The organism is Shewanella sp. GD03713, from assembly GCF_029843705.1.
GTDB lineage: Bacteria > Pseudomonadota > Gammaproteobacteria > Enterobacterales > Shewanellaceae > Shewanella.
In genome coordinates this window covers 1,727,471-1,958,156 of sequence record NZ_JAOCIW010000001.1, presented here as the reverse complement: position 1 = coordinate 1,958,156, position 230,686 = coordinate 1,727,471, and the positions used below count along the sequence as shown (strand labels likewise).

The window sequence follows — 230,686 nt, the reverse complement described above, 5'->3', positions numbered from 1 at the left end:
ATCAGAGTGCAGCACTAATGGCGTATTAAAACATTGTTCGCGTAACATGCAGCGTTGGATTAGCGCGGCGGCGTACTCACCGCATTCTTGTTCGTGAACTTCGTAACCCACTATTTTTCTACTGTAAATATCTTCAAACATGTACAGATAATAAAACTGGCCTTTGACGGTTGAAGCCAAATAAGTGATGTCCCACGACCACACTTGATTCGGCCCATCTGCCCGATAACTTAACGGTTTGCTTCGATTAACAGCAGCCTGAGTGCGACCACGATGGTTAAGTTGACCATGAGCATTTAACACTCTGTAGAAGCTGGATTCCGAAGCGATATAAATCCCGTTATCTAATAATGTTGGCACAATTTGCGACGGGGGTAAGCTGGCGTACTCCGCTTGATTACACACACTTAATATCTGTTGTCGCTCATGTTCTTCGAGTTTATTGGCGGGCTCTGGACGAGCCGCTGTCGGCCTTAAATCAGCTTGTACTTGACCTTCTCGATACCAACGTCGATAGGTACGCTTACTGAGGCCCGTTTCAGCACAAGCCTTATAAAGGCGAGCACCATTGGTATAGGCCTCTTGAATTAAGGCAATCAATGCTATGCGCTCAGGCAAGGGGGTTAGCTCTCCTCGCTGTCGTCCCCCCAGAGCGCATTGAGCTTTTTTCTGAGCACCAGTAATGCGGCAGCTTCTGCCAACGCTTTCTCTTTGTAGCGCAATTCCCGTTGCAGCGATTTGATTTCGGCTTTGTCAGCCTTGGCCTGCTGTTTAATGGTTTTAGTTTGTACTTCTGAGGTTTGAAAACCAGACAAGCACTCCAACTTCCACTGTTGTACTTGTTCGCGGTACAAGCCTTTTTCACGACAATACTGGCTTATTTCTGCTTCTGATAGCGGAGCAGTTTCAATAATCACGGCAAGTTTGGCTTCAGCTGACCAATCATCGGCTGTTAATGTTTTACCTGGCACGGGGCGACCTTCTTTTCTGGCAATATCCCGCCAATGATACAAGGTTTGCACCGCAATGCCTTCTTCCCGAGCAACCTCTGCGACCGTTAAATTGTGAGGCGGTAATAATTTTTTAAGGATCGCCTCTTTACGTTCTGGTGAATACCGAGCCATTTTGTTCTCTTTTGCCGCACCCTGTCTTTAAAAATAATGATTATTTAGGGGTGACAACAATCCTGACACAGGGGGGATGTACCAGATTGCGATTGTGATATTCGATGAATTTACCGATATCGATTTCTTTTTAATGCGCGATATTCTCGGCCGCACAACAACCGATTGGACAGTCAAAGTGCTAGGCACCAAACCTAGCCACAGGTCGAGTTTGGGAATGACGGTAGAAACCCATGGTCATGTCGCGCAAGTCGCCGATGCTGACGTGGTATTATTCAGCAGTGGCTACAAAGGCGTACCTGCCGCACTTGCGGATCCTGAGTTTATGTCGGCCCTTAAATTAGATCCCTCGCGGCAATTACTTGGCAGTATCTGTGCGGGCTCATTCTTCTTTGCCAAGTTAGGCTTACTCGACAATATTTCGGCGACGACGCATCCCGATGCCAAACCCGCATTAGTGGCCATGGGTGTGGAGGTGGAAGACTGCGCTCTGGTGATCAATGGCAATATTGCCACTGCGGGAGGTTGCCTGTCCTCACTCTATTTAACGGGTTGGGTAGCGGAGCGTTTATTTGACAGTACAAAGCGCCGCGAAATTCATCGGCAACTGCTCCCCGCAGGCCAAGCCGATGTGTTTGACGCCTTAATCGAATCCTCGATTGCCTCAGCGATTCGCTAACACAGCTCCTCAGGATAAAAGGCCTTCAATAATGACACTCAAAGCACTACTCAATCAGTTAAAAACCGAGCACAAGCTCACCAGCGCAGCCGAACTGGCAGCCTTATTGGCGCAAGATGAAGCGCTAGTCCAGCAGATAAAACAGGCGGATGCGCAGTATTGGGTCAACTTTAGCAAGCAGACCTTTGATGGTTGGTACTGCATCGCTACGCCATCGAATGCCAGCTACCATGTGTACTATCAAGAGCGTGGGCAACATTGCTGGGAAGAAGAAGAAGTATTTAGCGATCAATACTTGGCCATAGCCACCGCGATATTTGCTTCAGGAGTGTTCCATGCTGAATAAAGGCATCAGTGCTAAGTCTTAATAATATTTGATAAATCTAGCGGCATAACAATTAATGCCAAGGCTATCTACCAAAACCAATTCAGACCACATAATAAAGCCAATCAATCTGCCGCGACTTACAATATTGATGGCTTTTCATCTGAGTAACTTACTGTTAAGGTGATGTTTTTATAAGCAATTGACGTTCAACTTCTACACGTCAATAGCAGCGGAGCATTCACTATGGATTGGTTACTGATCGCCCTCGCAGGCTTACTCGGCGGCATGCTAAATGCGGTGGCGGGCGGTGGCAGCTTTATGACCTTATTTGCCCTTGTGTTTGTTGGCGTACCGCCACTGTTGGCTAACGCGACGGGCACCGCCGCCCTGCTTCCCGGTTACCTTGCCAGTGCTTGGCGTTTTCGAAAAGAGATTGAATATCCTGCAAATCTTAATCTAAAAACCCTGTGCCTGATTGCGATTGCTGGCGGATGCCTAGGCGCGGCGATTCTGCTAAGCACCAGCGAGCAAGTCTTTGCTTATCTCGTTCCTTGGCTGATTTTGCTGGCCACACTCGCCTTTATTGGTGGACCTTGGTTACTGAAAAAACGCTTAGCGAATGCCAGTATCACTCGTATGAATACCGTCAAGCCACTGACTGCAATGATGATTCTGAGTCTTGTCTGTATTTATGGTGGCTATTTTAATGGGGGATTAGGGATTATTTTACTCGCCACCTTTGGGCTACTCGGCCAGACCCAATTACATGGGATGAACGGGCTTAAGAATTTACTCTCCGCCTTACTCACCACCATTGCCGTGGTGATTTACGCCCTAGGTAATCTGATTGACGGGCAATATCTGTTACTGCTTGCCATTATGGCGATTATTGGCGGCTATCTTGGCGCCGCGCTGGCTTATCGCATACCTCAATCCCTGTTGCGGGGTTTTATTGTGCTTGTCGGTTTCGCCATGAGTGTGGGATTTTTTATGCGTTAACCCCTTTGCGTTAGCCTAAAATATCTCAACCTCAAGAGTCATGTATTGGCAGACTACCTGCTTAATAGAAATCTAGGGACTGGGCAAAATAAGGAAGCTTGATGGGCTTTATTGCAATTAGACAAGCACAGATAACAGACCTTAACGCCATGGCTAACTTACTGTTGCAGCTGGGTTACAGTGCCAGCGAGGCACAATTACATCAATATCTCGATGCTCCTAAAAGATCGGATGAAATCTATCTCGCCGAGTCTGAGGGATTTGTGGTTGGGTTGATAAGTATAGGGCGTGTTGGCGTTTCAGGGTTATTTTTGCAGCTATTTGGCTGACGTTTATGCAAGGCAAAGTCCGTGCAGTGTAGTTATTCTACATAAACGGACGATAACGCGGCAGAAACGCCAGCCAAATGCTGCCCGAAGGGTTCGCCTGGCAAGCACTTGCTCTTACTTTCAGTCATAAGAGCCGCTCGTCATTTGAGTAGGATAACTACACATCATTCCTCGTTTCGCGAGCACGAGCTTGCCAGAACCAACAAAATTTAATCTCGAAACGTCAACACGCCCTAATCTTTTTGATTATTTTCCATCACAGCAGCAAATCTGCCGCATTACCGCCTTAGTGGTGGCTGAAGCGAGTCGAGGTTTAGGTGTGGGGACGCAACTGATTGACTTTGCCAAAGACAGAGCAAGTAAGCGGGGTTGTCACCAGCTTGAGGTCACCACCTCTATACGCCGCGAGCAGACCCAAGCCTACTATGAGTCCATTGGCTTTGAGAAAACCTCCTTTCGCTATATTCAAGCCGTTGACGTTAGCACAAAGTGATTTAGCCCAAATAAAATAGGCGCTTAAGTAAACTTAAGCGCCTATTTTGGCTAAGCGTTCGCGTGGGATTAATCCTGCGCCAACTCCTTATCTAATTGTTGGGCAATCGCTTCTGGCGAGCCGCTGTTACGGGCAAAGAGACCGTAGGCGGTTGGGATCACAAAGATAGTGAACAAGGTCGCCAGCATAATACCCGAAAGTACCACCACACCAATCACGAAGCGGGTTTCCGCCCCCGCACCAGCGGCCAATACCAGAGGTACGGCGCCTGCGGCAGTGGTAATCCCCGTCATTAGGATGGGGCGCAAACGCTGACAAGAGGCTTGAATAATGGCGCGGTCGAAATCGACGCCCTTATCCCGTAACTGGTTGGCAAATTCGACGATAAGAATACCGTTTTTCGCCGCAAGGCCCACCAGCATAATAATCCCAATCTGGCTGTAGATATTGAGACTCTGGCCCGTAAACCACAGCCCAATCAAGGCGCCAACTGTGGCAAGCGGTACCGTCAGCATGATCACCATAGGGTGAATATAGCTTTCGAACTGCGCCGCTAATACTAGGAATACAATCCCCAGCGCCAGCAGGAACACAAAGTACATTGAGCTGCCAGACTCTTGATAATCCAAAGATTGTCCCTTGTAGCTGATCACCGCTTCCGCAGGCAGGTAAGCACGCGCCACTTGATTGAGGTAATCCAGCGCCTCACCTAGGCTATAACCATCCGCCAAGCTGGCCTCAATGGTAATCGCCCGCATACGGTTATAACGGTTAAGGGAGCTGGCATCGGCAAACTCTTCGACCGTGACTAAGTTTGATAGCGGGATCAGCTCCTTGGTCCGTTCGGAGCGAACATAGATATTTTGCAGATCGGCCGCAGTATTTTGGTTACTGCGCTCCCCTTCCACAATCACATCATACTCTTCGCCATCACGCATAAAGGTGGTGACTAAACGCGAACCCAGCATCGATTCTAAGGTGCGACCGATATTGGAAATCGATACCCCAAGACTGGCCGCCCTGTCCCTGTCGATCACGACTCTAAGCTGCGGTTTGGTCTCTTTATAATCGTGGTCAAGGCCAAGCAGTTTAGGATTTTCCGCCGCCTTTTCCATCATAATGTCGCGCCAGCGGGCCAACTCTTCATAGCTTGGCCCACCAATCACAAACTGCACAGGTTTACCCACGCCACGGCCAAAGGCTTGACGCATCACAGGGAAAGCTTGCACACCGGCTAAATCCGCGAGGCGCTTGTTAATATCGCCTATCACTTCTTTCATCGGGCGACGTTGTCCCCAATCTTCGAGCACGATAATCGCCATACCATTAGAGAAGTCGGCGGCGCGGCCAAAGCCACGGGGCGCACGGATCAGCAAGCGTTTAATGTCGCCCGAGTCCACCAACGGCATTAAACGGTTTTCCACTTCGTTCATGTAGGATTCGATATATTCATAACTCGCGCCCTGCGGCCCGTTCACCATCAAAAATAACGAACCCCGGTCCTCCTGGGGCGCAAATTCCTGCGGCACTTTTTGGGCGAGCAGCACACTGCTCCCGAGCGCAATCAAGACTAATATCGACATCAGCACAGGTCTTGCCATCGCCTTCTCAAGCGAGTTTTGATAGCCACGGGAAATCCCCGTCATAATGCTATCGACCTTACGCACTAACCACGAATCCTGCGATGCGGGTTTAAGCAGCTTTGAGCACATCATCGGGCTTAAGGTTAAGGCCACGATACTGGAGAAGATCACCGCCGCGCTCATTGCTACCGCAAACTCTTTGAAGAGCTTACCTAAGTCCCCTTCGAGGAAAGTGATCGGCATAAATACCGCCACTAGCACTAAGGTGGTGGCGATAACCGCAAAGGCCACCTCACGGGCGCCCAAGAATGCCGCCTTTAAGGGTGAATCTCCTTCTTCGATACGGCGGTGAATGTTTTCCAGCATCACAATCGCATCGTCTACCACCATACCGATGGCGAGGATCATCGCCAGCAGCGTCAACAGGTTGATTGTGTATCCTAGCGCATAGAGGACGATAAACGTCCCGAGCAAAGACACGGGCACGGTAATCGCGGGGATTAACATGGCGCGCACGCTGCCAAGGAACAGATAAATCACGATAATCACCAGCACCATGGCGGTGAACAGGGTTTGGTACACCTCTTTAATCGAGGCTTCGATAAACACTGAGCTGTCGTAGCTGCGTTTAATCGACATGCCAGCGGGTAAGGTTGGATTGATTTTATCGACTAAGGCGTTAACGGCGCGGGCCACTTCTAAGGTGTTGGCGGTCGACTGTTTCGACACCCCAAGACCAATCATGGCCTCCTTGTTGCCGCGGAACATGATGCGCTCTTCTTCCGAGCCAATTTCCACCTTAGCCACATCGCCAAGTTTGACTAAATAGCCATCTTCGCCTTGGGAAATCACCAAATTGGCAAAGTCCTCGGCGGTGCGATAACTACGCTCTAAACGCACGGTAAAGTGACGCTCCTTGGACTCGAGCGAACCTGCGGGCAACTCAACGTTTTCAGCTCTTAACGCGGCTTCAACATCGGCCACAGTAAGGCTTCTGGATGCTAATGCTTGTCTATCGAGCCACACGCGCATGGCATAAACTTTGCCACCACCGATACGGATCATCGACACCCCGTCCACCACGGACAGACGGTCAGATAAATAGCGACGGGTGTAATCGGTCAGCTCTAATGTGGTCATTTGATCCGACACTAAGTTGAGCCACATAATCACTTCATCGCCACCGTTGGCCTTTTGCACCTCTGGGGGATCGGCTTCTTCGGGTAAGTTATCTAACAGGCCCGAAATTCTGTCGCGCACATCGTTGGCCGCATCTTCAATGTTGCGGCTGATATCGAACTCTAAGGTCACCTGCGAGCGACCATCGCTGCTCGATGAACTCACATGGCGAATACCTTCGACGCCGCTGATCCTATCTTCAATCAGCTGGGTAATACGGCTCTCAACCACGGCGGCACTGGCACCGCGGTAGTTGGTCTCAATCGAGACAATCGGCGGGTCGATGTTAGGGTATTCCCGCAGCGGTAACTTATCGAATGCCACCAAACCAAAGGCCACCAGCAATAGGCTAATAACCGAGGCAAATACCGGTCGTTTAACGGAAAGATCTGTCAGGATCATACACTTGGCTCCGCATTAGCATCGGAAAGATAGCTAAACTTCTCGGCCAATTCGGTTTTGACCACATCGCCTGGGTGCACTTTGAGTAGCCCGCGGATCACCACATTTTCACCAATCTCTAAACCACCGAGGATTTCGACCCAACCACGGGTACGAATACCAATGGTGACTTGCTTACGCTCAATCACATTGTCCTTATTGACGCTGTAAACAAAGTGCTCTTTTTGGATTGGGATAATCGCCGACTCAGGCAACATCAAGGCCTCACGGCTGCGCTTGATGAGTTTCACCTTCATCAGCATGCCAGGCAGTAAACGTAAATCAGGATTTGGGATTTCTGCGCGTACAATCACAGCGCGAGTGGTTGGGTTTACACGGCTATCGATAGAAATCACTTTGCCTTTAAAGATTTCATCGGGGAACGCCACGGCTTTGGTTTCAACTTGCTTGCCGGGCTGCAGGTCTTGAATAAAGCGCTCAGGCACAGAAAAGTCTAATTTAATCTTAGAAATATCATCGAGTGTGGTGATCTCAGTCCCCGGAGTCACTAGGCTACCCACACTCACTTGGCGCAGACCCAAACGGCCATTAAAAGGCGCCACTATGCTGCGATCATTGAGGGATGATTGTGCCTGCTCTAACTCGGCGCGGGTGGTATCGATTAAGGTTTGCAGGCGGTCACGCTCTAGCTCCGCCACAGTGCGGCTAGTAACCAAAGAGCTGATCCGCGCTAATTCGCGCTGGTTGTCGCTCACCTTCACCTGCGCCACTTTCACTTTGGCTATCTGCTCGGCATTTTGCAACTGCACCAATAAGTCGCCCTTCTTGACGATATCTCCATCATCAAACTTGAGTGAGGTGACTACATCGGTGACCTTAGGCGTGATAGTGACTGACTCAAAGGCCTTGTTGGTGCCTATGGCTTCGACTTCGTCACGCACTGGGGCCATGGCGGCCATCGCGATGACCACATTAGGGGTGAGCTTAACTTTTGCTTGCTGAGGTGCTTGGGGTTGCATACTTTGGTATCCAAACCAGCCCGCAGCCAAAATGGCGATGATAATTATGATTTTTTTCATCTGGCTTCCAAATGATGATGACTCGCATTAGTGACGGCTAGTTTACCCACTCGCATCATTGCATCAATACGTTTTACTTTTTCTTACAAATTACGCCAACTGCATAAAATATGTAATAAACGGCGATTCGAGTCAGAAAGGGGAAGATGGATTAAGAATACAGTAGGATAATTGGCATTTTTAGCGAATTACTTCAACAAATATCAAAATTAAAACCAGTTTATCTAAAACCATGCTTTAAATATTGATATACGCCAGAAATATTCTGAAACATCATTCTGTATAGTTAACGCGCAGGGCGAGCACAGCGGTGCTCAAATGGCAGGCACAAAAAAGGGCGATAAATCGCCCTTTTTTGACTGAGATAGAATTAACGCAGTTTGCGCTCTTCTTTCATCAGGCTAGACAATGACTGGTACACATTGGTCACGACGTCATTTGACAGTGGTTGGTCTTCACCGTCGCGCAGCAGGATTTTAGTTTCCTCTGGGCTATCACCGTCTTCCAGCAGTATGCGGTAACTGCCTTCCTTCAGGGCCAATTGCTTGTCGTTCCACAACGAACTCCAGAAACCAGAGTTGTCAGTAAACTTAATGAAGTACAAGCCCTTGGCGCTATCCATATCGGCAATTTCAAAGCCCATTTCTGGCAGCACGATACGCAGACGTTCCCACACTTGCTTGTATGGCGCTTTCGCGGACCAGTAAGCGGCACCTTCTTCAGGCGTCACTAAATCCACATTGATCCCTAAGGTCTGCTTCAGACGGTTCGCTTGAATCGCTTGCTCGCGCTTCACACTCATGTAAGCGATAGAGCTGTTTAGCATGTCGATGGTGTAACGCTGTTTATCTTCGCTGCTTAACAGGACATCTTGCTCTTTACCGTCGTAAAACTCTTGGTGTTCAACCAAGTGAATAACGATATTCGCGGTACGGCCGTGTGGACGGGTTTCGACGTCGAAGCGATAACGTTGACGCAGCAGATACTCTTTATCCGAACCCCAGAGGCTAGACTCCAACACTTCCGTGTTTTCAATCCAATCGGTTTCGATAGTACCTTTATCGAAATCGCGGTTGCGGATGCTAATGCCTTGCTTAGCAAAGAAACCATCTAAGTTAGTGAAGATCTCTTGCTTAAGATCGACGCTGTTATCAATCGATTCAACCACGATCTTAATGTTATCGCTGCCCTCTTCCACGTGCGTACCTTCTGCCATTGGCAATACTTGCAGTGGAGGACGGATATCGAGGTTTTTACCAACCAGCGCGGAATTCGCCTTTGGCCCTAAGTTAGGCACTTCAAATTCTTTATTGTATGGCGGTGCTTTTAATCCCTCGGGGATCTTCAGCATTGGCGCTTGCTCGGCCTGCACATAGTCTTCACCGCCGTTTGCTTGGCGACGCTCTAATGGCGAGCTACAAGCTGCAACGGCAGCAACTAGGAACAGTGGGGTGACTTTCTTTAACATTAATTATTTAACCTCTATCTGGGCGCGAGTCATTGCATCTAACAACAGACCATGACATTGCTCAGAAAGTTCAGTCAAAGGTAAACGAATATGGCCACACTCAATCAGTCCCATACGGTGGGCGGCCCACTTCACAGGAATTGGGTTCGCTTCACAGAACAGTGTGCTATACAGACCACGCAGCGGCTCATCGATGCTCGCCGCTAATTCGGCGTTGCCCGCCAGTGCTGCATCACACATGGCTTTAAATGCTTTTGGCACTATGTTGTTAGCAACCGAAATCACGCCATTACCGCCAAGGAGTAAAAACTCCCTCGCCGTTGCGTCATCGCCGCTGTACAACATAAAGTCATTACCGCAAAGCTCACGTAAACGCTGTACGCGTGATACATCACCCGTGGCTTCTTTAACACCAATAATATTGCTCACAGCGACCAATTCGGCCACGGTTTCGGGCTTCATGTCGACGGCGGTGCGTCCTGGTACGTTATAGAGAATTTGCGGAATATCCGTGCTCGCCGCGACCGCTTTATAGTGCGCGACTAAGCCCTTTGGCGTGGGCTTGTTGTAGTAAGGTGTCACGCCTAACATGGCGGCAACCCCTACTTTAGATAAAGACTTGGTGAGTTCGATAGCTTCAGATGTCGCATTCGCGCCATTGCCACCAATCACAGGAATACGGCCTGCGGCAAACTTAACCGTTTGCGCGACCACAGTAACGTGCTCATTCATTGGCAGAGTCGCTGACTCGCCGGTAGTGCCCACGGCGACGATGGCGTCTGTGCCTTGGTCAATATGGAATTCGACTAACCTTTCAAGACTTGCAAAATCTACTGAGCCATCACTGTTCATTGGCGTGATTAAGGCTACGATGCTTCCGTTTATCATCTGACTTCCCCAAAATTTCAGGATTCGCTATGGTACTGATGCCAACCATTAATGACAAGCACTAACGGGGCTCTCAAATTGAATTAGTTATGGTAGCATTACATCCCGCACAAAAACTCGGCACTCAGTCTCGAGTTTTCGCTCTATGATATCGAAAAAGTGAGGACAATTCATGACCAATTTCCTGGTCGTAACCGCAATGGGCGTAGACCGTCCTGGACTCGTAAGTAAACTAGCTCGGCTTGCCAGCGACTGTGACTGCGATATCGTCGACAGCCGTATGGCATTATTTGGTAACGAATTTACCTTAATCATGATGTTGTCAGGTTCGTGGGCATCCATAACGAAAATTGAAAGCCTGCTCCCGAGTCTCAGTGTTGAATTAGAACTGATGACAGTGATGAAGCGCACCTCTAAACATACGCCGCAAAACTACCTTTCACGCCTTGAAGTGCGCTTTACCGGTAAGGATCAGCGCGGCACCATGAAGCTTATCACCCAGTTCCTCGCCGACCGTTCCTTAGACTTAGCCGCAGTACGCTCTTTCTCTGAAGAACTCGACAACGGTGAGCAAACCCAGACGATTTCGTTGACCATCAATATTCCTGAAAAAGTTGAACTAGAAAAGCTCGAAAAGAGTATCTATCAACTCTCTGAAGAAATGGCACTGGATTGCACCATTAGACGCATGGAAGGCACCACCTCAAGAAGCGATAGAGGATAATTGATGAACACATTAACCGCTGGCGCGAAAGCGCCGCTATTTACCCTTCAAGATCAACAGGGTAATGCTGTTTCTCTACAAGAATGCTTAACGCGCGGCCCGGTTTTAGTCTATTTTTACCCTAAGGCTTCAACCCCAGGCTGCACAGTGCAAGCCTGTGGTTTACGTGACAGCAAAGCTGAACTGGACAGCCACAAAGTGACCGTGCTTGGCATTAGCCCAGATCCCGTGGCTAAATTAGCTAAGTTTGCAGAAAAACAGTCGCTTAACTTTACTCTGCTCAGCGATGAAGACCATAGCGTGGCCGATGCCTTTGGCGTTTGGGGCGAGAAAAAGTTTATGGGCAAAATCTACGACGGTATCCATAGATTGAGCTTCCTCATCAATACAGACGGCACCATTGCCCACGTGTTCGATAAGTTTAAAACCAGCGATCATCACCAAGTCGTGCTGGCGCAAATTGCCGGTTAATTGCGCATTTTAGTGCCGCATTAATGCCTCTCGCCTCAAAACAGCGTACAAAAAATTAGCAGTTGAACGCAAAAAGGCCCTTTATCAGGGCCTTTTTTCATGAAAAATTTTCAGCTTGCGTCTAAAAATCAACCTAATTTGCGGAATAAATTCAAGCGGATGCTGCTTAGTTGCCCAAGATTAGGCCAGATAAGGCCAAATAACTGCCGCGGCAATGCTCCACATGGTCAACCAAATAAAGCGGTCTAAGTATCGCCACGCCGCTGGGCGACTAAATATCGGCGCCAATAAACGCGCACCAAAACTTAGGCTGAAGAACCAAATAAACGAAGCCAGTACCGCGCCCGCACCAAACCAAGGACGATGGGCATCTTCGAACTGAGTACTAATACTCCCCAGCAGCACGACGGTATCTAAATAAAGGTGTGGATTGAGCAGGCTGATCCCAAGCGTGGTCAGCATGGCCTTACGCAAAGTATCGGCATTTTGCGCATTGCCCATCTCCATCCCTTTAGCGACAAACGAGGCCTTAAGTGCATTAGCTCCGTACCAAATCAAAAAAGCGGCGCCACCAAAACTGGCTACATGTTTGATGGTCGGGAAGGCTTCGATAATGTGCCCAAGCCCCGCCACACCCGCAGTGATCATTAAGGCATCGATGATTGAACAAAGCAGCGCAATCGGCAAAGGATACGCTCGCTTAATCCCCTGCTTTAGCACAAAGGCATTTTGCGCCCCTACGGCAATAATCAAACTACCACCAATGCCCATACCTTGTATAAACGCCGTTTGCATAACTACCTCTCATGTCTGAAGAAGGCGCTAGCATAGACAAAACAACAAAATTAATATAACTAATGTTTTTTATGTATCATAAGTAAAATTAATAATTTTAAGGAGGACAAAGATGTTGGAATACGCCAATCTTAAAGCGCTTGCGGTCGTCGTCTCCGAAGGTGGTTTCGAGCGCGCCGCCAAAGTGTTGCATATCACCCAATCGGCGGTGTCACAGCGCGTTAGGCAGTTAGAAGAACGAGTCGGCCAATCCTTACTTATTCGCTCAACGCCCGTGGTGGCTACCCCTACGGGTAAACGTTTATTGCGCCACTATTCACAGGTGCAACTACTCGAGAGCGAGTTGAGAGCCGAGTTAGATGCCGATGACCCAAACCATCCCACGACAGTGCGAATTGCTGTCAATGCCGACAGTTTAGCGACATGGTTTTTGCCCGCCTTGGCCGATATGTTCAGCCGCCATGCTTGGCTGCTGGAATTGATTGTCGATGATGAGTCCTACACCCATCACCTACTGAAAAACGGTGAGGCCGTCGGTTGCGTGACCACAACAGCCAACCCCATGGCCGGTTGTAGCAGCGAGTTTTTAGGAACCATGGAATATATGTGCGTCGCCACCCCGGCATTTGCGGCGCGTTATTTCGAATGGGTAGAAAATAGCGATGATGTCGGCGCTCAAATTACCCAAGCGCAGCTAGCGAAAGCCCCGGCCGTGGTGTTTTCAACTAAAGATAAAATGCATGAAAAGTATCTCGCCCAGTATTTTCAAATGTTGCCAGGCCAATGGTGGCAACACAGCATTCCCTCATCGGAAAGTTTTTTGGAGGCGATTAACTTAAGTCTGGGTTATGGCTTAGTGGGACACTTACAGGCAAAACCTCTGATAGACAAAGGCATATTAATTGAGCTCACCCCAGAAAAACGCATTCGAGTGCCCCTATATTGGCAGCATTGGAATATAAAGGCCAAGCAAACGACCTTGGTGTATCGCGCCCTCGCCGCCACCGCGCAGCATCTATTACAGCAATAATGGGTACATCAAGAGTGAGTAAAACAATTGTTAGTAGAAATAGTTAGCGGACAAAAAACTGAGCACTCAGGCCCAGTTTTTTTCTATTCGTTTTTACCTACTGCCAGCGGCTTAGGCTTCTGCCGAATCCGCCTTCACCTGCGTTATCGCCACGGGTTCAATCTCGGTTTTCGGCCAAGCGTTGATCACCGCTTTCACCAAGGAGGCTAATGGAATAGCAAAGAAAACGCCCCAAACGCCCCATAAACCACCAAACACCAACACGGCGGCGATAATGATGACTGGGTGTAAATCCACCGCATCGGAAAACAAAATAGGCACCAGCACGTTACCATCTAACGCCTGAATAATGCCGTAACCTAACATCAAATAGCCAAACTCGGAGCTAAAGCCCCACTGGAAGAAGGCCACCAACATGATAGGTAAAGTGACTAAGGTCGCGCCTACATAGGGAATGAGCACCGACAAACCAGTCAATACCCCGAGTAAAGCCGAGTATCTCAGCCCCATAAAGGCAAAGAAGATGTAGCTCGCCACCCCGACAATCACAATCTCAATCACTTTGCCGCGGATATAGTTGAAGATCTGCTGGTGCATCTCAAACCATACCTTGCGGGCTAATTGTCGATTAGTAGGGAAAAAACGTTTGCTACCACTGATCAGCTGGTCTTTATCCTTCAGAAAGAAAAACACTAATAAGGGCACTAAAATGGCGTACACCATCAGCACCAATAACGAGGCAGAATAACCAATCAACTGCTTGGCAATATCGAGCAGATGCTGGGTATCGAGCAGTTTTTTAAGCTCGGCGACCATTAAATTGAGCTGCTCAGAGCTGACAAACTGCGGATACTGGGTCGCTAATCCCTGCAAGGTTTGTAAGCCCTTGTCGATCATACTCGGCAAATCTGTCATCAAGCTCACGCCTTGGCGCCACACGCTCGGGATAAGGCCAAAGGTCAGCAGCACCACTATCCCTAAAAACAGCACGAGTACTAAAGAAGCGCCAGTCGTGCGATTAATCCCCAATTTCAGCATTTGCGCCACGGGCCATTCGAGCAAAAAGGCCAGCACTAACGCCACGAGTAACGGCGCTAATAAGCCACCCGCAAAATACAACACTAGGGCAAGGCCGACGAGAATGGCGAGCAACGTCACCGCCTGAGGATCGCTAAAGCGCTCTTGATACCAACGAGAGAAAAAACTAAACATGAATTCGTTCCAATGAGGTGATTGGCTTTCCGAAAACGCAGGAAAGATGCTTATGCTTTGGTGGTTAACCTTATCGCATCCGTTTTACTGTGTATATGCTTGAAAATCAGTTAACTGCTACCTATGACCGACACGCAAAGGCGAAGTTGCAGCTAGCTAACTCGCCATTTTGACTGCGGCATTGAATCATGCTTTGTGTATGATTATCCCTGCGATAAATCAACTTTTGTAATTAATAGGCCTAACTGGCTTGCATCATCGTGTAACGTCACGACCTGATGCCCCTGTTTTTTTAAAAAAGTGGGAACATCTCGGCGGGAACCTGGGTCTGAGAGTAGGATATGTAAGCTGTCACCAGCAGACACAGACTTCAACGCAAGTTTGACCTTAACCAAGGGAACGGGGCAGCGCAATGATGTTAAATCAATAAAAATCATAATTAACTTGCTATGAACGAACTTGGGCTATTATCCTAAGTTGCAATTCAAACTACAAGCTAAGGGCTACCTAAGCCTTAGTTGAGACACTTAAAAGAAATAAAGGATCCACTTGCGTAATTTGACGTTTTTGACCCGATGTAAACCCCTTGCGGCGAGTGTGCTTTCATTAATGTTACTCGGTGGAGCCGCAAAGAGTTTTGCCAACAACGACTTGCCCGATCTGGGTACCGCCGCCGTCAATACCTTCAGCCTAGAAAAAGAAATGGTCTATGGCGATGCCTATATGCGCGTTATTCGCTCATCGGCGCCCATGCTGAACGATCCGGTATTGAGCCAATATTTAACTGAACTGGGCAACAAATTGGTCGCCCACGCCACGGGAGTCAAAACGCCCTTTTATTTCTTCTTGCTGCAAAATGATGAAATCAACGCCTTTGCCTTCTTTGGCGGCCACGTTGCGGTGCACACAGGGCTATTTCTTAATGCTGATAACGAAAGTGAACTGGCCTCAGTATTAGGCCATGAAATCACCCACGTGACCCAGCGTCACTTAGCACGCTCCCTCGAAGCGCAGCAAAAAACCGGACCAGCGACCGTAGCTGGCTTACTCGGCGCCATTTTATTAACGATCGCCGTTCCTCAAGCAGGGATGGCCGCGTTGGCAACCACCCAAGCCATGGCGACACAATCAAAAATCAACTATACCCGCCTGCATGAAAAAGAAGCCGATCGTATCGGCATGCAAATTTTAGTCGATGCGGGATTTGATCCTAATGCCTCCGCCGATTTCTTTGGCAAACTCGCCAGTCGTTACCGTTTTACGACTACGCCACCGCAAATGCTGTTAACCCACCCTTTACCTGAATCACGGATTTCCGAAGCGCGGGATCGTGCCCAGCAATATCCCCACCGTTATGTGCCGGATAATCTGAACTTCCAGCTCGCTAAAGCCCGTATTCAGGTGCGTTTTTCCAGTTATAGCGACGATGCGGTATTGAGCATGTTTGAAAAGCAGCTCAATAAGCAAACCTACAGCTTTAAAGAGGCGGCCCTCTACGGCAAAGCCTTAGCACTGTTTAGATTGAAGAAGTTTGATGAATCCGAAAAAATTGTCGATGATCTATTAAAAATCGATGATAACAACTTGTTTTATCTCGATACTAAGACGGATTTGCTTAACGAACGTAAGGATTATGCCCAGGCAACTAAGTTACTCGAAACTCAGCGGAAGATGAAACCCACTTCGCAGGTGATCAACGCTAACTTAGCCAATATCTATATCGAGGCTGGTGATCCCGCCAAAGCGATTCCGCTGCTCGAAGATATGATTTTCCTCGATAAGCAGAATCAACTGCCCTATCAGTTGCTAAATCTTGCCTACAAGAAACTTGGTAACCAAGGGATGGAGTATTTCTCCAATGCCGAGTTAATGGCACTGGGGGCGAATTATAAAGGCGCAATCGATCAACTGAACTTTGCCTATCGCGCCTCGGAAGGTAATCCATTACAACTGGCGCGAATCGAAGCACGTATCCGTCAATTTAAACAAGCGGATAAAGAGATGGATGCTCTGAAGTAAAATCGGCTCTGTTATTTAATCTATTGCTAATCCCTGATAATCGCGCCCCGAACACCCTGACGGGGCGCTGTTTTTTCTGCTATCATCCGCGCCATTGTTTTAGCCGATTGAGCATGAGAACTATGACCCAAGCAACGATTTACCATAACCCACGTTGTTCAAAGAGCCGCGAAACCTTAGCCCTACTCGAGCAACAAGGCTGCGATATCACAATAGTGGAATACCTTAAAAATCCTCCAAGCGCCGCTGATATTCGTGGAATTTTAGCCACGCTCAAACTCAGCGCCCGTGAGTTAATGCGCACTAAGGAAGACGAGTATCAAGCACTAGGTCTTGCCAATCCGGCTTTAACCGAAGAACAACTTATCGACGCCATGGTCAAAACGCCAAAATTGATTGAACGCCCAATCGTACTGGCTAATCAACAGGCAGCCGTTGGTCGTCCACCGGAAAATGTACTGAATATTCTCTAAGTTGTTCAGGCTATTTCACCACTGTTCCAAGATGTTTAGATTAGGAAAATCATGACCTCAAGCACTCTGCTGACACTGAGCCGTTTAGGCTACCTTGCCCTCGTTCTCCTGCTGGGCGGTTGGTTTATTGGTCAGGGCATCAATGGGGAATACACCTTATTATTCAGCCTGCTTTGGCTAGTGCCTTTATTGTTGCCTGTAAGAGGCATTTTAAAGGGCAACCCGTACACCTACGCTTGGGCCAGCTTTATTTTATGCTTATATATGCTGCACGCCCTCACCTTGTTGTACGTCACAACCGATGCATTGGCCTTTGCTATTATTGAAGTCCTGCTGATTGGCGCGTTGTTAGTCGCGTTCCCGTTTTATGCTCGTATCCGTGGACGTGAACTAGGCTTGGGCCTTAAGAAAAAGTCCGACAAGCAAGACTGATTGTGAGATCCAATCAATCTCATCGCTGGCAGCGAACAACAAGTCACGATTAGCCAGTGCCGATGAGCAAGTTCCGATGAGTAAGCGCGGTTCGGTTTTAATACCGCTCCGCGCTCTTGGATTCGAGAAGTCGTGATTCAAAACATCATGACGCTATAAATTCTAACCCCGCTTTATAACCTTCACTCACAGCCAAACATGCTGCTGTATTAATCCCTTTTCGGTACGACTCCAACTCTGCAAATTGACAACATTTAACCTACCTTTCATCACTTTTTGTAACCAAAAGAGCGTGCTATAGTCGGCTGATATGCCAAGGAATGACAGTCAATCAAGCCTGTCATACTACAAAAACAATAACATAGCGTTAATTGGAGTGAGTCATGATGGGAATATGGGTTCCAATGCGTCGATTGAGTATTATCGCGGCGACCGTCGCTCTCAGTGCCTGTGGAGGCGGTGGTGGGGATAATAATGATGGTGGTACTGTCACCCCACCAACCACTAACGTGCCACGATGCACTACAGTGACTCCGCTCATCACCACAGACTCAGGCGCCATCCGCTTTAAAACTGAACCCCAATATGTGGCGGGACAATCCAGTGCCATTATTGCCAGTCTAGGGAGTCGCGATTCACAGGATCTCTCCTTCCGCTGGCAACAGTTAGAAGGCCCCAGCATTGAACTCGTGAGTCAAAATAGCCCAGTATTAGCCTTCGATATCCCCGCAGCAGGCAGCTATCGTTTTAACTTACATATCAGCGGCAGCAATATCGATGAAACGGCTGAAATAGCGATCAATGCCGACAGCAGCGCGGGGGCTATGCTAAACATTCGTCAAGATCATCAAGCCGTTGAGGGTAACGATGTCAGCCTACGCATCGCTCAACAAGCCGGCCTTAGTGCATCAAGCATCAATTGGTGTATCGCCGAGGGCCCCAGTGTCAGTCTCGATATCAGCGATCCCTTTAGACCCCTGTTTACTGCAGCCACTGTTAGTCAAGATACCTTAACCCGCCTTAGGGCATCGGCCACGATTAACGGTAATACAGTGACAGATGAAGCCTATGTGCTCACCACGGCGGCGCCCACGATAAGCTCAACCTACTTCGATACCCCTGTGGCACGCACCCACGCTTATCATCCCGCCTCTCCCTATGCTAGCGCCTTAACGAGCTGTGTGTACTCAAATCAGTTAAAAGAAGCTTGTACTATCAATCAATTGCCGCTAATCGGCCAAGTATCAAATACGCTCGATGTCGACACGATTCTCGATCGCGTTTTAGTGTCCCACGATTGGATGGGAGACAATTTCGAAGCATTTTTACGTCAAATGGACCCAAACAGCGATTTTGCCCGCCTGCTACAATCGGTCACCGCCGTGGTGATAAGCTATGATGTACGTCCTTCGTTTTATTGGGTGGTCACGGGAGCGATTTATCTCGACCCGAATGATTTGTGGCTGACACAAACCCAGCGCGACACCATTAACGAAGCGCCAGATTATCGCAGCGACTTTGGCAGTGAACTCAATTTCCTCATGCCGTGGCGTTACGTTAAAAATAACCAATATGCTTCACAGGGATTCCCAATCACTACGCGCGCCACGCGCACGCTCAGCCAGATTAATCCTGATCTCGCCTCACTCTTGTACCATGAGCTCGCCCACGCCAATGACTTCTTCCCAAGAAGCATACACGCCACCCTCACAGGCCCCAGATTGTTGGACGACTATCGCCGTAGAAATGCCAATAAGAGTTTGATCTCTGATCAAGTGAGTCGCAACTATCCCCTCACCAGCACCGAAATGACAGGCCTTGCGTCGGTAAGCTTCTTAGGCGCCAAAGCCACTGCAACCCAAAAAGCCTATCAGCCTTCGGATGTGAGTACGTTTTTCTCCGGTGATATCGCCAATGACTTTTACAACTATTCCAGTACCCGTGAAGACGCGGCGATGTTATTCGAAGAAGCCATGATGAGCTATCGCTATCAAATTCAGCGCGATGTGGCCGTCACTAACCTGCCCGCCGTACTCACAGCAGATACTGTGATTGTTGACTGGGGACAAAGGGGCCGAATTGGCGACGATAGCCTAGCGAACCGCGCAGCCTTAGTGATCGATGGCATGCTACCAGAGCTTGATGGTATCGGCTTGCTCACGAGCCTGCCCGAGCCAATAGCGATGACGCAAGGCCAAAGCTGGCGTCAAACCTTGGGGATTTCGCCCAATACCACGGTGAAAGGACTACAAGGAGTTGCGGCAAGTAGCGAAACGCTTACCGAGCCAGAGCTACGCTTCAGTGGCGATCGTCACCGCCATCCACAACAGTGATTTGAACAGTGATTTGGATTGCTAAATCGGCAGATACGCTAAGCTCGAGCCTCTTAGCAGACCTAAGCTAACGATAGATGTGAGATCAATAGAGATAAAAAAGCCCGTCGTGATACGAGGGGCTTTTTGTTAACATTGAATGTTTATTAACACAGGCTTTAGATTAACAGTCAGAACGATTACAGATGCAGCATTTCTTTGGCAAAAGGAATCGTGAGCTTGCGCTGATGTACGAGGGATGCCTTATCCAGTTTATCTAACACATCAAATAAGGTACGTAGATCCCTTGCCATACGATTAAGCAAAAAACGGCCAACGTCTTCTGGCAACTGTAATCCGCGCATTGCCGCGCGGCGCTGCAGTGCCGCTAGCTTTTCATCATCGGCCATAGGTTGCAGCTGATAATTGAGTCCCCACTGCATCCGAGAGACTAAGTCAGGTAACAAGAAGCCTGCATCCGCGGGCGCCGAGCGGCCGCTAACCACCAGCGCACAACGCTTGTTCTCAGCGACACGATTGTACAAATCGAATATGGCCTCTTCCCAAATCGGGTGACCCGCAATGTCATCCACATCGTCGATGCAGATCAAATCGAGCTGCTCCAAGCCCTCCAACAGCGCTGTCGAGATACTAGCATGAATACCAAGGGGAAGGTAAAAACTGCGGCGGTCGAGTTCATTGGCATGGGCACAGGCGGCGTGCATTAAGTGAGTCCGCCCCGATTTCACCGGTCCCCACACATAAATTGCGGCTTCACCTTGGCCTTCTGCATTGGCGCGCAGCTTTTGGATAAGTTCGTCATTACCCGCTGCCGGATAATAACTGTTAAAGGTTTCATCATCCGGTAAGTAAACCGGTAACGACAATTGTAGCGGTGAGTTTAATGGCACTCGTACGTCTCAATATCAATAAATTATCGACTCCCCCACATGACTGAGCAGAGCATGCTCAGTCACAACGAGGGAAGTTTAAGGTAACCGCCATTGATAGACAGTTTTACCCGCAGGGCTGGCACCGGCAGAAAACTCCCCTGGCGCCACCACCGAAATTCGCGGCTCTAGACTCAGTAAACGCTCAAAGTCGGTCTGAGAACCAAACAAATCCAAGGAAAAGGTTGCGGTATTACCTTGGATGCGCGACAGCGTCGCATTCTTCACGGCGCTGAGTTGCTTTAAGTATTTTTCAACTTCAACTAGCTGCGCCATTTTATCAATGTTCACGAAGGTCACACTGGCACCAACTTGTTCGCCGGAATCGGCAATGGCGTACTTAGTAAAATAATAATCCCCGAGGGCGGCCATCATAGCGGTGATCGCCTGCGCGCTATTTTCTGCCGAGCCATTAAAACTAAACAGTGGCGGCGTTAACGAGTCGATCGTGGCCTTGGTGTACAAATTCAAGCGGTAACGCACTTGGTTTCCAGCTGGTTCAATAGCGACCAGGGCTAAGAAGTCGGCTTGATAACGTCCAGAGACGCTAGACACTATATCGGCAAACATGCCTTTAACATCATTCGGATTGATGCCCATTAACTCATCGAGGTCGAGGATAGGCAGCAAGACGGGAATGCCGCGCTCATCGGAGAAGGTATTGAATGCCTGACGCTCGGCTAAGGTCGATGAATCACTCAGTAAAATCGTGTCGCCTTCACTTGGCATGGCAACCCAAAAGAGTGTCAGTGGACGTTGAATGCCCCACACGGGTAATTGGGCCTGACGTAACAGGGTAATAATGCGGCGATGCTCAAAGTTGGCTTTTAACAGCAGTTGGCCATTTTGCTCCACATAACCATATTGGCTCAGCAGTGCATCGGGATTGGCCAGTTGTGATTGGATAACGCCGTTATCCAAAGAACGTGCTGTCCCGGTATTTTTAATGATCACTTTTTCCAGCGCGGCTTTAAGGGCTTTATTCCGCTCAGGCACGGCGCGGGAAGCCACGGGCACATCGGCTTCATCTAATTTACTCACTTCAACAGCTTGCAGGCTATTAACGGTAAACAGGCAGTATAAAAACGCGAGTAAGCTTGGCTTTAATAGGAATTTCAGCATCTTTGAGTAGTTGAAGTAACGTCAGATAGTGCAAATTGTACCATAGTTAGCGCCTTTAGCGAGTCTTGGGGAGATTTCGACCACGGATTAAGTGCTGTCACTCGCTTTAGCAATAAAACAGTGATCCTTACCTACAATCGGGGCATTTTATAAGGAACATATAGCAACAAACTGTTATCATCTCGCGGTTTACCCTAAATTTACGAGAACAATAAATGAAACGACTCGCTATACCACTTCAGGGCGCGCAAATGCTGTTTGTTGCATTTGGCGCCCTAGTGCTAATGCCACTACTCACAGGGCTTGATACCAGTGTCGCCCTGTTTACTGCGGGTATTGGTACCCTGCTGTTTCAGTTAATCACGAAACGCCAAGTGCCAATCTTCCTAGCCTCCTCCTTTGCGTTTATTGCCCCCATTCTCTACGGGGTGCAAACCTGGGGGATCCCATCAACCATGGGCGGCATCATTGCCGCGGGTTTTGTGTATATCCTCCTCGGCGCGTTAGTGAAAGTGCGCGGCACCGACTTTATCCATCGACTGCTTCCACCTGTGGTGGTTGGCCCAGTGATTATTATCATTGGTCTAGGTTTAGCGCCTGTGGCGGTGAATATGGCGCTGGGTAAAAGTGGAGACGGCAGCTTAACACTCGTTCCCACAAATACCGCTTTGATTATTTCCCTCGCCTCACTCTGTACCACCATAGCGGTGGCTATTTTTGCCAAAGGCTTACTTAAGGTTATGCCTATTCTGGCGGGGATTGTGGTGGGTTATGGTCTAAGCCTTGCCTTTGGGATCGTGGATTTTGCGGTGGTTACAGCGGCAAGCTGGATTGCTATTCCGAAATTTGTTGCGCCCGAATTTAACTGGCATGCCATCGCCTTTATGATCCCTGTCGCGATTGCGCCTGCGGTTGAACATATTGGTGATATCCTCGCGATTTCCAATGTCACGGGTAAAGACTTTATGAAAAAACCCGGCCTGCATCGCACCTTGACCGGCGACGGCGTTGCGACAATTGCTGCAGCGGCCTTCGGTGGCCCCCCAAATACCACCTATTCGGAAGTGACTGGCGCGGTGACCTTAACCCGTAACTTCGACCCAAGGATCATGACTTGGACGGCGATCACCGCCATTACCTTAGCCTTCGTCGGTAAGTTAGGTGCCCTGATGCAAACGATTCCAGTCCCAGTGATGGGTGGCATTATGTGTTTGCTATTCGGTTCTATCGCCGCAGTGGGCTTAAATACCCTCATCCGTAATCACGTGGATTTATCCGAGCCCCGTAACTTAAGTATTGTCGGCGTGACACTGGTTTTCGGTATTGGTGGTATGGCCTTTGGCATTGGCTCCTTCAGCCTCACGGGCATCAGCCTCTGTGGTATTGTGGCCATCACCATGAATCTGCTGTTACCTGCAAGCAAACACCATGAGCGTGATGCTGCATCACACTAAACGCGGTGAATAAGCGCTACAGATCATCACTCATCGCCGAATCCTTGTGTTAGGATTCGGCAACAAAAAAGCCGCTAAGTTATTCACTTAGCGGCTTTTTATTATTCTTTCATCACATTTACGCGTGATTACTCTGCAGTTTTGTATTTATCCGCAGTCGCTTTGATTAAAGGCTGTAATTCGCCTTTTTGGTACATATCAACCACGATATCACAACCACCAATCAGCTCGCCTTCAATCCACAATTGTGGGAAAGTTGGCCAGTTTGCATACTTAGGTAATTCAGCACGAATATCTGGGTGCTGGAGAATATCCACAAATGCAAACTGCTCACCGCAGTTAATCATGATTTGTGCTACCTGAGATGAAAAACCACAGCTTGGTAATTTAGGAGAACCCTTCATGTATACGATGATTGGGTTTTCAGCGATCTGCTGTTTAATTTTCTCTACTGTTTCCATTTTAATTCCTAAGTACGATGACATTGACTCAATGCCGCTATTGTACGACAGCTAGGCACAGAACAAAATCCCACAGTTTGTAAGGTTATGCCCTACAATTAGTTTTTCGATGACGCCTATCTAATCAATTAGCCAAACAATGATTCACATCACAAATATTATCGGTACAATAGAGCGCAGTGAGCACGTTTAAAAAACGATAACCTAAGACCATGGAGAGATACTAATGGCTTTCGAATTACCCGCATTACCATATGCAAAGAACGCACTAGAACCACACATTTCTCAAGAAACCATTGAATACCACTACGGCAAGCATCACAACACCTACGTTGTTAAGCTAAACGGTTTGATCGAAGGAACCGATTTCGCAGGTAAATCTTTAGAAGAAATCATCAAGACTTCTACTGGTGGCGTATTTAACAACGCAGCTCAAGTTTGGAACCACACTTTCTACTGGAACTGCTTAGCGCCTAACGCTGGCGGTGAGCCAACAGGTCCTGTGGCTGATGCAATCAATGCTGCATTCGGTTCATTCGACGCATTCAAAGCACAATTTACCGATTCTGCGGTAAACAACTTTGGTAGCGCTTGGACTTGGTTAGTGAAAAAAGCCGATGGCACTGTTGCTATTGTTAACACTAGCAATGCTGCAACCCCTCTGACTGACAGCACTGTAACACCAATCCTGACTGTTGACGTGTGGGAACACGCTTACTACATCGATTACCGCAACGTACGTCCTGACTACTTAGCCCACTTCTGGCAATTAGTTAACTGGGACTTCGTGAACCAAAACTTCGCTGGTTAATCGCTGCTAAATCATTTCGAAAAAGAGCCCAAGTGGCTCTTTTTTTATGACCTCACAAATCACTCACCTCGCACCTTTTGCCTAACACCGCCCAATCGCTACAAGTGCAATAATTGCAATTGCAATCATTTGTTATTGTTTTTATTTGATATTTTTTTGACACAGCTGGCAAGTTTGTGTCTAAGATTAGTGTAGGAAGCTGAAAAATCAGTTCTCCATCCATGACATCACTGGCGTTTCAGGGGGTTTATATGGGCATTTTCGAGCATTACCAAAAGCGCTACGAACAAAAACTCGATGAAGAATACACTTTGCAAGAATACCTCGATATCTGCAAAGAAGATCGCAGTGCTTATATGTCAGCGTCCGAGCGATTACTGCTTGCCATCGGCGAAGCCGAAATTATTGATACCGCGAAAAATCCAACCCTAAGCCGTATCTTTTCGAATCGTCTCATCTCACGCTATCCCGCCTTTAAAGACTTTTACGGTATGGAAGATGCGATTGAACAAATCGTTGCCTACCTAAAACACTCGGCCCAAGGCTTAGAGGAATCGAAGCAAATTTTGTACTTACTCGGCCCTGTGGGTGGTGGTAAGTCATCATTGGCGGAAAAACTCAAAGCTTTGATGCAAAAAGTGCCAATTTACATTCTAAGTGCTAATGGCGTGAGAAGCCCGGTGAATGATCACCCCTTCTGTCTCTTCGATGTCGAAGAAGACGGCCAGCTACTGCGGGATGAGTTTAATATTCCCACTCGTTATTTAAAAACCATTATGTCGCCTTGGGCGGTGAAACGCCTGCACGAGTTTGGCGGCGATATTTCAAAATTCCGTGTGGTCAAGGTCTACCCCTCTATCCTCGATCAATTGGCGATTGCCAAAACCGAGCCTGGAGATGAGAACAACCAAGATATTTCTTCCTTGGTGGGTAAGGTCGATATTCGTCAGCTAGAACATTTCTCGCAAGACGATGCCGATGCCTATGCCTATTCGGGTGCACTCTGCCGGGCAAACCAAGGGATGATGGAGTTCGTGGAAATGTTCAAGGCGCCCATTAAGGTGCTACACCCACTGCTCACCGCTACCCAAGAAGGTAACTATAACGGCACCGAAGGCTTATCCGCCCTGCCCTATAGCGGTATCATTTTAGCGCACTCTAACGAGTCAGAATGGTCAACCTTCAAAAACAACAAGAACAACGAAGCATTTCTCGACAGGGTTTATATCGTCAAAGTGCCCTATTGCCTGCGGGTATCGGAAGAATTGCAGATTTACAAAAAATTACTGCAAAACTCCGAGCTGTCCCAAGCACCTTGCGCACCTGGCACCTTAGAAACCCTAGCGCAATTTAGTGTGCTCTCGAGGATCAAAACACCTGAAAACTCCTCCATCTACTCTAAGATGCGGGTCTACGATGGTGAAAGCCTTAAAGATACCGATCCAAAGGCCAAATCCTACCAAGAGTACCGCGACTACGCCGGTGTTGATGAAGGCATGAACGGTCTTTCTACCCGTTTCGCGTTCAAGATCCTGTCGCGGGTATTTAACTTTGACCACTCAGAGATTGCCGCTAACCCTGTACATTTGTTCTATGTACTCGAGCGCCAAATCGAGCAGGAACAATTCCCCGGCGATACCGCCGAACGTTATCTGGAGTTCTTAAAAGGCTATTTAATCCCTAAATACGTCGAATTTATCGGTAAGGAAATCCAAACCGCGTACTTAGAGTCCTACTCTGAATACGGCCAAAATATCTTCGACCGTTATGTCACCTACGCCGATTTCTGGATCCAAGATCAGGAATACCGTGACCCCGAAACCGGTCAATTGTTTGACCGTTCTGCACTCAATGCCGAACTGGAGAAAATCGAAAAACCTGCGGGGATCAGCAACCCTAAAGATTTCCGTAATGAGATCGTTAACTTTGTCCTGCGCGCCCGCGCAAGCCATGAGGGCAACAATCCACTCTGGACCAGCTACGAAAAACTACGCACTGTGATTGAGAAGAAAATGTTCTCAAATACAGAGGATCTACTCCCGGTGATTTCCTTTAACGCCAAAACCTCGACTGACGATCAACGTAAACACGATGATTTTGTCAATCGAATGATGGAGAAAGGCTATACCAAAAAACAAGTCAGACTCCTGTCTGAGTGGTATTTACGGGTTCGTAAATCCTCTTAACTTGCGCTCACTAAAAACGAGGCTTTGGTGTTGCCAAAGCCTTCGCTGGGGTTTGGGAGGTGCGTATGGCGAACTTTATCGATAGACGGTTGAATGCGAAAGGAAAAAGCACAGTCAACCGCCAACGCTTTATCAACCGATATAAGCAACAAATCAAAAAAGCCGTCAGCGATGCCGTCACGCGTCGCAGTGTAACGGATGTAGATAAAGGCGAAAAAATCAGTATTCCCACACGGGATATCAGTGAACCTATGTTCCATCAGGGCAAAGGAGGCGTAAGAGACAGAGTCCACCCAGGCAATGATCAATTCACCCGTGGCGATAAAATCGACAGACCCCAAGGTGGCGCTGGCGGCGGTGCGGGTAAAGGCGATGCCTCGGATTCGGGCGAAGGGAATGACGACTTTGTGTTTGAAATCTCAAAGGATGAATACCTAGAGCTGCTCTTTGAGGATTTAGAACTGCCGAATCTGCAGAAGAATCGCTTAAACAAGCTCGTCGAGTATCAAATCTACCGTGCGGGTTTCACCAATGATGGTGTACCAGCCAATATCAATATTGTGCGCTCACTGCGTTCCTCCTTGGCGCGCCGCATTGCCATGTCGGCAAGTAAAAAGAAATTGCTCAAAGAGTTAGAGCTGGAACTGGCAGAGCTTGAAAATATTCCAGGCACTAAAGCCGAGCTGATTTTGGATTTGAAAGCCCAAATCGAGGCGCTCAAGCAGAAGATTGCTAAAGTTCCCTTTATCGATACCTTTGACTTACGTTTCAACAACTTTGCAAGGCGCGAGGTGCCCTCAAGCCAAGCGGTCATGTTCTGCTTAATGGACGTCTCAGGCTCGATGGACCAAGCAACAAAAGATATGGCGAAACGTTTCTATATCTTGCTGTACTTGTTTCTCACCCGTACCTACAAAAACCTCGAGGTGGTCTATATCCGCCACCATACCCAAGCGAAGGAAGTGGACGAACATGAGTTCTTCTACTCCCAAGAAACCGGCGGCACGATTGTCTCAAGTGCATTGAAATTAATGCACGAAATTCAGCAGGCTCGCTACCCTGCCGATGAGTGGAATATCTATGCTGCACAAGCCTCTGACGGTGATAACTGGGCCGATGACTCTCCCACCTGTCGACAATTATTGGAGCAAAAAATCCTGCCGCTAGTGCGCTATTTTAGCTATATCGAAATCACCAATCGTGCGCACCAAACCCTGTGGCGCGAATACGAATCCCTACAACAACACTACGACAACATAGCGGTGCAACATATTCGTCAAGCCGAAGATATCTACCCTGTATTTAGAGAATTATTTAAAAAGCAGGCGGTTTAAGGGGGCTCTATGGGGATAAAAGAAGCAAAAACACGTACAGCCTTGAGTGACGGTCCCGACTGGAGCTTTGAGCTGTTACAAAGTTATCTAAAAGAGATTGAGCGGGTGGCGGCCATTTACAAATTGAACGCCTATCCCAATCAAATCGAAATCATCACCGCCGAACAGATGATGGATGCCTATGCCGGCATTGGTATGCCCATTGGCTATACCCATTGGTCCTTCGGCAAACGTTTTATCGAAACCGAACAGGGCTACAAGCGTGGGCAAATGGGGCTCGCCTACGAAATTGTGATTAACTCCAACCCTTGTATCGCTTATTTAATGGAAGAAAACACCATCACCATGCAGGCATTGGTGATGGCCCATGCCTGTTTTGGCCATAATAGTTTCTTTAAAAATAATTACTTATTTAAGACATGGACGGATGCAAGTTCGATTATCGATTACTTAGTGTTTGCCAAAAACTACATCAGTGATTGCGAGCAAAAATACGGTGTCGAGCAAGTTGAAAGCATCATCGACTCTTGCCACGCTCTGATGAATTATGGTGTCGACCGCTATAAACGCCCATCGGAAATCTCCTTTAGGGAAGAACAGGCGAGGCAAAAAGATCGCGAGGCCTACCTGCAAAGCCAAGTGAACGATTTGTGGCGCACTATTCCCACCCATCAACAGCAGCAACCGTCGACCACTAAGCGCCGTTTCCCCGCCGAGCCGCAGGAAAATATTCTGTATTTTATTGAAAAAAATGCGCCATTGCTGGAGTCATGGCAGCGGGAAATTATCCGTATCGTGCGTAAGATGGCGCAGTATTTTTATCCGCAAAAACAAACACAAGTGATGAATGAAGGCTGGGCAACCTTCTGGCATTACACCATTTTGAATCATCTATATGATGATGGCGTGGTCACTGACCGCTTTATGATGGAGTTTTTGCAGAGCCATACTGGCGTTGTCGCCCAACCCGAATATAACAGCCGTTACTACAGCGGTATCAACCCTTATGCCCTCGGGTTTGCGATGTTTACCGATATTCGGCGCATGTGTGAGAATCCAACTGAGGAAGACAAAGTCTGGTTTCCGGACATAGCGGGCAGTAATTGGCTCGATACCTTACATTTTGCGATGCAAAACTTTAAGGATGAAAGTTTTATCAGCCAATATCTGTCGCCGAGGGTGATCCGTCAGTTCAAACTGTTTGGCATCCACGATGATGAGAAACGTAATTATCTGTCCGTGTCGGCCATTCACGATGAGCAGGGTTATCAAGACATTCGCAATCTACTCTCGCAGCAGTACAATTTGTCAAATATTGAGCCTAATATTCAAGTACATAACGTTGAGATAAACGGCGACCGCTCCTTAACTTTAAGGTATGTCCCCAGTAATGATATCCCGCTCGCCAGCACCTATAAGGAAGTGTTAAAGCATCTGCATCGACTCTGGGGCTTTACCGTCAGCCTTGAGCAGTTAAATGCCGATACCAGCGTGACCTTGTTAGCGTCCTGCCCTGAGCAACCCAAGGCCGACTAAATATCAGTTTGATCAAAAAACAAAAAAGCCGTTTCTCAATGAAACGGCTTTTTATTTAACCCGTGACCCGTCCTAAATAGCGTTGACACTTTTCAAACTCATTTTGGAGAGTGTAATGACTTCAACAATTAAACGAACTCAACGTGATTATTCCCTCGCTTTTAAATTGGCGGTTGTCGACCAAGTGGAAAAAGGCGAACTGACCTATAAACAGGCGCAAGACAAGTACGGTATTCAAGGTTGCTCCACCGTGTTAGTGTGGTTACGCAAGCACGGCAAACTGGATTGGTCCCAAGGGACACCGTCTACATCAATGCGAGGACAGTTGATGACTGAACCCACCGAGCTCACCCCCGAGCAAAAGATAAAAGCCCTCGAAGCCGAACTGGAAGATACCCGCATGAAAGCGGCGTTCTTCGAAGCCATTGTCGAAAAACTCAGAACTGACTACGGGATATCCGTCGTAAAAAAGCCACACGCGAAACGCTCCAGGAAAAAACGGCCATAGGTTATCGCGTCACCCAATGCTGTCGCTATCTTGGCATCAGTCGTCAGGCGTATTATCAGCAATGTCAGCGGCAAACAGAATGGGAGCAAAGGGAACGACAGGTGGTGCAAACGGTGCAGTATGAGCGGTTATTTCAACCGCGAGTCGGTACGCGTAAAATGCAGTATTTATTGAACAAAATGCATCAAATAGTGATAGGACGAGACCGGTTATTTCGCTGTCTTAGGGCGCATCGTTTGTTGGTTACGCCGAAACGGGCGTACCATAAAACGACCAACAGCCATCATCGATTTAGGTGTCATCCCAACTTGCTTAAGCCCAGCGAGCAGCAAGTGGACATCAGCCGCTCAGAGCAAGTCTGGGTGGCTGATATTACCTATCTGCCACTGCAAGATAATGAAGCCTATTTAAGCTTGGTGACCGATGCCTGGTCACGAAAAATTGTGGGTTATCATGTTGATGATAATCTAAAAACAGACGGGGTGCTAACGGCCTACAAACGGGCGCTGAAGCAGCGACAAGATAAAAGTAAACCGCTGATACACCACTCAGACCGAGGGATACAGTACTGCTCAAACGCGTATCAAGCGGTTCACGCACATCATGGCGTGACATGCTCAATGACCGATGGATATGACTGCTATCAAAATGCCTTAGCAGAGCGAGTGAATGGCATCTTGAAGCAGGAGTTTTTAACACATAAGCCCGCAACGCTGGAGGAGGCGCGACAAATGGTGACAGAAGCGGTTGCCATCTATAATCAACGGCGGCCACATTTGGCCTTAAAATACAAAACGCCCGATGAGGTTCATCGAGCGTTTTAGGTGGAAATAAGTGTCAACTTATTTCAGGACGAGACACCGACTTAAAACAGACCACTTGCCACATGTAAGCTTCGAATCAAAGCTTAAGCATTGCCGTCCTGCTGGGCAATCGAGGTTGGCATATCGTCACGCAACTGCAACCACATTTTGCCGCTGTTAATACCGTAGGTACGCATTAATGCGGGCACATCGATATAGTTTTTAGCTTTGGCTAATATTTCGAGTTCTTTATAGAAGTTTAGCGCTAACTGGCGCGCTTCAGGGCTACTGAAATAGTAACGACCGACTCGACTATACAAACCTTTAAAGCCATTTAAGATCAACACGTACAGCGGATTGCCTGAAGAAAAGGCTAAGGTGTGGTGCAACAGGTAGTCATACTCGGCGAAGGATTCGGCCGTATCTTCTAATTGGTGAATTTGTCCGAGGACTTCCACCGCTGTATCTGGGCTGTTACGCAGTGCACCGCGAAAATAAATCGCGCTCACATTGGTGCGAGCCGACAGCAATTGGTCCACCAGCACAGGGAAGCCTTCTGGGTTGAGATCCGCTATGGTCTCAAGAATGTTAAGGCCCGAGGTTTCCCAAAAATTGTTCACCCGAGTCGGTTTGCCATGTTGAATTTTTAACCAACCATCACGGGCTAAGCGTTGCAGCACTTCACGCAGGGTGGTGCGTGTTACGCCAATTAATTCAGAAAGCTCACGTTCAGCCGGTAAAATGGACCCTGGGGGAAACTTATTTTCCCAAATCGATCTTACAATATACTTCTCTGCAAAACTTGCAGGTCCTTTGGCATTGATAATCATCAGCCCACTTTTCCAGTTGTTGTGCTTTATAATGGTCACTGATCATACCAGAGCGGTAAAAAATGGAAACCATTGACTGAGGCTCACCTTAAAATCACCGTACAATTGTCACAGAAATGTTCAAAAAAACGACATTAATCAACAGCAATTGTGCCAATTTTGCCGATTAGCTCCGCTTTTTGAAATCTGGGTTTCAGTATCTCGTTACATTAGCATTCTCTTTAGGCTAGACTGATTTTCTAAAACAAATGCCAGAAACAATAACCTGTGCAATTTTAAAAGATAATTAGAAGAGAGGATGCCATGCCGATGACAATGAGTCAGGCGTTTATTGGGAACTTCTTAGGGAATTCTCCTAAGTGGTACAAGATCGCAATACTGTCGTTTTTAATAATCAATCCAATACTCTTTTTCTATGTCAGCCCCTTTGTGGCTGGTTGGGTATTAGTGCTTGAGTTTATTTTTACCTTGGCAATGGCGCTGAAATGCTACCCATTACAACCCGGTGGTTTATTAGCGATTGAAGCTGTCGCCATCGGGATGACCTCTGCCAGCCAAGTACTGCACGAAATTGAAGCGAACCTTGAAGTATTGTTACTGCTGGTGTTTATGGTGGCCGGTATTTACTTCATGAAACAGCTGCTGCTGTTCGTGTTCACTAAGATGATCACTAAAGTGCGCTCGAAAATCTTAGTGTCTTTGCTGTTCTGTCTGGCTTCTGCCTTCTTATCCGCCTTCTTAGATGCTTTAACCGTTATCGCCGTGATTATTACCGTGGCAGTCGGTTTTTACTCTATCTATCACAAAGTTGCTTCAGGTAAAGATTTCTCGGCCGATCATGACCATACCTCCGAAGGCAAAAATGACGATGGTGAAAACCAACTCAATGAAGACGAGCTCGAGTCTTTCCGTGGTTTCCTACGTAACCTATTGATGCACGCTGGTGTCGGTACCGCATTAGGCGGCGTGTGTACTATGGTGGGGGAACCACAAAACTTAATCATTGCTGCCCAAGCAAACTGGCAATTTGGCGAATTTGCGATCCGCATGTCACCTGTGACTGTGCCCGTGTTGTTCGCGGGTATCCTCACCTGTTTTGTGGTCGAAAAATTCCGTTGGTTTGGTTATGGTGCTCAGCTACCTGATGCGGTACATAAAATCCTGTGTGATTACGCCGCCTATGAAGATGCCCGTCGTACCAATAAAGACAAGATGAAGCTGGTTATCCAAGCCTTTGTCGGTGTTTGGTTGATTGCGGGTCTGGCGCTGCACTTAGCGTCTGTGGGCTTGATTGGTCTGTCTGTGATCATCTTAACCACAGCCTTTAACGGTATTACCGATGAGCATGCGCTGGGTAAAGCCTTCGAAGAAGCCCTGCCCTTTACGGCGTTGTTAGCGGTGTTCTTTGCAGTTGTGGCCGTGATTATCGACCAACAACTTTTTGGCCCAGTGATCCAATGGGCACTGAACCATGAAGGTAACACCCAATTAGTGATCTTCTATATCGCTAACGGGTTGCTCTCTATGGTCAGTGATAACGTGTTTGTGGGCACGGTTTACATTAACGAAGTCAAAGCCGCATTGATTAACGGTCAAATTACCCGCGATCAATTCGACCTGTTAGCGGTTGCGATTAACACTGGTACTAACTTACCTTCGGTGGCGACACCAAACGGTCAAGCCGCGTTCCTGTTCTTATTGACCTCAGCCCTTGCCCCGTTGATCCGTTTATCCTACGGCAGAATGGTGTGGATGGCATTGCCTTACACTATCGTGTTATCGATTGTGGGTGTGATGGCAATCGAATCGGGCTTCTTAGAGCAGATGACCCAGTACTTCTACGACTCCCATGCGATACTGCATCACAGTGTTAAAGAAGCGTTAGCGCCTGCGACAGGTCACTAACATAAATATCGGAGTTGACTGAACTTTATGAGTTAAGTACAGTCAAAAAAACGCCCTACTTTCGAGGGCGTTTTTTTGTTGATATGGAGTTCACTTTTGACAGCACTCACTCGCTTTGCCCATTCCCGCGCATCTTGGTTCATTCTCACCGGCTCTGCGATTGCCCTCGAAGCGGCCGCCTTGTATTTCCAATACGTGATGAAGTTAGATCCCTGCGTCATGTGTATTTACCAGCGACTGGCCGTATTTGGCATTTTGGCGGCAGGACTGATAGGTATGACAGCGCCTAAGTACCGCATCGTTCGCATTTTAGGCGCCCTTGGCTGGGCCGTCAGCGCAACCTGGGGACTAAAACTGGCGTTAGCCTTAGTCGATATGCAGAATAACCCTTCGCCCTTCTCGACTTGCTCATTTTTACCCGAATTTCCAGCTTGGATGCCACTCCATGAATGGTTCCCATCCGTGATGTTGCCAACGGGAATGTGTACCGATGTGCCATGGCAGTTTATGGGCGTCACCATGGCCGAGTGGATGGTGGTAGCCTTTAGTGGTTATCTGGTCGCACTGTTACTGTTTATTGTGCCCATCTTGAGCGGCTCGAATAAACCATCGCTCTACAAATAATCTTCCTAAGGCAGACTAAGGTCTGCCTTATTTTTAGCTATAGCTGTCAATCTTTCTCGCCGAAAACACTCAGTGAACTTTGATTTAAGCCAATGGCAAATAGACCAAAAAACGCTAAACTGGCTCCATGATAACGGCATTTGGAACGCGTAGAACATGGATAAACGGCCTCTCATTGAGCCTCAAGCACCGTTAACCCACTGGCAAAAGAGCCTGCCGTTTAAACTCAGCCTGATCCAACTGCTGATCGCCAGCATACTGATCTTCAGTACGGCGTGGGTCATTCTGAACATTCAGACCCAACAGATCAGCGAGCAGCAAACCCTGCTCAATCAAAACCATGGCCAAATCATCATTGCTAAATTGCAGGAAATGACCTCCCAAGTGGAGAATCAGGTCAATGCCATCAGTCAAATCGCCATGCTATACCGTTACGAACCCGAGCAGCTCAGTAAGAGCATTCCGGTATTACTCTCGATTGAAAATCAAAAGGCGATTATTTCTGGTGGCGGGATTTGGCCCGAGCCAGGGGCATTTGACCGGCAAAAGTTTCGTGACAGCTTATTTTGGTCGCACAATATTCACGGCGAATTAGTCGCCATCAATAGCTATAACGATGATAGTTTTCCAAGCTACCACACCGAAGAATGGTATCGGCCGACCCGCTATTTTCCCGTAGGGAAAATATTTTGGTCTAAATCCTATGTCGACCCTACCACCCATGAGCCTATGGTGACCGCATCGGGTGCCATGTGGATGGATCATCAGTTTATTGGAGCCGCCACTACCGACATCAGCCTTGAAAAACTCAATCAGCTCCTACGCAATACCATGCTCGATGTCAGTGGCTACGTGATAGCCCTAGACCATCAAAACCAAATCTTGGCCTCGCCGAATAGTGACAATCTGCCACAATCTTCACACAATTCCCCCCATGCCCTACAAGACTTCGATGAGTTGGCAAAAACCGAGACGGCCTTTAGCCCCATTGCCTCGGCACTGCACTTAGCCGACCGCAGTTTTATCGAACAAGCCGTGGCTGAGCGCGTATTTACCCAAGAGCAAATGGATAACCTCACCCGTCTAAGCAACGATGGGGAACGGCAGATGCTCTCCGCCATCGTCAATGACAATGCCAAAAACCAGTTCTTAACACCTAGGCGAATCGCCTCGGTCTCCTTGACTATGGACCCTATCCTCAAGGGGCCCTCACTGGTGTCGGTGTTTTTAATGCCCCACACCTACTGGAAAATTCTGGTCGTCACGCCCATCGCCCCATTACAGGACACGGCCAAAAAACTGATCGAAAAAGTCGGCCTCTCCCTAGTGTTAATTCAGATGCTCGACCTTATCCTGCTGTTTTTATTGCAACATAGATTAATTATTGCCCCCATTATGGAGATGGTGCAGGCACTCAAACGCAATGATTCAGCCTCTATCGAATTAAAAGCCAAGGAGCGGCACGATGAGGTCGGCCTACTGGCGAAAAGCTTTTTATCCCGCACCCAACAACTTGAAGTCGCCATGGCCAGTCTAGATGCCAGTAATCTCGCCCTTGAGCAGCAATTATTGACTCAACAGCATTTTCAGCAGGAGTTAAATCAGCGCAAGGAACAATTAAGATCCTTACTCGATTTCTCATCCATCATCATTTACATCAAAGACTTAAATGGCAGATATACCTTAGTGAACAACAAATACTGCGAGGTTTTAGGGATTGAGCGGCGCAAGATCATCGGCGCCACCGACTTTGATCTGTTCCAAAACTCACTCGCCCAACAGTATCAACAGAACGACCAAAGGGTCACCCATAGCCACGATGCCCTGCATTTCGAAGAAGCCATTCCCTCCCTTCGCGGCGAGGTTATTTATCAAATGAGTAAATTCGATATTCGCGACGATGAGGATAATTCCATGGGCGTCGGCGCCATTGGCTTTAATGTGGACTTGAAAAAACGCCAAGAAAAAGAACAAGAAAAGTTGCTGCAATCACAATTAGCCCAGCTAAAAGATGAGCAGCGCAAGACCCAACTCACACAGCAAGAAAATAGCCAGCTCAGGGAACAACTCGCGGCGATTCAAGCTGAGATCAATCAGCAAATCCAACTCAACCTGAGCAAACAACAAAGTCAGAAACTGATGCAGAATTTCCTGGCCGACGTCATGAGCCAAATGATGCAAGAGCAGGACAAACTCCTCGCACAGATCTGCCAAGTGCGCACCAAGGAGGATGACAGCCACCAAGCCCAAGTTGTGCAATTGATGAGCCAACAAGCGGCCAGACTCAGGCACATATCGCAGCTGTTTACCGATCAGCATAGTGAGATACGCCCGCTGCATTTAGCTCAGTTTATCAATCAATTATTGAGCTTATTGCAGCCACAACTGTTGAAAACTCAGGTTAAAGTCAAGCTAGAGTGCGACGAGCAATTAGTAGTCGATGGCAATGCTTGGCAATATTTGCAATTTTTCTATCGACTGATTAACAACACCTTGCACCATGCCTTTAAAGAGCATAATCAAAACAGAACCTTAGCATTAACGCTTGAAAAGAAAGACGGCGAATTACAGATGCAGCTTCAGGACAATGGTGTCGGGATATCAGTCGCGCACCTTGAGCAACTAAAACAAGAAATGCAACAAAACCAATGCATTGGCACACTGACTTGCATTAACCTTTGGATAAAAGAAGAGTTACATGGCGAGCTTAAGGTAGAGAGTGAGCTCAATCGTGGCACTCTGATTGAGTGCCACTGGCCATTAGCTGCGGTATAGCCAAGGCTAAGTCAAGCCCATTGGGACAAACTAGTCGCTCGACTTATCAAGTGTCACATCCACCAGATAATGGCCCTGTAGCCAGTTACGGCCAATTAAGAGTTTATTGGACATTTGACTACGATCCTTAAGATTCACTTTGACCGGATACTCATGTACCGGTTCACCTAAGGTCAATTCGACCATATAACGCACTTCACTCCCCTGCGCGTTACGGATAAGCGAAGTATCGACAATCCGTGCCCTTAACCGCTTTTCCTCACCACGCTCATTTTCGGTAGTGAAATTAAGCCACTTGCCGATGTTGTTATCCATATTGGTAGGATCTTCATCGTCAATCTTGAGATCAACCGCATGCAGGGAATTTTCAACCGCCCCCGTATCGATGCGCGTTTTAAAGGTCAACTCGGCTTCTTTCACTTTGATTAACGCTGTCGGACCAATCAGACGTTTCTCGGCCACATCAACAACATAACGGCCCGCTAACCAATTACGGCCGATCAGTAACTTGTAATCCATATGGCTTCGGTCACGTAGGTTAACGGCAACCAGACGGTGTTGCCCCTCAAAACCAATGTCTAACTCGACCAAATAGCGGACTTCACTGCCTTGAGCGTTATTCACTGTGGTGGTCTTTAGGATTTTCGCCGCTAAGCGCCGCTGCTCGCCCGCCTCGTTTTCGGTGGTAAAATGCAATGTCTTACCAATGTTATCCTGCATCTTGTCGGACGCACCGCCTTCAACTTGCAGATCGATGGCATGTAATGAGGTGTTCGCCGCGCCCGTATCAATTCTTGCCTGAAAATCCAGTTGTGCGGCCAATAGGCGCATCTTCTCTGATTGACCAATAATCGCCTTAGTGTCAGTAGATACAGCGCTCTGCGCAGGCGTTTGCACCTCTTCACTGACTTTACCGCAACCTGCAAGGCTCAAACTTGCGATAATGGCGCCTAGCAATAATGTGGTGCAGCGACCGACACTCTGATGTTGTAACATCCTCACTCCTTATCTGAACGATGACGGACAAGCCACTTTGACCCATCACCTAGGTCGATGTAGGGGCTAGTGATAGCACAAAAGCGAAGGAAAAGAGCCGAAAAACACTAAGCAGAGGTCAAATACAGCAATTAAGCCAATGAAAAAATAAGGAATAGTCACAAGTTAACACACAATGGTTACAGCCGTTACACCTCTGCCACTTTCGCTTCGTCCAACCAAGCTTTCGCCAGCGCGCGCTCATGTTCACTAAAAACCTTCACCGGGCAGGGCAACATAAAAGCCAGTGTATTGACCATAGCCCCTAGGCTTTGCATGTCCGCAATCATCACCACCCGCGAGAAATCACTAAAATGAAACACACTGAGTAAAGCATCATCCCAGAGTGCGCCCACGGTAATGCCAATAAAGTCGGGGCTGAACTCGTACCACAAGCGAAGACTCGCATGATCCTGCAACTTGGCCTCAATCGCGGGAAGCAGTAAGGCTTCGATATCCCCATGGGTGACTTGACCCGACACCACAATGGTCAGCATATCTTCGGCATAGCTTGGACGTATGGTTAGCATTATGCATCTCCCTTGATATCGCACGAGAAAATACGGCTATAGAGTAAAGATATACCCTGTAAATGAAGATGCTTGAAAAGTGGGAATTATTTTACTCAAACTTGCGGGAAACTGATGCGATGGCGGGTGATGACGAGATGAGATTGTAAGGTTCGCAAGACTTGCGTAAGCATTGCGCGATAAGACAAGCCCCATTTACTTCACACCTTCAAAACCTACACGAAAAGCATCGACTGGTGCCCAAACAACCCACAGGGCTGGAGTTACACATTAAAAGTGAAGTAATGATGAGGGATAACGAACAAAGTAAGTAACTAGCTAACAAACTAACGGATAGGACTAACCCAAGAGATGAGGTTAATCCTAAGGTTAAGCTTAAGCGAAGGTATTACACATGAACTTGGATTTTCGAGATTTCTTGATCGAATAAATTCTTAATAAGGCCAGAAAACTCGGTGATAAACAGCGTTTGCTCTGGCGTGGCTCTATGATTCGCCACTGAGGCTAAGATTTCCTCAAGATCGTACACAATCGCATCGACCTCACGGATAATAGTGTTTCGTTCGGCAAAAGAGAGGGAAGGATTTTGGCCGCAGACCATAATAATCTGTGCGGATAATTGCTCTTCGAACAACTCCATCACAGTATCGTCGGACACATTTTGGGTATCGGGCGTTTCGAACAAGCCAAGATGCTCAGTCAAATACTGGATCAAATGCATGTAACCGTCTTTATCTGTGACCATTTTTTACCCTTCACACACCAAAATCTATCGCCAAAGGCGACACTGAAAAAACAAAACCCACATCTAAAGTGGTCGATATAAAGATTTACACGTCAGCCACTCGCTAACCATATCGCGAACAGGAGAGCTGACGTATTGATCTAAACCAATCTTATCGCTGTTACTTTGTTAAGGTTAGTACAAACGACACAGGAACGGCTTGGCTAATACTAGATAAACCTGCAATATCACGCAATTTATCCACACCCGAGACCAAATCGAACTCGTTAGCATTGACTATTATCGGCTGAAAACTGCTAACCATCAGTTTATTATCAGATACTTTGGTTAAAATTACCGAAAAAGTTTTCGTTTGTTGCTTTCCATGGAGGGAAATTTTCCCATCGATGTCGGCAACTTTAGTCTCACCAACGGCTAGATCTTTCAACATCTTGGTATCCACCTGCGAGCTTAACTTCAACTCGGGATACAAGGACACTTCAAACAACAGGTTTTGCATACGCTCATCGCGCACATCGATACCGGTCGCCACACTCATCAGGGGAATGGTTAATTCAAATTGACCATTATCCTTAAGGACACCATTGAGTTGCTTAAAGTGATGAACCTCAGCGATATCACCCTTTTTTACCGACACGAAGCTGACTCGAGAGTCCTGCTCCATTACTTGCCACTGGGCCGCACAGCTAAAACTAACCAGCGTCGATAATGCTGCAATTCCTATCCATTTTTTCATCGTATCCATCCTCAATCAGTGAGAGTTAAGGCAAGGCGGTCCCCCTGTGACACAGAAGTCCCCGCCGTATCCTTAGAAAATCTGTGATAAAGATCACCTAAGTCTCGCTAAAGATACTCTTTTTCTTGTTTAGCGACTAGTTAACTATCGTTAAACTCGCACCAGCCACTTATCTAAACTATTAGCAAAAGCCTGTTTATCCGCCGCCGATAAGGCATCAGGGCCACCGGTATGCACGCCCGATGAACGTAAGTCTTCCATAAAATCGCGCATCGTCAGTTTTTGGCGAATATTGTCCGTAGTGTAGAGTTCGCCGCGGGGATTAAGCGCCAGCGCGCCCTTTTCAATCACTTGCGCCGCCAACGGGATATCGGCGGTGATCACTAAATGCGTAGCCTCAACATGGTCGACAATGTATTGATCTGCCACATCAAAACCTGAGCCGACACGCACTTGGCTGATATAAGGCGATGGTGGCACCCGCAGCATTTGGTTCGCCACCAGCACTAGCGGCAGCGACTTTCGCTCAGCCGCGCGAAATAAAATCTCTTTAATCGGGTTTGGGCAGGCATCGGCATCGACCCAAATCTTATACTGTCCCACGCTTACGCTCCTAAAGACCATTAAGGTGCTAAACGGTCAATGACCCATTCATCCGCTTGGCGAGTGTAGAGAAAACGATCGTGCAGCCTGTGCTCACCGCCCTGCCAAAACTCGATGCTCGAGGGTTTGACTAAGTAGCCGCCCCAAAAACTCGGTAAGGGCACATCACCCTTGGCAAATTTGGCTTTCATTTCAAAGAACTTACCTTCGAGCACTTGTCGCGCGCTCAGTTTGCTCGACTGCTGTGACACCCAAGCCGCAATCTGGCTATCCTTAGGACGGGTCATAAAGTATTTCAGCACTTCGGCGGTAGAGAGTGGCTGCGCCTCACCAAGAATCGATACTTGGCGTTCAATCGGATGCCAGGGAAAATGCAGACTCACCTTGTTATTGGCTGCGATCTGCTGCGCTTTTCGGCTACCTAGGTTAGTGAAGAACACAAATCCCGAGTCATCGAAGCGCTTTAATAGCACAATTCGCTGATAGGGCTGACCATGCTCATCGACGGTGGCAACACACATCGCCGTGGGATCGCTCAGCTCGGCATCGCGAGCTTGCGTCATCCATAACTCGAATAGCTGCATGGGATTTTGGGGTAAATCGGCGCGTCTTAGACCGCCTTTGGTGTATTCGCGGCGAATATCACTGAGATCTGTCATAGGTTTTCCTTTTACAAGCGCACAATGATTGCCATCGGTGCAATCCGCTGATAATGCAAGTTTACCATGCCTTACTCGCAATTCGCTGCTCTGTTATTAAGCCGTCAATAAAAAAGCCAAGACCGTTAACCTTAGCTTTTTATTGATTATCCAGCGCTTAAGCATGGTACAAGATAGTACTGAAATGGACTCAAGCAGCAATGGCGAGCTCACCAGTGTTTGCCACTACATAAACTCGGGCTGTAATACTTGGGTTTCGAGTTGTTGATAATGACTAAAAGTTATCTCCCCCCCTGATGCTGTGGTGACCATGGCTTGGCCTAGACACAGATGAGCGGGGAATCCTTCGGTAAGAATGTGCTGATCAAAACCAATCAAGTCCCAACTCGTTGGGGAGAATCCATTAACTAATCGCGCCACAACGGGATGGGGGTAAGTCGCTAAATCGAGATTAGTCTCGAAGCTCACATAGGAATGTTCCCCTTGCCCCATAGATGGGGTGATATGCAAGGTAACATAGTCAGTCCCGCGTATCGCATTCAACGAAAAACCAGCAGGCTGAAAACAATGCATATCAAACTGAAAATCGGGAAAGAGTTGCTGAAATTCAAGCCGTTGATAAATCCCCTGCTCAGTTTGTGTTGGCAGCTTGAGATAATCGGCAAGCTCGCCACGGATGTGGTACATCATCAGTTCAAGGCAAGTCTCGGTTGAGGGCATAACTTGGCTGTCTGTACAAAACAGATCGCCAGTACAAAACTGATTGTCACTACAAAACAGATAGTGATGATGTGAGTCTAAATGACCCACTCGAAAGGCTTTGCCGGGGATCAAAGTCCGCAACTTAGCAATATCGTCCGCAAAGCTCGTGCTTTGTAGCTGAGCTTGGTATTCATTCTTGCGCTGATAACAGAGCGCGGCGATGTGCTCCACGCCTACGGCGTTGATAAAATGGCAGGCGGCATCCACTAGGGTGCTATTACCACAGGTGAGCAGCAGAATCTTATCATCCCAAACGAACAGACTGGATTCACTCAGCAGATAGGCATCGCAGGCATGATTACTGATTGTGGACAGGATTTCCGCATTGGCGCAGGCCACTAAGGTTGACCAAAAGCCATACTCTCGTTGGCGTAATGACGCCAACTTGGGAGTGAGTCTGATCTCAAGCTTTTTTTCCGCGCCTTCAAAAAACATCAAACCGTTCGCCTCATCTTATCCCTGTGTGTGGGCATCTATTGGTATATCAGTCATTAATGGTTCGCTGGCAACGCTGACTTAAGTGAACGCACGCATGTTAAGACTGGTAACCCATCAATTTCGCGCGGCTATTTTTACACGACTAACGCCGCAATAAAACCACCGAGCTTGCTTTTACAAGGTGACAGCCTTGCAATCCACTAGCAAAAAAGCAACCGGCTATAAAAAACAAAAGTCAGCCTAAGTGTCCCTAGGCTGACTTTTTTAACACACTCAATATTAAGAAAAATCTTCTAAATAAGTGTAACCTTTTAGGCCCACTTGCAGTTCTTCTAAAATCTGGGCGCGTTCTTCTTCAGCAATGTGCTGATTCACTAACTCTTCGTAAGTACGCATAAAGTCAACGGCATCTAAGTTAACATAGCGCAGTACGTCAGCAACTGTATCACCGGCAAGGACCGACTCAATGTTGGTCATACCGTTCTCTTCGATGCTCACCACCGCAGAGTTGGTATCACCAAACAGGTTGTGCATATCACCTAAAATCTCTTGATAGGCACCAACCATAAAGAAGCCCATCAGATAAGGGCTTTCAGCGCTCCAAGCCGGAACGGGCAGCGTGGTTTCAATTCCTTGGCCATCTACGTATTGGTCAACAATACCGTCAGAGTCACAGGTGATGTCCAGCATCACTGCGCGGCGCTCTGGCGCTTTGTCTAAACCAGACAGTGGCAGCACAGGGAACACCTGATCGATACCCCAAGCATCCGGTAACGATTGGAATAAAGAGAAGTTAACGAAGAACTTATCGGCTAACTTTTCGTTTAACTCATCGATAATCGGTCTGTGGTAACGGTTTTTAGTGCTTAACAAACCTTGAACTTCGTGACATACACGCAGGTTCGCCTGCTCAGCCCACGCACGTTCCGCCAAGCTTAATTGACCTAAAGCAAATAGCGATTGCGCTTCTTGCAGGTCACTTTGGCTATCGTGATAAATCTCAATCAGTGCACGTTGATCAGCGCGGCCGCTGATCTCGGTCCAAGATTGCCACATGTTGTGCAGCAGCTGTGGCGACTCTTCCGCTGGCGGCTGGATTTCTTCTACCTGATAGGCTTCAGTACCAATAACATCGGTGATCAACACGGCATGGTGCGCCGTTAAGTGACGGCCAGATTCTGAAATAATACGTGGCATAGGTTGCTCGTATTCATTACAGATATCGGTAAGCACGTTCACGATGTTGTTCGCGTATTCGCTTAAGCCATAGTTCATTGAGTTGTTACTTTGGCTACGAGTGCCGTCGTAATCCACCGCTAAACCACCGCCAACGTCGAAGCAGTTAATGCTGGCGCCTAACTCACGTAATTCACAGTAGAAACGCGCCGCTTCGCTCACACCTTGACGAATATCGCGGATGTTGGCGATTTGCGAACCTAAGTGGAAATGCAATAACTGCAGCGAATCCAACATGTCGTTTTCTTTTAACTGATCTACCACAGTTAAAATCTGCGCCGCAGATAAACCGAACTTAGACTTTTCGCCACCGCTGGCTTGCCACTTGCCTTTACCTTGGAATGCCAGGCGCGCACGTAGACCTAAGCGAGGTTTTACCCCTAAACGCTTAGACTCGGCCAACACCATCTTCAGCTCAGACAGTTTTTCTAAAACGATGTAGACCTTATGGCCTAACTTTTCACCAATTAAGGCTAAACGAATGTATTCGTTATCTTTGTAACCGTTACACACGATCACTGAACTGGCTTTTTGCGCCATGGCTAATACAGCCATTAATTCTGGCTTACTGCCGGCTTCTAGGCCTAATTGTGGAACTTCTTTTGATGCTTGGCTCGCAAGGATCTCTTCTACCACAGTTTTTTGTTGGTTTACTTTAATGGGGTAAACCAGCAAATAGTCCGCCTGATACTCATATTTTTGTATCGCTTGGTCGAATGCTTGGCACAAACTGTTCACTCTGTGGTGCAGAATTTGCGGGAAACGAACTAATACAGGTAAAGCGACCCCTGCTTTAACCATGTCTTTTGCTAGCTCATTTAAGCCAATCTTGTGATCAGGATTCTTAGGATCCGGCGACACAGTCACCTCACCTTGGTCGCTGATCCCATAAAACCCTTGGCTCCAGTGGGTAACGTTGTACCCAGCACGAGCAGCATCAATAGACCAATCATTCATTTTTATTTAGCCCGTCTATAAAAAAATGGGTTAAACGGCCACGGCATTCTTGCGCGACCGCCCGTTCGACAAACCCAGGTAAAACATATGTTTACCTGACATACAATTAGGATGAATTCACCCTGTTTAATGCAGCAAAATCAACCCAGCAGAGGTGACATTGATGCGTTTTTCCTTAACGCAGCCGGGGTAAACCCCATATTCTTATTACACTGGCGATGGTAGGAGATTGCGTTCATTTCACCTTTTATCGCCAAGGTTTCTCACCAATGGTATTAACCTTAGCGCGCTTTGAGGTTAAAAAACACCCAAAACCCTAACGTTAGGCGTTGCATCACAGCCGAAGACCCCAAATTCATTAAAAAGAGGGCCAAGCATGTCTACAACAACAGGTAACACTAAAGGAACAACATTACATATTAAGCGGCCAGGCAAGACCGAGCGCACCTAATAACAGGCAAGATTATTGTAACAGGGGACTGTTGGCTTCTTCGCGGCCAGAATTGATACGGATTAACGTGAGATGTTTAAGGCTGGTATCGTCATAGGGCACAACGATTGAGCGCTGACATTGTGATGCTTTTAGGCAAAGAGCAAAAAATGGATGCTTGTGCATTAGCTAAACAATTCCTCTTAACCCCATGTAACCATTATAAATTGTACGTTACACGGTTAATGACCTGTGAACCATAAAACCATTACAACTCACGTAATATTTGTCATGTCTGTAACGAGCGAAGTCGTTAAACGGCGCAATTAAACCGCGCAATGTCACAGAATGCAAGCAAGAATCTCATTTAATATTTTTCATTAAAATATAACAAACACCCCATTAACAGGGATGGCATCCCCATGCAGGGTTAATTTCGATAAATTAATAACTTAGTGAATAATCCTACTTTTAATACGTTCAATATTTTTTAATAGCCTTGCAGAATAAATGGCTAACAATCGCAGCGTCGGCATGATTTTTAACGCTCACTAAGCCATTAATCCTAAAGTGCGAACCTAAAAGCCGAACTGGAAGCTGCCGTTTACGGATAAAGCGGTTATAATCACCGCCGAATGACATCTATAGATAGAGAGCTACATGGTACAGATAGGAAAAACCTGCAAACTTGAGGTGGTAAAACAAGTCAGCTTCGGTGTGTATTTAAATGCCCACGAATTTGGCCAAGTGTTACTGCCCAACAAAGCCACCCCAAAAGATTGCCAAGTCGGTGACTGGCTAGAGGTCTTTTTATATCTGGACTCTGAAGATATCGTCATTGCCACTACGCGCAGACCACTTGCGCAAGTCGGTGAGTTTGCCTATCTAAAAGCCGTGGCAACGGGTCCTTACGGGGCATTTTTAGACTGGGGATTAGATAAAGATCTGCTACTGCCCTTTGGTGAGCAGCATAAACCCATCGAAGAGGGTCGCTCTTACCTCGTTTACGTGCATGTTAACCGCGCGGATGAACGTATTGTCGCCTCATCAAAAATTGATAAGTTCCTCGATAAAACTCCAGCTCAGTACGAAGTGGGTCAACAGGTTGACTTATATATCGGTGGCACTACAGATTTAGGCTACAAAGCCATTATTAACCATGCCCACTGGGGCGTGATTTACCAAAATGAAGTGTTCCAAAAGCTGCGTTTTGGCCAAAGAGTGAAAGGTTTTATCAAACAAGTGCGCCGCGATGGCAAAATCGATTTGGTCTTGCAGCAAGGCAGTAAGCAAGAGCTCGATAAGCACGCACACATTATCTTAGTGAAACTTAAGCAAGCGGGTGGATTCTTACCGCTGACCGATAAAACCGATGCCGAAGTGATTTACGAGCAACTCGGCATGAGCAAAAAAGCCTTCAAGAAGAGCATCGGCGGCCTGTTTAAAGCGGGCAAGTTAAGCATCGATGATGATGGCTTACGTCTGACTGAAGCAGACTGATTGGGCAGAATAGTCAACCGAATACGGGACTTAGCACTCTCTTGCCCCCATGTTCGTGCTTTATTTGTACAAATAGTTTGCCTTAAACCTCAGTTTACCGACAAGCGCTAGGATATTAAGCATGGCTCTGTTATAACAAAGCCATGCTTTTTTCTTTGGAGCTTATATGGAACTCACGTTACACGAAGCCAGAGTTATCGGTTGTCTACTTGAAAAAGAAGTCACCACCCCAGAGCAATACCCTCTTTCGCTCAATGCCCTGACCCTCGCCTGTAATCAAAAAACCAGCCGCGATCCCGTATTGGACTTAAGCGAAGCGCAGGTTCAAGACGCCCTCGATTCATTGAATAAAAAGCGACTTATCAGCGAGCAATCCGGCTTTGGTAGCCGAGTCGTCAAATACAAGCACAGATTCTGCAACACCGAATTTAGCGAGTTACAACTTTCCAGCGCGGCGCTAGCTATTGTGTGCTTGCTGCTGCTTCGCGGCCCACAAACGCCGGGCGAGTTGCGAACCCGCAGCAACAGGCTGCATGACTTTAAAGATGTGCTCGAAGTGGAAGCCTGCATTAAGCAATTGATGGAGCGAGATAAACCCGTGCTAGCCCAACTGCCACGGGAACCAGGTAAGCGTGAATGCCGTTACACTGAGTTATTCTCCCAAGGTGCTGAGCAGGTCAGCGCCGCGTCATTCACCAGTGCCACAAATGCAGATGCCCAGCCGCTAAATGAGCAGGATAGACAACAACTGGAAGCGAGAGTTACGCAGCTTGAAGAGCAAGTAGCTGAACTTAAAGATAAGTTAGACTCGCTTATCGCTTCTTTATCCTAACCGCACTGCGGACGACTTTCGCGCATGGTCGCTCTTAATGATGACTAACGTGAAAGTTTGTCCGCCCACTCACTGACGAGACAGCGAATGACACCAAACGCTCCCAGTACATTCAACAACATGCTTTTGATCGCTGGCTTTGAATGTCGCAAATTTCTATTTAACCTTCGCGGGATTATCGCCCTGATCGCCTTTGCATTAGTGTGGGGCATGCTGTTGCTCTACCCCATCCAAGGCGCTTCGACCCTATTAATGCAGCCCAATATCAAAGATCTGATCGACGGTCTCTTAGGCAGCCAAGCACTCAATGTGCTGTTTGACTGGCCCGTGGCGGAAATGGCTATCTTCTGGTGCTTTGCGCTGTATCTGTTTCCCATGTTCAGTATTTTGATTGCCGCCGATCAGTTCTCCTCAGACAAATCCCGCGGCACATTGCGCTTCTATACCCTAAGAACCAGCAAAGACAGCCTACTCTTCGGCCGCTTTTTGGGGCAAATATTGATCCAAGGTCTACTGATCTTATTGACTATCCTCGCCACCATAGCGCTGGCACTCACTCGCGATATCGGCTTGTTATTACCCGCATTAACGTCGGGTGCCTTGGTCGGCATCAACTTGCTTATCGTGATTTTACCCTTTACCGCGGTCATGACCCTATTGTCCCTCTATGCCAACACGGCAAGACAGGCCATGGTGCTCGCCACCATCTTGTGGACTGTAGTCTCGATTGCACTATTGATTTTGGGTAATCAATCCAGCTTATTTGAAGGCTTACAATGGATATTGCCTGGCGCTCAACTGTCGAACATGGTCAACACCAATGGACTCCAGAGCTTTGCCTACGCACCAATCCCCCTATTACAAACCGCATTCGCCCTCTTCCTTGGCCGCGTTTATATCCAAAGGAGTCAACTATGATCCTCATTCAATGCCAAGGACTGTCCAAACACTATGGCAGTAAAAAAGCGCTCAATAACGTTAACTTAACCCTCGAATCGGGAGCGCCCATCGCCTTGGTTGGCCCTAACGGTGCAGGTAAAACCACGCTATTTAGCCTACTTTGTGGTTACCTCACCCCAAGCGCGGGCACGGTGCGTATTCTGGGAGAAGCGCCAAATAGTCCAGCATTATTAGGGCAAATTGCCGCCCTGCCACAGGATGCAACGCTCGATCCCAATTTGACCATTATCAGCCAGTTAAGCTTCTTTGCGCGTCTTCAAGGAATGGATAGCAAGCAGGCAAATCAAGAAGCCCTGCGAGTGCTGAATTTAGTGGACTTAGCCGAGGTGGCGCAGCAAAAGCCACCGAGCCTGAGCCATGGGATGAGTAAACGTGTGGCGATTGCCCAAGCCTTAATCGGCTCGCCTAAACTGGTATTACTCGATGAGCCAACCGCAGGACTCGATCCCGCCAATGCAAAGAAAATCCGTGAACTCGTCAGAACGCTCTCACCCACAACCACTTTTGTGATCAGCTCACACAACTTGGACGAACTCGAGAAGCTCTGTGACCAAGTGCTGTATCTAGATAAAGGTGAGCTGGGCCAATCGATTTCGATGCGCTCATCCAATAGCGGCAGTGATTATCTCACCCTCACCATGGAAAGCTGCGACAGTGAAGCGCTGCTCCAAGCCGTCGGTCAAATAGCCGGTGTAGTGAATATCACCTCAAAACAAGCCCATGTATTTGTTATCCAATTGGATGACACGGCAAATCGCCATTATGAGTTTGAAACCGCCCTAGTCGCCCTGTTTAAGCAGCAGCATTGGCAATATAAGATGCTGCTGAAAGGGCGCACGTTGGAAGAAACGTTATTTTCTTAACTCCGCGATAAGTCCAGCCATTATTCCTACACTTAACTCCACCTCTAACAGCGCCCGCAAGGGCGCTTAGCTAAAAACATTTTATATTTAACCTCCAGAATTTGCGTCTGCCTTATATTTCCATTCCATTAAAAATAAACCCAAAGCCTCAATAAGGTTTGTACTTAAATCATTTAGCAAAATTTATAAGTTATGCTAGGTTATTTTGAGCAATCTGTATTTTTCGCCTTTAAACTGACACAAGATCTATGTTCAGCTGCTATCGATATAATTGGAATATTTCAATCATTAAGGAAACTAATGGCTACTAGAGAAAGCATGAAACAATGGATTGTAGAATATCTTAATTCCTCTGGAGGACGAGGCTCACCTCGTGATGTATCGAAGTATGTCTGGGAGAAATACGAATCTGAGCTAAAATCCTCTGGAGATCTGCTGTACACTTGGCAATATGATATCCGTTGGGCCGCTCAAAAGTTAAGGAATGAGGGTGTTCTGAAATCAGTTAATGGACGACGTGATTTACCTTGGGAGCTAAGCTAAATATAAAACCTTGTTAACTCAAGTAGGCGTCATCACAGCAAGTGAAAAGATTACCGCATAAGGAGCAATACACAGTGAAGTGGGCATTTATTGACTATGAAAACGTCGGTAATTTAGAAAAAATCGACCTTTCTATATACCAAAAAATAATCATATTCCTTGGAGCAAAGCAACCCAAGATAGATTTTGGTGAAAAAAAGTATGACAAGCCACTTGAAATCATCGTTATTCAACTGAAAGCAACCCAGTCAAATAATCTAGACTTTCATCTATCATATTATCTCGGATGTTATGAGAGCACTGCGAGTGAAAACGTAACCTTCGACATCATTTCAAACGATAATGGTTTTGCTCCACTTATCGCACATATAAAATCAAATGGACGTATCTGTAAGCATATTAAGCTTGCAACAGTAGAAAATATCAGCGCAAAATTACTGCATAGTTTAACTTCGAAGCCAAAAGAGAAACGCCCGAAAAAAGTTGACTCCTTACGTAACCATATCGCTTCTCATATGGGGATTAAAGGTAATCAAATCGCAATCCAAGGCTACTTAAATAAATTGATTAATGACAAAGTGATTTCAGTGTCTGGAGATAAGGTAAGTTATCATCGCTAACCAATAAAGCAGCAGTTAAGCCGCTTTGGTAAACCTAGGCTTTCAATCTGATCCCGAGCTTGTTATAACTCCCCTTTCCTGCTCTTTCGCTGAATTCAGAGGTTTCAATGAACAAAGCACAACTTATCCAACGTATCGCCACTTCGCTTGAACAGTCCCAGGCCAGCACTAAACCTGTTGTCGAACAGATCCTACAACAGATCCATATCGCCTTAAGCGAAGGTGAAAAAGTCTTCCTGCCACAATTTGGCACCTTCGAATTACGTTATCATTTACCTAAATTGGGTCGAAACCCGCAAACTGGCGAGACGATTGAGATTGCAGGCTTTAACCAGCCAAGCTTTAAGGCCGCGACAGCACTTAAACAAGCGATAAATGAGTAGTATTGCGGATGTGTAAAATTGCCTCGTGAAAACCACGGGGCTTTTTTATGGGACAAGGTAACGACATCACTTTGGCAATAAGCCTTAGCGTTCAAACGCAGCCTACACGAGCTCAGTTTGATGCTATCAAGCTCAGAGTGGAGAAATAAAGTGGAGAAATAAGTAGGTTATAAGGCAGGACTAATGCCTGTAACAAAAGTGGCAAGCGCGAAACTGTGCCTCAAGAGAAGAAGATAGAAACGGCCCTTTAAACCAAACCCAAAAATCAGAGCCGTAGATGCAAAAAAGCCCCGACTAATGTCGAGGCTTATTTACTATTCACTAAGAATAATGGTACCCGAGGCCAGACTTGAACTGGCACGCTGTTACCAGCGAGGGATTTTAAATCCCTTGTGTCTACCGATTCCACCACTCGGGCAAACTTTGAATATCGCAAGCACTGCTATTGATATTGTTAACTCTTTGCTTCGCTCTTCTACTTATATTTCAATGTATAGGTAACGAAGTTTAACGCTTCAGCTCGCTTTGAGCTGTCACCATTATAATAATGGTACCCGAGGCCAGACTTGAACTGGCACGCTGTTACCAGCGAGGGATTTTAAATCCCTTGTGTCTACCGATTCCACCACTCGGGCAAACTCTTTATATTAACGACGGGAATCGTGTCATTAATATCTTAATTATGGAGGCGCGACCCGGAGTCGAACCGAGATCGACGGATTTGCAATCCGCAGCATAGCCATTCTGCCATCGCGCCATCTTTCCAATCCTTTTAGATTGGAGCGACATATCGGGTTCGAACCGATGACCTATACCTTGGCAAGGTATCGCTCTACCAACTGAGCTAATGTCGCATCATGTAGAGTTAAGATTTTGTTTTCACTTCGTCTCTCGTCTACGGGGAGGCATTCTACCTATTTACCATGCAGTGTCAACCGCTGTTTTATCGATAACTTACTGCTTGCGCACTAAATAATCTCTTTGATCTTTTATTGCGCTATTCGGCCGTTAAATCTTTCCAGGCGGCTAAAATGTAGCTCATCATTGACCAGAAGGTTAACACTGCAGCGATATATAACAACACAAATGCTGCGGTGATCATTAATGGGTTGTATTGCCAGATCAGGCCAATAATCGCCACCATCTGCGCCGCCGTTTTATATTTGCCGATCCAAGAAACCGCAACCGTCCCGCGCTTACCTAATTCAGCCATCCATTCACGCAGGGCTGAAATCACAATTTCGCGACCAATCATAAACAGCGCCGGCAGCGTTAACCAAATATCGGCATATTGCTCCACCAATAACACCAGCGCGGTGATCACCATCAGTTTATCGGCAACGGGATCGAGAAAAGCCCCAAAACGCGTGAGTTGCTTGAGTTTACGGGCGGCATAGCCATCCAAGGCATCGGTAATGGCGGCAAGCCAAAACACAAAAGCAGCAACGAAGGGAGTCCAACTGTAAGGCAGATAAAAGAGCACCACAAAGATGGGCAGTAAAAAAAGCCTAAAAAGGGTTAATGCTATAGGTAAGTTAAACGGCATGATCGAACCAGTTAGTCAAAAGCAGCGCCAATCTTGCCTTAAATTTATCACCCTCGCAATGCATCATGAATGGTTTGTGCCATTTCTATGCTAATACCCGGCACTTTCGCTAACTCGGCCACACTCGCGCCCTTCACTTCCTGTAAACCACCAAGATGTTGCAATAACGCCTTGCGCCGCTTAGGACCAATGCCCGGAATGGATTCGAGCGTCGAGGTGTTACGGGTTTTCTGACGACGATTGCGATGGCCTGTAATCGCAAAGCGGTGCGATTCATCACGAATATGTTGAATAAGGTGCAGCGCTGGCGAGTCATCTTCAAGAGAAAAGCTCGTTTCAGTGTCGCCAAAGATTAAGGTTTCAAGCCCAGGTTTACGGCTTTCTCCCTTTGCCACCCCAATCAGTTGCGGCGCTTTATCTAAATTAACGAATTTCTCATCCACTATTTGCTGCGCGATACGCAGCTGCCCTAGACCACCGTCGATAAATAAGATGTCAGGAATTTTGCCGCTGGCATCGATTTTATCAAATCGACGACTAATGGCTTGTTTCATCGCGGCATAATCATCGCCGGGAGTAATGCCTTCGATATTGTAACGGCGGTATTCGGCCTTATGTGGCCCCTCGCGGTTAAACACCACGCAGGAGGCTACCGTGCTCTCCCCCATGGTATGGCTGATATCGAAACACTCCATCCGCTGGATTGGCGCATTAAGCTCGAGAATCTCCTCAAGCAAGACAAAACGCTGTTCAACGGTGTTTTTATGGGACAGACGCGTCATCACAGCATTAGTGGCATTGGTCAGCGCGAGGCGCAAAAAGCTTGCCCTGTCGGCGCGCACATTGGTTTTGATGCTGAACTTTTTGTTTAACGCCTCAGAGACGGCCGACTCTAGCTCGTGCAATTCTTCAAAGTGATGGCTTATCACCACTTCCTTAGGAATGGTGCGTTGAATATCGGCATTTAAATAAAACTGTAGCAGGAAGGAACGTAAGACTTCTTCGATATCCGTTTGCGCGGGCACCGTTGGATAATAGCTGCGGCTACCAAAAATTTTACCTTCGCGGATAAATAACAGGTGAAAACAAGCGATGCCCGAGGCGTAATGCACGCCGATAACATCCATATCCCCGGTATTGCCCGAGACTTCTTGCTGCTCGGCCACGCGGCGCAGCGCCATAATTTGATCGCGAAAGCGCGCGGCTTGTTCATAGGCTTGCTGCTCGGCGGCCTCTTCCATCTTAGCCACGAGCTCACTGATAACTTGCTTATCTTTTCCCTTTAGGAACAAACTGGCGAGTTTAACCTGCTCATCATACTCCGCATTACTGACCTTACCGACGCAAGGCGCGCTGCAACGGGATAACTGGTATTGCAGGCAGGGACGAGTGCGGGATTTATAATAGAGATCATCACACTGGCGAATAGGAAACAGCTTTTGCATCAAGTGCAAACTTTCGCGCACCGCGCCGCCATTGGGATAAGGCCCAAAGTAATAGCCCTTCTCCCGCTGCGGCCCGCGATGGTATGCAAGGCGTGGATGCTCGTGTTGACTCAAGAAAATATAGGGGTATGACTTATCGTCCCGCAGTAACACATTGTATTTGGGCATGTACTGCTTGATATAGTCATTTTCAAGCAGCAGCGCATCGGTCTCGCTGTGGGTCAGCGTCACATCGATATGATGGATATGGGACACCAGCGCCTGGGTTTTCACATTCCCAAGGTTTTTACGGAAATAGGAGGATAAGCGCTTCTTAAGATCTTTGGCTTTACCCACATAGATGACGTCACCTTTGACGTCATACATGCGATAAACCCCAGCAGAGGATGAAACCGTGCGTAAAAAACTCTGGGCGTTAAAACCTGTCGACATCGTTATACACCCACTCTTTTACTCACCGTCTTCAACACAATTTGATAAATCGTCTTCACACTCACAGCTAACACTTAATTAATGCTAGAACCATTAACACAAACGGCCATTAGAAATGGCCAGCATCTAACATTTTATAGCGGATCGCTAAACGGGTCAGCTCCACATCGCCACTGATCCCAAGCTTGGCAAACAAGCGATAACGGTAACTGTTAACGGTTTTTGGGCTTAAGTTGAGTTGCTCCGAAATATCATTGACCTTTTCACCATTGGTGATCATCAACATAATTTGCAGCTCACGTTCGGACAAGGCTTTAAACGGATTCTCATCGGCAGGGTTGAATTGGCTCAATGCCATTTGTTGGGCAATTTCTGGGGATAGATAGCGCTGCCCACGGGAAACCTGACGTATCGCTTGCAATACTTCGGGAGGAGTTGCCCCTTTGGTTAAATAACCAGACGCGCCCGCCTGCATCACTTTACTGGGGAAAGGATCTTCAGTATGCACAGTTAATACAATAATCTTGGCATGGGGCTGATAACGTAAAATCTTACGTGTGGCTTCGAGCCCGCCCATCCCAGGCATATTCATGTCCATTAAGATGACATCGGCTTCATTTTGTCTCGCCCACTGTACCGCGGTCTCGCCATCTGGCGCTTCTCCCACGACTTTGATCCCACGTTCATCTTCTAAGATGCGGCGGATCCCAGTTCTTACAAGCTCATGGTCGTCAACTAAATATATCGATATCAACTTTTATCCACCTTTAACCAATGTCGACTAACACAGTGTAGTCAAATCAGAATACCGCAACCGGAATATAGGTTATCAGGGTAATTTAGCCCAACAATGGTATTTCGCAAAGCATAAAATGAATATTGTTAACTAGATGATATTTAAAGGAACAACGGACTCATTAACCCAGTTTAAATTCTGCACTTAAGGCGCTACTGGTTTCGGCATTCACGGCAAATAACCAAGAGTGTGCTCAATGCCGCAAGTTTTAAACACAATAGAATGGCAGACTAAAATGTAAAAGACCGAGAATAGTTTAGCGGTCTTTGGATTGCATTTGACGGAGGAGCTGCGCTTAGCATGAGGAACCCTAGGGTTCAACTTACCAAATTGCAAAAACAAAAAAGCCATCATTGCTGATGGCTTTTCCGTAGAATATGGCGGAGGAGCAGGGATTTGAACCCTGGGTGGGCTATAAACCCACGCCGGTTTTCAAGACCGGTGCATTAAACCACTCTGCCACCCCTCCGAACGAGCGAAATAATAGCTATCTCCCCTCAGGTTGTAAACCTAAATTTATTATTAATTGAATTGATTGGCGATTTGATATGCAGTCGTCGATAAAACCATCGAATAACGTCTAATCTTCACCCAAAAGTCCCTGTATTCACACTTAAGGTGGCACTTATGGCTACTTAGGCGCAAACACGCTGCGCTCAATACACACGCCCCTTTTAACTCGCCCCCCATTAAAGTAGCCACTTTATATAGCCGAAATCGGCATCTAATAAAAAGTCGCGCGAATCAAAGCGCTATATGCATTTGAAAGCCAATTGGCGATACGGATGCCTGCACTTATAAGTAGTTAAGAAGGTGGGAAGAAACCCTCAAGGTAAATACGAGTTTGCTTAAGCAAACGGGCGTTAACCTTAGCAAATAGGTATTCGTATCGCCCAAGCGACTCCGCGTGCACCTATCTGCCAAACAACACTGAGTTGGTAGGGCTGGCGCTGCTCAAATGACTCTCAAATGCAGTAAATAAGCTGACAAGCTTCGTATGCAGAACCTAGGTTCGAATTCTGTAAACAAAAAACCATCATCGCTGATGATATTTCGTGGAATATGGCAGAGGAGCTGCACTTAGACTGAGGAACCCAAGGATTCAACTTCCTAAATTGCAGAAACAATAAAGCCATCATTGCTGATGGCATTTCGTAGTATATAGCGGAGGAGCTGCGCTAAGAATGAGGAACCCAAGGGTTCAACTTCCTAAATTGCAAAACAAAAAAGCCATCATTGCTGATGGCTTTTCCGTAAAATATGGCGGAGGAGCAGGGATTTGAACCCTGGGTGGGCTATAAACCCACGCCGGTTTTCAAGACCGGTGCATTAAACCACTCTGCCACCCCTCCGAATGGCGCAAATAATATAAGCATCATCGGTGCTTGTAAACAGCAATTTTTCAATATTGTGTCAAATGCTCATCTTATGTTCACCAAGATGTTTTTTCAGGCAAATAGCCAACAAATTTTCAGCAATATCTGAGTAAACCAACGCAAAAACACCTATACAGTAAGAGACTTGCCGTCTTGGTATGGTAAAATCGCGGTAACTTTTCATGGTAAATGCTTATATGAATTCACTCTTGATACCATCATCCTCACTCGCGCCTGAATTTAACCTTCCTACCCTGCCGCAATCGGCCACAGGGTTAAAAGCCCTGCTTTTAGGGCAAGAACGTGTATTGGATGCTTTTAAGTTACATAACGCCATTGCCGATCAACAGCTGTACCTCGCCGATTTCCCCGGCATCGACCGACAATTAATCATGCAAGCCCTCATGGAAACCATCGAGCCGTTATCCAACGCTTATTTAGTGGCGGCTCGTCCTGTAGAAAAAGCGATTCAATTCCAATGGCAGTATGAAGTGCCGCTCGACAATCAAGGCGCCATTGCCGAAAAAAATGTCAGTTACCGTTACCTAAGTGGCAATATCCGCCGTGCCGATCTTCTCGGCCGCATGGTGCAATCGGCAAATGGCAGCAAATATCAACCCGGTGCCCTCGCCCAGTGCCACTATGTGTTTATCTGCGCCGAATCTCTGTGGAAACGCGAAAGCCTATGGGATCTGATGATGCAAATTCTGACGCAAAAATCCTATCAGATAAGCAGCCACCTGAGCCCTATTCCGCTAAATTGTAAAATCATTCTGATTGGCGCAGGTTTAATCTACAGCCAAGTCCGCTCAGAGGACTGGCAATTTCAGCGCCACTTTAGTTTGCTGGCAGAGCTAGCGAGTGAACTCGATCTGACTCGCTTTAAAGAAGTGCAATATGCCAGTTGGTTACAAGCCGTGGCTCAGAGTGTTGAGGTTGGTTTAGAGCAATCAAGCCTTGCGCCACTGTTTAGACACAGTGCTAGGTTAACCGAACATCAACGCCGTTTAAGCCTGTCGATGCTCGATTTTGCCCAATTAATGGCTCAGGCTAAGGTCTATCGCGGCAAAGCCACTATCAATGCCGCCAGTATTGAACACGCGCTCGAGCAAGCCAACTATCGCCATAACAGCTCTGAAGAGTTTTCAGGGCAAAGTTTTGATGACAATTTCATAAATCTGCCAACTGAAGGCGCTATGGTAGGACAGATTAATGGCCTGACGGTTATCGATGCGATTGACCATAGTTACGGCGAACCCGCGCGGATCACCGCAACCGTGCACTATGGTGATGGCGAAGTGGCAGACATTGAAAGAAAGTCCGAGCTGGGTGGCAATATCCACGCCAAGGGCATGATGATCTTATCCGCCTGCCTATATCGCATTTTTGGACGTGACGCCCCGCTACACCTTAATGCCAACATCGTATTCGAACAGTCCTATCAAGAGATCGATGGTGATAGTGCATCGCTCGCCGAGTATTGCTGTTTGATGTCGGCCATTGCCGAGCAGCCGATTATCCAGTCGCTCGCCATTACCGGCGCCTTGGACCAATTCGGCAATGTGCAAGCCATTGGCGGCATTAATGAGAAGATTGAAGGCTTCTTCAATCTGTGTGAACGACGCGGTCTCACGGGTGAACAGGGCGTCATTATGCCTAAGTCGAACGTACTTCAGCTTAACCTCGCCCCTAAAGTGATAACAGCTGTAGGCAAAGGCCAATTCCATATCTATGCAATTGAGCATATGGACGAAGCAGTGGAGCTACTGATGCAAATGCCAGCAGGGGTTGCCAATGAAGATAATGACTTCCCTGCAGATTCCTTATACGGCCTAGTGCAAGAACGGCTCGATAAGCTGGCGGGAAATGGCGAAGAAGAGATTAGCTTAATGACGAGATTACTCGCAAAACTGGGATTATTTCGCCATTAATTAGCTGATCGGAGTTGTTTAGCTTACACGTGTTCGCTAATCTTGGCGGCTCTTATTGCTGGAGTAGTAAAACAATGAATAAAGCAAACAGTTTCAATAAAGAAGAACTCATCGCCTGTGGCCATGGGAATTTATTTGGTCCAAACTCGCCTCGTTTACCCGTTGATAATATGCTGATGATCGACCGGATCATTACCATTAACGATAACGGCGGTGAATTTGGCAAAGGTGAAATTGTTGCTGAACTCGATATTAATCCAGATCTCTGGTTCTTTGGCTGCCACTTCATCAGCGACCCAGTAATGCCAGGTTGTTTAGGCTTAGACGCTATGTGGCAATTAGTAGGTTTTTACCTTGGTTGGGAAGGCGCCGAGGGTAAAGGCCGCGCACTGGGCGTAGGTGAAGTGAAATTTACCGGACAAGTGTTACCTGGCGCGAAAAAAGTGACTTACAAGCTAAACATCAAACGTACCATTCATCGTAAATTGGTCATGGGTATTGCCGATGCCATTCTTGAAGTCGATGGTCGTCAAATTTATAGTGCGACTGATTTAAAAGTTGGCGTATTTAGCGATACGTCAACCTTCTAATCGCTGCTGTACCCTACACGACTCGATACAAAAATGCCCTCATCTGAGGGCAATTATGCTGCATTACTCTGTCTGTTCTGGGCTATTTAATCCACGAGAAACACTCGTTATTTATTAAATAGCCCATTAACTCGGCCATCCACACCTTCACGCCAACCACCTAACCACTGTGATCGCGAATCAAGATTTGCATAAGGACAAAGCTCTTTAGATCGACCCCCAATACCCGCTTGGAATCCTTTGGAAAAAGCTCTGTCTAAACGATCTCGTTTTTGTCTTTTCATGCAAGCGTCCTCTGTTCTACGTGAAATAGAAGCAACAGCTTCATCCATAGAAATAGTGCTTTTCAGCGCCGAGATCAATCAAAAAATCGTCCATTTTATCGACTATTTATTAAACTATTGAGATCATGGTTAAAAAAAATCGAGGCAATTTGCCTCGATTTTTTGAGTCTGAATTTAAGCTGAAAAATTAGCGAACGCGACGACGTAGCCAGACTAAAGGTAAGGCAAGTAACCAAACGAGAGATGCTGCGCCCTTACGTTCGTAATTGCCCGTATCAGTGCTATCATCCACAGTACAAGCTTCACCATTAGTAGATGGCTTGAGCACCACCATACGCGGAATATAGGCTGTTACTGGGTCACCATTACCACTAAGTTCAAACAGCGGTTCACCATTTTCCCCAACAATAATATTACCCTTCGAGTCTAACTGGAACGAAGGCTTACGAATAAAGGCAGTACCTACGATAGTCCCATCTTCATTAATGCTGGTCGCTTCAACAACGAGAATATCACTATTATAAGTCAGTACTTTTCCTGAACCATCTGTGAATTCAACCTTATGGCGAGCCCAATTACCATCCGAGCCCTTTTCAAAGCCCTTGGATTCACAGGTCAGTAAGTTATTGAGGTTACTGAACTCCCCAGTAGATTTCTCGTAGAGGAAGCCCGCCTTAGGACGTGGTTTTTCCTTATCGTAGGTAGTTTCAATATAACCAACAACTTGGCCTTTATTATTGATATCTTTGGGTTTACTCGAAAGGTCAGTGGTCGTTGATGCAAAATCATTCGGCGTGACATAACCGACTTCGGGCGTATTGATATCAAAGTAGAAAAATTTATCACGTGCATAACCTTGGATATAACTGCGATAGCTACCAACAAGAATACCGTTGTCGTTCACATCGTAAGCAATTGAACTCGAAACAGAATCACCCATTGGGATCCAATGGTATTGATAGTTGCCCTCAGCATCTTTACTCCAATAGGCAGCATCCTGGCGCAATCTATCTGTATTACCGTTACGGTAAACGTGCGAGCGTCCTGCAACTACGCCTTCATTGTTCACACCCAGAGCTTGAGCCGTAAAGGTTAAGGTGTTATCACTCGCAGGGGTTAAGCCTAAAGGTAAAACTGTGCCAGTTGCTACGCCATTATCCAGTTGCCACACATATGCACGGGTTTGGTACTGAATATTGCGCGTACCTTGAGTATTCGGATATTGCTCGCGCTGGATACACACATCTAACGGTAACGTGTTATCTGTGCTTAAACAGTAAGCTACACGATCGCCACCATATTTACTGATATCAGTACTGGCATAACCGACAACTAAATTATTGTTATTAACCGCAGTCGCCGCAGACCAACCGCCTAACTCAACGGTCTTATCGTCTTTAACGTATTGAGTATAAGGTGGGAGTAAGGGAATTTCGCTATCCCCTACTTTGGCAAAACCGCGATATTCATAATCACGGTAATACCAGTAATCCGCAGTATCATCCGTAGTCGCGGTATTTTCCGTTTTCTTTTCAGGTGCGGTCATACTCCCCACTTTCACGCCAGCATCGTTGATGCCATAGTAAAAGGTATCGACTGAATTAACGACCGAAGTATCACTCGGTGGCGTAGTACCATTGATACTGTCAAAGGTTGGCTTCCATGCGCCAAAGGCACCATTTTGCGCGGCGATAAAAGCAAAGTTATTGGCAATAATGGCAGATGTAATAGAGTAGGTAATGGTTTCCTCAGGGGCAATACCATCTTCGACGTCAATAACCCCACCTTCGACATCAGATGTACTGAGTTTTTTCTTACCTTTGATGATACCGACCAACTCATCGTTGGCGTTAACACCTAAGGCATACCCATTACGCGCCCCTTGGAAGCTGTCAGAGAGTGGCAGATCATAATTATCAAGGTTAACAATTTCATAGACGGGTGCAGCATGGGCACTGTGTAATACGCCAAGGACACCTAAGGCAACCAAGGAGAGGGCTTTATCCAACTTTGACTTCATTAATTCTATTCCCATTTTTATTATTGGTTTACTTCAGTGACTCAAGCTCTTCCCATCGCTCGAAGCAAACTTCCAATTGTTTTTCTTTATCTGCCAACAGGTTCAATATTGGATTGATTTTATCCTGTGCTTGACTATAAAAATCTGGGCGCGCCACTGTGGTTTGCAATTCGAGGATTTCAGCCTCTAATTTCTCCATTAACTCAGGCATGGCCTCTAATTCACGCTGTAACTTATAGGACAGTTTTTTCGCGGCTTTGGCGGGCTCAGCCACTTTCACCTCAGCGGTTTTTGCTGTCGCAGGAGCTTCGACCGTGTTTGGCTGACTAGGTTCCTCAGAATAAAACTTTGCCCCTTGGTCAATCGCATCTTGATAACCACCAACATACTCGCTCCAATGCCCATTACCCGCATACCACCAGCTGCTGGTGACAGTGTTATCGATAAAGGCCCTATCATGGCTCACAAGTAACAGTGTGCCTTGATACTCAGTCAGCAGCGACTCTAGCAATTCTAGGGTCTCAATATCAAGATCGTTTGTCGGTTCGTCGAGGATAATCAGGTTAGCGGGGCGAATAAGTAACTTAGCCAGCAGTAATCGGTTTTTCTCACCGCCAGATAATGCCTTCACCGGCGTGCGGGCGCGCATCGGTGAAAACAGGAAATCCTGCAGATAACTTAAGATATGGCGATCTTGACCATTAATAGTGATGGTCTTTTTACCCTCACCCACGTTGTCTTCAACGGTTTGCTCAGGATCCAGCGCCTCACGGTATTGGTCGAAATAAGCAATCTCCAACTTAGTACCGACTTTCACCTCACCCGATTGAGGTTGTAATTTCTCAATCAACAGCTTAATAAGAGTCGATTTACCACAGCCGTTCGGGCCGATAAGCGCAATACGATCCCCGCGAAGTACTGTGGTATTAAAGTTTTTAACCAGATTTTTATCGGGCAGATTATAGTTTAAGTCCTTCACATCGAAGACCAACTTACCCGAACGCTCGGTATCAGCCACCGCCATCTTGGCATTGCCCTGACGATTTAAGCGCTCACTACGTTCTTGACGCAGTGCTTTCAATGCACGCACGCGGCCTTCGTTACGGGTACGACGGGCTTTAACGCCTTGGCGGATCCAGACTTCTTCTTCGGCTAATCGCTTATCGAATAAAGCGTTTTTCTCGGCTTCAACCCTTAACCATTCCTGCTTGCCATCAAGATAAGCTTGATAATTGCCAGGCCATGAGGTCACTACGCCACGGTCTAAATCGACGATACGGGTTGCCATGCGGGCAATAAAGCCCCTGTCGTGGCTGATGAACACAATGGCGCCCTGGAAATCCAAAAGGAATTTTTCCAGCCATTCGATGGTATCGATATCTAAGTGGTTAGTCGGTTCATCGAGCAGCAATAAATCCGGCTCACTCACGAGGGCGCGGGCAAGCGCTACTTTACGCTGCCAACCACCGGATAATTCACTTAAGGATTTATCGGGATCGAGCCCTAATAACTCACAATTTTGTTTGATGCGCGAGTCAAGCTGCCAGCCATTGTGATGATCTAAAGTCTCCTGCAGCTTTTGCATTTGATTGAGCATACGCTCCATCTGCTCAGGCTCGGCAAAGGCCACATCGTGGGACAGTTGATGGTACTGCTCTAACGCTTCACCGACTTCCTTTAAGCCAGCAGCGATATAAGAATAGACCGAGCCCTGCTCCGCCTTCGGTGGATCTTGTTGCAAACGGCTAACGGTGACGCTGTTGTCGATGTTGAATTCCCCTTCATCGAGCAGCACATCGCCGGATAAAATCTTCAATAGACTCGACTTGCCCGCGCCGTTGCGGCCAACAATACACACTCGCTCGCCACGCTCGATGGTGAAATCGGCATTTTGCAGCAGCGGAGTGTAACCATAGGCTAACGAGCCATTATTGATACGAACCAGACTCAAACTAAGCTCCTAAAAATTCTTGTAATTGGGTAGCGTCAAAGGGCCAAAAGAGGCAACGCTCATCCGCGGCCTTCACCACGGGAATACACACGCCATAACGCTCAGCTAAGGCTTCATCATCACAAATATCGATGGCGGTAAAGGGCACCTCGGCGGCATTAAGCAATGCCGCCGCCTGTTCACATAAGTGACACCCTTCGGTGTGGTATAGAATGTAACCCGCTTGCAGTACATTATGCATGGGTGATAAGCCAAGTGTTATGGATATGGGGATTGCGCTTGTAATCCATCGGCAAGGTCAGATCATCGATGTTTTCCACCTTGATTTTCATCTTGGCCAAGGTTTCGGTGTCCATCTTAAACTTGCGTTTGTTGTTGGAGAACACTATCTCCCCATTTGGACTTAACAGCTTGATGAGCATGCCCAGTAAATTCACATGGTCACGCTGCACATCGAAGGAATCTTCCATCCGCTTGGAGTTAGAAAAGGTCGGCGGATCGATAAAAATCAAATCATATTGCGCAGATTTATCGAGCGCACTATCGCGGATCCATTGCAAACAATCGGCCTGCACAAACTCATACTGCTTGCCACTGAGATCGTTTAAGGCAAAGTTTTCCTTTGCCCACGCCAGATAGGTGTTTGACATATCAACCGTTGTGACCGACTTAGCGCCACCTAATGCGGCATGCACAGAGGCAGAACCTGTGTAAGAGAACAGGTTCAATACCCGGCGTCCTTTCGATTTTTGTCCCACTAAACGGCGGGTTAATCTGTGGTCAAGGAACAAGCCAGTATCCAAGTAGCCCGTCAGGTTCAGCTTAAACTTAGCGCCATATTCAGTGGTGATAAGTTCAAGCTTTCGTTCATCCAGCTTTTGATATTGATTGGTGCCCTTTTGACGCTCACGGGTCTTCATAGTGATCTTGTGCGGATCGACACCAATTGCAGCAGGCAGAGCCAGTAGCACATCGCTTAAACGGCGTTTTGTCACGGCCTCTGGAATACTGGCTGGCGCCATATATTCCTGCACCACGATATGGTCTAAATAGCGGTCGACCGCGACGTTATATTCGGGAATGTCGGCATCATATAAACGGTAACTGTCGATACCTTCTTTTTTCGCCCACTTTTCTAATTGCTTAGCGTTTTTCTTAATACGGTTCGCAAACGCTGGTGCGATATCGGCAATGTCCACGCCTTCTGGCAATACGGGCGTATCACGGCGAGTGCTTTGCGCGTGCAAGGTATAAAGGTTAAAGGCACACTCTAGCGCACCGTTAAACATCTTCATCTGCTTATCGGCTTTGAGTTTCAGCGCCGAAATTAGCTCGATATCGCTACAGAGCATGGCCACTTTCCAGCCGCCAAACTCCTTTTTAAACTTGTCGCCTAATTGGTAATACAGCTGCAATAGCTCAGAGACACTGCCTAAACGCTCACCGTAGGGAGGGTTAGTAATGAGGTAACCTTCGCCAGCGGGCGGCTCGACATTGAGCGCATTAGCCACTTTAAAGTCAATCAGTTCAAGTACACCGGCGTTTTGCGCATTGCGTTTTGCCAGTGCCACTAAGCGCGAATCGATATCCGAGCCGTAGAACTTCACGTCACAACGTTTTACACCTAAGGATGCGCGCGCCTTGGCCTCTTCTAAAATCTCATGCCAGGTGGCTTTATCGTGGCGGCGCCAATGTTCAAAACCAAAACGGCCGCGCTGCAATCCTGGGGCAATATCGGCAGCCATTAATGCGGCCTCAATCAGTACAGTACCACTGCCGCAGAAAGGATCGAGTAAGGTCGTTGGCGCGGCTTTCCAGCCACTGCGCACTAGCATGTTGGCGGCGAGGTTTTCTTTTAATGGGGCCTCACCGGTCGTAGAGCGATAACCGCGTTGATGTAAAGAAGGTCCCGAGAAGTTCATCGCAATGGTAATCACCCCATTACGGAAATGGGCGTCGATTTTAATGTCGGCATCGATACGAGCGACGTTTGGACGGGCATCACCGTCATCACGGAAACGGTCAACAATCGCATCTTTAATCTTTAACGCACCAAACTGGGTGTTATTGATAAAGCCGCCAGTGCCGTGAAAATCGATACTAAAAGTGTTGCGATTGGAGAAATGAGCTGACCAATCAATACAATAAGCTGCGTTATATAATTGCTCCGCCGACTCACAGGGGCCCTTATAGATCACCAGCACGATACGGCTGGCCAAACGCGTCCACAGGGTAATACGGTAGGCTAAGGCAAGCGGCGCGGTAAAATAGACACCGGCAACACTCTCTTTAATCTCAGTCGCACCAAATTCTGTCAGTTCTTGGGCTAAGCTATATTCAAAGCCCTTAGGGGCGGCAGCAAAAAAATTAAGCATGGGATAATCAATACGCAGTCAAAATCAAAGCGACATTATACCTGTGAAGCGACATAAAAGATAAACAGTTATTAGCCGAAACTCGATTTAGTCAGACAGTTAGCACTCTTTTTACTGCAGATAAACGGAGCATATCGCCCAGATTGTCCGAAATTCCCCCATTACGATTCATATTTAAGCACTCGCCCACTTTTTTGAAATTCCTCCTTGCAATGCCACAGCGCTGCCGTTATAGTTCGCCCCGCTTTAAAGACGGACGCGGGATGGAGCAGCTTGGTAGCTCGTCGGGCTCATAACCCGAAGGTCGTTGGTTCAAATCCAGCTCCCGCAACCAATTTAAAGTCAAGGTAATGATATTCAAAAGGATATCGAATCTTGTAAATCCTCAATATCGGACGCGGGATGGAGCAGCTTGGTAGCTCGTCGGGCTCATAACCCGAAGGTCGTTGGTTCAAATCCAGCTCCCGCAACCAATTGATGGATAAAAATAAAGTAATAATCGGACGCGGGATGGAGCAGCTTGGTAGCTCGTCGGGCTCATAACCCGAAGGTCGTTGGTTCAAATCCAGCTCCCGCAACCAATTATCAACTTAATATCACTAGGCCAGCATTAAGCTGGTTTTTTTGTATCTAAAATTCACGTCTTGTGCCCCATAGTTGTTTCGATCAGTTGTAACTAGACGCACGTCGGGCTCAGCCCCTTTATAAACAACAGGCGAAGGTCGTTGGTGTAAATTCCACTGAAGTTACAAACCTCAATTCACAGGGCTTACTTGCCTTTCCCCCGCCCCTGTTTGACTTTATATACCTCATTTCCCAAAGCGTCGGCGATTTTCATCAAGCCTAATTAATGCCAGGATTTCAGTCATAAATGCCAACAGAGTCGTTTGCCGCCCAATACGCATTTCTGCTATGATCCATCGCTGACTAATCATAATTCCACAAATTGACAGATAATCAGCACTTAGCCTTTTATCTTGCGATACCAACCCATCGCCTGCAGGTACAAATATGATTAACCACTTTAGTGTGCTCGGTATCAAACCTAGCGCCAAAGAAGACGATATTAAAAAAGCCTATCGCCGGCTCTCAAACAAATACCATCCCGATAAGTTGTTAGGTGCCTCTGATGAAGAAAAAGAGCAAGCATCACAACAACTTGAGCGCGTTAAAAAAGCTTATGAAGTGCTCTCAGATCCCAAGCTTAGAAATGCGTTTATCCGAGACTTCAACAATGTGATCGTGACCGATCCCAATGGCGCGATGCGCGAATTATGGGATCAGTTTTACCCTTAAGCGGGTTATTTCCAGTGCAACGCTGGGAGTGCCAAATTAATGAGCTTAGTTTGCCAAGCCCCTTAATTTGGACCTTTTATTGCAACACGGTTTATTTTGAGAAGCTGTTTGTTTGATAGCTTTTTATTTCGAGACATGCCCATGGCCAAAAAACTGAATATCTCACGCATTAATGAGCTTAAGACCAATGCCTACGACAATATCGAGTCCTATGATGACCCGGATACGCCCAAGGCACTGGAACAATTTACCAGTCAAATCAAAAAAGTATTACAGGCCGATCCTAAAATGCTCGAGTCGGTACCCGAGTACCTGCCTGTGGCACTCTATGGCCGAGTCAAATTTCCAAGTGACGCCAAGCTCAAGTGGGCTCACTGGATTAACACCGCAACGCAACCCGAGTGGGACGAGTTCAAGGTCACTATCGGCTTTAACAATGCCGATGTCCCATTAGTACAGGCGGTGCGCGCCTATTCAGAAGATTTATTGATTGAAAGCTGCGCCGTACTCTATCTACTGGAAAACCAAGGCAAAACTGCACCTGCGCCTAAACGCAGCGCTGACGATGATTTTGAAGACGAAGACAGTGATTACGCCGATTATGCCGATGACGACGATGATGACGGCGAAGAGGAAGATGGCTACTACGATCACTACGATGATGAGGACCGCTAATGAACACTAGTCTCATTGAAATAACCGTTGCCGAGATTAAAGAGCTCGCCGATGTCGAGCCAAAACAGGCCAGTAAACGTTTCGAACTCATCGCCACCACAATGAACGATGAGCAATTAGTCGAAGTCATTGAAAAAATGGATATTGTGACCCTGACGCAAATCAACAGTCACCACGATATCTCCTGCCCGTCAATTATGTCGGAGCTGATGACCCCTGAGCAAATTCGCGACATCGTCTGTCAGCAACCTTTGTATTGGGAAGAAAAAATCAAGAACAATGCCGAAGAACTCATTCAGCATACCTTTGATTTTTTGACCTATTTAATTCGCATCCAAGATAGCGAAGAAAAACAAACCGCTATTTTAGAGTGCATTGCCGAAGATCCCGCCGGCCTCTTCTATCTGTCTATCCCCTTTATCGAGATGATGTTGGGTGAGCGCCACGACGATGAAGACCACTTCAACGATTATTATGACGATGAAGAAGATACCGACACCGTCGGCTATGACAGCCGTGTCGACAGTGAAGAAGCCCATAGCTTAAGCCTAGATGACCCACGTAGTCTGATGGCGTTAATCCATGAGCTGGCACCCGATGTAGAAAAAGCCATTAAAAACCTGCTGCGTAACGAAAGCTCTGGCTGGGAGATGATCATTAATAAGTTCGTCAATGAACTGGTTATCCAAGCCAAAGAGAAAAACCAAGTCACGGATGAATACGCAGAAGTGGATGATATGTTTAGCTTTTTAGATTAAGGATCCCTAGATGCAACTGGTACTGCGTGATTTAGACCAAGGTCCATACCTGAGCAAGGTGTTAGCCAAAGGCCAAGCAGACGACACCCTTAGCGGTGAGCAGCTCGCACAAATCAAATCTAAAGCCATTTTGATGAGCCTCAAATTGGCGGATAAGTTCTACAACAAGTACAAGATGCACTTACTGGAACAGGCGGCGCACGATGTCATTGGCGTCGTCAGTCTCGGATTAATGGAACTGTCTGATCAGGATCAACAGCAAGCGGTGCGTTTATTGCTCACCGCCGATGGTGTGGTCAAATGCTTCCAAAAGGGTTGGAGCATGCTCAGCGTCGTCAGCAAACATAAGCTGGCGAATGGTAAGTCGCTCTATGGTGATGTGGACAAATTCCTGCTGGAACAAGTCTCTACGCCGCCTGATGCCGAAGAGTGGCTGGGCTATGAGGCCTACCAGGATGCATTGGCTGAGCACCAACGTCAGCAATCGATTGCGGCGCTTATGGCGCAATTTTATGCCCAAACCAGCTACGATCCTTTGGATTTCTTAAATCTGGAGAGCGTATTGGCCGAAGCAGTGTTGTATCGGATGTTGTTTGATAATGCCAAAGTCAGACAAGATCTGAAAAAGCGCATTGCCAAAATCAGCTTGCAGGACGAATGGTTTAGCCTCGAGTATATCGAGCAGCAAACCCAAAAAACCTTGGCGGAACTCCCTGCGGAGCTGGCCGAGACTATCGGTAAAGATTTGGGTAAAAACTTTGCGCCAGCATTACTGCGTACATTGAATTTCGCGAAAAGCTACCGCGAACTGCTGCTTAGCGATGCCTCACCTGAGCGTTTAGAAAGATTCGAGCATAAAGAAGGACTCGTCGGTCTACTCGGCTGGCCGCTTTATATCGTGCTTTAATCCTTATCAGGGCGCTAATCAATTAGCGCCCTCTTTTTATCTGCCGTCTGAACTTGCTTACGCTTCCTTTATCGTCTCGCCACCAGGTGCAATACAAAATACTGGCATAGTCGCATCGGGGCGAAGATAGCCCCAAATCCTGAGCCCTTGTGCTTCTTTACTGTAGGGGAGTCGATACTTGTATAGTTGCGCCTCGATATAATCTGTAAAGTCCGTGGTCTTTTCCGGCAGCAATCTGCCGCGGTGTTCTCTTTTGAGCGGGTCAATCTCAAGCCATTCAATCCGCTCGCAAATCGCGAGTAACTCGTCCCACCACACTGGCGTAAAACCTGGATTTGGCCCTTCATCTTCCAGCAACTTATAACGCACATGGGGCACAAACTCTGGCTTTTCATGGAGTGCCAGCTCCAGCTGACGCCATTTAGTGAGGCTCATCACCGAGGTTAATTGATGCTGATTGAGGTACGCCAAGGTGTCTGCATTCATTGCGATGCGCCTGCTCCCTGTGAGTAAAAATCCTTAAGTGGCGTCATCTTAGCGCAAGCGGATAGATACTTAAATCGACTTAGCTTGAATTTAGAGCACGTTATGGTCAGTTGATACAGTCAGTTAAGATAGTCATTAAGTAAGTGAATAAACGTAAAAAAAGCCTGCAATAGCAGGCTTTTGATATTTAAAGAAAGAGGCTAACGCTTAACGGAAGGTCAGTGACGTGGTATCCGTTAATTTATCATTATCTTTCACGGTTAACTCGACCGTATGGAGTCCGCGGCGAGCTTGGCGAAACACCACTGGACCACTTGCACGGCTACCGTTATCAAACTTCCACTTATGCTGCTTGATCACACCGTCTGTGTCATAGCTGGTCGAAATAAACATATCGACTAGCCATAAATTGATGTGCTGAATTTGCGCAACGGGTGGCTTTTTCACGTTCTCAACCACGACAGACACCATTTGTGAGCTGCTATGGCTTAAGCCATCATTATCGGTCACGGTTAACGTCACTAGATAATCACCAGTTTGCGCATAGGTGTGGGATACCGACTCTCCCTTGGCTTGGCTATTATCGCCAAAGTCCCACTCAGTAGAGACGATTTGGCCGTCGCTATCAATGGAGGTTGACGTCAATTGCACACTCGCACCATTCACTACCTGAGTGAAACTGGCCTCAGGAGCCACTTTTTCGGCTTCGAGCAGCAGTGAAATCACCACAGGGTCATGATCCGATGAGCGATAAGCATCACCGGCGTACAGGTCTTGCACCTGCGCAGCCGTCTTAAACTCTTCGTTGTAATCTAACACGCGCGGCTCGTCGGTATTGATATGCCACTCGGTCACATCTAGGACTTTATCCACTAACGCGGCATTGGCCAGCGCATGGTCTAACTGCCCAGATTCACCCGAGAATACATAGGAATAAGGATTCGCTTTTTCGAGTTTTGCAAACAACTCGCTAAAGCCAGCGTTAGCCAATGCGCTTAACGGATCTTCCTTGGCGTAGGAGTTTAAGTCGCCAATCAGCAGTACACCTTGCTCTGGATACTGCGTGGCAATCCACTGCCCTGCCGCCGTTGCTGCGCGGGTACGGGTAATATTGCAGTTACCTTGGCCATCGTTCATATCTGGATCGCCAGCACACTCACTGCCCTTAGATTTCAAGTGATTAACCGCAACGACCACACTCTCCTCACTGCCGTTTAGCGCGAAGGCTTGAGTCAACATAGGGCGGTTTTTGCTGTCGTCGAACAGCGGCTGCCCGGCGTCATCTAAGGGAGAGTTAGCGCTCGATAAAATACGCGCATCACCCTGAGGGCTCACTTTGTCACTGCGATAAATTAAACCAACGGTAATCGCATCCGTACCAATAGCGCTTAAGTTAGTGCCATTGACCTTTGGAATAACATAGGCATAGCGGTTCTCACCTACAGCGGCATTGAGGCCCGCCACGAGATCGGCAATCGCCGAGTTAGCGCCAAAGCCATCGTTCTCGATTTCCATCAGACCAAACACATCGGCACTGATCCCCACCATAGCGCTGACAATCTTCGCTTTTTGACGCTCAAACTCACTCAAGGTATTGGCACCGCGCGCAGTCGGGAAACCACCGCCCAGTCCATCGCCATTAAAGTAGTTCAGTACGTTAAAGCTGGCGACTTTCAGGTTGCCACCTTCGGCAAGCACTGGCGATTGTGGACGAGGATTTTCCGCCACAAGATTAACTGGCTCAGTCGGCATAATGCGATAAAGATTAAAGCCATAGTGCATGACGCCCGTCAGGCTCGTGGCTTTATCACCCACACGCACAGTGTTCGACGCGCTTAAACCTGGCGCAGGGAAAATCACAGGATCAGGATTCTGCGCCGTTAGGCCATCGTCGAGTAAAATACTGTCTTTAAGATTGGCCGCCGTGACGGCTAAGGCATCGGCACCTGGCGCAGCGACTTGTGTCCCAATAAAGTGACGGCTGCTACCGAGTGAAATTTCACCATAGCGGCCCAAGTTGTAGACTTCGTTCACCACCAGATCTTGGCTAAAGCGGACGCGCATGCCTTCAAATGGTTCAAAGTCATCGCTCGAATTCACAGGTAATGTCACCACGGCGGCAGTGGGTAGTGGTTGTCCTGCAGTGCACAGTTTATGATCGGCAACGGTAGTCAGTTCCGTTAAGCCTTGATATTCAGTGACTTTAGCCTTTAAGCGTACACGGTCGCCCGCCACGTAACCCGTAGGCGCATTACCGGTATAAACAAACACCCCTTCCGAGGTTTGAGGATCGTTATCGGCTTCGTTGTCGGCCATTTGCACGAAGATGCCCTTTAGGCCAGCTTCTTGGTTACTCACCACTATGGCTTCTACCACTAAGGTTTGTCCGTTTAACGGACTGACATTGGTCGAACCTTGTAGGGCATGGATAGGCGTTGAGGCTTCGCCACAGGCTAGTGAACTCGGTGGCGGCTCAACAGGATCAGTGGGTGTGCCTGCGCTGAATTTACCCAGATCCGAGATATCGTCTTTGGCAAAACCTAACCATGTATTAAAGGTAACAGCATCATCAATAATGGTATCGGCGATTAGCTGATCGGGATTGCGGCGCAGAGTATTGTCCTGCGTCGATAAATCACCACTGCCCCACTCAGTGCCGGGATCGACACCTACTTGGCCTAAGCTATCAATCACTTGGTCTTGATAGGTCAGCACAATGGCATCGTCACCATTGAAAAAACTCGCGCTGCTTTGTTGATTCGTCACAGCCAGAATATCCGCCGATGCGTCGTTATCAGCAACCACATAAGTCGCACCTGCGGCTAAGGTGCCGTTCAGGGCGATAGTCGTGCCCACATTGGTACTGCCATTAAAATAGAAGCGCAATTGATACTGGCTTAAATCGAGAGTGTTGGCAGTTGGGTTGTACAGCTCAATGGCTTTGTTATTGCTGCTGCCTTCAACATATTCAGAAATAATCAGATTATCGGCAGCATGGGCAAAACCACACACGCTACTGATGGCTAACGCCAACAGTGTTTTGTTATTAAACATAATGACCCCTAATAAGTATCTTTTTTATATTGGTATTGAAGTTAAAGACTTACGATTTCTCGAAGCGCTTAGCCTCGAAAACTGACGATACTATAGGGAATCAAGGTTACAAATTAGTTGCACGCAAGTTGCAACTTAAGATGGATATTTAGGCGACGATTTAGCGGATTGGACTAGGAAAAATAGCGAAGATGGCGAGCATGGCTCACCATCTTGTTAACGATCATCAGGGTTGTCCGTTATAGCGGTTGCAACTGCTCATCCAGCAGATTCACCAACAACAACTCTCCCCGTTTGCTGACTCTGAATTCTCCATACTTGGCTTGGCTGAAGTGGTCTGCTTGGCCCTCTTCGAAGAAGAAACTATTTGAGGCGAGCTTTACTCTATGATTACGCAGACGAAAATCTACCGTGAGTTGCTCAGCCGTTTTTGGTTGGTCACGGTAAATACCGACAAAGTGCGCCACTTTTTGCGAGTCGAGCGTCAACAGCAGTTGCCCCTGCGTCATCCCTTCAGGCAGTGCGGCGCGCACCTCCTGCGCAATGGCATACTCCAAGGCCATGTAATCCCCCTGCATAATCGAGCGAGGATCCACTGGCGCTAAGGCAAAACGTACCACTTGGCCATCTTGTAATAACTGCTCAAACTGGGCTATTCGCCAGTTGATGCTTATCAGCAGTACCGCGGCGGTAAACACTACTAAGACTAAGGCGCGCTTATGGAAACGGCTTAATGCTAAGGTCGCTTTATCCATTATGCTTTCTCCTTATGCTCAACCTGCACTTGTGTGATGGGAAAAAAGCGCCACATCAGTAACCTTGCGATAATCAGCACCCCGCCTAATCCCATTAAATACAGAGACTTAAGCATCAAGGTCGTCTCAAGGGAATAATAATAGCCCGCCGCAAACACTAGCCCAGAGGCGATTCCCATCCCCTTAAGCCACGCCTCATGCCCGTAGTGCCCCAACAATATCAGCAGCACTGCCGTCGATAATCCCTGCATGGGGAAAGACAGTGCAGTAATGAGCACTAATCCTAAAAGCGCAAATAATATGGCGGGATGGGTCAATGGAGTCTGCCATTGTTTACACAGACTCAGGAGTAAAAAGCTGCAGATGGCAAACACGATCAGTAAATGAACCGCGGTAATCCCCGATTGCCAATCTACAGCATACAACTGCGAAAACTCGCTATCCAGACTAAACACATGCATAAGTTGAATGGTGAGCAGATTTGCACTGGTGGCAAAAATCCACATTCTCGCCCGTTGATAGTGGTGCCCAGTGCGGTGAAGATTGAGTAGCATAATGCTCGATAGTAACAGCCACAGCGTCGGCGTTAACGATAAGAGATGCCACTCGGCCAACAGGCCTGTGACGCAGACACTACAGCCAAATGCAAATACCCACTGGGCCACAGCGTGCTTGATAATCCCCCAAAGCAGTAAAAACAGTGCCGCCATGCTCAGATACCAAGCCAGATTGAAGGTGTCGCCGAGTAAATCAAACAGCCCCCAAGCTAGAGCAAGCGCGCCGCTTAAACAGGAGGCAAAGGCAAACTGCTGCAAAAAGTGCTGCTGGCGCCCGCCCCAATATAAGGCAAGCCCTAAGCCTAAATAGCTGCCACCGATAAAAAGTGCCGCGCCCCCTTCGAATCGCCCCCACAGGCTATCGAAAAGTGACACCATAAAACCTAATAAGAACCAAGCGGCTATCCAGGCCGCGCCGGCTTGCATCAAAGCGATATACCAGGGCATGTCTTGGGAATCGGGCAACTCTGGGGTATTCACTGCGCCCTTAGCATATAAACTCTGCCACAGAGCTTGCGGCGCAGTTATCTCGCTTGTTTGCAGCGACTCATTGGGGTGCTTATTCATGGCTTAGCTCCTCATTCTCACTGCGGAGTTGCGTAGGCGAGATGCCCGCTTTAGCTTGCCGATGCAATCGCCTTAACACAGTGCTTAAGCCTGTGCTCGCTAAAATGATATAAAGCCCAATCAACAAAAAGCCGCCAATAGGATCGCTATTGCGAAACAGCAGTTCGGTGAATAACGCCGCGCCGACGCTGATCAAGCTAAAGCCACCCAATGCCAAGGGATAAACCTGCAATCGTTTGTGCCTGAACCACCAGAATCCAAACAATAGATGGCCAAAATAACCAACCCACACCGCAACCAGCAGCGGCTTAGTGTCGCTCGGCTCAAAAATCATCCAACACACCAGTAAGGTAAAGCACCCCATGGCCATCAATGAACTCGCATACTCTACAAATGGCGCATACCAACGTCTGCTGGTACTGCCGAGAAACACAAAACCGTAGTAGATAGTCAGATTAAGGACCACAAAGAGACATAACCACAACTGTTCATCCAGCCAGAGCAAAGTCGTATCGGCATACAGCCCAAGGCTTAAATTAACTAGCCCCACCAGCAGTAACCATAGGCCATCAAAGCCAGCCACCCATGCGAAGGGCAAAATCGCAAGCGCCCAAATGGCGAACAGCTGCCAAGGATCGGCGCCAGTTTGATAAGTTTGCCCAACTAGCGCGAGCAGCCCACCCACTAACATGCTCACCACCAGCAGCGCAGCATTGGCAAGGGTTGCTCCGAACAAACAATGAGAAGGGTCAACGAGCTGCTTCGCTGCGCTGCGATAATACAACCAGACAAAGCTGACAAGGCTAATTAATAGCGCCGCTTCAATCAGCGCAAACTTGCTCATTCGCGCGAGTGACTGCCAGTTATAGGCAAAAAAGAAAATCACCCCGCAGGCAAAGCTTAACGCCCCCGCCCATTGTAAAAGCTGCGCCAATAAGCTGCGCCAACTGGCAGCATTGGGTGGTACGGATAACTGTCGATAGAGTTCATTTGCCTCGATTGGCGTGATATGTCCCTGTTCCAGCCATTCATAGACGTGCGAGGTAAGATGGCGCAATCTGAAATCTCCCTATTATTACCTGAGGTTGACAGCGCAACGATCACTAAGAGCTACCACTAAGTGCGCGACAAACCTGCCAAGCAAATTGCCAAAGATAGTCCCTATTGTATTGATCAATAGAGCAAATAGATAAGTGAATCTTCAGCCTTATCCATAAATCACCCAAAGGGATATAGGTACTGTCTATTGGCAGGGGAAATCCGAGCTCAACGAACGCGTTTATAACTGCAGTGGGCTGAGCACCGCAAGCAAGGCTATCAATAAAAAGACTAAGGATTGCAAACGGAGTCGCAGGCTGGCTTGAGGTGGGGATAACAACGCCACGTAAAACAGCCAAATGGCATACATACCGTAGTTAAGCCCCAAAAACAGCAATAGGCTGTAGCCATACATTTCAGGAAGGAGTTTGAGCGCACACACCAAAAACACCGCGGTAGTGGATACATAGAATACCGATTGGCAATAAAATAGCGCGCTGAACCACTGTTTATCAGGCTCAGATAAAGGCGCACTCATCAGCTTCGGCAGCCGCTTTTGTTTCCCCTCCAGTAAGTGGTAAACGCACACACCTGCACTCAGGATTGTTGCTATCGACAAACTGATCATTGGTTATCTCTCGCCCTTATTCGCGGCCATTAGGCCCATGCTCATCTAGGGAGTAAGACCCGCCAAAGCGGCACTCTATTACAACAGCCTTACTCTTAATGACAAAAGCTGTGCGCTATTACACATAGCATGTGCCATGACACAGGTATCGGCGGAATCACATTCATAAAGACTAAATCATGCTAAACCACAGTAAATCTATAAATAAACTTCAGATAACAAAAAGGAGCCACAGGCTCCTTTGTTTATCACAGGCAAGGCTTACATGGTGGCCATGGTCCAGTAATCGAGGCGCTTTTGCGGATCGGCTAACAGGTTTTTACACTCTTCTTTGTATTTGCCCATTAGTGCACCTAAGTTACTTGAGCCGCCTAGACTCTGGATCTGGCGCGCTTTAGCGTCGGCCACCGCTTGAGTGACTTCAGCTTCTGACTGATACTTCTTCGCCAGATTTTCAGCCTCGACTTTAGAGGTTTTTAAGCGCTCACCCACAGCTTGCATTTGCGGGGCATTCATGGCGCCAATGGCCTCGGAACTGATTTGATAATAAGCAGCACATTCAATGGCTTCTTTACTAAAGGCCTTTTCTGCCTCATCGGCGACTACGCTATGGCTCACAGTTAACATTAAGCCGGCAACGGCAAACGCTTTAAACATCTTGTTGTCCTTTTTATTAGCAATTAAGCATAAACTACTTAAGCAATGAGTGGATCTCAAGCTCGTAAGTTAAAAATTTCTGATCCCGCACAAACCCTAAGGCCTCGTACAATCCCTGCGCGCGGACATTCTCCTTTTGGGTCTCCAGTACTAAGGCGCGAGCGCCCTGGGCTTTGGCATATTCAGCCGCCTGTTGCACCAACGCTCGACCGATGCCAACACAACGCGCATGCTGGGTGACAAACACATCGTTTAGGATAAAAATCGGCGCTAAACGCAGCGATGAAAAACTGGGATACAACTGCACAAACCCCAGCCCCATTCCCTCGGGGGAGCGCGCCATAAACACCACGGACGAGGCATCCTGTAAACGCGCACGAATAAACTGCTCCGCCGCGAGGACATCATCCTTACAGCCGTAAAACTGCCGATACTCATTAAATAACAGGGCAACCTCATGACTATGGGATACGTCAGCGCGAGAAATAATGTTTGCCATCGGCCTTTCCAACCTCAAATCTACATGCGTGTTGCGAGTCCAAATAGCGAATGACCATCGCCATTTGAAGCAGCAATCCACCCTACTCTACTGGTCGCTGTTGTAAGCGAAATGCTAAGTTGTGTTTCACTGTGGCCCATTCGGAATCGATAATGGAATACACCACGGTATCGCGGATCGTGCCATCCTTGAGGATCTTATTGTTGCGCAGCACGCCATCTTGCTTGGCGCCGAGGCGGGCAATGGCTTGGCGAGATGCTTGATTATGCCAATGGGTTCGAAACTCGACGGCAATGGCATCGAGGGTTTCGAATGCAAAGGTCAGCAGTAATAACTTAGATTCGGTATTGATCCCCGTGCGCTGGGCGCGCTTGGCATACCAAGTGTAACCAATCTCCAAATGGCGATGCTCGCTCTCCCAATGGCAGATACGGGTGCAGCCGACAATCTCACCTGAGAGACGGTCGCGCACCGCAAACGGGAAACTCTCGCCGCGCGCTTTCTCATCCAAGGCTTTAGTCACATAGGCTTTCATCTCGCTTGGCTCTGGCACGCTGGTAAACCATAAACGCCACAACTCGCCATCTGTCACGGCTAAACTCAAGGCGGCAACATGGGATAAAGAGAGGGGTTCTAGCACTACATGTTCACCCGTTAAACAACCTAAAAGATCGCGTTCGCCCACAGTATCGCCTCCATTAGCTGACTAAAAAGTGTGTCCTTGCGCACATTTTTTACTAGCCTAACATTAATCTAAAATAAAAAAACCTCTATTTTCAATGTGATTTGATAATTTCATTCTAGGTGCTAACGCTAAGATTTCCTTAAGCTTCGCCTTAGAAAATGACATGTTAATGAATCGAATGAGGCTAGTTCTGATGCCACTAAATAACGCAGGGATCGAAAGAGTTCGGATAGTGATGCCCCCTTTTAGCCTAGCGTCAACGCAAACTAGCAAAAGAGAGCGACTTAGGCATCGATTTGACGGATGTCGATAACGCAGCCCATTAAGATCAAAAAAGCGCAGTGTTTACTTAAAAACACTGCGCCTTGAAATCATATTAAGCATTTCAGCAGCATCAAGCCTTTACGGCCCAATCATTAAAACCCGTGCACGCTATTACTCACCCTAAACCAACCAGCAATACTGTTGCGCTGGGCTAAGGTTCTACTCACCTCATGGGGGAAGCGCTCGCTTAAGAAAATCACAAAGTGACCCATTTTAGGCGCGATGCGTTCTATCTCATTATCGGCTTCATCGTAAATAATCAGCTCGCCGCAATCTGCTGGCGTCCAATCGGGATTTAAGAAAAACACTGTGGTTAAGATACGGTTTTGACTGCCTTTTAGCGCATCCACATGCTTCTTATAAAAGGCGCCGGGTTGATACACGGCATAATGGCTTTCGTAGTCGAATAACCCCATAAATAATCGACGATTTAAGCCATCCTTTAACTGCGTCATCAAGTCTAGATAGAGGCTATCTGGCTCACTCTGCTCCTCAAGCCACTGGATCCTATCTCGACGGATATCGGGATTAAGCTGCTGCTCAGCGCCACGTCCAATCGAGGCCGCTTTGAGCTCATGTATTTCTGTTGCTTGGATTTTTTCCAATAATACTTGGCTAATGGGGTGAGGAATTAACTCGGGTAAAAAAATATAGCCTTTGTCTACCAAGGCGTCAGCGATCACATCCAGCACTGCTTCACTTAATTGCGAAACCATTAATGCTACATCCAATAATAAAAGGCTACGCTTTAGCTGTACTCAAGGGCTCAAAGGAGGGGGAACTGAGCCTGATTTTCGAGGGGCGTCGATACGGGATAAAGAAGCTATCCCACAGTCAAATTTGGCGGGATTTTAGAGTAAAGATTATCGAAAAACAATAGCGTAAAAAAAGGCTTGATAGGTTGCCCTACCAAGCCTTTGGCCCTTTTTACAATGAATCGTTTAATCGACTAAACCACGGCGCTTTAATAAGGCATCTGTCGTGGGTTTTTGCCCGGTAAAGTGGATGTAATCCTGCATCAGATCTTCGCTGTTGCCTTTAGACAATACCGCATCACGGAACTTATCGCCGTTTTCGGCTTTTAAACCACCATGTTGGCCCATATAGGCAAAGGCATCGGCGGCAAACACTTCCGTCCACAGATAAGCGTAATAACCGGCAGAATAGCCACCGGAGAAAGCATGGCTAAAATAGCTCGACTTATAACGGGGTGGAATTGGCGCGAAATCGAGGCCATGTTTGGCTAACACTTGATGCTCAAACTGTTCCACATCCTTGATTTGGGTGTCGGCACCAATCGAGTGCCATTCCATATCCAGTAATGCAGCCGCTAAATACTCAACAGTATCAAAACCTTGACCAAATTTATTCGAGGCTAAGATTTTATCGAGTAAGGCTTTAGGAATAGGCTCGCCAGTTTGATAATGTTTGGCGTAATTGGCAATGACCGCTGGGTCAATGTTCCAATCTTCGTTAACTTGAGATGGAAACTCCACAAAGTCGCGCGCGGTAGAGGTACCTGCCACACTCGGGTATTTCACCTTGGAGAATAAACCGTGCACCGCATGACCAAATTCATGGAACATAGTGGTCACTTCATCGAAGGTCATCAAGGTTGGACCGTCGGCTGGTTTCGGGATATTCAGTGCGTTATACACCACAGGCTTAGTGCCTAGCAGGCCGCTTTGAGTGACAAACTCATCCATCCAAGCGCCGCCGCCCTTACCTTCACGGGCATAAGGGTCAAGATAGAACAGACCAATAGAGCTGTTGTCTTTATCGAAAACCTCAAAGGCGAGGACATCGCTATTCCATACTGGTAAATCGGTGCGCGGTTTAACGCTGATGCCGTAGAGTTTGTGCATCGCGAAGAACAAGCCATCCTTCAGCACAGAGTTAAATTCAAAGTAGGGTTTGATGCTGCTCTCATCGAGGGCGTACTTTTGCTGACGCACTTTCTCGGCGTAATAAGCCCAATCCCAAGGTTGTAATTCAAAATTACCGCCGGCCTTTTTGATTTCAGCTTGGATATCCGCCGCATCGGCCTTAGCGTGAGCCAACGCCTTAGGTGCCAAGTCATCTAAAATTTCATACACGGCGCTTGGCGTTTTAGCCATTTGGTCGGCTACGGCGTAGGCTGCCCAAGTATCAAAGCCGAGTAAATTGGCTTTCTTGGCGCGCAGCTGCGCCATCTTCACGATTAAAGGGCCATTGCTGGCAACGGCGCGGTGAGCCGAGGTTTCCCAGACTTTTTGGCGCAGCTCGCGGTTGTTTAAACTGGCTAAGATAGGCTGACGAGTCGTATTCACTAAGGTAATCAGGTAACCCGTTTTACCCGCCGCCTGCGCTGCGGCCGCTAAGGTCGCGATTTCGCTGTCAGATAAACCGTCCAGTTGTGCCTTGTCGGTCACAACAATCACATCGTCTTTAAATGACTTTAAGCTGTTTTGGGAAAACTCAGTCGCAAGGGTCGCTAACTCAGCGTTAAAGTCGCGCATTTTGGCTTTATCGGCATCGGATAATTTGGCCCCAGCACGTACAAACTGCTCGTAATAAAACTCGACCAAGCGCTTATCTTCGGCATTTAACCCGGCACGTTGTTGATATACGGTTTCAACACGGGCAAATAAACTTGGATCTAAGTAAATGTTATCGCGGTGAGCCGACAGCTTAGGCGCTAAGTCCGCCTCGGTTTTTTGGAAATCATCGTCGGAGATTAACCCCGCCAGATTGAAGAAGGTGCGTGACACTCGAGTTAACAACTCACCCGAGGTTTCCATGACTAAAATCGTATTCTCGAAGGTGGGCGCCTGTTTATTGGCAATAATGGCGGCAATTTCAGCTTCATGTTCTTTTATGCCCTGCGCAAACGCGGGGGCATAATCCGAACTCTTGATCAGATTAAACTGCGGAGCTTGATCCTGCAGTGGACTCTTACTCAATAGCACATTGGTTGCATCAGCTTGAGTCGATGCAGCCGCTTGCGTCGCGACCGCATTGGCGGCCTCGGTGTTGGCTGCCGGTTTTTCTGAGCAAGCGCCCAATAATAATGCCGCGGCCACGGCAGTAGTAATAACAGACTTACGCATAGGAACTCCCTAGAGTGTTACTGCCCTGTCTTTATATTTTGTAAGTGAAAGGTGCGAGTAACGGATTTTGGCTTCTCTTCCAACTGACGCATGCTTTGGGCGCCCGTTTTCGACGCACAACCTTAGCAAGTTAAGCGACCTTCGGCCAAGTTTTCGAAACCAAGGATCGAGGGGAATTTGTATCTCTTTATGTGTGACGGCCGTCAAACTACGCAATCAAGGGCATTTTGTCTGCGATTGAGCGACGAGCAGCCATAGGCAAGGCGTAAAAACAATCAAGGTTTTAAACGATGGAATTTATTTTATAAATAAAAGCTTAGGTGAAAACACTTCATAAAAATCGTCAACATTATCTCAGAGACTCATCGAATATCAGCACAGGCGAAACTCAATCAGCTAACAAATATTAATTATTCTTAATAAATAGCTGGCAACATCGAATTAACCAGCCGATGAATAAAAATACCGCAGCCATGGTGCACAAATTAATCAATCAGGCGCCTAGTCACAATTTGAAACAGCTTTTATCCAATTAATGTCACATTCAGATCATCAAATCTCTTTATAATCCCCGTCCGTTAACTGAATGACGCGACAACCTAACGGTTCTTTCGTTATGAATTAACAGGATGATGGGCATGTTCTCAAAAGAACATGTATTAGGGTCAAATAAATATAAATAGAGAAAACGATGTTAAATAAAAAACTACTCGCAGTGATGATCACTGCCGCCCTAGGCGTAAGCGCCTGTGGCTCGGATGATGAGCAAATCGTTCAAGCGGATTTACGTGTATTAGAAACCACGGATCTGCACACAAATATCATGGATTTCAACTACTACAGTGGTAAAGAAGACCCAACAATTGGTCTAGCTCGTACCGCAAGCCTTATCCATGCCGCCCGTAAAGAAGCCAAAAACAGTGTACTCGTAGATAACGGCGACCTACTTCAAGGTAGTCCTATGGGTGACTACATGGCTAAAGTCGGCCTGCAAATGGGCGATGTTCACCCCGCCTATAAAGCGATGAATCTATTAGATTACGAAGTAGGTAATATCGGTAACCACGAATTTAACTATGGTTTAGATTTTTTAAATAAATCACTTCATGGTGCAGAATTCCCTTATATTAACGCCAACGTCTATTGTGCCGACGATAATGGTTGCTGGAATGATGTGAAAAAAGGTGAACATTTATTCACCCCATATATCATTAAAGAAAAACAAATCGTCGATAGCGAAGGAAATAACCAAACCATTAAGATTGGTTATATTGGTTTTGTGCCACCACAAATCTTATTGTGGGATAAACAAAATCTGACCGGCAAAGTTACGGTTGAAGATATTGTGGCGACTGCCAAGAAATATGTGCCTGAAATGAAAGCAAAAGGCGCTGATTTGATTATCGCAATTCCACACTCTGGTATTGGTTCGACCGAAAATCCTGGCGATCCTATGGCAGAGAACGCAACCTATGCCTTGACCTATGTCGACGGTATTAATGCCATCCTCTTTGGTCACAGCCACTCTATTTTCCCCGATGCCAAATATGCCGACTTACCTAACACAGACGTGACTAAAGGTCTGTTAAATGGTGTACCAGCCATCATGCCTGGACGCTGGGGTGACAACTTAGGTGTGGTCGACTTTAAACTCGAGCGTAAAGACGGTAAGTGGTCTGTGCTCAGTGCTACCACTAAGGCACGTCCTATCTATGATGGCGCAACTAAAACACCATTAGTCGAAGCCGACGCCGCCATCCATGATGCTGTCGCTGCCGAGCACCAAGGAACACTCGCCTTCGTGGACGAGCCAATTGGGGTTGCTGCCGCCGATATGTATAGCTTCTTGACCTTAGTGCAGGACGATCCAACCGTACAAATCGTTTCTGACGCGCAAATTGCTAACGTTAAAGCCAAACTCCCCGAGGCATTAAAAGATCTGCCAGTTTTATCGGCTTCAGCACCATTCAAAGCCGGTGGTCGCCACGGTACAACCAGCGATGCAGACCAATATGTACAAGTGGATAAAGGCGCATTGACCTTTAAAAACGCCGCCGATCTTTACCTCTACCCCAACACTATGGTGGCAGTCAAAGCGACGGGTGCTGAACTGAAAGATTGGCTGGAGTGTTCGGCTAACCAATTCAATCAAATCGATCCAACCAAGACCACGCCGCAGGAATTAATCAACTGGGATGGTCACCCAACCTACAACTTCGACGTGCTCGATGGCTTGACCTACAAGATTGATGTGACTCAACCAAGCAAGTTCGACCGCGACTGCGCCGTCGTTAATGCCAATGCTAACCGTATCGTCGATTTAAGCTACACAGATGCCAACGGTAAAGTCTTTACTGGCGAAGAGTTTGCGGCTAAAGAATTTATCGTGGCCTCAAATAACTACCGCGCCTTTGGTGGCAAGTTTGCCGGTACAGGCAGTGATCATGTTGTACTCGAACTGCCAGATACTAACCGTGAAGCCTTAGCGGCCTACATCACAGCGCAATCTAAGTTCAACGAAACCACAGGCAAGTATGAAGGCATGGTCAACCCAAGTGCTGACTACAACTGGGATTTCAAAACCATCAGCACCAATGTTGCGTTAGATATTCGCTTCCAGACCCAAGATAGCGATAAAGCCGCTACCTTTATCGAAGCCAATAAACAACGCGAAATGACCAAGATTAGTAAAGATGAACTCGGTTTTGCCGTGTACCGCATCAACCTAAGCCAAGATAAAGCGAAGTAATTTGCGTTATTACACTTAGGTTAAGCCAATATCAGGCTAAACTCAGTCTCGTACTTAGACAAGAAAGGGCTCCCTGTGAGCCTTTTCTTTATTCTAGATCCCAACCAAATATCGATGAATGTATAGTGCTTTGGGTGTCCTTTGTGCTCATAGGCTTAGCTCTCCACTTTGTGTTAACGGCTAACTCACTTATCATTAGTGCGTGATATCAACCAAGAGAAAGCCTATGAAATCCCCCTCTATCCTGTGCGCATCCGCCATACTGCTTGCCAGCCTGCAACCCGTTAGTGCCGAAGTTCTCCTGCAGCTACCAAGTGATGTCGAGCTGTTAACCGTGAATGGACAAAAGCCATTAAGCACCTCGCCAGTCACGTTGAGTGATGGATTGAACCAAATCGCGTTTCGCTACAATGCCCAGTACCGCAAACAGGCTAATTCGGTACGCTATCAATCGGACGTACTGATCATCCGCTTTAATGAAACCGACCAAGCATTACAGCTCAAACTGCCCAATATCGACTCGGCTAAAGCCGCAAAGCAGTTCGATGTGTCACCGTCAATCACGCTGTTAGATAAGCACAATCAGGCGATTAGCTTTGACCAAGACAGATTAGTGAAAAACGGACTTCAGATAGGCCGAAACTTCGAGCAGGAAATCTTTCAATACAATCAAGGCCAACATCCCGCCTCGATAACGCTTGCCGCAGTGCAAAGCCAGCCTCAATTATCTGCAGCAACGAGTGCACGAACGCTGCCTGCTACCACTTCTGCACCATCAACAGCCGTAACCACCAGTACTGCCGCATCAACAGCTGCAATAACACAAGGCGCAGAGCCTGACTCGCCGACTCAAACCGAAATCAGCCATATGCTGGATTATTGGTATCACCTAGCCGATGACGCCACTAAAGCAAAATTCAAGGCAAAAATTAACGGGCAATAAGCGTATTCTTTAGTTTTTTGCAGTAACAAGTGAGCAAGACACGCTACCCCATACAGAATAGAGCAACCTAGGTTGCTCTTTTTATTTTTAGCCCAAAACCACCTACTTCAGTAGGTGGTTATCATCATTTGAGGCTTTGCCTGTATACCTACCCATGTTAAATGCATCTTTGATTTTTAGCGAAGTCAAAAGAGGCAAATAACATGAGTAGATACGAGCAAGCATCGCATGTGTTCTGGCGATGTCAATATCATATAGTCTGGACACCAAAGTACCGCTTTCGGATATTGAAAGGTAATGTCGGAAAAGAGGTTTATCGATGCATTCAGGTTTATTGCCATCAAATGGGATGCATAGTCATGGAGCTAAATGTTCAAGTTGACCATGTCCATTTAGTGGTGAAGGTACCTCCGAAGATATCTATATCGAATTTAATGGGGGCGTTAAAAGGTAAGATAGCGTTGAAAATATTCAGTAAATTTCCTTACCTACGTAAGAATAAACGTTGGGGAAATCATTTTTGGCAGAGAGGATACTTCGTCGATTAGATTGGAATTAACGAGGAAATAATCCGTAGATACGTTAGGCATCAAGAGAAAGTAGAGCGGCAAGAGCAGGGTCAACTTGCTCTTGAATAAAGGCCCCCTTTTAGGTAACACCTATCACTTAAGGTGTTTAGAGCGAACAGGGTAGCGAGTTTTATTGATACGAACGGTCCTTGCTTTGGGCCGTTTTCTTTTTTGGGGCAGTATGTAGCGTTTAACTCTCTCCCGCATGGCCCTTAGCTTTCTCGGGATGGAGCCGGGGGAGGCTATCGCACACCACATCAGCTCATCCTGAATATCTCTCAATGCCATCATAAAACTTATACGCAATGGCGATACCTGCGCCTCTCTCGCAATACGACTGATTTCCAGGCGAACCAAATTGTAAGCTATCAATATTCCCCAGATTTCTTGTATTACCCCCTCCACAGACTGACTTCGTAGCAGCACTTCATCTTCGAGCATATTGTGCTTTATCTCTCCGTAGCTGTTCTCTATTTCCCATCGTTCAAAATACACATCCAGTAATGACTGCGTACCATATTCCAGACTCGTTAAGGAGGTGAGAACACCTATGACGTGATTAGGTTGTTCTGGCTTAGGGTACAGGACAAGGCGGGCTTGCCATTTCTCCGGCAAGCTTGGGTCTTGTTTCCGAGCATGGGCTGACACTTTCATTTCCACTAAAAGGTCTCGCCCTTCCTTATCCAGTTGCTCAACCACTTCATATTGCGTGTTGGATTTTATCGGCGTCATCCAGTGACTCGTCGTATGTTGCCGTTGCCAATTAATCATCAACTCGGCACTGAGGTAACAGCGGTCAAAAATCGTCAGGGAGTGAGCGGGGGCTGAAGCGGCCAGCTGTTTGGCATAAGAGACCTCTCCTGTCGAGCTGGGCCCAAAGACAACATCATGTAATAAACGACTTCGCAGCGATGTGAGGGCACATAATCGAACAATCGGGTATTCAGTATGGTGGTTTTCATTGTACTTGATGTATTGGAAGTGCTCTGCAAGACAGGCGGTATCATGGGTGCGGAACTGAGTGCCGTCGACAGAAAGTAAACTCAGTCCAAACCATTTGTCATCGCTATCTTCCTGCTGGGTCCAATGGGCTGCTGTCAGTTTAAAAAGCGCTTCCAAAGGTTGGGCGGTGAGGCGCTTTCTCGCTTGAGGAATAGCACTTGGTGCAACAGAATCCCCTAAGTGGTTGGAAAGCTTGAGGTCTAGTTTATCTAAAACTTCCGTGATGGGTTTATCCCGATACAAGCCAATACCGACAATTAGCCAAACGACAAGTTCGGCGGGTAACTTACGCCGTCTCATGCTGGCTTTATTGGTAGAATCAAGGGCTTGCTCTATCCATTCGAGCGGGAGTTCTTTTTGGAAGAGAGCCAGTGATTCTGGTGCAGCAAACGTATCGACATCAATCAGCCAGTGAGCCAACATAAAAAATACCCTCAGCAATTAGTGTACTGAGGGTATTGTTAACCATCCGTAGGATCGTTCAACTGATCAATGCCTTAACTGATCGGTGTTACCCCAATGGGTGGTTTTTTAGTGGATGAAACTTCCTGAATTTTTCTCAAAAGTATGGGGTTATCATGACAGTACATGCCATGTTATGCTGATTTTCTCATAATCTTGATAAACATTTGGCGCGATAACAACAAGTACGCGCTGTGATCAAAATTGAGTGTTATGTTGGAAAATACGATGTATAGTAAACTTCATATAGGAAAAATCGAAGTTTATACTCTGAAGAAGCGATTATTCTAAAGTTTTCGACCGCTATACACTCTTATCATTCTTTGTTAATCGTTTATTAAGATAATAAATATAAGGACGAAACCATGAACGATGTCATTCGTGACTTTTTCAAAATGGAATCAGCTGGTGGTATTCTTCTCGTGATTGCCGCGGCAATTGCGATGACCATTGCTAACTCACCGCTGGGCGAAACTTATCAATCTGTACTGCATACTTATGTATTTGGTATGTCAGTTTCTCACTGGATTAATGACGGCCTAATGGCTGTTTTCTTCTTACTCATTGGCCTTGAAGTTAAGCGAGAGCTGCTTGAAGGTGCGTTAAAATCAAAAGAAACCGCAATTTTCCCTGCGATTGCAGCGGTTGGCGGTATATTAGCTCCTGCTCTTATTTACGTAGCCTTTAATGCCAACGATCCTGAGGCGATTTCTGGTTGGGCAATTCCAGCGGCGACAGATATCGCTTTTGCTTTAGGTATCATGGCGTTATTAGGTAAGCGTGTACCAGTAAGCCTAAAAGTGTTCTTGCTGGCGGTTGCTATCATCGATGATTTAGGTGTAGTTGTTATTATCGCGCTATTTTACACCGGTGACCTGTCGACCATGGCGTTGCTTGTTGGCTTCATCATGACTGGTGTCCTATTCATGTTGAATGCGAAGGAAGTAACAAAACTTACGCCATACATGATCGTCGGTGCGATCTTATGGTTCGCGGTGCTTAAATCTGGTGTTCACGCAACATTGGCAGGTGTAGTGATTGGTTTTGCTATCCCACTAAAGGGAAAGCAGGGCGAACATTCTCCACTTAAACATATGGAGCACGCGCTTCACCCATACGTGGCATTTGGTATTCTGCCTCTATTCGCATTTGCCAATGCGGGGATTTCGTTAGAAGGCGTATCGATGTCAGGTCTAACTTCAATGCTGCCACTCGGTATTGCTTTGGGTCTACTGGTTGGTAAGCCTCTAGGTATCTTTACCTTTAGCTGGGCAGCGGTAAAAATGGGCGTTGCTAAGTTACCTGAAGGCGTTAACTTCAAGCATATCTTTGCGGTATCTGTGTTGTGTGGTATTGGCTTTACAATGTCTATCTTCATTTCCTCTTTAGCGTTCGGAAATGTAAGTCCTGAATTTGATACCTATGCTCGACTCGGTATCTTAATGGGTTCTACGACAGCAGCATTACTTGGCTATGCCTTACTGCACTTTTCTTTGCCTAAGAAAGCGCAAGCGTAAGATAAAAATGAGCTATTTTGTAAAGCCTCCCAATCGGGATAACACCGATCAGTTAAGGCATTGATCAGTTGAACGATCCTACGGATGGTTAACAATACCCTCAGTACACTAATTGCTGAGGGTATTTTTTATGTTGGCTCACTGGCTGATTGATGTCGATACGTTTGCTGCACCAGAATCACTGGCTCTCTTCCAAAAAGAACTCCCGCTCGAATGGATAGAGCAAGCCCTTGATTCTACCAATAAAGCCAGCATGAGACGGCGTAAGTTACCCGCCGAACTTGTCGTTTGGCTAATTGTCGGTATTGGCTTGTATCGGGATAAACCCATCACGGAAGTTTTAGATAAACTAGACCTCAAGCTTTCCAACCACTTAGGGGATTCTGTTGCACCAAGTGCTATTCCTCAAGCGAGAAAGCGCCTCACCGCCCAACCTTTGGAAGCGCTTTTTAAACTGACAGCAGCCCATTGGACCCAGCAGGAAGATAGCGATGACAAATGGTTTGGACTGAGTTTACTTTCTGTCGACGGCACTCAGTTCCGCACCCATGATACCGCCTGTCTTGCAGAGCACTTCCAATACATCAAGTACAATGAAAACCACCATACTGAATACCCGATTGTTCGATTATGTGCCCTCACATCGCTGCGAAGTCGTTTATTACATGATGTTGTCTTTGGGCCCAGCTCGACAGGAGAGGTCTCTTATGCCAAACAGCTGGCCGCTTCAGCCCCCGCTCACTCCCTGACGATTTTTGACCGCTGTTACCTCAGTGCCGAGTTGATGATTAATTGGCAACGGCAACATACGACGAGTCACTGGATGACGCCGATAAAATCCAACACGCAATATGAAGTGGTTGAGCAACTGGATAAGGAAGGGCGAGACCTTTTAGTGGAAATGAAAGTGTCAGCCCATGCTCGGAAACAAGACCCAAGCTTGCCGGAGAAATGGCAAGCCCGCCTTGTCCTGTACCCTAAGCCAGAACAACCTAATCACGTCATAGGTGTTCTCACCTCCTTAACGAGTCTGGAATATGGTACGCAGTCATTACTGGATGTGTATTTTGAACGATGGGAAATAGAGAACAGCTACGGAGAGATAAAGCACAATATGCTCGAAGATGAAGTGCTGCTACGAAGTAAGCGTCCATTTTAGGACGTATTGACGCCTTATAGATTTCGGCCAAGCATCCTGGCTAGATGTCTTTCATGATCTGCACCAGTCCTGGTGGGATTTTCCACTGGCGGTTATCATCGCTGACCACCATCACTGATTTCTTGTTGATTTTGATAACCACGCCGAACACTTGGCCTTCTTTGGCCTTGAAGTGGACTTTTTGGCCTAAACGTAGCTGGCTTAGAACATTGATGTCGTTTTGCAAACGTAAGTAGTCTATCCGCTTGCAGATTAGCTCGTTCAGGTCATGTAATTCGTCTAAGGTTAGGTCTTCTATGCGCATATCGCCTCCGTCTGGAGGCTATTCTACCGAAGTGGCGGGTAAAGCAAAGAGGTCTGAACGCAGTGGATTATCGGCGAACTGGGTTTTCCAATACCGTGGCGTCAGTTCATGTACCAGGCTGGCAGGGTGTTGGCTGATACGTAGCAGTACATCGGTCAGATAATCGTTTACATTGATATCATGCAATCGACAAGTGACTATCAGGCTTTGGATAACGCCAACATGCTCAGCACCGATTTCTGTCCAACAGAACAACCAATTTTTTCTCCCCATGGGTATGGGCCTGAGCGCCCGCTCCAGATGGTTTGTATCCAGCGGCACATCGGGGTCTTCTAAGAAGACACGCAGTGCCATTTCTTTGCTTTGTACATAGCCAATCGCTTTGTAGAGGGGGTCTTTTGGCAGCAGCGTCAGGTTATGCAGGGTGTCATCACACCACGTAAAGAAGCGGTCAACCACCGGTTTACTGTGCGCAAGCTGGTATTGGCGTTTTTTGTCATCCGTGAGCTTTTGGTTTCGGATAGTCTCTTCTATCTCATACAGCTTGGCGATTAGGCTTATCGCTTCTTTGGCCGGTTGTGGCCAGCTGTTTTCGGCTGCAATAAATTGCCGGCGACTGTGCACCCAGCACTGGGCATGGGTTAAGCCCTCATTCGCTTTTATATAACTGGCATAGGCGCTGTAGCCATCGCTTAATAAAGTCCCTTTAAAGCGATGTTTTAATATCTCTTCTATATGTTGCCGCCCGCGGCTGGTGGAGAAGGTAAAAACAATTTCATCCTTATCACCATACACCGTGAGCTTACGGCAGCGTAGCTCAACTTATTTCAATTAACCTGATTTAATCATTGTAACTAAATCAACCCGGTCACAATGATGCCAGATAAACTCCTTAACACCCTCGCTAACTTTGAACAGTGGCGAAGCAATAAACCTTCTCGAGGTAGTGCAATCCCTGAAAATTTGCGCCAGCAAGCGATCGCCCTTTTACCGCATTATTCAAAAACAACCATTGTTAAAAAGTTGCGTATTAGTCATGAGCAATTCAATACTTGGCTTACCGCCAACTCATCAAGTGATGTATCCAATCACTTTATTTCACTACCCAATGCAACGCCGATAACCGAGTCGCTTTCTATCTCCCTGAAGTTCAACAATGGCAATTCTTTAGCCGTATCTGGCGAAGTCAGCGAAACACGGTTTGCTCAGTTAATTGAGGCCATAAAATCATGATCCATTTAACCCGTCATAGCGACATTTTGATTGCTACCCAGCCCGCTGATTTTCGTCAAGGCATTGATGGGTTAGCTACGCTGTGTAAACAACGCCTTCATTGTGAGCCTCGCTCTGGTACCTTGTTTGTTTTTATTAATCGTAACAAAACCATGGTGCGCGCACTCGCTTATGAAAATAACGGTTTTTGGTTGATGACAAAGCGTTTATCTAAGGGCAAGTTCTCTGGCTGGCCAACCATTAATAGTGCCATGACGTCCGTGGACGCCAAACATTTACGGCAATTGCTCAGCGGGAATTACCACCCATTATAAATAACCGCTTGATTTCATTTTAAATGGGATCATACTCCATCCTCTTTTTTATTCCCGCAGGCAAAAGGCTTATTGTGGCAAAACCTTTTAACGATATCGATGCACAATCTCTCGATGATTTAATCAAGCGAGTGATTGAAGCCAAAGAAAATAATCTTGCGCTTAGCGCTGATGATTATCAGTTATTGCTTGATGCGTTACTGACATTAACAACAACACAAAACAAGCTAGCTGACCACGGTATCACCGTGCATAAATTACGTAAGTTACTTGGGATTGAAAAATCATCAGAAAAACAAAGCGACCTGTGTAAAGCACAGAAAAAAACCAGCAAGAAAAGTAAAAAACCAAAAACACAGGATGAAGACTTTACACAGGTCAAACCGGTTATCATCAAACATGCGTTAAACGAAGTAAATAAAGGGGATAGCTGCCCAGAATGTTTGAAAGGTAAGGCCTATAAAGTCGAGCCTGGCAGTTTGTTGCGCATTACAGGGCAAACGCCTTTTACCCCAGAGCAACATATTATGGAGCGCTTGCGTTGCAATGCGTGTGGTGCCTATTTCACGGCAAACCTGCCCGATGAAGTATTACATGACGGTAATAGTCATCAAAAATATGGTTACTCTGCGCGTGCGTTAATGGCGATTTATAAATACTTTGCAGGGCTACCTTTTTATCGTCAAGGCAACATCCAAAAGCTATTGGGCGTCAACATCACTGCGTCGACGGTGTTTGACCAAGTAGAGCTTGTCTGTGATGCGATTTATCCTGTTTACCAGCACTTGTTTGAGTTGGCTGGCGATGCTAAGCACTATTACTTAGATGACACCACCCACCGTATTCTTGACGCCAAGCCAGTTGAAAAGAAAGTACGTAATAGCGAGAAAACACGCTTGCGCTCAGGTGTTTATACATCAGGAGTGATTGCCAGCTTAAAAACGGGCCATGATATTGTGTTATTTGAAACCAATATTGGGCACGCAGGTGAGTTTATCGACCGCATACTCTACAAACGACAAGTCACTGTCGCACCGATATTAATGAGTGATGCGCTCGCCAGTAATCAGCCAAGTACTTGCGAGGTTGAAACATCACTTTGTAATAGCCATGCAAGGCGCCAGTTTGTCGATGTCATTAATCATTTCCCCGAAGAGGTTGAAAATATACTCACACTCTATGGTGAAGTTTGGCGCAATGAACAGACAACCATTGAACGTGAACTCACCGCACGCGAGCGACTTGAGTACCATCAGCAACATTCATTACCCATACTTGAAGCGATTAAAAGTTGGGGTGAAAAGCACTTTACTAATGAAAGCATTGAAGAAAATAGCGGTCTAGGCAAAGCTATCCGTTATTTTTTAAAACACTATGACGGGCTGAGTTTATTTTGCCATCACGAAGGGGTAAAAATAGATAATAACCGCATAGAATCGATGTTAAAAATAGTGGTGCGAGATAGAAAAAATGCGATGTTTCGTAAAAGCTTACTCGGTGCGAACATTGGCGATGTTATCACGTCGATGATAGCAACAGGCAATGAAGCAGGCATCAATGTATTTGATTACTTTACGCGACTGCAACGAGATGCGGATGATGCAAAAAAGCATCCTGAAAAATACCTACCTTGGAATTATCTCGACCAATACCAATAATAAACCGCTCATAATCAAGCAATGCTTGGGCCAGTGGCCTAAGTATTGCCGTGCCTGAAATTTAAGAAACCAGATTTTTTGCTTTATTACTTATGTCACGCCATGCTGCCGTAAGCTCACCATACACCGGCCAGAAGTAACTTTGCTTCATTTTGCCCGGGCCCGCTTTGCCTGCTTTAATCGGCGTCTCGTCCATTGCCAGCACCTGGCTTTGTAAGATGCTGGTCAGCATCGCATCCACAATCGGATAGAGTAAATCAATACCGCGTGCCACGATGGTGCCCAGTGTGCTGCGGCTTAAAGTAATGCCCGCTGCGGCTAAGCGCTGGTGTTGGCGATACAGCGGCAAGTGGTATTGGAATTTATCCACCAACATGCCGACGATAAAACTCACATCCGCCACGCTTTTATCCAGCACATTAAACGGCGCTGCGCTTGGCAGGATAGTGTCGCTGCCTTTGTGTTTAACGATTTGCCGGTCATAACGCAGCACGTCGAAGCTCTCTGGGCGCTGTGCTAAGCGGAAGGTGCTTTTTACGCCAATCACTTCATACTGGTCGGCATCTTCCCCTTTTAACTCGTCTGGTATCAGCGTAATCACTTTCACCGGTACGTTATCGTTAAATCGCAAACCACTGTCATTAACGCAATCATCCGGGCGCTGTTTGCCTTTTCTGCGGGTGTAGGTGGTATATTCGGTTTCACCTTCGGGTTGGGTCAGCGGTGGCACCATATCGCCCAGTAAGCTTAACTGCATACCCAATTCCAAGGCGCGCTTTTCTGACTTCTGACCAAACAGCTGCTTCTCAAACCAGGCTAAGCGTTGCTGAATGCCTGCGAAGGTTTCGCGCAATGACGCATGCTCAGTTTCCAGCTTGCCGTACTTTTCTGACCAGGCCTGATTCTCTGCAGAAGCCTGTTGCAACAAACTCTGCAGGCGCGCGATTTCACTGGTCAAATTAACCCGTGTCTCGGCGTCCGTTGCCACGTTGGATGAGGATGAAGGCTTGATTTTCATAGCGTCAATTATACAGACTTATCAAGCGATTGACTGCCCATAGCGCTTCGCTTGTTTCTGGCGAAGTACGGTAATTCCGTCAACGATCATTTGCAGGGTGCAACCGGTGAGTGATTGGATCCCACTCGGATGCGGTTTCACCGGAAACTGGCCTTGCTCGAGGCGCTTAGCCCAGACACAATAGCCTGAGCTTTCGAAGTACAACACCTTCATCTGGGTTTTGCGGGCATTGATAAACACAAAGTACTGGCCGCTTTGTGGATTATGGCAAAGTTTATTGCGCACCAGGGCACTTAAACCGTTAAAGGATTTGCGCATATCCACGGGTGTGGTGCACAGCCAGATTTTTTGGTTGGCAGCAGGGATAAACATTATTGCTGGTTAAGCGTGAGTTCAACGCCATTACCCAGTGACAAGACGATATGCCAGCGAGCGTTACCGTGATGTGCAAGCGCGGATAAATCGATAAACTGTGTATCCTGGCGAACAGGCGCTTGTTCAGTTTGCTCAGCCAAGCGTTGCCGCCATTTATAAAATGACATGGTGCTCAGTTGATGGGTTTGGCAAAACTCAGTGATGCTCAGCTCTGATGTGTGCCATAAGTCGATTAATTGCTGCCATTGTGCCGCGTTGCGGTAAGCTCGCTTTGCCATATCACTCTCCTGTTATGATGAGTGCACAGCTTATCGCGCGATCTTAAGTGGGAATAGGACGTCCTAAAATGGACGCTTACGGGTGTTAGTCAAGTTCACCATAATATAGTCATTTTTTAATGCTTCAGTTGCGGTTTACCTGGATTCGCCTATAATAATTTACTGCACCAACCGGTCGGTATTTTTGTGGCTACGGCGGCTTCGATCCGGCCTCGGCACGGGAGCTTATCCTTGAATAAAAAATCTCAACTGACTAACAGTCAAATCATTCAGGCCGCGCTTAGTGTTGCTGCTGAAAATGGCGCCGGTAAAGTGACGCTGGATGCGGTTGCCAAAGTCGCTGGTGTCAGTAAAGGTGGTTTGATTTACCATTTTCCCAGTAAAATAGCGTTAATCAGCGCCATGGTGCAGCATTTGTTAGATGAGGCAGAGTGCCAGCGGACGCAACAAGAGCGCACGGAAAGTTCGACCTTGGCAGCGGTATTGCAAACCCGCGCCCACTTTACCCGGCAGATTGCCGGTAATACCGCGATGGCGATTCTGGCCGCGGCCGCAGAGCAGCCAGCTTTGTTACAGCCGGTGCAGCAACACAATAAGGATGTAATGCAGCAAATTCAGGCTGAACATGGTAATGCACTGCAGGCAACCTTGCTGTTACTGGCCAGTGAAGCCCTGATTTATCACGATTTATTGAATTTATCCCCTTTTACCGCAGCAGAGCGCAGCGCGCTGGAACAACAATTAGTGCAACAGGCACGGGAGCTACAAGTATGAAGATGGCATTTAAATCACCCTGCTGGGTTTTGAGTTTCGTGATTGGTTTAAGCGCCTGCTCAGAAGCACCGCCACCGGCCGCAGTGGCGGTACCGACAGTGAAGCTCTATACCGTGAATGGCGAAGAGCAGGCCAATAGCCGGCATTTTGTCGGCCGTATAGATGCGGTGAGTACTGTTGATTTAGCCTTTCAGGTTGGCGGCCGGGTCACTGAATTACCGGTGCAGCAGGGGCAGGTCGTGCCTGCCGGAGAACTGCTGGCCGCTTTAGATCCCGCAGACTACCAATTAGCCGTGGACCAGGCGGAAGTGCAGCTGGCGCAGGCCAGTCGAGATCTGGAACGTGGCAAGCCGTTGCGTGAACAGGGAGTTTTAACCCCGTCTGCCTTTGATCAGCTGCAAACCAATTTTGAAATTGCCCGGGTTGCGTTGGAAAATGCCCGCCGTAATCTGGACTACACCCAACTTAAAGCGCCCTTTGATGCGCTGGTTACCCGCCGGCTGGTAGAACGTTTTGCCACTGTTGCTGCCGGTACGCCATTGTTACGAGTGCAAAATATTTCCGAATTGCGTGTACATATTAACGTGCCGGAACAGATTATGCGCCAGGTCAGGGATACCAGTGACTATCTGGTTTCAGTGCGGTTATCCGAGGCGGCAACCGAGCGTTATCCGCTGGCATACCGGGAACATGCTACCGAAGTCGACCCGTTAACCCAAACCTATCAGGTGTCTTTTGCGATGCCGCGTTTACCGGAAGTTAATTTATTACCAGGTATGACGGTTAATGTGGTGACTGAGCGGGTAGCAACCGACAGCGCCGTGTTGATTCCGGTATCCGCGCTGGATACCACCACACCGGAACAATTTTATGTCTGGCGCTATCAGCCCGAAACCCAAACTGTGCAGCGCATTGCCGTACAGGTTGGCACGGTGCGTGAGCAACAGATTGAAGTGCTCAGTGGCCTGAACCGGGGCGAGCAGGTGGTTTCTGCCGGGATTTATCAGTTACAGCCCGGGCAGCAGGTGCAGCCCTTTGTGGCCTACTAAGGAGCCTTCTGATGCGGATTGCCAGTTATGCAATTGAAAAGCAGGTTAATACCTGGCTGTTTATTATGCTGTGCTTTTTGGGCGGACTTTGGGCATTGGTCAGTATTGGCCGCTTAGAAGATCCGGCCTTTACCCTGAAAGAGGCGATTATTGTCACCTATTATCCGGGCGCAACGGCATTGGAAGTGGAAGAGGAAGTGACGGAATTGCTGGAATCCGCTATTCAGCAATTATCACAATTAAAGCGTATTACCTCCAAGTCGATGCCGGGTAAATCGGAAATCCGGGTGCAAATTCAGGATAAGTATGACGGCAGTCAGATGCCACAGATTTGGGATGAGCTCAGGCGTAAGGTTAATGATGCCAGTATTCGCCTGCCCACCGGCGTAATGAAGCCGATCGTCAATGATGATTTCGGTGATGTATTTGGTATTTTTTATGCCGTGACAACTGACGGTTTTTCCGATCGCGAAGTACGCGAGCTGGCTACTTTTTTACGCCGTGAGATGCTGACGGTGCCTGGGGTGGCAAAAGTCCAGACCGCCGGCGAACCGGAAGAGCAAATCAGCGTAGAAATTTCGCATGAGCGTTTGCTCGGGATCGGTCTGCCTTTGCAGTTAGTGGTCAATACTCTGCAAACCGAAAATGCAGTAGCACAAGCCGGCTCGGTGCAGGTGGGTGACAAAAGGATTCGCCTGAACAGCAAACCCGGCCTGGATTCAATTGAGGCAATTGAAAATTTACGGATTGGAAAACCGGGCTCAACCGAGCAACTAAGCATTTTTGATGTTGCAACAGTGCGCCGGGATGAAGTTGAAGTGCCATCGCAAATCATTCGCTTTAATGGCAAACCGGCCTTTACGCTGGCGATTTCCGGTCTGACCGATGCCAATATTGTCGATGTAGGTAAAGCGGTTGATCAGCATCTGGCGAAACTGGCAGAGCGTATCCCGCTTGGCGTAACCCTGCATCCGATCTATCAGCAACATGTCGTGGTGGATAACGCCATTAACGACTTTATTGTTAACCTGATCTTGTCCGTGGTCATTGTTATTGCGGTGCTGTGTCTGACCATGGGGTGGCGGGTTGGTTTAGTCGTTGGCGGTACTTTGTTACTTACCGTCTTGGGTACCGTATTCTTTATGAAACTGGCCAATATCGAGATGGAGCGGATTTCGCTTGGCGCGCTGATTATTGCCATGGGCATGTTGGTTGATAACGCCATCGTGGTCGCAGAAACCATGCTGATTAATATGCAGCGTGGCCAGAGTTCACGGCAGGCGGCGGATGAAGCGGCCAGTCGTACCCAGATCCCGCTGTTAGGCGCGACCGTGATTGGCATTATGGCCTTTGCTGGTATTGGCCTGTCGCCGAATAGTACCGGTGAGTTCTTGTTTTCGCTGTTTGCCGTCATCGCGATTTCATTGCTGTTAAGTTGGGTGCTGGCGATTAGTGTCACCCCTTTGCTGGCGCATTATTTGTTTAAAGTCGATGCCAATAGTGCCGCTGCCGATCCCTATGCTGCCGGTTTTTATCAGCGTTATGTCAGGGTATTGCGCTTTGCCTTGCGCCAACGTGCGCTAACTCTGGGCGGTTTGGCGCTGCTAACGCTAATTAGTGTTATCGGTTTCGGGCAAGTAAAGCAGGCATTTTTCCCGGCGTCGAACACGCCAATTTTCTACTTGAATTACTTCTTGCCCCAGGGCTCAGATATTCGCGCTACCTCGCGTGATCTGGCAGAAATTGAAGCCTTTGTAATGGCGCAACCCGAAGTCGAATCAGTCAGTAGTTTCGTTGGCTCGGGTGCCAGTCGCTTTATGTTGACTTACGCACCGGAGCAGCCGAATGCCGCCTATGGCCAATTGATTATCCGTACCGCACACCGTGACCAGATCCCACCGCTGATGCAGCGGCTGCGCACTGAACTGCCGCCGCGCTTACCGCAGGCTGAGATCTACACCCAGCAACTGATGTTTGGGCCGGGCAGTGGCGCTAAGCTGCAAGCCAGGGTATCTGGCCCGGATGAGCGCATCTTACGGCAGCTCGGCCAGCAAATTACTGAATTAATGCGTCAAGAGCCGGCTATCACCGATTTACGGCATAACTGGCGGCAACGGGAGCTGGTGATCGTACCGGACTTTAACCAAGAGCGGGCGCGGGTTGCCGGCATTAACCGCACTGATTTGGCGCAAACACTGGAGTTTGCCAGCACCGGGTTGCGCAGTGGTGTCTACCGCGAACATGATAAGCAAATTCCCATCGTGGTGCGGCCGCCAGCACCCGAGCGGTTTGATATTGACCGGCTGCAGGATCGGATGATTTGGAGTGCTAACGATAATACCTATATTCCGATTACGCAGGTGATTAATGGGCTGCAAACCCAAACTGAAGAAACGATAATTCAGCGCCGCGACCGGTTAAGAACCCTTACCGTTGAAGCTGAACCGGCCTGGGGTTACACGGCCGATCAGGCCCTAAAATTGGTTCGCCCGAAAATTGAGGCGCTGCCATTACCCGCTGGTTATCAACTGAGTTGGGGCGGTGAATATGAAAACTCCGCAGAAGCCCAGCAATCGCTGGCCGCGCAATTACCCTTAAGTTTTATCGTGATGCTGGTGATCAGTATTTTACTGTTTGGTGCGCTGAAGCAGCCGCTGGTGATTTGGTTAATAGTGCCGATGTCTATCTGTGGCGTGACCGCCGGTTTACTGGCCACCGGATTGCCTTTTGGCTTTACGGCCTTACTCGGCTTCCTCAGTTTGTCAGGCATGCTGATGAAGAACGCCATCGTACTGGTAGACGAAATTGATCTGCAAATTCAGCAAAACAGCGATAAGGTTCAGGCGATAGTGCAGGCCAGTGTCAGCCGGATCCGGCCGGTATTACTGGCAGCCTTGACCACGATTCTGGGGATGTTGCCGCTGATTTGGGATGCGTTTTTCAATAGTATGGCAGTAACGATAATGGCCGGCCTAGCCTTTGCCTCGGTATTAACCCTGGTCGCGGTGCCGGTACTGTATGCCATGCTGTTTCGGATAAAACCCGCCTGAGCTGGTTAAAACAGGGCCGGTTTTGCCGGCCCGGTGGCTACTTGGCGCAGCGAATACAAAGCTCAGTAAAGGGGATAGTGGTAAGACGTGCCAATTTAATGGCCTCGCCACACTGGGCACATTTATCGTAAGTGCCGAGTTCCATTCGGCCAAGCGCTCTGTTGATTTGTGCCAGCTCTTGCCGATCTTTTTGTTCGATAGCGCTTAATACTTCATCATTCTCGCGTTCGGTTGCCTGTTCGGCAAAGTCAGCACTGCGACCTTGCGCAAAGTCGCGCTCAATGGCAGCGACCTGGCGCTCCAATTCTAATTTTCGGGCTAGCAGGCGACTTTTAAATTCCTGAAATGGCATTTGCGGCGTAAGCGTCCATTTTAGGACGTATTGACGCCTTATAGATTTCGGCCAAGCATCCTGGCTAGATGTCTTTCATGATCTGCACCAGACCTGGTGGGATTTTCCACTGGCGGTTATCATCGCTGACCACCATCACTGATTTCTTGTTGATTTTGATAACCACGCCGAACACTTGGCCTTCTTTGGCCTTGAAGTGGACTTTTTGGCCTAAACGTAGCTGGCTTAGAACATTGATGTCGTTTTGCAAACGTAAGTAGTCTATCCGCTTGCAGATGAGCTCGTTCAGGTCATGTAATTCGTCTAAGGTTAGGTCTTCTATGCGCATATCGCCTCCGTCTGGAGGCTATTCTACCGAAGTGGCGGGTAAAGCAAAGAGGTCTGAACGCAGTGGATTATCGGCGAACTGGGTTTTCCAATACCGTGGCGTCAGTTCATGTACCAGGCTGGCAGGGTGTTGGCTGATACGTAGCAGTACATCGGTCAGATAATCGTTTACATTGATATCATGCAATCGACAAGTGACTATCAGGCTTTGGATAACGCCAACATGCTCTGCACCGATTTCTGTCCAACAGAACAACCAATTTTTTCTCCCCATGGGTATGGGCCGAAGCGCCCGCTCCAGATGGTTTGTATCCAGCGGCACATCGGGGTCTTCTAAGAAGACACGCAGTGCCATTTCTTTGCTTTGTACATAGCCAATCGCTTTGTAGAGGGGGTCTTTTGGCAGCAGCGTCAGGTTATGCAAGGTGTCATCACACCACGTAAAGAAGCGGTCAACCACCGGTTTGCTGTGGGTAAGCCGGTATTGGCGCTTTTTATCATCGGTCAGTTTTTGGCGTTGGATAGTCTCTTCTATCTCATACAGCTTGGCGATTAGGCTTATCGCTTCTTTGGCCGGTTGTGGCCAGCTGTTTTCGGCTGCAATAAATTGCCGGCGACTGTGCACCCAGCACTGGGCATGGGTTAAGCCCTCATTCGCTTTGATATAACTGGCATAGGCGCTGTAGCCATCGCTTAATAAAGTCCCTTTAAAGCGATGTTTTAATATCTCTTCTATATGTTGCCGCCCGCGGCTGGTGGAGAAGGTAAAAACAATTTCATCCTTATCACCATACACCGGCCAGAAGTAACTTTGCTTCATTTTGCCCGGGCCCGCTTTGCCTGCTTTAATCGGCGTCTCGTCCATTGCCAGCACCTGGCTTTGTAAGATGCTGGTCAGCATCGCATCCACAATCGGATAGAGTAAATCAATACCGCGTGCCACGATGGTGCCCAGTGTGCTGCGGCTTAAAGTAATGCCCGCTGCGGCTAAGCGCTGGTGTTGGCGATACAGCGGCAAGTGGTATTGGAATTTATCCACCAACATGCCGACGATAAAACTCACATCCGCCACGCTTTTATCCAGCACATTAAACGGCGCTGCGCTTGGCAGGATAGTGTCGCTGCCTTTGTGTTTAACGATTTGCCGGTCATAACGCAGCACGTCGAAGCTCTCTGGGCGCTGTGCTAAGCGGAAGGTGCTTTTTACGCCAATCACTTCATACTGGTCGGCATCTTCCCCTTTTAACTCGTCTGGTATCAGCGTAATCACTTTCACCGGTACGTTATCGTTAAATCGCAAACCACTGTCATTAACGCAATCATCCGGGCGCTGTTTGCCTTTTCTGCGGGTGTAGGTGGTATATTCGGTTTCACCTTCGGGTTGGGCCAGTGCTGGCACCATATCGCCCAGTAAGCTTAACTGCATACCCAATTCCAAGGCGCGCTTTTCTGACTTCTGACCAAACAACTGCTTCTCAAACCAGGCTAAGCGCTGCTTAATGCCCGCGAAGGACTGTGTCATTTTGGCATACTGCGCTTGCAGCTCATCCCAGTTTTGCTCAAGTACACTGTGTTTTTGTGATAAGGCAGCATGCTTTTGTGCCAATTCAGCATGGGCTTGCGCTAAGGTGTCTTTTTGCTGTAGCGCTTCAACCAAAGCTTGCAGGCGCGCGATTTCACTGGTTAAATTAACCCGTGTATCGGCATCAGTTGCCACGTTTGATGAGGATGAAGGCTTGATTTTCATGATGCCAATTATACAGGCTTATCAAGCGCTTGACTGCCCATAGCGCTTCGCTTGTTTCTGGCGAAGTACGGTAATTCCGTCAACGATCATTTGCAGGGTGCAACCGGTGAGCGATTGGATCCCACTCGGATGCGGTTTCACCGGAAACTGGCCTTGCTCGAGGCGCTTAGCCCAGACACAATAGCCTGAGCTTTCGAAGTACAACACCTTCATCTGGGTTTTGCGGGCATTGATAAACACAAAGTACTGGCCGCTTTGTGGATTATGGCAAAGTTTATTGCGCACCAGGGCACTTAAACCGTTAAAGGATTTACGCATATCCACGGGTGTGGTGCACAGCCAGATTTTTTGGTTGGCAGCAGGGATAAACATTATTGCTGGTTAAGCGTGAGTTCAACGCCATTACCCAGTGACAAGACGATATGCCAGCGGGTGTTACCGTGATGTGCAAGCGCGGATAAATCGATAAACGGTGTATCCTGGTGCACAGGCGCTTGTTCAGTTTGCTCAGCCAAGCGTTGCCGCCATTTATAAAATGACATGGTACTGAGTTGATGGGTTTGACAAAATTCAGTGATGCTCAGCTCTGATGTGTGCCATAAGTCGATTAATTGCTGCCACTGTGCAGCATTGCGGTAAGCTCGCTTTGCCATATCACTCTCCTGTTATGATGAGTGCACAGCTTATCGCGCGATCTTAAGTGGGAATAGGACGTCCTAAAATGGACGCTTACGCCCCAAAAAAGAAAACGGCCCAAAGCAAGGACCGTTCGTATCAATAAAACTCGCTACCCTGTTCGCTCTAAACACCTTAAGTGATAGGTGTTACCCTTTTAGGGGGTTAAAACAAAGCCACCTTCTTCAGAAGGTGGATTCTTTACTGGCCTGATATTATTTGCCTAAATGGTTAGGGGAAACCAAGCTGAACCGTGAGTGAAGTGGGAATATAAAGAGTTAACAGGTGGAAATTGGAAACAGCAAAAACAAAAAAGCCAGCTTATTCAGCTGGCTTTATCGTTTAATTAGGCGCTTGGCGATGACCTACTCTCACATGGGGAGACCCCACACTACCATCGGCGCGATTGCGTTTCACTTCTGAGTTCGGGATGGGATCAGGTGGGACCACAATGCTATTGTCACCAAGCAAATTTGCTATTTACTTACCCGTCTTATCTCATGCAGGCAGTAAATGAATTCGGAAAGCTGGATTGAGTTGCACTTCTTAAGTGTTTGTATTCGTCTAAGGATTACTTAGTAAAACCCATCTGGGTTGTATGGTTAAGCCTCTCGAGTCATTAGTATCAGTTAGCTCAACACCTCACAACGCTTACACACCTGACCTATCAACGTCCTAGTCTCGAACGGCTCTTTAGTGGACTTAAAGTCCAAGGGATGACTCATCTTGGGGCTCGCTTCCCGCTTAGATGCTTTCAGCGGTTATCGATTCCGAACATAGCTACCGGGCAATGCCATTGGCATGACAACCCGAACACCAGCGGTTCGTTCACTCCGGTCCTCTCGTACTAGGAGCAACTCCCCTCAATCATCCAACGCCCACGGCAGATAGGGACCGAACTGTCTCACGACGTTCTGAACCCAGCTCGCGTACCACTTTAAATGGCGAACAGCCATACCCTTGGGACCGACTTCAGCCCCAGGATGTGATGAGCCGACATCGAGGTGCCAAACACCGCCGTCGATATGAACTCTTGGGCGGTATCAGCCTGTTATCCCCGGAGTACCTTTTATCCGTTGAGCGATGGCCCTTCCATTCAGAACCACCGGATCACTATGACCTACTTTCGTACCTGCTCGACGTGTCTGTCTCGCAGTTAAGCTGGCTTATGCCATTGCACTAACCGTACGATGTCCGACCGTACTTAGCCAACCTTCGTGCTCCTCCGTTACTCTTTGGGAGGAGACCGCCCCAGTCAAACTACCCACCAGGCACTGTCCTTAACCCCGATTAGGGGCCCAAGTTAGAACATCAACACTACAAGGGTGGTATTTCAAGGACGACTCCACGAGAACTAGCGTTCCCGCTTCAAAGTCTCCCACCTATCCTACACATGTAGGGTCAATGTTCAGTGCCAAGCTATAGTAAAGGTTCACGGGGTCTTTCCGTCTAGCCGCGGGTATACGGCATCTTCACCGCAATTTCAACTTCACTGAGTCTCGGCTGGAGACAGCGTGGCCATCATTACGCCATTCGTGCAGGTCGGAACTTACCCGACAAGGAATTTCGCTACCTTAGGACCGTTATAGTTACGGCCGCCGTTTACCGGGGCTTCGATCATGAGCTTCTCTTGCGATAACCCAATCAATTAACCTTCCGGCACCGGGCAGGCGTCACACCGTATACGTCATCTTGCGATTTTGCACAGTGCTGTGTTTTTGATAAACAGTTGCAGCCACCTGGTATCTGCGACTGCCGTCAGCTTAGGGAGCAAGTCCCATCACCAACAGCAGCGTACCTTCTCCCGAAGTTACGGTACCATTTTGCCTAGTTCCTTCAGCCGAGTTCTCTCAAGCGCCTTGGTATTCTCTACCCGACCACCTGTGTCGGTTTGGGGTACGATTCCCGCTAACCTGAAGCTTAGAAGATTTTCCTGGAAGCATGGCATCAACTACTTCATCCCCTTGGGGACTCGTCATCAGCTCTCAGTGTTAAGAACGCCCGGATTTGCCTAAGCGTTCCACCTACCACCTTAAACGCGGACTACCAACGCCGCGCTAGCCTAGCCTTCTCCGTCTCTCCATCGCAGTTAGCGGAAGTACAGAAATATTAATCTGTTTCCCATCGACTACGCCTTTCGGCCTCGCCTTAGGGGTCGACTCACCCTGCCCCGATTAACGTTGGACAGGAACCCTTGGTCTTTCGGCGAGGGGGTTTTTCACCCCCTTTATCGTTACTCATGTCAGCATTCGCACTTCTGATACCTCCAGCGTGGGTTACCCCTTCACCTTCAACGGCTTACAGAACGCTCCTCTACCGCGCAACCCTAATGGATTGCACCCGTAGCTTCGGTGGTATGTTTAGCCCCGTTACATCTTCCGCGCAGGCCGACTCGACTAGTGAGCTATTACGCTTTCTTTAAATGATGGCTGCTTCTAAGCCAACATCCTAGCTGTCTAAGCCTTCCCACATCGTTTCCCACTTAACATACACTTTGGGACCTTAGCTGACGGTCTGGGTTGTTTCCCTTTTGACGACGGACGTTAGCACCCGCCGTCTGTCTCCCGGATAGCACTCTTTGGTATTCGGAGTTTGCAAAGGGTTGGTAAGTCGGGATGACCCCCTAGCCTTAACAGTGCTCTACCCCCAAAGGTGTTCGTCCGAGGCGCTACCTAAATAGCTTTCGAGGAGAACCAGATATCTCCCGGTTTGATTGGCCTTTCACCCCCAGCCACAAGTCATCCGCTAATTTTTCAACATTAGTCGGTTCGGTCCTCCAGTTGATGTTACTCAACCTTCAACCTGCCCATGGCTAGATCACCGGGTTTCGGGTCTACGCCTTGCAACTAAACGCGCAGTTAACACTCGGTTTCCCTACGGCTCCGCTATTCGCTTAACCTCGCTACAAAACGTAAGTCGCTGACCCATTATACAAAAGGTACGCAGTCACGGTCTCAAGAACCGCTCCCACTGCTTGTACGTATACGGTTTCAGGTTCTATTTCACTCCCCTCACAGGGGTTCTTTTCGCCTTTCCCTCACGGTACTGGTTCACTATCGGTCAGTCAGGAGTATTTAGCCTTGGAGGATGGTCCCCCCATATTCAAACAGGATATCACGTGTCCCGCCTTACTCGTTTTCATCAAAGGTTAGTTTTCGTGTACGGGGCTATCACCCTGTGCCGCTGGACTTTCCAGACCATTCCACTAACACCCCTCTGACTTAAGGGCTAATCCCCGTTCGCTCGCCGCTACTAGGGGAATCTCGGTTGATTTCTTTTCCTAAGGGTACTTAGATGTTTCAGTTCCCCTCGTTTGCCTCACTACACTATGTATTCATGTAGTGATAACAGCTTATGCTGCTGGGTTCCCCCATTCGGACATCGTTAGCTCAAATGCTTGTTACTAGCTCGCCAACGCTTTTCGCAAGTTACTACGTCCTTCATCGCCTCTGACTGCCAAGGCATCCACCGTATACGCTTAGTCGCTTAACCATACAACCCAAATGAGTTTCACTTGAGTTGTTGCGACCAGCTGGTTTTACTTGTCTCATCTTCGACCAAGAAGATGGACTCGCCTTAGACTTGAATATTCAAGACACTTAAAAAGTGTTTTAAGAACTCAATTTTTTCGTATTAACACAACGACAGACATCATTGCGTTAATTACTATCAGCTTTCCAAATTGTTAAAGAGCGGGCTTAAAAAAGCCAAAGATAATTTTTCAGTTTATCTTTGGCATCTCTAACCATAATACAGTAAATGGTGGAGCTATGCGGGATCGAACCGCAGACCTCCTGCGTGCAAGGCAGGCGCTCTCCCAGCTGAGCTATAGCCCCATTTACATGCAGTGCGAGTAAATAAGATGTTCCAAACCTCTAAAAGGATTGGTTTGCCAATCATTTCTTATCAAGGCGGACAGTGGCGACGTTTAGTTCACTAAACGAGTCACTTTCCAACGCTGAGAAGGAAGGATTGGTGGGTCAGAGTGGACTTGAACCACCGACCTCACCCTTATCAGGGGTGCGCTCTAACCAGCTGAGCTACAGACCCATCTTTGATAAATCTAAGTTCATCTAGAACCACCGACCTTACCCTACTCTTTATGAAGGGATTGGGGTGCTAACCAGCTGAGCTACAGACCCATCTTTTACTCTATCTTCTATCAAGCAAATCTGTGTGAACACTCAACAAACATCGAGTTAGTCGTATAGGTAAGGAGGTGATCCAGCCCCAGGTTCCCCTAGGGCTACCTTGTTACGACTTCACCCCAGTCATGAACCACAAAGTGGTGAGCGCCCTCCCGAAGGTTAAGCTACCCACTTCTTTTGCAGCCCACTCCCATGGTGTGACGGGCGGTGTGTACAAGGCCCGGGAACGTATTCACCGTGGCATTCTGATCCACGATTACTAGCGATTCCGACTTCATGGAGTCGAGTTGCAGACTCCAATCCGGACTACGACGAGCTTTGTGAGATTAGCTCCACCTCGCGGCTTTGCAACCCTCTGTACTCGCCATTGTAGCACGTGTGTAGCCCTACTCGTAAGGGCCATGATGACTTGACGTCGTCCCCACCTTCCTCCGGTTTATCACCGGCAGTCTCCCTAGAGTTCCCACCATTACGTGCTGGCAAATAAGGATAGGGGTTGCGCTCGTTGCGGGACTTAACCCAACATTTCACAACACGAGCTGACGACAGCCATGCAGCACCTGTCTCAGAGTTCCCGAAGGCACTAAGCTATCTCTAGCGAATTCTCTGGATGTCAAGAGTAGGTAAGGTTCTTCGCGTTGCATCGAATTAAACCACATGCTCCACCGCTTGTGCGGGCCCCCGTCAATTCATTTGAGTTTTAACCTTGCGGCCGTACTCCCCAGGCGGTCTACTTAATGCGTTAGCTTGAGAGCCCAGTGTTCAAGACACCAAACTCCGAGTAGACATCGTTTACGGCGTGGACTACCAGGGTATCTAATCCTGTTTGCTCCCCACGCTTTCGTGCCTGAGCGTCAGTCTTTGTCCAGGGGGCCGCCTTCGCCACCGGTATTCCTCCAGATCTCTACGCATTTCACCGCTACACCTGGAATTCTACCCCCCTCTACAAGACTCTAGTTTGCCAGTTCGAAATGCAATTCCCAGGTTGAGCCCGGGGCTTTCACATCTCGCTTAACAAACCGCCTGCGCACGCTTTACGCCCAGTAATTCCGATTAACGCTTGGACCCTCCGTATTACCGCGGCTGCTGGCACGGAGTTAGCCGGTCCTTCTTCTGTAGGTAACGTCACAGCTGCAAGGTATTAACTTACAACCTTTCCTCCCTACTGAAAGTGCTTTACAACCCGAAGGCCTTCTTCACACACGCGGCATGGCTGCATCAGGGTTTCCCCCATTGTGCAATATTCCCCACTGCTGCCTCCCGTAGGAGTCTGGGCCGTGTCTCAGTCCCAGTGTGGCTGATCATCCTCTCAGAACAGCTAGGGATCGTCGCCTTGGTGAGCCATTACCTCACCAACTAGCTAATCCCACCTAGGTTCATCCAATCGCGAGAGGCCCGAAAGTCCCCCTCTTTCCCCCGTAGGGCGTATGCGGTATTAGCAGTCGTTTCCAACTGTTATCCCCCTCGACTGGGCAGATCCCTAGGCATTACTCACCCGTCCGCCGCTCGCCACCTCAGGAGTAAACTCCCTTGTGCTGCCGCTCGACTTGCATGTGTTAGGCCTGCCGCCAGCGTTCAATCTGAGCCATGATCAAACTCTTCAATTAAAAGTTTTTTGTTTAACTCGCGTTAAACGACTCAATGAATTCTACTGTTTTGATTTGCTTTGCTCACTAAGAAACATCGCGTCTCAATTCATACATTACTGTATGTACATATTGCTATGAACACTCATTCATTGATTTAAATTTTGATTACTCGCCAAACGGCAGAGTAATTTCGATTAACTCAACACCTGTGAGTGTCCACACAGATTTGCTTGATAAATTGTTAAAGAGCATGGTTATTTGCCTTGAGCGTTTAACGCTTTTGGCTTTCACCGTTGACCCCGCTGGGCCAGTGGATGCGCATTATAGGGATGTCAGATTTTACCGCAACCCCTTTCGACAAAATAATGAGAAAAAGCGATGTGAGTGCGCAATTTTTAAACCAAACATCGGTTTTAGCGCCTAATTTGCTGTAACTTCCATCACTTTGGCTATCTCTATCGCCCTAATGACACCATTAGCACCGGTCACACAGCAAAACGATAAAGTAAATACTGCACTTTTTGTTGTTAAACTCTCGGTTCGAGCTCAATCTCACCGTTCAAATCGATTGATACACACTTTAAATAGCAAGATAAGCTACTTCTTTAAAAATCCCGGCACATCGGCAATGCTATCGAGCACTACAGACGCCTCGCTATCATCAGCGATTGCTTTACCAGTACGGACGAGGATACGTGTCGGGACCCCTGCCGCTTTGGCCGCAAGCATATCGTCTGCTTTATCGCCCACCATGACCGACTGCGACAAATCGATTTTCAGGAATTTTGCCGCATCGAGTAACATGCCAGGTTTTGGCTTGCGGCAATCGCAATCGACTTTATATTCACCGAGACCTTTTTCATTATGGTGCGGGCAATAATAGATGCCATCGAGGTCGACACCTTTATCGGCAAAGTTCCAATCCATCCATTCGGTGAGACTGTGGAATTGATCTTCACTATACATACCACGGGCAATCCCCGACTGATTGGTGACCACCACCAATTTGTATCCCATTTGCTTTAAGGCGAGGCAGGCTTCAAACACCCCTTCTATATATTCAAAGTCATCCACCTGATGCACATAACCATGATCTTTGTTGATCACACCATCACGGTCTAAAAATACGGCTCGATTGACTGTACCCACAGTACTACTCCACTCACTAAAAACGGCGCTTAATGCGTAATTTCCCTATTATTCCATCCATTGCAAGAAATTGCACCGCGAAGTTGTCAGCGACATGACGCAGTTTGAACAAGTTCCGGCTTATCTCGACTAACGCGTGCGTAAAACCGTATTAAATCGTACTTATCCCGATGCATTTCGCCGATAAAATCGCCCGATAATGCTTTTTTAGGCCCAAGGGATGCGCTATTCAATCGAGCTTTTCCCTTTATTTGTGCTGTTTTTAACGGTAATCTTGCACGGATAACAATAAAACACCTAAAAATAGACGGTCATAATGAGTCGAACTACGCCTATAGTCCATAAAACCCGCACCCAATTAGTTGTAGAAGTGCTGAGAGAGAAAATTCTTTCGGGTGATATAGCCGCAGGGGAACCACTCAGACAAAGCGCCTTAGCCGAAGCCTTACATGTAAGCCGCATTCCCGTGAGAGAAGCCTTACTACAACTTGAGGCGGAGGGGCTTGTGAAGTTCGAACCCCATAAAGGGGCGACCGCGACCGAATTATCCGTTGAACAAGTGACTGAGCTTTTTGAATTACGCGCCATGATCGAGACCGATCTGCTCGCCAAAGCCATACCACGACTTCAAGAAGACGATTTAATAAAAGCAGAACGCGTATTGGAGCAATTGGAATCGGCCTTTAAACATGAAGATGCCGTCGCCAGTTGGAGCGAGCTAAATACACAGTTTCATACCTGTTTATATCAAGCCGCCAATCGTCCACATACGCTAGAGGTTGTCCACGGCCTCAATACTAACTGCGATAGATATATCCGCTTGCAATTGCTGCTCGCAGGAGGCATTCCCGCAGCAGAGCACGAGCACCGCGAACTGCTCAACTATTGCAAACAAAGAGAAACAGAGAAAGCCACGGCGTTGCTGCGACATCATATTTTGCATGCCGCAATGACAATTCGGGATCTCGTCGCCAAACAGGTGGTCTAGATCACGGACTGTCATTCGTTATACCGATAAGCTTTGTTGTCGATTTGAGGCAGCACTTCAGGTTCTGCCTTTTTTATTTGAGAGAAAACACCATGCAGTACGCCACTATCACTGGCTGGGGAAAATGTGTTCCTCCCGCCACTTTGACTAACGATGATCTTGCCACTTTTATCGAAACTTCCGATGAATGGATTAAAAGCCGTACCGGGATCAGCCAGCGTCATATCAGCCATGTGAATACCTCTGAGTTAGCATCGGTTGCCGCTAAACGCGCCCTTGCAGCGGCGGGCATTGACGGCAGCGAAATTGATATGATCATTTTAGCCAGCGCCAGCCCAGATACCTTGATCCCTAATATTGCCTCCACAGTCCAGGCGAATATTGGTGCAAGTTGCGCAGCCTTCGATATCAACGCGGCATGCAGTGGCTTTTTGTATGGCTTAGGCTTAGCCAGCTCACAGATCAAGAGTGGTCAGTGCAAAAAAGTACTAGTAGTCGGTGCCGAACGTTTATCTTTCTACCTCGATTGGTCACGCCGTGAAACCGCAGTGTTGTTTGGTGATGGCGCGGGCGCTGTTGTCGTGGAAGCGACCGATGTTCCGGGCGGTGTGTTAGGTTATGAGCTGAATAACGATCCTGAAGGTCGCGATATCCTAAAAGCCGGTTTTGGTACTGCGATGGATAGATTCTCCGCCGAGTCCTTAGATTTTTATATTCAATTCGATGGCCAAGAAATCTTTAAACGTGCCATTAATGGTATGAATAAGTTAAGCAATCAAGTGCTGGAGAAATGTGGCGTCGATAAGGATGAAGTCGATTTAGTGATCCCACACCAAGCGAACGAGCGCATTATCGACACCCTCGTTAGCCGCATGAAGATCCCTAAAGAAAAAGCCTTCGTGAACATCGCTAACTATGGCAACACCTCCGCGGCCACTATCCCTATCGCTATCTGCGATGCGTTGGAAAAAGGGTTAATTAAGCCAAACCAAACCATTCTATCTTGTGCTTTCGGTGCGGGGTTAACCTCAGCAGCTCTGTTATTGCAATGGGGCGAACGCGTAACACCGGTTCAAGTGAGTGATGCCCAGCTGCCACCTTGCGAGTTGAGTGGCATTGAGCTGGTTAAACGTGCTGTGGATTATTTCTGTAAGTAATTAATCCCGAACACGGATAAAAGGCCATCTTCGGATGGCCTTTTACATTTTTATCTCTTTAGGTACGCGACGCATTTCATCCCAGTAAATCCCCTGCTTAAAATAGCCCGCGAGTTTTTGATTTAATTCGTTAAAGCTTTTTATGGCAACCTCTTCACCACACAAGCATGACCAGACGAATCGATGGCAGTTGTTGTCGAACAAATCATATTCACGGTATTGATAAATGGCCCGCTCGGCGCGGCTCACCATATCACTGGCAATCAGTGGTTGATGTTGATGATTGCAGGCAATATAGACTTGGCTACCAGTACGCCCCGCTAAAAAGCGCTTTACCGATACCGCCCGTATCAGCCCGGAACCATGTAACTCAACGAGGCAATCATCTGCCAACCAAATGCCCGTATGTTCAATGACCCCAAACACATAGCAGCAGACGATACTGCCAGGCTGCGGCGAGACTTGTTTAAAGCCCTTTTGCCACTGACTTGGCGCAGCAATCATGGCTTGGTTGCCCGTCGTTTGCCGTGGCGCCTTACCTAATAAACGGTCACGCTCAAGCTGCTGGCGCTTTTCACGTTCATCGGCGAGCAATAACGCCCCCATAGCCGCGCTGCCTAGCCAAAGTAACGGTAATGGCATCCTATCCCCTTATGGCATCAGTTACCTGTAAAATCCGTCGTTAATAGATAGTAGGTCACGAAAGTCGGATGGCGTTTGCGCCTCCTTCTGACCCTCACCTTTCTTTAAACCTAGTGTTCGTTAAATCCATCCTAGTGTAAGTACGCCTTAGCCTTTGAATTCTTAATAATAAGAGTGAAGTACAGTTCCACTGAATTGCCAAGTTTCCCGCAAAGGTCCCCAAGCATGACATGGGTAACTTACCTTTTAACGGGGCATTGAGCTTCTAGGACTGCGATGTTGCAGTGTAGTGGGATAAGCGTGAATTAAAGCTGAAATCACTAGCCAGAGCACAAACTCTGTCGGCTTGATTGTGAAAGAAAAAAGAAAACTGAAGCCTTTGTAAAAACAGGCTTCAGCTCAAACGGTGACTTTATTTACGACAGCAATTGCCTTCCGCCGCAGCATCACTTGGCATGACTCACATTTGGCATAGCCCACGACATCAAGGTACATCGGATTGCACCTTGATACTAAGTCGTAAAAGTACTGCAAGATTAGAGTTTAACTAGCATTTTGCCTTTGTTTTTACCTTCGAACAGGCCGATAAACGCCTCTGGTGCTTGCTCTAAACCTTGGTAAACCGTTTCTTGCGATTTCACTTTACCCGCCTGCAGCCACTGCGCCATTTGAGCGATGAATTCTTCAAACTGGTCGAAGTAATCCATCACAATAAAGCCCTGTATGGTTAACTTTTTGGTGATGATGGCTAAGAGATTGCTTGGACCTGGGACTGGCGTCTGCGCGTTATAATCGGCAATCATCCCACATACAGAAATACGACCATATTCGTTCAGCACATTCAATGCAGCTTCAAGGTGAGCGCCGCCGACATTCTCAAAATACACATCAATGCCATCGGGCGCCGCGTCACGCAAAGCCTGAGTTAAATCAGTGACTTTTTTATAGTTAATCACCGCATCCACACCCAGACTTTTCACTAATTCAGCCTTTTCATCCGAGCCAACCGAAGCAATTACTTTACAGCCGTTAAGCTTAGCGATTTGACAGACAACCATGCCCACCGCGCCCGATGCCGCTGAAACAAATACGGTATCTTTAGGGGTTAATTTCGCAATTGTCATTAAACCCACCCAAGCGGTTAATCCGGGCATGCCAAGCACACCTAAAAAGTAGTGCTCAGGAATATTCGCCGCAGGTAATAAGGTGAGATCCTGCCCATCACTGATAAAGGCGCTGCGCCAGCCACTGACATTGCTCACTTTTGACCCCACGGGGAATTTCGGATTGAGTGATTCAATGACTTCACCTATGGCTCCACCGTCCATAACCGCATCAATCTGGAAGGGGGGAATGTAGGAATCCTTGTCCATCATACGGCCACGCATATAGGGATCGACTGACATCCAAGTGTTTTTAACCAGCACTTCTCCAGCTTTTAAGGCGGGCAATGTCACCTCGACCTGTTTAAAATTTGCCAGAGTAGGCATACCAATAGGGCGTGATGCTAAATGAATTTGACTGCTTATCATGTACTTAACCTCTATTACGTCGGACACTCTGCAAACAGGGAGTGATATTTCGACAATGAACTAAACTTATTAGCTTGCAAATAGTTTGTGCACAAACTGTTTGCCAATAAACTACCCACAAGTGACGCACAAATCAACTGTTACGCCTAAAAATATTTTGCACACAAACTATTTTTGCAACATAGAATTTGTTAACATCGACCTTCATTGTTCATCCTGGGTAAGCGGTATGGCTCAAAAATTATCAGACAACGTGTGCTTTGCACTCTATTCGGCGACCAACTCATTAGTGCGAGCCTTTCGTCCTATCCTTGACGAATATGATCTCACCTACCCTCAGTACATAGTTATGCACTCACTCTGGTACGTGAACGATGTCAGTCTCAAAGAGTTATCTAACGACACGCGTTTAGATCCCAGCACCTTGACCCCAATCGTTAAACGCTTGGAATCAAAGGGCTTACTCACCCGTAACTTATCTGAGTTGGATGAACGTAAAAAGGTTATTTCCCTCACAGACAAGGGCAGACAATTACAGGAGGAAGCGACTCAGCTCACCGAGAAATTGGTGGCTCGCTCTAAGATGAATGCCGAGCGTATCGAGGAATTGCGTCGCTTATGTCTTGAATTAGAAGCCGATTTATCGAAAGACTAACCTGCAGAATTAGCGTTCTTTAGCACGCTTTCTAAAGCTACCTTTTGTTAGCACTCAATTCTCACGACATGCATCAAGTTTAGATATTAAGCTCAAGAAAGTCAGACAAAGGGATTTAGGCGCAGAGACAATCATGCTGCAGCGAGGGCGCTAACACATCGTTTAGCGTTAGTAAGCCAGTAATTCACCCACCTTTAACTCCTCTGCGCCCCCCATACTTGCCACCTGTGCCAACAACAGTTCGCCGCAGGCCAGTGCGTCAGTCAGGGCACTGTGGGCGCCATATATCGGCAATCCATATCGTTCACGGCATGCCCCAAGCCTCAAGCTGCCTTCTTTAAGCACTGAGTGTTCGCGTAGCAAACGGTGTTTTTCCAGCAGCAAGGTATCAATCGCAGGCAGTACAATCCCTTGATGATAAATCGACAAGATATCTTGCTGTAAGAAACGGCAATCAAGGGGGGAATGGTGCGCAACCAACACATGACCACGGGTTTGCGCCACAAACCATGCCATCGCCTCTTCAATGGTCACCGCCTCGGTTAAATGATTATCGAGTATCCCATGAATTGTCGCACTCTGCCCCACACTGCCTTGAATTTGCACCAGTTTTTGCTGTGCGCCCATCAGGGGAATCGCCGCATTTTCAATCGGCACCAGCCCAATACTTAAGATTTGGTCCTGTAAGGGATCGAGTCCTGTCATTTCCAAATCCATCGCCATCAAGGGCGCCCGGCTAATGGGTAACTCCAACAGTGGCACTAAGGATTGGTAATAATCCTTAAATAGCTGATGCTGACAGCGTAACGCACGCCAGCGCAGCTTTGCGTTCACCCACCAAGGCCCCATTAAAAGCTCCGCATAAATTTCATCTTCATCCCCGACTGGGCATCATGGACCACTTTAAAAGCATCCCGCAGTTGATGCCTCACCAAAGAAGATAAATGGCCGGGTAACAAATAATTACTGATCTTCAGCCCCTGTGTATGTTGGTAGCCTTGATTCGATAAACGCATATGGGCAATAAATTCATGGGCGTCGGCCAAGTTAAGCGCATCCTTACGATTGAGAATATTGGCGTCCATCAGCGCGCGGATCCGTTTGGCGGTATTCACTTCCTTAATCCCCGCCGACAGCGCATACACGCGGGCGATATCGTTGATTAACGCATTTCCTTTATGTTTTAAATCAATGCCTTTTACCTCACTGCCATCGCGCTCTAACACAAATTTTCGAAAAAAGCCTAAGGGCGGCGACTCGACGAGGGAATTGCCCGTCATCCCCGCAAGGAAAATATCATTGTCTTTGGTTTGTGCCAGCACTTTATCCTGCAGGGCGTCGAACAGCGATTGCGGGCCAAACACGGAGCGCATATCGAAAAAAATACTCGCATGCATCAATGCTTTAGGCTCAGGCGTGACCACCCACTTTTCAAAGACCTGTTGCCATGCTTTGAGCGACATCCGCCACTGGGGGTTTTGCGCCATGATATTACCGGGACAAAAAGCATAACCGCATTGATCCAGCCCCGCGCAAACCGCATGGGTCAAGGCATCAAAATAGCCTTTGGCATAATCATCCATTTCCTCGGCCACCAGCAAGCCGTTATCTTGATCCGAACAGGCGGCTTGGTCTTGTCGTCCTTGTGAGCCAAAGGCTAGCCAGCAAAACGCCATCGGCGCCTCACCGAGAATTTGCTGATTGAGCACAATCAAGCGCCGCGTTAACGCATCGGTGACCGAGGTCAGTACCCGACCGATCTCCTCTGCCCTTGCATCGGCACTGATTAAATTTTGCAATAACAAGGGGATTTGTTTACTGACACTAATGAGGCTGGCGAGATCCCGCTGCCGCTCGATTTCACCAATCAGCAGCAAAGGCTGCGAACCTTGACCGCGCAAAATGTCAGTACTGGTCACCATACCAATGGCTTTTACTTCCTCGGTATTTTGTTCATCAATGATCGGCAAGTGATGAATGTTATGCTCACTCATCAATAACATCGCCTCGAAAATCAACGCATTGGATGAAATCGAAATCGGCGATGTGGTCATGGCTTGATGCACGGCGATGCGACCATCGAGCCCTGCAGCGAGCACCCGATTACGCAGATCTTTATCCGTTAAAATCCCCACCAACTTATGATTGTCCGTGACCAATAAGGACGAAACCCGTGAGTTGCGCATCAAGAGCGCGGCTTGCGTCACACTGGCGTGGGCGTCGATCATAATGGGCGAAGATGACATTAAGGTACTGATTCGACTGGTTGTCGTCAGATCTTTCGCCTTAAACCGCGCCTCGTGACGTAACCGCTTGGCAAAGGCGCGGGTAAAAAATTTATCGAAGTGTCGACTCTCGCTTCGCAGTTGATCGAACAATGCCTGCGGAAGGTGATACACCAAACTGTCTTCGAGAATAGCGACCCGGTTAACCACCTTCTCCCCAGACAACAGCGTCGAAAAGCCAAAAAACTCACCTTCGGCGACCCTGTCCACTAACACTCCTTCGGGATCGCGCACCTCAAAGGCGCCGCTGCGCACCAGATACAATTTCGGCGTATCGGCATCAAATTTCACAAACCCCGAGGCTTTACTGTAATAACCAACGGTCACAGCCTTAGCGCAACGTAAGATAATCTCGTTGGGTAGCGTATCGAAGGGGGCTGTGGATGTTAAAAACTGCACAACGGGTTGTAATTCGCTGGCGTTCATAGCAACACCTTATTTTAGGTGAATTTTATTCCACTATAGCGCGCACAATTGTTGGGCCATATACGACTAAAGTCAGCCTTAAGCTTGCGCTGACGCCATAAAAACAAAAGGACGCCAATGCGTCCTTTTATCTTACTTAGCTAAATCCTGCAGAGATTAATGGCTGCTCGCTTCTCCCGCCCCTTTAGGGAAACGGATAGATTCAACCATATCTTGTACATGGGCAGGTGCCGCGGCGGTTACTTTACAGACGATAGCCGCTACCGCAAAGTTCACCACCATACCAACCATACCGATACCTTCTGGCGAAATACCGAGGAACCAGTTCGCCGACACGTTAGCCGTTGGGTTCACAAACTTGAAGTAGATGATGTAAGCAGCAGTGAACAGTAGACCGATCACCATACCTGCGATTGCACCTTCTTTATTCATCGTCTTAGAGAAAATCCCCATGATGATGGCAGGGAACAGAGAGGATGCCGCCAGACCGAAGGCGAATGCCACTACCGCTGCCACGAATCCTGGAGGGTTAATCCCGAAGTAACCCGCAATCACGATACCAATACCAGCCGCCAGTCGAGCGTACATCAGCTCTTTCTTGTCAGAGATATTTGGCATCAGGTTCTTCTTCAGTAAATCGTGTGACACTGAAGTCGAGATAACCAGTAACAGACCCGCAGAGGTAGATAACGCTGCCGCTAAACCACCCGCTGCCACCAGTGCGATAACCCAAGCTGGCAGATTCGCGATTTCTGGCGTTGCTAATACGATGATATCGTTGTCGATCTTCATTTCGTTAGGGCTAGCAGCATCTTCCATTTTGCCTTTGGCATAGTAGATTTTGCCGTCGCCGTTTTTGTCATCCCATTTGATCAGGCCGGTTTTTTCCCAGTTTTTGATCCAATCTGGCGCAGACTCATAGGCAACACCCTTTTGATCAGGGCCGTTAATGGTCTCAATCATATTAACGCGAGAGAATGCCGCTAATGCAGGAACTGTGGTGTACATGATGGCGATAAATACCAGCGCCCAACCGGCAGATACACGTGCATCTTTCACTTTAGGTACAGTGAAGAAACGCACGATAACGTGGGGTAAGCCCGCAGTACCAACCATCAAAGCACCGGTAATACAGAACACGTCGATCATGCTCTTAGAGCCATCGGTGTAAGGTGCAAAGCCTAGATCCGCAGATAAATTGTTCAGCTTCTCGAGCAGGTAAACCCCAGAATTATTGCCGGCAGCATCGAGTAATTCAGCGCCGAAACCAATTTGAGGAATGATATGACCCGTCATCATCACAGATAAGAAAATCGCAGGCACCATAAATGCGAAGATCAGCACGCAGTATTGGGCAACCTGAGTATAGGTAATCCCTTTCATACCGCCGAGCACAGCGTAGAAGAACACTACGGCCATACCGATATACACGCCAGTGTCCACATCCACTTCGAGGAAGCGCGAGAATACCACGCCCACACCGCGCATTTGACCAGCGATGTATGTAAAGCAGATGAAGATAGCGCAAATAACCGCTACCGTACGCGCCGCTTGGGAGTAATAACGCTCACCCACGAAATCAGGCACAGTGAACTTACCAAACTTACGTAAATACGGCGCCATACACAGGGCTAATAATACATAACCGCCCGTCCAGCCCATCAGGTACACACTGCCGTCATAACCGACGAAAGAAACAATACCCGCTAACGAAATAAAGGATGCCGCGGACATCCAGTCGGCTGCCGTTGCCATACCGTTCACTACAGGGTGAACACCGCCACCCGCGACATAGAACTCTTTAGTCGAACCCGCGCGGGACCAAATCGCGATCCCAATGTAGAGCGCGAACGACAGCCCCACAATCAGATAAGTTAATCCTTGTACACCCATTTCCGTTCTCCTTAGTCTTCTTGTACGTTATATTTTTTATCTAAGGCGTTGGCTTTTGCCGCGTAGACAAAAATAAGCGCAACAAAGACATACATAGATCCCTGTTGGGCAAACCAGAAACCTAACTTGAAGCCCATGAAATGGATTTCATTGAGTACATCAACCAATAGAATGCCACATCCGAACGAGACTGCGGCCCAAATAGCCAATAGGCCTAAAACAAGACGTAAATTCTCATTCCAGTAACCTTTTGCTTTATCGTTGTTTTCAAATGCCATAGCGACTCCCCTGTGCTGTTTTATTTTTAAGTCTTGTTAAATCTAGCAACAGCTGGAGTGACCACAATCAAGACCTTAGTCTAATTTGAGAAGTGCCTCACACCAGAAAAAATTGAATAGTATTTAAAATCATAAAGTTAACAATGATTTTACATTTTAATGCAAAAGTTATTTTTTGAGCAGCTTAGACCAATGTCGAAGATCCTAAGGCTAGAAACGGCACAAATGCCATGCTAGTAGGACGGCAAGATGAGGTAGATGAGTAACAGTAACTGGCTGTGAAATAAATAAAATATCGTACTGCAGAGAGATGAATTGCCGTCAGAAATCTCAGGATTTCCGCTAAGAATTATCAGTAAAAAGGCAAAAAATAACCCAGCATCGCTGGGTTATGGGAAACAAATAAATGAGCGCCAGCATAGACGCAAGTTCAAGCTTATTATTTGGCGGCTAAGAATTTTACTAGCTCGGCTAATTCTTCAGGAGTGTGTACCTTAGAGGTCACTAAATAGCGGCCATTGACTAATAAAGAAGGCACGCCTTTAATGCCCGATAATTCCGCTTGAGAGTCGTAATTCATCACGGAAAACTTCGCATCGACAGAGTTCATCGCCGCATCGACATCATCGGCCTTAGCGCCTTGCGCCACAAAGAAGGCTTTGACCTGTTCAGGGCGAGTAAATTGTTCACCCTTTTCATGGATTTGTTTAAAAATCGCTTCGTGCACTTGCTTGGTCATTTTCAGCTTTTGCGCGACAAAATAGGCTAATTGACTCAGCTCCCATGCCGGACGCCCCGCACCCACCGGCGTACGCTCGAAGGCCACATCTTTGCCTAAGAGTTTTACCGTGGAAGCGATAAAGGGTTCCTGCTTGTAGCAATGTGGGCAGTTATAGGAGAAGAACTCACGCAGCACAGGCTTTTGTGCTTCGCTGATCCCAGCAACAGTGACGTAATCCTTCCCTTCTTCAAAACTCGCCGCCTGCAGCGCAAAGCTAGCACTTAACACCAATCCACAGGCCAGCGCCGCCAAAGGTCGAACAAAATTAGTTAGGCTTTTCATATTTTCTCTTCTTATTAGTGACTGCATCATTGAATTGTAAGTCGTTTGCAACACGCACAGGCCATTAAGATACCTCAAAAGATGGCCAAGGTTCTTAAACATTTGTTAACAATAGGCGCTAAATCACCCACTAACAGGCCACCAGCATCGCAAGGGGTGAAGCAAACTGATACTCAAACCCAAGCTCGCGGACTATCGCATCACCTAGAATGATTTTGCTGGGTTGTAACTGCCCATTAAATTGCGGCGCCGCTAATCCCAACGACTCGGCGGCGGCCACATAAAATTCGCTTCGCGAAGGATGCTCTGGCGCGCAAAGATTATAGACAGCAGCGACCTTTTCCCCCTTTGCCTTTGCATCAATAATCAAGCTCACCGCCGCAACGCAGTCCTGCAAATGCACCAGATTGACCGCAACATTGCCACCCGCCACATCGGTTTTACCGGCAAAGAAGCGCCCTGGATGACGTTTGGGTCCAACCAAGCCAGCAAAACGTACGATGCAGCTATTCGGTTGGCGAGCAAATAAATCTTCGGCATCCAATAACACCTGTGATGAAGCCGATTCAGCCTGTGCGTCAGCTTCGGTCATAGATTGGTCGAGGGAAGGATAAACGCCCGTGGTGCTGATAAACACTATGCCTTGATAGTGCCAGCCTTGGGTTAACGCAATTAACTGCTGTAATTCTTGAAGATAGGCGGTATTGCCATGTTTGAGGCGCGGAGGAATATTGACGACAAGAAAGTCTGTCTGAAAGAAGTCCTTTAAAGCTTGCGCGTCGGGGAGAACGTCAGCGTCATCCCCGAGTTGCAGTTGGAACCCATGGATCCCCGCCTCTGAGAGAGGCGCTAACTCCTCCGTGCGGCGTTTAGCGCCAGTGACTCGGTAACCCGCTTGCACTAAGTGTTTCGCAAGGGCAAAGCCAAACCAACCACAACCGACAACCGCAACACTTTTTTGATCTGCCACACTCAACTCCATTTCCTTTGATCGACACCCCAAGGTATTTCGGCCAATAGCATACGGAACTCAGGTGGCGGGATTCAAGCTTGGAACGAGCTAAAATAAAAACTAATGCCTTTGTCCATTTGCAAGGTGCGGATCGCGCCCTCGGTTAACTCCTCCGCGCGAATGGTTTTTTTTACTGTCACCCCTTCATCACTTAAAAAACGTAATGAGGCCTCGCTACCATCTTCCTTACAGGCCCACACCTGCGGCTGGCTCACCTCTTTGGTGGTCATAATCACCTTAGCGACAGTGTCGTCGGATAGCTTGACGATAGTACCCGGCGGATAGATACCTAAAATCTTAACTAACACAGCAATTAAGGATTCGGCATGTTTACTCGCACGATTTTTAAATAAGTAACCTAATGCCACCTGCGGTGAGGACGCCTGCTGACCACTGAGCTGCTGATCGTAATCGTTCGCCAGACTCACTATTTGCGTGATAATGGGGATTTTGGCCCCGGAGAGCCCATCGGGAAAGCCTGAACCATCAATAAACTCATGGTGGTGCAGCACAATATTCAGCACCTCCTTTGGAAAGAGTCCCGAGCGATTCAGCATGTCATAGCCAAAGTTCGGGTGCATTTGCAGGTAATTGGCCTCATGGGGAGTGAGCGCCCCCCGTTTACGGCGGATCACATCGGGGACTTTGAGTTTACCAATGTCGTGGAATAGGCTCCCCAAGGCAATATCGCGCAAATCCCGCGCCGGTAAATCGAGTGCCTGACCTATCATCATGGCTAATACTGCTACCGAGATGCCGTGCTGAGTCACACTGACCTCTTTTTCATCCATTCCGACCAAAGTGAGGAAAGGTTTCTCGACCTCTTGCAGATGGCTGAGTAAATCCTCCACTAAGGCGGCTGACAAGCGATAAGCGCCTTCGGGATCGCTCACCACTTTGCCATACACATTGCGGCACTGGTTAACGCTCTCTAAGAAACGCTTCTGGCTTAAACGCATCGCCTTACGGGTATCGGCCTTTAAGTCACGCTCCGGTGGCGCTTCTTCAATCTCTTCGACCTCTTCCTCTTCATCCGTCGATTCGAGTTCATCACTATTGCCTGAAATTAGATACACATAGGGCACGCCGAGTCCGCGGATCATCTCAATATGAGCCGGACTACTGATATCCACACGGTTAAATAAAAAAGGGTGATTCGTCCATGACAAAGGCAACTTGACTCTCATGCCAAGTTGAAGTTCTGAAAGTAATAGTTTTCGTTGGGCAACTTTTGTCACGCAATATGACTCCTTTCATGCACGCAAGAAGCATCATCTTTTGGCTTCTTTGGCCGCACATTTAAGCTAAGTACATATAACTATAGATGATTCAACAAAATCAGTAAGCTATAAGTGAAAAAATGCTTATCAAACTGAGGGATAGTACACACAAATTATCCCTCAGTGATTAGATATTTGATAAAAAGCTGAAATTACAACGAGATGACCTTAGTCTGCTTTTACCGATGTCACAGTCTCTTTCGGCCAGTCGGCAAGGTAATAGCTGAGGCGTTTTGACTTGTAAACATACAAACACGACCAGAACAGCACTAAGGCGTCGAGGGCTAAACTCCAATGGAATAAAAATTGCCCGTGGATTAATCGCTGCGCGAGTAAGATTGCATCGAGTAATAATAAAATCCACAATCCCCATTTAAGCTGGACAAACACTGGGCACAGCCATGAGGGCGAGCGGCGCCGCTCCGCCAGTACCACAAAATACAGCGCCACGGCACCCAGCCCCGCTGCGAGTGCGAGTAAAAAGTCAGACTTTTCGGGATAGAAGAGCCGCACTAACTCAGCTCTGTCACTGGCTTGGGTCAGAGAGGCAATAAAAATACACCAGCCACGGGCGAGAAAAGCCAGAATAGCATATAAAAAAATCGGTGGTTTGATATGGCCTTTATCATCGAGCCAAGTGATGTGACTAAAATTCAATCGCAATCCATTTAGTAAAAACTAAAGCAATATAAACAAGATGGTGGCGTAACGGCTAAATTCAATGGCTAACATAAATAATTCAAATGTAGCGCTTAAGACTTAGCCATAAAAAAGCCCCGCAAGGCAGGGCGTTATACACTAAGCGGCAGCGACTTAGCTATTTGCAGCCAGAAGAGCCAATAACTCATCCTCGCCAATCACTTTCACGCCAAGCTCCTGCGCTTTGGCAAGCTTAGACCCCGCCGCTTCGCCCGCGACTAAGCAATCGGTATTTTTCGACACACTACCCGCCACTTTGGCGCCTAAGGCCTGTAGCTGCGCCTTAGCATCGTTACGGTTGAGTTGATTTAAGGTACCGGTTAACACCCAAGTCTGCCCCTTTAATGGCTGCTCATCGGCGCTTGGCGCTGCAATCGCAGGCCAGTTAACGCCAGCCGCAATCAAAGCATCGATCACCTCTAGGTTATGGGGCTGGGCAAAGAAATGCGCCACGTGCTGGGCAACCACTTCACCAATATCTTCAACTTGAATAAGTTGCTCAATGGTAGCCACGCGCAGCGCCTCTAGGCTGCCAAAGTGAGTCGCCAGGTTCGCCGCAGTGGCCTCCCCCACCTCACGAATGCCTAAAGCATAGAGAAAACGTGGCAGAGTCGTGGTTTTAGCCGCTTCAATCGCCAGCGCAAGATTGGTGGCCGACTTCATTCCCATACGGTCGAGCATGGTCATCATAGAGGCGGTGAGTTTAAATAAGTCCGCCGGGCTTTGAACCAGCTCCTTATCAATTAACTGCTCGACTATTTTATCGCCCATGCCGTCGATATCTAATGCCTTGCGGGAGGCAAAATGTTTGATCGCCTCTTTACGCTGAGCCTCACAGAATAAGCCGCCACTGCAACGCGCCACGGCTTCACCTTCTAATCGCTCAACTAAACTGCCGCAAACCGGGCAATGTTGCGGGAAGGCAATCGCCTTAGCATCTTCTGGGCGACGCTCGGGCACTATGGCCACAATTTGCGGGATCACATCGCCAGCGCGGCGGATAATCACAGTATCGCCCACCATAACACCTAAACGAGCGATTTCATCGGCATTGTGCAAAGTCGCGTTCGATACCGTCACGCCGCCGACAAATACAGGTTTTAGGCGCGCAACCGGAGTCACTGCGCCGGTGCGGCCGACCTGAAAATCTACGCCTTCGAGCAGCGTCATTTCTTCCTGCGCGGGAAACTTATAGGCAATCGCCCAACGGGGGGATTTGGCCACAAACCCTAAGGTTTGTTGCTGGGCGATATCGTTCACCTTCATCACCACGCCATCGATCTCAAAGGGTAAGTCGGCGCGGCGAGCCAATATATCTTGATAGTAGGCAAAGACTTGGCTGAGTTCGTCGCAGACTTTGATCTCGCTGCTGACTGGCAGTCCCCAAGATTTAAGTTGCAGCAATTGCTCATAATGCGTCTTAGCTAACTCGTGGGAAGTCGGCTCCACCACACCTAAAGCGTAGGCATAAAAAGACAGCGCCCGTGAGGCGGTAATTTTACTGTCGAGCTGACGTAAGCTGCCCGCCGCCGCATTACGCGGATTCACAAACAGCTTTTCATCCTTTAAGCGCGCACGCTCATTTAGTGCCTCAAACGCCGCCTTGGGCATAAAGGCTTCGCCGCGCACTTCAACTAGTTCGGGATAATCGTTGCCACGCAACCTAAGTGGAATTGATTTAATGGTTTTAACGTTTTCGGTAATATCTTCGCCCACGGTACCATCGCCCCGAGTCGCAGCGCGATCAAGCAGCCCATTGCGATACAAAATACTCACCGCTAGACCATCGAGTTTTGGCTCACAACAAAAACTCACTTGACCCACTCTGTCGCTGACACGCTTATGAAACGCGCTAAAGTCCGCTTCATCGAAGGCATTATCGAGACTTAACATGGGTTTAAGGTGAGTTATTTGTTCAAATTTTTGTAAAGGTTTACCACCAACCCTCCTAGATGGAGAATCCAATCGAACAGTTGTATGAACTCCTTGTTCAACTGCATTTAAATCCAAAATCAAATTCAATGCAGGAAACTGGTTTTCTAGCATTTTTAGCTTTTTCTTTAACCGATCATATTCAGAATCAGTAATTGAGGGTTCATCTAATACATAATATTTGTAATCATGCTCATTGATTTCAGTAATCAACCGTTCAATTTGATCTGATAGTGTTTTTGTTTTTATAAGTTTCATAAGTCCCTCAAAAAGCAAAGGCCGCTATCGCGGCCACACTTAAAAACGAATATATTTAAGCGTTTGCGCGAATGCGGTGTAAATAATCTTGCTTTGTAAATTCGCCCCAAGGTTGACGCTGACCATCGAGCACGACCGCATCGATATCATCCGCCAATTGGCGCGCCGAGTTAAGCATGATGGAGAAATTCATTAGCGCATCACCGTAGCAAGGTAAGGTCATAAAGAACACGACGCCTTGGGTGCTGAATTGTTCCATATTGTCTGGGTCAAAAATCCCAGGTTTTACCATATTCGCAATGGAGAACAACACCTTACCATTACCAGCATTATCCACATGGCGGTGGAAAATATTCATATCGCCATATTTAAAATTAAGGGTTAAGAAGCAAGGTAACAATTCGGCGCCATTAAGCTGCTGACCTTCTTTTGCCACTACGTGCAGCACTAATACGTCGCGTGGCTCACCTAAATCATCATCTGGCTGTTCAACGGCTTGAGGTTGCTCTTCTTCATAGGCCTCTTCCTCATCGAAAAGAGCGGTTTGCGTAGGCATTTGCACCTGCGCACGTTGTTCTTCGGCGGCTTTTTGCGCCACCATGGCCGCATGGGATTGCCCTACATGGGCTTGGGCTAGATTGGCAGAATGTCCTTGTAATACGGGCTCTTGGCGTGATGCTTTAGGACCGCGGTGTTGCTCTTTGGCCGTGGGGGATTGCAGACTAAAATCAGGCTGCGCCATGCTTGGCTCTTGCTTAAACAGTGGCTTAGGTTCAGCTTGCACGGGTTCCACTGGTTGCGGTTGTGTTTTGGCTTCTTGCTTTAAATAAGGGTTAAACGCAGGCGCCTCTGGGGTATGGGCTTCATTTGCTTTACGGACTCTAACGGCACCAATCCCATCGGCGTCGAAACCATCGGCATCGACACGCTTAGGCGCACCCTCGCCACGTTCGGCCTGCTTTTTATAGAAATTGCCCATCGGACTATCTTTCAATGACTTAGGTTGTTGTCTTCTGATAGACCAAAATCCATGCACCAGCACAGCAACTATGGCTATGGCGCCTAAAACGAACAATACTAGTTGCAAATCTTCCATTGGTTACCCTGTCTTTCTTCTAGTTATCAAGCGTCGGCCATTGCCACCGCTTGCTCTAAATCTACTGCGACTATACGGGATACACCCGGCTCATGCATAGTCACACCGATAAGTTGATCAGCCATCTCCATCGTAATTTTGTTATGGCTGATATAGATAAACTGTACGCTCTGCGACATTTCCTTCAATAATCGACAGAATCGTTCTACGTTGGCATCGTCTAAGGGCGCATCCACTTCGTCTAACATACAGAAGGGAGCTGGATTCAACCTGAAAATCGCGAATACCAATGATAAAGCCGTTAGGGCTTTTTCACCACCGGAAAGAAGATGGATGGTACTGTTCTTCTTACCTGGCGGCTGGGCCATGATGGTCACGCCCGTTTCTAATAAATCGTCTTCCGTCAGCGCTAAATACGCGCGTCCGCCACCGAATACCTTAGGGAATAAACGCCCGAGATCTTCGTTTACCGCATCAAATGTGGCCTTAAAGCGAGTGCGGGTCTCCTTATCGATTTTCCGAATGGCTTCCTCTAGGGTGGCCAAGCCGTTATTTAGATCTTCATCTTGATGATCCAAATAGGATTTTCGCTCACTTTGTTGCTCGAATTCTTCGATCGCCGCGAGGTTTATCGCCCCTAAGCGAATAATTTTTTGGCGGATCTGATCCAAATCACGCTGCCACTTGTCGGGATGCCCATCCGCAGGCAGGGAATCGACAATCTGGGCGAGCACAATTTGTTGCTCTGACAGCGCCGCTAATTGGCTATCGGCCTGCCCTTTTAATCCCTCACGACGTAACTTTAACGTGCTGAGGCTTTGAGTCAAGCCCTCAAGCTTACCAAGCTCTTGTTTTTGCTTTAATCCTATACTGTTTAGCGTTTCAGTGAGCGAACTTTGTTGTGACCTAAGGCTTTTAAGTGCCTGTTGCTGACTCTGCTGTTGATTGAGTAACTGCGCCAGTTGTTCGCTGAGCTGCGCCGTTTGCTGATCGCCCTCTTGCGCCGCTACGTTGGCAAGTTGGGCTGACAGTGTTTCCTTTGAGTGGACTAATTCACTGACACGTACACGCTGTAATTCAATTTGTTCTGTGCTCACCGCCATCCGAGTAGCGATCGATTGCAGACTGGCATTGAGGCTCGTTAAGCGCCGCTCGGCATCACCAATTTGTGCTTTAAGGGCTTGATGGCGGGCCATATCCCCTTGCGCATCTTGGCTTTGTTGCTGTTGCTGCTCAAGGCTTACCTCTAGCGCCTCAGCCAGCTCATCCTCTTGCTCCGCAAGCAATATTAACTGCTCGGCAAGTTCGGCTAACTCGGCGTGGGTCCGGGCAAGGGTTTCTGCGAGTTGCCCGCGTTTCGCTTCGCGCTGCTTGGCCTGGGCCTCTGCGTTATTAAGCTGGGTCGATTTGGTGGCTTTATCGAGCTGCAACTGGTGTAAACGTTTAGTGCCTTGGCTTAAGCTGTCACGCACTTGGGTTAATTGCTGCGCTAATTCATCGAGCTTTGCCTGCTGTATGGCTTTTGCCTGCTCGCAATCAGCGATGGCCTCGCTCAGCTCGGTTTGCTCTTTACTCAATTGCACTAACGATTGGCTATTGTCTTGTTTAGCAATCAAAAAACCTTTGCCGAGCAAGTAACCGTCGGCAGTCACAATTCGCTCATCGGCCGCCAAGCTCGGCAGCAGTGCTTGTGCGCTGGCCAGATTATCGGCCCATTTGAGTCCCTTAAGCCAAGGAGCAAGGTTCAATTTGGCACCTAAGATGGGAGAGCCATCGAGATGCGCATCCGCCGCCAAGGCCGCATCGGCATAAAAGCCTATTTCATTGGCGTTAACGCCCACAGGCAGCGTCATCAATCCCTGCAGCGCCAGTTCGGCGGCGGCTTCCCAGCCGTTTTCCACTTGAATGCTTTGCCACAACTGCGGCTTATCACTTAACTCTTCTTGTTTCGCAAGCCATTGTTCAACCAGTTCAAAGCGTGCCCGCATCGAGGTTAAACGCTGTGACAATTGCTCAAACTCACCACGGGCCAAATCTAACGCGTGAGTATCGGCAGCCAGAGTGGATTCAAACTCTTGATTGATTTCAACTTGTTCAGCTAATGCTTGCTCTAACTGGGCAATCTCGTCATTAAGTGATGCACTACTATCTTCGAGGGCATGCGCATTGAGCGAGGCCAGCTCTTGTTGTTGCTCTTGATGTAGCTGGGTTTTGTGAGCATTTAATTGTTGCTGATGAGCCAGTTTGCTGCGGTGTAATTCTAATTGCAGCTTATGCTGAGCGACCGCAGCCGCCAGCACTCTGGCGCTTTCACTTTGCGCCTCACTGCGCGAAACGCTCATTTCCCACTGGGCTTGCAGCTCATCGAGCATTTCTTGCTGCAACTCATGTTGCGGCCCAAGTTGGCTAAGCTCCGCCTCAAGCGCTTGAAAACTGGCTTGGTAAGCGGCTAATTTAGCTTGGTTTTGAATGATTTGCTCACTCAACTGCTCAAGCTGATTATGCAACTGGGCATCGCGCAGCTTTTGGCTCTGTAACTGTTGTTCAAGCTTGGCGATTTCGGTACCGGTCAGGTAATAGGCTTCGACCGCCTGCTGCTCCTGTTCGGCTAACTGCGAAAGAGTGAGTTGCAGCTCGGTGCTTTCTAACTCGCCAGTTTGCGCTAAGGACTGGGCCGCCGCTTGTTGCAGCTCGAGCGAGCTAATCTGCTCCGATAGACTCGCCATTTGGCTCTGCAGCTCTTGATAGCGCATCACCAGCAGCTCGGCGTGGGTTTTACGCTCAGCTTGCTTCAGCTCACGATATTGCTTCGCCGCCTTGGCCTGCTGACTGAGTTTTTCGAGTTGTTTGGCTAACTCGCTGCGAATATCCCCTAAACGCTCCAAGTTTTCGCGGGTATGGCGGATACGGTTTTCCGTTTCACGCCGCCGTTCTTTATAGCGGGAAATCCCCGCCGCTTCTTCAATAAAAGTCCGTAAATCTTGGGGTTTAGATTCGATTAAACGTGAAATCGTGCCCTGTTCGATAATGGCGTAACTGCGCGGCCCAAGCCCGGTGCCCATAAACAGATCAGTGATGTCTTTACGGCGACACTTTTGGCCGTTGAGGAAATACCAAGACTCACCGTCACGGCTCACCTGACGTTTAACCGAGATTTCTTCATAACTGGCGTATTGGCCCGCAAGGCGGCCCTCTTTATTTTCAAACACCAGTTCAACGCCCGCCACAGACACGGGTTTACGGGCGCTGGAGCCGTTAAAAATCACGTCACTCATGGAGTCGCCGCGCAAATGCTTTGCCGAACTTTCGCCCAACACCCAACGCACGGCGTCAATCACGTTAGACTTGCCGCAGCCATTTGGGCCAATAATGGCGCTTAATGCCTGTAAAAACGGAATTTTGGTGGGATCGACAAACGACTTAAAGCCGGCAAGTTTTATTTGTTTTAATCTCATGGTGCCAGTTAGCGCGTCTCAGTATAAAAAGCCATCAGGGCGATGACCAATAGGGATGCAGGCCAATATTAGCCCGAGTCATGTCATAGAATTCTGAGGCCAACTTTAGCAAAGCAGGCAGTATTTTGTAACGCTTTTTATTGAATTCATATGGCTTTTAGCTTGTCATCTCGCGACGAGTTGATCACAATCGCACTTATCTGTATCTCACGCTGTATCTCAACTTTTTTGGAATGACGATATGACACAGAAATCCTCCTACCCTTCGCAGGGTAAAAGTGGTGTGAATTATTTTCTCGATGGCTTTGGTTTAATCAAACGTAAAGGCCTGCGCACCTTTGTATTTATTCCGTTAATGATCAACTTAGTGCTGTTTGCGGCGGTTATCTATGTGGCGATTGGGCAGCTCGATGTGCTCTTCACTTGGATGAATGCCCAGCTCCCCGAATACTTAAGTTGGCTTAACTTTTTGCTCTGGCCGTTAGCGGTGACCACTATGTTGGTGATGCTGGCGTTTGTTTTTAGTTCGGTGATGAACTGGCTGGCCGCGCCCTTTAATGGATTGCTGGCCGAAAAGGTCGAGCAGTTATTGACCGGCAAACCGATGAATACAGGCTCGGGCATGGACATCGTCAAAGACTTACCGCGCATTCTTGGCCGTGAATGGATCAAACTCAAATACTATTTGCCCCGTGCGCTGGTATTTTTGCTGCTGTTTTTAGTGCCCATGGTGGGGCAAACCTTAGCGCCAATTTTGTGGTTTTTATTCAGCGCTTGGATGATGGCGATTCAATACTGCGACTATCCCTTTGATAACCACAAGGTCAGCTTCAAGGATATGCGCTTTGCCCTTAATCAAACCCGCGGCACCAGCTTTACCTTTGGTGCGACTGTGACCCTGTTTTCGATGATCCCTGTGGTCAACTTTATCGTCATGCCAGTCGCGATTTGTGGTGCCACAGCCATGTGGGTCGATAAGTACCGCGAAGCTTACCGTAATCCTGTGGTTTCTCCCGAATAATCCCCCCAAAGCACTGGATGCCCGCCATCCAGTGCCGCCTTAGTTTTCAGCTATTTTTAATACAATTCTTGTAACAATTGCCCACTCTTGTTAACGCGCAATTTCTGGCACACTGCGCGCCATTTTAGAATGATTTGGGCCTTGTTGTTGAAGACGTTTCTCCCCTTAGTGTTATCGACTGCGGTATTTCTCAGTTCGCCAAGCTTGGCGGGCTCTGCCAGCCAATTTCAATTAACGATTCCGACCTTAGAAGATGCCGCCAATATTGATGGCGAATTTGATGAGGCGGTGTGGCAGCACGCGGCGCAGGCCGAGCTACGTTATGAGACTCAACCCGGTGAAAACACGGCGGCGCCCGTTTACACCGAGGCCAGAATCTACGCGACCCAAACCAGCCTATTTGTAGCCTTTATCGCCAAAGACAGTCTGCCACAACATATTCGCGCCACGCTCAAGGACAGGGATAATCTTTGGGGCGACGATCTGGTGGGGATCAAACTCGATACCTTTAACAATGCGCGTTTGGCCTATCAGTTTTTTATCAACCCACTTGGCGTGCAACTAGACTCAATAGAGAATGAGCTCACGGGCGAAGAGAGTGAAGCTTGGGATGGCATTTGGAAAACCGCTGGTAAAATCACCGCCGAGGGTTACCAAGTCGAAGTAGAGTTGCCATTACGGCTATTTAACTTTGACGATAAAAAACCTGTTCAAGAATGGGGATTTGAGCTGATCCGCTACTATCCACGCAATGAAAATCATCGCATCTCTACCCATAGAATCGATCGCAACATCAGTTGCCAGCTCTGCCAGCTCGGCGTCGCCACGGGTTTAGCCTCCGCCAAGCAAGGGCAAGATCTGCAAATTACCCCGTCCTTTGTCGCCAATCGCAATGAACAAAAAAGCGAAGATGGTTGGCAAGCGCAAAGCAATTATGAACCCGGACTCGATTTACGCTGGGGTATCAACTCACGCACCTTGCTAAATGCCACCATAAATCCCGATTTCTCCCAGGTGGAGTCCGATGCTGGCCAGCTCGATATCAACAGCACTTTTGCGCTGTTTTTTGATGAGAAACGCCCCTTCTTCCTCGACAATAAAGACTACTTCGATACCCAAGTGAATCTGCTGCATACCCGCAATATTGTATCGCCGGACTATGGGCTTAAACTCACCAGCCAAACCGAGCAACACACTTGGGCATTGCTGGCCGCTAATGACAGCCAAACCACCTTTTTGATGCCGGGGAATTTAAGCTCTGAGGTCACTTCCTTAGAAGAGGAAAGCCTCAATCTGGCGGCGCGTTACCGCTTCGACATGGATAAAACCTTCTCCTTTGGTGGGCTAATCACGGCCAAGAGCAGTGCCGACAACCAACTGACAAAATTTGCCGAGCAAAATGATTATCACAATTATGTCATGAGCTTAGATGCAAAATACCAACCGACAGCTCAGGATATTTTTACCGCTCAAGTTGCCTATTCCCAGACACGTTACCCTACTGCCCTGTATCAACAGTTTTGCGGCAATGTGGAGGGAGAACTGACAGAAGGGCTACTCTGCGGCCAAACGCCATTAAGCTGTGAGCTCGGCCAATGCCAAGTGAATGAGCAAGTGTTACGTAGCCAATCGGATCGGGATTTCAGTGGCGCCCTGTATCAACTAACCTACGAACACAACGCCCGCGATTGGTTTGCCTACGGCGAGTACCACGATGTGTCCCCCGATTTTCGCGCCGATTTAGGCTTTGTGGAAAAGATTGATTACCGCACCTTTATGGCCGGTGGTGGCTTAATTTGGTATCCCGAAACCGTATTTAACAAGATTAAATTCGGCGGCGACTGGGATATCACCCACAATCAAGCAGGAGAGCAGCTCGAACAAGAGTTTGAAATCTTTTGGGAAATGTATGGCGCGCTGCAGAGTGAGTTATCCTTTGGGATAGAAACCCGGGAACGCGTCGGCCCACGCCATGACAGCGCGCAACTGGCAGTGTTAGGTAACAGCAATCAATACCAAGAAACCCAAGGCTGGCTTTACGGCGCGATTACGCCCACCTCGGCCCTGAGTCTTGAGCTGGAGATCCATTACGGCGATGAGATTGACTTCCTTAACGATCGATTAGGCACAAAAACCTTAATCAATCCGATATTCACATGGAAAATTGCCAACGGCCTGTCGGTGGATGTTTCCCATCAATATCAACATATGGAAGTCGAGCAGGATAAACTCTTTAGCGCAAACCTCTCGGATGTGCGCCTGCACTGGCAATTGAGTCTGCACAGCTTTATTCGCCTATCGAGCATTTACACCCAAATCGAGCGTAATCTTGCGCAGTATTTGTATTCGACACCCGATAGCGAAGAGGCACACTTAGGGAATGAAATCCTCTACGGCTACAAACTCAATCCCCAGAGCGTGTTCTATTTGGGCTATTCCGACAGCTTAACCTCGGATGATGAGCTCACGCGGCTCACTCGGGATGAGAAAACCTATTTTATGAAGCTAAGCTACGCCTGGTTGCTCTAGGCTGAAAGGTTTTGCATAAAGCCCGCAGCAAGGCTTGTGGGCTTTAATCGGAATGCTAACTAAGACTCATGGATACCCAATAAGCTAGGGCTGGGAAGCGCAATCCCTATTGCGGTGAGCTCCACTCCCCAATGCCGCAGCAGCGCAAGATACGCCTGCTCAAAGGGATAACGTGGCTTAGGGAATACCCACGCTGAAGGAAAACACCATTCCTCCTCACTTTCATCAATCGCTAAATAAATGGCGAAATCATGGTTTGTCTCGCTCAGCGCAGCGATTAAATTCGTCGCCATCGCGACCCTGTGGGCAGAGGTAAATCCCAACTGTTCACCAAACTCATCAAACACATAAGCATCGAACAACGCTTGCAGCTGTGCGGGATCTAAAGGATCGTAGCGATTGAGTGTTTCCCCGAGTGTTTCCTCGCGGTCATAACAATTAAAAGCGCCAAGAAACCAGCTAGGATTGGGATGAAACGGAAGATCCGAATCAGGATGAAGAAGCGTCATGGTGACAGGTTCTCGTATTGCAACGGAGGTTTATAGAAAAAGCGTTTTTAGGCCGCTAACTGCCTTGTCTGAGTAAAGGCATTTTCGGCTAAGGTACCGCATCAAGCCGTTTTATCAATGTGCTGATATAAAAGCTAAAGCCCCATTAGTGATAATGGGGCTTTAGTCAATTTAGCGTTTTTGCAGGATCACGCTACCGATGGAGTAACCCGCGCCAAAGGAGCTTAATAGCCCTAAATCGCCCGCCTTAAAGTCAGCGGAATATTTATGGAAGGCAATCACTGAGCCTGCGGAGGCGGTATTGGCATACTCGTCGAGCACTACGGGCGCTTGCTCAGGCGTTACCTCATCCCCTAGCAGCTTTTTCACCACAAATTGGTTCATGTTGATGTTGGCTTGGTGCAACCACAAACGTTTAAAGGACTGTGGCGTAAGGGATTGCTCGGCCAAATGCTCGTCTAAATGTTGGTAGATCATCGGCAACAGTTCTTTAAAGACTTTGCGGCCTTGCTGATGGAATAACTTATCCGCCTGATGCGCCGAGCTTGGATCGCAGCGATTTAAAAACCCGAAATTACTGCGAATATTGTTTGAGTAGTCAGTAAAGCAACGACTTGAAACAATGTTAAAGCCCTTATTGGCGGCCACTAGGCTTTGCTCTTCAAGCACCATAGCGGTCGCCACATCCCCGAAGATAAAATGACTGTCACGGTCACGGTAGTTCACCTGCGCCGAACAAATTTCGGGGTTAATCACTAACACCCGTGACGCCGAGCCCGTTGCAATCGCATTGGCGGCAGCCACAATGGCAAAGGTGGCCGAAGAACAGGCAACCTGCATATCGTAGCCATAGCCACGGGTCCCCAGTGCCCGCTGTATTTCAATCGCCATCGCAGGATAAGCCCTCTGCGTATAAGCACAGGCAACGATCACTAAATCGATTTGCTCGGCCTTCACATCCGCTTGCTTAAGCGCCATCACTGCCGCCTCAACCCCAATTTCGGCCTGCATAGATAACTCGTCACTGCTGCGCTCAGGAATAAGCGGCATCATGATTTCAGGATCGAGAATACCGTCTTTAACCATCACATATCTGTGTTTGATGCCCGAGGCCTTCTCGATAAACTCACTGGAGGAATAAGACAGCGGCTCGACATGACCCTGCTCAATTAATCCTGCATTTTCAAGGTTAAACATATCGACATAGGCGTTGAAGCTCTCCACCAAAGCTTCATTTGAAATACTGTGTGGCGGCGTAAATAAACCGCTGCCAGAAATAACGACCTGTTTCATAGGTGCTCCGAACGGGTGCTTGTTGTAAGGTGAGCAGACGTCGCATTATTCTGTGTTGGCACGGTGGCCAATGCGTGTTCAGCCTGCGCCTGTTGCTGCTCTAATTGTTGCTTTTTATGCATTTGCGCTAAGTCTATCACGACTGTGGAAGATATTTTATCTTGGATCCCCTGCCGATTGGCATCCCAAAATATCTGCATAAAGCCCAGTAAGCCCGTCGTGAAGCCCGCCGCATAACCGCCATAACGGCCAAATGCCCCCCAAAGGCTGATTTTAGCGCCATCGAGTTGGATAACGCGGATGCCTAAGAGTTTCTTACCTAAGGTCTGACCATCAAATTTGGCGGTAAACACAGTGAAGTAAAATGCGGCCCAGCCAAAACCTAAGCCCATATCGCTCATAAAGCCTTTGATCCACGCCAGCACACTGCGGGTGTCACTCTCTTCCTCATCGGCTTCACTGTTGCGGCTTTCGGTTTGATGCAAAGGATTGAGGTTGGCGTCAGGAACTAAGGGAGCGTTTTGCATGGCCGCTCGATTATCGGTTTGAGCGTGGACTAATCCATCGGTTTGCGGTTCAGATACGGGAACGGCATCAAGCTTGCCAGCGAGCGACTGATTTAGCTGTTGCGGCGATGATAATGTGTTTGGATCTTTAGCTAAATCCTTTGCTGAATTTTTCACAGAGCCCTTGGTGGAGTCTAGGGTGACTTCAAACACCTTCACCTCGGGCCAGAGGCTGCCCGCCATCATTTCATCACGTAACAGTGCTTTATCGGCATAGGATAACTCCGTGCTCGCTAAAGTATCTAATACCATATCGCGACGCTCAGCTGCCGACATTCCCTCCATGGGCCCATTTTCGAGCGTCTGCTGCAAAGCACGGATCTGTTCACGGGCACAATCGGTATTTTCACAGAGTCCGAGGGAGACAAGATCTGGAATCGCCTTAACAACAGCGTTAATATCCTGGGGCGCGGAGACCTTTTCGCGGGTGGATTGATTCGATTGATGGAAATTCCACAAATTTCCCGCCGAGCTAAAGAGCATTAATCCCAGCATGGCAGCATAGAGGCCCCATTTGAGTAAGCGGCCAAATTGGCGACTGCGTTTCTCGATATAAATAATCCCCACCACCAGCAGAACAAACAGCCAATCCATTTGTTCGGCTAAAATAGTGATGAATAAACCGTCGATTAACATCGCCAGCGCCCGCCTTAATGGCGTCGCTAGCGGGGTGTAAAGCACAGATTCGGCAATAGTGAATGCCTTAGGGGTGACCATAGTTCTTGGATCTTTGCCCAAGTCCGTTTGTTGTTGCTTCATAGTGTGGCAATCCAGTTCCGATAGCGGTTTTATAAGTGAAACATCAAGTGGTTATTCTTTTATACGCGTAATTTTTTATTGATGTTAGCAAGAGGTTAACACAGTTAAACCCACAGCCAATTGGGCTTTGCGAATAACAGGATTATCTTTAATAACCAAATCGAATAAAGAAGAACAAACAATCACTTCTAAATGCGCCACAGGCGATTATGATTCAATAGTGCAAACATAGGAGCAAGCAATCCATGAGCAAAATTTTCGAAGACAATTCATATACTATTGGCAACACCCCGTTAGTGCGTTTAAACCGCGTAAGCCAAGGTAAAGTGCTGGCAAAGGTCGAAGCACGTAATCCAAGTTTCAGTGTCAAATGCCGTATCGGTGCCAATATGATTTGGGATGCCGAGAAAAAAGGCCTGCTCACCAAAGATCACGAACTGATTGAGCCTACCTCTGGTAATACCGGGATTGCCTTAGCCTATGTGGCGGCCGCCCGTGGTTATAAACTGACGTTAACTATGCCAAATACTATGAGCTTAGAGCGTCGTAAACTGCTTAAAGCCTTAGGTGCAAACCTAGTGCTGACCGAAGGTGCAAAAGGCATGAAAGGTGCTATCGATAAAGCGGAAGAAATCCGTCAATCAGCGCCTGAAAAATACATTATGCTGCAGCAGTTTAATAACCCTGCTAACCCTGAAATCCACGAAAAAACCACAGGTCCAGAGATTTGGAACGATACCGATGGTGCTGTGGATGTGTTTGTTGCAGGTGTAGGTACTGGCGGTACTATCACAGGCGTGAGCCGTTACCTGAAGAAAGTGGCTGGCAAAGCCATTACTTCTGTTGCGGTAGAACCCGCAGATTCACCGGTTATCACTCAAACCCTAGCGGGATTACCAGTGCAACCAGGTCCGCACAAAATTCAAGGTATTGGCGCAGGTTTTATCCCTGGTAACTTAGATCTTGAGTTAATCGACCGCGTTGAAACCGTCACCAACGATGAAGCCATCGACATGGCGCGCCGCTTAATGCAAGAAGAAGGCATTTTAGTCGGTATTTCTTCTGGTGCTGCTGTGGTTGCGGCTAACCGCATCGCGGCTCTGCCTGAATTTGCGGATAAAAACATTGTGGTTATCCTGCCTTCAGCTGCTGAGCGTTACTTATCTTCGGTACTGTTCCAAGGCCAGTTTGGCGACGAAGAGAACATTCAGTAATCAGGCGATTCGGCCTGCAAAAATACCCAGCCTTGTCTGGGTATTTTTATGGCCGAAATTTATCGGTAATCACGATTAACACCACTTAACCGTCCCTCAGATCCGCATTTATCCACTAAGTTGGAGCTAGTTCATAGTTTTCCATCACCGCTCTGACTTTTGCCGTTAACTTCGCTATAAAGGCTGTATTTCTTTGTAAACTCAGCCAATTTATGTCCTTCTATCACACCCCGAAAGCCTTAAGTGCCTTTGATGCCAAATTTGAGGCGCAAAAAATCGCCTTTGGCCCGATCAGTTTTCAGGTTGCCCATTGCCTGCTGAAATTTGAAGTATTAGCCACCATTGACCAAGCAGGCGAACAAGGGATAAGCATTGCCCAACTCGCGCAAACCAGTGTGTTAAACGAGTATGCCCTTGGCGTCTTACTCGATATGGGATTGAGTATGGGGCTGGTATGGCTCAATGGCGATGCCTATGTGCTCGATAAAACAGGCTATTTTTTACTGCACGATGATATGGCGGCCATTAACCTCAATTTTGTACAGGATGTGTGTTATCAGGGACTGTTTCAACTGGATAAGGCACTAGTCGCGGGTAAACCCGCGGGCTTAGCGGTATTTGGCGATTGGCAGACGATTTACCCCGCCCTTAAGGATTTACCTGCTGAGGCTAAAGCCAGCTGGTTTGCCTTCGATCACTATTATTCTGACCACGCTTTTCCGCAGATTTTACCCTTAGTGTTTGCCCATTCGCCCAAGCATTTAGTCGATATTGGCGGAAATACAGGGAAATGGGCGCTAAGCTGCTGCGAGTTTGATCCAGAGGTTGAAGTCACCCTGATGGACTTCCCCGGCCAATTAGCCGTAGCCAAAGACAATGCTGCCAAGCATGGCTTTGCCGAGCGGATCCATACCTTTGCCACCGATTTGCTAGATGAATCACGCCCCTTTGTCGAAGGCGCCGATACCTATTGGATGAGCCAGTTCCTCGACTGCTTCTCTTTAGAGCAAATCCTCAGCATTTTGCAACGCACCGCTCAGGCGATGACGCCAAACAGTCAGTTGTTCATTGTCGAAACCTTCTGGGACAGACAACCCTCCGCCGCCTCAGCCTATTGCGTCAATGCGACTAGCTTGTATTTTACTGCGATGGCTAATGGCAATAGCCGTATGTACCACTCTAAGGACTTGATAACGTTACTACATCAAGCGGGCTTATATGTCGATGAAGACACTGACAACCTTGGTCTGGGGCATACTTTGCTGCGTTGTAAACGAAAACCTTAAGCGTTAGAAAATTTGAATATATGAATAAAATTAATCAATTTTATTTATCAAATCCTCGACCATACACTGACATTAACAGATAGACACATCGAATTAATGTCAGTGTTGAGAGGTAACAAACATGACTTCAAAACGTAAACGCTGGACAGCACAGGCAGCAAAATTACCTAGCCCTATGGGCGGACTCGCCCTCGCGATTGCAAGCTTAGGTTGGACTTGGGAGAGTGTGATGCCCTCACTCAATGGTTGGGGCCAACTGACAGGGGCAGCCATCGCCTCAGTCTTACTCATGCTGCTTGCGGCAAAATTTGTACTGCATCCCCCAGTGCTGAAAAACGAGCTCAGCCATCCGGTCGTCGGTAGTGTGATCCCCACATTCGCCATGGCCTTGATGGTAGTGTCGAACCAACTCGGCCATTATTTTCCCCATGCCGGCTTAACCCTTTGGCTAACCGCCATTGTTATCCATGTTATCTTTTTAGGCGCCTTTATTTACTACCGCGCTATCGACTTCAAACTCGAACATATGGTGCCCAGCTGGTTTGTGCCACCCATTGGCATCATAGTGGCGGCAGTATCCTTCCCAAGTAATGGCGCGCCTTGGTTAGTGAACTTGATCTTGGCCTTCGGCATGCTCGCATATTTAGTCATGTTGCCATTGATGCTCTATCGATTAATCTTCTGTCAGGCCGTGCCCGATGCCGCTAAACCAACGATTGCCATCCTCGCCGCGCCAGCCAGTTTATCCTTAGCGGGCTACTTAACTGTGTGCGATCAACCTTCGATTGCCTTGGTCGCCGTATTGGCCAGTATTGCGGTATTGATGACTGCAGTGATTTATCTCGCTTTTTTTCATCTGCTCAAATTACCCTTTAGCCCTGGCTATGCTGCCTTCACCTTTCCCATGGTGATCGGCGCGACGGCACTGTTTAAAACCGCCCACTGGCTCGCGCAATTTAGTCAAATGAACGAGCTCAGCCAATGGGTAAAATTACTTGCCGACTTCGAACTCGGTGTTGCAACCTTAGTCGTTTGTTATGTGGCAGTAAGATATCTTCTCCATTATCTTCCTCAACCGATCCCCAAAATGAATAAAGTTACTGCGGCCTAAAATAAGTCCTAAGTATTAAAACGGTAAAAAAACTGGACAATAATCATCCAATAAAACTTACTCGTTAGACATTTGTTAAATACAATGCGTGAATTAAAATTCACGCATTGTATTTAATTAAACATCATCTTATAAAAACTAAAATTGACTAAAGTTGTCGCATAAAAATTATAGAGCAAAAAACAAACAAAACAGTACAGCAGTCGCTATTTTAAGGTATTTTTAATAAGTCACCACGCAAAATACAGTATTCAGAACTGTATATTTAGGATGCGCGGAAATAAATTTTAATTATCCAAAAAAAGTATGATTATTTTATTATTACAAATATTTTCAATTTTAACAAAATAAAAACAAACAACAAACCTTTTATTAATTATATCGTTTATTTTATTATCAAAATCCATTAACCCTCGCTAAAAACCATTCTTTAAAACGAATTTGAAGCAGCTAATTAACAACTGAGCAACAATCAACATTTAACTATCGCAACCTTCATAAATTTACACTGTTGCACTTGTTATTTTCTTGTGGTTATATCTTGAGCCTAATTAAATAGGACCCTATTTCTTACAACGTTCCGTATTTAATTAAAATAACAATTAAACAAATAACAAGTGTTAAGGGAGAATGATATGCGCGCTAATTCGACATTAGCCAAAGCGGTTCGCTTTGCGTTAATTGGTGGTGCAACCACAGCAGCTTTATCTAGCACAGCTATTTATGCAGCAGAAGATAATGCTAAGGTAGAACGTATTGAAGTAACGGGTTCTCGTATTCAAAGAACGGATATGGAATCTGCTTTACCTGTTACGGTTTTATCAGCAGAAGATATTGCCAAAACAGGTTTAAGTGATGTTTCTGCTGTTTTAGCACAAATGCCATTTAACACTGCTGGTAGTTTTATTAGTGATGCAGGTAGCTCTGCAAGTAACCATGCCAGTTCTGGTATGCGTGGTTTAGGTTCAAACCGTACGTTAACCCTGATCAACGGTCGCCGTATTGCGCCATCGGCAACCTTTGGTGGCGATTCAACGAACCTCAACTTAATCCCTATGGATGCAATCGAGCGTATTGAAATTTTACGTGACGGTGCATCAGCAATTTACGGTTCAGATGCTATCGGTGGTGTAATTAACATCATCCTGAAGAAAACCTTTGACGGTTTAGCATTCGACGCTAAGTTTGGTAGCCCTACTCAAGGTGGTAGAGATGAGAAATCAGCTTCTGTCACTTTCGGTAATACTAGCGATAAAAGCAGCAGCTTAGTGATCATCGAACACAAGCAATTTGATCCACTACAAGGTGGTCAACGTCCTCACTTAACGGCTAACTGGGATAAGAAATACGGTCGTAGTGGCTTATATGCGCCAGAAGGCACATATCGTCCAGTTGAATCTCGCCCGGTAAAAGGTGCTGATGGTACTTTCGGCACTCCTGTTTATACAGGTTTGCAAGTTCCAGGTAAGGACTGTCCAGCGGATCGTATTGTTACCAGCAAAGACGGTTCAGCTTGTGGTTTTAACCAATTTGATGGCACTGATTATCTACCAGATCAGACAAAAGACTCTGTATTCTCGAATATGACTTATCGCATTACCGATGAATTAGAGTGGTTTGGTCAAGCTATCGTTATGCGTGATAAATCCATCACCTCTTCAACTGCGCTATGGACTCCTAACTTATACATGGCAGCAGATAACCCATTAAACCCAACATTCGGTACTGCTAATGCATCTGAAGTGCAAGCCTATCACCGTTTGAAAGGTGTTGCAGACCGTAAAACAGAATTCGATTCAAACGTAGTTGATATCGTAACGGGTCTAAACCTTGAATTAGATGCAGGCTCTCTGAGTTGGTACGTACAATACTCAGATCAAATCGTGAACATTGAAACTGACTCTTACGTATTCGAAGATAAGTTACAAGAAGCAGTAGATAAAGGCTTGTACAACCCATTCGTTGAGGGGGGTAACGCAACGCAAGACACGTTAGACACCTTCTTACACACAGCTACTCGTAAAGCGACATCTAACACAACAGGTACTGGTTTATCTTGGGCTGCACTGGCTCCAATTTCATTACCTGGTGGTGACTTAGGTTACGCAGTGGGTATGGAATACCAAAAAATCGAATACAAAGATACCCGTGATGCTCAACAAGCAGCAGGTAACGTATTAGGAACTTATGGTGGTGATTCTGCTGGTGATAGAAGCTATAAAGCAGCATTCGTTGAGTTGGAACTGCCAGTATTAGATCACTTAAACGTGAAACTAGCGAGCCGTTACGACCAATATAGCTTGCCAGATGTTGGTCAACTTTCAAGCTCTGTAAACGTACGTTACGAAGCATTAGATAACCTAGTGTTACGTGCATCTTACGGCCAAGGCTTTAGAGCACCATCACTGGATGACTTGTTAGGCAAGCCAGCAACCAGTTATGACAGAATCACTGACACCACTCTGTGTCAAAGTCTGCCTGCTGATCAGAAAGACGGCAACCCAGCTTGTGAAGATAACCAATACCTACGTAAGAGTTCAGGTAACACAGAGCTAGATCCAGAGAAATCTGCTCAGTACTCTTTCGGTGCCGTATGGAATATCACTGAAAACATCGACTTAGTTGTTGATTATTACAACATCGAAATCACAGACCAAGTCAGCTACATCGATGCACAAACAATTGTGGATTTAGAAGCGATTGGTGGCTTAGGTGCTTATGACCCTAACTACATCTACGTCAAACGTAAAGCTGACGGTACCATCGATGAAATTGGCGCTGGCAACATCAACATGGATGGCGTACAAACATCAGGTCTTGACGTGTCATTCACCTCAAACTTCGATTTTGCTGAATTTGGTGCATTTAAGTTTGCGGTTGAAGGAACCTATGCTCTTGAATATACAGAGCAAGCAAGCCCGATTGCAAAACGTTATGACGTATTAGGCACTAAGGGTTATCCACCACTACGTTTCAATACAACATTTAGCTACGCCATTGATGACTTCTCAGCATCTTTGATTGCTAAATACATTGATTCTTATGATGGTGAAACTCCACAACAACAAGAAGTTGGCACAAATAAACAAGACTTCTCATCGTTCACTACGTGGGATCTGACATTGAACTACGACTTCGACAGCTATGGCAAAGTTACTGTTGGTGCTCGTAACTTGTTCGATGCGATGCCAACAGTTAACTACAGCTTAGGTTACCCTGGATACGATACTGACACCCATAACATCGTGGGCCGTGTAGTGTTTGCAGGATATAAAGTGAAATTCTAATTTCCCTATAGGAAGATAGAAAACCACACAAAAACGGCATCCTCGGATGCCGTTTTTTATCTCCTATTTAACCAATTAACTGAGTTACCCCTTAACGCCTATTTACCCGCAGCTTAAGGTGAACCCCAGCGGCAAGCTAAATCCTCGCACCTAGTTAAATCCTCGCACCTAGTTAAATCCAAGATAGTGCGCGCCAATCACCAGCACGCTTGAGACCAACATCAGCAGCAACATAAAACGCCACACAAATTTCAGCCAGTTGCCCCAATCGACGCGGCATACGCCAAGGGTCGCCATCAAAGAAGCTGAAGTGGGCACTATGATATTGGTGAGGCCATCGCCTAGTTGAAAGGCCAATACCGCCACTTGGCGCGTCACACCAACGATATCAGAGAGAGGTGCCATCAATGGCATAGTCAGAGCGGCCTGCCCTGAACCCGAGGTCACGAAAAAGTTGAATACGGATTGAAACAACAACATAAACCACGCCGAGAGCGCATCCGGCAGATGGCCAATCACCCCACCAGCGCTGTTCAGAATCGAATTAAGCACACTCGGTTCAGTCGGAGTACCGCCGCCAAGGAGCAGTAAAATCCCCGAGGCGCATCCCACTAAAAGGGCTGGCTCTAACATGGTTTTAGCGCCATCCTTAAAACTCTGCGCGACCTTGTTAAGCGTTAAGCCATTGAGCTTAAACACGCAGCCAATAACGCCGGCCACCATCCCCATGGTAAAAAACTGGCTGGCGATCTCGGGGATAAACCACGCCTTTCCCACAACGCCCCAAATCACCCACACCATAGTTAACACTAACAACAACAGCACCAACACATCCCCAAGATTAAAGCGGCTCTCGAGCTTTGTATTAGCATGGTGCTCACGGAAATAAGCATCGGACTGATAGCTATGGGAAAGACTTGGTTGCTGCTGAATGCGATGGGCGTAACGCATGGTAAAAACGATGCCAAGCAATGTGAATCCGAGCCACATAGGGAAGCGAAACTCACTGCCAGAAAGAACCGGGATCCCCGCAATACCCTGCGCAATTGCCACACTGAAGGGATTCATCCAAGAACTGGCGAAACCTATTTGGGTCGCCACATAGGTCACCATCACAGTGGTGATACCGTCGTAGCCTAAACGGATCATGAGTGGGCAGATGATAATCGCGAAGGCAATGGCCTCTTCTCCCATGCCAAATACGGCGCCGCCGAGGGAAAACAGCGTAAATATCACCGGAATGAATAACTTTTCATTGCCACGGGTTTTATCGATTAACTTTAAGATGCCGTTATCTATGGTGCCAGTGGCCATCACCACCCCGAAAGAGCCGCCAATCACTAGCATAAACATGATCACGCCAATCGCGCTGCCCCATTTAGACCCCGAGGTTAGGCCCTCAAAGGCGAAGTTAAAAAAGCCTACCCCGCCCTCGCCTTTAAACAGTGCCACGGGTTGTAACTTAGGCTCGCCCGCATCATCCAATTGATAGGCAAAAGAATTAGGGTCGACTACCGTCCGCGCTTTATCGACGCCATCGGCCAGATAATGCACCTCTTGGGTTTGAAACGACCCAATCGGAATAAAGTAAGTCATTAATCCCGCAAGTAATGCCACAAAAAAGATGATCACTAAGGTATCGGGCATTTGAAAGGATGAGGGAGCGTGTGAAGCGGATGGTGCCATAGCAGTCTGAGCTGCTTCTGTTGGCTGAGTCGTCGAGGGTAGAGTCGTCATAGATGCGCCATTTTATGTCAAACGGAAAAGGCCGCACTATAAACTAAAGCGCTATAAATCAGTACATAAAATCTTCATTCGCTTGCATCAATACGCAAAATGCTTACATCTATCACACCCAAGCAATCCACATAAAAATGTCTGCTACGGCAAATACAGAAAAAAGCCCAGTAACACTGGGCATATTTATGAGCCTAAGGCAAACAGTCGCTAAAGGAACAGTTATCAAAAACCTAAGTAACTGACTCTCTTAATTACTGGCTCGCTTAGTGACTAACTCTCTTACTTACTTTCTTTCTTGGCTATTTTTCGCCTGTTCAGTATGCAGAGGCGATGCAAAAAAATGTGCCTGATGGGATTTTTGCGGATCGGGTAAGGCAATTTGGCCTTGCTCAATCCACCAATAACCGAGGCCAACGATCACGCCGCCACCGACAATGTTCCCTAAGGTCACGGGAATTAAGTTATTGAATACAAAGTTTGCCACGGTTAAATCGGCAAATTGCTCTTGGGTCACGCCTAGGGATGCAAAAAACTCAGGGCTGGCTACCGACTGAATGGTGATCCCAAGCGGCACCATAAACAGGTTTGCGATACTGTGCTCAAAGCCACTGCTGACAAACATGGCCACGGGGAGGATCAGTAAAATTGCTTTGGTTAGGGATTCGCGGCTGGCGAAGGTCATCCAAATACCCAGACACACCAACATGTTACATAAAATACCTAAGCTAAATGCCTGCACCCAAGTATGATGCAGCTTATGTTGCGACACTTTTAGCGCGTTTAATCCCCAGTTACCACCATCGAGCTCATATAAGCCCGCCGCCATGATCAAGCCAACCATTAACATGGCGCCGACGAAGTTGCCGATATACACGCGGCTCCAGCATTTGAGCAATTCACTGGTGGTCACCTGTTTTTGCGCCCATGCAACGCTGCTCAGCACCGAACTGGTAAACAGCTCGCCACCACAAATCACCACCAAAATTAAGCCTAAGCTGAAGGCAATCCCGCCCACCAAGCGCACTAAGCCCCAGGCGCTATCACCGGCACCCGTAGTGACTGTCAGGTAAAACACAAAGGCTAAGGCAATAAAAGCGCCTGCAAAGACCGCTAAACCAAAGGATTGCCAAGGCGCCTTAACCACTTTGCTTTTGCCGTAAATTTCGGCTTGGTGATAACAACTAAAGTGTGAAGAAACCTGTATTGGCTCATGGCCAGTCGAGGATGTTTGTGGAGCATTAGCATGTGAGTCTTTCATAACTGTACTCCCAAAACCGATAAACAAACGCGAACTTGCAACATAGGTCTCTCCTACAGCGCCCAAGCGCAGATCAAACCAATCAAAATTTACATTAAGACTTGCTTAAATGATGACTCACTAAAGTCACGCTTTGTAACATACAAATCGCATTGGCCGTGAAGCAGAGTTTGCCAAAGCGTGATGCTATTCACAGGTAAAATGTAAAATTTTTGAAGCCATAAACACAAAAGGTTAATTGGTCATACCAATTTTAGTCAGTTTTCACCTTTTTGCTATGGCGCTTTTAAAGCGCATTTTTAAGTAAGATTAAGCAGATTTAACCTTACAGAAGGCAGAGTTTCCATAATCTAGATGACGACTTGGTGACGAGCTCCTGTTCGCGCGGCATTCATTTAAGTAAAAACAATCATGTTTTCCATCCCCTCAAATGAAACGATTTCATGTCGGCGTATTTTCCATCAAACGCCCTACTACCGCCCTGCATTCCGTATAAATAAGCCTTTTGCGATGGAGGTTTTGTCAGGCTAAAAGCCGCCTAAATCGTAAACAATCAAAATCAATCGATACGGTGATAGCTTTCGTCGGTTAAAAGCGCGACAGTCAATCAAATAAGCGATGACATTGGCCCATAATCGGCCAGCAAAAGCGTGCTTTAAACCTTATTGTGCTAAAAAAATGCTACCTTGCTAGCAAATTTGCGATTAACCGGGCACAAACTCGCCCGTTTAAGATGCGAGAGTATAAGAGCTATGTTAATATGCTCATGGGTAATTGGTCTTACCAATTCACAAAAGAGTTATCGATAACCGATAATCCAAGTTAAACGAATATTTGTCATCTTATCGGGTATCAATAGACAGACACTTGGCGCGATAAACATCCCCAAGTTCCAGTTCCCATCATAGGGCGTCATCTTGAAGGGAGCTTTAATCAGGAAATAGCGATTGGCCTATACTCAACATGGTTTGCCCCATGAGCGCCAATGACCTTTATCTCAACCAAAAGGTATTAGTACGATGACCGACAAAACTGAACTGTTTGCCAACGCATGGGAAGGTTTTACCCCTGGCGATTGGAAATCTGAAGTCAATGTACGTGACTTTATTCAACAAAACTATGCTCCCTATGAAGGTGACGAGTCATTCCTAGCCGGTGCCACCGAAGCCACAACCAAGTTGTGGGACAAAGTAATGGAAGGCATCAAGCAAGAAAACCGCACCCACGCGCCAGTTGATTTCGATACTAAGATGGTCTCTACCATCACTTCCCATGACGCGGGTTATATCAATAAAGATTTAGAAACTATCGTTGGTTTACAAACCGATGCGCCGCTCAAGCGCGCTATGTTACCTAACGGTGGTATTCGCATGGTTGAAGGCTCATGTGCCGCTTATGACCGCGAACTCGACGCCGATGTAAAATACATCTACTCAGAACTGCGTAAAACCCACAACCAAGGCGTATTCGACGTCTACACCCCAGAAATCATGGCATGCCGTAAATCCGGCGTATTAACTGGTTTACCCGATGCCTATGGTCGTGGACGTATTATCGGTGACTATCGCCGCGTAGCGCTGTACGGTATCGACTTCTTAATGAAGGATAAATTTGCTCAATTCAGCTCACTGCAAGCGCAGTTCGAAGCCGGTGAAGATTTATCTAACGTTATCCAACTGCGTGAAGAAATTGCCGAGCAGCACCGCGCTCTCGGTCAAATGAAAAAAATGGCCGCGAAATACGGCTTCGATATTTCTCGCCCAGCGACAAACGCCCAAGAAGCGATCCAATGGACTTACTTCGGTTACTTAGCCGCAGTGAAGAGCCAAAACGGCGCGGCAATGTCTTTAGGCCGTACCTCATCTTTCCTCGATATCTATATCGAGCGCGATCTGAAAAACGGCATAATCACTGAGCAACAAGCTCAAGAAATGATTGACCATTTCGTGATGAAACTGCGTATGGTGCGTTTCCTACGTACTCCTGAATACGATGAGTTATTCTCAGGCGACCCAATTTGGGCTACTGAATCTATCGGCGGTATGGGCTTAGACGGCCGTACACTGGTAACCAAATCCAGCTTCCGTTTCTTAAACACCTTATACACTATGGGCCCAAGCCCTGAGCCAAACATCACTGTGCTCTGGTCTGACAAACTGCCTGTCGGCTTTAAAAAGTACTGCGCGAAAGTGTCTATCGACACCAGCTCTATCCAGTACGAAAACGATGACTTAATGCGTCCAGACTTCCAATCTGACGATTACGCTATCGCTTGCTGCGTGAGCCCAATGGTTGTGGGTAAACACATGCAGTTCTTCGGCGCCCGTGCAAACTTGGCAAAAACCATGTTGTATGCGATCAACGGCGGCGTTGACGAAAAACTGAAAATCCAAATCGCGCCAAAAGCCGACCCCATCACCGACGAAGTATTGAACTTCGATGACGTAATGAATCGCTTAGACGGCCTGATGGATTGGTTAGCGACCCAATATGTCACAGCACTGAACGCTATTCACTACATGCACGACAAGTACTCCTACGAAGCTGCGCTGATGGCGCTGCACGACAGAGATGTACGTCGCACTATGGCTTGTGGTATCGCAGGGCTTTCTATCGCAGCCGACTCACTGTCTGCTATCAAGTACGCTCAAGTTAAACCTGTACGTGATGAAAACGGCATTGCCGTCGACTTTGAGATCAGCGGTGATTATCCAAAATTTGGTAACAACGATCCACGCGTCGACGATATCGCCTGTGACTTAGTTGAACGTTTTATGGCGAAGATCCGCGACCGTAAGATGTACCGTAACGCTATCCCAACTCAGTCAATTCTGACCATTACCTCAAACGTGGTTTATGGTAAGAAAACTGGTAACACGCCAGACGGCCGCCGCGCAGGTGCGCCATTTGCACCGGGTGCAAACCCAATGCACGGCCGTGATGAGAAAGGCGCGATTGCCTCGTTAACCTCTGTAGCGAAACTGCCTTTCGCCCACGCACAGGACGGTATCTCTTACACCTTCTCTATCGTGCCTAATGCCTTAGGTAAAGATGAAGACGGTCGCCGCACTAACCTCGCGGCGTTGATGGACGGATATTTCGCCCACAACGAAGGACACGAAGGCGGTCAACACTTGAACGTTAACGTGATGAACCGTGAAATGCTCGAGGATGCGGTCGTCAATCCAGACAAGTATCCACAACTGACCATCCGGGTCTCGGGTTACGCAGTGCGCTTTAACTCTTTGACCCCAGAGCAGCAGCAAGACGTGATCACACGTACTTTCACAAAAGGTCTGTAAGCTAAATTAGGTAAGGCTGTAGTACAATGTGCTACAGCCTCACTTATTTCAACAGGAGTCACAATGGCAGTTACCGGTCGGATCCACTCAGTGGAATCCTTTGGCACAGTGGATGGTCCAGGCATACGGTTTATCACCTTTATGCAAGGCTGTTTAATGCGCTGTCAGTATTGTCATAACCGTGACACTTGGGATCTGGATGGTGGCAAAGAAGTACAGGTCGACGAGTTAATGAGCCAAATCATTAGCTACCGTCCATTCCTCGATGCCAGCAACGGCGGTGTGACCGCCAGCGGTGGCGAAGCCATATTACAGGCGGAGTTTGTCGCCGAACTCTTTAAAGCCTGTAAGAAAGAAGGCATTCATACCTGTTTAGATACCAACGGCTTTGTGCGTAAGTACACGCCAGTGATCGATGAGCTACTCGATAATACCGATCTAGTTTTGCTCGATATCAAGCAAATGAATGACGAAAAACACATTGAACTGACGAAGGTCAGTAACCACAGAACGCTGCAATTTGCCGAGTATCTCGCCAAACGCAATCAGCCTACCTGGATACGTTATGTGGTTGTGGGTGGATTTACCGACGATGAAGCCTCGGCTTTACAACTGGCCGAGTTTATCAAGCCCATGAAGAATATTGAAAAAGTTGAACTCCTGCCCTACCACGAACTGGGTAAACACAAGTGGGAAGCGATGGGAGAAACCTATCAGCTCGATGGCGTTGCACCACCGAGTCGCGACACCATGGAAAAAATTAAAGCCGTGTTTAGCTCACAGGGGATTTACGCGGTCTATTAAGAAGCCAAGGGAGGCTTAAAGCTCCTCCCAATAACTGGCATCTAAGCGCTCAAAGGCTATTTTTAAGATGAGCGCCATATCAAGGTAACACGCCTTAGCGCCCAAGGATTGGCAATGAATGCCCATGGCAGACAATTTCGCACTCAACTGATTACTCCAGTCGAACAGCGATAAAGGTAATGGATGGCGCGCACGCCAGCCTAACCACAATAAGCCCTGCAACGGCAGGCTAATAAAGAACAACGCGATTGTGAGGGCTTGGGGTAAAAACGCCCAACCGTAGGTATAAATCTGACTCACACTCGCCAAAATCGCCAGCACTGGCATCACCAGAATGGCAAGCTGAGTGGCGCGTACCACCCGATACTCAGGAAAATACAAACCGAGTTGTCTAACCATAGGCCACGTCTTCATATAGCGACGACCGTCACCTAAGGTTTTGAGAATATTGATACTCAATTTTAGACACCTACAACAGAGGAACACTGCTTTTACCATAGCACAATCTGGCACTGCGCCCCAAGACTGCGATGGCAAATTACGCAAGCGTTCCCAAGATTTTGAATCGTTAATTTAAACACAATGGCAAAAGGTTTACACATGTCTAATAAACTGGTTTTAGTACTCAATTGCGGTAGCTCTTCACTCAAATTTGCCGTCATTGACGCGCAAACAGGTGACGATCAGATCTCTGGCCTCGCCGAGTGTTTTGGCTTAGAAGACTCGCGCATTAAATGGAAAATCAACGGTGAAAAGCATGAGTCCTCTTTAGGTGCATTTACCGCTCACCGCGAAGCCGTTGAATTTATCGTCAATAAAATCCTTGCTGGTCAACCTGAATTAGCCGCGCAGATCCAAGCCGTGGGTCACCGTATCGTACACGGCGGTGAAAAGTTCACTCGTTCTGTGATCATCGACGAGCATGTGATCAAAGGTATTGAAGAATGTTCTTCACTGGCGCCACTGCATAACCCTGCGCACCTTATCGGTATTCGCGCGGCCATTGCATCTTTCCCTAAACTGCCACAAGTAGCGGTGTTCGATACTGCATTCCACCAAAGCATGCCTGAGCGCGCGTACATCTACGCCCTGCCATACAAACTGTACCGTGAGCACGGTATTCGCCGCTATGGTATGCACGGTACTAGCCATCTGTTTGTTAGCCGTGAAGCCGCTAAAGTGTTGAACAAACCTTTAGAAGAAACCAATGTGATCTGCGCGCACTTAGGTAACGGTGCCTCTGTGACGGCGGTTAAAGGCGGTAAGAGCGTTGATACCTCAATGGGACTGACGCCGCTTGAAGGTTTAGTCATGGGAACTCGCTGTGGCGATCTCGACCCATCTATCATCTACCACTTAGTGCACCAACTGGGTTACACGCTGGAAGAAGTCAACAACCTGATGAACAAGCAAAGTGGTTTGCTCGGGATTTCTGAACTGACCAACGATTGCCGTGGCATCGAAGAAGGTTATGCCGATGGTCATAAAGGCGCGACCTTAGCACTGGAAATCTTCTGCTACCGTCTGGCGAAATATATCGCGTCTTACACTGTACCGCTCGGTCGTTTAGATGCCGTGGTCTTTACCGGTGGTATCGGTGAAAACTCCGACATCATCCGCGAGAAAGTGCTCAACATGCTGCAAATCTTCAATTTCCATGTGGATGGTGAGCGTAACAAAGCGGCCCGCTTCGGTAAAAAAGGCATCATCACCACTGACAACAGTACTGTTGCCATGGTCATTCCCACCAACGAAGAGTGGGTTATCGCCGAAGATTCGATTAAACTCATTACAAAATAATAAGATGATTCAAGCCGTTTGCTCAGACAAACGGCTTTATTATTAGCGACCTACGGCTAAATAAACACAAGCAAAGCAGAGGCGACTCACTCTGCCAAAAACCATCGAACTTAGAGGTTTTTATGTCTCGAAATATCATGTTAATCCCCATAGGCACAGGAGTTGGCCTGACCTCCTTAAGCCTAGGTATGGTGCGCGCATTAGAGCGACACGGGGTAAAAGTCCAATTCTTTAAACCCATTTCACAGCTGCGTCCTAATGATAATGGCCCAGAGCGCTCAACCACGATTTTAAGCAAATCGCCCACGGTCAATCCGTTAGAGCCCTTCGACATGGCCCATGCCGAAGCACTGATCCGCGCCGATCAAACCGATGTGCTAATGGAGCAAATCATTGCCCGCGCAGCAGAATGCGCCAGCAATACCGAAACCCTGATTGTTGAAGGCTTAGTGCCAACCCGTAACCATCCCTTTGCCGACGATGTGAACTACGCCATCGCCAAGGCAATGGATGCGGACGTGATTTTCATTGCCACCCCCGGCAGCGACACCCCAACCGGCCTGATGAACCGCCTCGAAATTGCCTACAACTCGTGGGGCGGCAAAAACAACAAACGTCTTATTGGTGCCGTGATCAACAAGATTGGCGCACCAGTAGACGATGAAGGTCGCGCGCGCCCAGACTTATCGGAAGTATTCGATCATCAAGGCGTACAACGCTCAGATGCGTCCATCATGTTCCAAATGCCAGGTAAGAGCCCACTGCGCATCTTAGGTAGCGTGCCTTACAATCTCGATTTGGTTGCGCCACGCGCATCGGATCTGGCGAAGCATTTACGTGCCCGCATTCTCAATGCCGGCGAGATGAACACCCGCCGTCTGCGTAAAGTCACCTTCTGCGCCCGCAGCTTGCCCAATATGGTCAACCACATTAAGACAGACTCACTGCTGGTGACCTCTGGCGATCGCTCGGATGTGATTGTGTCAGCATGCCTTGCTGCCATGAACGGCGTGAAGATTGGTGCCCTACTGCTCACTGGTAGCTACGAGCCAGAGCCTGAAATTCTGAAACTGTGTGAACAGGCCTTCGAGACAGGTTTACCAGTATTCCTCATCGATACTAACACTTGGCAGACGTCATTAAATATCCAACGCTTCGACCACGAAGTGCCAGTGGATGATGCGGTACGCATCGATTTAGTCCAAGAGTACGTTGCCAGCCATATCGATCAGAGCTGGATTGAAAGCGTGACCAAAAACTCTCCAAGAGAACATCGTTTATCACCTCCCGCGTTCCGTTATAAGCTCACCGAACTTGCGCGTGCCGCCCACAAAACTGTGGTACTGCCTGAGGGTGATGAGCCACGTACCATCAAGGCCGCCGCGATTTGTGCCGAACGGGGTATTGCGCGTTGCGTGCTGTTAGGTAAAAAAGATGAAATTCAACGTATTGCAGCACAGCAAGACGTTGTTCTGGGTGAAGGTGTTGTGATTGTCGATCCCGATGAAGTTCGCGATCGCTATGTTGAACCAATGCTCGATCTGCGTCGCAACAAAGGTTTGACTGAAGTCGTTGCCAAAGAACAATTAGAAGACAACATGGTGCTCGGCACTATGATGCTGGCGCAAAACGAAGTTGATGGTATCGTCTCTGGCGCGGTAAACACTACGGCCAATACGATTCGTCCGCCGCTACAACTGATCAAAACCGCACCGGGTTCTAGCCTTGTTTCTTCAATCTTCTTTATGTTGATGCCAGACCAAGTGCTGGTTTACGGTGACTGTGCAATTAACCCCGATCCTAACGCTGAACAACTGGCCGATATCGCGATTCAATCGGCGGAATCTGCCAAGGCCTTCGGCATCGAACCAAGAGTGGCGATGATCAGCTACTCAACCGGTAACTCAGGTACTGGTTCAGATGTGGATAAAGTGCGTGAAGCGACCCGTATTGCGAAAGAAAAACGCCCAGATCTAGTAATCGACGGTCCACTGCAATACGATGCGGCCGTCATGCCAAACGTGGCTCGCTCTAAGGCGCCTAACAGCCCTGTTGCGGGTCAAGCGACTGTATTCGTGTTCCCAGATCTCAACACAGGTAACACCACTTACAAAGCTGTACAGCGTAGTGCCGACCTCATCAGCATTGGCCCAATGCTGCAAGGCATGCGTAAGCCTGTGAACGACTTATCCCGCGGCGCCTTAGTGGACGATATCGTCTACACTATCGCACTGACGGCGATTCAAGCGTCACAAAACGATGCCAGCAAAGCCTAATATACTTAGCTAAAGCATCATCAAAAAAGCACTGAACTCCTCAGTGCTTTTTTATTTCCGAAGGGAAAAGCTCACAAAAATGGCAGCATTAAACGCTTAAAATATCCTCAAAAGGTCATAAAAATGCTGTTTGGGGAAATTAACACACTGTGAATAGACTGGGAAAAACTAAGAAAATATCCACAAGGAAATGCCTGGATAACGGCGCTACGGAAAAGCGTCACTTTTTAACCAGCAAATAAATCGATATACAATCAGCCACTTAAAAATTATCCATCTAGTCTTCAACATAGTTGTCCACAGATTCTGTGGATAACCTAATGAAGTCATCCTTTCAGATATGCCACAGGCGGCCGATCCGAGTCAAGTCATTTTCGACAGTGTCCACCATTATTACAAAACTTGAACATAGCCGCTAAAATCGCGATACTCATGACAAATTCCTATAACGAAAAGCCATGAGAACCTTATTTTTCCTTTCACTATTGTTTTTGTTTGGTTGTGGCGATGCTGGAGACAAAGAGCAGCACGTGCTCACTCCCGAAGAGGTAAGTCTCGGCTTTTTTAGCGCCATTTACGTTGACCGAGATGTGGAGAAAGCCAAGTTATATGTCGATGCTCCACTCAAAGAAGTCTTAACCCACTATTACATCGCCGCAGCGGTACAGCGTAATATGCTCGGCCTGTCGATGACCAATGTCGAAATGGAAATTGATGATATTGATATCGACTTTTTCCGTAAGTTCACCAAAGACGTCATGGTCGTCGTTAAGATGAAGGGCTTAAAGGGTGGACAGCCTTGGATTGATGACAGAACCATTCGCCTGCATAAAATTGGCGGCAAATGGATTATCGTTGAGTTCATGCCCGAAAAACGTAAGGTGAATGGCTAAACGGTTTCCCCCACTCAGCTTGCACTCCTACAACGGATAAAAAAATAGCAACCCTAGGGTTGCTATTTTCATGTGCTTGTATTTGTTACTTCAGACTCAGAATCCGCACTGTAAACCTCAGGTTTACAAGACTTAGACCGCTTCTTCTTCGCTCTGTGCAGGTAAAGACGTCATCACGTCGTCTTTAACTTGGTAGTAGGCGTTTTCGTATTCATGAACTTCCATAACAACTCCTGCTCGATTTTGTAAGGTCGCAAAGGCATGCCGTTCTATGCTGACATTTTGCCCATGAGGAAAGGGAATTTCCGTGGCGCAGAGTATACCAAAGCCAGATCGATAATTACAGAAAACTTTCAGTTTTGTTTCGATGTAAAAGATAAAAACGGTTTTTAACGCTTAAAAAGCCGTAAAAACGTATCTAAAAATGAAAGCCTTTCAGTTGATATAGCCTAATGAACTAAAGGGCGCGTGCTTACAAACAAAGAATCTAGGAAGACGGGCACAAACTGCTATCAATTAAATAATGATGCGAGTAGGAGGTCGATATGAATGCCATCATTGAGTTTGAAGCAGTAAAACTCACTACCTTATTCAACCACGGCGATATCTTGGGGATCCATATGTTTATGGATCAAATGAATATCCCGCTCGATGTGCAGGATAAGCTCTATTCTGAAATTTCGGCGCTTAAGCACTTAGACCCACACAATGTCAGTCTCGCCATTGAACATCATGGGCAATCGCAACTCTCGGAGCGGTTAAGCTATTAACAGGCTAATTAAGTAAAGATGAGATAAGGCGCGAAGCGACATCATTAGACGCCATCATAAAGCCTTTCAAGGTCTTATGATGGCATTTTATGACAGCGTTTAATGAGACCAGAGTGCTTACACTTTTAAGCGGTAGCGCAGCACCTTTAATGATTTCTCCTCAGAGACATCAACAAAGGCGGCGGGATTGGGTAAGCGCTCAAGGTATTCGAGTGCTGGCGCGGCGTCTTCAACCTGCTGGCGCAAAAATTGAGTATCGAGTTCCGGTGCATTTAAGCAGAGTAGCACCTCGGCATTCTCGGCTAACAACTCGGGTAAATGCCTGATCAAACGCACGTAATCCTTAGTCGCCACGAAACTGCCCTTTTGATTACTCGGCGGATCGGCAACCACTATGTCATAGGGGCCTAACTTGCGTAACTTACCCCATGACTTAAAAATATCGTGCCCTAAGAAACGTGCGCCCGCGCTAAAGCCATTGAGAAGATGATTCTGCTTGCCTATGGCTAACGCCCCTTTACTCATGTCCATGTTCACGACTTCGTCGGCACCGCCCTGCAGTGCTGCCACCGAGAAACCACAGGTATAAGCAAACAAATTCAGCACTTTCTTATGGCGAGCATGGGCTCTAACCCATTCACGTCCATTGGCCATATCGAGGAACAAACCGTGGTTTTGTCCCCGCAATAAATGCACCTGAAACTGGGCGCCGTTTTCGCTGACCACATGGGGATCGGGCACCTCCCCCGCCAGTACTTGGCTAAAGGTTTCGCCTGCACTGCGGTATTGATACACCAAGTTCAACGACCGATTGGGCTGTATCGCTTGCCAGCGCGCCGTAATCGCCTGTTGGCACTCGGCCAAATCTGCCGCATCGAGGGGAATAAAACTGGTCAATAACAATACTGGCGCGAACCAATCTAAACAAAGATGTTCGCAGCCAGGGTAATAACCACCGCGGCCATGGAATAATCGCGTGGCATCTTCACCGACTTCTATCGTCGCCAGTGCATCTATAAAACGTTGCATTATCTACTACTTATTATCTGTTGAATGGGTATCGACAGGTTCAGAAATCGGAGCGGTGCTTGTCGATTGGCTCACCAGTTTATCATCCACATCGTCGGATAATAAAATGGCTAACCAGCTACCACTCTTGCTGGATTCGAGGGCAATCTTGACGACCATGGTTAAGGGAACTGACAGCAACATGCCTACCGAGCCCAGCAACCATCCCCAAAAAATTAATGATAAAAACACCACTAAAGTCGAAAGCCCAAGACCACGGCCCATAAATTTAGGCTCGACCAGGTTGCCCATCACCATATTGGCAGCAACGTACAGCAGCGCAGTACCGCCAGCCGCAGCGGGGCCTAATTGGATAAAGGCCAGTAATACGGCGGGAATGGCCGCGATAATCGAGCCAATGTTGGGAATATAGTTGAATAAAAAGGCAATAACAGCCCAAAGCAGCGCGTAATCCACCCCAATAACTGCAAGCCCCACACCGACAATCAAGCCCGTCGCTAAACTTACTAAGGTCTTGATCACCATATATTGATTCACAGATTGCAGAAAACGGTCAATCTGCTGCAAACGCATATCGGGATCGTCCAATGCCAAGTGCAGTTTTTTCGGCAAAGATTGCGCCTCAAACAACATAAAGACGATGGTCAGAATGATCAGGAACAAATTCGCCATCACATTGCCGACACCCGAGAGCATATTGGTGGTCATAGACAACGCCATGCCGGGGTCGAAATAGGCCAGCACTTGTTCCTTGGAGATTTGGATATTCAGCGCCTGCAACTTATGCAGCACCCAAGAAAACTGCTCCACCAGCTGATCGCGATACTGCGGCAACTGCTTAGAAAACTCGTTAATGGAGCTGCCAACAAGGGAGGCGAGCCATAATCCCATCAACACGATAAAACCCATCAGCAGGATCACGGCGAGCCATTTAGGTACGCGGTATTTGGTCATCAAGCCAATCGCCGGATTACAAATCACCGCAATAAAACTGGATAGTACAAAGGGAACAACAATCGGGCTGGCGGCCTTTATCCCTGCCAAAATAATCACCACAAAGGCCATGACGGCAAAACCTTTGTAAGCGGCAGACGGCGTATTGGAACGTGTCATGGCGTAAAAATCCTTCTTGATCTTAGATAAAGTTGTTAGGCTAGCCCAAGAAAAGTCTCAAACTCAATCACCTAAGCCATAAAACTAGATTGTCATTATGAAACCAGAAACCGCGATTATACGCATTAAAAACTTAAGACTGCGCACTTTTATCGGTATAAAAGAAGATGAAATCCAAAATCGGCAGGATGTGATCGTCAATGTCGTCATTCACTACTGTGCCGACAAGGCGCGCAACAGTGATAATGTCGACGATGCGCTGAATTATCGTACCATCACAAAAAAAATCATTGAGTTGATTGAAAACAATCGCTTCTCACTGCTCGAAAACCTCACCAGCCAGACACTAGCCATCGCCAGTGAGCATCCTTGGGTCGAATTTGCCAGCGTCGAAATCGATAAGCCCCACGCTCTGCGCTTTGCCGATTCGGTGTCTATGGAGTTGTGTTACCAAAAACAGCAATAAAGTGATCCCCGCAAGCCCGTTATCGTATATTGCTTATAATCAAAGAAAACCATCAACCAAGGACTCGACGATGAAGATATTGATAACGGGAGCTAGTGGGTTTATTGGTCAGCAGTTAGTCGCCCATTTAGCCAATGAGCATGAATTGGTCTTGCTCACCCGCCACCCCGGCACCAGTCGGCAACTATTAGGCCCGCAGCACCAATATCTCAGTACCTTAGATGAAGTTGATGATTTAAATCATATCGATGCGGTGATAAATCTCGCCGGCGAGCCCATTGTGGCTAAACGTTGGAGCGCGCAGCAAAAGCAGCGCATCTGCGATAGCCGCTGGAATACCACGGCGCGACTAAGCCAACTGATTTTACACAGCTGCACCCCGCCCAAAGTGATGATAAGTGGCTCTGCCATCGGTTTTTATGGCCGCCAAGGTGCTATCCCCATCGATGAAACCGCAGCCCCACACCCCGAATTTAGCCATGATATTTGTCAGGAATGGGAGCGACTCGCGCAGCAAGCCGCCACCAAAACCCGCGTCTGCATCCTACGCACGGGTATAGTGCTTGGCCATGGCGGCGCACTCGCGAAGATGTTGCCACCGTTTAAATTGGGGCTAGGTGGACCAATAGGCCACGGCTGCCAAGGCATGAGTTGGATACACATTCAGGATATGGTGGCGCTGATAGACTTTTTACTCAACCATGACGAATGCAAGGGCATTTTCAATGCCACCGCGCCTAATCCTGTCAGTAACGCCGAGTTTGCCACCACCCTAGGTCGAGTATTAAATCGCCCAACCTTTATCACGACCCCAGCCGCTATGCTGCGACTCGCGATGGGCGAAATGGCGGAGTTACTTATCGAAGGGCAATTTGTGCTCCCCAAACATGCGCTAGATGCGGGGTTTAGCTTCCGCTTTGAGCGACTCGAACCTGCGCTAAGGGACGTACTCGCGAGTTAACAGTTTTTTCGACTCCGCCATTATCGGTAACTGGCTTGAGAATAAAATGTTACCAAGCGCAGAGTCGAGGGTTAACGCCATGCTGAATAATGGCTTGAAAATCAGAGATAAAAATCCCCTGTGGCGATTTATTTATCGACGTGATTTTTTTAAATGCAGCGCTCGCATCTGGCAACAGCCGAAAAACATAAATGCAACACAATGATTTTAAAGACAATTTAACGACATTGGCGCATTTTTCTGTTACACTCCCCACCTCTTGCTTATCGCTATTGACGTGTTAGCGCCCGCACTGAAGCACAGTTAACACTCCGAGCAAGTTCATTATCTTCAGTATCCGCACCCTCTGTCGCGATGCTGATCAACTACACCAATACGGTTCATATTCGCGCTTAATACTCCTTCTCCAGTCTTGGGGATTGATAAGAATCTGTCCTTAGATCGCGCGTTTAACACTTAGCATTAGATAATGCTAAATAACGAGATGGGTCGCCCTCACTCAGCTTGAATACAGCCAGCTTGAGTACAGCGGTATTCCCACACAAACCATTTGTAAGGAACTATCATGCACACCACTTATACAATTGGCGAACTCGAGTCGTTCTTAATTGCTATCTTCGTGCTGTTTATTGGCCATTCCATCAATCGCCATGTGCGTGTTTTTAGACAATACAATATTCCCGAACCTATCGTTGGCGGACTGGTCGTCGCCGCCGTCGTGGCCTTTTTACATTTCCAAGACATCACCCTCGCCTTTAGTTTACCCATGCAAAACACCTTAATGCTGATGTTTTTCAGTACGATAGGTTTGTCGGCAAACTACAAGCTACTGCTCAGTGGCGGCAAAAAAGTGTTTATCTTCCTTGGCGTCGCTTCGGTTTATATCGTCATTCAAAATGCTGTTGGGGTGAGTCTTGCAAGCCTCCTCGGTTTAGACCCCATCTTAGGCCTTATCGCTGGCTCGATTACGCTGTCAGGCGGCCATGGGACAGGTGTTGCCTGGTCACAAACCTTTGCCGAAAACTACGGCATCAACACCTTAGAGCTTGCCATGGCGGCGGCCACCTTTGGCTTAGTCATGGGCGGCATTATCGGCGGCCCCGTCGCGCAACGATTAATTGGCAAACACAATCTGGTCTCAAGCTACGGCATGGGCCGTAAACACCACGCCACGCATCCTCAACTGGTCACCTACGATCAGCTCGAAGAAGACCAAGTGACCGCTAAGACAATCATCGAAACCCTGTTTGTACTGCTGATCTGCGTTGCTGGAGCCAAATGGTTTACTGTGTTTGTCAGCGAATATCAGCTGAATTGGCTCAAGATGCCGGACTTTGTCTATGCCCTGTTTCTTGGGGTGATCATCGCCAACATCACCGAAGTGACCCGAGGTTATAAACCCCATACTGAGAGTATCGATGTGATAGGTACTGTGGCGCTGTCGTTATTCCTGTCTATGGCCTTGATGAACCTAAAGTTGTGGGAAATTTTGGATCTGGCTATCCCACTACTGATAATCCTGCTGGTGCAAACCGCAGTGCTGGCGGTATTCGCCTATTTTGTGACCTTCAAAATCATGGGTAGTAACTACGACGCGGCGGTGATCACCGGCGGTCACTGTGGCTTTGGTATGGGCGCTACTCCTACTGCGGTGATGAATATGGGCGCACTGGTGTCACGCACAGGCCCTTCTCCGCAGGCCTTTATGGTGGTACCGATTGTCGGCGCCTTCTTTATCGATATAGTCAATTTAATTGTATTGCAGGGCTACCTCAGCTTTTTGATGTAATCGCACAAGGTTTTGTGAAAACGCTTTATCATCAAACAAAAATGGCGCCGATAAGGGCGCCATTTTTTATATCTCGTGAATCTCGTGAAGAGTGAAATCAAAGGACAAATTAGAACGCGCGCATCATGCGTTCTGGTCGCGGCAAGTAATAATCGTTGTAATCCAATGAGAAGACCACTGAGCTTGAGCGGCCAACAATCTCCTCCCTAGGTACAAAACCTATGACTCGTGAATCGGCACTGTTATCTCGATTATCCCCTAACGCCAAATACTGGTTATCAGGAACCGTAACTGGGCCAAAATTAGCCAGCTGCGAGGGCTGCGGATTAAGTCGAATACTGTGGGCTATGCCGCGGAGATCCTCCTGCCATTCGGAGACATTCTCCGGCGCATAGGCACTTAATGTTTGCTGTGTATATACGAGTGGTTTGCCATTTAAATACAAGCGATTATCCCGCATCATCACAGTATCACCGGGTACGGCGATCACCCGTTTAATCAGCTTTTTATCGGCTTTTTTAGAGTCGAACACGATAATATCCCCACGTGTTGGGTCCGCAAGCTTAACGAGTGGGATATGGGTAAATGGCACTCTGATATCGTAAGCCATCTTATTCACCAGAATGCGGTCGCCCTCAACAATCGTCGGCAACATAGAGCCTGTCGGCACAGTATTCCAATCGGCCACCGCGCTCCTGAACACCAGCATTAGGCTGATAAACAATAAAATGGAGCGATTATCTCTAAGTAATGTTCTTATTCTTTTAAACATTCTGTTTATCTCCCTAAGGCCAAAATCCAGCAATCTTCTCGTTTAATGACAGTGCTAAGCTATCAATTGCCTGACGTAAGCAATGCTTGCTCGTTAAATAGACTCATCAATATCGGCAAAGTTCTTCGCGAATAACATCTTGGCTTTTTCCATTTGTAAGCCAATGTGACAAATGCTCAAACTTAGCCACAAACTTAGCCTCAACCTAAAACACTCGAATAATCGCCATGAAAAAAGCACTGGTTTAGGCCAGTGCTTTTTTATTTGACAAAAAATGGTTTAAAATTATGGCATTACGGCATTTTCCTTAACCGCTAACGCACCTTAACTTAAGCGCCCGCTTTTAACAATTCGGCGCAGGATTGATTGAGCAATTGGCGGCAGCGCCAAACACCCAGCAGCGCAACTAGCAAGGCACCGCAGACAGGGGCAATCCCCCACCAGGGCCAGTGCATATACACATTGAGTTCAAACACTTGGGTCTTTAACAGATACAGCGCAAATTCCGCCACTATCACTGCAAGCACCCCAGCTATGCCCCCCAGTAACGCAAATTCAAACCCAGTGGCGCTACGCAGTAACCAGCCAGAGGCGCCAAAGGTGCGCAGTACCGCGAGTTCACGCTGGCGTGTCGCCATTCCCGCCTCGGTTTGGGCGATAAGCACTAAAGAACTGGCCAGTAAGACGAGAACCAAAACCAACGTCAGCGACAGGGATACCTGCTCAATAATCTGCCGCAATTGCCCGACCATGGCGCCGACATCGATAATCGACACCGTTGGGAACTGCTGAATAAGTTCGAGGATCACTGTGCTCTTCGGAGCATCACTCCCTTGCACATCCGGTTTTTTGTCGTCGAGGTAGAAGCTTGCCATCGAGGTATAGGCAAAGGGCGCCAGCGCTTCTTGCGTGAAGATCATAAAGAAGTTTGGCTGCATGGTTTCCCAGTGCACGGTACGGATACTGGCGACCTTGACCTTAAGCTCTTTGTTATCAATCATATAGGTCAGCGTATCGCCCAGCTTTAGCCCTAAACGCTCGGCAACACCTGACTCGACAGAAACCTCATCCGCCGCCTGATTAAACTGCCCTTCGACCAACTCGTTGTTGGCGGGCAAGGTATTGCGCCAGGTGAGATTAAGCTCGCGGGAAATTCCTACTCGTCCCTTTTCTCCCGCTTCGGCCTGCTCGTCGGAAATCAAGGTTTCACCATTGATTTGAGTCAAGCGGCCGCGAATCACGGGATAGATATCCGTTGCAGCTATGCCCTTTTGCGCCATAAAGTCATTTAATGGCTTAGCATCATCGGGGGCGATATTGACCAAGAAATAGTTGGGCGCATTCTCGGGCAGCTGTTTTTGCCACTCGTTCAGTAAATCTTGCCTCAGGGCCAAAATGGTCAGTAGTAATACCAAGGCCGCACTAAAGCCCACCAGTTGCACCGCATTTTGCCGCGCGCGGCGGCGTAAACCCGCGAGTGCCAGTTGCAAGGGATTGGTGGTTTTCATGCCGACACTGTGACCAAGGCGGATCATCACAAAGCCTAAAATACTGAGCAATACGCCCAGTAGCAGCACAGCCGCGACTACCGTCAGTGTCAGCGCCCAGCTTTGGGAATACAAATATCCCAACAGTGCCATCGCCCCTAAACTTAAGAGTAAATGCAGCCACATGCCGAGCTGCAAACCTTCGAGCTGTCTTTGTATGACCCGCAGTGGCGGAATCGCCAGCAGACGCATTAAAGGATAGGCTGAAAACATAAAGGCGCTGATAAGCCCTGTGCTGATCCCAAGCAGTAGCGGCCGCGTCAACGGCGGCGAATAGGCAGCAATTTCAGGGGGTAACAGTTGATTAATGCCTAAATCCAGCAGTGTTCCACCTATAAGCCCCAGCACAATGCCAAACAGCGTCACCAGCAGCAAATGGATACCAAACAGTCGACGAATTTGTGTTGATGAGGCGCCAAAGGTTTTAAGCATAGCCACCACATCATAATGACGTTGGCAGTAACGCTGGGCGGCAATCCCAATCGCGGCGCAGGCCAGCGCAATACCGAGCAAGCTTGCCAGCAATAAAAATCGCTCCGCCCGCTTCACCGCGCCCGCTATCGGTGAGTCGCCAGACTGCACATCGACCCAGCGCTGGGAATTATTCAGCAGCGGTTTAACGCTATTTTCAAAGGCGCTTAAGGCGCTTTCTTCGCCCACAAATTGATACAGATAGGTCACTCGGCTGCCGGGTTGGATAACCCCAGTCTTGGCGACATCTTCAATCCGCATTAACACCACGGGGGAAGAAGCGAATGGATTAAAACCCGCATCGGGTAAGCGGCTGATTTCTTGACTTAAACGAAACTCACTGTTGCCTAACTCCAGTGTTTGCGGGTATCCCAAGAGTCCCCCTAAGCGACTCTCGAACCACACCTCATCGGCGTGGGGCAAGCCTTGAGCTTTTTCATCTTGGCCATTGTCCGCTTTAAGTTCTATGTCGCCCTTAAGTGGATAACCAGACTCAACCGCCCGCACTGTGACTAACTGAAACTTATCCCCCGCATACACCATGGAGTTAAATTGCATATTGGTCACATGCTTAAGACCAAGTTCGTCAGCCTTAGCCAGAATGCTAGCGTCAATTTGAACGGGAGAGTCGATAATGCGATCGGCGGCGATAAACTGAGTCGCTTGCCCGTTTATCGCGACCTGCAAACGCTCGCTGACACGCGCTAGACCGCTGACCGACAGCACCGCCAAGGTAATCGCGAGGATAATCAATAACAACTGCCCCTGTTGCAGCTCGCGCTTAAACAGGCGCCATGCCAAATTAAGCTCCATGGGTTAGGCCTCCTTGGCGCTTAATTCAAGGTTGTTATTCACACTGTGCGATTGGGCCGAATTTAACTCTTCCTGCAAGTGGCCGTTGTCCATAACCAGTTGCCTTTGGCAGCGCTTCGCCAATTGCAAGTCATGGGTCACTAGGATGAGCGTGGTGTGGCTCTCTTGGTTCAGTTCAAACAACATATCGGCAATTTTATGGCCGTTAACACTGTCCAAATTGCCGGTTGGCTCGTCGGCAAATAGCACTTTAGGTTCACAAATAAAGGCGCGAGCAATGGCTACCCTTTGCTGCTCGCCGCCAGATAATTGTTTAGGTAAATGGGTCAAACGGTGGGATAACCCCACACGCCCCAGCATGGCCTCAGCCTTTTCCTTGGCATTTTTAACCCCAGCAAGCTCGGCAGGTAGCATCACATTTTCGAGGGCAGTTAAGGTATCAACTAACATAAAAGATTGAAAAATAAAGCTCACTTTCTGCTTACGCAGCGCGGCTTTCTGTTCTTCATTGAGCGGTGATAGGGCTTGGCCATCGAGCCAAATCTCCCCCGACGTGGGGGTATCGAGCGCGGCGAGTAAGCCAAGCAGTGTCGATTTGCCCGAACCTGAGGGGCCTAATATCGCCACACTTTCCCCCTGCTTGACATCTAAGTTAATGCCCTTGAGGATAGTGAGCGAACCTTCCTGAGTAGTCACCGATTTTTCGAGGTTAACAACATTGATGGCACTGTTTTTTGAAACGACGTTAGACATAGGATCCTTCTTATACAAATCGTTCTTGCGTCAATCGCTTAGATGCAAGCCGATGGCAAAGGCCGTGAGCGCCTGCATCCTGTTAAGTCTGTTTATAACCACGCCAGTTCAGGCGGCGAAAGTGTTGATCCTCGGCGATAGCTTAGGTGCCAGCTATGGCATGTCGGAACAAGTAGGCTGGGTGGCGCTGCTGCAAAAAAATTTACCCGAGCATGAATTTACCAATGGTTCGGTGAGCGGTGAAACCACAGCGGGTGGTTTGCGTCGTTTGCCTGCGCTGCTCGATTCCGTGGCCCCCGATTTGGTGGTGGTCGAACTCGGTGGTAACGATGGTTTACGTGGATTCCCCCCGATGCAACTCAAAAATAACCTAATCCAAATCATTACCCTAGCGAAAAATAGCGGTGCTAAAGTGCTACTGACCGAAATCATGGTACCGCCTAACTATGGCCCTCGCTATACCCAAAAGTTCACCCAAGTGTATCAAGAGATTGCTAAAGACGAGGAGATTGCATTAATTCCCTTCTTTATGCAGGACATTGCTCCCCACCCTGAGTTGATGCAAAGGGACGGAATTCATCCCAATGAAAAGGCCCAAGAGAAGATCGCCACTTGGATGCAACCTTGGATTGAAAAAGCATTAACTCAATAAAATCGCTGCAATTTTAAGCTAATAAACAGCTTGCTGATGTAAAGTTGCATTTAAGCGATAAAAACATGCTCCAACGCAACATTAACGCCTGAGATAAACAGTAAAATTCGTGTTAGCAAATGGTTAACCCAACAAGGAGTCAATATGTCCCTTAGCCATCAGCAAAAAGTGTACATACCCAAGGAAGCTCGTACCAACCAGTACATCACCGCCGAAATTAAAGTCACGGATGAATTACTGGCGCAATACCCCGATTACCATAGCTGTTATCAAACCTTAAGCCGCATTATTTTTAACTTGGCAGAACAACACGATCTCCGTAACGTTCATGTGATCACTAACGATAAACTGCCAGTCGTGCGTTACCACACCGAAGCCTATTGTTTCCAAACCGCTGAACAAATTCTGTTTTTTTACAATCCTGCCTATCACGAGGCACAAAACCTGTTCACCGAGGATAACTACCGCGCCCGCAAACTGCGTATTGTGTTTTTAGCGACTGGCGATGAGATCCGCAGCAACTCGGCCAATTTCCATACCCGAGTACGAGAACTCCTAAACGAATTAATGCCTAAGCTGCCGATTAAAGATCTCAAAGTGAAGATCCGCGACCATCAGCATTTATCCTATGATTTATTTGCTAAATCAAAAGGTAATAAAGAAACCTACGGCTATAAACTCAGAGCCATTGCCCCAAGATACAAGGCCAGAAAATGTGACCTGCCGGAAAATGTTAGCTCACTCACCTATGTCACCGTCAGCCTGCCGCTGAGTCGCAAACTCAAACAAGGGTTACTACCCGACTCCGCAACGGACTTTAGCCCGTTATATCAACATCTTGAAGATAACTTCCTCAAGGCCGCAGCTAATAAGCAATTAACGCGATTGGCTATGATCGCCAACGGCTTAACCCCCTTAGTGCGGAACAGTAAGTTTGAGAAACTCGACAGCAAGGCCGAAGTACAAATGATCGGTTTTGACCCTAACGCAACCGAGCAACAAGTGATCCGCCGCTGGGATGCCGACAACCTAGTCGAAGCCGCGCATTTTACTATCGTCGCGGGCGCCAAGGACTGTGATGACTCCGGCTATGGCCGTTTTATGAATAACGTCGAAGCCGCACTGAAAACCTTTGCCGCCGAGATTGGGCTAGATCCAGAGCGTGAAGATCTCGTGGTGCGCTTCCACCAGCACATTAGCTATCAGCTCTAGTCATTCGCTGTAGTACAACCTAAAACAAAGGGCGCATCTGCGCCCTTTTTATGTTTTATTCCAAAGCATTAGGGTCGTAGGATGCCATGCTCAAAAGCGCGCTAAATTGGCTTTAGCCAACCTTTTATCAGCTTGACCACTTTATCGTAATCATCGTCAAAACTGTGGCCACCGCTTAACTCCATCACAGTGACATTGGGCTGCTTGACCTCTGGGCATAAATGCAGCGGCGCATCGTCCTCTTTACCATAGAGGCAAAGCATAGGCACAGTGGTCTGTTTGTTCACTTCGGGCAAGGTTAAGTAACGGGCCGATTGATTATCCGAGGTGACAATCTCGCTCACGTGGATTTCAAAATCCGAGGATTGTGAAGGAGAGAGCAGCACAGCCCCCAAGACATTCTTCCGATACCGCGCGGGCATCTCATTTAGCACAAAGGGGATAACTTCGGCCCCAAAGGAATAACCAATCAAAATCACTTTTTGCGTGCCAAATTCCGCCTGGTACTTGTCGATTATGGCTAAGGTATCTTGGGTGACATCTTTAGGATCTTTTTGTTTCCAATAGTATTTCAGCGAGCTCCAGCCGACCACAGGCCAGCCTTGCTGCTGTAAAATGCCCCCAACGGCTTTATCAAGGGTCGCCCAACCGCCATCGCCACTCAAAAAAATCACCAACGGTGGTTTGGTATGGGATGAGGCAGCATTTACCTGAGTTGATGGTTCGACAGGCAACAAGGTTAGCCCCAGATTATCGGCAAACTCATCGGCAAAGGCGTTAGCAGTTGAACATAAAAGTAAAACGCTCAGTATCTTGATTAAGGATTTCGTCATCTCGCACCTACTTTTTAAATACGCCAGTTGCACCACGACTCGTTAAGGTCACCAAACTACCCACCACTACGGGTAAAGATAGCCCGCCATAACAAATCAAATACTTAGCTTCCCATCTTGGATTAAACTTATCCTTATACCTTCTAAGCCCCTGAAAGTTGTAAAATTTATTCCCCTTCTTATAAACCGTTTTGGCAAGCTTGGTCCAAAACGGTACCAAGGCTCTATCGGTCAATCCAGACATGGGCGCCATGCCAAGATTAAACTGTTGATATTTTTGCTGTTTGCCCCAAAGCAATAGCTCAGTAAACAAAAAGTCCATTATATTACTACCCGATAAATTCGGCAGATAACGCATCAAATCAACGGAGAACTCCATTTTGGCGGCACTGGCCCACACATTGGAAAAGGCCACCAGCTCGCCATTCAAATACACTAAGGCCATTGGCGTGGCGCACAGGTAAGCGGCGGAGAAATAACCAACCGAAAATCCCTTCTCTCGCCCCTGTTTGGCTTTAAGCCAACTGGTTGAAATAGCCTCTAATGTTGGCAATAGACTCTGCACTTCACTGGCATCGACAACTTTAAAGCTCAAGCCTTCCCTTAATGCCTTGGCATGGCTCTGCCGCAAACTGCGATACTTACTCGACTGCAACTCAAATTCCGCCAAGGACACTATGGCCTCTTCACCGAGTTTATAAAGGCTCAACCCTTGCTCTAAAAAGTGGGGTAAATACTTTTGCGTCACTTGATAAAACACTGGCCAACCATCGTAGGCGTCACACAGCTCGCGAAACTGCCACAGGAGATCATCAAATTTATCTTGATTACCGATAGGATCGCCCATCACCACCCAGCAATGTCCGGCGCGGGCATACATTAAGAAGGCATCTTTATCTTCATTAAATAACAGCGATTTATCTTGTACTAAGGCGAGATAACCATGGCTACTCGGCGCATCAGCAACAATCTCCATGGCGCAGCTCAAGGTCGAGCTATCTAGGCGACTGGTATGAGGTTTTCGCACCGCAAGCACATAACGAATGGCAAAGCCGAGCAGAATCACGAGGGCTATCGCACCACCCCGTAACGCGCGGGACACATGGCTATCCTGCGAGAAGGTTAACCAGAGCGAATGGTCATAATCCACATCTTGGTAGGCAAAAAACAACACCCACACCATCAAAAATAACGCCGCGGCGAGGGATAATAACCAGCCGAAGGAATATTTAACGCCCACAATCGAACCTTGGCGATAAAACACCTGTTCACAGGGCAGCATTAATAAATAGATAAGACCGAGTGCTAGGGAAATCTGCCATTCAGCGCCTTTAAGCACAATAAAAACAATGGCTACTAATAACAGTTTTTGCGTGAGTACAAGGGCTTTTTGATAACGCTTAAACAAGCCATGGGATAATAACAGCAACAAAATACCACTAGCACTCAATATTAAGCTCGACAATTCGACAATCGGCAGCGGCACTATCTCCCCTAGCCAATGATATTTATGCATAATGGAAGGGTTAACCACTGACAGCAATAAAACCAAACCGACGGAAAACACACTAATGCTTAATAGTGGTGGCAATAACTGCCTGACAATATGTAAATCAATATTTATCTTAGATAATTTATCCTTATTACTTAATACTAAACCCGCCACAAAATAAATCAGGGCCAGCATAAAAGGCACAATATAATAAATGACCCGATACACAATCACCGAGCCCAATATTTGTTCAACGGGTAAATACTGGGATAAGGTCACTGTAACCACAGATTCAAAAACACCAATCCCTCCAGGCACATGGGCAAGCACCCCGATGGCATTCGCCACAAAGAAAATACTGAGCACTTGAAGGTAATTTAATCCATCTACCGCAGGCAGCAGGGAATAGAATAATGTTCCCACGACTAACCAATCGAGTGTCGAGACCACAAACTGCTTCAACGACTGAGACAGTATGGGAGGCGCAAACTCAAACCCACGAAAATAAATCGGTTTTTTACGCCAAAGACTAAACAGAAAATACCCTATGACACCGAGCAGCATCAGAACACCAAACACGCGGCTTAAGGAAAATAACCACGTAGGCAACGGCAAATCAGCCAGTTGTTGCGCCGGGAAGTTAATCAGCGCGATACCACAAATGAAGAATAACCCAAGGAAAAAAGTCACCGAGCAGGCGAGCACTATTTGAGTTATCTGATTACCGCTTAACCCTAACTCTGAATAAAACTTATAGCGTATCGAAGTGCCTGTGAGTAATGAAAATCCTATGGTATTGGAAAAGGTAAAGGCTAAAAATGAAACGGGAGCGACCTTTTGATAGCTTAATGATGAGCCAAGTTGTTTAATCGCAAGATAATCATACAAGGACAAGATTAAGTAGCTTGTCACAGTCAATGCAACGGCAAGCGCAAGCTGTGAAAATGAAAATAATTTAACCTCAGCCAAAATATCATTTAGTTGATAATCCTGCTCAAGGTTATACAAAAGCAATAACGAGACTGTGAATATTAGTAAGCTAATAATCACCCGAATGCGTCTCCCCATTTTCATCTCCACATATTGTTAAGGGGCAAATCAAGGTTAATGACTATTATGGATAAAGCATTAAATCTGAATTAACTTTAATTTATTATTAAGCACTGTTTTAGCGAAAGATTTTTAACATAGTGATTTTTGAGTGGCAATCAAATTAAGCGTTAACTAGATGATGTTTTATTCATCTTGTAACAAGTATGTTTTAATTTGCATTAATAATATCCAACCGCCTTATCTGAAGATAAAAACACCATTAAGGGTATTCAGTTCCCCCCAACCACTCCCCCATATTTTGGGATAAGAATGTTGAGCTTAAAGCGAGTCGCGTAAAACCATCTCCCTTTACCGCAGCGATGACTTGCACCATTTTGGCCATATTTCACATTGCCTTTTGCTGCTCCTAGCGCATTCTGTTAACGAAATAATAACAAAAAGCAGGAGCACCTATGTTCAACAAGACGACACACCCACTGGCGAAGAAGGGCGTTAAGGCGACACCACGCCACCTTTGGCCAAGCAACTCCCACAGGAATAAAGTTCAAAGTAAGGCGAATTGGCTGATGCCAACTGGGGTCGCCCTACTGATGGCTTTTAATCTCACGGGTTGTTTTTCTGACGATGATCCAGCACCAGAGGTCGTCACGCCACCCGTAGTTCAACCCCCTGAAACGGGCCCCACCTTCCCCGAAGGCGCCATCAAGATCCTACCGGGGGATAATCTCACCACCCGTATTCAAGAAGCCTTAATCAACGCGCAAAGTGGCGCTGTGATTGTGCTACCAAAGGGCACCTTTAATATCGATTCGACATTACTGTTCGATGGCGACGTGGATGGGGATGGCAGTTATGCCAAAAACGTCACTATCATGGGCTACGGGATGAAGGACACTATCCTCAATTTCGCCCAAGCCAACTCGGGGGATGGGATTTTCGTGCAAAATGCGCTGAACATTACCATTCAAGATCTGTCGGTCAATGAAGCCAAAAACAACGGCATCAAGCTTAAAAATACCAATGGCATCATACTGCGCCGCGTGGGGGCGGTGTGGGAAGGTGAGCTCGACAAAGATAACGGCGCCTATGGTCTGTATCCCGTTGAGTGTGAAAACATTTTGATTGAAGACAGCTATGTCCGCGGCAGTGCCGATGCGGGCATTTATGTGGGCCAATCCCAATATATTGTGGTGCGCCGCAATATCGCCAAGGAAAACGTTGCGGGGATCGAAGTCGAAAACTCTAAGTATGCCGATGTGTATGACAACGAAGCCATGGGCAACACTGGCGGGATTTTAGTGTTCGACTTGCCAATCAATAACCACAGATACGGCTCTAGTGTGCGGATTTTCAACAACAAAGTGTATGACAACAACACGCCTAACTTCGCCAACGCCTCGGCCAACCCAGCTGGTGTGCATATAGTGCCGCCGGGGACAGGGGTGATTGTGCTGTCGACCGCCGATGTGGAAATCTTCAATAACGAAATTACCCATCACGACACCTTAGGGGTGACTGTCAGCAGCTTCTTTATTGCAGAACCCGATATGACCTCCTTTGTCGGCAACTATGGTCAACCAGGTCAAGCCATTGAAGACGGTTGGCGCCCAGTGCCGCGCAATATTTACTTGCACGACAACGTGATCACTGACTATGGTAGTAAGCCTAAAGGTTATTTAATTCAAGATATTATCCGTGCGTATGTCATCAGTCACGGTACCTTGCCCGGCGTGCTCTACGACGGCTTAGGGGAAATGCTTGCCAATAACGGCACCGCCGCTTACCTAGGTTTGAAAGAGGCACCCTTTGCCACAGATGGTAGCGATAACGTCTGCGCCAGTGATAACGGTGATGTGTCCTACGGCAGACTCTATGCCAACAGCAACACCGACATCAGCATCGCCGATGTGCAATACGAGAAGACCCAGAACAACCTGCTGAAATGTACCCAGGTGAGCCTACCCGTGCACACAGTCACCTTCGCGGGCCAAGTGTTTGGCTGCGGGGTTGACGATAATACCGCGGGCTGTGATGGCGGCGTGCTCGTTGGCGGCGGGGGCACTATCGGTGAAGGCGAAGGTGGTTTAGTGGGTGATGGTGACCAAAGTCTTTGTCAGGCGACGGGTTCAAACGTCAGTTGGGATGCACTGCTAAAAGCAAACTGCCCTAAACTGTCGGATTACAATCTGTTCAGCGATGCCAAAAACCCTACGGCAGGGCCTAATTCGGGCGGTGTCCCTTACGATCTTAACACTCAGCTCTTTACCGACTACGCCAGTAAATACCGCTTTGTCTATTTGCCTTCGGGACAAAAAGCCAGTTACTCCGAAAACGAAGCGTTTGATTTCCCAGTGGGTAGCGTTATCGTCAAAACCTTTGCCTTGCCAAGCGATACCAGTAAGCGTGGGAGCAGTAACGAGAGTTTGATTGAAACCCGTTTGCTGATCCATCGTCCAACGGGTTGGAGCGCCCTGCCCTATGTGTGGAATGCCGATAAGACAGATGCGACGCTGGCGAAAGCCGGTGCGATTAGCAGTCAAACCTTAAGCCATAAAGGAGAAAGCCTCACCTTTAATTACATGGTCCCGAGCATGAACCAATGTAAGCAGTGTCACCAGTTTAAGGCCGATGACAACAGCAACGCCGTGTTTGTGCCTATTGGTCCTAAGGCGCGCCATTTAAACCGCAACTACAGCTATCAAGATGGCACCATGAACCAACTGCTGAAATGGGAAAGCCTAGGTATTTTGCAGGGATTACCGAACCTGAGCCAAGTACCACAAGTGCCCGCCTACCACGATGGTGATGAAGCCACAGTCGCAAGCTTAAGCGATACCGCATTAATGCAAACGGCTAAAGGTTATCTCGACATCAACTGCGCCCATTGCCATAGACCCGAGGGCAACGCCTCTAACACCGGCCTTAAACTCGAATACTGGCGTGGCTACAGCGATGATGCAGGTTTCTCCCACGGTACCTGTAAATCGCCAGTCGCCTATGGCGGTGGAAACTTAGGTTTCGACGTCGTGCCTGGCAATGCCGCTGAGTCCATCATGCACTTTAGAATGCAAAGTACGACCCCGGGCGATCGTATGCCTGAAATCGGTCGCAGCCTATCCCATGATGAAGGCGTGGCGCTGATCAGCGAATGGATTAAACGCCTGCCTGCGGCAAGCTGCTCGCACTAGCGTTAACGGCAACAATGGGTGAAAGCAGGCTTGCAATCACCCACTTGTTTAGCACTCCAAAATAGAGCAACACCCTGACAGAGAAGGCCGACTTAGGCCTTCTTATTTCAAGCAACAGCTTAAAGAGCGGATAATCCAATGAAAAACCGCCTAACACTCATCGCAATCTGCAGCCTAACGACCCTAGTAACCGCCTGTGGCGGCGGTGACAGCCAAAGCAGCGATAATGGCCAAACGCCGACTCCGCCGACAACACCAACTGTACCGACAACGCCCACTAGTTTGTGTGTGAATACAACTGGGCAAGTTAACTGGCCCGCCTTAATGGCAGAGGACTGCCCAGAATTAAGTCAATATGGGCTCTTTATCGACCCCGCAAACCCTACCGCGCAGCCGCAAGCACCGGGATTTGGTTATCAGCTCGCCACACAGCTGTTTTCTAATTACGCCAGTAAATACCGCTTTATCTATTTACCCGCCGGCAGCAGCATCCAATACCAAGCGCAGGAGGCATTCGAGTTTCCAACTGGCGCCGTGCTGGTCAAAACCTTTGCTCTGCCACTGGATACGGCTATCACAGGCATAGCCAACGAAACCCTTATTGAAACACGGCTATTGATAAAACGCTCCCAAGGCTGGACGAGTTTGGTTTATCAATGGCAACAAGGGGAGACAAAGCTGCTTACCGCGGGCGCAAGCGTGCATCATACCCTGATTAATCAAGGCCAAAACCAAAGCTTTGATTACAACATTCCGAGCCGCGCCGAGTGCAAAATTTGCCACCAAATCAATCAAGACAACAGCAGCCAAATCATTCCGATTGGCCTTAAAGCCCATCTATTGAATCGCGATATCATCGACCAAGGGCAAAGCGTCAATCAACTCAGCCTCTGGGCTAAGCAAGGCAAGCTGGAGCAGTTACCCGAGTTAAACCAAGTCGCTAAAACCTATGCCATAGACAACCTCCAAGCCGATTTAACCAGCCGTGCTAAGGGCTATTTAGATGTTAACTGCGCCCATTGCCACAGCGCCAAAGGCTATGCCAGCATCTCCGGCTTACGCCTTGGGTTTTATATCGACCATACCAGTTATCAATATGGGATCTGCAAACAACCACCGGGGTGGGATGGTGGCCCTAAAGGACTCGATTACGATATCGTTCCCGGCAATGCTGACCACTCGATTTTGCTCTATCGCCAAACGCTGTCAGAACCTAAAGATCGCATGCCGCCCATTGGTCGCAACCTTGAGCACCAAGAAGGCGTGGAATTAATTCGTCAATGGATAGATTCGCTGGCACCGAGTTTAGGGAATTGTACTTAGACATGTTCAGTAAGAAACTTGCTTATTACCAATCGCCACTGATTGAACCAGGTTAGATAATGATGCTAACTTACTGTCCAGTTGGAATGTTCATTCCAACTATAAATCCTTTCTAGATTAGTTTACTGATAGGGATGGGTAATACTCAGTTAAATGCCAAATGGAGGCGGCATGCGTAAGACTATATTTTTCACCTTGTTTTTTGTCGCGTTTTCTAATGCCAGTGCAGAAGAACAAACCCAAGTTAACTTAAAAGATAATACGGTTTTCTACGAGGGAGCACTCTCTGAGGAAGCCAATCAAAAACTTATCTCATTGATTGATAACAATCCTCACCAAATCGAGTGGGTATCAATTAAAAGCAAGGGAGGTGAAGTCAATCGAGGAATGGATTTAGGCGAGATTATTTTTAACAATAATCTTGGCGTCGAGGTTACCGAATACTGTCTATCTTCTTGTGCTAATTATGTATTCTCTTCAGCTCATAAGCGCCGTATATCCAATCATGCTGTTATTGGTTTTCATGGCGGTGTCACTGGGATGGAGGAAGCAACGGAAGAATACCTAAAAACTTTACCCGAGAGCCAACAAAAAGCAGCCAGAGATAGCTTCACCGCGTATATGAAGACAACAACGTCCAGAGAAGCTGAGTTTTTCACTAAGGTTGGTGTCAGTCAAAAAATAACCTATTTAGGTCAAAGTCCCTTGTATCAAAAGCAAAATGATTCTGAAGAGTACATTGGCTGGTACTATTCATTAGATGACTTAACAAAGCTCGGTATAAAAAACATCACGGTAATTAACCCGCCTTGGAAATTCAAACAACTATCCGAAAAAACCAAGTTCTTTAAAGTGAGTGTGAGTGATATTTGACGACAGACCAAAGCGTTAATTGTTAATTAGCGCTTTCACTCTTCCCTTTACCCACCATTTAGCCTGCTAAAATACCCTGGCGGATGGCCAATCCAATGCTTAAAGGATTGACGGAAATGGCTGACATCGCTGTAGCCTAAGGTCTCGGCAATCGCCTCAATATCCAACTCGTTAGCTAAAATCAACTCGACCGCCCTTTGGCAACGCACCTGATCGACTAAACGTTGATAACTCGAGCCAAGCTGTGCCAGCTTACGCCGAAAGCTGCGTTCGCTAATATGCAGTTGCGTCGCCATGTCATCTAAATGGAGCACTTGGGGAAAATGTTCATTGATTGCCGCCAGCACGGTTTCGATAAAGGATGTGGTTGATACCGAAGCGGTCTTTTCGGCGTAGGCAGGGAAAGGATACTGGATGGCAAGCGCGAGATGGGTGAGGGAAATGCTCCATTCGTAATATTCGCAATTAAACTGCACCCTAGCCCCCGTTGCCTGAGTTAAAAAACGCTCATCGCGGACAGGTTCTGCCAAATGAATTTGCCTAAGCGTTATCGCCTCCCCCGTGAGCTCTCTCGCCAGCCCTAACAGCGAACCTATGCTGTGCAGAAATTGAAATCCATATTGTGCTTTGTCGATACGGCCAGTATTGAGCCAACGAATGCAAACACAGTCTTCTTCTAGGCGCACTAAGGTATCGGTAAAACTACCAACCAGTTGGGGATGATTGACCACAAACTGCAGGCAGGCCTGTAGAGACGTTAACTGCGCGAGATGGGGCAAGAGCACATCTAAACTACTCACCCGATAGCTTAGGCCTAATTTAGTGCCGATATCGGGGTCGCCGCCCTGCAAGCGTAAAAACTCCATCGCATACTCCACCTGCCACACAAACACAAACTGGCAATGATTGAGCTCTGCTAGGCCAACGCCGATATGTTCACAGACTTGCTGTAAGGCGTTTTCGCCTAACTGCGAGGCAATAAAATCGAGAATATTACGTAGCTCAAATGCGGGATAGGTTTGATCACCTACCATCAGGTTCGTCTTGTAGTCGACGCGCTGTAACATGGAAAATCCTTAATTTGATTTGTTCAGCTTTTAATTCCCTAGGTGATTAGTTGTATAAGATCTCGCTTATTTTGAATAGTCTTAAACCAAACTTAATGTTAAAAAAATGTATTATTTTATTTCGCGCTCGGACAAAACAAAAACGCCTGCATATTCGCAGGCGTTTTCATCAGGATTGAGTTAACTCGTCGGCTTACATGGGACGATTTTTCTCAACTAATCGATTAAAAATCGCATTTACCGATAAAGACGCACCATGGGCGATTTTATCTGCCAACTTCTTACGGACTTGGTAGCGCAACTTGTACACAGTACGTTCGCCAGCTAACTGCATTAACACATCATCACTGGTTGAAATCGCATCGATAAGACCTAATTCAATCGCCTGTTGACCGTACCAATGTTCGCCCGTGGCCACCTTAGCCAAATCGAGCTGAGGACGATACTTGCTCACGAAAGCTTTAAACAACACATGGGTTTCTTCCAGCTCCTGTTGGAACTTCTGTCTGCCTTCGTCAGTATTTTCGCCAAACACGGTTAAGGTGCGCTTAAAATCACCGGCCGTGTGTTGCTCGTAGTCGATTTCATGTTTCTTCAATAAACGGTTGAAGTTAGGCAACTGGGCAACGACACCGATTGAACCTACGATGGCGAATGGCGCGGCATACACTTTGTTTGCCACACAGGCCATCATATAACCACCGCTGGCAGCGACCTTATCCACGCAAATCGTTAATGGGATTTCGGCCTGACGCAGACGGTCAAGCTGGCTAGAGGCCAGACCGTAGCCATGCACCATGCCACCGCCACTTTCGACATTCACCACCACTTCGTCGCCCTTTTCGGCAATGGTTAAAATCGCGCTGATTTCTTCCCGCAGTGAAGCTACTTCGGCGGCATCAATACTGCCTTTAAAATCAATAACAAAAACTTTGCCTTTGCTGTCTTCTTCGGCCGCTTTTTCCTTCGCCTTTTCGTCCGCTTTCAGCTGTTTTTCGTAGGCTTTAAACTGCTTCTTCGACAGCAGTTCTTCCTTCAAGCTGTGTTTAAGCTCTTCCAGTTCTTCTGAAAGATTGGTGATCCTCAGTTCACCTTTATCCGATTTGTGCTTCACCGTGGACGCGAGCACCACAATAATCACAGCAACAAGCGCAACCACTATTGTCACGGCTTTCGCTAAAAACATGCCATATTCGTATAGAAATTCCAAAGTACTCTCCGTTGGGGCCTAAGGTGATCCGGTTTAGTGCGCGCTATTCTAACAGTCTAAAGCGCCATAAAAAAACCCAGCAAAGGCTGGGTTTTTAGGATTTTACACGCGACTAGTTAGAACAGGTCGCAATCACGCTTGGATCGGTGACGAAAATCGTCGCTTCACCTTTACCTGCGGTAGAAGCATAGGTCGCCACTTGCGTCTGCATCTCAACGGTTGCCGCGGCAGCCATACCATCCGTTGAACTCTTCTCACTTGGGTCAACAATTGAGCTATGGTGCCCCTTAGCAAAACGCACCGCACCAGAACCTTTGGTGGTTGCATCCACACAAGGCAGACCGATTGCCGAGATCAACGGCTCAGTGCCTGAGAGCGGGAAGTTATCGACGCGATTAGGTAACACTTGGTCAGCTAAGTTACCGTTACCATCACCCGCGATTTCGATTAAGTGCACGGGTAATCCCGTTGCTTTCAACATACCTGCATGGTTAACCGGATCCGCCGAATCCACCGCCGTTTGCACCGCAAAGGCAAAGGTTGGAATAAACTGCGCATAAACCCCTTGTACTAAGGCCGCATATTCTGGGCTGCCTGGCTCGTATCCCGCAGTATTGGCTTTATCCACTAATGCTTGGAACGTCGATGAGGCAGTCACATTGCTAAACAGCACTGGGCCAAAGGTCGCAGAACCGGCAAACGCGCCCGCTAAACCACCCGCTGGTGCTGCCAGAGAGACCGCATTGATGGCATAAGGGTTAGGTAGCGCTTCGCCCGTGCTTGGATTTTTCATGCCCGTGCTGGCATAAGTCGCAAAGTCGGTGCCGACAATCGCACCTAAACTTAAGCCCTGCGCACTAATCTTGGAAATATCGAATACCTGTGGTTGACCCGCCTGTGCAAGCCCCTGCGCTAAACCTGTTAAGGCTAAACGTACGCCAAGGTGATCCATGGTGGCCTGACGGAAGTTATCCCGCACCGACAGCGTGCTTGAGATATTCACGAAGACGAGTGGATTACCATTTTTAAAGGCATCAGGTTTATCTGAAGGAGCAGGGAACGAGGGATCTGTCGCAGTGACTTCATAAATACCATCGTTGTTAGCATCAAACGAGCGGGCACCATGTAAAGGCATATCAATGGCCACCGTTGCCACCCCCATGGCGGCATAACTGCCCGCATAGGCTAATGACATTTCCTTACCGCCGCCTAAACCATGCAGCGCAATCGTCGTTGGCCAGCCAGCCAATGGCGCAGTCGCTAGCTCAGGATTATTGTACAACGCTGCCAATTTAGCTGCATTAGGGATTGAAATCAGTACAGGTACGGTTTCATATCCTTTAATCGCTGGAATTGGATTGAACTTAGTCAGATGCTTAGTTTTATCTACCGCTGTACCATCGTCTAACAACCAAGTTTTACCCGCCATTAGAGACGGATTGGCTAACGCATCAGCAGGATTCGCAATACCATTGGCTACGGCTTGCATCGCAAAATTACTCTGGCTGAGTGTGCCTGCTTGCAAAGCTAATAGTACAGAGACAGGGCTATCGCCTTGTGCTTTCCAATGACCGTTAATTAATGGTTTGCCTTCTGTTGATAAACAACTAACCGAAGAACAGTCACCGTATATCGGCAGTTTAATTGTAGCCGAATACACATCGGCTAAATTAGCGGCTTTAAAGGCAGCACTATTTAAGTCCGTTAATCCCACCGCTTGTGCAACAGTTATGCCTAAAGGCGTTGGCATTTGGACAAAACTTGGCGCATAGGGAGACCCTGGCTGTACCATCAATAGTTTAGTGGTTTCATAGACGTTAACGACAGATTGTGTGGTGAATAAGCCAGTAAAACTGATAGTCGATAAATCAACATTATGAGCCGCAGCTATGCCTTTTTCATAACTATTAATCAAAATCTGTAGAGACTTTTGTTCTGGTAAAGGTAAGCCTAATGTATCAGCATCCATTCGAACCGCTTTATAAGTGCTAGAAGCAACTAATGATTCACCTTCTGAGTCTCTGATTACGTCAGTTGTAGCATAAATATATGATTGACCTGCTTTCAATGGCTTAATTGGAATGATAACAATCTGCTTACCGACAGCTTTAGAAACAAAGTCTACTCCAAATTGTAATTCGCTCCCGATTTTACAAGCCGAAACCGATGGTTTTTGTTTACATTCAGGGTCAGATGATAAAGGACCACCGACAGTGGCTTCAAACATTCTAACAGCACCGGGTAAACTCACAGTGGTTTCGTCTAAAGTAAGTTTTACACCTGTGTGAACAAACGTCTTATCATCAATTGGAATAGAAATTGGGGAAGTCGTAGACCAGCCATCTAAAGCGCCTAAAGCCATTTGAGGATCAGTGTAATCACTAGTGCCATCAACCTCTTCTTTAGGCATATTTAATGTACCGTCAACAGTACCATTAAATATTAGATCATTCGGAGTAGATAAAACTGGTGAAGTCTTATTTCCTGGATCAAATCCAATTGCAATACGGGATTCAGGGATGAGCGGGTCTGTCTTATCCTTGAGTTCGTTATAACTGTCCTCGCCACATCCTGTGAGGCCCAGTGCTGATGCAATCGCAACACACAAAATGAGTCTTTTCATTTTTTTTCCCCAAATCTTGTTGTAATAGTTTTGTTTTCCCCAAGAAATTAGTCACAATAGCGCAAAAGCTATGACTAATAGGGCTTATGTTAGCCCCTAACTCATTTCAAGTTAACGTAAAAATATTGAGTTAGCCACAAGTTTGTCACAAACATTTTAGCTATTTATAACAAAGTTTCATTCATTTGTTTGAAACATGCGTTTAGCAATTCGGCGACTCTAGAAGTGGCGGGCATTTTCGCCAAGAGGAATAAAAGGCTCATGTTGGAATATCAAGCAGCAAAAGATTTACTCAAAGGTAAAACCATACTGGTGACAGGCGCTGGCGCAGGTATCGGTCGCGCGGCGGCCATTGAATTTGCCAAACACGGTGCCACCGTGATTTTACTCGGTAAAACCGTCAAAAAACTCGAAGCCGTATACGACGTTATCGAACAGGCTGGTTACCCAACTCCAGCGATCGTGCCATTGGATTTAAAAGGTGCGACCGAACAAAACTACCGCGATATGGCCGAAACCATTGGCGAGCAGTTTGGTCACTTAGATGGTTTGCTGCACAACGCCAGTTTACTCGGCGCCTTAGGCCCGTTTGAACACATCGATATTCCATCACTCGAAGATGTACTTAAAGTCAACGTTACCTCACAGGTCATGCTGACCAAGGCTCTGTTGCCTATTATGCGCCAAGCACCCACTGCTTCGATTATCTTTACCTCAAGCAGTGTTGGCCGTCAGGGCCGCGCTTACTGGGGGCCCTATGCCTTCTCTAAATTTGCTACCGAAGGCATGATGCAAGTACTCGCCCACGAATGTGATGGCACGTCTGTACGCGTTAACAGCATTAACCCAGGCGCGACTCGCACCGAAATGCGTGCTAAAGCATACCCTGCCGAAAATCCATTAGATTTAAAAACGGCCGAAGAAATCATGCCAACTTACCTCTATTTAATGGGGCAAGATTCTAGCGAAATTAACGGTCAGCAATTTAACGCTCAATAAGCAATGCTGCTCTAATGTACTAATATGTCTCGTCCTGAAATAAGTTGACACTTATTTCCACCTAAAACGCTCGATGAACCTCATCGGGCGTTTTGTATTTTAAGGCCAAATGTGGCCGCCGTTGATTATAGATGGCAACCGCTTCTGTCACCATTTGTCGCGCCTCCTCCAGCGTTGCGGGCTTATGTGTTAAAAACTCCTGCTTCAAGATGCCATTTACTCGCTCTGCTAAGGCATTTTGATAGCAGTCATATCCGTCTGTCATTGAGCATGTCACGCCATGTTGTGCGTGAACCGCTTGATACGCGTTTGAGCAGTACTGTATCCCTCGGTCTGAGTGGTGTATCAGCGGTTTACTTTTATCTTGTCGCTGCTTCAGCGCCCGTTTGTAGGCCGTTAGCACCCCGTCTGTTTTAAGATTATCATCAACATGATAACCCACGATTTTTCGTGACCAGACATCGGTCACCAAGCTTAAATAGGCTTCATTATCTTGCAGTGGTAGATAGGTAATATCCGCCACCCAGACTTGTTCTGAGCGACTGATGTCCACTTGCTGCTCACTGGGCTTAAGCAAGTTGGGATGACACCTAAATCGATGATGGCTATGGGTCGTTTTATGGTACGCTCGTTTCGGCGTGACCAACAAACGATGCGTCCTAATACAGCGAAATAACCGGTCTCGTCCTATCACTATTTGATGCATTTTGTTGAGTAAATACTGCAGTTTACGCGTACCGACTCGCGGTTGAAATAACCGTTCATATTGTACTGTTTGCAACACCTGTTGCTCCCTTAGCTCTGAGACGATTTGCCGCTGGCATTGCTGATAATACGCCTGACGACTGATGCCAAGGTAACGACAGCATTGGGTGACGCGATAACCTACGTCCGTTTTTTCCTGGAGCGTTTCGCGGGTGGCTTTTTTACGACGGATATCCCGTAGTCAGTTCTGAGTTTTTCGACAATGGCTTCGAAGAACGCCGCTTTCATGCGGGTATCTTCAAGTTCGGCTTCGAGGGCTTTTATCTTTTGCTCGGGGGTGAGCTCGGTGGGTTCAGTCATCAACTGTCCTCGCATTGATGTTGACGGTGTCCCTTGGGACCAATCCAGTTTGCCATGCTTGCGTAACCACACTAACACGGTGGAGCAACCTTGAATACCGTACTTGTCTTGCGCCTGCTTATAGGTCAGCTCGCCTTTTTCCACTTGGTTGACAACCGCCAATTTAAAAGCGAGGGAATAATCGCGTTGAGTTCGTTTAATTGTTGAAGTCATTACACTCTCCAAAATGAGTTTGAAAAGTGTCAACGCTATTTAGGACGGGTCAATAGATAAAAATAAAGGGAGCCCTACGCTCCCTTTATTTTTGCTCAAGCACTCAACCTAATCTTCGCAAAGTAAATCATCGTTTTAGGCATCTCAGGAGCCTCTCCATTTTGGACTTGGCTTTTATCTGAAACCGATATCATTTCGTGACTTGAATAATAGCTCACGTAAAGATAACCCCCTTCGAGCACAACTCCAGCATAACTGGTATCGCCCTGCGAAGGTAAAGTAAGCCACTCGTGAATTGCGCCCGTCTCTTTATTGATCTCAATAAGTGCTGTGCGAACGTTTCCTTCATAAAGACGCACCACCGCCATCAAACGGGATTGATAAACAAACATCACCGGCCCACCAATGCGTTTATCGAGTGTTTGCCACGCCCATTGATTGAATGGCGGTAAGCTATGGCCGAGTAAACCTAAAAACTCGTCACTCCACACGGGATCGCGCCTTAATAAACAAAAACAGCTCCCTTGGTGAAATACGAGCGAGTTTTCATTTACATAGCCTTGATTATTAAACACTGACATCCAAGACTTGAACTGCTTTCCATCATCACTTTTATAGAGACGGGTATCCCCATCAGGCCCTGCTCGATACCCCACGCCATAGAGTGCATCTTGATATTCTGTTAAACGCCATAACCAATAGCCTTTATCAGCGACCTCCTGTGCTTCAGACCAATGCACGCCATCCTTTGAGCGCCAAAGATAGGACTGTAACCCTGATTTATCGTGCTGAGCCCCCCCGCCCAATAACAATAATTCCCCTCTAAACTCAATTAACTTGCCATCGCGTAAATCCGCTTGAGTGGAAGTAAGCAGCGACACTCTTTGCCACGTCCCACCAGCATCTAGAGAACGGAGAATACGTAAGGCACCATCGGGAGAAACATGGGCGGAACCTTCCCTAAACACACAAAATAATGCGCCCTGAAATAAGACGAGATCGGTAAAGGCATTGTGTTCACCTTGATCCCAAATTCGCTTGACCGATATTAACTCCATGGTTCATCTCCTCGTCATCTTTAGGCTTGTTATAGCATAACCATCGGTCGCAGAAAGCAAAAAAGGCCGCAAGCGGCCTTTTTACTGAGAGACTTAACATCACTCGAATGATATTAACTGCGCTGACGTGTTGGCTTAGCCTTAGGCGTCGCTGTCACTTTATGCTTGCGTACGGCGCGGCGAATTTTTGCACTCTTCACCTGAGCACGGGCCACACTGTGTTTATCGGCGGCCAGCATAGTACGAGTTTCAGGTTCAAGACCCGCTAATTGGCGCAGGTAGTTTACCTGCTCAATCGGCAATTCAACCCAGCCACCACGTGGCAGAGATTTAGGCAATTCCACCATACCGTAACGGACACGGATAAGACGGCTGACTTGCACCTCTTGGGATTCCCATAAACGACGCACCTCGCGGTTACGGCCTTCACGTAAACATACGTGCCACCATTGGTTCATGCCCTCGCCGCCCGCGGCTTTAATGGCATCGAACTGCGCCATACCGTCTTCTAACATCACGCCAGTACGCAGACGTTGTACTGCAGCCTCTGGTACTTCACCGAAGGTACGTACCGCGTATTCACGTTCAACTTCGTTAGACGGGTGCATCAAGCGGTTAGCGAGTTCACCGTCTGAGGTAAACAGCAATAAGCCTGAAGTGTTGATATCCAGACGGCCTACCGCAACCCAACGGGAATCACGCACTTTCGGCAAACGGTCAAACACGGTTGGACGACCTTCAGGGTCTTTACGGCTACAAATCTCACCTTCGGGTTTGTGATAGGCGAGCACGCGGCAAATCACATCGTCGGCGGACTTAAGCGATACGGCTCTACCATCGATGCGAACCTTCGCATCGGCTTCGATACGGTCGCCAAGATTGGCAATCACGCCATCAATACTAACTCGGCCTGCAGCAATCCATGCCTCCATCTCACGACGGGAGCCATGGCCTGCACGGGCCAAGACTTTCTGCAATTTTTCACTCATTAGTATCTTGCTCTTCTGACTGTTCAGGCGTTACTTTCAAACCTGAAAATACCGCCTGCAATGACTCAGTATCCGTAAGCGCAGGTAAATCCGCTAGGGTATCTAAGCCAAAATAGGCTAAAAATTCTAAGGTCGTGGCATAGAGTGCGGGTCTCCCCGGGACTTCTTTGTGGCCAACGACTTTAATCCAATGTCTATCTGACAAACTTTTAATGATATGGCTACTAATGGCCACACCACGCACCTGCTCAATATCGCCACGGGTCACGGGTTGACGATAGGCGATCACCGCCAAGGTCTCTAATGTTGCCCGCGAATACTTAGGTGCTTTTTCCTGCCACAGGGGCTGCAAAAAAGGACTCAGGACTTCCAAGGTCTGGAAGCGATAACCCCCAGCCACTTTCACAAGTTGAACACCCCGTTCCTGATAATCCTGCTGCAACTCTTCCAATGCGGCTTTGATTTTGTCTCTGGAAACGCTGAAATCCGCCAACACGGTTTCTTTCAACATTTTCACCGACAAGGGTTTCCCCAATACAAACAGACTCGCTTCAATAAGCTGTTTTAATTGAATTGGATTTATCTGCATCAATTAATAGGCCTTTACGTAAATAGTTGAAAACGGCTCTGTTTGGTACAATTCCACTAATAATTCTTTGACCAATTCCATCAGCGCTAAAAAGGTCACCACCACTCCGGCGCGGCCTTCTTCGACACTGAATAAACGTTCAAAGGGCGTAAACATCTCGCTATTAAGCATGGCTAAAATTTGGCTCATGCGCTCGCGGGTCGATAACTGTTCACGCTTAACATGATGATCTTCGTTGGCATCGATACGTTTGAGCACTTCGCCAAAGGCGCGGGCGATTTCAAATAACGATACATCAGGCGGGATCACCAAAGGTTTGATACTCGGTGAAGGTGCCGCGGTTGCTTGAAACACATCGCGTTCAAGCCGAGGTAAATCATCAATTTTTTGCGAGGCTTCTTTGATTACCTCATAGGCCTTCAATTGACGGATCAACTGGGCCCGTGGATCTTCCTCCACTTCATCTTCCGCCACCATACGCGGCAGCAGCAGACGGGATTTAATCTCAGCCAGTGTTGCCGCCATGACCAGATAATCCGAGGCCAGTTCGATACGCGCCTGAGTGAGCATCGCGATATATTCTAAATATTGCGCGGTAATCTGCGAAATGGGTAAATCGACAACATCTAATTTTTGCTTACGGATCAGGTATAAAAGTAAGTCGAGCGGCCCCTCGAAGGACTCTAAAAACACTTCTAACGCCTCAGGTGGAATAAACAAATCCTGTGGCATTTCGGTCATTGCCTGACCGCGAACAACGGCTAAGGGTAAACTTTGTTGCGTGCCCTGCATCCGCTATCCCCATGTAAAACAATCGTTTTTAAACGGCTGTAGATGACTGACTTGACCCCGTACTGAGCGCGGCTTAAGTTCGCTAATCAAGCTCCCCTACGCCAAACGCGCGATTATACCCGCAATTGAGCGACGATAACACTGTCAAATGATGGTTTTATCGCCTCAATCTCTTAGGGTAAATCGCGGTTAGAGAAATGGGGTAACATCACCCGCGCCTTCACGCAGCACTTCGAAACCATCTTCCGACATATCAATGACTGTGGTCGGTTTCTCACCTAAGTAGCCACCGTGCAGGATCACATCCACTTGATGCTCTAGCAGATCACGAATGTGCTCGGGATCCGATTCTGCAAAATCACTATTGGGCATTACCAAACTGGTCGACATCAGCGGCGCATCTAACGCTTCGAGCAGCGCCAAGGCAATCACATTGTCTGGCACGCGGATACCAATGGTTTTCTTCTTGTCATTTTGTAGACGACGGGGCACTTCCTTGCTTGCCTTAAAGATGAAAGTGTAAGGTCCAGGCGTGCAGCTTTTTAAGATGCGGTAGGCCTGATTATCCACCTTGGCATAGGTCGCAAGCTCAGATAGGTCGCGGCACATTAACGAGAAATTATGGTCGTGCTCGATTTGACGAATGCGGGTAATGCGCGTCATCGCGTCTTTCTCGCCAATCATACAACCGAGGGCATAGCCAGAATCGGTTGGATATACAATCACACCGCCGGACTTAAGCACAGCCACGGCTTGACTGATCAGGCGTACCTGTGGATTTACTTCGTGTACATAAAAAAACTGACTCATGGTCGTTCCACCCAAGATCCCGACTGCCAGACCCAATCAATACCTTGGGGCTGGTAGAGATTTTTACCTAGTTCAATCCAATTGCTTGGAAAGTGAAAATCACTCCCTATCGATGCAAGCAACTGATTTTGGACACTCAGCGCCACTAAATTGGCCCTGTCATCCACCGTTTGTTGGCCGAGCACCACTTCCATGGCATCCCCGCCTGCTTCTTTAAATTCTCGCACTAAACGCTTTAACCATTTGGCCGACAGCTTATAACCGCTCGGATGGGCCAATACCGCGAGGCCGCCCGCATTGTGGATCACCTCAATTGCGCTGGCCATATCACCCCAATTGTTGGGCACATAGCCAGTTTTACCGCGAGCTAAATAGCGTTTGAACACACTTGGCATATCCACCGCATGGCCATTATCGGCAAGCCAGCGTGCATAGTGACCACGGCTTAAGGCGGCGCCTGCGGCGAGTTTTTTAGCGCCCTCATAGGCGCCTTCAATCCCCGCTTTAGCGAGGCGATGGCCGATTTCTTCGGCGCGCTGCTCACGCAACTCACGCTGATGTGCTAAAAAACGTAATAACTCGGCATGGGTCTCATCAAAGTTGAGCGCCACAATGTGAATATCGTAACTATTCCAGCGGGTTGAAATCTCAACCCCAGAAATCAGTTTTAACGGTTCGGCCTGCGCTTGATTAAAGGCGCGGGCTTCACTTAAGCCTGCAACCGTATCGTGATCGGTAATTGCAAATAACTGCACGCCCTTTTCAAGGGCTCTGGCGACCAGCTCGGACGGCGTGAGATGACCGTCGGATGCGGTCGTGTGGCTGTGCAAGTCAGCCAATATGCTTTGAGTATTCATGCCGTTATTGTACGTGAATTTAAGATGAAATGTGCATTTATCTCACACTTTATCGAGCAGGAATGGCATTCGGTACAGTGATTTAGCGGCGTTAATCCATCATTTTGAAAAATATTCAATTGACTTTCGCCTCAGGCTCATGTTTTCTATAGCTCAACTAACGAATTATTGAGACCCTTTTGAATGACTCAGATTAACGCTTCTTTCAACATCATTTGGTGGTGGCACTTCCCAACTTAGCGGGTGGTGTGAAGCTCTGTGCTCATTTGAAAGTAACAGAATCAACAAAAAAGCCCGCAGAAATGCGGGCTTTTTTGTTGGTGCGAAAAATGTCTGCAACGCGGTAAACGGATAAAAAGCGAGATAAGCATGACCCTAAAGACATTTAATCAGGTTACCCAAGTTGATGGCGAAAATGTTGCCTCGTCTCAACAGACATTCGCACGTTCACATACGCTAAAGGCTGCGCTGGCATACCATAGCGACCCACTGCGTCTGTACCAGCACATCACTCAAGATGCGCCCCATACCATGTTGTTAGAATCGGCGGAAATCGACAGCAAGGAAAATCTTAAGAGCATGGTGATGACCCATGCGGCGCTGATGATCCGCTGCGACGGTTATCGTTTACGCTTTAGCGCACTGAGTGACAATGGCATTAGTTTACTCGCCCCCATCGAGCAATTTTTTACTGCTCGCGCAAGCCAAACTCAATGTCAACGTGATGGCCACAACCTAGTGGTCACGCTACAAAAAGATACCGAGCTTAAGGATGAAGATGCGCGCTTAAAATCCACCTCGCCCCTCGATGGTTTGCGCTTGTTTGTAAAGCATATCGACTGCGGCGCTCATACTGACAGCCAATCCAAGCCAGCATTCAAAGACTTATTTTTAGGTGGCGTGCTCGCCTACGATTTGATTGATACCGTCGAGCCACTGCCTGAAGCACCAAATGGTGCAAATGATTGTCCTGATTATTTATTTTATCTCGCCGAAACCTTAATTCTTATCGATCACAAGCAAAAGCACGCCGAGCTAATCACCCACAACTTCAGTGAAGGCACTGAAAAGCATTCCGTTGTGACCCAAGCCTTAGCCGAGCGAGCAGAGAATATCCGCGCCCAATGTGAAGCCTTAGCCAAGAATGCAACGCCTGCGCCCGCCCTCGTTGGCATAACGGCCACAGAGCAAGTGAATGTCAGTGATGAGGACTTCAAGCAAACTGTTATCGATTTAAAAGAACACATTATTGCCGGCGACATCTTTCAAGTCGTGCCTTCACGCAGCTTTAGCCTGCCCTGCCCCAATACCTTAGGCGCTTACCGCGCGCTGCGATTAACCAACCCCAGCCCCTATATGTTTTATTTCAGGGGCCATGACTTCACCCTGTTTGGCGCCTCACCCGAGAGCGCGCTGAAATATGAAGCCAGCAACAATCAAGTCGAAGTCTACCCGATTGCAGGCACCCGTAAGCGCGGTAAAACCGCCAGCGGCAAGATTGATTTCGACCTCGATAGCCGTATCGAACTCGAATTGCGTTTGGATAAAAAAGAGCTCTCCGAACACTTAATGTTGGTCGATTTAGCCCGTAACGATATCGCCCGTATCAGCCAAAGCGGCAGTCGCAAAGTGGCCGAGCTACTTAAAGTCGACCGTTATTCCCACGTGATGCATTTAGTCAGCCGCGTCACAGGTCAACTACGCCAAGACTTAGATGCACTCCACGCCTATCAGGCCTGTATGAATATGGGCACTCTGGTTGGCGCCCCGAAAGTGCGCGCCTCGCAACTCGTACGTCAGGCGGAAAAGACCCGTCGAGGTAGCTATGGTGGCGCAGTGGGTTACCTCAACGCCCTTGGGGATATGGACACCTGTATTGTTATCCGCTCCGCCTTTGTGAAAAACGGCGTGGCCCATATCCAAGCGGGTGCTGGCGTGGTGTTTGATTCCGATCCCCAGAGTGAAGCCGATGAAACGCGCCAAAAGGCGCAGGCGGTGATTTCTGCCATCAAGATGGGCGCAGGCTTGGATGAAAGCCATCAAGCAACTGCGACCACTTCGACCGAACAACAATGATAAGGAGCCTAAGATGAAACTCTATTTACTCGATAACTTCGACTCCTTTACCTACAACTTAGTCGACCAATTTAGAAGCCTTGGCTGTGAAGTGGTGATCTACCGTAATGATGTTGCCGCCGACTATATTGCCAACAAGCTGTTAGCGGAAACCGAGCCTAGCGCCTTAGTCTTATCACCAGGCCCTGGCGCGCCCCATGAAGCGGGCTCCATGATGGCGCTGATCGACAAAGTCGCGGGCAAAGTGCCTATGCTTGGGATCTGTCTGGGTCATCAAGCCATGGTGGAATATTACGGTGGTAAGGTGGAGCGCGCGCCTTTTGTGGTGCACGGAAAAGCCAGCCCCACCTTCCATAATGGTACAGGTGTGTTTGCTAACTTGCCTTCGCCCTTACCTGTCGCCCGTTATCACAGTTTAGTAGCGACAAAAGTACCTGATTGTCTTGAAGTCATTGCCACCACAGAAGAAATGCCAATGGCGATTTTGCATGCTGAGCACAGGGCGGTTGGTTTTCAGTTTCATCCAGAATCCATCTTAACCACCTTGGGCAGCACCTTGTTAACCCAAACCCTACGCTTTTTGACTCAAGACATCGCCCACAATACCGCAGGAGCCCAATAATGAGCGCAACATCGATTCAGCCCCTGCTCGATATCTTGTTTCAGGGTAAGGCATTAACGCGCGAGCAAACCGCCAGCCTCTTTAGCACCCTTATCCAAGGTGAAATGAATGAAGCCGTGATGGCGGGCATGTTAATGGCGCTTAAAATTCGCGGTGAAACCATTGCCGAAATCAGTGGCGCCGCCGATGCGATGCGCGCCGCGGCTAAGCCATTTCCCTACCCAGCCTCAAGCCGTAGCCAAGGGATTATCGATATCGTCGGCACCGGTGGCGATGGTTTTAATACCATCAATATTTCCACCACTGCTGCCTTTGTCGCCGCAGCCGCTGGCGCCAAGGTTGCAAAACACGGTAATCGCTCCGTCTCGAGCAAATCGGGCTCTTCAGATTTACTCGCCCAATTTGGCATCGATTTAACCATGTCCCCCGAGCTGGCGAGCCGCTGCCTCGAATCACTCAATCTGTGCTTCCTGTTTGCGCCCCACTACCATGGCGGTGTCAAACATGCGGTGCCTGTGCGCCAAGCGCTGAAAACTCGCACCTTATTCAATGTGTTAGGGCCATTAATTAACCCAGCGCGCCCAGAATTTATGTTGCTTGGGGTCTATAGCCCAGAGCTGGTGACGCCCATCGCCCGCGTACTGCAAGCCCTTGGCACGCAAAGAGCCATGGTGGTGCACGGCAGTGGTTTAGATGAAGTGGCGCTCCATGGCAGCACACAAGTCGCCGAACTCAAAGACGGTGAGATTATTGAATATCAATTAACGCCAGCGGATTTTGGTGTACCGCAGGCCCACATTAGTGAGCTTGAAGGGGGCGAGCCTGCACAAAATGCCCAAATCACGCAATCAATTTTGCAAGGGCAAGGCAGCGATGCCCACACCCATGCGGTTGCCATCAATGCGGGTTGTGCCTTATATCTGTGTGGCCTATCTGACTCAGTAAAAGCCGGCACCGCCCTTGCGCTCAATACCATAAAAAGCGGCAAAGCCTTTGAATTACTGAATCAACTCGCTAAAGTCAGCAGCGAAGCACAGGAATAATGACCATGGCACAGGTTCAACAACCCGACGCGCATCGCTCGGAAGATAATCAAGCATCGCAGGATGTAAGGGGTAGCATGCAAACCAGCACCGCAAAAGCCAACGTTTTAACCCGTATCGTCGATACTAAGGCCGCCCATATCGCCGCCCTTAAGTTGCGTTTTCCTGAAGACAGCTTAACCCCCAAGATTTCGGACCGTAGTCTATTTGCCGCCTTAAAAGCCCCGAAGGCGGGTTATATTTTAGAGTGCAAGAAAGCCAGTCCATCCAAAGGCTTAATCCGTAAAGACTTTGATGTCGAAGCCATCGCTTCTATTTATACCCAATATGCTGCTGGGATTTCGGTATTAACCGATGAGCAATTTTTCCAAGGAGACATGGACTATATCCCGAAAGTGCGGGCCAAAGTGAGCCAACCGATTCTGTGTAAAGACTTTTTTGTAGATGAGTATCAAATCAAATTAGCGGCTCATCAGGGCGCCGATGCGATTCTGTTGATGCTTTCTGTGCTCGATGATGAGCGATATCAGCAACTTGCCAACGAGGCGGCCAAGTATCAACTCGATGTGTTGACCGAAGTCAGCAATGAAGAAGAACTGAAACGCGCCATCGTCTTAAATGCACCTATTATTGGCATTAATAACCGCAACTTACGAGATTTAAGTACCGATTTAGCCACCACAGAAGCCCTTGCGCCGCACATCGGCAGCGATCGCGTGGTGATCAGCGAATCGGGCATTTACACTAACGAGCAAGTGCGTCGCTTAAGCCCGTTGGTCGATGGCTTCTTGGTCGGTAGCTCGATTATGGCCGAAGAAGACATTGATTTAGCCTGCCGTAAATTGATCTTCGGTCACAATAAAGTCTGCGGTCTCACCCGCCTTGAAGATATTCAAGCGGCGGCCACTGCTGGCGCCGTGTATGCTGGGCTGATTTTTGCTGAAAAATCGCCACGCGCGCTCACTAAAGATGCCGCCAAACAATTAGTACAGCAATACCGCGCCGCTAACTTGCCCGCCATTGAGTTTGTTGGCGTATGCGTGAATAGCACGCCTGAGTTCATGGTGAGTATCGCCCAAGAATGTGGTTTAGCCGCGCTGCAACTGCACGGCAGCGAAACTGAGCTGGAAATTGCCGAGCTAAGCCAATTACTGCAACAGGCCGGACTGAACACCCAAATTTGGAAGGCGGTCAGTGTCGATGCTCAAAGCAGCGAACTTGCTGCTATGCCAAGAGGGGTGCAGCGTTATCTCTTCGATAGCAAAAATGACGCAGGTTTTGGTGGTACTGGGCAAGCCTTTGATTGGCAACTCCCCATTGCCCATAAAGCCGAGGCCATGCTCGCGGGTGGCCTCAATGCTGACAATGCCGCCCGTGCCAATGCCCAAGGATTTTACGGTTTAGATTTTAACTCTGGCCTAGAAACGGCCCCCGGCATTAAGTCGGCAGAGAAAATCCAAGCGGCATTTAGTCAATTACGACTCTAGACCCACTTTTATAAAAACCTGTGCAAGTACAGGCTAGCAAGAATTGAAACTCGATGGCGTTAACCTATATAGCCCTCGAAACAAATGAATAGGATAAGGAACAAGGTATGTCACAGTTAAAGCTTAACCCTTATTTCGGCGAATACGGCGGTATGTATGTGCCGCAGATTTTAGTCCCCGCCCTGAAGCAACTCGAAAACGCTTTTGTCGAAGCGCAGGCCGATGAATCCTTTCAAGCCGAGTTTACCGACCTGCTGAAAAACTACGCGGGTCGCCCAACGGCACTGACACTAACCCGCAATTTAAGCCCTAACCCTATGGTGAAAATCTACCTCAAGCGGGAAGATTTACTCCATGGCGGCGCCCATAAAACCAACCAAGTATTGGGCCAAGCATTACTGGCTAAACGCATGGGTAAAAAAGAGATTATTGCAGAAACCGGCGCTGGCCAGCACGGTGTTGCCACCGCCCTTGCCTGTGCGCTGCTGGGATTAAAATGCAAAGTCTATATGGGCGCGAAAGACGTTGCCCGCCAATCACCTAACGTATTTAGAATGCGTTTGATGGGCGCAGAAGTCATTCCTGTCACCTCAGGCTCGGCCACCTTAAAAGATGCCTGTAACGAGGCGATGCGCGACTGGTCTGGCAGCTACGAAAAAGCCCACTATCTCTTAGGTACAGCCGCAGGGCCGCACCCGTTCCCGACCATAGTGCGTGAGTTCCAACGTATGATCGGTGAAGAAACCAAGAAACAAATGCTGGAGCGCGAAGGTCGTCTGCCCGATGCGGTGATCGCCTGTGTCGGCGGTGGCTCTAATGCCATTGGTATGTTTGCCGACTTTATTGATGAAACCAGTGTCGAGCTAATTGGGGTCGAACCCGCAGGTAAAGGCATTGATACCCATATGCACGGCGCGCCACTCAAACATGGCAAAACCGGGATTTTCTTTGGTATGAAGGCGCCCTTGATGCAAGACAGTGAAGGCCAAATCGAAGAGTCCTATTCGATTTCGGCGGGTCTTGACTTCCCATCCGTCGGCCCACAACACGCCCATTTGAACGCGATTGGCCGTGCGCGCTACGAATCGGCCACCGATGACGAAGCCCTAGAAACCTTCCAATTATTGGCTCGCAGCGAAGGGATTATCCCCGCGCTCGAATCGGCCCACGCCCTCGCTTATGCCCTGCGCCTAGCGAAAGAGTGCACCAAAGAGACCATTTTGGTCGTTAACCTCTCGGGCCGAGGCGATAAGGATATTTTCACTGTGTCAGACATTTTAAACGGTAAAGAGGAATAACTAAGATGAGCAGCATTTCAAATCAAACTATCCCTCATCAAGCTGGCCGTTATCACGCAGCGTTTAGCCGTTTAAAAGCCGAAGGCCGCGGCGCTTTTGTGCCCTTTGTTACTTTGGGTGATCCTAGTCCTGAGCTGTCACTGAAAATTATCGACACCTTAGTGCAAAATGGTGCCGATGCACTGGAATTAGGTTTTCCCTTCTCCGATCCGCTGGCAGATGGCCCTGTTATCCAAGGCGCGAACCTCAGAGCCCTCGCCGCAGGTACAACGCCAACGCAGTGCTTCAACTTATTAGCGCAAATTCGCGCTAAATATCCAGAGCTGCCAATCGGGTTATTACTGTACGCGAACCTCGTATTCGCCAATGGCATCGATGCTTTTTATGCCAAAGCGCAGCAAGCGGGCGTGGACTCAGTGCTTATCGCCGATGTGCCAGTAGAAGAAGCGGCGCCATTTATTGAAGCCGCTAAGGCCCACGGTATCGCGCCGATTTTTATCGCGCCGCCCAATGCCGATAGCGACACCCTTGAAAAAGTGAGCAAAAGTGGCGAAGGCTATACCTATCTATTGTCCCGCGCCGGTGTAACAGGCACAGACACTAAGGCAGGAACGCCCGTTGAAGAAATTTTAGCTAAGCTGCAAGCATTTAATGCGCCGCCACCGCTATTAGGTTTTGGGATTGCCGAGCCTGCTCAAGTGAGCGCCGCCATTCAAGCGGGCGCCGCGGGTGCAATTTCAGGCTCTGCCGTGGTTAAAATTATCGAAGCTCATCAACAGGATGAAGCAAAACTGCTGTCCACCTTAGGCGAATTTACCCGCGCAATGAAAGCGGCAACCTAATCGCCTCATCGGAGTGATACAATCATTCAGGGCCAAATCTGCGGATTTGGCCTTTTTTTATAGTATTAATTACCACGGCAAAAACTATGTTGAGCAGAGAACCAACTGCATCTTAAAACTGTCAAACCCAAGGCTTATATTGGGCGCTGAGTCTCATGTCTTAGCGAAAGAGATGTTAATATAACGCCGGTAACATCGGCAGTTTTGTTATGGTAAATGGACTTTTTATGCAGTATCAAATCTATATTCTCGACGTCACGCCTTGGGGCTGTGGTTTTCAAGGTGAAGTCGCCGCCCAATGTGATAATGGCGCCCCAGTATGGTTTTATTATCAGGGTAGCGATCAACAGGCTAAACAACGTTTTCCGTTGAATCAGTGGGTTAAGGTTGAACTCTTCGGCCGCTTAGCTAAGGCAAACCTACAGACCGACATCATTGAACACCGCCAGAGTCTGCAATTCCCTAAACATAATTGTCACTTTGAGGCATCTGGGCAAATCGTTGAGATCACCCAAACGCCCGATGATACTGTGTATTTACTGCAATCGAGCCTCCCCCTTCCCTTCGATAACGAACTGGGCACCTCACCAATTTCCCGTGGTCATTGGGTCAATGTTACTGGGGAATTATGGGTGACTAACTGGCAAGATTAAGGCTGGACTCAATATTAACGCAGTGCTCGCGTTTTCAGCGCAGGCTTTCCAGAGCAATGGCCAGACACTCAATCGAGACTAAGAGCAAATAGCTTTTAGGGGATTTTGCCCCTAAAATGGCGAACCGATTGTGCTTAAGGTTTGATAAGCTCAATGCCTACGGCGCAATCCCTAACGTCTTTCGCCAAAAAAATGCTTTCGCCTAATCTGCTGACCTAAGCAGCTTTTGCAAAAGCGACACCTATTGAGGTTTTAATGTCTAGCGTAAACTCAGTCCCGACTCCCAAGCCCCGCACGATTTTTGGTACGCCTAAGCTGCCCGCTAAATACGCTACGGTTGTGATGCCATTTTTTCTTTCGATTTTAATGAGCTGCATCGTGTCTGGGATCAGTACCTTCAACGGTGTCGGTGCATCGACGCAATTTGTTGAACTTTGGCTGAGTGCGTGGGGGATTTCATGGGCAGTGGCCTTCCCAACCCTACTGATGGTATTACCCTTAGTGCGAAAGTTAACCGCCGCGTTTGTGCAATTACCTTAAACTCACCTCCGTGTTTAATGCCGCTAAAGCCATTTTCCCAAATGGCTTTTATGACACCCTCCTCCGCTTTGCCCTAAACCTGCCTAATAACCTAGCCAAAGACTCGGATTTACAGTCGATTTACACTCAAGATTGACTCACACTTTCGTTGCTTAAGACTGCGTCCCGCAATGCTGGCAGCCCGAAATAAATCCGACGTCAACTTAACTGTAATCCACTGTTTTTGTTTTGAATATTGCTTAAAAGATATTCTTAATGACATGTTTTAATCATTTTATGCTACGGCAGCTGCCTCGCTGACAAACCGTATTTCAGCCCTTTATTTCCCAGTCAAAAGTACGACACCTCCGACAACCCTTAAATGAGAATGATTTGCATTTGTAATTTTTTGAATGCTAATTTATTCGCCGTTGCGCTGATGCACTCATCCTCAGCTTATGCGCAACACATGGAACCGAACCTGATCCGCAAGATAAGGGAATGACTCACTCGGCTGAGGCAGAGAGAACCACTCCTACTTGCCCATCAGCCGATGATGACAACCACAGTTTCGGTTGGCAGCTGAAACTTAAGGAGGCGTAAGTGACTACCCCAAAAAAGGAAAACGATCGCAGGATTTTCGATCTACTCGGTATCGGCATAGGTCCATTCAATCTCGGATTGGCCGCCCTGAGTGAACCTATCGATGGCTTTAGCTGTTTGTTTCTTGATGCCAAAACCGAGTTTGATTGGCATCCAGGTATGCTGCTCAGCGCCTCTCGGCTGCAAACACCGTTTATGTCCGACTTAGTGACCATGGCCGATCCCACCAGTCGTTATAGTTACCTCAATTTTGCTAAGCAAACTGGCAGGCTGTACCCCTTTTATATCCGTGAAAACTTTTTCCTGCCACGGAATGAGTATAACCATTATTGTCAATGGGTTAGCAAACAACTCTCCAACCTGAGATTCGGTTTTAAGGTGACCCAACTCGATTACAACGCCGGAGAAGGTATCTACCATGTTACGGGTGTGGATAGACGCAGCGGCCAGCCCCAAACCTATTTGTGCCGCAAACTGGTGCTCGGCACGGGCACCACGCCCTATGTGCCAGACAATTGCCCGCTACACGACCCCCGTGTGATGCATAGCGCCAGCTATATGCAGCAAAAAACCTACCTGCAGAGCCAAAGCGCCATTACCGTGATCGGCAGTGGTCAAAGCGCCGCGGAAATCTTTTACGATCTTCTGCAAGATATTGATACCTATGGTTATCAATTAAATTGGATGACCCGCTCGCCACGCTTTTATCCGCTGGAATACACCAAACTCACCCTAGAAATGACTTCGCCAGATTATGTGGATTACTTCCATGAACTGTCGCCAGAAAAGCGCAGTCGCTTGATTGCGAAGCAAAAATCCCTCTACAAAGGGATCAATGCCGAGTTAATCAACGATATTTATGACCTGCTTTACCAAAAACGTTTAGTCAGCGATATCCAATGCCAACTGCTGACCAACGTGGCGCTCGATAAGATTGAGACCTCGGGCGACACGCTGACGCTCAAGTTCAACCACCTCGAACAGGAATATGCCCTCGAGCAACAGACGGGCGCCGTCGTCTTAGGCACTGGTTATCAATATCGTTTACCCGAATTTATTCAAGGCATTAAATCACAAATTGAATTTGATGATCGCGGCCAACTTGCCATTCAACGGGATTATGGCATCGATGTCAGAGGCGATATTTTTATCCAAAATGCGGGCCTGCATACCCATGGCATCAGCTCACCGGATTTGGGCATGGGCTGCTATCGCAATGCGACGATTCTGCAAGCGGTTTTAGGTTACGCGCCCTATCCGATTGAAGACAGTATCGCCTTCCAAACCTTCGATCCAACTAAGATCCGCGCGCGGCAACACCAACCCACGAGCACCTATTCGGCAACAAAAGCCATACCAAGCAAGCCACTACCTTCGGCGGCGCAACCTACACAAAATAGTCATTCTGAGCCACAGGCCGCGCTGCGGATAAGTCCTTCGGGCGGCAGTGTGTCGGTCTTGATGGCGCCGAACAAGGAGGCGCAGTAATGGCCAGCCAATGGAGTCGCCACTGTGCGGCCTCACTCTCAACGCCCATTGTGATTGATGAGTTTGTGTTTAAACCACTCAATCTCCCGCAACAGCTGTCTATGTTGCAGCACTGGTTTAACCAAGACTATGCCCGCTTTTGGGGGATGCAGGGGATGAGTCTCGATGCACTTGCTCAAGCGATGGCGCCAAGCGAGCACAAGCTCGCGCTGATCGGTGAATGGCAAGCCAAGCCGCTGTTTATGGTGGAGTTATACGATCCCTCCCACGATGAAGTGGGTGAGCATTATGCTGTGGAGCGGCTCGATTGCGGTATGCACCTCATCCTCGCGCCGCTTGAGGGCAAGCCTGTTCATGGCTTGTCTGGCCAAGTGATGCAGGCTATTGCCGAGCTTATTCTCGACAAGCTCGCCTTTAAACGAATGGTGGTCGAGCCGGATCAGCAAAACCACAAAATCCACCGCTTAAATAGCCAAATTGGGATCCGCTACCAAAAAGCCATTCAACTGCGCAGCAAAGCCGCATTCCTCGGTTTTTGTAGCGCCGAGAGTCGCCAATTAGCGCAAAAGACCAGCACACTTTTTATGCAGCACACTGCACCCCTAGCGACTAAAGCAACTCATGCAGCACACTGCACCCCTAGCGACTAAAGCAACTCATGCGACCCACGCAACCGCTGTTAACCCTATCATTTTGCAGGTAAACCGATGAACTTAGCCACTAACCGCGCATTACTCAAGCCATTCACTCAAGCCGAATTCCCCACGCTGGAGGCCGCTGCCCACCCGCACGTCCCCGCCCACTTAATGCCGGAATATTGGCAGGCGGCCAATCGCCATTTAGTGAAGAAAATCCTCTGCGAATTTACCCATGAGAAGATCATCACCCCACAGATATACCGCCAAGCGGCAGGTGTCAATCACTATGAACTGAGGCTCAAAGACTGCACCTATTACTTCAGTGCGCGCCATTATCAGCTCGACCACCTTGAGATAGAAAGCGGGTCGATTCGAGTCAGCAGCGCGGGCCAAGACAAGCCACTCGATGCCATGAGTTTGATTATCCAACTGAAAGATGCCTTAGGTATGAGTGAAACCCTGCTGCCCACTTACCTTGAGGAAATCACTAGCACCCTCTACAGCAAGGCCTACAAGTTGGCCCATCAAGCTATCCCCGCCGCAACGCTCGCTAAGGCCGATTATCAAACTATTGAGGCGGGCATGACCGAGGGGCATCCAGTGTTTATCGCCAATAATGGCCGTATTGGTTTTGATATGCAGGACTATTACCAATTTGCCCCCGAGAGTGCCTGCGCGCTTCGGCTAGTGTGGATTGCGGTGCGTAAGGACAAAACCACCTTCTCCGCCCTCGAAGGATTAGACCATGATAACTTGTTAAAACAGGAGCTTGGCGAACAGTTCACCGAGTTTCAACAACACTTAAGCGCACAGGGGCAAACGGCCGATAGCTTTTATTTTATGCCCGTTCATCCTTGGCAGTGGCGCGAAAAAATTGCCCGCACCTTTGCCGGCGAAATCGCCCGTGGCGACATCATTTATCTCGGCGAAAGCCAAGATTGCTATCAAGTTCAACAATCGATCCGCACCTTCTTTAACTTAAGCGCGCCGCAAAAATGCTACGTCAAAACCGCGCTTTCTATCTTAAACATGGGCTTTATGCGTGGGCTTTCGCCGCTGTATATGAGCTGCACCCCGCAGATCAACGCTTGGGTGGCCGACCTTATCGAAAGCGACAGCTATTTTGCCGAACAAGGTTTTGTGATCCTAAAAGAAATTGCCGCGATTGGTTATCACCACAGGTATTACGAAGAGGCACTTACCCAAGATAGCGCCTATAAGAAAATGCTGTCGGCGCTGTGGCGCGAGAGTCCGCTGCCGCATATTGAGCCGCAGCAAACCTTGATGACCATGGCGGCGTTATTACACGTCGATCATCAGGAGCAAGCCCAGCTTGCCGCCTTAATCACGCACTCGGGCTTAAGCGCCAAGGAGTGGGTCAAGCGCTATCTCAACCTCTACTTATCGCCATTACTGCACGCCTTCTTTGCCTACGATCTGGTGTTTATGCCCCATGGCGAGAACCTGATTTTGGTGCTCGATGCTGGCATCCCGGTCAAAATATTGATGAAGGATATCGGCGAAGAAGTCGCAGTCCTCAATGGCAGCGAGCCACTGCCGCAAGAAGTGCAGCGCCTTGCGGTCGAGCTTGAGGAAGAGATGAAGCTCAACTATATCTTGCTCGATATTTTTGACTGTATTTTCCGTTACTTAGCGCCAATTCTGGATAAGCAAACCGAGGTCAGCGAAGCGCAATTTTGGGAGCTTGTGGCAGACAATGTGCGTGACTATCAAGCGCAGCATCCGCACTTGGCGGACAAATTTGCACAATACGATCTCTTTAAAGACAGCTTCGTCCGCACTTGCCTGAATCGCATTCAGCTCAATAACAACCAGCAGATGATTGACCTTGCCGACAGGGAAAAAAATCTGCGCTTTGCGGGCGGAATAGATAATCCGCTGGCCGCCTTTAGGCAAAGCCATGCCTTTGGCTCATTAAATCAGAAGCTTAAACCCAAATCCTAAATCACTTTTAACCTTGAGTGGGCCTTACGCCCACTCTGGACACGCGTCTGTGCCCAAAAACAACCTAGTCAATCAAACAGCCTAAATGGAATTTAAGATCATTATTATGAAAACCTTCCCCCTCAACCGTCTCACGGCGCACTGCCAACTCGCCATCACACGCCCTGAGCTTATTCTCTGCAGTGCCATACTCAGCATGCCCTATGCTTATGCCGATGCCAGCGATACCCAGAAAAAATCCACCAAAGACATTGAAATCATTAATGTCGTTGGCGCTAAGGATCTCCATGATAATCGCTACAAAACTCAGGCGATGAACACGGCAACGGGTCTAGATTTGTCTTATTTAGAGACGCCGCAATCCGTCACCTCTGTAACCAGCCAAATGATGCATGACCAACAACTCAACAGCGTCATCGAAGCCATGACTAGCGTGGCAGGCATCAATGCTCGGCCGATGGACAACGACAGATACAGCATCAGCTCACGGGGAATTGCGGTCACTAGCATTCTTTACGATGGCGTGCCTACCACCTATGACACCCGTTTTAACTACGGCGATAACCTTATCGACACCGCCATCTACGAGCGCGTGGAAATTGTCCGTGGCGCCACAGGGTTAATGACAGGTGCGGGTAATCCCTCGGCCGCGATTAACCTTATTCGTAAACGCCCAACGCAAGAATTTATGGGCAGCACCTCAGTGAGTGTCGGCTCATGGAACAATCTGCGCGGTATGGTCGATTTATCCAGCGGTTTAAATGATAGTGGCAGCATTCGTGGCCGGGTTGTCGCCGCCTATCAGGATAAAGAATCCTTCCAAGACAGATACGAGCAACAACGCACCACCCTCTATGGCATTGTTGAAACCGATATTACCGACAGCACACTGCTGACCTTAGGCGTGGATTACCAAGACACCACGCCCGAAGCCACTATGTCAGGCGGTCTGCCGCTGTTCCACAGTGATGGCAGCCGTACAGATTACGATCGCGCCACTTCCACCGCCCCCGATTGGGCCTCGGCGCATACCCAAGGGCTCAACACCTTCGCCAGCCTTGAACATCGTTTTGATAACGGTTGGGAACTAAAAGGCACCTACAGTTACGGTGATAACTCGCTGAAATATAATGTGCTGTGGGCTACAGGTTATCCAGATCCGGTAACGAACATAGGCGCAACCGCAGGCTCAATCGCCTATGTCGATGGTAGCCGTACCCAACATAACCTCGACTTACGGGCTCAAGGAATGTTTGCCCTGTTTGGCCAAGAACATCAGCTCACTTTTGGCTGGACGGGTCAGCGCCAAGAGTTTGCCAACCCTTACTATTATCCTACGGCCGCCGTGCCGCCCTTGGGAGATTTTCGCGATCCCAACTTCCAGTATCCAAAACCTCAGTGGAAAGAGACTCACACCACGGGCTCCTTCGGCGAAACCGAGCAAAGCGCCGCCTATGTGGCTACGCAGCTTAATCTAACCGATGCTTTGGCATTGCTCGCAGGCCTGCGCCTTAACCAGTGGCAAACCGACCAAGATAACTTTGGCAGCATGTATGATTTTAAGGTCGACAATGAGCTCACCACCTATTTTGGCCTGACCTACGCACTGAGCGAGCAATACTCGCTTTACGCCAGTTATACGGATATTTTCGCGCCGCAAACCTTGCAGCGCATCGATGCCAGCTACATCGACCCCGTCAAAGGCAAAAACTACGAGACGGGCATTAAGGCCAGCTTGATGGATGAAAGCTTAGATATGTCGTTGTCGGTATTTGAAATTCGCCAAGACAATGTTGGTGAACGCACCGGCGATGTGCTGCCAGGCACCACTATCCCAGTGTATCGAGAGGTTAATGGCACTAAGACCCAAGGTTTTGAGTTTGAATCCACAGGCAAAATCACCGATGACTGGAATATCTACTTCGGCTACACCCAATTCAGTACCGATGATCCTAAGGGCAATCGCATCAACACCTCATCACCTCGCCAGCAGCTAAAACTCTTTACCACTTATACCTTTAGCGGCGATTGGAACAAGTTGCAGCTTGGCGCTGGGGTTAATTGGCAAAGCCGAGTCTATCAAACCGTCAACTCGCCCTTAGGCAGAGTCGAAGTTGAACAAGACTCCTATGCATTGGCCAGCTTGATGGCAAGTTATGCCTTTACCGAGCAGCTAAAGCTAAGCGCCAATGTGCACAACGCCTTGGATAAAACCTACTACAGCCAAGTGGGGCAATATAGCCAATTCCAATATGGCACCCCACGCAGCGTGAGCGTGAATGTAGATTATCGCTTCTAGCGGACTGTCGATAACTAGCGGTTAATCAATGAAAACTGCGGTGAGTTTAGCGTTCACCGCAGTTTAATCAATTCAAGCCAAAGGAGTGATTATGGCGCGCCAAAGGGAAACGCTACCGACCTTAGTTAAGCTTTCCAGAGGAACTCAACCTGATCATACCGAGCAGTGTCATCACAACCCTTCACAGAGTGTTGGCACTGTGGTCAGCGTGCAAACAACCGACTTAACAGCGCTAAGCCCTGCGGATTTAACTCAAGTCGCCAAAGCGTTTAATCAACGACTGGCGCTGCGCGCCCCATTTTATGCCCAGCACTTTGTGGCAACCACCAAGCCCCAAGGACTCAGTTTTGATACTTGGAGTCAGCCAGCCGTTTATCAGCAGCTTTTACTGGATTTTGCCAAGGCCTATCCACCTTTGGCAAAAACCACTTCATCTATCCCGTTAGAAAATATACCCGAGCAGATTTTGCTCAGCCATAGCCATCATTCCAAAGCCCTGCACTCGCTCTGGGGACAGTGGTATTTCGGTCTGTTAGTGCCCCCCATGTTGGAATGGATTATTAACGCGCCGCACTCGCTCGCGAGCACGATTGAGCAGATTGAGCAAATTGAGCAGCTTGATATAGCGCCTGAGCATTTTTATCTTCGGCCCCACGATTCGGGCAGAGTCGCAGGTTTTGAGTTTCAATTAACTCCCATTCCTCGGGATAACGTCGCCATAGTAAAAGCCGGCATAGTTAAATCCACTGTCTTAACGCCACCCCGCGAGCGACAACTTATTCAGTGGATTCAAAGCCATCTAATCCCTAGCGTTGAACGATTAACCGGTTTAAGCCCAACCCCCGCAAAGTTGTATTGGAGCCATTTAGGCTACCTTATTCACTGGTATTTGGGCGAAATGGCATTACCAGAAATTGAATTTGAGCAGCTTAAGGCGCTGCTGTTTAACACTAAATCCTTTGACGATGGCGAGGTTAATCCACTCTACAACAGCATTAATCTGCTGCCCAATTCTGCTGCTGACGCGGACAATATTCGCCGAGTCTGCTGCTTAAGGTATCAACTTGCCAACAGTCATCGCTGCGGCGATTGCCCGTTAGCCACGCGCGCCCAAGCCAAACGTGCCGCGCAAGCTTAGCCTTATCGGTCACAGCCCACTTAGTTGTAAGGGCAATAAGTATTGCAGCAGCCCTTGCCGCCACTTTCATGCAACAGTTAGCAATCGGTCACCTTTCACGGCTTTTTCCCTCTAGTCCCCCGTGCTACACTCAAGCCCACGTCTTCTTAACACGATTATTTATGAAACAACTGCTTGATTTTCTGCCCCTCATTATCTTTTTTGCCGTCTATAAATTTTTCGATATTTATATCGCCAGTGGCGCCTTAATCGCAGCCACCGCACTGCAATTAGTCGTGACCTATGCGCTGTACAAAAAATTGGAGAAGATGCACCTTATTACCTTCGCTATGGTGACAGTGTTTGGCACCCTCACCTTAGTGTTCCATGACGATGCCTTTATCAAGTGGAAAGTCACTATTATTTATGCTTTATTTGCCCTAGCCCTTGGCGTGAGCCAGCTACTCAACAAGTCGATTTTAAAGTCCATGTTGGGTAAAGAGATGAAGGTGGCCGATAAGATTTGGGCACACGTAACTTGGTACTGGGTAAGCTTTTTTGCCATCTGTGGCCTAGTCAATATCTATGTCGCCTTTAGACTGCCGTTAGAAACTTGGGTGAACTTTAAAGTGTTTGGCCTCACCGCCTTAACCCTGATTAATACCGTTATCACCGTCTTTTACCTTTATAAACATCTTCCCGAAGATCAACGCAAGGAACTCAAATAATGTGGTATATGATTTCAGCTCAAGATGTTGAGAACAGCTTAGAAAAACGTTTAGCGGCGCGTCCTGCGCATTTAGCACGCTTACAGGAACTGGCCGATGAAGGTCGCTTGCTGGTTGCGGGTCCACACCCCGCTATCGATAGCGAAAACCCAGGCGATGCGGGTTTTAGTGGCTCGTTAGTGGTGGCGGATTTCGATTCGTTAGCCACGGCTCAAGCCTGGGCAGATGCCGATCCTTACTTCGCTGCGGGCGTATATCAAAGCGTTGTGGTAAAACCCTTCAAACGAGTTCTCCCTTAATGAAAATCGTTTCTTTCAATATCAATGGATTGCGTTCTCGCCTGCATCAATTGCAAGCGTTAATCGACAGCCATCAGCCCGATATTATCGGCCTGCAAGAAACCAAAGTGCACGATGAAGCCTTCCCGCTCGCCGAAGTCGAGGCCATGGGCTATCACGTGCATTACCACGGTGGCAAGGCACACTATGGCGTAGCCATGCTCTCCAAAGTCGCACCTATCAAGGTGCAAAAGGGTTTTGCAACCGACGAAGAAGATGCACAGCGCCGCATGATTATCGGCACCTTTGCTCAGGCAAATGGCCGTCCGTTAACTGTGTTGAATGGTTATTTCCCTCAGGGCGAAAGCATCGACCATCCGACAAAGTACCCTGCTAAACGTAAGTTTTATCAGGACTTAATGGCGCATTTGCACGCTAATCATAGCAATGATGAAGATATCGCCATTATTGGGGATATCAATATTTCGCCCATCGATTTGGATATTGGCATCGGTGAAGTCAACCGCAAACGTTGGCTAAAAACCGGAAAATGCAGTTTCCAACCCGAAGAGCGTGAATGGCTCAAGACCCTGCAGGATTGGGGATTGGTGGATACCTTCCGTCAACTACACCCCGACCGCAGCGAGCGTTATTCATGGTTCGATTACCGCAGCAAAGGCTTCGATGATAACCGCGGCCTACGCATAGATGTGATCTTAGCCACGCCGTCACTGGCCGCACGTTTAGTCGAATCCGACGTCGATTACGATCTGCGCGGTATTGATAAACCCTCAGATCACGCGCCAATTTGGAGCACCTTTAAAGAAGCCTAACTCGCTCGAGTAGCTACTTTAATCGATATAAAAAACATCGGCCTAGGCCGATGTTTTTTGTTTTAGAGCTCAGTAAAATCGGATGCATTATGGGCAAAAGCGAAATAGTCGCTTTACCTATTTATGGAATTTATTGTCATTGTTTACCCAGTGACTCGCCGCCTTTTTATTTAACAAGAAATATTCCTATAGGCTCGACGGCGACATCCATGTCGCCAACGGTCACTGGTGCCCCAATGCCAATTTTAACTACCCATTTACGATATGTATGTAAAAAGAAAAGGGGCAAAAATGAGTTAGGTTATTAACTCTAACTCGTCATTTTCGGATGAAAATCTCTATGGGCTAACGCCCTGTTAAGGTGTGAGCAACGCAATACCGAAGCCGCCGCATACAACCTTAATCACTAAACGCAACGCATAGTAAAAATGCCACGCGTTGCGAATCACTCTTAAACAGTTTGTTATAGCGCTAGTTTGGCGTAGTTGATGAAGACGCGTTTGCTGCTTGAGTTGCTTGTTCTGGTGTCATTTGGCCAAAAAGCGTGTCCATCATAAAACCAATTCTCTTACTTGCATCACCAAATTTATTAGGATTAGCGGTATAAGGAACTTTAAATTTCACTTCCCCAACTCTTTGCCCGCCTTGATAAGCTGTTATCTCCGCGTTTTTCAAATATAACGCCAGATCCCACCCCCAGTGACCTTCATATTCAAGAGTCAATTTGTTCAGGTCGTGCTTAGAATTATCAGGTACGACAACATAAGAATAGTTATGTTCTTGTAGCCAAGACTCAATTGTATTTTGGAACCCAGAGCGAGTTTCATTATCTTTAACAACAACTATTTCCGACTTAATATTAGTCTCTGGAACAGGGGTGCCCATATATCTGGGCGACCCACAACCAACTAGTGTAAGAGAAGCTAAAGACAACACTATAATTTTTTTCATTTTTATTTTCTCATATTGTTTTTCAGGCACATTGTATCTGTTTGTGTATTGCGCTATAACGCCCCGCTTAGGGGCACAAATACGTGAGCTAAAATCCGGAGCGAAGCGACGCAGCCCACGTGTTTGTGTCCCTGCGAGCTCGCGAGCGACTAAAGCGGATTGTTAGTGCTAAACACTTGCATCTATTTTTAATGGATTATCTAAATTTGGCAATTGAAGCCCAGTTTTATCATAACCAACAAAAGAAAAACTGGACTTATTTACTAAGCCCTTAACTTCAGCTTCGACTAATTCTCTCATGCTCGCTTGAACATTATTGTGGACTCTGAACATTTCTTCGTTAGTTTCTTTAATCGTTTTCTCTAACGCTTCCATAGCTGAACCTAAAACAGGTATTTTAGACAGTTCAGACCACATGTAATTTTTTAAAAATGAAACTAAAAATGACCAGGCACTATTAATTGAGAAGTACGAACCATCCTGATTTTGCTTTAAAGTCGCAATAACTTTACCTAAAGCAGACATCATCGAAACACTGTCTACTTCACCACTATTCTGAATTTGCTCTAGAATAGTTACGATTTCACTAAACAATTCACTCAGCCTGCTCTCCGACTTGTAATGCTGAAATATTGCATCGAAGTCAAATGCCTGCTCGGAAGGATTATCAAAGATCCAAACATGTTCCTTAATTTTTTTCTGGTAAGTAATCAGATGATTAATTAAATGAGTCTGATTCCATGACCCAGATTTAAAGCGTTGTAAAGCATCTATTAGTGATGGAAGCCAATCAGGTGTGTCTTGTTGGGATATTGAAGCTTTCAGATCATTTGATTTTGTAAGCGCCACATCTGCTTTTGACTTTTTTACCTCCAATTTCTCACCAACTAAATGATTAACCAGCTCATTTAGTGATTCGATCAGTTCCTTATGCTTTTCTTTAACAAAGCGCATATGGAATTGAACACTAGCATTTGAAGTCAAATGAATTCTCCTTTAGCACTAACATTTTATTCGTGCGCATGCGCGTTTATCATGTTAGACCAGTGAAAACGCGCACAGTTAACTATCTGTATACAAAGAACTTATCAGCTTTTTGCCTAATATACCATCTGGAAAAACGCGCATGCGCGTTTTCCAAACCTATTAACTAAAACTCAGTTACTATATTCACCTGATTTTATAGAGTTTTATTTATTTCGGATGGAATTAGTGCGCACTGATTTTGTCTGAAAATCATACAAAAATACCTAAATTTAAATACGACTGTATACCTATACATTATTAGTCGATTTCTGGTAAGGCCAAACATAGGCAAATAGATAAGAATATTTATGGCTGCATGTGTGGGAATTTTCGGTTGAGCTAAAGAGCCGAAACAAGGAATGGGGCAAAAGCTTTTAGCCAGATGAACAGTTCAATGGTCGTCAAAATTGTCACTGTTGCAACAGTGACCGTTGGCGGCATGGATGTCGCCGTCGAGCCTATAGGGACACTTCTTGTTAAATAAATAGGCGGCGTGTCACTGGGGAAACAATGACAATTAATCCTACACACCTGACGACGAACTTATCTCGCTTTGGGGCAAAAGCTTTTAGCCAGATGAACAGTTCAATGGTCGTTAAAATTGCCATTGTTGCAACAATGCCCCTCTAGAATAGGGATATTTTAGTAATAAAAGGAGAGCGTGGTATTGGGGGAATAGTGACGATTACTGCTAAGCAACTCAGTTATCTGCTTTGAGGTATTTCGAAAATGAAATGGCGGAAATCTACGATTTCCGACATTTTCAGATGATACGCTAATGCTTTATATGAGACTCAGTATCGGGTGTTATTGCTCAACTACCCACACTGAAAACTGGCAATGCCCACATTGAAGGTAAGATTAGCTAGTGCGGTACTGTTTAAGGATCCCTTCGAGTTCAACCGAAGCATGTTGCAAATCATGCGCTAGGGTGACACTGCGCTGCGCCGTTTGTTTAATGGTATCGGATTGATGACGGATCTCATTGAGCTGGCCAGCAATATCACGGGCGGCGACGCTCTGCTCTTCCGCCGATGCAGCAATCTGGCTACTCATATCGAATACGGCATTAACCGATTGTGCCATCCCTTCGACATCGTCGCCCACGGCAATAATGGCGCTGCGGCCTTCATCGGCGCGGTCTACAATCTCGGTGGTGATATTGGAGAGCTGACGAGTGCCCGATTGCAATCCTTCGATCATCGCTTGGATCTCAACTGTCGCTTGTTGAGTACGTCCCGCTAAGGTACGCACTTCATCGGCAACCACCGCAAAGCCGCGGCCTTGCTCACCCGCACGCGCCGCTTCGATGGCCGCATTCAGCGCCAGCAAATTGGTCTGCTCGGAAATACTATTGATGGTCGTCACCACGGCATCGATACCCGCCGCATCCTTAGATAATTGTTCTACCGATGAAAATGCTGCGCCAATTTTGGTTGAGAGTTGCCCAATACTGTCGACCGTATGGCTAATACGCCCTTGGCTGGCACTCATTTGGCTGGCGTTATCTTTGGTCTGGAGCGAGGTGTTACTGGCATTGACCGACACTTCTTCAATCGCCGAGGTCATCTGCGCCATGGCCACGGCCACAGAGTCTAAAAATTGATGCTGGGCACCAATTAACTCGCCACTGCTTTTGGCCTGCTGATTAAACTCATCGGCGGCGAGGGAGAGCGTCTGAGCATTGCTGCGGATAGCACTCACCATTTCGCTCATGTTATCGGCACAGCGGTCAATTTCGCGGGCGATTAAGCTGAAGTCATCGGTACCGAAAAAGTTTAATCTGAAACTTAAGTCACCATCGGCTAAGCGTTTGATGGCCATGTACATATCCCACAGGCCACCACCGAGGGAGGTTGAAATCCAGTAGCTGAGTTGGAATAAGGGCAATAAACCGATTAACGCGAGCCAAAACATTAAGTTAGCATCGCTGCGCCCATCGCTTTCCCATTGAGCAACATTTTGCGACAGCTCGAGTGCGCCGCTTGATCCCACGCTGGCACTGGCGGTCACATTATCTCTTTGACGCTGAGCCTCAGTTTGGCGACTGACAACACTTAAACCATTGTCACGGGCAAACTGTGACAACGTATCCCCTGTCAACTGCAGTGCATTCGCGACTTGAGCAAAGGCATCGACCGTCGCCTGCACCCGAGCCAAAGAGGCGGCTTCGAGGTTGCGGTGGGCATGTTGGTAATTGACTAGTGCAACGGCGGCGGTGATCAGCGCCACCATAGAGCAGACAACCCAAAACTTTCCGTTGAGACTGAATTTGATCAATATGGCATCAATGGTGCGAAACTGGATTTGTTTCATCTTGATATTTCCTAAGACCTAAAGGCTATCGGGTACTAAATCAGCATTATAGCTCATATATTCCATCACTTTTTTACCGCACAGGCATCATCTGCACATTAAAAAATGATGAATTTAATCGGCACTGGCGATTTCAGAACCTGTTGATGCTGACCATTTTTGGCGAAGGGTGACTAACTGCGCCGTCAACAAACTCATGCAAAAACCCAACAGGGCGCCCAACACTAAGGATGGCACAATATTGGCGACATCCCCTGCCATGGCAAAGGTAATACAACAGCCAATAAAGGCGCCGGGAATAAAACTTAATTTTTGATAACTGGCCTGTAGGCACATTGCCGAGGTCGCGATACCCGTAAACAGATAACCCGCCACAGGCGATACGAAGAAACTGCTACCGCTGATAATGAGCCAAGCCCAAAACACACCGGAGAGATTGGTGCACCACGCCATCATCACGCCTTGAAAACCGGCCTTAGGCTGAGCAAAGAAGGTGCTACAACCTAAAAAGCCAATCCAAGTAACGAGATGAAAGGCATCTGCGATACCACACCAGACAGCGGCTAATAGCCCCGCCGAAATAGCGACTTGCCAACGATTTTCCATGATGACCCCTTTGTATTGTTTTCACGGAAGTTAATACTCAAATGCGCTTAAGGTGCGGCTGTATTATGGTGTTATAGCGCCCTTCACTTCCGTGTCGATCAATTTTTAGTAGGGATCTGCAATCGAAAACTGACTCACAGGCCGACTAGGAACCGATTCAAATGAATGTGTACGCGAGTCCGCATACCTTAGGTCACTTGAGTAAACATATTGGTTAAATTACCTCTATTCTGGTAACAAAAACCTGATCTATTGCTAATTTTCGGCATTAATGCCCGTAAATTTGCTAACAAGCAATTTATTTGTGGTAAAAAAACGAAAAAAGCGCTTATTAGGCGCTTTTTTGCTCACTCAGGTGTGGTTTACAGCATCACACCTTTAACTGTTTATTAACTGGCAGATCGCGGATCCTAAGGCCTGTTGCGGCAAATATCGCGTTGGTCAGGCTTGGTGCCACCGGCGGCACGCCGGGCTCACCCACACCCGCAGGCGGTGCATCCGAGTCGATAATGATGATCTCCATCTCTGGCACTTGGGGTAAACGTAGCAGCGGATAATCATGGAAGTTAGACTGCATCACCTTACCCTGCTGGTAACTGATCTCACCCATTAGCGCCAAGCTTAAACCAAATACTATCGCGCCTTCGGTCTGCGCTTTCACCCTGTCGGGGTTAACTACAGTGCCCGCATCAATCGCAGCAATGGCATTCAGCACCTTAAGCTGTTTGTCCTCGCCGACTTCTACCCGCATCGCCACAGCCACCACACTCACAAAGCTGCGGTGCACGGCAAAGCCCCAACCTTGATTCTTACCCGCTTTAGGCGCCTTGGCCTGAGCTTGTTCAACCGCCTCAATCACCTTGAGGTAACGGCCGACATCGACGGGATGACGGTTTAAGTCTTCGCCATAGTTGCCATATTTAAAGCCTTGGTTCTCAAAGGTCTCTCGCCTTGCTTGGCCCAGTAAGCTGCGCCACATATCGGGGCAAGATAACTTGGCTTTATGGGCCATTTCATCGACAAAACTGCCCACGCCAAACCCATGTTGAATGTTACATACCGAGCGCATCCAACCGATACGGCTATGAGCTGTGGCCTTAACGGCCTCGTAGCTTAAATTTGCGAGGGCAAAGGGCACATCGACAAAGCCTAAATCCAGCTCTCCACCGGATGGATACTCAACGCCCTCGGCAAAGGTGGAGCTGATGGACGGGAAGCCCGTACGCGCGAGCAGCGCCGTTGGTTTGTTATTGGCATCAAACAAGGCCTGATAACACTGGGCGCTGATGGCATGGTAATAACCGTTTTGGATTTCATCCTCACGGCTCCAACTCACCTTCACTGGCCGTTTAAATTGCTTGGAGAGTAGCGCCGCCTCCACACTGAAATCTGGTTTGGACTTGCGCCCAAAGCCGCCGCCCAGTAGCGTCACATTCACTTTCACCGCATCCTCGGCAATACCTAAGGCCGCGGCCACATTTTGTTGGGTACTCTGCGGTGTTTGTGTCGATGCCCAAATTTCACAGCCCTTCTCGGTCACATTGGCGGTGGCCACAGGCGGTTCGATGGAGGAATGGATAAGGTAAGGCACGGTATAAATCGCCTTAAGGGTATCGTCCTTCGGCCAGGCTTTGACCTCATCACCAACTTGACGTACCACCTTGCCAGGGGCTTGTACCTTGTCCACCAGCTCTTTAAGGTAGGTTTTAGAATCGTGGCTGCTGTTGACAGACTGAGTCCAGCTCACTTGCAAGGCTTTACGCCCCTGCAGCGCGCTCCAAGTATTTGTCGCCACCACAGCTACGCCGCCTAAGGCTTGAAAAGCGGGAGCGCCCTTGGACGTTGGCAAACGGTACACATCGACCACACCTGCTACTTTGCGCGCCGCACTATCGTCAAGACTTGCGACATCGCTCCCCAATACGGGTGGACGCATAATGCTGGCATAAAGCATGTTATCCACTTGAATATCATAGCCATAGACAGCCTTACCCGTGAGCATGGCCTGCATATCGACTATCTGACGCGATGCACCAATTTGCTTAAAATCCTTAACCGCCTTTAATCGCAGCGAGTCGGCTGCAGGCAATGGTAATCCTGCCGCATCGAGGGCTAATTCGCCAAAGCGCGCAGCACGGCCAGATTTGGCATGCAGCACTTGATGATCTTTAGCCTGCACTTCACTCACTGGCACTTTCCAGCGGGCTGCAGCGGCTTGCTCAAGCATGGTTCGAGCCATCGCGCCCATCTCACGCATGCGGTCATAGTTTTCGCGGATACTGCGGCTACCATCGGTATTTTGGCTGGCGTAACGTTTATCGGCGAGCCCTTGAATAGGCACTATTTTATCCCAATCAGCCTCCAGTTCTTCGGCCAAGATTTGTAAAATCCCCGTGCGGATCCCCTGACCCATTTCGGAGCGGTGGCAGGTCAAATAAACCTTATCATCCTCACCGATGGCGATAAACAGATTGAGCCGCGCCTGTTGGTCCTGTGCCAATGCCATTGGACTCCAACTGAGACCACTTGCCCCGAGTGCGAGGCCGCCACCGACGGCGCCGAAGAGTTTTAACACATCGCGGCGACTGATATTTTCAACTGCGGTGAATGTACTCATCTTAGCCCTCCTGTTTGGCATAGCTTTGCAGCGCCGCTTTTATCCGAGGATAGGTACCGCAGCGACACAAATTACCCGACATGGCTGCATCGATTTGCTCCGCCGATGGTTTTGGATGCTGAGTGACTAAAGCCGCTGCTGACATTAATTGCCCCGCCTGACAATAACCACACTGAGGTACATTGTGTTCGGCCCAAGCATTTTTAAGCTTTTGATTATCCAGTCCTTCAATCGTGGTCAGTTGTTTGCCCTGCGCCTGGGATACGCTAGTTAAACAGGCGCGCACTGGCTGACCATCTAAATGAACGGTACAGGCGCCGCAGAGTCCGGCACCGCAGCCATATTTAGTGCCCGTTAAGCCTAAAATATCCCGTAACGCCCAGAGGATAGGCATATTGGGATCCGCATTTAAGGTAAAAGATCTGCCATTAATGGTCAGGTTTTGGGAAGGCATCGCAAGACTCTGGTCCTTTGCCGCCTCCGAGGATGGTATTGCCATAACTCACTCCTTAAGTGCCAACCACGACGCAAGATCGGCTTTAGTATCAATATCAATCGCGGCATGGGGTAAGGATACAGCCACTAGCTCACCCACATTTGCCAATTGTTTTAAGATGGATTTGGCGCCGCGATCGCCGGTCAAATCCGTTAATAAATCGAGTATTGAGGCATTAAAAATAGCAGGGGCACCTAATTCATCCAACTTCCCTGCTGCGTGATAATAAATCGCGGCCACAGATTGCTGACTCGTTTGCCAGGTCTCAATCAACTGCCGATAGTCTTCAAATGTCAGCGCGACCTGATCCGCTAAGGTGAGTAACATGCCATCAAACTGCTGCGCTTTGGCAAAGTCCGCCGCTGCGCGCAGCGACGATGACAACCCAATTTGCCAGTCGGCATTATGCAGTAGCGTGAATTGATTCGCCCCAAAAGCCTCAAGTTGGGGGCGAAGTTCGTGGGCATGGGCACCGAGCACCACCAGCAGCGAAGCGCTGACTTGATTGGATGCCCCTATTGCCAATGGCGCCGAGGTGAAACGAGCCAAACGGTCGATATGGCGTTGTAAGATGCTCTGCCCGCTATTTGCACTAGAGGTCGTTGATAATGGCTGCGCCAGTTTAATCCCCTGAAATCGCCGGCTCTCACCCGCAGCCAGCACGGCAATTAACAAGCGTTGGCGGCTCAGCATTAGGGCATGATCCCATCGAGAATCGAACATGGCGCGCCGTGTAGCACCCCATGGCATTGGGCCAAGATACTCAAGGCAATGGCGCTCGGCAACTCACCACCGAGCGCAAGCCCCGCGGGCGCCGAGAAAAAGCCATTAAACGAATCGGTACTGAGTTCAGCCATCTCCAGCACTTTATCCCGCCGATGAGCAGGCCCTAAAAGCGCAATATATTTAAGATCAAAGGGTTGAATGGCTTTGAGAGCCACCGCATCTAAGTTCAGATTATGGTGCATAACCACAGCACAATCTAAGGATGCAACAAGGGCACTCGCCTCATGAACACTTTGCTTGACGATATGGGCATGGGGAAAGTCAGCACTTCTCGCGTAGGCGGTGCGCGTATCAAACACACTCACCTGCCAACCTAAACTGTGGGCAATCGTCGCCACGGGCTTAGCATCGATACCCCCACCAAAAATCCCTAAATGAAATCGCGGTCTGAGCGGGATGATGAGCGCCTCCCCTTCAGGCTGGCTGAGTATGCCCGCCTTAGGAAAGTCCGCGGTAGGAAAAGGGGCACTCTGGGCCGGATAAAACTGCGCGGCGTAACTGCGAGCATCACTGCCCGCGGGTGCAAGAGGTAATTGATAGTAGCCCGACTGCCCCTTACGAAAGGCTTGCACTATGTCCACTAGGCCAAGATCATGATTTTCTTTAAGCAGAGGGATCAACATGATATCGACTTTACCGCCGCAACCGAGGCGGTAGCTGGCATCGGATTCATCGGTCGCATCGTAGGTGACACAAGCAATCTGCTGCGATTGCATGGCTTGCTGCGCATGACGGCGAAGATCCGCCTCTAAACAGCCACCACTTAAGATCCCCGCGCCTTGGCCAAACTCGTGGAATAACATCATGGCACCGGGCTTACGGTAGGACGAGCCTTGGATATGGGTGATCACCGCCAGCACCCACGCATCATCGGCTAAGGGGAGCCAATGCTCTAATAAGTCTTCCATTTGGTGATCCATCGACCTAGGCTCCCTCTCTATTCCACTAATCAATAGGCACACGTATGACAACTGTAGTCATCAATTAGCATCATTATTCATAAACATTATTTTTACCGAATGTAGAACAAGCTAACAAAGGCAACTCGAATTTAAAAGGGAAAAGAAGCGGAAAGGTTGATTGGATTAAGCGGAACAGTCTGACATCCCTGTCATCTATGCAAGTCCCATTGCAGGACCCCGAGATTAAGTATTAAAACTGATATTCCCCCGCTTTGGTGCGTAGCGCTTGGGATTGATTATCCAAACTGATGGAGGTGGACTCTATTTGCTCGATAATTTGCGAGACCTCGCGGGAGTTATCGCGGATCACCACAAGGCTAGTGGCAATGTCCTTGGACACCAAAGATTGCTCCTCGGTTGAGGCGGCGACTTGCGTATTGATCCCATGGATGGCCGCCGTGCTATGGCGAATATCATCGAAGACAGTCACGATACGCTGTAATTCACCTGAGGCTTTCTGCATTAAACTCGCCGCCTGGGTGACAGAGCCGCCCACCTGATTGGTTCGATTCTGCAAACTGGCGACAATATCATCGATTTCCTTAGTGGAATCCTGTGTCCGCTGGGCGAGTGAACGCACTTCATCGGCCACCACAGCAAAGCCTCGGCCCTGTTCGCCTGCCCTCGCAGCTTCAATCGCCGCATTGAGCGCCAGTAGGTTGGTTTGTTCGGCAATTGCCTTAATGACGCTCAGCACATTACTCACTTGGGTGCTCTCGTTCACTAAATGCTGCATCGAATCTTGGGTAGTCGTAAATTCGCTCTCAAGCACGGCCATGGCATTGAGCGCCTCAGATACTGTATCTTGGCCAACGCCCACATGGGTTTCATTTTCTGCCGCACGAATTTCGGCGTTGGAGGTGCTCTCACTCACATGCACTAAGGTGGTAGTCATCTCTTCCATCGCGCTCGCGCTGGCGTCTAACTCTTTGGCGACGCGGTTCGAGCTTTCACGCGACACTTGAATGGAGGCTTTGGTCTGCTTCGCTAAATCGGCGACCTCTTTGGCAATCCCGTCTGTAGTCGCAAGAGAGCTGGCGAGGGAAGAAATAAACAAATTAATTTGATTAACGATTTCACCAATCTCGCCCTGCGCCGAGACAGAGATCCGCCGCGCCAGATTTTTAGAACGTTGAATATCGAGTAGTTCACGGCAGGTTTGCACTATCGGCGTTACGATGCGACTCTTCACAATCACAAAGCCACCAACGGCGACCAAAATCACCAGAAACAACACAAACTGTGAGCCATTGAGTGCCATATTCAAGGAGTCTAATCGATTGCTCACTTCGCCTTCGGTACGTTTATCCAAAGCAGTAAAGAACTCGTCGATAGGCTGCATGATCTTGGCCTTTTCCCTATGGTATTGCTCGCTGTGCAGTAGTTCTCGCGCCATCGCTAGGTTTGGTTCACCTTTAATGCTGTAGGTTTGGGTATTAGGATCCATAAAAATCCCTTTGACCGCATTCATCGCCTTGACCTCAAGGGCGACTAAGGCATCAGAATTTTGCTGCGCCTGCTCGAGATAATGGAATTCCTCGTCGGAGAACCCTAAGGCCTTCATTTGGCTTTTGATGGCGACTCTGGCACCGTCTGGCTTAGGTTTATCTCCGTAACTGAGCACCAAATCCCAATAAATTTGGTGATATTTTTCCGGCCTCGGTTTTTCGCCATTACGTATCGCCAAAATATCCATATACATTTTTTCGTACTTATCCTCCCCAGTCACCGCATAGGTTCGGGCGAGCCTCGTTAAATCATCGGAGCTTTGCCTTAATTCATCGGCAATTTGGTAGGATTGATAGCGAATATTCGCTGCATTGTTAAAAAGCTCAATCTTAGATTTGACATTAAAACTCAACACCGCCGTAATCAACGCACTGACGACTATGGTGGAAAAGACAACACTCATCATGGTTTTTGTGTTCATAGTAACCCCGATAGACAGATACCACTGCAACTTAAAGTCTAGTTGGGAATGGGTCACTCAAAGGTAAAAGACAGGATTAAAATTAAATAATATAGTGAGTTACGAACGATTATCAGTTGCAGGCAAAACGTAAAACCGCAACAACTTTGCTTATACTCAGTTGATATTGATATAAATAAACAAGATAGGAAAACGGAACACTTACTGGATGATTTTCATCCACCATGGCCACAAGGTTCACATCCAGTATATGCGAAATGACGAACAAGCCTCATGGCACACAAGCTTGCTTGTGTGCCAAATTCACGAGGGAATTGCGGTGAGTTATCGGTCAGAGAAAACCTTAAGGCTTACAACAGTAACTGATCAGCCACAAAGGGGTTATGTTCGCGTTCTTCACCGAAGGTCGACATAGGTCCGTGGCCGGGAATAAATTCTACATCCGCCCCTAAAGGCCAAAGTTTAGTGGTGATGGAGTGGATTAAATCCTGATGATTAGATTGCGGGAAATCCGTACGACCAATCGAGCTTCTAAACAGAATATCGCCCACCCAAGCCAGATGTGCGTCAGCGGAATAAAATGCCACGTGGCCCGGAGTATGCCCGGGGCAATGCAACACGCTTAAACTTTGTTCACCCACGGTAACTACATCACCATCCTGCAAATATTGCTCGGGCTCAAAGGCTTCGCAGTGGGGAAAACCAAAGTTTTGGCTCTGTTTTGGCAGGTTATCAATCCAAAATTTGTCCGCTACATGGGGGCCAATAATAGGTACATTCGTTTGTTGCGCCAACAGCTTAGCACCGCCCACATGGTCGATATGGCCGTGGGTCAGCAGGACTTTTTCAAGGGTCAGTCCCAACTTGTCCACTTCGCCTAAAATACGGTCGACATTCCCTCCCGGATCGACAACCGCGGCACGCTTAGTTTTTTCACACCAGATCAAGCTGCAATTCTGCTGGAAAGGTGTCACAGGAATAATTTGATACTTCATAGCTTCAATCTCGTGTTATCCATAGCCGATAGATTACGCTAAGAGGCTTATCATGGCTCAAATTTTTACAATAAAAATTGATCTTAACCAAAGGCTAACCAAATAATCCCAACTTGCGACAACAGGGCTTTTGTATACAATCTGCCCTAAACAACAAGCCCTACTCTTAAGGTTAATTGATGAAACCCGATATGATGCTCGCTGGTGTTCTCGCCAAAAAACACACTTTTACCCTGCCGCTTAATTATCAACAGCCGATTGGTGAACAGATCAGTGTGTTCGCTCGGGAACTCTGCGCCATTGAAAATAAAGATAAAAAACTGCCATATATCGTTTTTTTTCAGGGAGGCCCCGGCTTTGCTGCCATGCGCCCCGCTAATAATAGCGGTTGGATCCGCCGCGCACTCAAAGAGTTTAGAGTATTGTTGCTCGACCAACGGGGTACAGGACTCTCTAGTCCCATCAATTACCAAAGCCTCGGCCACTTAACCCCAGAACAACAGGCCGAGTATTTAAGCCACTTCAGGGCAGATAGTATTGTCCGTGATGCCGAGGCGATCCGTACCCAACTCTGTCCCGCCGATAAATGGGCGATTTTAGGTCAAAGTTTTGGTGGTTTCTGCGTGCTGCATTACTTAAGCGCCGCCTCTCAGGGCGTGAGTGAAGCCTATATTACCGGCGGAATTCCTTCTTTAACACGTAGCAGCGATGAGGTGTATCAAGCCACCTATCAGCGCGTACTCGCTAAGAATAAGGACTTCTTCCTACGCTTCCACGATGCGCAGCATCTGGTGACTCGCCTCGCCAAACATTTACTCGAACATCCAGTGCATTTAGCCACCGGCGAGCGCCTCACGGTCGAAATGCTGCAACTGCTCGGTATTAACTTGGGCATGGAGCAAGGCCCAGAGTCGGTTTACTATTTGCTTGAACAGGCGCTGGTGCACTCGCCCCAAGGTGATTATGTCAACCCTCTGTTTTTAAATCATTTCTGTCAATTGCTCGACTATAACACCAACCCGATTTTCGCCCTGTTACACGAGGCCATCTACTGCCAACACAGTGCGTCACAGTGGTCTGCCCATAGGGTGCGTGAGCAGTATCCGGCCTTTAACTATCAAGTGGGTAAGCCTTTCCTGTTTACCGGCGAAATGATTTACCCTTGGATGTTTGAACAATTTAGCCATTTAGCGCCACTGCAAGCCGCGGCCAATCTCCTTGCCCATAAGACGGACTGGCCAGCACTGTATAATCTTGAGCAGCTCAGCCATAACCGCGTCCCCGTTGCTGCGGCGATTTACAGCGAAGATATGTACGTAGAGATGGACTATAGCCTCGAAACAGCCAAACAAGTTGCGCACTTAAAGTATTGGTTAACCTCAGAATATGAACACAATGGCATTCGAATGGATGGCGAGCGGATCTTAGATAAGCTCATTAGTCTCAACCGCGGTGAACATTTGAGATAAATGTTAATTTTAAGGGTTAATTAAGTAAAAGCTGTCATTGTGTGCTGGCTCCTCATCCATATGAGTGATTTTGGCTACAACATTCAACGACCAATTTCCGTAAGAGTAATCCGTATTGGCTTACTCTTTTTTTTTGCCTAAAAAAATGCACTCAACGGGGTTGAGTGCATGACAAACATAGTCAAAAAAGCAGGGGAGCGAGTTTCTAACCAAGATGAAATTAACGTTTCATCTATCAGCACTCGCTAAATATCGTGATTGGCGGCAATTAAATATCGCGGAATATATTAAATATCGTTACTAGATCGCGAGCATTAGCGACAGTTTGATTACATTTGTGTCATCAAGCTTGGGCGGGCGCTTTGCTCGCTCGCCGTCTAGGCGTAGTAGGCGTACCGGATGTCGAGACCGTCGATTTAGCCGCGGTAGTTTTAGCGGCCGAGCTTCCCACTGCCGCGTTTTTAGTGCCGGATTTTTTCCATCCTGCCCCTTTGGCTCCAGCTTTTCGATAGCCGGACTTTTTCGTTGCTGCACGCTTAAAGCCCTGCCCTTTTAAGCCATTGAGGGCTGAGGGTAATTGAGCGCCCGCATTTTCAATTAAGTTATTTAGCGTCCCCAGCAGTGGTTGCATAAAGCCTTGATATGAGATTTCTTTATGGCAGATGCCGTTTAGACTTGCCTCCCACAGCGCCGTCATATCGGGTGTCGTGGCGCTAAGGGGTAAACTATTAATTAAGCCCTTGCCCACCTCCGTGGCCACAATCGACTTGCCCTGACGCTGAATAAAGCCCCGTTTAAACAGCAGTTCAATAATGCCTGCGCGAGTCGCTTCCGTACCTAAGCCATCGGTTTCCTTTAAAATTTTGCGGATCTCTGGGTCAGTCACATAACGGTTAATCCCCGTCATCGCACTCAGCAAGGTAGCATCGGTAAAGGCTTTGGGAGGTTGAGTTTGCTTCTCGACCAATTCACCTTGGTGACAATGAAGAACTTGTCCTAAGGTAAGAGGCGGTAACTGACCAAGATATTCCCCTTCCTCTGTGTCCTTGTCGCCTTGCGCAAAACTCGCTGCGGATGATGCGTCCTTTCGTTCGTTCTCTTCTCTGGCAAACAGTTGTTTCCAACCGAGAGACTTATCCTGTTTTGCCTTAGTTTTAAAAAGGCCACCTTCGATCGTCACTTCGACCGCGGTTTCACTGTAGCAATAGGCAGGGTAAAACTGCGCCAAATACTGGCGAGCAATATGCAGATAAAGCTGCCTTTCCCGCTGGCTTAAACCAGCTAGATTGGGCTGTTTTTCCGTTGGAATAATGGCGTGGTGAGCATCGACTTTTTTATCATCCCACGCCTTAGATTTAAGCCGAGGATTGGGCGCCTCAGCGTGTGCGACTAACTCGGGCGCACCGCCCGTAATGGCCGCTAATACCCCGCTTGCAAGCCCATGCTGCTCGGTGGGCAAATAACGACTGTCTGAGCGTGGATAAGTGATTAGTTTATGGCGCTCGTATAAGCTTTGGCAGGTATCGAGCACGTCCTTCGCGCTCATCCCAAAGCGCTTGGCGGCATCGATTTGCAGCGCCGATAAACTATAGGGCAAAGGCGGATTCTGCTGCTTATCCTTAGTGCTTAACTGGGTCACTTTGGCGGGTTTATCGGTGATCCGACGCACCACATTTTGTGCTAGGCCCTTAGCGAGCACGCGCCCTTCCTCATCCATATAGGGTAAACAGGCTTCACTGGGTTGCCACTTCGCCGTGAAAGCCTGATCTTTGTCCGTCACTAAGTGGGCCAGAACCTCATAAAAAGGCTTAGATTGAAAATTTGCGATTTCCTCATCGCGGCGCACGATAAGCCCAAGCAGCGGGGTCTGTACTCGACCGACCGATAGTACGCCCTGATAGCCGACCTTTTTCCCTTGAATAGTGTAGGCCCGCGTCATATTCATGCCATAGAGCCAATCGGCGCGACTTCTGGCAAGCGCCGAGGTCGACAAAGGAATAAACTCACGATTACTGCGAAGTTGCGACAAGGCACGTTTCACCGCCTGCGGGTTTAAGTCGCTGATAAGGAGTCGCTGCGTTTGCTGTAATTTATCGCCCGTCACGCCCAAATAGGCGATCACTTCATCAACCAATAACTGCCCTTCTCTGTCGGGATCGCCCGCATTCACTAGCGTATCGGCCTGCTTCACCAGCTTTTTAAGTACTGTGAGTTGGCTGCGGGTCGCGGCCTTAGGTTTAAGCTGCCACTTCTCAGGCACTATGGGTAAATGCTCAAACTTCCACGATTTAAACTCGGGATTATAGGCATCGGGCTCAGCCTGTTCGAGCAAGTGCCCGACACACCAAGACACACAGTTACCGTTTGCGTCTTCGATAAACCCGTCACCTTTTTTGTGGGGTTTAGGCAGCACATCGGCGATTGCACGCCCTAGGCTTGGTTTTTCGGCAATATAGAGGATCATATCTACATTAAATACTGGATATAATTACAGTGTAATTTAGCCCAAAGCAGACAAGAGTGCAAACCGCCGTTTTACCTCGAGGGCCGATTTAACTCGCTCTGCGGTAACGAAACACTAAAGCTGTGTAAATTTGGTTGAGAATAATTCTCATCTAAACATAAAATCCCTTGCATCCGTTACGAAAAATCGAGAGAAACAAATGAATACACTGACCTTGCCCAGCCCTTCAATCCCAGCCTTTAAGCCAGCACTCGCCTTAAGATTCAATCAATTGGTGATCTTCCACAGCCTGTTATTATTGGCGTTAAGTCTGCTTTGTGAAATGGGGCTTAAAAGGCTAGAGCTTGAGGCGTCTTTCCTTTATTGGGGAGTTATCCTGTATTTGCCCGTGGCCGTGAGCCTGTCTTTGCTATTAAAACATAGCGTTAGCCGCCGCAGTCTGGCATGGCTATTCGGACTATGGATGCTGTTATGGCTGGTGATGTAAGCCCCGGTTTTAAGCCTTGTATGGATACCCACACTTACATCCGTTTAGGTCAAATAAAGAGCTCTAACTCCACGCACCTTGTCTCATCTTTCTCCTACATCCCGACTGTCAAACGCAGCTCAAAACCTAGCTAATTAAGGCACCGCTAAATCCCCTATCAATAAAGCAATCAAATAAAGAACGTTAAATTATCAATTATTTAACAACTTTAGCTATGAAGCGGCTTAAAAAGTCGTTATGTTGAAGCTCTTGGACGTCCCCACGCGTCTTAACCTTAGGCCTAATTGGCTGTTTAGTAGCCAAAATCACAAACAAAAATCTTAAAAACTCTGCAAAAACAACAGAATATTGGAGTTGAATTATATGAATGAGATTGTTAATGCGGTCAACAATATCGTTTGGAGCCCCGCGCTCGTTTATCTTTGCCTCGGTGTAGGACTCTTTTTCTCCCTGCGCTCACGTTTCTTACAGTTACGCCATTTACCCGAAATGATCCGTTTAATGTTTGATGGTAAGAGTACAGATGCTGGCGTGTCTTCCTTCCAAGCTTTAGCCATGACCTTAGCGGGTCGTGTGGGAACCGGTAACATTGCTGGTGTTGCCACAGCGATTACCTTCGGTGGGCCGGGTGCATTGTTTTGGATGTGGATGGTGGCGTTTCTTGGCGCCAGCTCCGCATTCGTCGAATCCACCTTAGGCCAAGTCTACAAAGAAAAAATCAACGGAGAGTACCGCGGCGGCCCTGCCTTTTACATTGAAAAAGGCTTAGGCATGAAGTGGTACGCTTGGACATTTGCCATTGCGACCATTTTTGCCTGCGGGATTTTACTGCCAGGCGTGCAAGCCAACTCGATTGGTTCGAGCCTAAAAACCGCCTTCGATATCGACCCTAACGTCACTGCCGCTATCCTCGCTATGCTGTTAGGTTTCATTATCTTTGGTGGCGTGAAACGTATTGCCCACTTCGCCAGTACCGTAGTGCCCTTTATGGCGCTCGGCTATATCATCGTCGCCTGCGTGATTATTGCCCTTAACATTGGTCAGCTGCCCGATATTATTATGTTGATCCTAAAAAGCGCCTTCGGCCTCGATGCGGGCTTTGGTGCGATTCTCGGTCTTGCGATTATGTGGGGGGTAAAACGTGGTATTTACTCAAACGAAGCAGGCCAAGGTACAGGGCCGCACGCCTCTTCTGCCGCAGCGGTAAGCCACCCTGCAAAGCAAGGATTAGTACAAGCATTCTCTGTGTACATTGACACTCTTTTTGTGTGCTCTGCCACTGGTTTTATGCTGCTCATCACTGGACTTTACAATGTGCAAGGGCCTGAAGGTGTCGCGCTCTACACTGGCATTGCCGGCGTTGCAGCGGGCCCTGGCTATGTGCAAACCGCGATGGAAAGCATGATGCCAGGCTTTGGTAATATGTTCGTCGCCGTCGCGTTGTTCTTCTTCGCCTTCACGACCATTGTGGCCTACTACTATATTGCCGAGACCAACATCGCTTATATCAACCGTAAGGTAAATCGTCCTTGGCTGACCGTAGTACTGAAAGTGGTGCTGATGGCGTCAACTGTCTATGGCACAGTGAAAACCGCCGATTTAGCATGGGGCATGGGTGATATTGGCGTAGGTTTAATGGCTTGGTTAAACATTATTGCCATTATTCTATTGCAACGCATCGCCTTCACTTGCCTTAAGGATTATGAGTCACAACAAAAACAAGGTATTGAGCCGCGATTCGATCCTGAAAAACTCGGTATTCCCCATGCGGACTATTGGGTTGAGCGTAAAAATGCGCAGGATGAGCAAACGGCTCTCAATCAATCAGGCGAGAATCCCAAAGCTTCATAAGTGTTTATTATCAAAACAAAAAAGCCAGTGACTCATCACTGGCTTTTTATTTGGCGTTTTAAAGTGTGCTAACGCTTACCGCCAAACACACTTTTTCATCTTAAGCATTTCATCTTATGGATGGCAAACGTTGTGTAACTCTAAGTTAGTGCCAATGTCTTTATTACGGTCGGCTTTGGCATCGTCGTTACGTAACTGAGTTAAGTGGTCGAGGTAAGATTGGTCAACATCGTTAGTGATGTAGTGACCGTCGAACACTGAGGTTTCGAAACGTTTGATCTCTGGGTTTTCCATTCTCACCGCTTCAACCAGATCCGGCAGATTTTGGAAGATAATGCCATCGGCGCCAATCAGCTTAGCAATTTCGTCGGCATCACGACCGTGGGCAATCAGCTCATTCGAGGTTGGCATATCGATACCGTAAACGTTCGGGAAACGAATTTCCGGTGCCGCCGAGGCAAAGTACACTTTCTTCGCACCCGCTTCACGCGCCATCTCAATGATTTGCTCAGACGTGGTACCACGAACGATAGAGTCATCCACTAACAGCACGTTCTTACCTTTAAACTCAGTGTTGATGGCATTGAGTTTACGGCGTACCGATTTTTTACGCTCCTGTTGACCAGGCATAATAAAGGTACGGCCGATATAACGGTTCTTCACAAAACCTTGGCGGTAAGGTAAGTCCATGCAACGGGCGATTTCTAATGCGATATCGCATGAAGTTTCAGGAATCGGGATCACCACGTCGATATCATGGTCGTACCATTCTTTTTTGATCTTTTCACCGAGCTTGGCCCCCATGTTCACGCGGCTGGCATAAACAGAGACATTGTCGATAGTCGAATCAGGACGCGCAAAATACACGAATTCGAAGATACAAGGTGAGTAGCTTGGCTCTTTGGCGCATTGGCGAGTGTAAAGCTGACCATCGAGAGAGATATAAATCGCTTCGCCTGGCGCCACATCGCGCATCACTTCAAAACCCACTGCATCGAGCGCCACGCTCTCAGAGGCCACCATGTACTCAGTACCGGTTGGGGTTTCGTGCTTACCTAATACCAGTGGACGAATACCGAAAGGATCGCGAAAAGCCACCAGACCTTGACCGATAATCATAGCCACAACCGCGTAGGCGCCACGGGCTTGCTCGTGCACCTTGGCAACAGTGTCGAACACCTCATCGGCGGTCAGCATCAAGCTGGTAGTTTTTTGCAGCTCATCGGCTAACAGGTTCAATAATACTTCTGAGTCGGATGTGGTGTTCACATGGCGACGTTTTTTGATCAGGCCTTCAGCTAATTCAACCGTGTTGGTTAAGTTACCGTTATGGGCTAATGAAATCCCAAATGGTGAGTTAACATAGAAAGGCTGCGCTTCTGACGCGCTGGAACTGCCTGCAGTAGGATAACGTACGTGGCCAATACCTGCATTACCCTGTAGGCGCTGCATGTGTTTGACTTCAAATACATCTTTGACCAGACCATTGGCTTTACGTAGTCTGAAAGCACCACGATCAACGGTCACAATACCTGCCGCATCCTGACCTCTGTGCTGAAGCACGGTCAGTGCGTCATAAATGGTCTGATTAACCGATGATTGGCCAACTATTCCGACGATACCACACATGGGTAAGCTTCCTCATTGTAAGATGTTCTATGCCCTTTCATGTTGAAATATAAGTAAAAGACGAAGTAAATCCCCAGCCATACGGCTTAAGTGCTTCATCTCAGTGTTGAGTCCGAACCTTGGGCTTTGGGCTCAACCTTACTTATCCTCCATCACTTAGGATAAATTTATTGTCTTTTTTATAGTTTGGGTACAAAGCTGGAGGTGTTTTCCAAATAGTGAAAGAACCATTGGATCACAACGCCAAATTCGGGCACTAGTACAGAGTCCTTCCACCATTGGGTGTTGGGTGAGCCTGTAAAAGCATCCATAAAAAACAGCAGCGCGCTGACGATCAGAGCGCCCCTAATGGCACCGAAACACAGACCTAAGAGTCTGTCAGTGCCTGATAATCCGGTTTTAACCACTAATTGCCCAATGATGTAATTGATGAGGGCGCCGAGTATTAAGGTGGTGATAAAAAGAATAGCAATGGAGACCCCATTGCGTAGCACCTCATCGTTCATTTGCGTGAGATAAACGGCGAGGTCTTGGTAAAATTGGCTGGCAACAAAGAAAGCCGCGAACCATACCACTAACGACATGGCTTCTTTGGCAAATCCGCGGATCAGACTGATAAGAGTCGATAACCCGATAACAAAGATGATAGCGTAATCAATCCAAACCATTGAGATGGCTTTCCAGCATAGGCTTTAAGACGGCGCGATTCTACCAGAGACTGAAACGATTCTCACCCCTAGCGAGGTAAATAAATTATTTCAGCCTCCGCAGTTCAGCATTAAGATTCCAACGGATTAAAAGGCACAATTCTGCCTTTCAAACGGGTTAGGCTTTCTATTTCTTCCTGCATTTTCTTGAGCTTAGCTTCGGAAACATCGGGCCCCACGAACACTTTCGTCAATACGCCATCCTTAGGCGTGTCTGGAATTGTGTACGCCTTGTAACCACTTTTACGTAACTGCGCCACCAGCGCTTTTACGTTGGCGGCATTGCTAAATGCGCCTAGTTGCAGGGTAAGTCCAGGTTTTAATGAATCGCGGCTCACCACTTTAATGCCATCGTCTTTGGCAGGTTTTGCAGATTCTGTTTTCGCGGTTTCGGCTTTAGGTTTGTCCGCTTTCGCCACGACGGTTGGCTTGGTTTCAGGCTTTTTGGTCTCAGTTTTAGTTGGAGTCGGCTTTGGCGTCTCTTTCTTCGGTTCGGCCTTAGCGGTCTCGGTTTTCACCGACTCTTTCACTTCAGGCTTATTTTCCGCTTTTGCCGTCTGTGGCTTGGCTTGCTCCTTCACCGCGTCCGCTTTAGGCTCGACTTTTGCTGCAGGCGTGTCTTTGACGTCAGTATTGACCGCCTGCGCTAACGCCGCCTCATCATTCGGAGAGGCCTCTTCGGGAATAGCACCTTCGCCATCCACATCCTGAGTGGACAACACCTCAAACATATCATCGGCGTTTTGCTGCGCTATCGCGGCAGGACGCAGGGGAATTTCGGCAAATTGTTCCTCTTGGCGGTCCTTCTTGCCATCTAAAATATCCGGCAGAAAAATCACCCCGAGGGCGACCAGCACCACAGTGCCGACTAATCGATTATGAAACTGGCTAGACAAAACGGTTATCCTGCTT

Annotated in this window: 186 protein-coding genes, 11 tRNA genes, 3 rRNA genes, 5 pseudogenes and 1 other annotated feature (2 of these 206 cut by a window edge); of the genes and pseudogenes, 91 read left to right on the top strand and 114 right to left on the bottom strand. The window is 47.9% G+C overall.

Features of this window, described 5'->3' with window-relative positions:
- A protein-coding gene (locus N5E87_RS08790) for an IS3 family transposase (RefSeq protein WP_088213182.1) occupies positions 1–1,124 on the bottom strand; the annotation gives its coding sequence in 2 pieces (ribosomal slippage) (positions 1–662 and positions 662–1,124; 1,557 coding nt in all); it reaches 432 nt to the left of the window's first position.
- A 76-nt stretch (positions 1,125–1,200) separates the two neighbouring features.
- On the opposite strand from N5E87_RS08790, the gene N5E87_RS08785 reads away from it, so the two are divergent.
- The 5 genes and pseudogenes from N5E87_RS08785 to N5E87_RS08765 all read left to right on the top strand — a co-directional run.
- Positions 1,201–1,803 carry a DJ-1/PfpI family protein gene (locus tag N5E87_RS08785; protein ID WP_086904916.1) on the top strand — a complete coding sequence of 201 codons (603 nt, stop codon included), beginning with the start codon at positions 1,201–1,203 and terminating at the stop codon, positions 1,801–1,803.
- 31 nt (positions 1,804–1,834) lie between these two features.
- A complete protein-coding gene (locus N5E87_RS08780) occupies positions 1,835–2,149 on the top strand; it encodes a cytoplasmic protein (protein WP_086904917.1) in 315 nt (104 codons plus the stop codon).
- A 225-nt stretch (positions 2,150–2,374) separates the two neighbouring features.
- Positions 2,375–3,130 carry a sulfite exporter TauE/SafE family protein gene (locus N5E87_RS08775; RefSeq protein WP_086904918.1) on the top strand — a complete coding sequence of 252 codons (756 nt, stop codon included), beginning with the start codon at positions 2,375–2,377 and terminating at the stop codon, positions 3,128–3,130.
- Positions 3,131–3,231: 101 nt separating this feature from the next.
- Positions 3,232–3,459 (top strand): hypothetical protein, encoded by a 228-nt coding sequence (locus N5E87_RS08770; RefSeq protein ID WP_232015280.1) that lies wholly within the window; start codon positions 3,232–3,234, stop codon positions 3,457–3,459.
- 241 nt (positions 3,460–3,700) lie between these two features.
- Positions 3,701–3,952, top strand: a pseudogene (locus tag N5E87_RS08765) (GNAT family N-acetyltransferase); the annotation flags it as partial.
- 68 nt (positions 3,953–4,020) lie between these two features.
- Here N5E87_RS08765 and N5E87_RS08760 read toward each other — a convergent pair.
- The 4 genes from N5E87_RS08760 to dapA form a co-directional block, all read right to left on the bottom strand.
- The gene (locus tag N5E87_RS08760; protein WP_011716690.1) at positions 4,021–7,116 is read right to left on the bottom strand and encodes an efflux RND transporter permease subunit; all 3,096 of its coding nucleotides are present in this window, start codon (positions 7,114–7,116) and stop codon (positions 4,021–4,023) included.
- A complete protein-coding gene (locus N5E87_RS08755) occupies positions 7,113–8,195 on the bottom strand; it encodes an efflux RND transporter periplasmic adaptor subunit (RefSeq protein ID WP_086904492.1) in 1,083 nt (360 codons plus the stop codon). Before N5E87_RS08755 ends, N5E87_RS08760 begins: the two co-directional genes overlap by 4 nt.
- Positions 8,196–8,565: 370 nt before the next feature.
- Positions 8,566–9,663, bottom strand: coding sequence for an outer membrane protein assembly factor BamC (gene bamC, locus N5E87_RS08750; protein ID WP_220055255.1), 1,098 nt, complete (start codon positions 9,661–9,663; stop codon positions 8,566–8,568).
- Between the two features lie 3 nt (positions 9,664–9,666).
- The gene (gene dapA / locus N5E87_RS08745) at positions 9,667–10,551 is read right to left on the bottom strand and encodes a 4-hydroxy-tetrahydrodipicolinate synthase (protein ID WP_011716687.1); all 885 of its coding nucleotides are present in this window, start codon (positions 10,549–10,551) and stop codon (positions 9,667–9,669) included.
- 172 nt (positions 10,552–10,723) lie between these two features.
- Here dapA and N5E87_RS08740 point away from each other — a divergent pair, with 172 nt between their 5' ends.
- Entirely contained in the window at positions 10,724–11,275 is a 552-nt protein-coding gene (locus N5E87_RS08740) for an ACT domain-containing protein (RefSeq protein WP_011716686.1), read from the top strand.
- A gap of 3 nt (positions 11,276–11,278) precedes the next feature.
- Entirely contained in the window at positions 11,279–11,746 is a 468-nt protein-coding gene (gene bcp, locus N5E87_RS08735; RefSeq protein WP_011716685.1) for a thioredoxin-dependent thiol peroxidase, read from the top strand.
- A gap of 180 nt (positions 11,747–11,926) precedes the next feature.
- Here bcp and N5E87_RS08730 read toward each other — a convergent pair whose 3' ends face one another.
- Positions 11,927–12,541, bottom strand: a complete 615-nt coding sequence (locus tag N5E87_RS08730; RefSeq protein WP_011716684.1) for a LysE/ArgO family amino acid transporter — start codon at positions 12,539–12,541, stop codon at positions 11,927–11,929.
- A gap of 112 nt (positions 12,542–12,653) precedes the next feature.
- On the opposite strand from N5E87_RS08730, the gene N5E87_RS08725 reads away from it, so the two are divergent.
- Entirely contained in the window at positions 12,654–13,571 is a 918-nt protein-coding gene (locus N5E87_RS08725; RefSeq protein WP_011716683.1) for a LysR family transcriptional regulator ArgP, read from the top strand.
- A 111-nt stretch (positions 13,572–13,682) separates the two neighbouring features.
- Here N5E87_RS08725 and N5E87_RS08720 read toward each other — a convergent pair whose 3' ends face one another.
- Together N5E87_RS08720 and N5E87_RS08715 are read right to left on the bottom strand one after the other, a co-directional pair.
- Entirely contained in the window at positions 13,683–14,783 is a 1,101-nt protein-coding gene (locus tag N5E87_RS08720) for an AI-2E family transporter (RefSeq protein WP_011716682.1), read from the bottom strand.
- A 203-nt stretch (positions 14,784–14,986) separates the two neighbouring features.
- A complete protein-coding gene (locus N5E87_RS08715) occupies positions 14,987–15,220 on the bottom strand; it encodes a sulfurtransferase TusA family protein (RefSeq protein ID WP_037419895.1) in 234 nt (77 codons plus the stop codon).
- A 112-nt stretch (positions 15,221–15,332) separates the two neighbouring features.
- Between N5E87_RS08715 and N5E87_RS08710 the strand changes: the two genes are divergently transcribed.
- From N5E87_RS08710 to N5E87_RS08695, 4 genes are all read left to right on the top strand, one after another.
- Positions 15,333–16,802 (top strand): M48 family metalloprotease, encoded by a 1,470-nt coding sequence (locus N5E87_RS08710; protein ID WP_086904487.1) that lies wholly within the window; start codon positions 15,333–15,335, stop codon positions 16,800–16,802.
- A gap of 122 nt (positions 16,803–16,924) precedes the next feature.
- A complete protein-coding gene (gene arsC / locus N5E87_RS08705) occupies positions 16,925–17,275 on the top strand; it encodes an arsenate reductase (glutaredoxin) (protein ID WP_047535240.1) in 351 nt (116 codons plus the stop codon).
- A gap of 51 nt (positions 17,276–17,326) precedes the next feature.
- A complete protein-coding gene (locus N5E87_RS08700; RefSeq protein WP_011716678.1) occupies positions 17,327–17,707 on the top strand; it encodes a DUF2069 domain-containing protein in 381 nt (126 codons plus the stop codon).
- A 386-nt stretch (positions 17,708–18,093) separates the two neighbouring features.
- Complete coding sequence (locus N5E87_RS08695) at positions 18,094–20,040, top strand: hypothetical protein (protein ID WP_176370364.1); 1,947 nt, start codon at positions 18,094–18,096, stop codon at positions 20,038–20,040.
- Between the two features lie 179 nt (positions 20,041–20,219).
- On the opposite strand, the gene hda is transcribed toward N5E87_RS08695, so the two are convergent.
- Positions 20,220–20,930, bottom strand: coding sequence for a DnaA inactivator Hda (gene hda, locus N5E87_RS08690; RefSeq protein ID WP_011622356.1), 711 nt, complete (start codon positions 20,928–20,930; stop codon positions 20,220–20,222).
- A gap of 78 nt (positions 20,931–21,008) precedes the next feature.
- The gene (locus N5E87_RS08685; protein WP_086904485.1) at positions 21,009–22,091 is read right to left on the bottom strand and encodes a DUF2066 domain-containing protein; all 1,083 of its coding nucleotides are present in this window, start codon (positions 22,089–22,091) and stop codon (positions 21,009–21,011) included.
- Between the two features lie 215 nt (positions 22,092–22,306).
- Here N5E87_RS08685 and N5E87_RS08680 point away from each other — a divergent pair, with 215 nt between their 5' ends.
- Positions 22,307–23,545, top strand: coding sequence for a uracil-xanthine permease family protein (locus N5E87_RS08680; protein ID WP_086904484.1), 1,239 nt, complete (start codon positions 22,307–22,309; stop codon positions 23,543–23,545).
- Positions 23,546–23,673: 128 nt separating this feature from the next.
- Here the strand turns inward: N5E87_RS08680 and N5E87_RS08675 are convergent, their stop codons facing one another.
- Positions 23,674–24,006 carry a Grx4 family monothiol glutaredoxin gene (locus N5E87_RS08675; RefSeq protein ID WP_011622353.1) on the bottom strand — a complete coding sequence of 111 codons (333 nt, stop codon included), beginning with the start codon at positions 24,004–24,006 and terminating at the stop codon, positions 23,674–23,676.
- Positions 24,007–24,232: 226 nt separating this feature from the next.
- Between N5E87_RS08675 and sodB the strand changes: the two genes are divergently transcribed.
- The 5 genes from sodB to N5E87_RS08650 all read left to right on the top strand — a co-directional run bounded on the left by sodB (position 24,233) and on the right by N5E87_RS08650 (position 31,205).
- The gene (gene sodB / locus N5E87_RS08670; RefSeq protein WP_011622352.1) at positions 24,233–24,817 is read left to right on the top strand and encodes a superoxide dismutase [Fe]; all 585 of its coding nucleotides are present in this window, start codon (positions 24,233–24,235) and stop codon (positions 24,815–24,817) included.
- A 251-nt stretch (positions 24,818–25,068) separates the two neighbouring features.
- Complete coding sequence (locus N5E87_RS08665) at positions 25,069–27,003, top strand: PrkA family serine protein kinase (RefSeq protein ID WP_011716674.1); 1,935 nt, start codon at positions 25,069–25,071, stop codon at positions 27,001–27,003.
- Positions 27,004–27,068: 65 nt separating this feature from the next.
- A complete protein-coding gene (locus N5E87_RS08660) occupies positions 27,069–28,337 on the top strand; it encodes a YeaH/YhbH family protein (protein WP_086904483.1) in 1,269 nt (422 codons plus the stop codon).
- A gap of 9 nt (positions 28,338–28,346) precedes the next feature.
- Positions 28,347–29,873: a SpoVR family protein gene (locus N5E87_RS08655; RefSeq protein ID WP_086904482.1), complete on the top strand. Its 1,527-nt coding sequence runs from the start codon at positions 28,347–28,349 to the stop codon at positions 29,871–29,873.
- A 115-nt stretch (positions 29,874–29,988) separates the two neighbouring features.
- Positions 29,989–31,205 (top strand): IS3 family transposase gene (locus tag N5E87_RS08650; RefSeq protein ID WP_126512554.1). Its coding sequence is split into 2 segments (ribosomal slippage): positions 29,989–30,337 and positions 30,337–31,205, totalling 1,218 coding nucleotides; the frame shifts between segments, so codons are not numbered across the junction.
- Between the two features lie 83 nt (positions 31,206–31,288).
- On the opposite strand, the gene fadR is transcribed toward N5E87_RS08650, so the two are convergent.
- On the bottom strand, positions 31,289–32,014 hold the full coding sequence (fadR, locus tag N5E87_RS08645) for a fatty acid metabolism transcriptional regulator FadR (protein WP_086904692.1): 726 nt from the start codon (positions 32,012–32,014) through the stop codon (positions 31,289–31,291).
- Between the two features lie 303 nt (positions 32,015–32,317).
- Between fadR and nhaB the strand changes: the two genes are divergently transcribed.
- The 3 genes from nhaB to N5E87_RS08630 all read left to right on the top strand — a co-directional run bounded on the left by nhaB (position 32,318) and on the right by N5E87_RS08630 (position 37,318).
- The gene (gene nhaB / locus N5E87_RS08640) at positions 32,318–33,919 is read left to right on the top strand and encodes a sodium/proton antiporter NhaB (protein ID WP_086904691.1); all 1,602 of its coding nucleotides are present in this window, start codon (positions 32,318–32,320) and stop codon (positions 33,917–33,919) included.
- A gap of 96 nt (positions 33,920–34,015) precedes the next feature.
- On the top strand, positions 34,016–34,543 hold the full coding sequence (gene dsbB / locus N5E87_RS08635) for a disulfide bond formation protein DsbB (protein ID WP_086904690.1): 528 nt from the start codon (positions 34,016–34,018) through the stop codon (positions 34,541–34,543).
- A 156-nt stretch (positions 34,544–34,699) separates the two neighbouring features.
- Positions 34,700–37,318 (top strand): PAS domain-containing protein, encoded by a 2,619-nt coding sequence (locus tag N5E87_RS08630; protein WP_086904689.1) that lies wholly within the window; start codon positions 34,700–34,702, stop codon positions 37,316–37,318.
- Positions 37,319–37,348: 30 nt separating this feature from the next.
- Here N5E87_RS08630 and N5E87_RS08625 read toward each other — a convergent pair whose 3' ends face one another.
- The 9 genes from N5E87_RS08625 to N5E87_RS08585 all read right to left on the bottom strand — a co-directional run bounded on the left by N5E87_RS08625 (position 37,349) and on the right by N5E87_RS08585 (position 45,635).
- Positions 37,349–38,314: a RimK/LysX family protein gene (locus tag N5E87_RS08625; protein ID WP_086904688.1), complete on the bottom strand. Its 966-nt coding sequence runs from the start codon at positions 38,312–38,314 to the stop codon at positions 37,349–37,351.
- Between the two features lie 188 nt (positions 38,315–38,502).
- Entirely contained in the window at positions 38,503–38,883 is a 381-nt protein-coding gene (locus N5E87_RS08620; protein ID WP_086904687.1) for an STAS/SEC14 domain-containing protein, read from the bottom strand.
- A 388-nt stretch (positions 38,884–39,271) separates the two neighbouring features.
- Positions 39,272–39,628 (bottom strand): DUF3802 family protein, encoded by a 357-nt coding sequence (locus tag N5E87_RS08615; protein ID WP_086904686.1) that lies wholly within the window; start codon positions 39,626–39,628, stop codon positions 39,272–39,274.
- Positions 39,629–39,788: 160 nt separating this feature from the next.
- A complete protein-coding gene (locus N5E87_RS08610) occupies positions 39,789–40,364 on the bottom strand; it encodes a YceI family protein (RefSeq protein WP_086904685.1) in 576 nt (191 codons plus the stop codon).
- A gap of 150 nt (positions 40,365–40,514) precedes the next feature.
- Positions 40,515–40,967 (bottom strand): YaiI/YqxD family protein, encoded by a 453-nt coding sequence (locus N5E87_RS08605; protein ID WP_011622341.1) that lies wholly within the window; start codon positions 40,965–40,967, stop codon positions 40,515–40,517.
- A gap of 20 nt (positions 40,968–40,987) precedes the next feature.
- Positions 40,988–41,626, bottom strand: a complete 639-nt coding sequence (gene pdxH, locus N5E87_RS08600) for a pyridoxamine 5'-phosphate oxidase (protein ID WP_011622340.1) — start codon at positions 41,624–41,626, stop codon at positions 40,988–40,990.
- A 225-nt stretch (positions 41,627–41,851) separates the two neighbouring features.
- Entirely contained in the window at positions 41,852–42,823 is a 972-nt protein-coding gene (locus N5E87_RS08595; RefSeq protein WP_086904684.1) for an adenosylmethionine decarboxylase, read from the bottom strand.
- Positions 42,824–43,105: 282 nt separating this feature from the next.
- Complete coding sequence (gene speA, locus N5E87_RS08590) at positions 43,106–45,019, bottom strand: biosynthetic arginine decarboxylase (RefSeq protein ID WP_086904683.1); 1,914 nt, start codon at positions 45,017–45,019, stop codon at positions 43,106–43,108.
- A 463-nt stretch (positions 45,020–45,482) separates the two neighbouring features.
- A complete protein-coding gene (locus tag N5E87_RS08585) occupies positions 45,483–45,635 on the bottom strand; it encodes a hypothetical protein (protein WP_011071981.1) in 153 nt (50 codons plus the stop codon).
- Positions 45,636–46,109: 474 nt separating this feature from the next.
- Between N5E87_RS08585 and N5E87_RS08580 the strand changes: the two genes are divergently transcribed.
- The 7 genes from N5E87_RS08580 (at position 46,110) to N5E87_RS08550 (ending at position 51,150) form a co-directional block, all read left to right on the top strand.
- Positions 46,110–46,949 carry a S1-like domain-containing RNA-binding protein gene (locus N5E87_RS08580; protein ID WP_086904872.1) on the top strand — a complete coding sequence of 280 codons (840 nt, stop codon included), beginning with the start codon at positions 46,110–46,112 and terminating at the stop codon, positions 46,947–46,949.
- 166 nt (positions 46,950–47,115) lie between these two features.
- Positions 47,116–47,781 carry a DUF480 domain-containing protein gene (locus tag N5E87_RS08575; RefSeq protein WP_086904873.1) on the top strand — a complete coding sequence of 222 codons (666 nt, stop codon included), beginning with the start codon at positions 47,116–47,118 and terminating at the stop codon, positions 47,779–47,781.
- Between the two features lie 87 nt (positions 47,782–47,868).
- Entirely contained in the window at positions 47,869–48,699 is an 831-nt protein-coding gene (locus N5E87_RS08570) for an ABC transporter permease subunit (protein WP_086904874.1), read from the top strand.
- Positions 48,696–49,604: an ABC transporter ATP-binding protein gene (locus tag N5E87_RS08565; protein ID WP_086904875.1), complete on the top strand. Its 909-nt coding sequence runs from the start codon at positions 48,696–48,698 to the stop codon at positions 49,602–49,604. The genes N5E87_RS08570 and N5E87_RS08565 overlap by 4 nt, the downstream gene beginning before the upstream one ends.
- A 300-nt stretch (positions 49,605–49,904) precedes the next feature.
- Entirely contained in the window at positions 49,905–50,147 is a 243-nt protein-coding gene (locus N5E87_RS08560; protein ID WP_086904878.1) for a hypothetical protein, read from the top strand.
- Positions 50,148–50,221: 74 nt separating this feature from the next.
- Positions 50,222–50,767, top strand: coding sequence for a PIN domain-containing protein (locus N5E87_RS08555; protein WP_086904876.1), 546 nt, complete (start codon positions 50,222–50,224; stop codon positions 50,765–50,767).
- Between the two features lie 107 nt (positions 50,768–50,874).
- On the top strand, positions 50,875–51,150 hold the full coding sequence (locus tag N5E87_RS08550; protein WP_086904877.1) for an HU family DNA-binding protein: 276 nt from the start codon (positions 50,875–50,877) through the stop codon (positions 51,148–51,150).
- A gap of 331 nt (positions 51,151–51,481) precedes the next feature.
- Here the strand turns inward: N5E87_RS08550 and N5E87_RS08545 are convergent.
- The 9 genes from N5E87_RS08545 to N5E87_RS08505 form a co-directional block, all read right to left on the bottom strand.
- A tRNA-Leu gene (locus N5E87_RS08545) sits at positions 51,482–51,568 on the bottom strand.
- A gap of 130 nt (positions 51,569–51,698) precedes the next feature.
- Positions 51,699–51,785 (bottom strand) — tRNA-Leu (locus tag N5E87_RS08540).
- Positions 51,786–51,833: 48 nt separating this feature from the next.
- Positions 51,834–51,907 (bottom strand) — tRNA-Cys (locus N5E87_RS08535).
- A 21-nt stretch (positions 51,908–51,928) separates the two neighbouring features.
- Positions 51,929–52,004: transfer RNA gene (locus tag N5E87_RS08530), tRNA-Gly, on the bottom strand.
- Positions 52,005–52,147: 143 nt separating this feature from the next.
- A complete protein-coding gene (pgsA, locus tag N5E87_RS08525) occupies positions 52,148–52,696 on the bottom strand; it encodes a CDP-diacylglycerol--glycerol-3-phosphate 3-phosphatidyltransferase (protein WP_011625896.1) in 549 nt (182 codons plus the stop codon).
- 47 nt (positions 52,697–52,743) lie between these two features.
- Positions 52,744–54,573, bottom strand: coding sequence for an excinuclease ABC subunit UvrC (gene uvrC / locus N5E87_RS08520; RefSeq protein ID WP_086904911.1), 1,830 nt, complete (start codon positions 54,571–54,573; stop codon positions 52,744–52,746).
- 109 nt (positions 54,574–54,682) lie between these two features.
- On the bottom strand, positions 54,683–55,327 hold the full coding sequence (gene uvrY, locus N5E87_RS08515) for a UvrY/SirA/GacA family response regulator transcription factor (protein WP_011622328.1): 645 nt from the start codon (positions 55,325–55,327) through the stop codon (positions 54,683–54,685).
- Positions 55,328–55,747: 420 nt separating this feature from the next.
- Positions 55,748–55,838: transfer RNA gene (locus N5E87_RS08510), tRNA-Ser, on the bottom strand.
- 792 nt (positions 55,839–56,630) lie between these two features.
- Positions 56,631–56,721: transfer RNA gene (locus N5E87_RS08505), tRNA-Ser, on the bottom strand.
- Between the two features lie 221 nt (positions 56,722–56,942).
- Here N5E87_RS08505 and N5E87_RS08500 point away from each other — a divergent pair.
- Positions 56,943–58,676: an AAA family ATPase gene (locus tag N5E87_RS08500; RefSeq protein WP_086904448.1), complete on the top strand. Its 1,734-nt coding sequence runs from the start codon at positions 56,943–56,945 to the stop codon at positions 58,674–58,676.
- Positions 58,677–58,750: 74 nt separating this feature from the next.
- Positions 58,751–59,266, top strand: coding sequence for a bifunctional 3-hydroxydecanoyl-ACP dehydratase/trans-2-decenoyl-ACP isomerase (fabA, locus tag N5E87_RS08495; RefSeq protein WP_011625892.1), 516 nt, complete (start codon positions 58,751–58,753; stop codon positions 59,264–59,266).
- Between the two features lie 107 nt (positions 59,267–59,373).
- Here the strand turns inward: fabA and rmf are convergent, their stop codons facing one another.
- From rmf to rlmKL, 5 genes are all read right to left on the bottom strand, one after another.
- Positions 59,374–59,550 carry a ribosome modulation factor gene (gene rmf, locus N5E87_RS08490; protein ID WP_011071969.1) on the bottom strand — a complete coding sequence of 59 codons (177 nt, stop codon included), beginning with the start codon at positions 59,548–59,550 and terminating at the stop codon, positions 59,374–59,376.
- A 187-nt stretch (positions 59,551–59,737) separates the two neighbouring features.
- Positions 59,738–61,570: a DUF3466 family protein gene (locus N5E87_RS08485; protein ID WP_086904447.1), complete on the bottom strand. Its 1,833-nt coding sequence runs from the start codon at positions 61,568–61,570 to the stop codon at positions 59,738–59,740.
- Between the two features lie 28 nt (positions 61,571–61,598).
- Positions 61,599–63,521 (bottom strand): ABC transporter ATP-binding protein, encoded by a 1,923-nt coding sequence (locus N5E87_RS08480; protein WP_086904446.1) that lies wholly within the window; start codon positions 63,519–63,521, stop codon positions 61,599–61,601.
- A gap of 1 nt (position 63,522) precedes the next feature.
- Entirely contained in the window at positions 63,523–63,762 is a 240-nt protein-coding gene (locus N5E87_RS08475) for a glutaredoxin family protein (protein ID WP_011625889.1), read from the bottom strand.
- Positions 63,755–65,896: a bifunctional 23S rRNA (guanine(2069)-N(7))-methyltransferase RlmK/23S rRNA (guanine(2445)-N(2))-methyltransferase RlmL gene (rlmKL, locus tag N5E87_RS08470; protein WP_086904445.1), complete on the bottom strand. Its 2,142-nt coding sequence runs from the start codon at positions 65,894–65,896 to the stop codon at positions 63,755–63,757. The genes N5E87_RS08475 and rlmKL overlap by 8 nt, the downstream gene beginning before the upstream one ends.
- A gap of 257 nt (positions 65,897–66,153) precedes the next feature.
- Here rlmKL and N5E87_RS08465 point away from each other — a divergent pair.
- From N5E87_RS08465 to N5E87_RS08435, 7 genes are all read left to right on the top strand, one after another.
- Positions 66,154–66,230, top strand: a tRNA-Met gene (locus N5E87_RS08465).
- Positions 66,231–66,292: 62 nt separating this feature from the next.
- Positions 66,293–66,369, top strand: a tRNA-Met gene (locus tag N5E87_RS08460).
- Between the two features lie 31 nt (positions 66,370–66,400).
- Positions 66,401–66,477, top strand: a tRNA-Met gene (locus tag N5E87_RS08455).
- A 430-nt stretch (positions 66,478–66,907) separates the two neighbouring features.
- The gene (locus N5E87_RS08450; protein ID WP_011622321.1) at positions 66,908–67,192 is read left to right on the top strand and encodes a J domain-containing protein; all 285 of its coding nucleotides are present in this window, start codon (positions 66,908–66,910) and stop codon (positions 67,190–67,192) included.
- A gap of 141 nt (positions 67,193–67,333) precedes the next feature.
- A complete protein-coding gene (locus N5E87_RS08445) occupies positions 67,334–67,867 on the top strand; it encodes a hypothetical protein (protein WP_176370362.1) in 534 nt (177 codons plus the stop codon).
- Positions 67,867–68,625, top strand: coding sequence for a hypothetical protein (locus N5E87_RS08440; protein ID WP_086904444.1), 759 nt, complete (start codon positions 67,867–67,869; stop codon positions 68,623–68,625). The genes N5E87_RS08445 and N5E87_RS08440 overlap by 1 nt, the downstream gene beginning before the upstream one ends.
- A gap of 10 nt (positions 68,626–68,635) precedes the next feature.
- Entirely contained in the window at positions 68,636–69,532 is an 897-nt protein-coding gene (locus N5E87_RS08435) for a hypothetical protein (protein ID WP_086904443.1), read from the top strand.
- Between the two features lie 57 nt (positions 69,533–69,589).
- Here N5E87_RS08435 and N5E87_RS08430 read toward each other — a convergent pair whose 3' ends face one another.
- The 11 genes from N5E87_RS08430 to N5E87_RS08380 all read right to left on the bottom strand — a co-directional run bounded on the left by N5E87_RS08430 (position 69,590) and on the right by N5E87_RS08380 (position 81,871).
- Entirely contained in the window at positions 69,590–70,018 is a 429-nt protein-coding gene (locus N5E87_RS08430) for a DUF6678 family protein (RefSeq protein ID WP_086904442.1), read from the bottom strand.
- Positions 70,019–70,225: 207 nt separating this feature from the next.
- Positions 70,226–73,072 carry an ExeM/NucH family extracellular endonuclease gene (locus N5E87_RS08425; protein ID WP_086904441.1) on the bottom strand — a complete coding sequence of 949 codons (2,847 nt, stop codon included), beginning with the start codon at positions 73,070–73,072 and terminating at the stop codon, positions 70,226–70,228.
- A gap of 239 nt (positions 73,073–73,311) precedes the next feature.
- Positions 73,312–73,827, bottom strand: a complete 516-nt coding sequence (locus N5E87_RS08420) for a GDYXXLXY domain-containing protein (protein ID WP_086904440.1) — start codon at positions 73,825–73,827, stop codon at positions 73,312–73,314.
- A complete protein-coding gene (locus N5E87_RS08415) occupies positions 73,827–74,951 on the bottom strand; it encodes a DUF4401 domain-containing protein (RefSeq protein ID WP_086904439.1) in 1,125 nt (374 codons plus the stop codon). The genes N5E87_RS08420 and N5E87_RS08415 overlap by 1 nt, the downstream gene beginning before the upstream one ends.
- A complete protein-coding gene (locus N5E87_RS08410) occupies positions 74,944–76,008 on the bottom strand; it encodes a DUF2157 domain-containing protein (protein WP_086904438.1) in 1,065 nt (354 codons plus the stop codon). Before N5E87_RS08410 ends, N5E87_RS08415 begins: the two co-directional genes overlap by 8 nt.
- 222 nt (positions 76,009–76,230) lie before the next feature.
- Positions 76,231–76,617: a hypothetical protein gene (locus tag N5E87_RS08405; protein ID WP_086904437.1), complete on the bottom strand. Its 387-nt coding sequence runs from the start codon at positions 76,615–76,617 to the stop codon at positions 76,231–76,233.
- A gap of 261 nt (positions 76,618–76,878) precedes the next feature.
- Entirely contained in the window at positions 76,879–77,274 is a 396-nt protein-coding gene (locus tag N5E87_RS08400) for a hypothetical protein (protein ID WP_011625878.1), read from the bottom strand.
- 34 nt (positions 77,275–77,308) lie between these two features.
- Complete coding sequence (locus N5E87_RS08395) at positions 77,309–77,773, bottom strand: GNAT family N-acetyltransferase (RefSeq protein WP_011716633.1); 465 nt, start codon at positions 77,771–77,773, stop codon at positions 77,309–77,311.
- A gap of 82 nt (positions 77,774–77,855) precedes the next feature.
- A complete protein-coding gene (locus N5E87_RS08390; protein WP_011622309.1) occupies positions 77,856–78,458 on the bottom strand; it encodes a GNAT family protein in 603 nt (200 codons plus the stop codon).
- A 416-nt stretch (positions 78,459–78,874) separates the two neighbouring features.
- Positions 78,875–79,498: a 2OG-Fe(II) oxygenase gene (locus N5E87_RS08385; RefSeq protein ID WP_011622308.1), complete on the bottom strand. Its 624-nt coding sequence runs from the start codon at positions 79,496–79,498 to the stop codon at positions 78,875–78,877.
- A 225-nt stretch (positions 79,499–79,723) separates the two neighbouring features.
- The gene (locus N5E87_RS08380) at positions 79,724–81,871 is read right to left on the bottom strand and encodes a M3 family metallopeptidase (RefSeq protein ID WP_086904436.1); all 2,148 of its coding nucleotides are present in this window, start codon (positions 81,869–81,871) and stop codon (positions 79,724–79,726) included.
- A gap of 691 nt (positions 81,872–82,562) precedes the next feature.
- On the opposite strand from N5E87_RS08380, the gene N5E87_RS08375 reads away from it, so the two are divergent.
- The 3 genes and pseudogenes from N5E87_RS08375 to tnpA all read left to right on the top strand — a co-directional run bounded on the left by N5E87_RS08375 (position 82,563) and on the right by tnpA (position 86,201).
- A complete protein-coding gene (locus tag N5E87_RS08375) occupies positions 82,563–84,620 on the top strand; it encodes a bifunctional 2',3'-cyclic-nucleotide 2'-phosphodiesterase/3'-nucleotidase (RefSeq protein ID WP_086904435.1) in 2,058 nt (685 codons plus the stop codon).
- Positions 84,621–84,846: 226 nt separating this feature from the next.
- Complete coding sequence (locus N5E87_RS08370; RefSeq protein ID WP_086904434.1) at positions 84,847–85,563, top strand: DUF2057 domain-containing protein; 717 nt, start codon at positions 84,847–84,849, stop codon at positions 85,561–85,563.
- A gap of 203 nt (positions 85,564–85,766) precedes the next feature.
- Positions 85,767–86,201, top strand: a pseudogene (gene tnpA / locus N5E87_RS08365) (IS200/IS605 family transposase).
- Positions 86,202–86,225: 24 nt separating this feature from the next.
- Here tnpA and N5E87_RS08360 read toward each other — a convergent pair.
- Positions 86,226–87,557, bottom strand: coding sequence for an IS4 family transposase (locus N5E87_RS08360; RefSeq protein WP_043015601.1), 1,332 nt, complete (start codon positions 87,555–87,557; stop codon positions 86,226–86,228).
- 404 nt (positions 87,558–87,961) lie between these two features.
- Between N5E87_RS08360 and nhaA the strand changes: the two genes are divergently transcribed.
- Positions 87,962–89,113 carry a Na+/H+ antiporter NhaA gene (gene nhaA / locus N5E87_RS08355; protein WP_001000601.1) on the top strand — a complete coding sequence of 384 codons (1,152 nt, stop codon included), beginning with the start codon at positions 87,962–87,964 and terminating at the stop codon, positions 89,111–89,113.
- 130 nt (positions 89,114–89,243) lie between these two features.
- Positions 89,244–90,263: pseudogene (locus N5E87_RS08350) on the top strand (IS4 family transposase); the annotation flags it as partial.
- Positions 90,264–90,312: 49 nt separating this feature from the next.
- On the opposite strand, the gene N5E87_RS08345 reads toward N5E87_RS08350, so the two are convergent.
- Positions 90,313–90,576, bottom strand: coding sequence for a transposase (locus tag N5E87_RS08345; RefSeq protein ID WP_014610306.1), 264 nt, complete (start codon positions 90,574–90,576; stop codon positions 90,313–90,315).
- Between the two features lie 18 nt (positions 90,577–90,594).
- A pseudogene (locus N5E87_RS08340) lies at positions 90,595–91,371 on the bottom strand (IS66-like element ISSpu21 family transposase); the annotation flags it as partial.
- A gap of 81 nt (positions 91,372–91,452) precedes the next feature.
- On the opposite strand from N5E87_RS08340, the gene N5E87_RS08335 reads away from it, so the two are divergent.
- The 3 genes from N5E87_RS08335 (at position 91,453) to N5E87_RS08325 (ending at position 93,781) form a co-directional block, all read left to right on the top strand.
- On the top strand, positions 91,453–91,809 hold the full coding sequence (locus N5E87_RS08335; RefSeq protein ID WP_140374535.1) for a hypothetical protein: 357 nt from the start codon (positions 91,453–91,455) through the stop codon (positions 91,807–91,809).
- Complete coding sequence (gene tnpB / locus N5E87_RS08330) at positions 91,806–92,123, top strand: IS66 family insertion sequence element accessory protein TnpB (RefSeq protein ID WP_086904928.1); 318 nt, start codon at positions 91,806–91,808, stop codon at positions 92,121–92,123. Before N5E87_RS08335 ends, tnpB (N5E87_RS08330) begins: the two co-directional genes overlap by 4 nt.
- Before the next feature lie 131 nt (positions 92,124–92,254).
- Positions 92,255–93,781, top strand: coding sequence for an IS66 family transposase (locus tag N5E87_RS08325; protein ID WP_279768420.1), 1,527 nt, complete (start codon positions 92,255–92,257; stop codon positions 93,779–93,781).
- A gap of 115 nt (positions 93,782–93,896) precedes the next feature.
- Here N5E87_RS08325 and N5E87_RS08320 read toward each other — a convergent pair.
- From N5E87_RS08320 to N5E87_RS08310, 3 genes and pseudogenes are all read right to left on the bottom strand, one after another.
- Positions 93,897–94,799: pseudogene (locus tag N5E87_RS08320) on the bottom strand (IS66-like element ISSpu21 family transposase); the annotation flags it as partial.
- Positions 94,800–94,820: 21 nt separating this feature from the next.
- Positions 94,821–95,171 carry an IS66 family insertion sequence element accessory protein TnpB gene (gene tnpB / locus N5E87_RS08315; protein WP_014610304.1) on the bottom strand — a complete coding sequence of 117 codons (351 nt, stop codon included), beginning with the start codon at positions 95,169–95,171 and terminating at the stop codon, positions 94,821–94,823.
- Positions 95,171–95,452 carry a hypothetical protein gene (locus N5E87_RS08310; RefSeq protein ID WP_086904956.1) on the bottom strand — a complete coding sequence of 94 codons (282 nt, stop codon included), beginning with the start codon at positions 95,450–95,452 and terminating at the stop codon, positions 95,171–95,173. Before N5E87_RS08310 ends, tnpB (N5E87_RS08315) begins: the two co-directional genes overlap by 1 nt.
- A 231-nt stretch (positions 95,453–95,683) precedes the next feature.
- Here N5E87_RS08310 and N5E87_RS08305 point away from each other — a divergent pair, with 231 nt between their 5' ends.
- The 3 genes from N5E87_RS08305 to N5E87_RS08295 are packed head-to-tail and all read left to right on the top strand — an operon-like array spanning position 95,684 to position 100,325.
- Positions 95,684–96,226, top strand: coding sequence for a TetR/AcrR family transcriptional regulator (locus tag N5E87_RS08305; protein ID WP_086904894.1), 543 nt, complete (start codon positions 95,684–95,686; stop codon positions 96,224–96,226).
- Positions 96,223–97,275 carry an efflux RND transporter periplasmic adaptor subunit gene (locus N5E87_RS08300; RefSeq protein ID WP_086904893.1) on the top strand — a complete coding sequence of 351 codons (1,053 nt, stop codon included), beginning with the start codon at positions 96,223–96,225 and terminating at the stop codon, positions 97,273–97,275. The genes N5E87_RS08305 and N5E87_RS08300 overlap by 4 nt, the downstream gene beginning before the upstream one ends.
- 11 nt (positions 97,276–97,286) lie before the next feature.
- The gene (locus N5E87_RS08295) at positions 97,287–100,325 is read left to right on the top strand and encodes an efflux RND transporter permease subunit (protein ID WP_086904892.1); all 3,039 of its coding nucleotides are present in this window, start codon (positions 97,287–97,289) and stop codon (positions 100,323–100,325) included.
- A gap of 37 nt (positions 100,326–100,362) precedes the next feature.
- On the opposite strand, the gene N5E87_RS08290 is transcribed toward N5E87_RS08295, so the two are convergent.
- From N5E87_RS08290 to gmhB, 11 genes are all read right to left on the bottom strand, one after another.
- Complete coding sequence (locus tag N5E87_RS08290; protein WP_086904891.1) at positions 100,363–100,677, bottom strand: TraR/DksA family transcriptional regulator; 315 nt, start codon at positions 100,675–100,677, stop codon at positions 100,363–100,365.
- A gap of 64 nt (positions 100,678–100,741) precedes the next feature.
- Complete coding sequence (locus N5E87_RS08285) at positions 100,742–101,005, bottom strand: transposase (protein ID WP_014610306.1); 264 nt, start codon at positions 101,003–101,005, stop codon at positions 100,742–100,744.
- An 18-nt stretch (positions 101,006–101,023) separates the two neighbouring features.
- Positions 101,024–102,751 carry an IS66 family transposase gene (locus N5E87_RS08280; RefSeq protein WP_216832058.1) on the bottom strand — a complete coding sequence of 576 codons (1,728 nt, stop codon included), beginning with the start codon at positions 102,749–102,751 and terminating at the stop codon, positions 101,024–101,026.
- 21 nt (positions 102,752–102,772) lie between these two features.
- Positions 102,773–103,123: an IS66 family insertion sequence element accessory protein TnpB gene (tnpB, locus tag N5E87_RS08275; protein WP_216832057.1), complete on the bottom strand. Its 351-nt coding sequence runs from the start codon at positions 103,121–103,123 to the stop codon at positions 102,773–102,775.
- Positions 103,123–103,404, bottom strand: a complete 282-nt coding sequence (locus N5E87_RS08270; protein WP_216832056.1) for an IS66 family insertion sequence element accessory protein TnpB — start codon at positions 103,402–103,404, stop codon at positions 103,123–103,125. Before N5E87_RS08270 ends, tnpB (N5E87_RS08275) begins: the two co-directional genes overlap by 1 nt.
- Positions 103,405–103,778: 374 nt before the next feature.
- Positions 103,779–103,894, bottom strand: a 5S ribosomal RNA gene (rrf, locus tag N5E87_RS08265).
- A 130-nt stretch (positions 103,895–104,024) separates the two neighbouring features.
- A 23S ribosomal RNA gene (locus tag N5E87_RS08260) occupies positions 104,025–106,918 on the bottom strand.
- 268 nt (positions 106,919–107,186) lie between these two features.
- A tRNA-Ala gene (locus N5E87_RS08255) sits at positions 107,187–107,262 on the bottom strand.
- Between the two features lie 137 nt (positions 107,263–107,399).
- A tRNA-Ile gene (locus N5E87_RS08250) sits at positions 107,400–107,476 on the bottom strand.
- Positions 107,477–107,638: 162 nt separating this feature from the next.
- Positions 107,639–109,181 (bottom strand): 16S ribosomal RNA (locus N5E87_RS08245).
- Together the 16S, 23S and 5S rRNA genes with 2 tRNA genes alongside form the textbook arrangement of a ribosomal RNA operon.
- Positions 109,182–109,760: 579 nt before the next feature.
- Entirely contained in the window at positions 109,761–110,312 is a 552-nt protein-coding gene (gene gmhB, locus N5E87_RS08240; protein ID WP_086904657.1) for a D-glycero-beta-D-manno-heptose 1,7-bisphosphate 7-phosphatase, read from the bottom strand.
- 316 nt (positions 110,313–110,628) lie between these two features.
- On the opposite strand from gmhB, the gene N5E87_RS08235 reads away from it, so the two are divergent.
- Positions 110,629–111,300: a GntR family transcriptional regulator gene (locus N5E87_RS08235; RefSeq protein WP_086904656.1), complete on the top strand. Its 672-nt coding sequence runs from the start codon at positions 110,629–110,631 to the stop codon at positions 111,298–111,300.
- Between the two features lie 92 nt (positions 111,301–111,392).
- Complete coding sequence (locus tag N5E87_RS08230) at positions 111,393–112,457, top strand: ketoacyl-ACP synthase III (protein ID WP_086904655.1); 1,065 nt, start codon at positions 111,393–111,395, stop codon at positions 112,455–112,457.
- Between the two features lie 42 nt (positions 112,458–112,499).
- Here the strand turns inward: N5E87_RS08230 and N5E87_RS08225 are convergent, their stop codons facing one another.
- Together N5E87_RS08225 and N5E87_RS08220 are read right to left on the bottom strand one after the other, a co-directional pair.
- The gene (locus tag N5E87_RS08225) at positions 112,500–113,099 is read right to left on the bottom strand and encodes a lecithin retinol acyltransferase family protein (protein ID WP_086904654.1); all 600 of its coding nucleotides are present in this window, start codon (positions 113,097–113,099) and stop codon (positions 112,500–112,502) included.
- A 536-nt stretch (positions 113,100–113,635) separates the two neighbouring features.
- Entirely contained in the window at positions 113,636–114,631 is a 996-nt protein-coding gene (locus N5E87_RS08220) for an NADP-dependent oxidoreductase (RefSeq protein ID WP_086904653.1), read from the bottom strand.
- 229 nt (positions 114,632–114,860) lie between these two features.
- On the opposite strand from N5E87_RS08220, the gene N5E87_RS08215 reads away from it, so the two are divergent.
- Complete coding sequence (locus N5E87_RS08215; protein WP_086904652.1) at positions 114,861–115,286, top strand: MarR family transcriptional regulator; 426 nt, start codon at positions 114,861–114,863, stop codon at positions 115,284–115,286.
- Between the two features lie 168 nt (positions 115,287–115,454).
- Here the strand turns inward: N5E87_RS08215 and N5E87_RS08210 are convergent, their stop codons facing one another.
- The 11 genes from N5E87_RS08210 to smc all read right to left on the bottom strand — a co-directional run bounded on the left by N5E87_RS08210 (position 115,455) and on the right by smc (position 130,963).
- Positions 115,455–116,135 (bottom strand): exonuclease domain-containing protein, encoded by a 681-nt coding sequence (locus N5E87_RS08210; RefSeq protein WP_279775254.1) that lies wholly within the window; start codon positions 116,133–116,135, stop codon positions 115,455–115,457.
- Positions 116,135–117,997 (bottom strand): DUF294 nucleotidyltransferase-like domain-containing protein, encoded by a 1,863-nt coding sequence (locus tag N5E87_RS08205; protein ID WP_086904650.1) that lies wholly within the window; start codon positions 117,995–117,997, stop codon positions 116,135–116,137. Before N5E87_RS08205 ends, N5E87_RS08210 begins: the two co-directional genes overlap by 1 nt.
- Before the next feature lie 156 nt (positions 117,998–118,153).
- Positions 118,154–119,890, bottom strand: coding sequence for a sodium:solute symporter family protein (locus tag N5E87_RS08200; RefSeq protein ID WP_086904649.1), 1,737 nt, complete (start codon positions 119,888–119,890; stop codon positions 118,154–118,156).
- A gap of 11 nt (positions 119,891–119,901) precedes the next feature.
- Positions 119,902–120,168 carry a DUF4212 domain-containing protein gene (locus N5E87_RS08195; RefSeq protein WP_011622295.1) on the bottom strand — a complete coding sequence of 89 codons (267 nt, stop codon included), beginning with the start codon at positions 120,166–120,168 and terminating at the stop codon, positions 119,902–119,904.
- 439 nt (positions 120,169–120,607) lie between these two features.
- Positions 120,608–121,231: a thiol:disulfide interchange protein DsbA/DsbL gene (locus tag N5E87_RS08190; protein WP_126512945.1), complete on the bottom strand. Its 624-nt coding sequence runs from the start codon at positions 121,229–121,231 to the stop codon at positions 120,608–120,610.
- Positions 121,232–121,361: 130 nt separating this feature from the next.
- Positions 121,362–122,213, bottom strand: coding sequence for an SDR family oxidoreductase (locus N5E87_RS08185; RefSeq protein WP_086904647.1), 852 nt, complete (start codon positions 122,211–122,213; stop codon positions 121,362–121,364).
- A gap of 62 nt (positions 122,214–122,275) precedes the next feature.
- A complete protein-coding gene (locus tag N5E87_RS08180) occupies positions 122,276–123,481 on the bottom strand; it encodes an HD-GYP domain-containing protein (protein ID WP_086904646.1) in 1,206 nt (401 codons plus the stop codon).
- A gap of 210 nt (positions 123,482–123,691) precedes the next feature.
- Positions 123,692–124,180, bottom strand: coding sequence for a DUF2919 domain-containing protein (locus N5E87_RS08175; RefSeq protein ID WP_086904645.1), 489 nt, complete (start codon positions 124,178–124,180; stop codon positions 123,692–123,694).
- Positions 124,181–124,336: 156 nt separating this feature from the next.
- On the bottom strand, positions 124,337–126,412 hold the full coding sequence (gene ligA / locus N5E87_RS08170) for an NAD-dependent DNA ligase LigA (protein WP_126512944.1): 2,076 nt from the start codon (positions 126,410–126,412) through the stop codon (positions 124,337–124,339).
- 55 nt (positions 126,413–126,467) lie between these two features.
- The gene (zipA, locus tag N5E87_RS08165) at positions 126,468–127,508 is read right to left on the bottom strand and encodes a cell division protein ZipA (RefSeq protein ID WP_086903911.1); all 1,041 of its coding nucleotides are present in this window, start codon (positions 127,506–127,508) and stop codon (positions 126,468–126,470) included.
- 26 nt (positions 127,509–127,534) lie between these two features.
- Positions 127,535–130,963, bottom strand: a complete 3,429-nt coding sequence (gene smc, locus N5E87_RS08160) for a chromosome segregation protein SMC (RefSeq protein ID WP_086903910.1) — start codon at positions 130,961–130,963, stop codon at positions 127,535–127,537.
- 241 nt (positions 130,964–131,204) lie between these two features.
- Between smc and cysZ the strand changes: the two genes are divergently transcribed.
- Positions 131,205–131,984 carry a sulfate transporter CysZ gene (cysZ, locus tag N5E87_RS08155; protein ID WP_086903909.1) on the top strand — a complete coding sequence of 260 codons (780 nt, stop codon included), beginning with the start codon at positions 131,205–131,207 and terminating at the stop codon, positions 131,982–131,984.
- A gap of 129 nt (positions 131,985–132,113) precedes the next feature.
- Entirely contained in the window at positions 132,114–134,513 is a 2,400-nt protein-coding gene (locus tag N5E87_RS08150) for a DUF5916 domain-containing protein (RefSeq protein ID WP_164717937.1), read from the top strand.
- Positions 134,514–134,572: 59 nt separating this feature from the next.
- Here the strand turns inward: N5E87_RS08150 and N5E87_RS08145 are convergent, their stop codons facing one another.
- The 3 genes from N5E87_RS08145 to N5E87_RS08135 all read right to left on the bottom strand — a co-directional run bounded on the left by N5E87_RS08145 (position 134,573) and on the right by N5E87_RS08135 (position 137,640).
- Entirely contained in the window at positions 134,573–135,022 is a 450-nt protein-coding gene (locus N5E87_RS08145) for a hypothetical protein (RefSeq protein WP_086903908.1), read from the bottom strand.
- Positions 135,023–135,193: 171 nt separating this feature from the next.
- Positions 135,194–136,315 (bottom strand): beta-ketoacyl-ACP synthase III, encoded by a 1,122-nt coding sequence (locus tag N5E87_RS08140; RefSeq protein ID WP_086903907.1) that lies wholly within the window; start codon positions 136,313–136,315, stop codon positions 135,194–135,196.
- Positions 136,312–137,640, bottom strand: a complete 1,329-nt coding sequence (locus N5E87_RS08135; protein ID WP_086903906.1) for an RDD family protein — start codon at positions 137,638–137,640, stop codon at positions 136,312–136,314. Before N5E87_RS08135 ends, N5E87_RS08140 begins: the two co-directional genes overlap by 4 nt.
- Before the next feature lie 245 nt (positions 137,641–137,885).
- Here N5E87_RS08135 and cysK point away from each other — a divergent pair, with 245 nt between their 5' ends.
- The 4 genes from cysK to N5E87_RS08115 all read left to right on the top strand — a co-directional run bounded on the left by cysK (position 137,886) and on the right by N5E87_RS08115 (position 144,538).
- On the top strand, positions 137,886–138,854 hold the full coding sequence (gene cysK, locus N5E87_RS08130) for a cysteine synthase A (protein WP_011622282.1): 969 nt from the start codon (positions 137,886–137,888) through the stop codon (positions 138,852–138,854).
- Between the two features lie 212 nt (positions 138,855–139,066).
- Positions 139,067–140,140 carry a methyltransferase gene (locus N5E87_RS08125; protein WP_086903905.1) on the top strand — a complete coding sequence of 358 codons (1,074 nt, stop codon included), beginning with the start codon at positions 139,067–139,069 and terminating at the stop codon, positions 140,138–140,140.
- Between the two features lie 121 nt (positions 140,141–140,261).
- A complete protein-coding gene (locus N5E87_RS08120; protein WP_086903904.1) occupies positions 140,262–141,251 on the top strand; it encodes a TDT family transporter in 990 nt (329 codons plus the stop codon).
- A gap of 635 nt (positions 141,252–141,886) precedes the next feature.
- Entirely contained in the window at positions 141,887–144,538 is a 2,652-nt protein-coding gene (locus tag N5E87_RS08115) for a TonB-dependent receptor (protein WP_086903903.1), read from the top strand.
- Between the two features lie 168 nt (positions 144,539–144,706).
- Here the strand turns inward: N5E87_RS08115 and yfcC are convergent, their stop codons facing one another.
- Together yfcC and focA are read right to left on the bottom strand one after the other, a co-directional pair.
- Positions 144,707–146,224: a putative basic amino acid antiporter YfcC gene (yfcC, locus tag N5E87_RS08110; RefSeq protein ID WP_086903912.1), complete on the bottom strand. Its 1,518-nt coding sequence runs from the start codon at positions 146,222–146,224 to the stop codon at positions 144,707–144,709.
- Positions 146,225–146,561: 337 nt separating this feature from the next.
- Positions 146,562–147,536: a formate transporter FocA gene (gene focA, locus N5E87_RS08105; RefSeq protein WP_086903902.1), complete on the bottom strand. Its 975-nt coding sequence runs from the start codon at positions 147,534–147,536 to the stop codon at positions 146,562–146,564.
- A gap of 1,019 nt (positions 147,537–148,555) precedes the next feature.
- On the opposite strand from focA, the gene pflB reads away from it, so the two are divergent.
- Entirely contained in the window at positions 148,556–150,838 is a 2,283-nt protein-coding gene (gene pflB / locus N5E87_RS08100) for a formate C-acetyltransferase (protein ID WP_086903901.1), read from the top strand.
- 63 nt (positions 150,839–150,901) lie between these two features.
- Positions 150,902–151,642: a pyruvate formate lyase 1-activating protein gene (gene pflA / locus N5E87_RS08095; protein ID WP_086903900.1), complete on the top strand. Its 741-nt coding sequence runs from the start codon at positions 150,902–150,904 to the stop codon at positions 151,640–151,642.
- 15 nt (positions 151,643–151,657) lie between these two features.
- Here the strand turns inward: pflA and yfbV are convergent, their stop codons facing one another.
- Positions 151,658–152,101, bottom strand: a complete 444-nt coding sequence (gene yfbV / locus N5E87_RS08090) for a terminus macrodomain insulation protein YfbV (protein ID WP_083757889.1) — start codon at positions 152,099–152,101, stop codon at positions 151,658–151,660.
- A gap of 141 nt (positions 152,102–152,242) precedes the next feature.
- Between yfbV and ackA the strand changes: the two genes are divergently transcribed.
- The 4 genes from ackA (at position 152,243) to N5E87_RS08070 (ending at position 157,381) form a co-directional block, all read left to right on the top strand.
- Positions 152,243–153,442, top strand: coding sequence for an acetate kinase (ackA, locus tag N5E87_RS08085; protein WP_086903899.1), 1,200 nt, complete (start codon positions 152,243–152,245; stop codon positions 153,440–153,442).
- A 122-nt stretch (positions 153,443–153,564) separates the two neighbouring features.
- Positions 153,565–155,718 (top strand): phosphate acetyltransferase, encoded by a 2,154-nt coding sequence (gene pta, locus N5E87_RS08080; RefSeq protein ID WP_011716598.1) that lies wholly within the window; start codon positions 153,565–153,567, stop codon positions 155,716–155,718.
- 458 nt (positions 155,719–156,176) lie between these two features.
- On the top strand, positions 156,177–156,611 hold the full coding sequence (locus N5E87_RS08075; RefSeq protein WP_011622271.1) for a hypothetical protein: 435 nt from the start codon (positions 156,177–156,179) through the stop codon (positions 156,609–156,611).
- 545 nt (positions 156,612–157,156) lie between these two features.
- A complete protein-coding gene (locus tag N5E87_RS08070) occupies positions 157,157–157,381 on the top strand; it encodes a hypothetical protein (RefSeq protein WP_086903898.1) in 225 nt (74 codons plus the stop codon).
- Positions 157,382–157,498: 117 nt separating this feature from the next.
- Here N5E87_RS08070 and N5E87_RS08065 read toward each other — a convergent pair whose 3' ends face one another.
- Both N5E87_RS08065 and N5E87_RS08060 read right to left on the bottom strand, forming a co-directional pair.
- Positions 157,499–158,410 (bottom strand): class I SAM-dependent methyltransferase, encoded by a 912-nt coding sequence (locus tag N5E87_RS08065; protein ID WP_086903897.1) that lies wholly within the window; start codon positions 158,408–158,410, stop codon positions 157,499–157,501.
- Between the two features lie 6 nt (positions 158,411–158,416).
- Positions 158,417–159,523 (bottom strand): AI-2E family transporter, encoded by a 1,107-nt coding sequence (locus tag N5E87_RS08060; RefSeq protein ID WP_011716596.1) that lies wholly within the window; start codon positions 159,521–159,523, stop codon positions 158,417–158,419.
- 97 nt (positions 159,524–159,620) lie between these two features.
- On the opposite strand from N5E87_RS08060, the gene folX reads away from it, so the two are divergent.
- From folX to gltS, 3 genes are all read left to right on the top strand, one after another.
- Positions 159,621–159,989 (top strand): dihydroneopterin triphosphate 2'-epimerase, encoded by a 369-nt coding sequence (gene folX / locus N5E87_RS08055; protein WP_011622266.1) that lies wholly within the window; start codon positions 159,621–159,623, stop codon positions 159,987–159,989.
- A gap of 70 nt (positions 159,990–160,059) precedes the next feature.
- Positions 160,060–160,950, top strand: coding sequence for a TIGR01777 family oxidoreductase (locus N5E87_RS08050; RefSeq protein ID WP_086903896.1), 891 nt, complete (start codon positions 160,060–160,062; stop codon positions 160,948–160,950).
- Between the two features lie 565 nt (positions 160,951–161,515).
- Complete coding sequence (gene gltS / locus N5E87_RS08045; RefSeq protein ID WP_086903895.1) at positions 161,516–162,739, top strand: sodium/glutamate symporter; 1,224 nt, start codon at positions 161,516–161,518, stop codon at positions 162,737–162,739.
- Positions 162,740–162,848: 109 nt separating this feature from the next.
- Here the strand turns inward: gltS and lepB are convergent, their stop codons facing one another.
- The 3 genes from lepB to N5E87_RS08030 form a co-directional block, all read right to left on the bottom strand.
- Positions 162,849–163,511: a signal peptidase I gene (gene lepB / locus N5E87_RS08040; RefSeq protein ID WP_086903894.1), complete on the bottom strand. Its 663-nt coding sequence runs from the start codon at positions 163,509–163,511 to the stop codon at positions 162,849–162,851.
- A 329-nt stretch (positions 163,512–163,840) separates the two neighbouring features.
- Positions 163,841–166,342, bottom strand: a complete 2,502-nt coding sequence (locus N5E87_RS08035) for an FtsX-like permease family protein (RefSeq protein ID WP_086903893.1) — start codon at positions 166,340–166,342, stop codon at positions 163,841–163,843.
- Between the two features lie 3 nt (positions 166,343–166,345).
- A complete protein-coding gene (locus tag N5E87_RS08030; RefSeq protein WP_086903892.1) occupies positions 166,346–167,095 on the bottom strand; it encodes an ABC transporter ATP-binding protein in 750 nt (249 codons plus the stop codon).
- A 52-nt stretch (positions 167,096–167,147) separates the two neighbouring features.
- Between N5E87_RS08030 and N5E87_RS08025 the strand changes: the two genes are divergently transcribed.
- Both N5E87_RS08025 and N5E87_RS08020 read left to right on the top strand, forming a co-directional pair.
- Positions 167,148–167,747 (top strand): arylesterase, encoded by a 600-nt coding sequence (locus N5E87_RS08025; protein ID WP_086903891.1) that lies wholly within the window; start codon positions 167,148–167,150, stop codon positions 167,745–167,747.
- Between the two features lie 144 nt (positions 167,748–167,891).
- Positions 167,892–168,959, top strand: coding sequence for a DUF3083 family protein (locus N5E87_RS08020; RefSeq protein ID WP_069455216.1), 1,068 nt, complete (start codon positions 167,892–167,894; stop codon positions 168,957–168,959).
- Between the two features lie 101 nt (positions 168,960–169,060).
- On the opposite strand, the gene N5E87_RS08015 is transcribed toward N5E87_RS08020, so the two are convergent.
- On the bottom strand, positions 169,061–169,792 hold the full coding sequence (locus N5E87_RS08015) for an AcvB/VirJ family lysyl-phosphatidylglycerol hydrolase (protein WP_086903890.1): 732 nt from the start codon (positions 169,790–169,792) through the stop codon (positions 169,061–169,063).
- 7 nt (positions 169,793–169,799) lie between these two features.
- Entirely contained in the window at positions 169,800–172,352 is a 2,553-nt protein-coding gene (gene mprF, locus N5E87_RS08010) for a bifunctional lysylphosphatidylglycerol flippase/synthetase MprF (RefSeq protein ID WP_086903889.1), read from the bottom strand.
- A 437-nt stretch (positions 172,353–172,789) separates the two neighbouring features.
- Here mprF and N5E87_RS08005 point away from each other — a divergent pair, with 437 nt between their 5' ends.
- From N5E87_RS08005 to N5E87_RS07995, 3 genes are all read left to right on the top strand, one after another.
- Positions 172,790–175,525 carry an SO2930 family diheme c-type cytochrome gene (locus tag N5E87_RS08005; protein ID WP_126512943.1) on the top strand — a complete coding sequence of 912 codons (2,736 nt, stop codon included), beginning with the start codon at positions 172,790–172,792 and terminating at the stop codon, positions 175,523–175,525.
- A gap of 138 nt (positions 175,526–175,663) precedes the next feature.
- On the top strand, positions 175,664–176,848 hold the full coding sequence (locus N5E87_RS08000; RefSeq protein ID WP_126512942.1) for an SO2930 family diheme c-type cytochrome: 1,185 nt from the start codon (positions 175,664–175,666) through the stop codon (positions 176,846–176,848).
- Between the two features lie 171 nt (positions 176,849–177,019).
- The gene (locus N5E87_RS07995; RefSeq protein ID WP_126512941.1) at positions 177,020–177,721 is read left to right on the top strand and encodes a hypothetical protein; all 702 of its coding nucleotides are present in this window, start codon (positions 177,020–177,022) and stop codon (positions 177,719–177,721) included.
- A gap of 47 nt (positions 177,722–177,768) precedes the next feature.
- Here N5E87_RS07995 and N5E87_RS07990 read toward each other — a convergent pair whose 3' ends face one another.
- The 3 genes from N5E87_RS07990 to N5E87_RS07980 form a co-directional block, all read right to left on the bottom strand.
- A complete protein-coding gene (locus N5E87_RS07990; protein WP_279767928.1) occupies positions 177,769–178,788 on the bottom strand; it encodes an AraC family transcriptional regulator in 1,020 nt (339 codons plus the stop codon).
- A 193-nt stretch (positions 178,789–178,981) separates the two neighbouring features.
- Positions 178,982–179,998 (bottom strand): protease SohB, encoded by a 1,017-nt coding sequence (gene sohB / locus N5E87_RS07985; protein WP_109287437.1) that lies wholly within the window; start codon positions 179,996–179,998, stop codon positions 178,982–178,984.
- Positions 179,999–180,110: 112 nt separating this feature from the next.
- Complete coding sequence (locus N5E87_RS07980) at positions 180,111–182,621, bottom strand: VolA/Pla-1 family phospholipase (protein WP_126512939.1); 2,511 nt, start codon at positions 182,619–182,621, stop codon at positions 180,111–180,113.
- Between the two features lie 261 nt (positions 182,622–182,882).
- On the opposite strand from N5E87_RS07980, the gene N5E87_RS07975 reads away from it, so the two are divergent.
- Positions 182,883–183,620 (top strand): YciK family oxidoreductase, encoded by a 738-nt coding sequence (locus tag N5E87_RS07975; RefSeq protein WP_109287439.1) that lies wholly within the window; start codon positions 182,883–182,885, stop codon positions 183,618–183,620.
- 61 nt (positions 183,621–183,681) lie between these two features.
- On the opposite strand, the gene N5E87_RS07970 is transcribed toward N5E87_RS07975, so the two are convergent.
- From N5E87_RS07970 to N5E87_RS07940, 7 genes are all read right to left on the bottom strand, one after another.
- Positions 183,682–184,898, bottom strand: a protein-coding gene (locus N5E87_RS07970) for an IS3 family transposase (protein ID WP_279775253.1) whose coding sequence is annotated in 2 segments (ribosomal slippage) — positions 183,682–184,550 and positions 184,550–184,898 — 1,218 coding nt in all. Because the reading frame shifts where the segments join, the coding sequence is not laid out codon by codon here.
- 95 nt (positions 184,899–184,993) lie between these two features.
- The gene (locus N5E87_RS07965) at positions 184,994–185,956 is read right to left on the bottom strand and encodes a hypothetical protein (protein ID WP_086904493.1); all 963 of its coding nucleotides are present in this window, start codon (positions 185,954–185,956) and stop codon (positions 184,994–184,996) included.
- A gap of 113 nt (positions 185,957–186,069) precedes the next feature.
- Positions 186,070–186,945 carry a 23S rRNA pseudouridine(2605) synthase RluB gene (gene rluB / locus N5E87_RS07960; RefSeq protein WP_011716577.1) on the bottom strand — a complete coding sequence of 292 codons (876 nt, stop codon included), beginning with the start codon at positions 186,943–186,945 and terminating at the stop codon, positions 186,070–186,072.
- Positions 186,938–187,534 (bottom strand): SMC-Scp complex subunit ScpB, encoded by a 597-nt coding sequence (gene scpB / locus N5E87_RS07955; protein ID WP_011622248.1) that lies wholly within the window; start codon positions 187,532–187,534, stop codon positions 186,938–186,940. Before scpB ends, rluB begins: the two co-directional genes overlap by 8 nt.
- Before the next feature lie 3 nt (positions 187,535–187,537).
- Positions 187,538–188,326 (bottom strand): ScpA family protein, encoded by a 789-nt coding sequence (locus tag N5E87_RS07950; RefSeq protein WP_086904494.1) that lies wholly within the window; start codon positions 188,324–188,326, stop codon positions 187,538–187,540.
- A gap of 189 nt (positions 188,327–188,515) precedes the next feature.
- Positions 188,516–189,136, bottom strand: coding sequence for an L-threonylcarbamoyladenylate synthase (locus N5E87_RS07945; protein WP_086904495.1), 621 nt, complete (start codon positions 189,134–189,136; stop codon positions 188,516–188,518).
- The gene (locus N5E87_RS07940) at positions 189,133–189,993 is read right to left on the bottom strand and encodes a PHP domain-containing protein (RefSeq protein WP_086904496.1); all 861 of its coding nucleotides are present in this window, start codon (positions 189,991–189,993) and stop codon (positions 189,133–189,135) included. Before N5E87_RS07940 ends, N5E87_RS07945 begins: the two co-directional genes overlap by 4 nt.
- A 210-nt stretch (positions 189,994–190,203) precedes the next feature.
- Positions 190,204–190,311 (top strand) — a sequence feature (Trp leader region).
- 51 nt (positions 190,312–190,362) lie between these two features.
- Between N5E87_RS07940 and N5E87_RS07935 the strand changes: the two genes are divergently transcribed.
- The 16 genes from N5E87_RS07935 (at position 190,363) to xthA (ending at position 208,482) form a co-directional block, all read left to right on the top strand.
- Positions 190,363–192,069 carry an anthranilate synthase component 1 gene (locus tag N5E87_RS07935; RefSeq protein WP_086904497.1) on the top strand — a complete coding sequence of 569 codons (1,707 nt, stop codon included), beginning with the start codon at positions 190,363–190,365 and terminating at the stop codon, positions 192,067–192,069.
- Positions 192,070–192,082: 13 nt separating this feature from the next.
- Complete coding sequence (locus N5E87_RS07930; protein ID WP_086904498.1) at positions 192,083–192,691, top strand: aminodeoxychorismate/anthranilate synthase component II; 609 nt, start codon at positions 192,083–192,085, stop codon at positions 192,689–192,691.
- Entirely contained in the window at positions 192,691–193,734 is a 1,044-nt protein-coding gene (gene trpD / locus N5E87_RS07925) for an anthranilate phosphoribosyltransferase (RefSeq protein WP_086904499.1), read from the top strand. The genes N5E87_RS07930 and trpD overlap by 1 nt, the downstream gene beginning before the upstream one ends.
- A gap of 77 nt (positions 193,735–193,811) precedes the next feature.
- Positions 193,812–195,221: a bifunctional indole-3-glycerol-phosphate synthase TrpC/phosphoribosylanthranilate isomerase TrpF gene (gene trpCF / locus N5E87_RS07920; protein ID WP_232015364.1), complete on the top strand. Its 1,410-nt coding sequence runs from the start codon at positions 193,812–193,814 to the stop codon at positions 195,219–195,221.
- 107 nt (positions 195,222–195,328) lie between these two features.
- Positions 195,329–196,519 (top strand): tryptophan synthase subunit beta, encoded by a 1,191-nt coding sequence (trpB, locus tag N5E87_RS07915; RefSeq protein ID WP_086904501.1) that lies wholly within the window; start codon positions 195,329–195,331, stop codon positions 196,517–196,519.
- A 5-nt stretch (positions 196,520–196,524) separates the two neighbouring features.
- Positions 196,525–197,361 carry a tryptophan synthase subunit alpha gene (gene trpA, locus N5E87_RS07910; RefSeq protein ID WP_086904502.1) on the top strand — a complete coding sequence of 279 codons (837 nt, stop codon included), beginning with the start codon at positions 196,525–196,527 and terminating at the stop codon, positions 197,359–197,361.
- A gap of 227 nt (positions 197,362–197,588) precedes the next feature.
- Entirely contained in the window at positions 197,589–198,014 is a 426-nt protein-coding gene (locus tag N5E87_RS07905; RefSeq protein ID WP_041408741.1) for a hypothetical protein, read from the top strand.
- Between the two features lie 255 nt (positions 198,015–198,269).
- On the top strand, positions 198,270–198,554 hold the full coding sequence (locus N5E87_RS07900; RefSeq protein WP_086904503.1) for a DUF2798 domain-containing protein: 285 nt from the start codon (positions 198,270–198,272) through the stop codon (positions 198,552–198,554).
- 582 nt (positions 198,555–199,136) lie between these two features.
- Entirely contained in the window at positions 199,137–200,624 is a 1,488-nt protein-coding gene (locus N5E87_RS07895) for a SidA/IucD/PvdA family monooxygenase (protein WP_279775252.1), read from the top strand.
- Entirely contained in the window at positions 200,624–201,274 is a 651-nt protein-coding gene (locus N5E87_RS07890; protein WP_086904505.1) for a GNAT family N-acetyltransferase, read from the top strand. Before N5E87_RS07895 ends, N5E87_RS07890 begins: the two co-directional genes overlap by 1 nt.
- Positions 201,275–201,331: 57 nt before the next feature.
- Positions 201,332–203,227, top strand: coding sequence for an IucA/IucC family siderophore biosynthesis protein (locus N5E87_RS07885; RefSeq protein ID WP_086904506.1), 1,896 nt, complete (start codon positions 201,332–201,334; stop codon positions 203,225–203,227).
- An 85-nt stretch (positions 203,228–203,312) separates the two neighbouring features.
- Positions 203,313–205,526 (top strand): TonB-dependent siderophore receptor, encoded by a 2,214-nt coding sequence (locus N5E87_RS07880; protein WP_164717935.1) that lies wholly within the window; start codon positions 203,313–203,315, stop codon positions 205,524–205,526.
- A 91-nt stretch (positions 205,527–205,617) separates the two neighbouring features.
- Positions 205,618–206,664, top strand: a complete 1,047-nt coding sequence (gene fhuF / locus N5E87_RS07875) for a siderophore-iron reductase FhuF (RefSeq protein ID WP_086904507.1) — start codon at positions 205,618–205,620, stop codon at positions 206,662–206,664.
- A gap of 161 nt (positions 206,665–206,825) precedes the next feature.
- Complete coding sequence (locus N5E87_RS07870; RefSeq protein ID WP_011716559.1) at positions 206,826–207,371, top strand: septation protein A; 546 nt, start codon at positions 206,826–206,828, stop codon at positions 207,369–207,371.
- A complete protein-coding gene (locus N5E87_RS07865; protein WP_011072939.1) occupies positions 207,371–207,670 on the top strand; it encodes a YciI family protein in 300 nt (99 codons plus the stop codon). Before N5E87_RS07870 ends, N5E87_RS07865 begins: the two co-directional genes overlap by 1 nt.
- On the top strand, positions 207,670–208,482 hold the full coding sequence (gene xthA, locus N5E87_RS07860; RefSeq protein WP_086904508.1) for an exodeoxyribonuclease III: 813 nt from the start codon (positions 207,670–207,672) through the stop codon (positions 208,480–208,482). The genes N5E87_RS07865 and xthA overlap by 1 nt, the downstream gene beginning before the upstream one ends.
- Before the next feature lie 471 nt (positions 208,483–208,953).
- On the opposite strand, the gene N5E87_RS07850 is transcribed toward xthA, so the two are convergent.
- The 10 genes from N5E87_RS07850 to N5E87_RS07805 form a co-directional block, all read right to left on the bottom strand.
- Positions 208,954–209,463 carry an Sbal_3080 family lipoprotein gene (locus tag N5E87_RS07850; protein ID WP_226984098.1) on the bottom strand — a complete coding sequence of 170 codons (510 nt, stop codon included), beginning with the start codon at positions 209,461–209,463 and terminating at the stop codon, positions 208,954–208,956.
- 138 nt (positions 209,464–209,601) lie between these two features.
- Complete coding sequence (locus tag N5E87_RS07845; RefSeq protein WP_232015279.1) at positions 209,602–210,417, bottom strand: hypothetical protein; 816 nt, start codon at positions 210,415–210,417, stop codon at positions 209,602–209,604.
- 903 nt (positions 210,418–211,320) lie between these two features.
- On the bottom strand, positions 211,321–212,775 hold the full coding sequence (locus N5E87_RS07840) for a methyl-accepting chemotaxis protein (protein ID WP_279775251.1): 1,455 nt from the start codon (positions 212,773–212,775) through the stop codon (positions 211,321–211,323).
- 114 nt (positions 212,776–212,889) lie between these two features.
- Positions 212,890–213,381 (bottom strand): DUF1097 domain-containing protein, encoded by a 492-nt coding sequence (locus N5E87_RS07835; protein ID WP_011622224.1) that lies wholly within the window; start codon positions 213,379–213,381, stop codon positions 212,890–212,892.
- 370 nt (positions 213,382–213,751) lie between these two features.
- Complete coding sequence (locus N5E87_RS07830) at positions 213,752–215,998, bottom strand: molybdopterin cofactor-binding domain-containing protein (protein ID WP_086904080.1); 2,247 nt, start codon at positions 215,996–215,998, stop codon at positions 213,752–213,754.
- A 1-nt stretch (position 215,999) separates the two neighbouring features.
- Positions 216,000–216,497 (bottom strand): (2Fe-2S)-binding protein, encoded by a 498-nt coding sequence (locus tag N5E87_RS07825; protein ID WP_011625802.1) that lies wholly within the window; start codon positions 216,495–216,497, stop codon positions 216,000–216,002.
- Between the two features lie 3 nt (positions 216,498–216,500).
- The gene (locus N5E87_RS07820; RefSeq protein WP_126512937.1) at positions 216,501–217,187 is read right to left on the bottom strand and encodes a nucleotidyltransferase family protein; all 687 of its coding nucleotides are present in this window, start codon (positions 217,185–217,187) and stop codon (positions 216,501–216,503) included.
- A complete protein-coding gene (locus N5E87_RS07815) occupies positions 217,187–218,200 on the bottom strand; it encodes an XdhC/CoxI family protein (protein WP_279775250.1) in 1,014 nt (337 codons plus the stop codon). Before N5E87_RS07815 ends, N5E87_RS07820 begins: the two co-directional genes overlap by 1 nt.
- A 232-nt stretch (positions 218,201–218,432) precedes the next feature.
- Positions 218,433–220,172, bottom strand: coding sequence for a methyl-accepting chemotaxis protein (locus N5E87_RS07810; RefSeq protein WP_218558452.1), 1,740 nt, complete (start codon positions 220,170–220,172; stop codon positions 218,433–218,435).
- A 350-nt stretch (positions 220,173–220,522) separates the two neighbouring features.
- Positions 220,523–221,167 (bottom strand): MBL fold metallo-hydrolase, encoded by a 645-nt coding sequence (locus tag N5E87_RS07805; protein WP_086904076.1) that lies wholly within the window; start codon positions 221,165–221,167, stop codon positions 220,523–220,525.
- 179 nt (positions 221,168–221,346) lie between these two features.
- Between N5E87_RS07805 and N5E87_RS07800 the strand changes: the two genes are divergently transcribed.
- Positions 221,347–222,636 carry an alpha/beta fold hydrolase gene (locus tag N5E87_RS07800; protein ID WP_011622217.1) on the top strand — a complete coding sequence of 430 codons (1,290 nt, stop codon included), beginning with the start codon at positions 221,347–221,349 and terminating at the stop codon, positions 222,634–222,636.
- Positions 222,637–222,979: 343 nt separating this feature from the next.
- On the opposite strand, the gene N5E87_RS07795 is transcribed toward N5E87_RS07800, so the two are convergent.
- On the bottom strand, positions 222,980–225,100 hold the full coding sequence (locus N5E87_RS07795) for a DNA topoisomerase III (protein ID WP_011622216.1): 2,121 nt from the start codon (positions 225,098–225,100) through the stop codon (positions 222,980–222,982).
- 199 nt (positions 225,101–225,299) lie between these two features.
- On the opposite strand from N5E87_RS07795, the gene N5E87_RS07790 reads away from it, so the two are divergent.
- A complete protein-coding gene (locus N5E87_RS07790; protein ID WP_086904075.1) occupies positions 225,300–225,587 on the top strand; it encodes a hypothetical protein in 288 nt (95 codons plus the stop codon).
- A gap of 363 nt (positions 225,588–225,950) precedes the next feature.
- Entirely contained in the window at positions 225,951–227,438 is a 1,488-nt protein-coding gene (locus N5E87_RS07785; RefSeq protein ID WP_086904074.1) for an alanine/glycine:cation symporter family protein, read from the top strand.
- Between the two features lie 114 nt (positions 227,439–227,552).
- Here N5E87_RS07785 and purF read toward each other — a convergent pair whose 3' ends face one another.
- The 4 genes from purF to folC form a co-directional block, all read right to left on the bottom strand.
- Positions 227,553–229,067, bottom strand: a complete 1,515-nt coding sequence (purF, locus tag N5E87_RS07780; RefSeq protein ID WP_011622213.1) for an amidophosphoribosyltransferase — start codon at positions 229,065–229,067, stop codon at positions 227,553–227,555.
- 179 nt (positions 229,068–229,246) lie between these two features.
- Entirely contained in the window at positions 229,247–229,735 is a 489-nt protein-coding gene (locus tag N5E87_RS07775; protein WP_011716539.1) for a CvpA family protein, read from the bottom strand.
- A 110-nt stretch (positions 229,736–229,845) separates the two neighbouring features.
- Positions 229,846–230,670: an SPOR domain-containing protein gene (locus N5E87_RS07770; RefSeq protein WP_086904073.1), complete on the bottom strand. Its 825-nt coding sequence runs from the start codon at positions 230,668–230,670 to the stop codon at positions 229,846–229,848.
- On the bottom strand, positions 230,663–230,686 hold the 3' end of the coding sequence (folC, locus tag N5E87_RS07765) for a bifunctional tetrahydrofolate synthase/dihydrofolate synthase (protein WP_086904072.1). 1,275 nt of this gene lie beyond the right edge of the window; only the last 24 of its 1,299 coding nucleotides appear in the window; the start codon falls outside the window, past its right edge; the stop codon is at positions 230,663–230,665. The genes N5E87_RS07770 and folC overlap by 8 nt, the downstream gene beginning before the upstream one ends.

Excerpts from the sequence above, each read along its gene's own strand:
- purF (WP_011622213.1), bottom strand. The coding sequence starts at position 229,067 with ATGTGTGGTATCGTCGGAATAGTTGGCCAATCATCGGTTAATCAGACC.
- N5E87_RS07935 (WP_086904497.1), top strand. The coding sequence starts at position 190,363 with ATGACCCTAAAGACATTTAATCAGGTTACCCAAGTTGATGGCGAAAAT.
- N5E87_RS08715 (WP_037419895.1), bottom strand. The coding sequence starts at position 15,220 with ATGATTTTTATTGATTTAACATCATTGCGCTGCCCCGTTCCCTTGGTT.
- N5E87_RS07835 (WP_011622224.1), bottom strand. The coding sequence starts at position 213,381 with ATGGAAAATCGTTGGCAAGTCGCTATTTCGGCGGGGCTATTAGCCGCT.
- N5E87_RS07810 (WP_218558452.1), bottom strand. The coding sequence starts at position 220,172 with ATGAACACAAAAACCATGATGAGTGTTGTCTTTTCCACCATAGTCGTC.
- N5E87_RS07825 (WP_011625802.1), bottom strand. The coding sequence starts at position 216,497 with ATGGCAATACCATCCTCGGAGGCGGCAAAGGACCAGAGTCTTGCGATG.
- fabA (WP_011625892.1), top strand. The coding sequence starts at position 58,751 with ATGAATAAAGCAAACAGTTTCAATAAAGAAGAACTCATCGCCTGTGGC.
- tnpB (WP_014610304.1), bottom strand. The coding sequence starts at position 95,171 with ATGTTTATCCCTGCTGCCAACCAAAAAATCTGGCTGTGCACCACACCC.
- N5E87_RS08430 (WP_086904442.1), bottom strand. The coding sequence starts at position 70,018 with ATGAATGCAGACACCTTGGCGTACCTCAATCAGCATCAATTAACCTCG.
- N5E87_RS08195 (WP_011622295.1), bottom strand. The coding sequence starts at position 120,168 with ATGGCATTTGAAAACAACGATAAAGCAAAAGGTTACTGGAATGAGAAT.
- N5E87_RS08400 (WP_011625878.1), bottom strand. The coding sequence starts at position 77,274 with ATGTTTAAAGCGTTTGCCGTTGCCGGCTTAATGTTAACTGTGAGCCAT.
- scpB (WP_011622248.1), bottom strand. The coding sequence starts at position 187,534 with ATGCAGATAAATCCAATTCAATTAAAACAGCTTATTGAAGCGAGTCTG.
- N5E87_RS08125 (WP_086903905.1), top strand. The coding sequence starts at position 139,067 with ATGTCCTTCTATCACACCCCGAAAGCCTTAAGTGCCTTTGATGCCAAA.
- xthA (WP_086904508.1), top strand. The coding sequence starts at position 207,670 with ATGAAAATCGTTTCTTTCAATATCAATGGATTGCGTTCTCGCCTGCAT.
- N5E87_RS07930 (WP_086904498.1), top strand. The coding sequence starts at position 192,083 with ATGAAACTCTATTTACTCGATAACTTCGACTCCTTTACCTACAACTTA.
- pdxH (WP_011622340.1), bottom strand. The coding sequence starts at position 41,626 with ATGACAGATCTCAGTGATATTCGCCGCGAATACACCAAAGGCGGTCTA.
- N5E87_RS07775 (WP_011716539.1), bottom strand. The coding sequence starts at position 229,735 with ATGGTTTGGATTGATTACGCTATCATCTTTGTTATCGGGTTATCGACT.
- N5E87_RS08500 (WP_086904448.1), top strand. The coding sequence starts at position 56,943 with ATGAATTCACTCTTGATACCATCATCCTCACTCGCGCCTGAATTTAAC.
- tnpB (WP_216832057.1), bottom strand. The coding sequence starts at position 103,123 with ATGTTTATCCCTGCTGCCAACCAAAAAATCTGGCTGTGCACCACACCC.
- N5E87_RS08360 (WP_043015601.1), bottom strand. The coding sequence starts at position 87,557 with ATGTTGGCTCACTGGCTGATTGATGTCGATACGTTTGCTGCACCAGAA.
- N5E87_RS08065 (WP_086903897.1), bottom strand. The coding sequence starts at position 158,410 with ATGCAACGTTTTATAGATGCACTGGCGACGATAGAAGTCGGTGAAGAT.
- nhaB (WP_086904691.1), top strand. The coding sequence starts at position 32,318 with ATGCCGATGACAATGAGTCAGGCGTTTATTGGGAACTTCTTAGGGAAT.
- N5E87_RS08370 (WP_086904434.1), top strand. The coding sequence starts at position 84,847 with ATGAAATCCCCCTCTATCCTGTGCGCATCCGCCATACTGCTTGCCAGC.
- N5E87_RS08270 (WP_216832056.1), bottom strand. The coding sequence starts at position 103,404 with ATGGCAAAGCGAGCTTACCGCAATGCTGCACAGTGGCAGCAATTAATC.
- N5E87_RS07975 (WP_109287439.1), top strand. The coding sequence starts at position 182,883 with ATGTTGGAATATCAAGCAGCAAAAGATTTACTCAAAGGTAAAACCATA.
- N5E87_RS08475 (WP_011625889.1), bottom strand. The coding sequence starts at position 63,762 with ATGCATAATGTACTGCAAGCGGGTTACATTCTATACCACACCGAAGGG.
- N5E87_RS08720 (WP_011716682.1), bottom strand. The coding sequence starts at position 14,783 with ATGTTTAGTTTTTTCTCTCGTTGGTATCAAGAGCGCTTTAGCGATCCT.
- N5E87_RS07965 (WP_086904493.1), bottom strand. The coding sequence starts at position 185,956 with ATGGAGTTAATATCGGTCAAGCGAATTTGGGATCAAGGTGAACACAAT.
- N5E87_RS08615 (WP_086904686.1), bottom strand. The coding sequence starts at position 39,628 with ATGGTCACAGATAAAGACGGTTACATGCATTTGATCCAGTATTTGACT.
- rluB (WP_011716577.1), bottom strand. The coding sequence starts at position 186,945 with ATGAGTGAAAAATTGCAGAAAGTCTTGGCCCGTGCAGGCCATGGCTCC.
- N5E87_RS08625 (WP_086904688.1), bottom strand. The coding sequence starts at position 38,314 with ATGTTACAACATCAGAGTGTCGGTCGCTGCACCACATTATTGCTAGGC.
- N5E87_RS08185 (WP_086904647.1), bottom strand. The coding sequence starts at position 122,213 with ATGGAGTTGAGTGTGGCAGATCAAAAAAGTGTTGCGGTTGTCGGTTGT.
- N5E87_RS08405 (WP_086904437.1), bottom strand. The coding sequence starts at position 76,617 with ATGATCAGTTTGTCGATAGCAACAATCCTGAGTGCAGGTGTGTGCGTT.
- N5E87_RS07945 (WP_086904495.1), bottom strand. The coding sequence starts at position 189,136 with ATGAGTCAGTTTTTTTATGTACACGAAGTAAATCCACAGGTACGCCTG.
- N5E87_RS08685 (WP_086904485.1), bottom strand. The coding sequence starts at position 22,091 with ATGCTGAAATTCCTATTAAAGCCAAGCTTACTCGCGTTTTTATACTGC.
- N5E87_RS08695 (WP_176370364.1), top strand. The coding sequence starts at position 18,094 with ATGGGAATATGGGTTCCAATGCGTCGATTGAGTATTATCGCGGCGACC.
- N5E87_RS08740 (WP_011716686.1), top strand. The coding sequence starts at position 10,724 with ATGACCAATTTCCTGGTCGTAACCGCAATGGGCGTAGACCGTCCTGGA.
- N5E87_RS08450 (WP_011622321.1), top strand. The coding sequence starts at position 66,908 with ATGATTAACCACTTTAGTGTGCTCGGTATCAAACCTAGCGCCAAAGAA.
- N5E87_RS08445 (WP_176370362.1), top strand. The coding sequence starts at position 67,334 with ATGGCCAAAAAACTGAATATCTCACGCATTAATGAGCTTAAGACCAAT.
- N5E87_RS07805 (WP_086904076.1), bottom strand. The coding sequence starts at position 221,167 with ATGAAGTATCAAATTATTCCTGTGACACCTTTCCAGCAGAATTGCAGC.
- nhaA (WP_001000601.1), top strand. The coding sequence starts at position 87,962 with ATGAACGATGTCATTCGTGACTTTTTCAAAATGGAATCAGCTGGTGGT.
- N5E87_RS08730 (WP_011716684.1), bottom strand. The coding sequence starts at position 12,541 with ATGCAAACGGCGTTTATACAAGGTATGGGCATTGGTGGTAGTTTGATT.
- N5E87_RS08075 (WP_011622271.1), top strand. The coding sequence starts at position 156,177 with ATGAGAACCTTATTTTTCCTTTCACTATTGTTTTTGTTTGGTTGTGGC.
- smc (WP_086903910.1), bottom strand. The coding sequence starts at position 130,963 with ATGAGATTAAAACAAATAAAACTTGCCGGCTTTAAGTCGTTTGTCGAT.
- N5E87_RS07950 (WP_086904494.1), bottom strand. The coding sequence starts at position 188,326 with ATGCAGGGCACGCAACAAAGTTTACCCTTAGCCGTTGTTCGCGGTCAG.
- N5E87_RS08050 (WP_086903896.1), top strand. The coding sequence starts at position 160,060 with ATGAAGATATTGATAACGGGAGCTAGTGGGTTTATTGGTCAGCAGTTA.
- N5E87_RS07785 (WP_086904074.1), top strand. The coding sequence starts at position 225,951 with ATGAATGAGATTGTTAATGCGGTCAACAATATCGTTTGGAGCCCCGCG.
- N5E87_RS08230 (WP_086904655.1), top strand. The coding sequence starts at position 111,393 with ATGCAGTACGCCACTATCACTGGCTGGGGAAAATGTGTTCCTCCCGCC.
- N5E87_RS08575 (WP_086904873.1), top strand. The coding sequence starts at position 47,116 with ATGGAACTCACGTTACACGAAGCCAGAGTTATCGGTTGTCTACTTGAA.
- N5E87_RS08290 (WP_086904891.1), bottom strand. The coding sequence starts at position 100,677 with ATGCCATTTCAGGAATTTAAAAGTCGCCTGCTAGCCCGAAAATTAGAA.
- N5E87_RS08550 (WP_086904877.1), top strand. The coding sequence starts at position 50,875 with ATGAACAAAGCACAACTTATCCAACGTATCGCCACTTCGCTTGAACAG.
- N5E87_RS08000 (WP_126512942.1), top strand. The coding sequence starts at position 175,664 with ATGAAAAACCGCCTAACACTCATCGCAATCTGCAGCCTAACGACCCTA.
- N5E87_RS08070 (WP_086903898.1), top strand. The coding sequence starts at position 157,157 with ATGAATGCCATCATTGAGTTTGAAGCAGTAAAACTCACTACCTTATTC.
- N5E87_RS08280 (WP_216832058.1), bottom strand. The coding sequence starts at position 102,751 with ATGAAAATCAAGCCTTCATCCTCATCAAACGTGGCAACTGATGCCGAT.
- N5E87_RS08150 (WP_164717937.1), top strand. The coding sequence starts at position 132,114 with ATGATTTGGGCCTTGTTGTTGAAGACGTTTCTCCCCTTAGTGTTATCG.
- bamC (WP_220055255.1), bottom strand. The coding sequence starts at position 9,663 with ATGTTAAAGAAAGTCACCCCACTGTTCCTAGTTGCTGCCGTTGCAGCT.
- rlmKL (WP_086904445.1), bottom strand. The coding sequence starts at position 65,896 with ATGCTTAATTTTTTTGCTGCCGCCCCTAAGGGCTTTGAATATAGCTTA.
- speA (WP_086904683.1), bottom strand. The coding sequence starts at position 45,019 with ATGAATGATTGGTCTATTGATGCTGCTCGTGCTGGGTACAACGTTACC.
- N5E87_RS07980 (WP_126512939.1), bottom strand. The coding sequence starts at position 182,621 with ATGAAAAGACTCATTTTGTGTGTTGCGATTGCATCAGCACTGGGCCTC.
- N5E87_RS08630 (WP_086904689.1), top strand. The coding sequence starts at position 34,700 with ATGGATAAACGGCCTCTCATTGAGCCTCAAGCACCGTTAACCCACTGG.
- ackA (WP_086903899.1), top strand. The coding sequence starts at position 152,243 with ATGTCTAATAAACTGGTTTTAGTACTCAATTGCGGTAGCTCTTCACTC.
- trpD (WP_086904499.1), top strand. The coding sequence starts at position 192,691 with ATGAGCGCAACATCGATTCAGCCCCTGCTCGATATCTTGTTTCAGGGT.
- N5E87_RS08060 (WP_011716596.1), bottom strand. The coding sequence starts at position 159,523 with ATGACACGTTCCAATACGCCGTCTGCCGCTTACAAAGGTTTTGCCGTC.
- gltS (WP_086903895.1), top strand. The coding sequence starts at position 161,516 with ATGCACACCACTTATACAATTGGCGAACTCGAGTCGTTCTTAATTGCT.
- N5E87_RS08025 (WP_086903891.1), top strand. The coding sequence starts at position 167,148 with ATGGCAAAGGCCGTGAGCGCCTGCATCCTGTTAAGTCTGTTTATAACC.
- N5E87_RS08580 (WP_086904872.1), top strand. The coding sequence starts at position 46,110 with ATGGTACAGATAGGAAAAACCTGCAAACTTGAGGTGGTAAAACAAGTC.
- N5E87_RS08335 (WP_140374535.1), top strand. The coding sequence starts at position 91,453 with ATGCCAGATAAACTCCTTAACACCCTCGCTAACTTTGAACAGTGGCGA.
- N5E87_RS08785 (WP_086904916.1), top strand. The coding sequence starts at position 1,201 with ATGTACCAGATTGCGATTGTGATATTCGATGAATTTACCGATATCGAT.
- trpB (WP_086904501.1), top strand. The coding sequence starts at position 195,329 with ATGTCACAGTTAAAGCTTAACCCTTATTTCGGCGAATACGGCGGTATG.
- cysK (WP_011622282.1), top strand. The coding sequence starts at position 137,886 with ATGAGCAAAATTTTCGAAGACAATTCATATACTATTGGCAACACCCCG.
- N5E87_RS08375 (WP_086904435.1), top strand. The coding sequence starts at position 82,563 with ATGTTAAATAAAAAACTACTCGCAGTGATGATCACTGCCGCCCTAGGC.
- N5E87_RS08210 (WP_279775254.1), bottom strand. The coding sequence starts at position 116,135 with ATGGGGCCTTGGTGGGTGAACGCAAAGCTGCGCTGGCGTGCGTTACGC.
- N5E87_RS07940 (WP_086904496.1), bottom strand. The coding sequence starts at position 189,993 with ATGAATACTCAAAGCATATTGGCTGACTTGCACAGCCACACGACCGCA.
- N5E87_RS08015 (WP_086903890.1), bottom strand. The coding sequence starts at position 169,792 with ATGACGAAATCCTTAATCAAGATACTGAGCGTTTTACTTTTATGTTCA.
- N5E87_RS08620 (WP_086904687.1), bottom strand. The coding sequence starts at position 38,883 with ATGCTAACCATACGTCCAAGCTATGCCGAAGATATGCTGACCATTGTG.
- N5E87_RS07900 (WP_086904503.1), top strand. The coding sequence starts at position 198,270 with ATGTCTAGCGTAAACTCAGTCCCGACTCCCAAGCCCCGCACGATTTTT.
- N5E87_RS08220 (WP_086904653.1), bottom strand. The coding sequence starts at position 114,631 with ATGATAAGCAGTCAAATTCATTTAGCATCACGCCCTATTGGTATGCCT.
- N5E87_RS07885 (WP_086904506.1), top strand. The coding sequence starts at position 201,332 with ATGAACTTAGCCACTAACCGCGCATTACTCAAGCCATTCACTCAAGCC.
- trpCF (WP_232015364.1), top strand. The coding sequence starts at position 193,812 with ATGCAAACCAGCACCGCAAAAGCCAACGTTTTAACCCGTATCGTCGAT.
- fadR (WP_086904692.1), bottom strand. The coding sequence starts at position 32,014 with ATGATTATCAATGCCAAAGGACCTGCAAGTTTTGCAGAGAAGTATATT.
- N5E87_RS08780 (WP_086904917.1), top strand. The coding sequence starts at position 1,835 with ATGACACTCAAAGCACTACTCAATCAGTTAAAAACCGAGCACAAGCTC.
- N5E87_RS08385 (WP_011622308.1), bottom strand. The coding sequence starts at position 79,498 with ATGGTTTCGCAATTAAGTGAAGCAGTGCTGGATGTGATCGCTGACGCC.
- N5E87_RS08760 (WP_011716690.1), bottom strand. The coding sequence starts at position 7,116 with ATGATCCTGACAGATCTTTCCGTTAAACGACCGGTATTTGCCTCGGTT.
- N5E87_RS08755 (WP_086904492.1), bottom strand. The coding sequence starts at position 8,195 with ATGAAAAAAATCATAATTATCATCGCCATTTTGGCTGCGGGCTGGTTT.
- N5E87_RS07995 (WP_126512941.1), top strand. The coding sequence starts at position 177,020 with ATGCGTAAGACTATATTTTTCACCTTGTTTTTTGTCGCGTTTTCTAAT.
- N5E87_RS08205 (WP_086904650.1), bottom strand. The coding sequence starts at position 117,997 with ATGAACGCCAGCGAATTACAACCCGTTGTGCAGTTTTTAACATCCACA.
- N5E87_RS07840 (WP_279775251.1), bottom strand. The coding sequence starts at position 212,775 with ATGAAACAAATCCAGTTTCGCACCATTGATGCCATATTGATCAAATTC.
- N5E87_RS07800 (WP_011622217.1), top strand. The coding sequence starts at position 221,347 with ATGAAACCCGATATGATGCTCGCTGGTGTTCTCGCCAAAAAACACACT.
- N5E87_RS08610 (WP_086904685.1), bottom strand. The coding sequence starts at position 40,364 with ATGAAAAAATGGATAGGAATTGCAGCATTATCGACGCTGGTTAGTTTT.
- N5E87_RS07990 (WP_279767928.1), bottom strand. The coding sequence starts at position 178,788 with ATGTTACAGCGCGTCGACTACAAGACGAACCTGATGGTAGGTGATCAA.
- N5E87_RS08415 (WP_086904439.1), bottom strand. The coding sequence starts at position 74,951 with ATGAATAAGCACCCCAATGAGTCGCTGCAAACAAGCGAGATAACTGCG.
- N5E87_RS08310 (WP_086904956.1), bottom strand. The coding sequence starts at position 95,452 with ATGGCAAAGCGAGCTTACCGCAACGCGGCACAATGGCAGCAATTAATC.
- N5E87_RS08380 (WP_086904436.1), bottom strand. The coding sequence starts at position 81,871 with ATGCGTAAGTCTGTTATTACTACTGCCGTGGCCGCGGCATTATTATTG.
- N5E87_RS08725 (WP_011716683.1), top strand. The coding sequence starts at position 12,654 with ATGTTGGAATACGCCAATCTTAAAGCGCTTGCGGTCGTCGTCTCCGAA.
- N5E87_RS08140 (WP_086903907.1), bottom strand. The coding sequence starts at position 136,315 with ATGAAACAGGTCGTTATTTCTGGCAGCGGTTTATTTACGCCGCCACAC.
- pflA (WP_086903900.1), top strand. The coding sequence starts at position 150,902 with ATGGCAGTTACCGGTCGGATCCACTCAGTGGAATCCTTTGGCACAGTG.
- zipA (WP_086903911.1), bottom strand. The coding sequence starts at position 127,508 with ATGGAAGATTTGCAACTAGTATTGTTCGTTTTAGGCGCCATAGCCATA.
- N5E87_RS08660 (WP_086904483.1), top strand. The coding sequence starts at position 27,069 with ATGGCGAACTTTATCGATAGACGGTTGAATGCGAAAGGAAAAAGCACA.
- N5E87_RS08135 (WP_086903906.1), bottom strand. The coding sequence starts at position 137,640 with ATGAAGCAACAACAAACGGACTTGGGCAAAGATCCAAGAACTATGGTC.
- yfcC (WP_086903912.1), bottom strand. The coding sequence starts at position 146,224 with ATGGCACCATCCGCTTCACACGCTCCCTCATCCTTTCAAATGCCCGAT.
- N5E87_RS08595 (WP_086904684.1), bottom strand. The coding sequence starts at position 42,823 with ATGTTTTTTGAAGGCGCGGAAAAAAAGCTTGAGATCAGACTCACTCCC.
- pgsA (WP_011625896.1), bottom strand. The coding sequence starts at position 52,696 with ATGCCGTTTAACTTACCTATAGCATTAACCCTTTTTAGGCTTTTTTTA.
- N5E87_RS07905 (WP_041408741.1), top strand. The coding sequence starts at position 197,589 with ATGCAGTATCAAATCTATATTCTCGACGTCACGCCTTGGGGCTGTGGT.
- N5E87_RS08655 (WP_086904482.1), top strand. The coding sequence starts at position 28,347 with ATGGGGATAAAAGAAGCAAAAACACGTACAGCCTTGAGTGACGGTCCC.
- folX (WP_011622266.1), top strand. The coding sequence starts at position 159,621 with ATGAAACCAGAAACCGCGATTATACGCATTAAAAACTTAAGACTGCGC.
- N5E87_RS08020 (WP_069455216.1), top strand. The coding sequence starts at position 167,892 with ATGTCCCTTAGCCATCAGCAAAAAGTGTACATACCCAAGGAAGCTCGT.
- sodB (WP_011622352.1), top strand. The coding sequence starts at position 24,233 with ATGGCTTTCGAATTACCCGCATTACCATATGCAAAGAACGCACTAGAA.
- N5E87_RS08215 (WP_086904652.1), top strand. The coding sequence starts at position 114,861 with ATGGCTCAAAAATTATCAGACAACGTGTGCTTTGCACTCTATTCGGCG.
- cysZ (WP_086903909.1), top strand. The coding sequence starts at position 131,205 with ATGACACAGAAATCCTCCTACCCTTCGCAGGGTAAAAGTGGTGTGAAT.
- N5E87_RS08775 (WP_086904918.1), top strand. The coding sequence starts at position 2,375 with ATGGATTGGTTACTGATCGCCCTCGCAGGCTTACTCGGCGGCATGCTA.
- N5E87_RS08295 (WP_086904892.1), top strand. The coding sequence starts at position 97,287 with ATGCGGATTGCCAGTTATGCAATTGAAAAGCAGGTTAATACCTGGCTG.
- N5E87_RS07865 (WP_011072939.1), top strand. The coding sequence starts at position 207,371 with ATGTGGTATATGATTTCAGCTCAAGATGTTGAGAACAGCTTAGAAAAA.
- N5E87_RS07830 (WP_086904080.1), bottom strand. The coding sequence starts at position 215,998 with ATGAGTACATTCACCGCAGTTGAAAATATCAGTCGCCGCGATGTGTTA.
- N5E87_RS07870 (WP_011716559.1), top strand. The coding sequence starts at position 206,826 with ATGAAACAACTGCTTGATTTTCTGCCCCTCATTATCTTTTTTGCCGTC.
- N5E87_RS08200 (WP_086904649.1), bottom strand. The coding sequence starts at position 119,890 with ATGGGTGTACAAGGATTAACTTATCTGATTGTGGGGCTGTCGTTCGCG.
- N5E87_RS08700 (WP_011716678.1), top strand. The coding sequence starts at position 17,327 with ATGACCTCAAGCACTCTGCTGACACTGAGCCGTTTAGGCTACCTTGCC.
- trpA (WP_086904502.1), top strand. The coding sequence starts at position 196,525 with ATGAGCAGCATTTCAAATCAAACTATCCCTCATCAAGCTGGCCGTTAT.
- N5E87_RS08585 (WP_011071981.1), bottom strand. The coding sequence starts at position 45,635 with ATGCACAAGCATCCATTTTTTGCTCTTTGCCTAAAAGCATCACAATGT.
- N5E87_RS07890 (WP_086904505.1), top strand. The coding sequence starts at position 200,624 with ATGGCCAGCCAATGGAGTCGCCACTGTGCGGCCTCACTCTCAACGCCC.
- fhuF (WP_086904507.1), top strand. The coding sequence starts at position 205,618 with ATGGCGCGCCAAAGGGAAACGCTACCGACCTTAGTTAAGCTTTCCAGA.
- N5E87_RS08005 (WP_126512943.1), top strand. The coding sequence starts at position 172,790 with ATGTTCAACAAGACGACACACCCACTGGCGAAGAAGGGCGTTAAGGCG.
- N5E87_RS07815 (WP_279775250.1), bottom strand. The coding sequence starts at position 218,200 with ATGGATCACCAAATGGAAGACTTATTAGAGCATTGGCTCCCCTTAGCC.
- N5E87_RS08120 (WP_086903904.1), top strand. The coding sequence starts at position 140,262 with ATGACTTCAAAACGTAAACGCTGGACAGCACAGGCAGCAAAATTACCT.
- N5E87_RS07790 (WP_086904075.1), top strand. The coding sequence starts at position 225,300 with ATGAATACACTGACCTTGCCCAGCCCTTCAATCCCAGCCTTTAAGCCA.
- N5E87_RS08440 (WP_086904444.1), top strand. The coding sequence starts at position 67,867 with ATGAACACTAGTCTCATTGAAATAACCGTTGCCGAGATTAAAGAGCTC.
- N5E87_RS08190 (WP_126512945.1), bottom strand. The coding sequence starts at position 121,231 with ATGAAAAGCCTAACTAATTTTGTTCGACCTTTGGCGGCGCTGGCCTGT.
- N5E87_RS08345 (WP_014610306.1), bottom strand. The coding sequence starts at position 90,576 with ATGCGCATAGAAGACCTAACCTTAGACGAATTACATGACCTGAACGAG.
- N5E87_RS08560 (WP_086904878.1), top strand. The coding sequence starts at position 49,905 with ATGGCTACTAGAGAAAGCATGAAACAATGGATTGTAGAATATCTTAAT.
- dapA (WP_011716687.1), bottom strand. The coding sequence starts at position 10,551 with ATGATAAACGGAAGCATCGTAGCCTTAATCACGCCAATGAACAGTGAT.
- rmf (WP_011071969.1), bottom strand. The coding sequence starts at position 59,550 with ATGAAAAGACAAAAACGAGATCGTTTAGACAGAGCTTTTTCCAAAGGA.
- N5E87_RS08225 (WP_086904654.1), bottom strand. The coding sequence starts at position 113,099 with ATGCCATTACCGTTACTTTGGCTAGGCAGCGCGGCTATGGGGGCGTTA.
- N5E87_RS08485 (WP_086904447.1), bottom strand. The coding sequence starts at position 61,570 with ATGAAGTCAAAGTTGGATAAAGCCCTCTCCTTGGTTGCCTTAGGTGTC.
- N5E87_RS08665 (WP_011716674.1), top strand. The coding sequence starts at position 25,069 with ATGGGCATTTTCGAGCATTACCAAAAGCGCTACGAACAAAAACTCGAT.
- N5E87_RS08770 (WP_232015280.1), top strand. The coding sequence starts at position 3,232 with ATGGGCTTTATTGCAATTAGACAAGCACAGATAACAGACCTTAACGCC.
- mprF (WP_086903889.1), bottom strand. The coding sequence starts at position 172,352 with ATGGGGAGACGCATTCGGGTGATTATTAGCTTACTAATATTCACAGTC.
- N5E87_RS08395 (WP_011716633.1), bottom strand. The coding sequence starts at position 77,773 with ATGGCAAACATTATTTCTCGCGCTGACGTATCCCATAGTCATGAGGTT.
- bcp (WP_011716685.1), top strand. The coding sequence starts at position 11,279 with ATGAACACATTAACCGCTGGCGCGAAAGCGCCGCTATTTACCCTTCAA.
- N5E87_RS08030 (WP_086903892.1), bottom strand. The coding sequence starts at position 167,095 with ATGTCTAACGTCGTTTCAAAAAACAGTGCCATCAATGTTGTTAACCTC.
- N5E87_RS08570 (WP_086904874.1), top strand. The coding sequence starts at position 47,869 with ATGACACCAAACGCTCCCAGTACATTCAACAACATGCTTTTGATCGCT.
- N5E87_RS08145 (WP_086903908.1), bottom strand. The coding sequence starts at position 135,022 with ATGACGCTTCTTCATCCTGATTCGGATCTTCCGTTTCATCCCAATCCT.
- N5E87_RS08675 (WP_011622353.1), bottom strand. The coding sequence starts at position 24,006 with ATGGAAACAGTAGAGAAAATTAAACAGCAGATCGCTGAAAACCCAATC.
- lepB (WP_086903894.1), bottom strand. The coding sequence starts at position 163,511 with ATGTTTAAAAGAATAAGAACATTACTTAGAGATAATCGCTCCATTTTA.
- N5E87_RS08435 (WP_086904443.1), top strand. The coding sequence starts at position 68,636 with ATGCAACTGGTACTGCGTGATTTAGACCAAGGTCCATACCTGAGCAAG.
- N5E87_RS08235 (WP_086904656.1), top strand. The coding sequence starts at position 110,629 with ATGAGTCGAACTACGCCTATAGTCCATAAAACCCGCACCCAATTAGTT.
- N5E87_RS08300 (WP_086904893.1), top strand. The coding sequence starts at position 96,223 with ATGAAGATGGCATTTAAATCACCCTGCTGGGTTTTGAGTTTCGTGATT.
- pflB (WP_086903901.1), top strand. The coding sequence starts at position 148,556 with ATGACCGACAAAACTGAACTGTTTGCCAACGCATGGGAAGGTTTTACC.
- ligA (WP_126512944.1), bottom strand. The coding sequence starts at position 126,412 with ATGAAACTTATAAAAACAAAAACACTATCAGATCAAATTGAACGGTTG.
- tnpB (WP_086904928.1), top strand. The coding sequence starts at position 91,806 with ATGATCCATTTAACCCGTCATAGCGACATTTTGATTGCTACCCAGCCC.
- pta (WP_011716598.1), top strand. The coding sequence starts at position 153,565 with ATGTCTCGAAATATCATGTTAATCCCCATAGGCACAGGAGTTGGCCTG.
- arsC (WP_047535240.1), top strand. The coding sequence starts at position 16,925 with ATGACCCAAGCAACGATTTACCATAACCCACGTTGTTCAAAGAGCCGC.
- N5E87_RS08035 (WP_086903893.1), bottom strand. The coding sequence starts at position 166,342 with ATGGAGCTTAATTTGGCATGGCGCCTGTTTAAGCGCGAGCTGCAACAG.
- N5E87_RS07820 (WP_126512937.1), bottom strand. The coding sequence starts at position 217,187 with ATGCTGAGCCGCCAACGCTTGTTAATTGCCGTGCTGGCTGCGGGTGAG.
- N5E87_RS08565 (WP_086904875.1), top strand. The coding sequence starts at position 48,696 with ATGATCCTCATTCAATGCCAAGGACTGTCCAAACACTATGGCAGTAAA.
- focA (WP_086903902.1), bottom strand. The coding sequence starts at position 147,536 with ATGAAAGACTCACATGCTAATGCTCCACAAACATCCTCGACTGGCCAT.
- N5E87_RS07795 (WP_011622216.1), bottom strand. The coding sequence starts at position 225,100 with ATGATCCTCTATATTGCCGAAAAACCAAGCCTAGGGCGTGCAATCGCC.
- N5E87_RS08420 (WP_086904440.1), bottom strand. The coding sequence starts at position 73,827 with ATGGATAAAGCGACCTTAGCATTAAGCCGTTTCCATAAGCGCGCCTTA.
- N5E87_RS07880 (WP_164717935.1), top strand. The coding sequence starts at position 203,313 with ATGGAATTTAAGATCATTATTATGAAAACCTTCCCCCTCAACCGTCTC.
- N5E87_RS08425 (WP_086904441.1), bottom strand. The coding sequence starts at position 73,072 with ATGTTTAATAACAAAACACTGTTGGCGTTAGCCATCAGTAGCGTGTGT.
- N5E87_RS08115 (WP_086903903.1), top strand. The coding sequence starts at position 141,887 with ATGCGCGCTAATTCGACATTAGCCAAAGCGGTTCGCTTTGCGTTAATT.
- N5E87_RS08680 (WP_086904484.1), top strand. The coding sequence starts at position 22,307 with ATGAAACGACTCGCTATACCACTTCAGGGCGCGCAAATGCTGTTTGTT.
- uvrC (WP_086904911.1), bottom strand. The coding sequence starts at position 54,573 with ATGTCGACAGGTTTTAACGCCCAGAGTTTTTTACGCACGGTTTCATCC.
- N5E87_RS08285 (WP_014610306.1), bottom strand. The coding sequence starts at position 101,005 with ATGCGCATAGAAGACCTAACCTTAGACGAATTACATGACCTGAACGAG.